Source organism: Rossellomorea aquimaris (genome assembly GCF_001877785.1).
Taxonomy (GTDB): domain Bacteria; phylum Bacillota; class Bacilli; order Bacillales; family Bacillaceae_B; genus Rossellomorea; species Rossellomorea aquimaris_A.
Window position 1 is genome coordinate 57,672 of the sequence record NZ_MINN01000096.1, and the last position, 230,686, is coordinate 288,357.

224 protein-coding genes, 2 tRNA genes, 1 other RNA gene, 3 pseudogenes, 1 riboswitch and 4 other annotated features (2 of these 235 only partly in view) are annotated in these 230,686 nt (G+C 45.4%); of the genes and pseudogenes, 33 read left to right on the plus strand and 197 right to left on the minus strand.

Going from position 1 to position 230,686, the window contains the following annotated elements; translation table 11 throughout:
- The 4 genes from floA to rpsU form a co-directional block, all read right to left on the minus strand.
- A protein-coding gene (floA, locus tag BHE18_RS12820) for a flotillin-like protein FloA (RefSeq protein WP_232353888.1) crosses the window boundary here: on the minus strand, positions 1 to 662 show its 5' portion. Its footprint begins 346 nt before the window's first position; the window shows 662 of its 1,008 coding nt (coding positions 1-662); it begins with the start codon at positions 660 to 662; its stop codon lies off the left edge, out of view.
- A gap of 108 nt (positions 663 to 770) precedes the next feature.
- Positions 771 to 2,081 (minus strand): NfeD family protein, encoded by a 1,311-nt coding sequence (locus BHE18_RS12825; RefSeq protein WP_071618962.1) that lies wholly within the window; start codon positions 2,079 to 2,081, stop codon positions 771 to 773.
- A gap of 169 nt (positions 2,082 to 2,250) precedes the next feature.
- Complete coding sequence (locus BHE18_RS12830; protein WP_071618963.1) at positions 2,251 to 2,697, minus strand: GatB/YqeY domain-containing protein; 447 nt, start codon at positions 2,695 to 2,697, stop codon at positions 2,251 to 2,253.
- A 14-nt stretch (positions 2,698 to 2,711) separates the two neighbouring features.
- Positions 2,712 to 2,885, minus strand: coding sequence for a 30S ribosomal protein S21 (rpsU, locus tag BHE18_RS12835; protein WP_032087602.1), 174 nt, complete (start codon positions 2,883 to 2,885; stop codon positions 2,712 to 2,714).
- A gap of 329 nt (positions 2,886 to 3,214) precedes the next feature.
- Here rpsU and BHE18_RS12840 point away from each other — a divergent pair, with 329 nt between their 5' ends.
- Positions 3,215 to 4,138, plus strand: coding sequence for a Na/Pi symporter (locus BHE18_RS12840; RefSeq protein ID WP_071618964.1), 924 nt, complete (start codon positions 3,215 to 3,217; stop codon positions 4,136 to 4,138).
- 84 nt (positions 4,139 to 4,222) lie between these two features.
- Here the strand turns inward: BHE18_RS12840 and deoC are convergent, their stop codons facing one another.
- From deoC to gpr, 14 genes are all read right to left on the minus strand, one after another.
- Complete coding sequence (deoC, locus tag BHE18_RS12845; protein WP_071618965.1) at positions 4,223 to 4,894, minus strand: deoxyribose-phosphate aldolase; 672 nt, start codon at positions 4,892 to 4,894, stop codon at positions 4,223 to 4,225.
- 187 nt (positions 4,895 to 5,081) lie between these two features.
- The gene (locus BHE18_RS12850) at positions 5,082 to 6,743 is read right to left on the minus strand and encodes a glycoside hydrolase family 13 protein (RefSeq protein WP_071618966.1); all 1,662 of its coding nucleotides are present in this window, start codon (positions 6,741 to 6,743) and stop codon (positions 5,082 to 5,084) included.
- Between the two features lie 500 nt (positions 6,744 to 7,243).
- Complete coding sequence (mtaB, locus tag BHE18_RS12855) at positions 7,244 to 8,590, minus strand: tRNA (N(6)-L-threonylcarbamoyladenosine(37)-C(2))-methylthiotransferase MtaB (protein WP_071618967.1); 1,347 nt, start codon at positions 8,588 to 8,590, stop codon at positions 7,244 to 7,246.
- A 5-nt stretch (positions 8,591 to 8,595) separates the two neighbouring features.
- Positions 8,596 to 9,348 (minus strand): 16S rRNA (uracil(1498)-N(3))-methyltransferase, encoded by a 753-nt coding sequence (locus BHE18_RS12860; RefSeq protein WP_071618968.1) that lies wholly within the window; start codon positions 9,346 to 9,348, stop codon positions 8,596 to 8,598.
- Between the two features lie 6 nt (positions 9,349 to 9,354).
- Positions 9,355 to 10,302: a 50S ribosomal protein L11 methyltransferase gene (prmA, locus tag BHE18_RS12865; RefSeq protein WP_071618969.1), complete on the minus strand. Its 948-nt coding sequence runs from the start codon at positions 10,300 to 10,302 to the stop codon at positions 9,355 to 9,357.
- A gap of 23 nt (positions 10,303 to 10,325) precedes the next feature.
- The gene (dnaJ, locus tag BHE18_RS12870) at positions 10,326 to 11,453 is read right to left on the minus strand and encodes a molecular chaperone DnaJ (RefSeq protein WP_071618970.1); all 1,128 of its coding nucleotides are present in this window, start codon (positions 11,451 to 11,453) and stop codon (positions 10,326 to 10,328) included.
- A 157-nt stretch (positions 11,454 to 11,610) separates the two neighbouring features.
- Positions 11,611 to 13,440 (minus strand): molecular chaperone DnaK, encoded by a 1,830-nt coding sequence (dnaK, locus tag BHE18_RS12875; protein ID WP_058297819.1) that lies wholly within the window; start codon positions 13,438 to 13,440, stop codon positions 11,611 to 11,613.
- A gap of 36 nt (positions 13,441 to 13,476) precedes the next feature.
- Positions 13,477 to 14,040, minus strand: coding sequence for a nucleotide exchange factor GrpE (grpE, locus tag BHE18_RS12880; protein WP_071618971.1), 564 nt, complete (start codon positions 14,038 to 14,040; stop codon positions 13,477 to 13,479).
- Positions 14,041 to 14,138: 98 nt separating this feature from the next.
- Positions 14,139 to 15,173, minus strand: coding sequence for a heat-inducible transcriptional repressor HrcA (gene hrcA, locus BHE18_RS12885; RefSeq protein WP_071618972.1), 1,035 nt, complete (start codon positions 15,171 to 15,173; stop codon positions 14,139 to 14,141).
- 505 nt (positions 15,174 to 15,678) lie between these two features.
- On the minus strand, positions 15,679 to 16,809 hold the full coding sequence (gene hemW / locus BHE18_RS12890; RefSeq protein WP_071618973.1) for a radical SAM family heme chaperone HemW: 1,131 nt from the start codon (positions 16,807 to 16,809) through the stop codon (positions 15,679 to 15,681).
- Positions 16,810 to 16,900: 91 nt separating this feature from the next.
- Complete coding sequence (lepA, locus tag BHE18_RS12895; protein ID WP_071618974.1) at positions 16,901 to 18,733, minus strand: translation elongation factor 4; 1,833 nt, start codon at positions 18,731 to 18,733, stop codon at positions 16,901 to 16,903.
- Between the two features lie 280 nt (positions 18,734 to 19,013).
- Positions 19,014 to 19,349: a DUF3679 domain-containing protein gene (locus BHE18_RS12900; RefSeq protein WP_071618975.1), complete on the minus strand. Its 336-nt coding sequence runs from the start codon at positions 19,347 to 19,349 to the stop codon at positions 19,014 to 19,016.
- A gap of 18 nt (positions 19,350 to 19,367) precedes the next feature.
- Complete coding sequence (gene spoIIP / locus BHE18_RS12905; protein ID WP_071618976.1) at positions 19,368 to 20,570, minus strand: stage II sporulation protein P; 1,203 nt, start codon at positions 20,568 to 20,570, stop codon at positions 19,368 to 19,370.
- Positions 20,571 to 20,791: 221 nt separating this feature from the next.
- Complete coding sequence (gene gpr, locus BHE18_RS12910) at positions 20,792 to 21,922, minus strand: GPR endopeptidase (protein WP_071619310.1); 1,131 nt, start codon at positions 21,920 to 21,922, stop codon at positions 20,792 to 20,794.
- A gap of 220 nt (positions 21,923 to 22,142) precedes the next feature.
- On the opposite strand from gpr, the gene rpsT reads away from it, so the two are divergent.
- The gene (gene rpsT, locus BHE18_RS12915; protein WP_071618977.1) at positions 22,143 to 22,394 is read left to right on the plus strand and encodes a 30S ribosomal protein S20; all 252 of its coding nucleotides are present in this window, start codon (positions 22,143 to 22,145) and stop codon (positions 22,392 to 22,394) included.
- 389 nt (positions 22,395 to 22,783) lie between these two features.
- Here rpsT and holA read toward each other — a convergent pair whose 3' ends face one another.
- Entirely contained in the window at positions 22,784 to 23,803 is a 1,020-nt protein-coding gene (gene holA, locus BHE18_RS12920) for a DNA polymerase III subunit delta (protein ID WP_071618978.1), read from the minus strand.
- 295 nt (positions 23,804 to 24,098) lie between these two features.
- On the opposite strand from holA, the gene BHE18_RS12925 reads away from it, so the two are divergent.
- Positions 24,099 to 24,233, plus strand: a complete 135-nt coding sequence (locus tag BHE18_RS12925; RefSeq protein WP_071618979.1) for a YqzM family protein — start codon at positions 24,099 to 24,101, stop codon at positions 24,231 to 24,233.
- 159 nt (positions 24,234 to 24,392) lie between these two features.
- On the opposite strand, the gene BHE18_RS12930 is transcribed toward BHE18_RS12925, so the two are convergent.
- The 3 genes from BHE18_RS12930 to BHE18_RS12940 form a co-directional block, all read right to left on the minus strand.
- On the minus strand, positions 24,393 to 26,693 hold the full coding sequence (locus tag BHE18_RS12930) for a DNA internalization-related competence protein ComEC/Rec2 (protein WP_071618980.1): 2,301 nt from the start codon (positions 26,691 to 26,693) through the stop codon (positions 24,393 to 24,395).
- On the minus strand, positions 26,686 to 27,249 hold the full coding sequence (locus BHE18_RS12935) for a ComE operon protein 2 (protein ID WP_071618981.1): 564 nt from the start codon (positions 27,247 to 27,249) through the stop codon (positions 26,686 to 26,688). The genes BHE18_RS12930 and BHE18_RS12935 overlap by 8 nt, the downstream gene beginning before the upstream one ends.
- Before the next feature lie 68 nt (positions 27,250 to 27,317).
- Positions 27,318 to 27,917: a helix-hairpin-helix domain-containing protein gene (locus BHE18_RS12940; RefSeq protein ID WP_171910709.1), complete on the minus strand. Its 600-nt coding sequence runs from the start codon at positions 27,915 to 27,917 to the stop codon at positions 27,318 to 27,320.
- Between the two features lie 173 nt (positions 27,918 to 28,090).
- On the opposite strand from BHE18_RS12940, the gene comER reads away from it, so the two are divergent.
- Positions 28,091 to 28,909, plus strand: coding sequence for a late competence protein ComER (comER, locus tag BHE18_RS12945; RefSeq protein ID WP_071618983.1), 819 nt, complete (start codon positions 28,091 to 28,093; stop codon positions 28,907 to 28,909).
- A 91-nt stretch (positions 28,910 to 29,000) separates the two neighbouring features.
- Here the strand turns inward: comER and BHE18_RS12950 are convergent, their stop codons facing one another.
- Genes BHE18_RS12950 through BHE18_RS12985 form a run of 8 tightly spaced genes read right to left on the minus strand, consistent with a single transcriptional unit; the run spans position 29,001 to position 33,999 of the window.
- Positions 29,001 to 29,747 (minus strand): class I SAM-dependent DNA methyltransferase, encoded by a 747-nt coding sequence (locus BHE18_RS12950; RefSeq protein WP_071618984.1) that lies wholly within the window; start codon positions 29,745 to 29,747, stop codon positions 29,001 to 29,003.
- Positions 29,747 to 30,097, minus strand: coding sequence for a ribosome silencing factor (rsfS, locus tag BHE18_RS12955; protein WP_071618985.1), 351 nt, complete (start codon positions 30,095 to 30,097; stop codon positions 29,747 to 29,749). The genes BHE18_RS12950 and rsfS overlap by 1 nt, the downstream gene beginning before the upstream one ends.
- Before the next feature lies 1 nt (position 30,098).
- Positions 30,099 to 30,665: a bis(5'-nucleosyl)-tetraphosphatase (symmetrical) YqeK gene (yqeK, locus tag BHE18_RS12960; protein ID WP_071618986.1), complete on the minus strand. Its 567-nt coding sequence runs from the start codon at positions 30,663 to 30,665 to the stop codon at positions 30,099 to 30,101.
- The gene (locus tag BHE18_RS12965) at positions 30,658 to 31,227 is read right to left on the minus strand and encodes a nicotinate-nucleotide adenylyltransferase (protein WP_071618987.1); all 570 of its coding nucleotides are present in this window, start codon (positions 31,225 to 31,227) and stop codon (positions 30,658 to 30,660) included. Before BHE18_RS12965 ends, yqeK begins: the two co-directional genes overlap by 8 nt.
- Before the next feature lie 13 nt (positions 31,228 to 31,240).
- Positions 31,241 to 31,534, minus strand: coding sequence for a ribosome assembly RNA-binding protein YhbY (gene yhbY / locus BHE18_RS12970; protein WP_071618988.1), 294 nt, complete (start codon positions 31,532 to 31,534; stop codon positions 31,241 to 31,243).
- The gene (aroE, locus tag BHE18_RS12975) at positions 31,528 to 32,370 is read right to left on the minus strand and encodes a shikimate dehydrogenase (protein WP_071618989.1); all 843 of its coding nucleotides are present in this window, start codon (positions 32,368 to 32,370) and stop codon (positions 31,528 to 31,530) included. Before aroE ends, yhbY begins: the two co-directional genes overlap by 7 nt.
- Before the next feature lie 10 nt (positions 32,371 to 32,380).
- Positions 32,381 to 33,481 (minus strand): ribosome biogenesis GTPase YqeH, encoded by a 1,101-nt coding sequence (gene yqeH, locus BHE18_RS12980; protein WP_071618990.1) that lies wholly within the window; start codon positions 33,479 to 33,481, stop codon positions 32,381 to 32,383.
- Positions 33,478 to 33,999 (minus strand): YqeG family HAD IIIA-type phosphatase, encoded by a 522-nt coding sequence (locus BHE18_RS12985; RefSeq protein WP_071618991.1) that lies wholly within the window; start codon positions 33,997 to 33,999, stop codon positions 33,478 to 33,480. Before BHE18_RS12985 ends, yqeH begins: the two co-directional genes overlap by 4 nt.
- Before the next feature lie 383 nt (positions 34,000 to 34,382).
- On the opposite strand from BHE18_RS12985, the gene BHE18_RS12990 reads away from it, so the two are divergent.
- On the plus strand, positions 34,383 to 34,523 hold the full coding sequence (locus tag BHE18_RS12990; RefSeq protein ID WP_071618992.1) for a sporulation histidine kinase inhibitor Sda: 141 nt from the start codon (positions 34,383 to 34,385) through the stop codon (positions 34,521 to 34,523).
- A 62-nt stretch (positions 34,524 to 34,585) separates the two neighbouring features.
- On the opposite strand, the gene BHE18_RS12995 is transcribed toward BHE18_RS12990, so the two are convergent.
- Entirely contained in the window at positions 34,586 to 35,368 is a 783-nt protein-coding gene (locus BHE18_RS12995) for a phosphatidylserine decarboxylase (RefSeq protein WP_071618993.1), read from the minus strand.
- Positions 35,369 to 35,535: 167 nt separating this feature from the next.
- Between BHE18_RS12995 and pssA the strand changes: the two genes are divergently transcribed.
- A complete protein-coding gene (gene pssA, locus BHE18_RS13000) occupies positions 35,536 to 36,075 on the plus strand; it encodes a CDP-diacylglycerol--serine O-phosphatidyltransferase (protein WP_071618994.1) in 540 nt (179 codons plus the stop codon).
- 290 nt (positions 36,076 to 36,365) lie between these two features.
- Here pssA and BHE18_RS23255 read toward each other — a convergent pair whose 3' ends face one another.
- The gene (locus tag BHE18_RS23255; RefSeq protein ID WP_169792802.1) at positions 36,366 to 36,503 is read right to left on the minus strand and encodes a hypothetical protein; all 138 of its coding nucleotides are present in this window, start codon (positions 36,501 to 36,503) and stop codon (positions 36,366 to 36,368) included.
- Between the two features lie 171 nt (positions 36,504 to 36,674).
- Here BHE18_RS23255 and sigK point away from each other — a divergent pair, with 171 nt between their 5' ends.
- On the plus strand, positions 36,675 to 37,388 hold the full coding sequence (sigK, locus tag BHE18_RS13005; RefSeq protein ID WP_071618995.1) for an RNA polymerase sporulation sigma factor SigK: 714 nt from the start codon (positions 36,675 to 36,677) through the stop codon (positions 37,386 to 37,388).
- Positions 37,389 to 37,497: 109 nt separating this feature from the next.
- Here sigK and BHE18_RS23780 read toward each other — a convergent pair whose 3' ends face one another.
- Positions 37,498 to 37,632, minus strand: a complete 135-nt coding sequence (locus tag BHE18_RS23780) for a hypothetical protein (RefSeq protein WP_268876332.1) — start codon at positions 37,630 to 37,632, stop codon at positions 37,498 to 37,500.
- Positions 37,633 to 37,900: 268 nt separating this feature from the next.
- On the opposite strand from BHE18_RS23780, the gene BHE18_RS13010 reads away from it, so the two are divergent.
- Both BHE18_RS13010 and BHE18_RS13015 read left to right on the plus strand, forming a co-directional pair.
- A complete protein-coding gene (locus BHE18_RS13010) occupies positions 37,901 to 38,224 on the plus strand; it encodes an ArsR/SmtB family transcription factor (RefSeq protein WP_071618996.1) in 324 nt (107 codons plus the stop codon).
- An 80-nt stretch (positions 38,225 to 38,304) separates the two neighbouring features.
- Entirely contained in the window at positions 38,305 to 39,171 is an 867-nt protein-coding gene (locus BHE18_RS13015; RefSeq protein WP_071618997.1) for a permease, read from the plus strand.
- A 47-nt stretch (positions 39,172 to 39,218) separates the two neighbouring features.
- Here the strand turns inward: BHE18_RS13015 and BHE18_RS13020 are convergent, their stop codons facing one another.
- From BHE18_RS13020 to BHE18_RS13050, 7 genes are all read right to left on the minus strand, one after another.
- The gene (locus BHE18_RS13020; protein ID WP_071618998.1) at positions 39,219 to 39,494 is read right to left on the minus strand and encodes an adhesin; all 276 of its coding nucleotides are present in this window, start codon (positions 39,492 to 39,494) and stop codon (positions 39,219 to 39,221) included.
- 16 nt (positions 39,495 to 39,510) lie between these two features.
- The gene (locus tag BHE18_RS13025) at positions 39,511 to 39,936 is read right to left on the minus strand and encodes a protein-tyrosine phosphatase family protein (protein WP_071618999.1); all 426 of its coding nucleotides are present in this window, start codon (positions 39,934 to 39,936) and stop codon (positions 39,511 to 39,513) included.
- Positions 39,937 to 39,949: 13 nt separating this feature from the next.
- On the minus strand, positions 39,950 to 41,725 hold the full coding sequence (arsA, locus tag BHE18_RS13030) for an arsenical pump-driving ATPase (protein ID WP_071619000.1): 1,776 nt from the start codon (positions 41,723 to 41,725) through the stop codon (positions 39,950 to 39,952).
- Between the two features lie 15 nt (positions 41,726 to 41,740).
- On the minus strand, positions 41,741 to 42,106 hold the full coding sequence (gene arsD, locus BHE18_RS13035; RefSeq protein ID WP_071619001.1) for an arsenite efflux transporter metallochaperone ArsD: 366 nt from the start codon (positions 42,104 to 42,106) through the stop codon (positions 41,741 to 41,743).
- An 85-nt stretch (positions 42,107 to 42,191) separates the two neighbouring features.
- Positions 42,192 to 42,611, minus strand: coding sequence for an arsenate reductase (thioredoxin) (gene arsC, locus BHE18_RS13040; protein WP_071619002.1), 420 nt, complete (start codon positions 42,609 to 42,611; stop codon positions 42,192 to 42,194).
- A 32-nt stretch (positions 42,612 to 42,643) separates the two neighbouring features.
- Positions 42,644 to 43,933 carry an arsenic transporter gene (locus tag BHE18_RS13045; protein WP_071619003.1) on the minus strand — a complete coding sequence of 430 codons (1,290 nt, stop codon included), beginning with the start codon at positions 43,931 to 43,933 and terminating at the stop codon, positions 42,644 to 42,646.
- A 19-nt stretch (positions 43,934 to 43,952) separates the two neighbouring features.
- Positions 43,953 to 44,297 (minus strand): ArsR/SmtB family transcription factor, encoded by a 345-nt coding sequence (locus tag BHE18_RS13050; RefSeq protein ID WP_071619004.1) that lies wholly within the window; start codon positions 44,295 to 44,297, stop codon positions 43,953 to 43,955.
- A 155-nt stretch (positions 44,298 to 44,452) separates the two neighbouring features.
- Here BHE18_RS13050 and BHE18_RS13055 point away from each other — a divergent pair, with 155 nt between their 5' ends.
- Positions 44,453 to 44,953, plus strand: coding sequence for a GNAT family N-acetyltransferase (locus tag BHE18_RS13055; RefSeq protein ID WP_071619005.1), 501 nt, complete (start codon positions 44,453 to 44,455; stop codon positions 44,951 to 44,953).
- 531 nt (positions 44,954 to 45,484) lie between these two features.
- Here BHE18_RS13055 and BHE18_RS13060 read toward each other — a convergent pair.
- From BHE18_RS13060 to BHE18_RS13085, 6 genes are all read right to left on the minus strand, one after another.
- Positions 45,485 to 45,625, minus strand: a complete 141-nt coding sequence (locus BHE18_RS13060; RefSeq protein ID WP_081941084.1) for a YrzI family small protein — start codon at positions 45,623 to 45,625, stop codon at positions 45,485 to 45,487.
- A gap of 988 nt (positions 45,626 to 46,613) precedes the next feature.
- Entirely contained in the window at positions 46,614 to 46,856 is a 243-nt protein-coding gene (locus tag BHE18_RS13065; protein ID WP_032087562.1) for a YrhC family protein, read from the minus strand.
- A 103-nt stretch (positions 46,857 to 46,959) separates the two neighbouring features.
- Positions 46,960 to 48,096: a bifunctional cystathionine gamma-lyase/homocysteine desulfhydrase gene (locus BHE18_RS13070; protein WP_071619006.1), complete on the minus strand. Its 1,137-nt coding sequence runs from the start codon at positions 48,094 to 48,096 to the stop codon at positions 46,960 to 46,962.
- A 2-nt stretch (positions 48,097 to 48,098) separates the two neighbouring features.
- A complete protein-coding gene (locus tag BHE18_RS13075; RefSeq protein WP_071619007.1) occupies positions 48,099 to 49,022 on the minus strand; it encodes a PLP-dependent cysteine synthase family protein in 924 nt (307 codons plus the stop codon).
- A 145-nt stretch (positions 49,023 to 49,167) separates the two neighbouring features.
- Positions 49,168 to 49,860, minus strand: coding sequence for a 5'-methylthioadenosine/S-adenosylhomocysteine nucleosidase (gene mtnN / locus BHE18_RS13080; RefSeq protein WP_071619008.1), 693 nt, complete (start codon positions 49,858 to 49,860; stop codon positions 49,168 to 49,170).
- Positions 49,861 to 49,874: 14 nt separating this feature from the next.
- A complete protein-coding gene (locus BHE18_RS13085) occupies positions 49,875 to 50,513 on the minus strand; it encodes a class I SAM-dependent methyltransferase (RefSeq protein ID WP_071619009.1) in 639 nt (212 codons plus the stop codon).
- 188 nt (positions 50,514 to 50,701) lie between these two features.
- Here BHE18_RS13085 and BHE18_RS13090 point away from each other — a divergent pair, with 188 nt between their 5' ends.
- Positions 50,702 to 50,908 carry a DUF2536 family protein gene (locus tag BHE18_RS13090; protein ID WP_032087557.1) on the plus strand — a complete coding sequence of 69 codons (207 nt, stop codon included), beginning with the start codon at positions 50,702 to 50,704 and terminating at the stop codon, positions 50,906 to 50,908.
- Between the two features lie 289 nt (positions 50,909 to 51,197).
- On the opposite strand, the gene BHE18_RS13095 is transcribed toward BHE18_RS13090, so the two are convergent.
- The 22 genes from BHE18_RS13095 to cymR all read right to left on the minus strand — a co-directional run bounded on the left by BHE18_RS13095 (position 51,198) and on the right by cymR (position 74,065).
- Positions 51,198 to 51,902 (minus strand): YrrS family protein, encoded by a 705-nt coding sequence (locus BHE18_RS13095; RefSeq protein ID WP_071619010.1) that lies wholly within the window; start codon positions 51,900 to 51,902, stop codon positions 51,198 to 51,200.
- 130 nt (positions 51,903 to 52,032) lie between these two features.
- Positions 52,033 to 53,775, minus strand: coding sequence for a peptidoglycan D,D-transpeptidase FtsI family protein (locus BHE18_RS13100; RefSeq protein WP_071619011.1), 1,743 nt, complete (start codon positions 53,773 to 53,775; stop codon positions 52,033 to 52,035).
- Positions 53,776 to 54,276: 501 nt separating this feature from the next.
- Positions 54,277 to 54,753 carry a transcription elongation factor GreA gene (gene greA / locus BHE18_RS13105; protein WP_032087554.1) on the minus strand — a complete coding sequence of 159 codons (477 nt, stop codon included), beginning with the start codon at positions 54,751 to 54,753 and terminating at the stop codon, positions 54,277 to 54,279.
- A 173-nt stretch (positions 54,754 to 54,926) separates the two neighbouring features.
- A complete protein-coding gene (gene udk, locus BHE18_RS13110) occupies positions 54,927 to 55,562 on the minus strand; it encodes a uridine kinase (protein ID WP_071619012.1) in 636 nt (211 codons plus the stop codon).
- Positions 55,563 to 55,567: 5 nt separating this feature from the next.
- Positions 55,568 to 56,839: a peptidase U32 family protein gene (locus tag BHE18_RS13115; protein WP_071619013.1), complete on the minus strand. Its 1,272-nt coding sequence runs from the start codon at positions 56,837 to 56,839 to the stop codon at positions 55,568 to 55,570.
- A 45-nt stretch (positions 56,840 to 56,884) separates the two neighbouring features.
- Entirely contained in the window at positions 56,885 to 57,814 is a 930-nt protein-coding gene (locus tag BHE18_RS13120; RefSeq protein ID WP_071619014.1) for a peptidase U32 family protein, read from the minus strand.
- Complete coding sequence (locus BHE18_RS13125; RefSeq protein WP_071619015.1) at positions 57,811 to 58,461, minus strand: O-methyltransferase; 651 nt, start codon at positions 58,459 to 58,461, stop codon at positions 57,811 to 57,813. The genes BHE18_RS13120 and BHE18_RS13125 overlap by 4 nt, the downstream gene beginning before the upstream one ends.
- Positions 58,462 to 58,686: 225 nt before the next feature.
- The gene (mltG, locus tag BHE18_RS13130; RefSeq protein WP_071619016.1) at positions 58,687 to 59,820 is read right to left on the minus strand and encodes an endolytic transglycosylase MltG; all 1,134 of its coding nucleotides are present in this window, start codon (positions 59,818 to 59,820) and stop codon (positions 58,687 to 58,689) included.
- A 171-nt stretch (positions 59,821 to 59,991) separates the two neighbouring features.
- Entirely contained in the window at positions 59,992 to 60,279 is a 288-nt protein-coding gene (locus BHE18_RS13135; protein ID WP_032087548.1) for a DUF1292 domain-containing protein, read from the minus strand.
- A gap of 15 nt (positions 60,280 to 60,294) precedes the next feature.
- Positions 60,295 to 60,711, minus strand: a complete 417-nt coding sequence (gene ruvX / locus BHE18_RS13140) for a Holliday junction resolvase RuvX (RefSeq protein ID WP_071619017.1) — start codon at positions 60,709 to 60,711, stop codon at positions 60,295 to 60,297.
- A gap of 3 nt (positions 60,712 to 60,714) precedes the next feature.
- Positions 60,715 to 60,981, minus strand: coding sequence for an IreB family regulatory phosphoprotein (locus tag BHE18_RS13145; RefSeq protein WP_071619018.1), 267 nt, complete (start codon positions 60,979 to 60,981; stop codon positions 60,715 to 60,717).
- An 83-nt stretch (positions 60,982 to 61,064) separates the two neighbouring features.
- On the minus strand, positions 61,065 to 63,698 hold the full coding sequence (gene alaS / locus BHE18_RS13150; protein ID WP_071619019.1) for an alanine--tRNA ligase: 2,634 nt from the start codon (positions 63,696 to 63,698) through the stop codon (positions 61,065 to 61,067).
- A 351-nt stretch (positions 63,699 to 64,049) separates the two neighbouring features.
- Complete coding sequence (locus BHE18_RS13155) at positions 64,050 to 65,120, minus strand: AI-2E family transporter (RefSeq protein WP_071619020.1); 1,071 nt, start codon at positions 65,118 to 65,120, stop codon at positions 64,050 to 64,052.
- A 114-nt stretch (positions 65,121 to 65,234) separates the two neighbouring features.
- Positions 65,235 to 65,366, minus strand: coding sequence for a YrzQ family protein (locus tag BHE18_RS13160; RefSeq protein WP_071619021.1), 132 nt, complete (start codon positions 65,364 to 65,366; stop codon positions 65,235 to 65,237).
- 15 nt (positions 65,367 to 65,381) lie between these two features.
- Entirely contained in the window at positions 65,382 to 65,567 is a 186-nt protein-coding gene (locus tag BHE18_RS13165; protein ID WP_071619022.1) for a hypothetical protein, read from the minus strand.
- Between the two features lie 725 nt (positions 65,568 to 66,292).
- Positions 66,293 to 67,297 (minus strand): biotin synthase BioB, encoded by a 1,005-nt coding sequence (bioB, locus tag BHE18_RS13175; RefSeq protein WP_071619024.1) that lies wholly within the window; start codon positions 67,295 to 67,297, stop codon positions 66,293 to 66,295.
- Between the two features lie 21 nt (positions 67,298 to 67,318).
- Positions 67,319 to 67,915 (minus strand): biotin transporter BioY, encoded by a 597-nt coding sequence (locus tag BHE18_RS13180; RefSeq protein WP_071619025.1) that lies wholly within the window; start codon positions 67,913 to 67,915, stop codon positions 67,319 to 67,321.
- Positions 67,916 to 68,078: 163 nt separating this feature from the next.
- Positions 68,079 to 70,472, minus strand: coding sequence for an SF1B family DNA helicase RecD2 (recD2, locus tag BHE18_RS13185; RefSeq protein WP_071619026.1), 2,394 nt, complete (start codon positions 70,470 to 70,472; stop codon positions 68,079 to 68,081).
- An 18-nt stretch (positions 70,473 to 70,490) separates the two neighbouring features.
- Positions 70,491 to 71,153, minus strand: a complete 663-nt coding sequence (locus tag BHE18_RS13190) for a tetratricopeptide repeat protein (protein WP_071619027.1) — start codon at positions 71,151 to 71,153, stop codon at positions 70,491 to 70,493.
- A 173-nt stretch (positions 71,154 to 71,326) separates the two neighbouring features.
- On the minus strand, positions 71,327 to 72,442 hold the full coding sequence (mnmA, locus tag BHE18_RS13195; RefSeq protein ID WP_071619028.1) for a tRNA 2-thiouridine(34) synthase MnmA: 1,116 nt from the start codon (positions 72,440 to 72,442) through the stop codon (positions 71,327 to 71,329).
- 47 nt (positions 72,443 to 72,489) lie between these two features.
- On the minus strand, positions 72,490 to 73,632 hold the full coding sequence (locus BHE18_RS13200; RefSeq protein ID WP_071619029.1) for a cysteine desulfurase family protein: 1,143 nt from the start codon (positions 73,630 to 73,632) through the stop codon (positions 72,490 to 72,492).
- Positions 73,633 to 73,645: 13 nt separating this feature from the next.
- Positions 73,646 to 74,065 carry a cysteine metabolism transcriptional regulator CymR gene (gene cymR / locus BHE18_RS13205; RefSeq protein ID WP_071619030.1) on the minus strand — a complete coding sequence of 140 codons (420 nt, stop codon included), beginning with the start codon at positions 74,063 to 74,065 and terminating at the stop codon, positions 73,646 to 73,648.
- Positions 74,066 to 74,897: 832 nt separating this feature from the next.
- Between cymR and BHE18_RS13210 the strand changes: the two genes are divergently transcribed.
- Together BHE18_RS13210 and BHE18_RS13215 are read left to right on the plus strand one after the other, a co-directional pair.
- Positions 74,898 to 76,172: a replication-associated recombination protein A gene (locus BHE18_RS13210; RefSeq protein ID WP_071619031.1), complete on the plus strand. Its 1,275-nt coding sequence runs from the start codon at positions 74,898 to 74,900 to the stop codon at positions 76,170 to 76,172.
- 96 nt (positions 76,173 to 76,268) lie between these two features.
- Entirely contained in the window at positions 76,269 to 76,988 is a 720-nt protein-coding gene (locus BHE18_RS13215; RefSeq protein ID WP_071619032.1) for a hypothetical protein, read from the plus strand.
- Positions 76,989 to 77,074: 86 nt separating this feature from the next.
- On the opposite strand, the gene BHE18_RS13220 is transcribed toward BHE18_RS13215, so the two are convergent.
- Genes BHE18_RS13220 through BHE18_RS13240 form a run of 5 tightly spaced genes read right to left on the minus strand, consistent with a single transcriptional unit; the run spans position 77,075 to position 80,796 of the window.
- The gene (locus tag BHE18_RS13220) at positions 77,075 to 78,022 is read right to left on the minus strand and encodes an ABC transporter permease (RefSeq protein WP_071619033.1); all 948 of its coding nucleotides are present in this window, start codon (positions 78,020 to 78,022) and stop codon (positions 77,075 to 77,077) included.
- Entirely contained in the window at positions 78,015 to 78,941 is a 927-nt protein-coding gene (locus BHE18_RS13225; protein ID WP_071619034.1) for an ABC transporter ATP-binding protein, read from the minus strand. Before BHE18_RS13225 ends, BHE18_RS13220 begins: the two co-directional genes overlap by 8 nt.
- Positions 78,938 to 79,645 (minus strand): ABC transporter ATP-binding protein, encoded by a 708-nt coding sequence (locus BHE18_RS13230; protein ID WP_071619035.1) that lies wholly within the window; start codon positions 79,643 to 79,645, stop codon positions 78,938 to 78,940. Before BHE18_RS13230 ends, BHE18_RS13225 begins: the two co-directional genes overlap by 4 nt.
- A 2-nt stretch (positions 79,646 to 79,647) precedes the next feature.
- Positions 79,648 to 80,013: a GntR family transcriptional regulator gene (locus tag BHE18_RS13235; protein ID WP_071619036.1), complete on the minus strand. Its 366-nt coding sequence runs from the start codon at positions 80,011 to 80,013 to the stop codon at positions 79,648 to 79,650.
- Between the two features lie 3 nt (positions 80,014 to 80,016).
- A complete protein-coding gene (locus BHE18_RS13240) occupies positions 80,017 to 80,796 on the minus strand; it encodes a hypothetical protein (protein ID WP_071619037.1) in 780 nt (259 codons plus the stop codon).
- Positions 80,797 to 80,944: 148 nt separating this feature from the next.
- Between BHE18_RS13240 and BHE18_RS13245 the strand changes: the two genes are divergently transcribed.
- On the plus strand, positions 80,945 to 81,379 hold the full coding sequence (locus BHE18_RS13245; protein WP_071619038.1) for a hypothetical protein: 435 nt from the start codon (positions 80,945 to 80,947) through the stop codon (positions 81,377 to 81,379).
- Positions 81,380 to 81,429: 50 nt separating this feature from the next.
- Here the strand turns inward: BHE18_RS13245 and BHE18_RS13250 are convergent, their stop codons facing one another.
- The 5 genes from BHE18_RS13250 to BHE18_RS13270 form a co-directional block, all read right to left on the minus strand.
- Positions 81,430 to 82,194 carry a tRNA threonylcarbamoyladenosine dehydratase gene (locus tag BHE18_RS13250; protein ID WP_071619039.1) on the minus strand — a complete coding sequence of 255 codons (765 nt, stop codon included), beginning with the start codon at positions 82,192 to 82,194 and terminating at the stop codon, positions 81,430 to 81,432.
- A gap of 527 nt (positions 82,195 to 82,721) precedes the next feature.
- Positions 82,722 to 82,909: non-coding RNA, 6S RNA (ssrS, locus tag BHE18_RS13255), on the minus strand.
- A 62-nt stretch (positions 82,910 to 82,971) separates the two neighbouring features.
- Entirely contained in the window at positions 82,972 to 84,744 is a 1,773-nt protein-coding gene (gene aspS, locus BHE18_RS13260; protein WP_071619311.1) for an aspartate--tRNA ligase, read from the minus strand.
- 34 nt (positions 84,745 to 84,778) lie between these two features.
- The gene (gene hisS, locus BHE18_RS13265; RefSeq protein WP_071619040.1) at positions 84,779 to 86,050 is read right to left on the minus strand and encodes a histidine--tRNA ligase; all 1,272 of its coding nucleotides are present in this window, start codon (positions 86,048 to 86,050) and stop codon (positions 84,779 to 84,781) included.
- Positions 86,051 to 86,119: 69 nt separating this feature from the next.
- Positions 86,120 to 86,349, minus strand: a binding site (T-box leader).
- Positions 86,350 to 86,421: 72 nt separating this feature from the next.
- A complete protein-coding gene (locus BHE18_RS13270) occupies positions 86,422 to 86,598 on the minus strand; it encodes an RNA polymerase subunit sigma-70 (RefSeq protein WP_071619041.1) in 177 nt (58 codons plus the stop codon).
- 183 nt (positions 86,599 to 86,781) lie between these two features.
- On the opposite strand from BHE18_RS13270, the gene BHE18_RS13275 reads away from it, so the two are divergent.
- Positions 86,782 to 88,317, plus strand: coding sequence for an SH3 domain-containing protein (locus BHE18_RS13275; protein WP_083573781.1), 1,536 nt, complete (start codon positions 86,782 to 86,784; stop codon positions 88,315 to 88,317).
- A 53-nt stretch (positions 88,318 to 88,370) separates the two neighbouring features.
- On the opposite strand, the gene dtd is transcribed toward BHE18_RS13275, so the two are convergent.
- The 8 genes from dtd to BHE18_RS13315 all read right to left on the minus strand — a co-directional run bounded on the left by dtd (position 88,371) and on the right by BHE18_RS13315 (position 98,736).
- Positions 88,371 to 88,811, minus strand: coding sequence for a D-aminoacyl-tRNA deacylase (gene dtd / locus BHE18_RS13280; RefSeq protein ID WP_071619042.1), 441 nt, complete (start codon positions 88,809 to 88,811; stop codon positions 88,371 to 88,373).
- A gap of 12 nt (positions 88,812 to 88,823) precedes the next feature.
- On the minus strand, positions 88,824 to 91,013 hold the full coding sequence (locus BHE18_RS13285) for a RelA/SpoT family protein (RefSeq protein ID WP_071619043.1): 2,190 nt from the start codon (positions 91,011 to 91,013) through the stop codon (positions 88,824 to 88,826).
- A gap of 644 nt (positions 91,014 to 91,657) precedes the next feature.
- Entirely contained in the window at positions 91,658 to 92,170 is a 513-nt protein-coding gene (locus tag BHE18_RS13290) for an adenine phosphoribosyltransferase (protein ID WP_071619044.1), read from the minus strand.
- Positions 92,161 to 94,527 (minus strand): single-stranded-DNA-specific exonuclease RecJ, encoded by a 2,367-nt coding sequence (gene recJ, locus BHE18_RS13295; protein ID WP_071619045.1) that lies wholly within the window; start codon positions 94,525 to 94,527, stop codon positions 92,161 to 92,163. Before recJ ends, BHE18_RS13290 begins: the two co-directional genes overlap by 10 nt.
- A gap of 108 nt (positions 94,528 to 94,635) precedes the next feature.
- Positions 94,636 to 94,971 carry a LapA family protein gene (locus BHE18_RS13300; protein WP_071619046.1) on the minus strand — a complete coding sequence of 112 codons (336 nt, stop codon included), beginning with the start codon at positions 94,969 to 94,971 and terminating at the stop codon, positions 94,636 to 94,638.
- A 13-nt stretch (positions 94,972 to 94,984) separates the two neighbouring features.
- On the minus strand, positions 94,985 to 95,911 hold the full coding sequence (locus BHE18_RS13305) for a cation diffusion facilitator family transporter (protein ID WP_071619047.1): 927 nt from the start codon (positions 95,909 to 95,911) through the stop codon (positions 94,985 to 94,987).
- A gap of 126 nt (positions 95,912 to 96,037) precedes the next feature.
- The gene (secDF, locus tag BHE18_RS13310) at positions 96,038 to 98,302 is read right to left on the minus strand and encodes a protein translocase subunit SecDF (protein ID WP_071619048.1); all 2,265 of its coding nucleotides are present in this window, start codon (positions 98,300 to 98,302) and stop codon (positions 96,038 to 96,040) included.
- 116 nt (positions 98,303 to 98,418) lie between these two features.
- Complete coding sequence (locus BHE18_RS13315; protein WP_071619049.1) at positions 98,419 to 98,736, minus strand: post-transcriptional regulator; 318 nt, start codon at positions 98,734 to 98,736, stop codon at positions 98,419 to 98,421.
- 131 nt (positions 98,737 to 98,867) lie between these two features.
- Between BHE18_RS13315 and spoVB the strand changes: the two genes are divergently transcribed.
- On the plus strand, positions 98,868 to 100,415 hold the full coding sequence (gene spoVB / locus BHE18_RS13320) for a stage V sporulation protein B (protein ID WP_071619050.1): 1,548 nt from the start codon (positions 98,868 to 98,870) through the stop codon (positions 100,413 to 100,415).
- 45 nt (positions 100,416 to 100,460) lie between these two features.
- Here the strand turns inward: spoVB and BHE18_RS13325 are convergent, their stop codons facing one another.
- Together BHE18_RS13325 and BHE18_RS13330 are read right to left on the minus strand one after the other, a co-directional pair.
- A complete protein-coding gene (locus BHE18_RS13325) occupies positions 100,461 to 101,105 on the minus strand; it encodes a DUF421 domain-containing protein (protein WP_071619051.1) in 645 nt (214 codons plus the stop codon).
- A gap of 70 nt (positions 101,106 to 101,175) precedes the next feature.
- Entirely contained in the window at positions 101,176 to 102,471 is a 1,296-nt protein-coding gene (locus tag BHE18_RS13330) for an ArsB/NhaD family transporter (RefSeq protein ID WP_071619052.1), read from the minus strand.
- Positions 102,472 to 102,633: 162 nt separating this feature from the next.
- Here BHE18_RS13330 and BHE18_RS13335 point away from each other — a divergent pair, with 162 nt between their 5' ends.
- Positions 102,634 to 103,008, plus strand: a complete 375-nt coding sequence (locus BHE18_RS13335; RefSeq protein WP_083573783.1) for a TIGR04086 family membrane protein — start codon at positions 102,634 to 102,636, stop codon at positions 103,006 to 103,008.
- 62 nt (positions 103,009 to 103,070) lie between these two features.
- Here BHE18_RS13335 and yajC read toward each other — a convergent pair whose 3' ends face one another.
- The 13 genes and pseudogenes from yajC to nadB all read right to left on the minus strand — a co-directional run bounded on the left by yajC (position 103,071) and on the right by nadB (position 116,317).
- Entirely contained in the window at positions 103,071 to 103,331 is a 261-nt protein-coding gene (gene yajC, locus BHE18_RS13340; protein WP_071619054.1) for a preprotein translocase subunit YajC, read from the minus strand.
- 45 nt (positions 103,332 to 103,376) lie between these two features.
- A complete protein-coding gene (gene tgt / locus BHE18_RS13345) occupies positions 103,377 to 104,516 on the minus strand; it encodes a tRNA guanosine(34) transglycosylase Tgt (RefSeq protein WP_071619055.1) in 1,140 nt (379 codons plus the stop codon).
- 38 nt (positions 104,517 to 104,554) lie between these two features.
- A complete protein-coding gene (queA, locus tag BHE18_RS13350) occupies positions 104,555 to 105,580 on the minus strand; it encodes a tRNA preQ1(34) S-adenosylmethionine ribosyltransferase-isomerase QueA (protein ID WP_071619056.1) in 1,026 nt (341 codons plus the stop codon).
- Between the two features lie 37 nt (positions 105,581 to 105,617).
- Positions 105,618 to 105,824 carry a DUF2905 domain-containing protein gene (locus tag BHE18_RS13355; RefSeq protein ID WP_058297873.1) on the minus strand — a complete coding sequence of 69 codons (207 nt, stop codon included), beginning with the start codon at positions 105,822 to 105,824 and terminating at the stop codon, positions 105,618 to 105,620.
- On the minus strand, positions 105,821 to 106,822 hold the full coding sequence (gene ruvB / locus BHE18_RS13360) for a Holliday junction branch migration DNA helicase RuvB (protein ID WP_071619057.1): 1,002 nt from the start codon (positions 106,820 to 106,822) through the stop codon (positions 105,821 to 105,823). Before ruvB ends, BHE18_RS13355 begins: the two co-directional genes overlap by 4 nt.
- A 28-nt stretch (positions 106,823 to 106,850) precedes the next feature.
- The gene (ruvA, locus tag BHE18_RS13365; RefSeq protein WP_071619058.1) at positions 106,851 to 107,465 is read right to left on the minus strand and encodes a Holliday junction branch migration protein RuvA; all 615 of its coding nucleotides are present in this window, start codon (positions 107,463 to 107,465) and stop codon (positions 106,851 to 106,853) included.
- Between the two features lie 632 nt (positions 107,466 to 108,097).
- Positions 108,098 to 108,637, minus strand: coding sequence for an intercompartmental signaling factor BofC (locus tag BHE18_RS13370; protein WP_071619059.1), 540 nt, complete (start codon positions 108,635 to 108,637; stop codon positions 108,098 to 108,100).
- A 153-nt stretch (positions 108,638 to 108,790) separates the two neighbouring features.
- A complete protein-coding gene (locus tag BHE18_RS13375) occupies positions 108,791 to 109,531 on the minus strand; it encodes a YhcN/YlaJ family sporulation lipoprotein (protein ID WP_071619313.1) in 741 nt (246 codons plus the stop codon).
- A 108-nt stretch (positions 109,532 to 109,639) separates the two neighbouring features.
- Positions 109,640 to 110,623, minus strand: a complete 984-nt coding sequence (locus tag BHE18_RS13380) for a phosphotransferase (protein WP_171910710.1) — start codon at positions 110,621 to 110,623, stop codon at positions 109,640 to 109,642.
- A 1,744-nt stretch (positions 110,624 to 112,367) separates the two neighbouring features.
- Positions 112,368 to 112,595, minus strand: a pseudogene (gene safA / locus BHE18_RS23990) (SafA/ExsA family spore coat assembly protein); the annotation flags it as partial.
- A 212-nt stretch (positions 112,596 to 112,807) separates the two neighbouring features.
- Positions 112,808 to 113,914 carry a quinolinate synthase NadA gene (gene nadA, locus BHE18_RS13390; protein WP_071619062.1) on the minus strand — a complete coding sequence of 369 codons (1,107 nt, stop codon included), beginning with the start codon at positions 113,912 to 113,914 and terminating at the stop codon, positions 112,808 to 112,810.
- A complete protein-coding gene (nadC, locus tag BHE18_RS13395; RefSeq protein ID WP_071619063.1) occupies positions 113,914 to 114,762 on the minus strand; it encodes a carboxylating nicotinate-nucleotide diphosphorylase in 849 nt (282 codons plus the stop codon). Before nadC ends, nadA begins: the two co-directional genes overlap by 1 nt.
- Complete coding sequence (nadB, locus tag BHE18_RS13400) at positions 114,731 to 116,317, minus strand: L-aspartate oxidase (protein WP_071619064.1); 1,587 nt, start codon at positions 116,315 to 116,317, stop codon at positions 114,731 to 114,733. The genes nadC and nadB overlap by 32 nt, the downstream gene beginning before the upstream one ends.
- Before the next feature lie 129 nt (positions 116,318 to 116,446).
- Here nadB and BHE18_RS13405 point away from each other — a divergent pair, with 129 nt between their 5' ends.
- Both BHE18_RS13405 and BHE18_RS13410 read left to right on the plus strand, forming a co-directional pair.
- Positions 116,447 to 117,583, plus strand: coding sequence for an IscS subfamily cysteine desulfurase (locus BHE18_RS13405; protein WP_071619065.1), 1,137 nt, complete (start codon positions 116,447 to 116,449; stop codon positions 117,581 to 117,583).
- Positions 117,584 to 117,633: 50 nt separating this feature from the next.
- The gene (locus BHE18_RS13410) at positions 117,634 to 118,176 is read left to right on the plus strand and encodes a transcription repressor NadR (RefSeq protein WP_071619066.1); all 543 of its coding nucleotides are present in this window, start codon (positions 117,634 to 117,636) and stop codon (positions 118,174 to 118,176) included.
- A gap of 316 nt (positions 118,177 to 118,492) precedes the next feature.
- On the opposite strand, the gene pheA is transcribed toward BHE18_RS13410, so the two are convergent.
- The 32 genes and pseudogenes from pheA to BHE18_RS13570 form a co-directional block, all read right to left on the minus strand.
- Positions 118,493 to 119,344 carry a prephenate dehydratase gene (pheA, locus tag BHE18_RS13415; protein WP_071619067.1) on the minus strand — a complete coding sequence of 284 codons (852 nt, stop codon included), beginning with the start codon at positions 119,342 to 119,344 and terminating at the stop codon, positions 118,493 to 118,495.
- 105 nt (positions 119,345 to 119,449) lie between these two features.
- Positions 119,450 to 119,905 carry an ACT domain-containing protein gene (locus BHE18_RS13420; RefSeq protein WP_071619068.1) on the minus strand — a complete coding sequence of 152 codons (456 nt, stop codon included), beginning with the start codon at positions 119,903 to 119,905 and terminating at the stop codon, positions 119,450 to 119,452.
- A 26-nt stretch (positions 119,906 to 119,931) separates the two neighbouring features.
- Positions 119,932 to 121,221, minus strand: coding sequence for a GTPase ObgE (gene obgE, locus BHE18_RS13425; RefSeq protein ID WP_071619069.1), 1,290 nt, complete (start codon positions 121,219 to 121,221; stop codon positions 119,932 to 119,934).
- Between the two features lie 50 nt (positions 121,222 to 121,271).
- On the minus strand, positions 121,272 to 121,805 hold the full coding sequence (locus BHE18_RS13430; protein WP_071619070.1) for a Spo0B C-terminal domain-containing protein: 534 nt from the start codon (positions 121,803 to 121,805) through the stop codon (positions 121,272 to 121,274).
- A 631-nt stretch (positions 121,806 to 122,436) separates the two neighbouring features.
- Positions 122,437 to 122,727, minus strand: coding sequence for a 50S ribosomal protein L27 (gene rpmA, locus BHE18_RS13435; protein WP_032087495.1), 291 nt, complete (start codon positions 122,725 to 122,727; stop codon positions 122,437 to 122,439).
- Positions 122,728 to 122,739: 12 nt separating this feature from the next.
- On the minus strand, positions 122,740 to 123,072 hold the full coding sequence (locus BHE18_RS13440; protein WP_071619071.1) for a ribosomal-processing cysteine protease Prp: 333 nt from the start codon (positions 123,070 to 123,072) through the stop codon (positions 122,740 to 122,742).
- A gap of 11 nt (positions 123,073 to 123,083) precedes the next feature.
- Positions 123,084 to 123,392, minus strand: a complete 309-nt coding sequence (rplU, locus tag BHE18_RS13445) for a 50S ribosomal protein L21 (protein ID WP_032087493.1) — start codon at positions 123,390 to 123,392, stop codon at positions 123,084 to 123,086.
- 13 nt (positions 123,393 to 123,405) lie between these two features.
- Positions 123,406 to 123,484 (minus strand) — a sequence feature (ribosomal protein L21 leader region).
- A gap of 67 nt (positions 123,485 to 123,551) precedes the next feature.
- Positions 123,552 to 124,997, minus strand: coding sequence for an Rne/Rng family ribonuclease (locus BHE18_RS13450; protein WP_071619072.1), 1,446 nt, complete (start codon positions 124,995 to 124,997; stop codon positions 123,552 to 123,554).
- Positions 124,998 to 125,294: 297 nt separating this feature from the next.
- Entirely contained in the window at positions 125,295 to 126,161 is an 867-nt protein-coding gene (locus tag BHE18_RS13455; protein ID WP_235860324.1) for a M50 family metallopeptidase, read from the minus strand.
- Complete coding sequence (locus BHE18_RS13460; protein ID WP_071619073.1) at positions 126,154 to 126,948, minus strand: M23 family metallopeptidase; 795 nt, start codon at positions 126,946 to 126,948, stop codon at positions 126,154 to 126,156. The genes BHE18_RS13455 and BHE18_RS13460 overlap by 8 nt, the downstream gene beginning before the upstream one ends.
- A 383-nt stretch (positions 126,949 to 127,331) precedes the next feature.
- Positions 127,332 to 128,135, minus strand: coding sequence for a septum site-determining protein MinD (gene minD / locus BHE18_RS13465; protein ID WP_071619074.1), 804 nt, complete (start codon positions 128,133 to 128,135; stop codon positions 127,332 to 127,334).
- A gap of 1 nt (position 128,136) precedes the next feature.
- Positions 128,137 to 128,817, minus strand: a complete 681-nt coding sequence (gene minC, locus BHE18_RS13470) for a septum site-determining protein MinC (RefSeq protein WP_071619075.1) — start codon at positions 128,815 to 128,817, stop codon at positions 128,137 to 128,139.
- 115 nt (positions 128,818 to 128,932) lie between these two features.
- Entirely contained in the window at positions 128,933 to 129,454 is a 522-nt protein-coding gene (gene mreD / locus BHE18_RS13475; protein WP_083573789.1) for a rod shape-determining protein MreD, read from the minus strand.
- A complete protein-coding gene (mreC, locus tag BHE18_RS13480; RefSeq protein WP_071619076.1) occupies positions 129,451 to 130,335 on the minus strand; it encodes a rod shape-determining protein MreC in 885 nt (294 codons plus the stop codon). Before mreC ends, mreD begins: the two co-directional genes overlap by 4 nt.
- A pseudogene (locus BHE18_RS23625) lies at positions 130,317 to 130,508 on the minus strand (hypothetical protein). Before BHE18_RS23625 ends, mreC begins: the two are co-directional and overlap by 19 nt.
- A 193-nt stretch (positions 130,509 to 130,701) precedes the next feature.
- Positions 130,702 to 131,709, minus strand: a complete 1,008-nt coding sequence (locus BHE18_RS13490; RefSeq protein WP_071619077.1) for a rod shape-determining protein — start codon at positions 131,707 to 131,709, stop codon at positions 130,702 to 130,704.
- 232 nt (positions 131,710 to 131,941) lie between these two features.
- A complete protein-coding gene (gene radC, locus BHE18_RS13495) occupies positions 131,942 to 132,646 on the minus strand; it encodes a RadC family protein (protein WP_071619078.1) in 705 nt (234 codons plus the stop codon).
- Positions 132,647 to 132,678: 32 nt separating this feature from the next.
- On the minus strand, positions 132,679 to 133,245 hold the full coding sequence (locus tag BHE18_RS13500) for a Maf family protein (RefSeq protein ID WP_071619079.1): 567 nt from the start codon (positions 133,243 to 133,245) through the stop codon (positions 132,679 to 132,681).
- 147 nt (positions 133,246 to 133,392) lie between these two features.
- Positions 133,393 to 134,376 (minus strand): hypothetical protein, encoded by a 984-nt coding sequence (locus tag BHE18_RS13505; RefSeq protein ID WP_071619080.1) that lies wholly within the window; start codon positions 134,374 to 134,376, stop codon positions 133,393 to 133,395.
- Between the two features lie 348 nt (positions 134,377 to 134,724).
- Complete coding sequence (locus BHE18_RS13510; protein ID WP_071619081.1) at positions 134,725 to 135,441, minus strand: hypothetical protein; 717 nt, start codon at positions 135,439 to 135,441, stop codon at positions 134,725 to 134,727.
- Complete coding sequence (locus BHE18_RS13515) at positions 135,438 to 136,031, minus strand: PilN domain-containing protein (RefSeq protein WP_071619082.1); 594 nt, start codon at positions 136,029 to 136,031, stop codon at positions 135,438 to 135,440. The genes BHE18_RS13510 and BHE18_RS13515 overlap by 4 nt, the downstream gene beginning before the upstream one ends.
- Positions 136,018 to 136,989, minus strand: coding sequence for a type IV pilus biogenesis protein PilM (gene pilM / locus BHE18_RS13520; RefSeq protein ID WP_071619083.1), 972 nt, complete (start codon positions 136,987 to 136,989; stop codon positions 136,018 to 136,020). The genes BHE18_RS13515 and pilM overlap by 14 nt, the downstream gene beginning before the upstream one ends.
- A gap of 25 nt (positions 136,990 to 137,014) precedes the next feature.
- On the minus strand, positions 137,015 to 137,767 hold the full coding sequence (locus BHE18_RS13525; protein WP_071619316.1) for a prepilin peptidase: 753 nt from the start codon (positions 137,765 to 137,767) through the stop codon (positions 137,015 to 137,017).
- 11 nt (positions 137,768 to 137,778) lie between these two features.
- A complete protein-coding gene (locus tag BHE18_RS13530; protein WP_071619084.1) occupies positions 137,779 to 138,195 on the minus strand; it encodes a type IV pilin protein in 417 nt (138 codons plus the stop codon).
- Between the two features lie 119 nt (positions 138,196 to 138,314).
- Positions 138,315 to 139,526, minus strand: coding sequence for a type II secretion system F family protein (locus BHE18_RS13535; protein WP_071619085.1), 1,212 nt, complete (start codon positions 139,524 to 139,526; stop codon positions 138,315 to 138,317).
- On the minus strand, positions 139,523 to 140,566 hold the full coding sequence (locus BHE18_RS13540) for a type IV pilus twitching motility protein PilT (protein ID WP_071619086.1): 1,044 nt from the start codon (positions 140,564 to 140,566) through the stop codon (positions 139,523 to 139,525). Before BHE18_RS13540 ends, BHE18_RS13535 begins: the two co-directional genes overlap by 4 nt.
- A 14-nt stretch (positions 140,567 to 140,580) precedes the next feature.
- Entirely contained in the window at positions 140,581 to 142,239 is a 1,659-nt protein-coding gene (locus BHE18_RS13545; RefSeq protein ID WP_071619087.1) for a GspE/PulE family protein, read from the minus strand.
- Positions 142,240 to 142,266: 27 nt separating this feature from the next.
- Complete coding sequence (locus BHE18_RS13550) at positions 142,267 to 143,379, minus strand: VanW family protein (RefSeq protein ID WP_071619088.1); 1,113 nt, start codon at positions 143,377 to 143,379, stop codon at positions 142,267 to 142,269.
- A 19-nt stretch (positions 143,380 to 143,398) separates the two neighbouring features.
- Positions 143,399 to 144,004: a hypothetical protein gene (locus BHE18_RS13555; protein ID WP_071619089.1), complete on the minus strand. Its 606-nt coding sequence runs from the start codon at positions 144,002 to 144,004 to the stop codon at positions 143,399 to 143,401.
- A 174-nt stretch (positions 144,005 to 144,178) separates the two neighbouring features.
- Positions 144,179 to 145,891: a sensor domain-containing diguanylate cyclase gene (locus BHE18_RS13560; RefSeq protein ID WP_083573791.1), complete on the minus strand. Its 1,713-nt coding sequence runs from the start codon at positions 145,889 to 145,891 to the stop codon at positions 144,179 to 144,181.
- A 90-nt stretch (positions 145,892 to 145,981) separates the two neighbouring features.
- The gene (locus tag BHE18_RS13565; RefSeq protein ID WP_071619090.1) at positions 145,982 to 147,298 is read right to left on the minus strand and encodes a bifunctional folylpolyglutamate synthase/dihydrofolate synthase; all 1,317 of its coding nucleotides are present in this window, start codon (positions 147,296 to 147,298) and stop codon (positions 145,982 to 145,984) included.
- A 102-nt stretch (positions 147,299 to 147,400) separates the two neighbouring features.
- The gene (locus BHE18_RS13570; RefSeq protein WP_071619091.1) at positions 147,401 to 150,052 is read right to left on the minus strand and encodes a valine--tRNA ligase; all 2,652 of its coding nucleotides are present in this window, start codon (positions 150,050 to 150,052) and stop codon (positions 147,401 to 147,403) included.
- 71 nt (positions 150,053 to 150,123) lie between these two features.
- Positions 150,124 to 150,351 (minus strand) — a binding site (T-box leader).
- A gap of 162 nt (positions 150,352 to 150,513) precedes the next feature.
- On the opposite strand from BHE18_RS13570, the gene BHE18_RS13575 reads away from it, so the two are divergent.
- The gene (locus BHE18_RS13575) at positions 150,514 to 150,702 is read left to right on the plus strand and encodes a hypothetical protein (protein WP_071619092.1); all 189 of its coding nucleotides are present in this window, start codon (positions 150,514 to 150,516) and stop codon (positions 150,700 to 150,702) included.
- A 35-nt stretch (positions 150,703 to 150,737) separates the two neighbouring features.
- Here BHE18_RS13575 and ysxE read toward each other — a convergent pair whose 3' ends face one another.
- From ysxE to hemA, 8 genes are all read right to left on the minus strand, one after another.
- Positions 150,738 to 151,775, minus strand: a complete 1,038-nt coding sequence (gene ysxE / locus BHE18_RS13580; protein ID WP_071619093.1) for a spore coat protein YsxE — start codon at positions 151,773 to 151,775, stop codon at positions 150,738 to 150,740.
- Positions 151,776 to 151,915: 140 nt separating this feature from the next.
- Entirely contained in the window at positions 151,916 to 153,139 is a 1,224-nt protein-coding gene (spoVID, locus tag BHE18_RS13585) for a stage VI sporulation protein D (RefSeq protein WP_071619094.1), read from the minus strand.
- 421 nt (positions 153,140 to 153,560) lie between these two features.
- Entirely contained in the window at positions 153,561 to 154,853 is a 1,293-nt protein-coding gene (hemL, locus tag BHE18_RS13590) for a glutamate-1-semialdehyde 2,1-aminomutase (protein ID WP_071619095.1), read from the minus strand.
- Positions 154,854 to 154,898: 45 nt separating this feature from the next.
- Positions 154,899 to 155,873, minus strand: coding sequence for a porphobilinogen synthase (gene hemB / locus BHE18_RS13595; RefSeq protein WP_071619096.1), 975 nt, complete (start codon positions 155,871 to 155,873; stop codon positions 154,899 to 154,901).
- Between the two features lie 20 nt (positions 155,874 to 155,893).
- Complete coding sequence (locus BHE18_RS13600) at positions 155,894 to 156,685, minus strand: uroporphyrinogen-III synthase (RefSeq protein WP_071619097.1); 792 nt, start codon at positions 156,683 to 156,685, stop codon at positions 155,894 to 155,896.
- Positions 156,685 to 157,617 carry a hydroxymethylbilane synthase gene (gene hemC / locus BHE18_RS13605; protein WP_071619098.1) on the minus strand — a complete coding sequence of 311 codons (933 nt, stop codon included), beginning with the start codon at positions 157,615 to 157,617 and terminating at the stop codon, positions 156,685 to 156,687. Before hemC ends, BHE18_RS13600 begins: the two co-directional genes overlap by 1 nt.
- A 17-nt stretch (positions 157,618 to 157,634) precedes the next feature.
- Positions 157,635 to 158,468, minus strand: coding sequence for a cytochrome c biogenesis protein CcsA (gene ccsA / locus BHE18_RS13610; RefSeq protein WP_071619099.1), 834 nt, complete (start codon positions 158,466 to 158,468; stop codon positions 157,635 to 157,637).
- Between the two features lie 15 nt (positions 158,469 to 158,483).
- Entirely contained in the window at positions 158,484 to 159,836 is a 1,353-nt protein-coding gene (gene hemA, locus BHE18_RS13615; protein ID WP_071619100.1) for a glutamyl-tRNA reductase, read from the minus strand.
- Between the two features lie 390 nt (positions 159,837 to 160,226).
- Here hemA and BHE18_RS13620 point away from each other — a divergent pair, with 390 nt between their 5' ends.
- Positions 160,227 to 160,712 (plus strand): LiaI-LiaF-like domain-containing protein, encoded by a 486-nt coding sequence (locus BHE18_RS13620; protein WP_071619101.1) that lies wholly within the window; start codon positions 160,227 to 160,229, stop codon positions 160,710 to 160,712.
- A gap of 103 nt (positions 160,713 to 160,815) precedes the next feature.
- Here BHE18_RS13620 and BHE18_RS13625 read toward each other — a convergent pair whose 3' ends face one another.
- The 22 genes from BHE18_RS13625 to BHE18_RS13735 all read right to left on the minus strand — a co-directional run bounded on the left by BHE18_RS13625 (position 160,816) and on the right by BHE18_RS13735 (position 183,292).
- Positions 160,816 to 161,550, minus strand: a complete 735-nt coding sequence (locus BHE18_RS13625; protein WP_071619102.1) for an amino acid ABC transporter ATP-binding protein — start codon at positions 161,548 to 161,550, stop codon at positions 160,816 to 160,818.
- Positions 161,551 to 161,571: 21 nt separating this feature from the next.
- Positions 161,572 to 162,219, minus strand: coding sequence for an amino acid ABC transporter permease (locus tag BHE18_RS13630; RefSeq protein ID WP_071619103.1), 648 nt, complete (start codon positions 162,217 to 162,219; stop codon positions 161,572 to 161,574).
- Between the two features lie 101 nt (positions 162,220 to 162,320).
- Positions 162,321 to 163,097, minus strand: a complete 777-nt coding sequence (locus tag BHE18_RS13635) for a transporter substrate-binding domain-containing protein (RefSeq protein ID WP_071619104.1) — start codon at positions 163,095 to 163,097, stop codon at positions 162,321 to 162,323.
- Between the two features lie 293 nt (positions 163,098 to 163,390).
- Positions 163,391 to 163,975 (minus strand): ribosome biogenesis GTP-binding protein YihA/YsxC, encoded by a 585-nt coding sequence (gene yihA, locus BHE18_RS13640; RefSeq protein ID WP_071619105.1) that lies wholly within the window; start codon positions 163,973 to 163,975, stop codon positions 163,391 to 163,393.
- The gene (lon, locus tag BHE18_RS13645; RefSeq protein WP_071619106.1) at positions 163,972 to 166,296 is read right to left on the minus strand and encodes an endopeptidase La; all 2,325 of its coding nucleotides are present in this window, start codon (positions 166,294 to 166,296) and stop codon (positions 163,972 to 163,974) included. The genes yihA and lon overlap by 4 nt, the downstream gene beginning before the upstream one ends.
- Positions 166,297 to 166,429: 133 nt before the next feature.
- A complete protein-coding gene (lonB, locus tag BHE18_RS13650; RefSeq protein WP_071619107.1) occupies positions 166,430 to 168,094 on the minus strand; it encodes an ATP-dependent protease LonB in 1,665 nt (554 codons plus the stop codon).
- Between the two features lie 502 nt (positions 168,095 to 168,596).
- Positions 168,597 to 169,868: an ATP-dependent protease ATP-binding subunit ClpX gene (clpX, locus tag BHE18_RS13655; RefSeq protein ID WP_071619108.1), complete on the minus strand. Its 1,272-nt coding sequence runs from the start codon at positions 169,866 to 169,868 to the stop codon at positions 168,597 to 168,599.
- A 732-nt stretch (positions 169,869 to 170,600) separates the two neighbouring features.
- Positions 170,601 to 171,884 (minus strand): trigger factor, encoded by a 1,284-nt coding sequence (gene tig, locus BHE18_RS13660; protein WP_071619109.1) that lies wholly within the window; start codon positions 171,882 to 171,884, stop codon positions 170,601 to 170,603.
- A gap of 160 nt (positions 171,885 to 172,044) precedes the next feature.
- On the minus strand, positions 172,045 to 173,055 hold the full coding sequence (locus BHE18_RS13665; protein WP_071619110.1) for a tetratricopeptide repeat protein: 1,011 nt from the start codon (positions 173,053 to 173,055) through the stop codon (positions 172,045 to 172,047).
- A 124-nt stretch (positions 173,056 to 173,179) separates the two neighbouring features.
- Positions 173,180 to 173,256: transfer RNA gene (locus BHE18_RS13670), tRNA-Arg, on the minus strand.
- 143 nt (positions 173,257 to 173,399) lie between these two features.
- Positions 173,400 to 173,476, minus strand: a tRNA-Arg gene (locus BHE18_RS13675).
- A 195-nt stretch (positions 173,477 to 173,671) separates the two neighbouring features.
- Positions 173,672 to 174,175 carry a metallophosphoesterase family protein gene (locus tag BHE18_RS13680; RefSeq protein WP_071619111.1) on the minus strand — a complete coding sequence of 168 codons (504 nt, stop codon included), beginning with the start codon at positions 174,173 to 174,175 and terminating at the stop codon, positions 173,672 to 173,674.
- A 15-nt stretch (positions 174,176 to 174,190) separates the two neighbouring features.
- Positions 174,191 to 174,787, minus strand: a complete 597-nt coding sequence (locus BHE18_RS13685) for an XTP/dITP diphosphatase (protein WP_071619112.1) — start codon at positions 174,785 to 174,787, stop codon at positions 174,191 to 174,193.
- 14 nt (positions 174,788 to 174,801) lie between these two features.
- Positions 174,802 to 175,539 (minus strand): ribonuclease PH, encoded by a 738-nt coding sequence (gene rph, locus BHE18_RS13690; RefSeq protein ID WP_071619113.1) that lies wholly within the window; start codon positions 175,537 to 175,539, stop codon positions 174,802 to 174,804.
- 123 nt (positions 175,540 to 175,662) lie between these two features.
- Positions 175,663 to 176,739 (minus strand): GerMN domain-containing protein, encoded by a 1,077-nt coding sequence (locus BHE18_RS13695; protein WP_071619114.1) that lies wholly within the window; start codon positions 176,737 to 176,739, stop codon positions 175,663 to 175,665.
- Between the two features lie 475 nt (positions 176,740 to 177,214).
- Positions 177,215 to 178,009: a glutamate racemase gene (gene racE, locus BHE18_RS22920; RefSeq protein WP_071619115.1), complete on the minus strand. Its 795-nt coding sequence runs from the start codon at positions 178,007 to 178,009 to the stop codon at positions 177,215 to 177,217.
- Positions 178,010 to 178,018: 9 nt separating this feature from the next.
- Positions 178,019 to 178,477, minus strand: coding sequence for a MarR family winged helix-turn-helix transcriptional regulator (locus BHE18_RS22925; RefSeq protein ID WP_071619116.1), 459 nt, complete (start codon positions 178,475 to 178,477; stop codon positions 178,019 to 178,021).
- A gap of 256 nt (positions 178,478 to 178,733) precedes the next feature.
- Positions 178,734 to 178,958 carry a helix-turn-helix domain-containing protein gene (locus tag BHE18_RS13710; RefSeq protein WP_032087424.1) on the minus strand — a complete coding sequence of 75 codons (225 nt, stop codon included), beginning with the start codon at positions 178,956 to 178,958 and terminating at the stop codon, positions 178,734 to 178,736.
- A 148-nt stretch (positions 178,959 to 179,106) separates the two neighbouring features.
- On the minus strand, positions 179,107 to 179,577 hold the full coding sequence (locus BHE18_RS13715; RefSeq protein WP_071619117.1) for an acyl-CoA thioesterase: 471 nt from the start codon (positions 179,575 to 179,577) through the stop codon (positions 179,107 to 179,109).
- A 508-nt stretch (positions 179,578 to 180,085) separates the two neighbouring features.
- Complete coding sequence (gene sdhB / locus BHE18_RS13725; protein ID WP_071619318.1) at positions 180,086 to 180,853, minus strand: succinate dehydrogenase iron-sulfur subunit; 768 nt, start codon at positions 180,851 to 180,853, stop codon at positions 180,086 to 180,088.
- The gene (gene sdhA, locus BHE18_RS13730) at positions 180,853 to 182,616 is read right to left on the minus strand and encodes a succinate dehydrogenase flavoprotein subunit (protein WP_071619119.1); all 1,764 of its coding nucleotides are present in this window, start codon (positions 182,614 to 182,616) and stop codon (positions 180,853 to 180,855) included. Before sdhA ends, sdhB begins: the two co-directional genes overlap by 1 nt.
- Positions 182,617 to 182,683: 67 nt before the next feature.
- Positions 182,684 to 183,292, minus strand: coding sequence for a succinate dehydrogenase cytochrome b558 subunit (locus tag BHE18_RS13735; RefSeq protein ID WP_071619120.1), 609 nt, complete (start codon positions 183,290 to 183,292; stop codon positions 182,684 to 182,686).
- A gap of 347 nt (positions 183,293 to 183,639) precedes the next feature.
- On the opposite strand from BHE18_RS13735, the gene BHE18_RS13740 reads away from it, so the two are divergent.
- The gene (locus BHE18_RS13740) at positions 183,640 to 184,077 is read left to right on the plus strand and encodes a YslB family protein (RefSeq protein WP_071619121.1); all 438 of its coding nucleotides are present in this window, start codon (positions 183,640 to 183,642) and stop codon (positions 184,075 to 184,077) included.
- Positions 184,078 to 184,250: 173 nt separating this feature from the next.
- Here BHE18_RS13740 and BHE18_RS13745 read toward each other — a convergent pair whose 3' ends face one another.
- The 8 genes from BHE18_RS13745 to BHE18_RS13780 all read right to left on the minus strand — a co-directional run bounded on the left by BHE18_RS13745 (position 184,251) and on the right by BHE18_RS13780 (position 193,721).
- Positions 184,251 to 185,489: an aspartate kinase gene (locus BHE18_RS13745; protein ID WP_071619122.1), complete on the minus strand. Its 1,239-nt coding sequence runs from the start codon at positions 185,487 to 185,489 to the stop codon at positions 184,251 to 184,253.
- 202 nt (positions 185,490 to 185,691) lie between these two features.
- Positions 185,692 to 185,870, minus strand: a riboswitch (Lysine riboswitch).
- Between the two features lie 246 nt (positions 185,871 to 186,116).
- Positions 186,117 to 187,889, minus strand: a complete 1,773-nt coding sequence (gene uvrC / locus BHE18_RS13750) for an excinuclease ABC subunit UvrC (RefSeq protein WP_071619123.1) — start codon at positions 187,887 to 187,889, stop codon at positions 186,117 to 186,119.
- Positions 187,890 to 187,976: 87 nt separating this feature from the next.
- Positions 187,977 to 188,297, minus strand: a complete 321-nt coding sequence (trxA, locus tag BHE18_RS13755; RefSeq protein WP_268876352.1) for a thioredoxin — start codon at positions 188,295 to 188,297, stop codon at positions 187,977 to 187,979.
- 238 nt (positions 188,298 to 188,535) lie between these two features.
- A complete protein-coding gene (locus tag BHE18_RS13760; protein ID WP_071619124.1) occupies positions 188,536 to 189,516 on the minus strand; it encodes an electron transfer flavoprotein subunit alpha/FixB family protein in 981 nt (326 codons plus the stop codon).
- Between the two features lie 67 nt (positions 189,517 to 189,583).
- Positions 189,584 to 190,357 (minus strand): electron transfer flavoprotein subunit beta/FixA family protein, encoded by a 774-nt coding sequence (locus tag BHE18_RS13765; RefSeq protein ID WP_071619125.1) that lies wholly within the window; start codon positions 190,355 to 190,357, stop codon positions 189,584 to 189,586.
- Between the two features lie 143 nt (positions 190,358 to 190,500).
- A complete protein-coding gene (locus tag BHE18_RS13770) occupies positions 190,501 to 191,271 on the minus strand; it encodes an enoyl-CoA hydratase (protein WP_071619126.1) in 771 nt (256 codons plus the stop codon).
- A gap of 20 nt (positions 191,272 to 191,291) precedes the next feature.
- Positions 191,292 to 191,879: a TetR/AcrR family transcriptional regulator gene (locus BHE18_RS13775; protein WP_071619127.1), complete on the minus strand. Its 588-nt coding sequence runs from the start codon at positions 191,877 to 191,879 to the stop codon at positions 191,292 to 191,294.
- A 147-nt stretch (positions 191,880 to 192,026) separates the two neighbouring features.
- Complete coding sequence (locus BHE18_RS13780; RefSeq protein ID WP_071619128.1) at positions 192,027 to 193,721, minus strand: AMP-binding protein; 1,695 nt, start codon at positions 193,719 to 193,721, stop codon at positions 192,027 to 192,029.
- A 353-nt stretch (positions 193,722 to 194,074) separates the two neighbouring features.
- On the opposite strand from BHE18_RS13780, the gene BHE18_RS13785 reads away from it, so the two are divergent.
- Positions 194,075 to 195,424 carry a glucoamylase family protein gene (locus BHE18_RS13785; protein ID WP_071619129.1) on the plus strand — a complete coding sequence of 450 codons (1,350 nt, stop codon included), beginning with the start codon at positions 194,075 to 194,077 and terminating at the stop codon, positions 195,422 to 195,424.
- A 131-nt stretch (positions 195,425 to 195,555) separates the two neighbouring features.
- Positions 195,556 to 195,771: a hypothetical protein gene (locus tag BHE18_RS23630; protein ID WP_071619130.1), complete on the plus strand. Its 216-nt coding sequence runs from the start codon at positions 195,556 to 195,558 to the stop codon at positions 195,769 to 195,771.
- Positions 195,772 to 195,878: 107 nt separating this feature from the next.
- Here the strand turns inward: BHE18_RS23630 and BHE18_RS13795 are convergent, their stop codons facing one another.
- The 5 genes from BHE18_RS13795 to zapA all read right to left on the minus strand — a co-directional run bounded on the left by BHE18_RS13795 (position 195,879) and on the right by zapA (position 201,671).
- Entirely contained in the window at positions 195,879 to 196,286 is a 408-nt protein-coding gene (locus tag BHE18_RS13795) for a DUF350 domain-containing protein (protein WP_071619131.1), read from the minus strand.
- 17 nt (positions 196,287 to 196,303) lie between these two features.
- A complete protein-coding gene (locus tag BHE18_RS13800) occupies positions 196,304 to 198,664 on the minus strand; it encodes an endonuclease MutS2 (protein ID WP_071619132.1) in 2,361 nt (786 codons plus the stop codon).
- Positions 198,665 to 198,799: 135 nt separating this feature from the next.
- Positions 198,800 to 200,512: a DNA polymerase/3'-5' exonuclease PolX gene (polX, locus tag BHE18_RS13805; RefSeq protein ID WP_440480392.1), complete on the minus strand. Its 1,713-nt coding sequence runs from the start codon at positions 200,510 to 200,512 to the stop codon at positions 198,800 to 198,802.
- Between the two features lie 351 nt (positions 200,513 to 200,863).
- A complete protein-coding gene (locus tag BHE18_RS13810; protein WP_071619134.1) occupies positions 200,864 to 201,403 on the minus strand; it encodes a CvpA family protein in 540 nt (179 codons plus the stop codon).
- A 7-nt stretch (positions 201,404 to 201,410) separates the two neighbouring features.
- Positions 201,411 to 201,671: a cell division protein ZapA gene (gene zapA / locus BHE18_RS13815; protein WP_071619135.1), complete on the minus strand. Its 261-nt coding sequence runs from the start codon at positions 201,669 to 201,671 to the stop codon at positions 201,411 to 201,413.
- A gap of 132 nt (positions 201,672 to 201,803) precedes the next feature.
- On the opposite strand from zapA, the gene rnhC reads away from it, so the two are divergent.
- On the plus strand, positions 201,804 to 202,727 hold the full coding sequence (gene rnhC / locus BHE18_RS13820) for a ribonuclease HIII (protein ID WP_071619136.1): 924 nt from the start codon (positions 201,804 to 201,806) through the stop codon (positions 202,725 to 202,727).
- A gap of 405 nt (positions 202,728 to 203,132) precedes the next feature.
- On the opposite strand, the gene pheT is transcribed toward rnhC, so the two are convergent.
- From pheT to BHE18_RS13835, 3 genes are all read right to left on the minus strand, one after another.
- On the minus strand, positions 203,133 to 205,547 hold the full coding sequence (pheT, locus tag BHE18_RS13825) for a phenylalanine--tRNA ligase subunit beta (protein ID WP_071619137.1): 2,415 nt from the start codon (positions 205,545 to 205,547) through the stop codon (positions 203,133 to 203,135).
- Positions 205,548 to 205,578: 31 nt separating this feature from the next.
- On the minus strand, positions 205,579 to 206,616 hold the full coding sequence (pheS, locus tag BHE18_RS13830) for a phenylalanine--tRNA ligase subunit alpha (RefSeq protein WP_071619138.1): 1,038 nt from the start codon (positions 206,614 to 206,616) through the stop codon (positions 205,579 to 205,581).
- A 365-nt stretch (positions 206,617 to 206,981) separates the two neighbouring features.
- Entirely contained in the window at positions 206,982 to 207,740 is a 759-nt protein-coding gene (locus BHE18_RS13835; protein ID WP_071619139.1) for a TrmH family RNA methyltransferase, read from the minus strand.
- Positions 207,741 to 207,864: 124 nt separating this feature from the next.
- Between BHE18_RS13835 and sspI the strand changes: the two genes are divergently transcribed.
- Together sspI and BHE18_RS13845 are read left to right on the plus strand one after the other, a co-directional pair.
- Complete coding sequence (sspI, locus tag BHE18_RS13840) at positions 207,865 to 208,086, plus strand: small acid-soluble spore protein SspI (RefSeq protein ID WP_071619140.1); 222 nt, start codon at positions 207,865 to 207,867, stop codon at positions 208,084 to 208,086.
- A gap of 110 nt (positions 208,087 to 208,196) precedes the next feature.
- The gene (locus BHE18_RS13845; protein WP_071619141.1) at positions 208,197 to 208,736 is read left to right on the plus strand and encodes an isochorismatase family cysteine hydrolase; all 540 of its coding nucleotides are present in this window, start codon (positions 208,197 to 208,199) and stop codon (positions 208,734 to 208,736) included.
- A 37-nt stretch (positions 208,737 to 208,773) separates the two neighbouring features.
- On the opposite strand, the gene BHE18_RS13850 is transcribed toward BHE18_RS13845, so the two are convergent.
- Positions 208,774 to 209,859, minus strand: a complete 1,086-nt coding sequence (locus BHE18_RS13850; protein WP_071619142.1) for a M42 family metallopeptidase — start codon at positions 209,857 to 209,859, stop codon at positions 208,774 to 208,776.
- An 82-nt stretch (positions 209,860 to 209,941) separates the two neighbouring features.
- Positions 209,942 to 210,433 (minus strand): dUTP diphosphatase, encoded by a 492-nt coding sequence (locus BHE18_RS13855; protein ID WP_328585884.1) that lies wholly within the window; start codon positions 210,431 to 210,433, stop codon positions 209,942 to 209,944.
- Between the two features lie 136 nt (positions 210,434 to 210,569).
- On the opposite strand from BHE18_RS13855, the gene BHE18_RS13860 reads away from it, so the two are divergent.
- Positions 210,570 to 210,959, plus strand: a complete 390-nt coding sequence (locus BHE18_RS13860; RefSeq protein WP_071619320.1) for a sigma-w pathway protein ysdB — start codon at positions 210,570 to 210,572, stop codon at positions 210,957 to 210,959.
- 96 nt (positions 210,960 to 211,055) lie between these two features.
- Entirely contained in the window at positions 211,056 to 211,877 is an 822-nt protein-coding gene (locus BHE18_RS13865) for a YheC/YheD family protein (RefSeq protein WP_083573793.1), read from the plus strand.
- A gap of 62 nt (positions 211,878 to 211,939) precedes the next feature.
- On the opposite strand, the gene BHE18_RS13870 is transcribed toward BHE18_RS13865, so the two are convergent.
- From BHE18_RS13870 to BHE18_RS13885, 4 genes are all read right to left on the minus strand, one after another.
- Complete coding sequence (locus tag BHE18_RS13870) at positions 211,940 to 212,290, minus strand: hypothetical protein (protein ID WP_071619143.1); 351 nt, start codon at positions 212,288 to 212,290, stop codon at positions 211,940 to 211,942.
- A 131-nt stretch (positions 212,291 to 212,421) separates the two neighbouring features.
- Complete coding sequence (locus tag BHE18_RS13875) at positions 212,422 to 212,763, minus strand: hypothetical protein (protein WP_071619144.1); 342 nt, start codon at positions 212,761 to 212,763, stop codon at positions 212,422 to 212,424.
- Positions 212,764 to 212,920: 157 nt separating this feature from the next.
- Positions 212,921 to 213,283, minus strand: a complete 363-nt coding sequence (locus BHE18_RS13880; protein ID WP_071619145.1) for a hypothetical protein — start codon at positions 213,281 to 213,283, stop codon at positions 212,921 to 212,923.
- Between the two features lie 98 nt (positions 213,284 to 213,381).
- Positions 213,382 to 214,710 carry a YheC/YheD family endospore coat-associated protein gene (locus BHE18_RS13885; protein WP_071619146.1) on the minus strand — a complete coding sequence of 443 codons (1,329 nt, stop codon included), beginning with the start codon at positions 214,708 to 214,710 and terminating at the stop codon, positions 213,382 to 213,384.
- Positions 214,711 to 214,935: 225 nt separating this feature from the next.
- Between BHE18_RS13885 and BHE18_RS13890 the strand changes: the two genes are divergently transcribed.
- Genes BHE18_RS13890 through BHE18_RS13900 form a run of 3 tightly spaced genes read left to right on the plus strand, consistent with a single transcriptional unit; the run spans position 214,936 to position 218,576 of the window.
- Positions 214,936 to 216,159, plus strand: coding sequence for an ATP-grasp domain-containing protein (locus BHE18_RS13890; protein WP_071619147.1), 1,224 nt, complete (start codon positions 214,936 to 214,938; stop codon positions 216,157 to 216,159).
- 9 nt (positions 216,160 to 216,168) lie between these two features.
- Positions 216,169 to 217,209: a YheC/YheD family endospore coat-associated protein gene (locus BHE18_RS13895; RefSeq protein WP_071619148.1), complete on the plus strand. Its 1,041-nt coding sequence runs from the start codon at positions 216,169 to 216,171 to the stop codon at positions 217,207 to 217,209.
- Positions 217,206 to 218,576, plus strand: a complete 1,371-nt coding sequence (locus BHE18_RS13900; RefSeq protein ID WP_071619149.1) for a Mur ligase family protein — start codon at positions 217,206 to 217,208, stop codon at positions 218,574 to 218,576. Before BHE18_RS13895 ends, BHE18_RS13900 begins: the two co-directional genes overlap by 4 nt.
- Before the next feature lie 56 nt (positions 218,577 to 218,632).
- Here the strand turns inward: BHE18_RS13900 and BHE18_RS13905 are convergent, their stop codons facing one another.
- Positions 218,633 to 219,949, minus strand: coding sequence for a YheC/YheD family endospore coat-associated protein (locus tag BHE18_RS13905; RefSeq protein ID WP_071619150.1), 1,317 nt, complete (start codon positions 219,947 to 219,949; stop codon positions 218,633 to 218,635).
- A 144-nt stretch (positions 219,950 to 220,093) separates the two neighbouring features.
- On the opposite strand from BHE18_RS13905, the gene BHE18_RS13910 reads away from it, so the two are divergent.
- Entirely contained in the window at positions 220,094 to 221,167 is a 1,074-nt protein-coding gene (locus BHE18_RS13910) for a YheC/YheD family protein (RefSeq protein WP_071619151.1), read from the plus strand.
- A gap of 80 nt (positions 221,168 to 221,247) precedes the next feature.
- Here the strand turns inward: BHE18_RS13910 and BHE18_RS13915 are convergent, their stop codons facing one another.
- The 11 genes and pseudogenes from BHE18_RS13915 to nrdR all read right to left on the minus strand — a co-directional run.
- Positions 221,248 to 221,826, minus strand: a complete 579-nt coding sequence (locus tag BHE18_RS13915; RefSeq protein WP_071619152.1) for a TVP38/TMEM64 family protein — start codon at positions 221,824 to 221,826, stop codon at positions 221,248 to 221,250.
- A 117-nt stretch (positions 221,827 to 221,943) separates the two neighbouring features.
- Positions 221,944 to 222,222, minus strand: a complete 279-nt coding sequence (locus BHE18_RS13920) for a DUF1294 domain-containing protein (protein WP_071619153.1) — start codon at positions 222,220 to 222,222, stop codon at positions 221,944 to 221,946.
- Between the two features lie 19 nt (positions 222,223 to 222,241).
- Positions 222,242 to 222,423 (minus strand): annotated as a pseudogene (locus tag BHE18_RS23635) (hypothetical protein).
- Positions 222,424 to 222,712: 289 nt separating this feature from the next.
- Positions 222,713 to 223,072: a 50S ribosomal protein L20 gene (gene rplT / locus BHE18_RS13925; protein WP_032087388.1), complete on the minus strand. Its 360-nt coding sequence runs from the start codon at positions 223,070 to 223,072 to the stop codon at positions 222,713 to 222,715.
- Between the two features lie 30 nt (positions 223,073 to 223,102).
- Positions 223,103 to 223,303 carry a 50S ribosomal protein L35 gene (gene rpmI, locus BHE18_RS13930; RefSeq protein ID WP_032087387.1) on the minus strand — a complete coding sequence of 67 codons (201 nt, stop codon included), beginning with the start codon at positions 223,301 to 223,303 and terminating at the stop codon, positions 223,103 to 223,105.
- 22 nt (positions 223,304 to 223,325) lie between these two features.
- Complete coding sequence (infC, locus tag BHE18_RS13935; RefSeq protein WP_141771888.1) at positions 223,326 to 223,829, minus strand: translation initiation factor IF-3; 504 nt, start codon at positions 223,827 to 223,829, stop codon at positions 223,326 to 223,328.
- An 83-nt stretch (positions 223,830 to 223,912) separates the two neighbouring features.
- Positions 223,913 to 224,054 (minus strand) — a sequence feature (ribosomal protein L20 leader region).
- A 400-nt stretch (positions 224,055 to 224,454) separates the two neighbouring features.
- Positions 224,455 to 226,386 carry a threonine--tRNA ligase gene (gene thrS, locus BHE18_RS13940; RefSeq protein WP_071619154.1) on the minus strand — a complete coding sequence of 644 codons (1,932 nt, stop codon included), beginning with the start codon at positions 226,384 to 226,386 and terminating at the stop codon, positions 224,455 to 224,457.
- 381 nt (positions 226,387 to 226,767) lie between these two features.
- Positions 226,768 to 227,634 carry a putative sporulation protein YtxC gene (locus BHE18_RS13945; protein WP_071619155.1) on the minus strand — a complete coding sequence of 289 codons (867 nt, stop codon included), beginning with the start codon at positions 227,632 to 227,634 and terminating at the stop codon, positions 226,768 to 226,770.
- Between the two features lie 442 nt (positions 227,635 to 228,076).
- Positions 228,077 to 229,009 (minus strand): primosomal protein DnaI, encoded by a 933-nt coding sequence (dnaI, locus tag BHE18_RS13950; RefSeq protein ID WP_071619156.1) that lies wholly within the window; start codon positions 229,007 to 229,009, stop codon positions 228,077 to 228,079.
- A gap of 12 nt (positions 229,010 to 229,021) precedes the next feature.
- Positions 229,022 to 230,416, minus strand: coding sequence for a replication initiation and membrane attachment family protein (locus BHE18_RS13955; protein WP_071619157.1), 1,395 nt, complete (start codon positions 230,414 to 230,416; stop codon positions 229,022 to 229,024).
- Positions 230,417 to 230,528: 112 nt separating this feature from the next.
- On the minus strand, positions 230,529 to 230,686 hold the 3' portion of the coding sequence (gene nrdR, locus BHE18_RS13960; protein WP_071619158.1) for a transcriptional regulator NrdR. The gene runs 298 nt beyond the window's last position; 158 of the gene's 456 nt are visible here — the last part of the coding sequence; its start codon lies off the right edge, out of view; it ends in the stop codon at positions 230,529 to 230,531.

Here is a 230,686-nt window from a genome sequence, read left to right on the forward strand (position 1 = left end):
GAAAGGATTTCAAATGCAGTACCGGCATCAAGACCTTTGGAGAGGACGGTCTGAGAAATCATATCCGGGTTTTCCAGAACCTTTTTATGATTATCGGATGAACCAATCGTAGAAACGATACCTTCACCTACACGGGCAACGATTGTTTCTTCGCCGGCTCCCCCGACAAGACGGTCAATGTTAGCGCGGACAGTGATACGTGCCTTTGCTTTCACTTCAATCCCGTCCATCGCCACACCGGCGATGAATGGTGTTTCGATCACTTTCGGATTAACACTCATTTGAACGGCTTCAAGGACGTCGCGTCCAGCGAGGTCGATCGCTGCACAGCGTTCAAAGGTCAATTCAATATTTGCACGGTGTGCGGCAATCAAAGCATTCACGACGCGATCGACGTTACCACCTGCAAGATAATGACTTTCAAGCTGATTGATGGTGACATTGATCCCGGCTTTGTGAGCTTTGATGAGCGGATTGATGACCCTGCTCGGGATAACCCGGCGGAGCCTCATCCCGATCAAGGTGAAGATGCTGATTCTCACGCCTGCCGCAATAGCTGAAATCCACAGCATGACAGGTACAAATGTAAATAATACAGCCAGTAGAATAAACCCTACTACAATGGCCACAATCAATAAAATGGTACTTGGTCCGATTACCATGTAATCATCCTCCTGAAAAATTATTATGATTTCCTCTTCAGTTCATCGTTATAGAACTAAAGGGTTTAAATCTGGATCCACTTTTTCATGACCTTTGGGCAAAAGCCTTTATGAAATGTCCCTCACCACGATCCGGGAACCTTCGACTTTCACGACTTTCACTTGTTGATTAACGGCGATATAACCGCCCTCGGTAACAGCATCGATTCTTTCATCTTCTATGATGATGGTCCCCGACGGCCGCAGCGGAGTTTTGGTCACGCCCGTCTTTCCGATGAGTTCCAATCTGTTCGTATTCGAGACATAACCGCTTTCGGTATTGGTTGAGTCTTTCAAAATAATCTTATTGAATAGTTTCATCTTCTTACCAAACACCTTTACAAATATAATCATGGCAATCACAGCAATCAATAACGCAATCAGAATGGAAATTCCCATTTGCATGATGTTCCCTCCCGCAAGCATGATACTGCCGATTACCGCAGCGGCCCCGAGGCCTCCCGCTATTCCGCCGGGAAGGAAGAATTCTGCGATGATCAGTATGATCCCGATTACAAAAAGAATGATCGTTTCATAACCGGCAAGACCCGCGACCAGATGGCCGTAGAAGAATAATAGCAGCGATACCAGACCGATGGAGCCGGCCACACCGAAGCCGGGTGAATATAACTCGACCACAAGCCCTAAACTCGCCAATGACAACAGAATGGGCACTACGATTGGATTCGTGATGAAGCGTGCCAGCTTCTCAGCAAACGATTCCTCCACAACCTGGACCGAAGCCTTATCAATCCCAAGCTCCCCATACAGCTCATCAAGGTTTTTGACCGTACCTTCTGAATAGCCGATTTTTTTGGCTTCCTTCGAGCCAAGAGTCAAAAGCTCACCTTTTTTAACTCCAAGTTCAGGGATTTCGACATTTTCGTCTGCCATGGCAAGCGCATAAAGCGGATCTCTGCCACTTGATTCAGCTGCACTCTTCATAGCCGACAGCCAATAGCTTTGGGCTTTTTTATCGGCTGCGTTCCCTGCTTGGTCGATGACTGCCGCGGAACCGATATGTCCATTCGGAACCATATAGATTTTATCCGCGTGCAGAGCGATGAATGCCCCTGCCGATAATGCATTGTTATTGACGAAGGCAACCGTATCGGCTTCCACACCATCTAGCAGCTGACCGATATCCCCGGCCGCATCGACCAGACCTCCAGGTGTATCGATATCAAAAATGATCGTTTCAGCCCCATTTTCCTCAGCATCCTCCAGTGCGCGTTGAAGAAATGCATGAAGGCCTTTTTCGACTTCTTTTTGAATGGGTATCACATAGACACTTTTATCCCCTTCGGCAAAACCGGACAGGGGAAGCAAAAAACTGAACCCAAGGATTATCATATAAAAGATCAGTATACTCCTTCTCACCTTAACCCCCTCGTTTCAATCATATTCCTTGCTAGTTTATGTACGAATGAACCATTTAAAAAGTTTCATTTTTTATAAAATAAAATTTTAAGGGTGAGAATGATGAATGAAAGGTCTTACATGAGAATCAAAAAAAACCGAGAAACGCACGGCTTCTCGGTTTTGGTTGTTATGATAGATGTTGAAGAACAAGTTTGTTGACGAGAGCTCCATCAGCTTTCCCTTTAACTTTAGGCATGATAGCCCCCATCACTTTACCCATGTCAGCCTTTGAAGAAGCACCAACCTCAACCATCGTTTCCTGAACAATGGCTGAAATCTCTTCTTCAGAAAGCTGTTTAGGCATATATATTTCGACGTAAGTCAGTTCTGTTTGAATTTTCTCTGCCAGATCGTCACGACCGGCTTTCGTAAATTCATGGAGGGAGTCTTTCCGTTGCTTGACTTCTCGAGAAAGGACAGTCAACTCTTCGTCTTCAGAGAGCTCCTGTTTTCCAAACTTAATGGCTTCATTTTGAAGTGCAGCCTTAAGCATGCGGATCACGGAAAGTTTCTCTTTTTCTTTATTTTTCATCGCTTGTTTCATATCATCATTTAAACGATTGAGAAGACTCATGGTTACACCCTCTCTTAGAACTTACGCTTTCTTGCAGCTTCTGATTTCTTTTTGCGTTTTACGCTTGGCTTTTCATAAAATTCGCGCTTTCTAAACTCTTGTAAAGTTCCTGTTTTAGAAACTGAGCGTTTGAAGCGACGAAGAGCATCTTCAAGCGATTCGTTTTTACGAACAACTGTTTTTGACATCTCTCTTTCCCTCCCTCCGAACACACTACACTTACATGTTCAAGTCAGAAAATGGATAGCACCATTTTTCCAAGGACAATAATCGTCCTTTTACTTTACCAATAGGTTTGGCTTAGCCCTTGTTTCTTTGTCACAAGGGGACAGAAAGTGTATGTCTTTCTTAGATGAATTTCTTGAAATATAAAGAAATCCATGTACTTTGCCATTATAATATATGTCTGCGTGCAGGTCAACAATTTCTGCGTAATTGCTTGTATTATTAGGCATGTCTCCCACCTTGCTCCCATACATTAGTGGTAAGCATGTACCGGAGTGGAGGGAGCAGTATCATGTTGAACCTTATTTTATTCATCTTGCTTATATTATGTTTCTTGTTGGGTATGCTCTGGCTTCGGTCTGGATTATTTAATATCGCAAGCATGAAAGTGAAGAAATGGCTTCATTTTCTCACTGACAACCCTGTCAAAGGGGCAGCCACCGGCACCGTTGTGACCGCATTCATTCACAGCAGCTCGGCAGTGATGGTCCTCACCGTCGGCCTTGCCTCTTCAGGAATCATTCCATTCAGACAGACTATCGGGATCATGCTCGGTTCAAATATCGGAACGACCTTTACTCTTGAAATGTTCACTTTGAATATGAATTATCTCATCGTACCTTCGATCATTATCGGGTGTATTCTGATCGCATTCAAAAAAGACACTTTAAGGAGTATCGGGTTCATCTTCACGGGTTTCGGTATGATCTTTGCATCCATTCAGGGAATTCAATGGGTTGCAGCACCCCTTACGACCCACCCCCTTCTCCATGCATACATTGAGAAAATGAACGATCATCTGCTGACCGCACTCCTCATAGGGTGCATCCTGACAGCCATCATCCAATCGAGCACCGTTGTCACCGGGGTCACGATGGGATTCCTTGCTGCACAGTCAATCGACCTCCATGCCGGCATCGCCATCATGCTTGGCGCTAATATCGGTACATGCATCACTGCATTCATCGCAAGCATAGGGGGCGGGGTGCAGGCAAGGCTGACGGCTTTTGCCCATATCTGGCTCAATGTAATCGGTGTACTGGTATTCATTCCTCTTATCCCGCTGCTGGGAACCATCGTCCAAGGGCTTGCCAGTTCACCTGACCTTCAGCTTGCACATGCAAGTGTAATTTTCAATCTGATCTGTTCCCTGCTGGTCCTCCCATTCGCCTATAAATTTGCCGGGTTTATTGAGAGAGTGCACCTGCGGAGATAACAGGCATACACTTTCCCCCGATGCCTGCTGATAAATATGAAAAAGCCGGATGATTTGGATTCATCCGGCTTTTACTTTCACTGATTAATAATCAGAATCACTTGTCAATCCTTGTACAATTTTCACACCTGAGCTTGCTCCAAGACGGGTCGCCCCCGCATCGATCATCGCCTGTGCATCTTCGGCAGAACGAACTCCGCCTGAAGCCTTGACGCCGATATCAGGTCCTACTGTCTTTCTCATCAGAGCGATATCTTCAACAGTAGCCCCGCCTGTCGAGAATCCAGTAGAAGTTTTCACATAATCCGCACCTGCTTCAACTGATAATTCACAAGCTTTAACTTTTTCTTCATCAGTCAACAGGCAAGTTTCAATGATGACTTTTGATAATGCTTTTCCTTTTGAAGCTGCAACAACAGCTTCAATGTCACGCTTCACCAGGTCGAAGTCGCCGCTCTTCAAAGCACCGATATTGATGACCATGTCCACTTCAGTTGCACCTTTTTCAATGGCATCCTTTGTTTCAAATGCTTTTGTTTCAGGAGTGGAAGCTCCTAGTGGGAAGCCGATTACAGTGCAGACCTTAACTTCTGTACCTTTTAAAAGTTCGCTTGAATAGTTCACCCAAGTCGGATTCACGCATACAGATGCAAACTTGAATTCTTTCGCTTCCTGGCAAAGAACTTCAACTTGATCTTTCGTTGATTCTGGTTTAAGTAAAGTATGATCGATCATACTTGCAATATTCATAGTCATATCTCTCCTTTAACAGTTGTCCGTACCTCTAATATGATACCAAAACAGACAATAAAAAACGAGTTTTTATTTTAGGATATCCCGTTTTTTTGCTGGGAATGTATCTTTTTTGTAAGTGGTTACATTAAGTGGTATGTTCTTTCAAAAAAAGCTGCCGGTCGTCATCCCCGGCAGCTTCTCTACATTATCATTTTACCCGATAGACTCTCGCTTCGTATGGCTTTAAGTTCAATTCGCTTGCAGAAGTATGTGCTTCGACTGCGTGATTTGCCAGCAGCAGGTTTTCGGATGATACCTTGAAATCAAGTTCACAAACGGCATCTGCAGTTGAAAGGTTTGTCACCACAAGCATTTTGTCCTTTTCACCGGTGCGTGTGTATGCGTAAATCTGTTCGTCTTCAGGGAGAAGCAGGTCATAAATCCCATATGTGAAGACATCTTCTTCTTTCTTGAGTGAAATCATTTTCTTATAGAAAGAAAGGATCGAGTGCTCATCCTTCTCCTGAGCTTTTACATTGATTGTTTTATAATTCGGATTCACCTTCATCCATGGTGTACCGGTTGTAAAACCGCTGTTTTCTTCACCTGACCATTGCATCGGTGTGCGGCTGTTGTCCCTGGATGAAGCCCATATGATTTCCATGATATCCTCATGCTTCACGCCTTCTTCGCGTTTTAACCTGTACAGATTCTTCACGGCAACATCATCGTAGTCTTCGATGGAAGGGAAGTGGACATTGGTCATTCCGATTTCCTGACCCTGATAGATGAACGGGGTCCCCTGCATCAGGAAGTACATCGCTGCCATTGCCGTGGCGCTCTCTTTCCAGTATTCCTGATCGTTCCCCCATGTCGAAACGACACGGGCCTTATCATGATTCTCAATGAAAAGGGCATTCCAGCCATTACCTTCAAGACCCTTTTGCCAGCGGGTCAGGACTTTCTTCAGTTCCACGATATCCAGATCCGGGTTTGTTTCGGCATCCCATAATCCCAAATGCTCAAACTGGAATATCATATCCATTTTCCCGTTTTCTTTTCCGACCCACAGCTCCGCCTCATCAGCCTTTACTCCGTTTGCTTCGCCGACCGTCATGACATCATAGTTCGAATACGTACGGTCTTTGAATTCTTGAAGAAAAGTGTGAATACCTTTTTGATTCATATGCATATCAAATGAAGACACATACTTTTTCTTTTTAGGGTTGGGCATATCAGGGAGACCCGGTCGCTTTTTAATATGGCTGATTGCATCGATGCGGAATCCGTCGATCCCTTTGTCAAGCCACCAGTTTACTGTGTCGTACAAAGCATCGCGGACTTCTTCATTTTCCCAGTTCAGATCAGGCTGTTTGGTTGAAAATACGTGAAGGAAGTACTGATCGGTCTTATCATCATACTTCCAGGCAGAACCTCCGAAAATACTTTCCCAGTTATTCGGTTCCCTGCCTCCTTTGGCGTCCCGCCAAATATACCAGTCGCGCTTCGGATTATCCTTTGAGCTTGCTGATTCAATGAACCATGGATGCTCATCACTAGTATGATTGAGTACAAGATCGATGATCAGTTTCATATCACGGCTGTGTACTTCTTCCAGCAGTTGATCAAAATCTTCCATCGTTCCAAAATCTTCCATTATATCTTGATAATCGGAAATATCATATCCGTTGTCATCATTAGGTGACTTATACATCGGACAGATCCAAATGACATCTATACCCAGGTCTTTAATATAATCAAGCCGCTGAATGACTCCCTGCAGATCTCCAATCCCGTCCCCATTTGAATCCTGAAAACTCCTTGGATAAATCTGATAGCCGACAGCTTCTCTTCGCCATGCCTTTTCCATCGTAACACCTCATCAAATTATTATAAGTACAAACGCTTACATTTTGTTTTTGCCAAATATCTCTTCAGTGGAACTTCTTACTGGTGCACTTGGCTTGCTGCGCCTCAACAGTCGTGGTTACAACAAGCGTAACCAATGCGCAATCGTTTGCACGAAATAGCTAAAAAAAATAAAATACCTCTTTGATATGAACATTACTAGTTTACAACCTAAATCCTTTCTTAGCAATAGATAATTTTTAGAAAGTGGTTGATGGAAGCTGGAAGCAGGGGGATATGGTTTCACTAAATTAGAATTATTATATTAGAGGATATTTTCGTGAATTAGAGCATAAAACTTTGATTTGGAGCATATATTTTCGATTTGGAGCATAAAGCTCCAGATTCAAGCATATATAACCAGCTCCCCTATATGTCCCCGGCAAAATATGCCTGTACCTTAAAAAATACAGAATTCCTTCGAAAGCTCACACTTCCGTAGGAATTCTGCATAAAAATTATTTAAATCGCAGCTTTTTTACTGCTGTTTTCATTATGATCTTCGAGCACCCGCACAAACTGACCTTCATTAAGCGGATAACCTGCTTTGGTGATCTTCACTTTAACAAGCTGACCGATCATTTCTTCCGTGGCAGGGAAGACGACTTTCAGGTAATTGTCTGTATAACCTACATAGCGGCCGTCATCATATACTTCTTCAGGGATGGCTTCAAGCACTTCATCCTCAAAGTTTGACGCATATTCTTTTGCCAGTTGATTCGATAGTTCAATCAGGCGGTGAACGCGCTCATTTTTCACTTCTTCATCAATCTGGTCATCCATACGCGCGGCCGGTGTGCCGGTACGCTTGGAATATGGGAATACATGAAGCTCTGAAAATTTATGTTCTTTAATGAAATTGTAAGTTTCCATGAATTCTTCTTCTGTCTCACCGGGGAATCCGACGATGACATCAGATGTTACAGCCAGACCAGGAAGTGCTTTTTTAAGCTTTTCAAGTCTTTCTGCAAAGAATTCCATTGTGTACTTTCTGCGCATTCTCTTGAGGACCGTATTGGATCCCGATTGAAGGGGAACGTGCAGATGACGGACTACGATATTCGATTGATCGATCACTTCGATGACTTCATCCGTCAGCTGACTGGCTTCAATGGAGGAAATACGGATCCGCTTCAAGCCTTTTACATTTTGCTCAAGATCGCGAAGAAGCATGGCAAGATTATAGTCTTTCATGTCCTCTCCATACCCGCCTGTGTGGATGCCGGTCAATACGATTTCCTTGTAGCCTGCATCGACAAGCTGCTGAGCCTGTTTCACCACTTCTTCAGGGTCACGGGATCTCATCAAACCGCGTGCCCATGGAATGATGCAGAATGTACAGAAGTTATTGCAGCCTTCCTGAATCTTCAGGGAAGCGCGTGTACGGTCCGTGAACGCAGGTACATCAAGTTCTTCATACACACGGTTCTTCATGATATTGGTTACGCCATTGATCGGCTGACGTTCCTGTTTGTATTCATCGATATACTCCAGCATCTTGCGGCGGTCCTGGGTCCCGACGACAACATCTACTCCCGGGATGGCCATGATTTCGCCTGGTGATGTCTGGGCATAGCATCCTGTGACACAGATGACGCCGTCAGGATTCTTTCTGATCGCACGGCGGATGACCTGTCTGCTTTTCTTGTCGCCGGTATTCGTTACAGTACATGTATTAATGACATAAACATCGGCTATTGAATCATAGTCGACACGTTCATATCCTTCTTCTTTGAATAATTGCCAAATGGCTTCCGTCTCATAGTGGTTCACTTTACAGCCTAATGTGTGAAACGCTACTGATGGCATTACAATCACCTCATTAATTCTAATTGATAGCTCATGGCGGAAAGAACATACAAAGGAGCCGTCTCTGTCCGTAAGATCCTCGGACCAAGACCGCATATTAAAAAGCCTTCCTGCCTGCAGCGTCCGACCTCATCTTCAGTCAAACCGCCCTCCGGACCGAACACAACAAGGATGCTCTCTCCTTCATTGACAGTACCCAGGGTCTTAGAAAGATTGCTTTTCTCCCCGGACCGTGCCTCTTCTTCGTAAGCCACAAGTGTATAGTCAAATTGCTTACTCAGAGTCAATAATTCTTTAAATGAAACGGGGGAAGAAACGGAAGGCACGACATTCCTGTGAGACTGCTCTGCCGCTTCCTTCACGATCTTTTCCCAGCGGTCGAGTTTTTTCTTCGCCTTTTTTTCATCCCATTTCACGATGGAGCGATCCGCGGTAAAAGGGATAAATTGATCTGCCCCAAGCTCCGTTCCCTTTTGGAAGATTAGTTCCAATTTATCCCCTTTCGGCAGCCCGCTCGCAATAGCAACCTTGACTGGAAGCTCTTTCGAATCTGTTTCCCATTCTACTACCACGGCTTCCACCGAGTCACTGGAAATCGTTTCAATTCGGGCAACAGCAGAGGATTGATCGGGGAACACCACAAAGATATGGTCATCTTCTTTCATCCGCATGACACGTACAATATGATGATAATCTTCCCCGGTAATGATGACCGGAGAAGATTCACTGTATCGTTTATGAATGAAATATCGCTGCATGCTGCCTCACTCCACCATAGGTTTTTGAGCAATGATGGCTACCCAGTCTTCCATCACCATTACTTCTTCAATCAGGAACCCTGCATGTTCAAGGGCTTCCTTTACCTCTTGTTTCTTGGGCTGGATGATTCCTGATGTGATGAAATATCCGCCCGGCTTCACAAGCTGAAATGCATCTTCTGTAAAGCGCAGGATGATTTCCGCCAAAATATTGGCTACGATGACATCTGCCTCAGCCGCAATACCGTTCAAAAGATTATTTTGATCAACCGTTACCCTGTCCTGTACTTTATTCAGCTTAACATTTAATCGCGCTGATTTCACGGCTACCTCGTCAAGGTCATAGGCTTTCACTTCGGAAGCAGCCAGCATCGCAGCAGCGATGGACAGGACACCTGACCCCGTTCCTACATCAATCACCGAGTCCTGCGGCTTCACGATGCGTTCAAGTGCCTGGATGCACATGACAGTGGTCGGATGTGTACCTGTTCCAAATGCCATCCCCGGATCGAGTTCGATAATCAGTTCATCACTGTGCACCGGTGTATAGTCCTCCCAGGTAGGCACAATCGTGAATTTATCTGAAATTTTCACAGGGTGGTAATATTTCTTCCATGCCGTGGCCCACTCCTCTTCATTCACTTCCGATATCTCGACTTTGTTTTCACCAATGTCGATATCATAAGTCACGAGATTCGTGATTCCCTGCTTGATTTCTTCCACCGTTTCCCCCAGGAAACTATTGACGGGTAAATAGGCCTTTACCAAAACGCCTTCACTTGGATAATCATCAGGATTGAGTTGGTAGATCTCCCCGAACATGTCCTCTCTTTCTTTTATCAAGTCAAACGGGTCTTCGATGACGACTCCGCTTGCCCCTGATTCATGCAGGATATGTGAGACCGGTTCAATTGCTTCGTTTGTTGTAAGGATGCTAATTTCTGACCATTTCATTGATCTACCAACTCCGTTCTGAGTTATTCGCCTTTAAAGGCTTTTTTTACTTTGTCAAAAAAGCTTTCGTGCTGTTCGTCCGGCACCTGGCCGCTGATATCAGCAAATTCTCTTAAAAGCTGTTTTTGTTTTTCAGTCAATTTAGTAGGTGTGACGACCTTCACTTGGACATTCTGATCTCCAGTGCCATAACCACGGACATTAGGAACCCCTTTGCCTTTCAGTCTGAACCTGGTTCCTGTCTGTGTTCCGGCAGGCACCTTCAATTTGACCTTGCCGTGCAATGTAGGGACTTCAATCTCATCCCCCAGCGCCGCTTGTGCGAAAGTGACAGGCATTTCACAGTAGATGTCGTCGCCGTTACGCTCAAAGAAGTCGTGCGAACGCACATGGAAAACGACATAAAGATCTCCAGGAGGACCTCCGTTGACGCCCGGCTCACCTTGCCCGGTAACACGAAGCTGTTGTCCATCGTCGATGCCTGCAGGGATCTTCACATTGATTTTTCGGCGTTTTTGAACTTTTCCTGCTCCGCCGCATGTAGAACATTTTTCTTTGATCTCTTTTCCTGTACCGTTACAGTAATGGCATACACGTCTGTTTACAATGCGTCCGAACGGAGTGTTCTGTTCAACATTCAATTGCCCGGATCCATTACAATGTGAGCATGTATGGACTTTCGTGCCGGGTTTCGCTCCTGTGCCGTGGCATGTATCACATTCTTCTTCTTTTGGTATTTCAATTTCTGTTTCTTTTCCGAACACGGCTTCTTCAAATTTCAGGGACATCGTATATTGGAGATCTGCACCCTGTCTCGGTGCGTTGGGATCTCTCCTGCGTCCTCCGCCCCCGCCGAAGAAGGTATTGAAGATATCTTCAAAGCCGCCGAAACCGCCGCCTCCAAAGTCGGCTCCTCCGCCGAATCCCTGGTTTGGATCAGTGTGGCCGAAACGGTCATATTGAGCACGTTTTTGATCATCGCTCAACACTTCATAGGCTTCTGATATTTCTTTGAACTTTTGGTCTGCATCCGCCTCTTTATTAATATCAGGATGATATTTTTTGGAGAGTTTGCGGTATGCTTTTTTTATTTCATCTTTAGAGGCGCCTTTTCCGACACCCAGAACTTCATAATAGTCCCGTTTACTCATAAAAACACCACTCCCGAATCGTTTGCATAAAGGTTATTTTAACATTGAGCTCCAATGATTATCAATAAAAACAATAGAAACGTTAAGAAATATACATACTCATAGAAAAAGCCAAAGCCAAGAACCGTCCTGACTTTGACTTTTTCATTCATTGCTCTTATTTCTTATCGTCGTTTACTTCTTCATACTCAGCATCTACGACATCATCGTCCTGCTTGGCTTGACCTTCTTCTCCTTGAGCTGCCTGCGCATCCGCCTGGGCTTGCTCATACAGCTTCATAGTCAATGCCTGAACGATTTCCTGTAGTGCATCTTTCTTTTCACGGATAAGATCAAGATCGTCTTTTTCGATCGCTTCTTTCAGTTCAGCTTTCGCATCTTCCGCTTTTTTCACTTCTGCTTCGTCCACTTTGCCTTCAAGATCTTTAAGCGTTTTTTCCGTTTGGAATACTAATTGATCTGCTTCATTGCGAAGTTCAACTTCTTCCTTGCGCTTTTTATCCGCTTCGGCGTTTTCTTCCGCTTCTTTTACCATGCGTTCTACTTCATCTTCAGAAAGACCTGTAGAAGATTTGATCGTGATGTTTTGCTCTTTGCCTGTTCCAAGGTCTTTGGCGCTGACATTCACGATACCGTTTTTATCAATATCGAATTTAACTTCGATTTGCGGTACTCCGCGCGGTGCCGGCGGGATATCAGACAATTGGAAACGGCCAAGCGTTTTGTTGTCTGCTGCCATCGGACGCTCACCTTGAAGTACATGGATATCAACAGCGGTCTGGTTGTCAGCTGCAGTTGAGAATACTTGGGATTTGGAAGTCGGGATCGTCGTATTGCGCTCGATCAGCTTCGTAGATACTCCTCCCATTGTTTCAATACCAAGAGAAAGTGGTGTCACGTCAAGAAGTACTACATCTTTAACGTCTCCTGTAAGGACTCCACCTTGGATCGCTGCACCCATTGCTACTACTTCATCAGGGTTAACACCTTTAGAAGGCTCTTTGCCAGTTTCTTTTCTGATTGCTTCCTGAACTGCAGGGATACGAGTTGAACCACCAACAAGGATGATTTTATCGATTTCGCTTGCAGAAAGACCTGCATCTTTCATCGCCTGGCGAGTTGGTCCCATTGTGCGTTCTACAAGATCAGAAGAAAGTTCTTCGAATTTCGCTCTTGTCAGGTTTACTTCCAAGTGCAGGGGACCTGCTTCACCTGCTGTGATGAAAGGAAGAGAGATTTGTGTTGATGTAACACCTGAAAGGTCTTTCTTCGCTTTCTCGGCTGCATCTTTAAGGCGCTGCAGGGCCATTTTATCTTTAGAAAGATCGATTCCGTTTTCTTTCTTGAATTCTGCTACTAAGTAATCGATGATCACTTGGTCGAAGTCATCTCCGCCTAAACGGTTGTCACCGGCTGTTGAGCGCACTTCGAATACACCGTCGCCAAGTTCAAGGATGGATACGTCGAATGTACCGCCGCCAAGGTCGTATACAAGGATCGTCTGATCTTCGTCCATTTTATCCAAACCGTATGCAAGTGCAGCGGCAGTCGGTTCGTTGATGATACGTTCAACTTCAAGACCTGCGATTTTACCAGCATCTTTTGTTGCCTGGCGTTCCGCGTCATTGAAATAAGCAGGTACTGTAATGACCGCTTTTTCAACTTTTTCACCAAGATAGTCTTCTGCATATGATTTCAAATGCTGAAGGATCATGGCAGATATTTCCTGAGGAGTATATTCTTTGCCTTCCGCCTCTACTTTGTGATCAGTTCCCATATGGCGCTTCACTGATATGATCGTGTTCGGGTTCGTAATTGCTTGACGTTTTGCAACTTCCCCTACTTGTTTTTCACCATTTTTAAATGCAACGACTGAAGGTGTGGTGCGGTTGCCTTCCGCGTTTGCAATTACTTTTGGTTCTCCGCCTTCAAGCACGGATACACAAGAGTTTGTTGTACCTAAGTCAATACCGATAATTTTACTCATCGTCATTTTACCTCCCTGTATGATATGTAATGTCTATTATTGATTTACTTTAACCATTGATGGACGGATTACCCTGTCCTTAAGCTTGTAACCTTTTTGGAACTCTTCTACGACGATATTGCTGCCGTAATTTTCATCTTCTGTCTGCATGACAGCTTGGTGAAGATGAGGATCAAATTCCTGGCCGACCGCCTCGATCGGTTCCACACCTTCCTTCTTCAAGGCTTCAATCAGGCTGCGGTGAACCATTTCCATCCCTTGAAGGAGTGTTTTCGTTTGATCATTATCAACTTCTATATTCAAGGCACGTTCAAAATTATCCAGTGCCGGTAAAAGTTCAGAGATAAGAGATTGAGCACGATATTTTTCCTTCGCTTCATTTTCTGCATTTATGCGGCGGCGGAAATTATCAAAGTCTGCTCTTAATCGAAGATAACGATTTTCAGATTCATCAAGCTTTTCCTGCAGTTGAGAAAGCTCATCTGATTCCTGTTCCCCAGACTCCTGAGGCTCTTCGGCGAATACTTCTTCGACAACCTCTTCGTTGTCAGCCTTCGCTTGATCTTGTTCTTCCTGCTGATTCTTTGTTTCTTCAGACATCACGTTCACCTCCTTACAAAAATGTTCGGCGTTTTCCCGTAATAAAGCCGCGGAATCAAGCGATTCCGGGCATGATAATCCTTTATACAATATGTCCACTAATCCTTGCTTTGATACAGTTTCGTCAAGACCTGCGACATATCGTTCGAAAAGAAATTAAGTAAGCTTACAACCCTCGAATATTCCATTCGTGTCGGTCCGATGATTGCAATGGAACCTAATTGCTCTTTGCCTATTGAATACGTTGCCGTTATAAGACTGCAATTCTCCATGGCAAGATGATCATTCTCTTTCCCGATTTTAATATTCAATCCGGTAGCAGACGGACGGATGAGATTATAGACACTCTCTTCCTGCTCAATCATCTCAAGCAGCATCCGGACTTTCTGTATATCATTGAACTCAGGTTGATTGAGAATGTTTGTCTTGCCCCCAAAGAACAACTTGTCGGTAACCGTAGAGTTAATGGAGTCCGTAATCGAATGCAGGATAAAATCATAGTTCTGGATGTGTTCTTTTAATAGAATCGCCACCTCTTTCAAGATTTTATCGTTCAATTCGTTCAATGGCACCCCTGTCAAACGGTCATTCAGGATATGGACCAATTTTTCAAGCTCCGCTGCATCCATTGCCGGCGGGATATGGAACAATTTATTTTCCACATGTCCGTTATCCGTCACGATGATGGCAATCGCGGTATCCTGGTTGAGCGGAACGAGCTGGATTTTCTTCAACTTGTTTTCCTTTAACTCAGGTCCCAATACGATTGTCGTATAATTCGTCAGCTCGGAAAGGATCTTTGCCGACTTTTGCACGACTTTCTCGAGTTCATATATCCTTTCTGAAAAAATCGAGCGCAGCGCATGTACATCCTGCTTCTGCAGTTTCTGCGGAGCTAGCAGGTGATCCACGTAATAGCGGTATCCTTTTTCAGACGGAACCCTGCCTGAAGAGGTATGGGTCTTTTCAATGAAGCCCAGATCCTCAAGATCAGCCATCTCATTGCGGATGGTGGCAGAGCTGAATGAAATCTCATCCTTTTTGGATAAACTCCGTGAGCCGACCGGCTGGGCCGAAAGGATAAAATCGTCAATGATAACTTGAAGAATTAGAAGTTGTCGATCTGTTAACAACATTCATCACCTCTGTTAGCACTCTGTTGTGATGAGTGCTAAATCTAATTAATAAATTATCAAATCAGATTGTGGATGTCAATATATTAGATTTGGTGTTTTTCTTAAACTTGTCATCCTTCTTTATACCAGTACATCTCTCACTTTTACCGCCACTGAACACCGCTGTTGATTTCCGTGGAAGACTTCGCTTTCCGCTGGCGGTTGGTGAGCCTCCTCGTCGCTTCGCTCCTGCGGGTTAGAAAAGCGGAAGGGCTTTGGTCAGAGGCGGGTGGCATAAGGCGAATCGTCCACGAAGGCGTTCTTTGCCTTCTTGGGCGAGTTGACTTATGACATGTGCCTCTAAGCCCTGGAGCTGGACAAGTCTCACCTAACACGCTTTTCCCGCAGGAGTCTTCGTCTTCCACTCCAATCAACTGCTGTGGCCGGTTAAAAAACGCAAATAGCGTTAACAGGAAGAGTTGTTAAGGCCTTTTACAATCAACTTTTTTTATAGTTGCATCAATTAAATTACGCCAAGAAAAGCTTGAAAGACTTCGTTGCCCAAGAATCGTCCCTGTTTTGTCAAGGCGACATGTTCATCGTCGACCAGCAGGAGTTTGCGGTTCTGCATTTCTTCTAGTGATGATTGGAAAACTGATTCGATTGGGCAGCCGAATTTTTTGGAGAAAACGGATTTGCTTACGCCTTCTGTTTTTCGGAGGCCGAGGAACATTTCCTCTTCCATCATTTCTCCCCTGGTTACGTTGTGTTCCTGAATTGTCGGTACATTCCCGGCTGCTATGGGTTCCATATATTTTTTCAGCGGTCCGAAGTTTGAATATCGTACTCCGTTTATATATCCGTGTGCACCCGCGCCTAAACCATAATATTCATTGTTGTCCCAATAAACCAGATTGTGTTTGCTTTCATAGCCTTCTTTAGCGAAGTTGCTGATTTCATATTGATTGATCCCGTATTTCTCCATCGTTTCAATCAACACTTCATACATAGCCGCTTCCTGTTCCTGTGACGGAAGCGATAATTTGCCCTTGCGCATCAGATTATAAAAGACGGTCTTTGGCTCTACGATCAGCGAGTATGCCGAATAGTGAGGAAGCTCAAGTTCAAGAGCCTTAATAAGTGTGTCCCTGAAATCTTCTTCCGTCTGCTTCGGAAGGCTGTAGATCAAATCAATGCTGATGTTTGTAAAACCGACTTTCTGGGCCGATTCCACTGAGGAATACACGTCCTTACTCTTGTGGCTTCTGCCGATTCCCTTCAGCAGTTCATCATTGAAAGACTGGACGCCGAAGCTTAATCGATTAACGCCATGTTCTTTCAAAACCCTGAGTTTGTCTTCCGTTAGATCTCCCGGGTTCGCCTCAAATGTGAACTCCCCTTTTGAAAACGGCAGATTATTGTTGATTTCCCTGCACAACTTATCCAATTGTTTGGCACTCAGGGCAGTAGGGGTACCGCCGCCAACGAAAATCGTGTCCAATTCATTATTTTTATTTACCCGCTGCCTCATTTCCCGTCCCAGCATTTCAAGATATTCATCCACCGGCTGTCCCTGCATGAATACTTTATTGAAATCACAATAATGGCAAATATGTTCGCAGAACGGTATATGGATGTAAGCTGATTTCGCCAACTTCAATCCCTCCTTTTCCTACACTCATAGAGAAAAGGGGGTAAGCAGAACTTGTGAAACAAGCCTCTTCCCCCCTTTATCCATAAAAAATCTATTTCTTTTCAGAATCGTCCATCTTTAAGACGGCCATGAATGCTTCCTGCGGAACTTCAACGGAACCGACTGATTTCATCCGCTTTTTACCTTCTTTTTGTTTTTCAAGAAGTTTACGTTTTCGTGAAATGTCACCGCCGTAACACTTAGCGAGTACATTTTTACGCATTGCTTTAATTGTAGATCTCGCTACAATCTTTTGGCCTATTGCTGCTTGGATAGGTACCTCAAAGTGTTGTCTCGGAATGAGATCCTTCAGTTTTTCAACTATAAGTTTCCCGCGTTCATAGGCAAAATCCCTGTGTACAATAAAGCTCAACGCATCTACGTTTTCAGAGTTCAGCAATATGTCCATCTTCACAAGTTTCGATTCCTTATAGCCGATCAATTCATAATCAAAAGAGGCGTACCCTTTTGTGCTTGACTTCAGTTGATCGAAGAAATCGTACACGATCTCCGCGAGCGGAAGTTCATACACAATATTGACACGGGTATCATCCATGTATTGCATGTCAATGAAATTGCCCCGCTTGCCCTGGCAAAGCTCCATTACGGCTCCTACATAGTCGTTCGGGACCATCACCGTCGCTTTTACGTAAGGTTCTTCTACAAAATCCACTTTTTGCGGATCAGGCATCATAGATGGATTGTCAACCTTCACTTCTTCCCCGTCTGTAAGCTGAACATGATAGATTACGCTCGGTGCAGTCGTGATCAGATCGATTTTGAATTCCCGTTCAATACGCTCCTGGATGATTTCCATATGAAGAAGCCCCAGGAATCCGCAGCGGAATCCAAACCCAAGTGCCTGGGAAGTTTCCGGCTCATATTGAAGAGCAGAGTCGTTCAATTCAAGTTTTTCCAGTGCTTCTCTAAGATCGTTGTAACGGTTTGAGTCGATTGGATACAGACCGCAATATACCATTGGGTTTAAGCGGCGGTATCCGGGCAGCGCTTCTTGTGCAGGGTTTTTAGCAAGGGTGATAGTATCCCCCACCCGCGTATCGCCGACATTCTTGATTGCTGCAGTCAAGTACCCTACGTCACCGACAGTCAGTTCTTGAAGTCCTGTGGCTTTTGGTGTAAACACACCCACTTCCGTTACTTCAAACTCTTTCCCTGTCGCCATCATACGCACCTTGTCTCCGACTTTGACGCTTCCTTCCATCACACGGATATATGCAACAACCCCTCTATATGCATCATATAGGGAATCAAAGATCAATGCTTTTAACGGGGCATCGGGATCTCCCTGTGGCGCAGGCACCTTTTCAACGATCTGTTCAAGAATTTCTTCGATCCCAATCCCTGCCTTGGCTGAAGCAAGAACTGCTTCAGACGCATCCAGTCCGATTACGTCCTCCACTTCCTGGCGCACCCGCTCAGGGTCTGCTGCAGGAAGGTCGATCTTATTGATGACCGGCAGTATTTCCAGATCATTATCCAGGGCCAGGTATACGTTGGCAAGCGTCTGGGCTTCTATGCCCTGGGCAGCATCCACTACGAGCACCGCACCTTCACAAGCGGCAAGGCTCCGGGATACTTCGTATGTAAAATCGACATGCCCCGGTGTGTCAATCAGATGGAAGATATATTCTTCGCCATCTTTTGCTTGATATTTCAATTGTACGGAATTCAATTTGATGGTGATTCCGCGCTCTCTTTCCAAATCCATTGAATCCAGTAATTGCTCTTTCATCTCACGCGCCGTCAACGCTTTTGTTTTCTCCAAAATACGGTCGGCAAGCGTTGATTTACCATGATCTATATGGGCAATGATAGAGAAGTTTCTAATTCTCGATTGTCTTTTCAGTTTTTCTTCACGGTTCATTATTCGTTCAACTCCTGTAATATCCACACATGTACACTATGTTGAATTATAGCAGTACGGTATATATTATTCAATCTAAACCGGAAGGCCAGGGCTCGTAAATTAAACGATTTTTGACTCATTCGGGTGAAACGTTCGTTTCACCCGCCTTTCAGCTATGCTGAAAGGTCGCCAGTCAGAAAAGAAACCAGGGGAAAATATATTTTCCCCTGGTTTCTTTTCTGACTGGCGGAAATGAGCCAAAAATCAACTATATCTATACATTTTTCAACTCTTCATCTCATATCAAAGAGGCAATGAATTCTACTATTTTTGTGGTTATGCCTTCTATGAATCCGGCGAGGGCTTTTCCTATTGATGAAAAGGCGTTAAAGGCTTTCATTTCTTCCAGCTTCTCTTTTTTCTCGGTCAGGGTCTGGCTTTCGACCTCTTTACCAAGAAACGTCGCTTCTACGTTGCCTTCTTGATCCTGGGTCATCCCTACAGGGGAAGAGAAGGATTCTTTTTCATGGCCCTTCATTTCGATAATCCCTTTGTTGGCATGCTGCATGCCGATCAGTACCCCTACAAACAAACAACATATCAGAACGATGCACTTCATGATAAATTTACTCATTTCAGTTTCACCCTTTATTTACTGCTTTACCGGTTCAGGGGAAAGATGGTGATCCACCTTTTCAGCCTGCCAATAATAGTCAGAGAATATTTCAGCAAATGCTCCGGCTGTCCGCTGCAGCTCTTCGAATGTATTATCGACACCGCCAAATTCGAGGAGCAGTGCATTTCCGGAAAGGTCCTGATTGAATTTCCCGTTCGTACCGCTTCCCTTTTTTGCGATGACTCCCCTTGAAAGACCCTTGAATTTCGAATCAAGGAGTTCGTGCAGCTCCTTTGCCACTTTCAGGTTCTGCTCGTAATTCGGATGCTCTTCACCGACCACAAAAGCTAGTTTTGCGAATTTTTCCCCGTCTATCTCGGCAGTGGTCACTTTTTTTCTTTGAGAATCCCTGTGGATATCAATCAAGTATAATAAATCTTTATTATTCGCCATCGCCGTCTCCACCAACGGCCGCGATTCCTGGTAGGCATTATAGTAGGCAAGGTCTTTGTCATTCAGCTTTTGGATGACATCCGTCTTATCTATACTGGTCCCGATACCCGTTTGTTCAAGCTCCGCCTTCAGCATTTCGCCGACTTTTGTCACATTGATCTTCGAATGCATCGCAGAATCGGGATCCGCTACTCCGTCCAGATATGGCAGGTACGATTCACGTGTATGGGTAAAGTAAAGCAGTACTGTTTTCTTATCCTCTGCAGTCACTGCCGATGTTCCGGAATCCCGGTCGTCTTTTTGGATATCATCGATATTTTTCAGTTCTGCTTCTTTTTCAAGATCAAGTGCATCCTGGGGCGGGACTGATTCAATGGGCATATTCGTAAAATCAGTACCTTCCCCGGCCACCAGAATGTTCCCATCAAAGATTGAAAAGCCCGGAAGTCCCCGTCCCAGCAGACTCCGCGGATCGTTGAAGCGGATATTGGTCGCTGCCTTGAATAGTAGAGATGATAGATTTGGAAGACCTTCTTCCTCTCTGTCCAAAATCGAGTTAAATGACCTGTTCTCCAATGCAAGCAATTTATAGAGTACTTCACCATTCAAAGCGGAAGCAGCTTCACTGATCGAATCTGATGTGATCCTTGCCCCCGGTTTCATTGAAGTCAGAATGCCGGTCAAGGAAAAGATTGAAAGCAGCACGATGAACAGCAGGATCATCCCCTTGAAGATATCCTTCATATTGACAGCTGCTGCAAAAGGAGTGGCTCTGTATGATTTCATAAACTCACCCTTCCTGAAAGAATCTATTCTAGTACAAGCTATGCATTTGATAGATATACTAGAACTGCTTTTACTAGTCATTATGAGGATTTTTCCCGAGGGTTAAACTGCGGATCGGAAAGTTTCCTTTAGATTAAGGACGATTCGATTTCTATTCTATTTACTTCAAGAAAGAAAAAAGCTGCGGAATCCACTTCTCCGCAGCTTTCATAGATACTTCCTTATCTTGTCTTAAACCCGGTATTTTCCTGATCCACTGCATCATGCAATGCTGCATTCAAGCCATTCGCCACTAAATTTGCCATATCTTCAATAAAGACATCCACCTCTTTAGGGGTAACCATGAGATTGTGCCCGATCGGTGCCAGCACCTCGTGTATAAGCTTTCTCTTTTCCTGGTCCTCAAGCGTGCCGACAATCCCCATGAAGGTCTGCCGGTGTTTTTCTCCGGGCATATCCTCCTCGGTGAGCTTCTTCTTCTCTCCGAAAGTCAGGCCGGCAGGGGCAAGCGAGCGTGATGGCCTGCCCCCCTCTTTGATTTCTTTCCCGAAATGCTTCAATAGAAAATCGACAGTATCACTGACGATCGTTACTGCGTCAAGTACAGTAGGCACTCCGATGGCAATGACCGGCACACCAAGTGTCTCCTGGTCGAGTCCTTTCCTCTTGTTCCCGACCCCTGATCCGGGATGAATCCCCGTATCAGATATCTGGATAGTAGAATTGACGCGTTCAATGGAGCGGGAAGCAAGAGCATCGATGGCGATGATGAAATCAGGTTTTGACTTTTCAACCACTCCGAATATGATGTCACTGGTTTCAATGCCGGTCAGCCCCATTACACCAGGTACAAGGGCACTGACCGGACGGTACCCTTCCTCTACCGATTCCGGCTGAAGTTCGAACAGATGCCTTGTCACAAGAACATTTTCACAAACCTGGGGACCAAGTGCATCGGGGGTTACATTCCAGTTTCCAAGACCTACGATTAAACAGCTTGCATTTTTCCCAATCTTGTTGTTCTCAAGGAACTGGCTGAATTCCCGGGCAAACACCGACTCTACCCGCTGTTGCAGTTCAGTATTTTGCTCCCTTATCCCGTGGGCTTCGATCGTCAGATAGTTTCCCGCTTTTTTCCCTATGTTTTCTTCACCCTCAGGAGTAATGGAAACGAGGGAAATCTTCACCCCATCTTCCTCTCTTTCTTTTATTACCACTCCTTTAATTTCAGAAGTAACATCTGTTTTATCAACGGAATCTTTCTGATCTTTTTCAGATATCACCATCTCTCTTGCTTCTACGGCAAGATCTGTACGTACTGAATAAACACTCAAATCTATTTCTTCTTTCACTTTCTTTTTTTCACTCATTTTTCCGTCACCCTCCAAACAAAAGAATCTCTTGATTATTTTTTATGTTTACCTTTTGACCGCGGCTTCATTCACTTGTTTATTTTCACTCCTTAGTATTGCATTCTCGCCATTCGTTTGATAAAATATCATTTGTTCTAATAGATTAGGAATTAAAATCGAGTCACATAGAATCTCGATCCTTTTTTAGGAGGTGACAGGAATGCCAAACATTAAATCTGCTATCAAGCGTGTTAAAACGAACGACCAACGCAACGCTCAAAATGCTACTGTAAAATCTTCTATGCGTACTGCTGTGAAGAAAGCAGAAGCTGCAGCTGCGAACGGTGCTGAAAACGTTAAAGAATTAACAAACGACGCTATTCGTCAATTAGACAAAGCAGCTCAAAAAGGTCTTATCCACAAAAACGTTGCAAGTCGTCAAAAATCACGTCTAATGAAAAAAGCAAACTAATTCGAAAAGCTCAGGGCGCCTTGTTCAGCCCTGAAAAGCGTTGGAGGCCCGACGGGTGAAGTCGCTCTTTGACTTCATTCGTCGGGCTGAAACGTCTCGAGGGGCTAGGCACTGGAGCTAGACAAACAAAAAAAACCACTGGAGTCTAATCCAGTGGTTTTTTTGTTTGTTAGCTTCCCTGAAGAACTTTCGACATCAAGGGTGCAATTATTGTTTTGAAGGGTCCAATTATTCCAAACAAAGGCGCAATTATGTAAATGAAAGGAGGATTTCATTTAACTAAAGGTACAATTCGTTCGAATAAAGGCACAATCCTTATATTCCACTTCTAAATAGGTTCCCGGCTCCTAAAAATGACCCGAAAAAACCACGTTTATCCTGTAAATCCCTTATAAATCATTCAATTTCAATAAGAACATCTCTATCATGAGTTCTTTTTTGATTCTACCGGTTTTGATTTCGTAATCCCCTTCCGAGAGCATTTCAATGATTGCAGCCAATTGACTGTCGTTGAAATGCTTTGCCTGGCCTGCTGCAAGCTTCACCCTGAAAGGATGCACTTTCAGATAAGAAGCAATCTTTTGCTGTCCGTATCCTTTTCTAGATAACTCTTTAGCCCCGTAGATCAGCCTGAATTGTCCGGCCAGTATGGAGAGTATTTTCAACGGCTCCTCATTCTGCTTGAGAAGGTCATAATATATGCGCAGCGCTTCATCGATCCTCCGCTGCACCACTTTATCTACAAGCGCAAAAATATTCTGTTCCAGTGAACGGGCGGTCAATTTTTCCACCGCCGCTGAATCGATGTGATTGGTGTCACCTGCGTAAAGCGCAAGCTTGTCCAGCTCCTGGGTGAGCATCATCAGGTTCGTACCCGCCAATGTCAAAAGCAGCTCGATTGCATCTTCATCGATTTGCACCGCATTGGCAGCTGCCCTTTCCCTAACCCAGACCTTCAACTCTTGTTCGTTGAGTTTCTTTGCCTCGACCACTTCAGCTTCTTTCTTGAGGGCTTTCGTGATTTTTTTCCTTTCATCCAATTTTTCATAGCGCGCCGTCAGTACAAGGATTGTGTAAGGAGCAGGGGATTGTATGTATTGTTCAAGCCTTTTGATATTATGCTCTACCTTCTCCTTGGTCTTCTCGGCCGTCAGAAAAACAGGGTTGTCCAGGATGACGACCCGTCTTTCACCCATGAACGGAAATGTTTCCGCATCCTCTATGGCTACTTCTACAGGCGTCTCTTCCAAATCATATCGTGAAAAATTAAAATCCATTTCTTCTTCCGTCAAAGTAGCAGAAATGATTCGCTGCTTTGTCTCATTGATTAAAAAGGATTCATTTCCATATACTAAATATATCGCAGCAAACTGAGACCTCTCAATTTTCTTCCAAGTATCTATAACCAAGTCAGCACTCTCCAATATCTCTTTTATCTACTCTATGTTAAAAAAGCTTTGGGGATTTGACAAGTGGTAAGGGGACGCCCAGGCTGAGAGGGACACCCCCTATATCTATATTAACGTCATGCATGAAAGACCTAGGACACTCTCATGCCGACGGTATTCCCTTGTATTGATTAGTGTCACCCCGGGTAGGGCAACTTATAGGTGACAACTCTTGTCAGTAAAGGAAAATGTACAGTGAAGTATAGATTTTTTAATATCGATGTTCTATACTAGAATAGAAATAGGAGGGGTAGTTGTGAACCAATTCGAAAAAAATGTTCAATCAAAGAGAAATGATGCTGTAGATTCAGGCGTCGGCTTTATTGTTTCTTTTGGATTCTTTGCAACAATGTTCATTATTGGGACTGTCATTCAGCTGATTGGATCTTAATGAAAAGAAAGAAGATAAGGGGAAGACCCAAAAAGAACCGGTTTCTTCAATTTCCATATATGGTACTGAACATTAGTATCATAAATTGGGTTGAAGGCCCGACACTTTCTGAGGTCTGCCCCTTTTTCTTTAGCGCTTAATGTGTGTTGGTACTACATACTATGGGTGCTGGGCAGAAAATGTTCCTCGTTTTCCCAAAAAACGATAAGTCAATGCCCCATGATCTGCTGTTGTGTGTATCATGATCCCCTTTTCCTTCAGCCGTTTGACCACTTCCGGATGAGGATGGCCGAATCGATTATCCCTGCCTGCAGAAATCACTCCTAAGCTTGGCTTCACCTCTTCTAGAAAGATCCCGCTCGTCGATGTGGCGCTTCCATGATGACCTACTTTCAACACATCTGCCCGGAGCTCGTATGTTGCAGCAAACTCTTTTTCTCCCTCCTCTTCCAAGTCCCCGGTGAACAGCCATTTCATGCCTCCCATTTCAGAATATACAACGAGCGAGTCATTATTCCCCTCATATTCTTTATCAAGCGGCATGAGAATATGGAATATGACATCCTTTACTTTCCAGGCGTACGGAGCGTGGACTTGTTTGACCGAAACTTCCTTTTTTTCTGCAAGGGCGATGATTTCCTTCATCTCTTTTTTGTCACCGCTCCCGGGGGTGATGAAAATCTCCTTTATTTTCATTTTATCCACAAGGCCTGCCGCTCCCCCGACATGATCCAAATCACCATGCGTAAGGAGCAGTTTATCAATCGTTGTGATCCCTTTACTTTTCAGGAACGGAAGGATTACATCTTCATCAATGGAAAATGGTTTTGCTTTTCTTTCCCAGTCTTCCATTGGAAACTCAACCATGCCCCCGGTATCGATTAAATACGTCCCCAGATTATAAGGCAGATCGATCAGAGTCGAATCGCCCTGTCCTACGTCAATGAAAGTCACTTCGCCAAAGGGATTGAATTGAACCCAGACAGCATGCAGCAGAACGAAGGAGCACAAAATAAATGACCGAAGCCTCCATGCTCCCTTTTCCATCCCTTTAAAAACAGCCAGCACCAAAAAAATGTAGCAAATAACAATGGAATAATGAGGTTTCCCAAGAACCAATGTAGTAAGGGGAAATGCTGCGAATAGTGAGGTAAGTGCCTCGATCCCACTGACTATCAGGCTATAGACCCCATTCATCCATTCCATGCCTGCGGGTACAATAAGCTCCTTAAGAAAAGTGATCAATGCCATCGGGAGAACAATCAGAGAAAAAACAGGGACAAATAATAAGTTGGTTAAGAATCCAATGATGGAAAACTCATAAAAGTGTATGATCATGATGGGCAGCGAGGATAATTGTGCCACAGCAGTGACTTTGAATAATTGAGTCAAATAAGAGGAAGCATCTGATAAAATGGCGGAAGAAGACAGTACAAGGCAATAGCTGACAGTGAACGAGAGCTGAAATCCAATATCAAATATTGAATAGGGGTTCCAAAAGAGAAGGCTAATGAAAACGATCGACAGGCTGTCCAATGTACCGATAGTAAAAGGCAATTTCCTGAAGATAATCAGTATGATCAGCATGGCAGATGCCCGCACCACCGGAGGAGCACCGCCTGTAATCACCATATAAAAAATCAAAAACATGATCAATATCCACAAGGATGTTTCCCGCGTGACTCCTGTCCTTAAAAGGATGACGTAAACCATACCGGATATCAGTCCGACGTGCAAACCTGAAATGGCCAATAAATGGACGATGCCCAGAGAACGGTAGGCATTCATCATTTCTTCCGATATCCTGCCCGTCTCCCCAAAAACAAGTGCCTGAGTCATTCCGACGGTCTCAGGAGGAAACTCTGTTTCAATATAGTTTAACCCGGCTGATCTCCAACGAATCAGTGTATATTTCCATTCATCCCTGGATTCCCTGCATCCTTCAAAAGCATCCACCTTTAAGATCCAGTGAATGTCACGCTCATACAAGTATCTTTTGTAATTGAACATATTTGGGTTAGAGTTTCGAAAGGGTTCAGTCAGTTCACCTTTAACACGGCATATATGTCCCGGTATGAGGGCTTTTGCCGGCTCAAGCTCATCCACGGAAGGAATCCGGTACCTGAATACGATCCGCTCACCATCAAGCTTGCCAAAACCGCGCAGGGAGCTGCCATCTATCTCGGGGATGGAGTCGATGGTAAGCATCGGAATGGACTTTTTTGATGATAAAATGGAATGCCGGGTACTTTCATGGAAGTCAGATATCAATAGTGCAGAAAGGAAGACGAAGAAGCTGGCAAGCCAGACATAAAGAGAAGATTTCCGGAGAAAAAGCATGGAAAGAAGGAAGAAGGAAAAGAAGGCACCCCAATAATAAGATTGAAGTGCCAGGAGGGTGCCGGTTAATGTCCCTGCTGCCATAAAAAGCAACAGGTAGGGAGGCAGGGATTTATTCATTAAAAAGCTCTATGTACCGCTTTTCATAATTCGCGATGGCTTCAGGATCTCCGCCCTTATCACGAAGTTCTTCGATAAGCTGCAATACAAAGCCGGACTTTTCTTTATTTTTTGGATCAAGGCTTTTTTCGTGAAAAGGTACTTTTTCCACCCGCACCTCTGCCTGCTGAAATAACTCGGCAGCATATGGATGATTTTTATAATCCTCTGCATAGTAGACTGTTTTGATTCCTGCCTGAACGATAGCTTTACAGCATTGCAGACATGGAAAATGGGTCACATAAATTTCCGATCCGTCTGTCCCTACTCCGAATTTCGCACACTGAAGAAGTGCATTCATTTCCGCGTGGATGGTCCTTACACAATGATTATCAATAACATAGCAGCCTTCATCGATACAGTGATCACCGCCGGCGATCGAACCGTTATATCCGCCGGCAATGATCCGTTTATCACGTACAATGGTCGCCCCGACAGTCAGACGGGTGCAGGTGCTTCTAAGGGCAAGAAGATGGCTTTGCGCCATGAAATATTGATGCCAGGCAATTCTTTTCATTCTCTTTCTCCCTTCTTGAAGTTTGAATCTTTCTACTAGTGTATAGATTGTCTGGATGATTCGTCAATTCATTGTACAAAAATTAATTCTTTTAATTTTTCAAAGGTTTTATCCCCAATCCCCGAAATGTCTTTGATGTCTTCGATTCTGGTGAAAGGTCCATTTTCATCCCGGTACTGTACGAAAGCGGCAGCTTTTGCCGGACCGATTCCCGGCAATGTCTCGAAATCTTCTTGAGAAGCTTCATTCAAATTGATTTTGCCATCTTCCCCTGGTGAAGCCGCATTCTCTTGAATGAACGGAACTTGAGCGGCAGCCTCCCCTTCCCCCGGCACATAGATCAGCATTTCATCCGTGACCTTGATGGCAAGATTGATGAGCTTGCTGTCTGCCTTCGCGGTGAATCCACCGGCCCTGTCGATGACGGATTTCAACCGTTCCCCCTTTTTGACTTCGTACAGCCCGGGTTTTTTCACCTCGCCCTTCACATCAACATATACACTTTCATCTACTGGTTCTGAAGCTTTATCAGAGGGTGCTTCCCCACCCTCAACTTCAAGATCCTTTGCCTCTATAGTCATGGAATTAAGTCCATTTCCTTCGGGCTGGCCGTCAGAAGAATTAAGAAAATAAAACATTACTATCGCCGTACCCAGTGCGGCTATCATTAAAATTCCCTTGTGTTTTTCAATTAGGGGATGCATGGCTCTAAATCACCTCGTTTGGAATATTCGCTTGGGGCAATTCATAAGTTGTAGGAGAACCGAATCCTATATTAGATTGTGTAGGGCTACAGGAAAAAGCATCTGAGAGAAAAAATGCGGAAGAAGGAGGGCTGCACATGAAAGTAGGCATTATCGGAACGGGGAACATGGGGAAAGTGATTATTGAAGCTTTTATCGAGTCGAAGGCAATTTCCCCTTCCAGACTTTACATGACCAACAGGACATTGAAGAAAGCGAAGCTCATTCAAGAAACAACCGGCGGCCATGTTTTGAATTCCAGTGAAGAAGTCATCAAATCTTCTGATATAGTGTTCATTTGTGTTAAACCTCATGATGTTTATCGTGTGATAGAGGAAAATAAAAACTGCTTCACCGAGGATAAATGTGCAGTGTCCATTACCAGTCCCGTCAGTTTAGACCAGCTGCAATCGATCCTCCCCTGTTCCTGCGCACGTTTCATACCGAGTATCACGAACAGGGCGCTCAGCGGGGTTTCCCTGCTGACATTCGGAAGTGATTGTACTGAACATTGGAAGGGGAGACTGACAACACTCGCTGAACATATATCGACTCCGGTATTGATAAGGGAAGAGGTCACAAGGGTTGCGTCGGACATTGTCAGCTGCGGGCCGGCTTTCTTCAGTTATCTGACACAGCGGTTTATCAACGCGGCTGTCGAGGTCACTGAAATCGATCCTGAAACGGCTACGATACTGGCTTCTGAGATGCTTGTCGGCCTGGGGGATCTGTTGAAGAAAGAAATCTACTCATTACCGGCCCTGCAGGAGAAAGTCTGTGTGAAAGGCGGCGTGACAGGCAAGGGCATCGATGTAATGGAAAGAGAACTGGGAGAGGTGTTCGAGAAGTTATTTCAAGCGACTCAGGAGAAATTTGCAGATGATATCACGGAGACACAATCTCAATTCGGAGTCTGAATGGACTCCTTATTTTTATTTCGACGCAAATCGTCGAATTCCTGCTTCAATTTCAAAAAACCGGGGAGCATCCGTTCTGCTCTCCCGGTTTTTATTTTTTCCTGCATGTGAAGAATATCCGCTCGCTGTCGCCCGCAGGCGGCTGTTCCGTGAAGTCCGCAGAGATATCAAGGACCTCAAATCCCTCTTGCACGAGCCATTCCGTAAGCTGCAAAACAGGATATGTCCTTTGTTTGTGAAGTTCCTCCACCCTTTCATACAGCCCGGTCTCTTCGTCGATAACAAAGAAAGTAAGTTCATGTTCCACACTGTTCGGGACTTCTCCCGGGAAACAATCCCATATATAGGATACAGCATCATCTGTATGGGTGAATGTCTGATTCATGAAGATTTGCGACATTTTATAAAGGGAATGGACATCAAACATAAAAAGTCCGTCCTGCTTTAAATGGTTATTAACGCCTCTGAATGTATGGATCACATCTTCCTCTTTTTCAAGGTAGTTGAGTGAATCGCAAAATATCGTAATCAGCCCATACTCCCGCTGCAGTTCCAAATGTGACATATCCTGTTGGAAAAGAGAAAGCATGATATTCCTTTCCTGAGCCTTCCGCTGAGCCATGACCAGCATATCTTCAGACAAGTCGATGCCGGTGACAGAATAACCGTTCCCTGCAAGGCGCAGGGATAATTCCCCCGTGCCGCAGGCAATATCCAAGATGTCTTTCCCTTCTGCAGCATATGTTTCCGACTGCCGGTTTACAAAATCAAGCCATCCGTCATAATCCACATCCTGCATGAGATGATCATAGATATAGGCAAATCGTTCGTAACTCATTAAAGACTTTCGCTGACCTCAACATGCGAGGCATCTCCCCATAGACGTTCCAGGTTGTAATACCCTCTCTCATCTCTATGGAACACATGTGCCACGATATCCCCCAGGTCCACCAGGATCCATCTTGCCTGGTCGAAACCTTCAAGGCGTTTCACGGAATACCCGTTTTCTTCGGCCTTGTCCTTCAATTCACGGGCGATTGCCTGAACCTGCTTATCTGAGTTTCCGTGGCAGATCAGGAAGTAATCCGCAATCATAGAAATGCCTTTCATATCGAGGACGACGATATCCTCTGCACGCTTGTCATCCGCTGCTTTATATGCTAATTCCACTAAAGGTTGTTCCATCATTTCATCTCCTCTGTTCAATTACCAGTTTATTATAAAAACGGAATGTATCGGGATATACCGCCTGGTTTTTCTTCATCAAAAACATGATTGTATTCTGCAAGGCTTTGATCAATGCTTTATCCAGGGATTCCCCGGCCAAATCCCTGACTTCCTCCACTCCTGGGAATTGGCGGCCGGGTTCTATATAGTCCGCTAAATAGATCACTTTATCCAGTGATGACATATGATCACATCCTGAAGTGTGCCAGCGTATCGCATTCAACACTTCTTCATCTGTAATGCCAGCCTCTCTCTTTACGAGTATGGCGCCTGCAGGGGCATGCCAAAGTTCGCTGTTATAATCCAATAGATCGGCAGGCAGCCCTTCCGACTCAATCAGCTGCCTCATTTCCTTTTTATCACGGAATTTTGCATAATCATGAAAGATGGCGGCCGTTTCAGCTTTTTTTACATCAGCCCCGTACTGACGCGCAAGTGTGATCGCCGTTTCCATGACACCGCACGTATGGATAAAGCGGTGGTCTGTCAATTGCCGCTTCACTATATCCAGCCCTTTCTGTCTATCCATACAGGTTCTCCTCCTCTATGATTCGATACACATCATCGGTCACAAGATACCGGATCGATTGTTTTTTTCTTACGGAATCCCGGATGAAGGAAGAAGAAACGGCCATGTCCGGCACTTCCACATATTGCAGTTTATATGATGTATCATGACGATAAGAAGGTCTGTTTACGCCGATGAATTCCACCATCTTAATCAGTTCTTCCACCTTGTGCCACTTAGGGAGATATTCAATCATATCCCCGCCGATGATGAAAGAATAATCGATTTCGGGATCTCTCTCGGTCAGAGCTTTGATTGTATCATATGTGTAGGATGTGCCTTCCCTCTCAAGTTCGATTTGTTCCACCCCGAACTTCGGGTTTCCTTTAATCGCAACCTCGAGCATCCGCAGCCGCTGATCAACCGATACCGTTTCATCCTTCTCTTTATGCGGAGGGACACGGTTTGGCAGGAAACGGATTTCATCCAGCCCGGCTTTTTCAAGGACCTGCTCGGCAATGATAAGATGGCCAATATGGGGAGGATTGAATGTACCTCCCAGGAGTCCTATTTTTTTCTTCATAGTCCTTCCACCTTTATCTTGGAAGAGTGATTTGCTTATTTTCCTTCGATTCTTTGTAAAGAACGATAGTGTTCCCGATGACCTGGACAAGTTCCGCACCTGTGCCTTCGACTAGCGCATCGGCCACTTCAGTTTTATCCCAATCACAGTTTTGGAGAATGCTGATTTTCATCAACTCCCGTTTTTCCAGTGCTTCTTCAATCTGTTTGGTCATATTCTCATTGACGCCGCCTTTTCCCACTTGGAAAATCGGCGATAAATGATGTGCTTCCGAACGTAGATATCTCTTTTGTTTCCCTTTTAACATTGTGTACCTCCCAGTTGTTTTAACACTACTTTTTTCAAAAGTTCCGTATCCGGGGTGACCCCCGTCCATTTATTGAATGCAAGCGCCCCCTGATGGACAAACATATCGATGCCATTTTGTATGATGGCTCCTTTTTCTTCTGCCTGCTTCAAAAAAGTTGTCTTCAGGGGATTATAAATGATATCGCTGAACACCGCTCCGGGCTTGACCCTCTCAATCCTGACGGGTGATTCACCGACTCGGGGATACATCCCGATTGAAGTCGTCTGAATGACGATATCATAGAGATGCAATACCGATCCGGCTTCATCCAGCCTGTGGTAATGTGATTCCACCCCCGCCGGGCAGGTGCCGATCATGGCAGCGGCTTTTTCTTCCGAGCGGTTGGCCAGATCAACCTTCTTTACCCCCAAAGCAGCCAGGGTATGATAGATCGCTTTTGCAGCGCCGCCGGCTCCGATGATCAATACTGACTTATTTGATATACTGCCGCTGATTTCCTTCTTCAGACCTTCCACAAACCCCAAACCATCGGTATTGAAGCCGATCAGCTTCCCTTCACGGTTCACGATTGTATTGACAGCCCCGATGGATTGTGCCAGGGGATCCACCTCATCCAATAATGGTATGACGGCTGTCTTATGGGGAACCGTTACATTGATCCCGCGCAATCCAAGAGCCCGGATTCCATTAATGGCTTGAGGCAATGCATCTGGTGTCACATGAAATTTGCCGTATGAGGCATTTATTACAGCCTTCTTGAACGCTGCATTATGCATGACAGGGGACATGGAGTGGACAATCGGATCTCCAATCACACCGTATAGTTCACACACTTTACCACTCCTAAATCAAAGATTTTCTCAGGAATACACTGACACCCTTGGGTACATGGGCAGCGATCGAGGCTCCCGGCTCATTGACCGTGATCCATCCCAATCCTGAGAAAACGATATCCGTCTTCGCTTCTTTTACTTTGAATTCATGCTTTACGAGCTCAGGGAATGTATCCATGTCATCTTTACGAGGCGGCTGGAGCAGTTCCCCGGCATGATTCTTATACAAATCGTCGGCTTTCTCCAATTTCGTCCGGTGGATCGTCAACTCATTTGAGAAATAAGCAGTGAACGGCTGACGTTCCCCCCTCAAGAAGTCAAACCGGGACAATCCCCCAAAGAATAAGGTCTGCTCAGGGTTCAGCTGGAACGTCCTCGGCTTGATCTCTTTTTTAGGGGTGATGATCTTAAGATCCTGTTTATCCACGTAGTGGGCCATTTGATGGTGATTGATGATCCCCGGTGTGTCGATGAGGGATTCACCTTCATCAAGGGGGATCTGGATCATGTCCAATGTAGTTCCCGGGAAATGGGAAGTGGTGATGACATCCTGTTCACCAGAAACATGCTTGATGATCCGATTGATGAATGTAGACTTCCCTACATTCGTACAGCCTACTACATACACATCTTTCCCGTCCCGGTACTTTTCGATTGACCGGATCGCTTCTTCGACACCGATTCCTTTGGCCGCACTCACCAATTGAACATCGACCGGTTTCAAACCCAGTTGGCTCGCTTCATGCTTCATCCAGTGAATCATCTTGGAAGGCTTCACTGATTTAGGCAGTAAATCTACTTTATTACCAATCAGCAGTATCGGATTTGAGCCTACAAAGCGGTGAAGACCAGGAAGCCAGCTTCCATTAAAGTCGAAAATGTCGACTATTTTAACGATAAGTCCTTCTGAATTGCCAATTTCATTCAGAATCTTTAAGAAGTCGTCATCGGTCAAAGGCACGTCCTGTACTTCATTATAGTGCTTCAACCTGAAACATCTCTGGCAGATGATTTCTTCTTTCTGTAACGCGGAAGGGGGGGCGTACCCGATGCCTTCTTTATCTTCTGTCTGAATCGCCACTCCACAACCTACACAAACTACTTCGCTCACTTCTTTTCCTCCCACTCAAGCAATCCTTTCCGCTTGAAAAACTTCATGATCCTTCTTTCGACTCTTCTGTTGAATTTCGTAAAGAAACCGTCAGACTGTGCCACTGGTACAACAAGAATGGTATGGAATCCGTTCCTGTTCCCGCCAAGCACGTCAGTCAATAGCTGGTCACCGATTACAACCGTTTCTTCCTTTTTTACTCCCATTTCCTTAATGGCACGTCTGAAAGCACGTCCCATCGGTTTTCTTGCCTGGAATATAAAAGGCACCCCAAGGGGGTCTGAAAATGCGCCAACGCGTTTTTCATTATTATTCGAAACGATCGTCACAAGAATTCCATTTTCCTGCATTTCTTTAAACCATTGAATTAACTTTGGCGTTGCATTTGGCCTGTCCCATTCCACAAGGGTATTATCCAAATCCGTAATAATGGCTTTAATACCTTTTTCCTTTAAATAGCCGGGACGTATACTGAATATGTCCTGAACCTGTTCATCAGGTAGAAAATGCTTTAACACCGTCTATACACCTCATATTTCTATATCATTTAGTACGTACTTTATCCTTAATTAAATTAATGATAACCAATTTTACTTGCAGATTCAAAATAAACCATATTATATGGGCTTGGTCAATGAATATTACAACTATTCATAAATATTTTTCGACAAATTTCAAGGCACCTCGATGCTGTGGATAACCTTATTCACATTATTCTTTCAATCCAGGCAGGCGCAGTTTCCAGTTGTATACAGTTTAACCACAACTTATCCACTGAAAACTGTGGATAACGGAACGCTTGTTCTTAAAAAAGTTATTTGGTAAAGTTTAATTACTACTTTAAAACATACAAAAATATGAAACCGATTTAAAATATATGACACTCCCGGAGGTGAAATTAATGAGGAAATTATCGGACGAACTACTGCTGGACTCTTATTACAAAGCACGCCAATTAAAACTGAGCTCTGAATTTATCCGCCTCATCGAAATGGAAATTCACCGTCGATCATTATCACATCGCATAAAAGCAACTTCATAATAAACGGCTTTACTGAGCCGCGACAAGAAAAACGGGACGGATTATCATATCCGTCCTTTTTCTTACTCGTTGAATTTCCCAATCGTTTCCCCCATCTTCACTTCACGCGGGACGGATTTGCCGCTTAAAAATTGAAACTTGTCTTTTTCAAATAATAGAATAACTGTGGATCCGAAGCTGAAATAAGCAACCTCTTCCCCCTGTCTCCACTTGTCACTTTCGTTCACATACTGAATGCTGTTTACAAACATAGCCCCTACCTTGACGACGGCTACTTTGCCCTGCCTGTGCTGCAATTCGGTCACTTCACGGTAATTTTTTGCGAGAACGGCTTTTCCGTATAAAAGTCCCGAATCATTGACCGGGTAGGAATGTCTCCCGAGTGACCATCTATTCAGCACAGTTCCGTCAACCGGACTGTGAATGCGGTGATAATTCGCGGGGCTTAGATAAAAGACGCCGAACCTGCCCCCTATATATGATGAAGCTTTATCGTCCGCACCTAACATCTCAAGAACAGAATAGGGCTTGCCCTTTACCATGATCTCAAGCTTATCAGATATCGGCCCGGTTTCTGCCAAGAGTCCGTCAACCGGGCTTACAGCCTCATCATTTCCATATTGGATGCTCCTTGCATCCCCTTTAAGCTTTCGGATAAAGAAATCATGAAGTGTTGGATACTCCCCGATTTCCCCCTGGAGTTCGTCAACATTGATTTTGTATGTGCTGATGAACCCGGGAATGAAAGGCTTGCTCAGACGGGACTGCACGAACTTTCTCAATATATATGACGACCATTTCTTATTAGTCAATTCAATACATAATCGATAGATTGATTGTTTCACGTTGGCTCCTTTCTGTTCACAAAAAGATACAAACAGCAATTTACTAAGTATATAATAAATCATCATTATATACTATATGGTGAGGGATTTTCTTTAGTGGATATCATTTTCTTGCATGTAGATGCATATGGATTTTTAATAACATAATAAAAAGGGGTGACTGCCTGTTGCTGCTCTCCGAAGTCGTTGACCAGACCGTAAGAAAACTGAAATCCCAAACCGCCAATCTATTAACATTAACCAACCTGTCCCTCGGAGGATTCAGTATCATCGCGACTTTTCACCACCAGCTGAATTTAAGTCTGCTTCTCATTTTCATCGCTGCGTTAACCGACCGTCTTGACGGGATGGCCGCAAGAAGATTGAATATCGAATCCGAGCTTGGGAAGCAGCTTGACTCGATGAGTGATATCATTTCCTTTGGTGTTGCACCTGCATTGCTGATCTATACCGCTGTATTGAATGAGTTTTCGTTTCCAGGCATGTTTTTCACGATTTTCTATATCGGATGCGGCGCTTTCCGGCTTGCCCGTTTCAATATCACTGAAAATACCGGATTTTTCACCGGACTGCCCATCACTGCTGCAGGCTGCCTGTTAACAATCAGTTATTTAGCCATACCAGTAATACCGGATGTATTGGTCTTATTCATAACGGTTATTCTATCTTTGCTGATGATCAGTTCGTTTACGCTTAAAAAAGTTTAAGCTCTTATCACGCTATTGATTTCCGTGCAAGAGCTGGAACATACTTAAACTGAACAACTCGTGTACAAAAATTTATAAAACCCAAACTAATTTGCTTCTTTGAAGGCAAATTAGTTTGGGTTTTACTTAGTTTAGAATGCATTTGTACCAGCCACTTTTCTTGTACGGGGTCCAACTGCGGCGGCTATCCCCTCGAGGTAAATAAGCTAAATGGGCCAAGAAGGCAAAAAGCGCCTTCCCGGCCCATTCAACTTATGCTTGTCGGGCCTGATCAAGCCGCCTCCGCTTTTCTAACATTGTGTGTAGTACCACCAGCCGCCAAAGAGGAAGAGCAGGACGAGCAGGATGACTGCGAGTGCCAGGAAGAACCCTCCACCGCCGTAATACGGAGGGCAATAATAAGGATAACCTGGATAACCATATGGCATGAGATTACCTCCTTACATACTTACTATGATTATTATATGAGTCCCGGATCACTCCGGTATGGGCAAACACCCTCCTTATTTAGCCGACAGCCTGTATACTTTATATGGACGTGCAAGGTGGCGCATTCTGTTTCATATGCTTCTATATAAGTCCTTCATGGAGGTGTAAATATGTCTGGCGTTCTAACAGCACTTGGGTATTTTTTCAAGGAACTGATATTTCTCGTTTCTTATGTAAAAAACAATGCATTTCCTCAGCCCTTATCTTCAGCGGATGAAAAAAAGTATTTGCGCAAGATGGCTGAAGGAGATGACCACGCACGAAATCTGCTGATCGAACATAATTTGCGTCTGGTCGCACATATCGTGAAAAAATTCGAAAATACAGGCGAAGACCCAGAAGATTTAATTTCCATCGGGACCATAGGTTTGATAAAGGCAATCGAGAGTTATTCGGAAGGGAAAGGTACAAAGCTAGCCACTTATGCGGCAAGATGCATCGAAAATGAGATCCTCATGCATCTTCGTGCGCTTAAGAAAACAAAAAAAGACGTTTCCTTGCATGATCCGATCGGGCAGGATAAAGAAGGAAATGAAATCAGCCTGATCGATATTTTGAAATCGGAAACAGATGACGTGATAGATACAATCCAGTTAAGTATGGAACTTGAGAAAGTCCGTAAATATATTTGTGTGCTGGATGAACGGGAAAAGGAAGTCATCGTCGGCCGCTTCGGTTTGGATTTGAAAGAAGAAAAGACCCAAAGGGAGATCGCAAAGGAATTGGGCATTTCAAGGAGCTATGTTTCACGGATTGAAAAGCGTGCATTAATGAAGATGTTTCACGAATTTTACAGGGAAGAGAAAGAAAAAAGGGGAAAATAACCAAAGGTGCACGGGGTTTCGTGCGCTTTTTTCTATTCAGATTTTCCGACTGATCTACTTATGGACCAGACGGAAAATCCATTTAATTTTGTTTATCGCTTAATCTTCACTAGCAGCATGAATTATTTTCTATGTGACAGCAATTTTCTTCTTTTCGGTCAGTTTCCACTTCCTTGATTTCTATGCTGCAGCAGTTCTTTGACTCATTCCCTTTTTGCCCTAAAAAGATTTTCACAAAATTCATTTAAAATCACCCCTATATTCAATTTAAATCAAATATTTTTGATTTATAATTTACATCAAATTTATTTGATTTATATCAATAGTATATTAGCAATTTTTTCTAAATGCAACCATTATATCAAAAAAAATTGTTTTATCACTTTTGTAATCTATCCTGCATACAGTAAAATAAATACATCAAAAAATATTGATTAATTCCTTGACACATGAAAATATTGGATATAAGATGAGGATATCAAGACGAATTGAATAGAAATGAGGTACCAGCAATGAAGAAGGAAATACCATTACAAGACATTTCCAAACAAAAGATGTTTGAAACGTATGAAGCAAAATTTAAAGCAATCGCAGACCAAAAGAGACTTCAGATAATGAATATCTTGACCGAAAAAGGAGAAATGTGTGTTTGTGACCTGGCTCCGCTTATGGAGATGGCCCAGTCGAAACTTTCCTATCATCTAAAAATTCTTCTCGATGCAAATATTATCACCAAAGAAACCAGGGGGACATGGAGTTATTACTCCTTGAACCAAAGCGAGATTAATCATCTTCTATCTGCTGAGCTATGTTGTCTGTTCAGGCCAACATGCTAATTTTTTGGATTTACATCAATTTTTTTTGATTTATATATCAACTTATTTTGATTAATTAATTTAGGAAGGGGATTATGAAGATGTGGGGAGAAACACTAAGAAGCTTTTTTGAGATTGCGCTAGAATTAACTGTTTTGTTTGTGATCATTTCATTTGCCATCAGTGCATTACAAGGATTCATCCCTTATGAAAGAATCGAGAAGCTGATATCGGGCAGGAATAAAGCTTGGGGTGCTGCTGCTGCAATCGTCTTTGCTTTCATTACTCCATTTTGCTCCTGTTCCACCATTCCTGTGGTTGTGAACATGCTGAAAAAGAAAATGCCTTTCGGGATTGTCATGATCTTTTTATTCGCTTCACCCGTTTTGGATCCAACCATCCTCACCATCATGGGAGTGGTTCTCGGCTGGAAAGTGACACTAATTTACACACTGGTCACTACCTTCTTCTCTATCGCTATTGGATTTATTTTAGAAGCATTAGGATTTGAGAAATACGTCAAAAATGTCATGATGTCCGGCTACAGTGAAGAAGAAAAGAAATTTTCCTTGAAGGGAGCAATGAAAGAAACCCTTCAATTAATGAGAAGTGTATTTCCATATCTTATCATCGGGGCAGCAATTGGTGCAGTCATCCATGACCTGGTCCCTACTGAATGGATATCTGGCTTCTTTGGAAGAGATCATTGGTGGTTGATTCCGATTGCAGCCATTATCGGAGTTCCATTGTATATACGGCTATCCAGCATGATTCCCATATCACAGATTTTGATCATGAAAGGAATGGCTCTCGGGCCGGTTATGGCGATGATGATCAGTTCAGCGGGAGCAAGCCTTCCTGAAGTGGTCCTGCTCAAATCCATCTTTAAAAAAGAGCTGGTCTTCATCTTTGTACTATCGGTTATCTCGATGTCTACCGTTTCCGGATTCATCTTTTATTTAGTCTAATGAACAGTAAAGGCAGCTGCGTAAGATGCAGCTGCCTTTTGTTCTATTTAACAACAGTTACCCGCTCCGATGAGGACTAGTCCCTCTCCCTCAGGTGTCTTTTCTAAGTCAATCGTAAGTTGTTGGGTTGCCGTCATGTCTGAATCGATGGCAACTCGTATACCGTTGACGGTTTGGATATTATCGGACGGTTCCGGCTCGTCCATCGACACTGCAATTTGAGGTCCGCAGCACCCTGCAATAGAAGATAAACGGATGCCTTCTGCTCCTTGCTCTTTTAGAATATCCAATAATGTTTGTTTTGCTTGATCAGTAATCTGCATATACAATTCCCTCCTGTTAAGCTTGTGGATAGAGTTTACGTAAAGAGTCCATCATTTCAGGTTTTACATTGATCTTTGGCCGTGATTGTTTAGCCATGGCTACAGCCTCATCCAATGTTTTCGCTTTTCCAAGTTCAAGCAGTGTTCCTACCGCCACTGTACCTGTTCGGTTGCTGCCGCCCTGGCAGTGAAAATATACATTTTTGCCATCGTTGTAGGCAGATACAACCCTGTGGATTGATTCTTTAATGGAATCATCCTGGTCACCCGCATCATCCACGATGGGGCTGTGGATACGAGTATACTCTGCATCACTATTTGGTGACTCAGCACGTAAATCCAAAACAAAATCGATCTGTTCATTCTGCGCTGCTTCTTCTGCGTCGTCCGCCCCGCCGATATAAATACGACCCTTTATTAATTCATGATAGTTATTATTCATGTTGTACCCTCCATTAATACTTCATATAATCCATCAGCTTGTTATAGCCAATCTTTTCTTCTTCCATCCAGGGAATCGCCGCTGTTTTTTCTGCGAACTGTTCCTGCACTCTCAGAATCCACTCTTTTTCAGCGAAGGCTTTTCCCTTTAACACCGGATCACTTGTCTTCGTTTGAAACAGATTTTGATTGATGACCCACCATTCAGGATAAATTGATGCGCGCTTAAGGTCCTCTTGCAGACGGGAAGCTTCCATTACAGGAGTTGCTTCGGCCAGGGTGACAATGACGATGGCTGTTTCTTGTTTGTTTCGTAATTTTGGCAAAAGATCTTTTACATTGGACGGTATATCCCCTGTCGACTTTTCAATTTCCTTACTGAATGACTCAGCTGCATCCAATAGTAAGAGTGTATGACCGGTCGGAGCTGTATCAATGACAACAATTTCATTCTCTGAACGGGAAACCACTTCACTGAATGCACGAAATAAAGCAATCTCTTCTGTGCAGGGAGAGTTTAAATCTTCCTCTAAATAAGCCAGACCATCTTCATCAAGATTATCTTTTGCGTTACTTAAAACCTCATTTTTATATTTTTCAACTTCTATTTTTGGGTTAATGCTGCTGATCGTCAACCGTTCATTCAAATGATCCTGATGAAATTGATAATTGATATGTGCAGCCGGATCGGTCGTTGTTAAATGGACCTTCTCTCCCTTTTCAACCAGCCCTACAGCAATCGCCGACGCAACGGTTGTTTTGCCGACCCCTCCTTTTCCCATGGTGAAGACCAGGGAAGTTTCGTTCCGCATTAAGTCCTCAATAAGATCTTTTAACTTTCCTGTTTCTATTGAAGGATCGACCTCATCTGGAATTTCACTTTCCGGCAATGTGTCCTGTTTGAACATATGGCGCAGATTCCCTACACCTGTCAGTGAATATGAAACAAACGGGAGGGAATAAGTGACCAATCGTTTCAGGTTCTCAGGCATTGCTGACAGAGCTTGTTGCTGCTTATCATAGAAGGCAATTGAAATCGCATCGTCACTTATTCTTTCCTTTAAAAGGCCGTTTACAAGCAGGTTCTGATTAACCAGCCCGATCTCTCTTAATTCTTGGGAGGCTCTATTGGCTTCTGCAAGGGAGGGACCGTCCGCTCTTGTAACAAGCAATAACGTCGTTTGTTTCTTGTCTGATAAGACCTCTACCGTTTTAGCATACAGGGCTTTTTTTTCTGACAGGCCTGCCAGCGGACCCAAACAAGACGCTCCGTGGGTACTTTCTTCAAGAAACCCATTCCATGCTGCAGGAAGCTGCAATAAACGAAGCGTATGTCCAGTGGGAGCTGTATCGAATATGATGTGATCATAATTTTCTATCACCTCTTCATTGGATAGGAGGCCTGAAAACTCATCGAACGCGGCGATCTCCACTGTGCATGCGCCGGATAATTGTTCTTCCATGGTCGCAACCACAGTCTCAGGGAGGACCCCCTTGTATGGACCGACCACTTTTTCCCGATACGCCCTGGCAGATTCTTCAGGGTCGATGTTGCTAATAAAAAGATTGTCCACACCGGGAACGCGTTTGGGCGTGTTCGAACATTCCATTTGGAACACGTCCTGCAGGTTTGACGCAGGGTCGGTACTAATGAGGAGAACCTTCTTCCCGTGATCGGCAAGATCGAGTGCAGTGGCACTTGCCGTCGATGTCTTGCCTACACCTCCTTTACCTGTTATGAAAAGGAATGGAGTCTTAACAGCATGTTGAGGTAAATAAGGTTGAAACATAGTTTCCTTCCTTTCTTACTTCCTTGATTTTATATCCAGGGATAATCGGACTTTAGGTTTCTTAGTTAACTCTTCCGGGGTAAGGTTGAACCATTCTGCCAGTTCCTCATTGGCAGGGTACGTTCCTATATTGACAACTTCACCGTCTTTCAACACTAAAGGCAATGAGTCCGGTCCCTTTTCTTGTAGGATTTTGCTCACGACCGGATTCCCTGCGAATTTTTCAGGTTCATTTGTCAGCTGATAACGTAAGATGTCCAATCCTTTTTGCTCAAGCGAATAAACGGCTGATGCAATCCGGGTAAGCTCGGGGTCGACACTTGGTCCGCATACACCCGTCGAACAACACATGGCCGGATCAAAGATTTCAACTTTTTTCATCGTATCACTCCTCTATTATTTATAAGCAATTACTTATATTTAAGTAATAAAGAAACCAAGAGAAAAATCTCTTGGTTATGTTTTTTTATTCGCCCGTTTCAGCAAAACGGCTGATTCTTTCACCGATTTCGTCGCGTACTCGCTGGAAGAATGCCCATTTCTCTTCTTCGGTTCCTTCTGCTTTTGCAGGGTCATCAAATCCCCAGTGTTCCCTTTTAACATGCGGCGGCGTCATAGGGCATTTGTCAGCTGCATCTCCGCAAAGTGTAACAACTAAGTCTGCATTATTCAAAATTTCAGGGTCGATGATATCGGATGTTTGATCCGTGATATCGATATCCGCCTCTTTCATTGCCTTCACGGCGTTCGGATTCAAGCCGTGCGCCTCGATGCCGGCACTGTATACGTTCCACTCGTCACCTAAGTGCTTTTTTGCCCAGCCTTCAGCCATTTGGCTTCTGCATGAATTGCCTGTGCATAGGAAGTAGATGGTTTTCTTTGACATGTTGAATCTCTCCTTCGATATTTATTAGTTTATTAGATAATTAATAACCATATATAAAGCCCGACCAATGTAATGAACAGAGTTGGGATGGTCAGGATGATACCTGTCTTGAAATATGTCCCCCAGGAGATCTTCACTCCTTTTAACGATAGGACATGGAGCCACAATAGTGTCGCAAGTGACCCGATTGGTGTAATCTTCGGTCCGAGATCAGATCCGATGACATTCGCATAGATGAGAGCTTCGCGGACCACCCCGGTAGTATCAGTATCCGCAATCGCAAGGGCATCAATCATAACGGTCGGCATATTGTTCATAATGGACGAAAGAATCGCCGCGATGAATCCCATTCCGATGGTAGCTGCAAATAAACCTTGGTCAGCAGTCATCTGGATGACATCTGCCAGCACATTGGTAAGCCCTACATTACGAAGACCATACACAACGACGTACATTCCAATCGAGAAAAAAACGATTGCCCACGGAGCGCCTTTGATTACGGTCTTCGTATTGACAGCTGCACTCCTTCTCGCCATAGATAAAAAGAAGATAGCGACAATCCCTGCAATGATGGAAACAGGAAGACCGATGAATTCACTTGCAAAGTAGCCGATCAACAAGATGGAAAGTACCAGCCATGAAAGGCGAAACATTTTCTGGTCTCGGATCGCTTCAACCGGTTTTTTCAGTTGAGAAACATCGTAATTCTTCGGAATGCTTTTACGGAAGAAAAGATACAGAACCAAAATGCTTGCCCCTAATGAGAAGAAATTCGGAACAATCATCCGGGAAGCAAACTCTACAAACCCGATGCCGAAAAAGTCAGCAGACACGATGTTCACGAGGTTACTGACGACTAGCGGAAGGGATGTAGTGTCAGCGATGAAGCCGCTGGCAATGATAAACGGAAATACAAGTTTCTCACTGAAGTTCAAGTTACGTACCATCGCTAACACGATGGGTGTTAAAATCAGCGCTGCTCCATCGTTTGCAAAAAGAGCTGCCACAACCGCTCCCAACAATGAAACGTAGACGAACATCCGCACGCCGTTCCCTTTTGCTGCCTTTGCCATATGTAAGGCAGCCCATTCAAAAAATCCAATTTCATCGAGTATGAGTGAAATGATAATGATGGCAATGAATGCCAGCGTTGCATTCCATACGATGGATGTGACATCCACCACATCATTGAAATCGACGACCCCTGCAATCAGCGCCAATACGGCTCCGCCGCAAGCGGACCAGCCGATGGAAAGCCCTTTTGGCTGCCAGATGACGAGGACGAGGGTGATGACAAAAATCACTGATGCTAAAATGATCATAAATGCTCCTTACCTCCTATTATTCACAAGAAATGCGCAAGCCCTGCTCTTCCAATTCCTTCAATTTGAAGTCCTGATTTGGAAGGTGATCGAGAAGGCTTTGGATCATAGGGGAAAATTCGCTGTCCCGGTTCAGGGAATAGATAATCCACTGACCCCTGCGTTTTTCTTTTACAATCCCCACGTCCTTTAGTTTCCGTACGTGCTGACTGATGGCAGGTTGACTGGCCTTAAATATCTCCACGAATTCACATACGCAGCAGTCATTGGTATCGAGTATCTTCACCATCGTCAAACGGGTTTTATCTCCTAATAATTTTAGTACTCCTGCGGTTTTATCGATTTCAACAGAGGATTCTTTCATCAGCTCACCTCCAGACTTCCTTAAGTATCAGTATATTATTCTATGCTTATATAATATTTCACTTATATATGGATAACAAGTATTTTTTAGTTGAATTTTTATTCTAAATATTAGTAAAATTTATGAATAATTCTAATAGAGAGTGTGGATATCTTATGAAAAGATTATTCATTGAGGAAATGAAAGCTGAAGACTGGGAAGCGGTAAAGGAGATATATTTAGAAGGGATAGCTACCGGGAATGCAACATTTCAAAAAGAAGCCCCCTCCTGGGAACAATGGGACAAGGGGCATGCTAAGGAGGGCAGGATTGTAGCACGTACAGCCGATTGTTTACAGGGATGGGCTGCATTGAGCCCGGTTTCCGGCAGATGTGTTTATGCCGGGGTAGCTGAGGTAAGTGTCTATGTTTCGACTCAATATCAGGGTAAGGGAACGGGCAGCCTCCTACTTGATGCTCTGATAGAAGTCAGTGAATCTCATGGGTATTGGACCCTGCAAGCGGGAATATTCCCTGAAAATGTTTCAAGTATCAGATTGCATGAAAAGCATGGATTCCGCGTTGTGGGACGTCGTGAAAAAATTGGTAAGATGGACGGTATTTGGCGGGATACTCTTTTGTTAGAAAGGAGAAGCAAAGCGGTAGGTGTCAGTTAGCTATGAGTTAAAAAAGCGATCCGTGTAAGGATCGCTTTTTTAACTATCTATTCAATGCTGTCACCTAATCCACGCTTACCTCAGCAGCAATGATCATCCCGATCACAGACGTCAAGACAAGACCCATTATCATGGAAAACATCACAATCACTCCTTTTTTGAGTCAGGAATCAACGTTCCTTCTTACTATTAATGTATCACTTTTAACAGCCGATTCCCCGGTCAAACGTGAACAACTTTTAACTAATGCATGACAGAATTGTGTCCGGCCACAGCCGCTGTGAACGATCGGCGCTGCCATGCAAAAAGGGATGCCCGCTGGCAAGCGGCACCCCTTATGATCATCTGTCGTTTCTTTTCTTTTTCTTATGAAAGACAGCTGTCCAGACTAAAATATTCAGAAACAATTCTTCCACCCTCTTTCGTATATCTAGGCAGAATCCTTCTCTACCCATAACGCATTTCTTTTCTTCTCCTGTATGTTCATCATTGTTTCATTCTCCTCTCCTTATTTGCATTTAATCCCAGACATTAATAGATGTGTGTTGTGAACTGCTGCTTAGTTTTCGTTTGTTCATAATGCTTCATCACATTGCAGTTATGTTCTGCTTCCTCGAACGATTCTTGTTTCTTTTTAAACGTAACCGTCATGAATAAAAGATTCAGTGTCATACTTATCACCCCTTTCAAAGCCTTTTACAGGCAGTAAAAAACCGCACAGAGTTCCCTTCCCCGCACGGCACAAAAAAGCCGCAGGAAAGTACATTCTCCCCGCGGCTTCATTTAAATTATAATCGGAATCAAATGAAATTCATCCCACAAGCGGTCGAATGGTTAAAACGATATTCTGTTGTGTTAGATTTCTTTGCAGCAATGATCATTTTCTTCGACCTCCTTTAGTGTGATTTTTTTCTTACATTGGTTAGTATATCCAATTATCCATGAATTGTAAACATTTTCTTTTCAACAAATTTCGATTTATGCAGCATGCTCTATCATAGTATTCCCTCTCTATGTATGCGAGGCGGCTAATGTTCTGTTTTTGTGAAGAATGGGTTCGTGGGACATGATCACCGCTATTGATTTCCGTGCAAGACTTCGCTTTCCGCGGGCAGCCCGTGAGCCTCAAAAAACAAAACCACCAGTGTGAACCGGGGGTTTGCTCTGCGGCAGGAAGCCTCTCTTGGCGGGCTCAGCCTAAAAGGCCCACTGAATGATTTACTCTAGCAATTTATTCCCTTTGAAAATTTGGAGAGATAAGGGGAGAAATTCCCCTCATTTAAGAAAAAGCACGAAAAACTGCTAAAATAAGCGGAGAAATTTCCCTTATTCTCTTAAAAAAATACGGAAAAGGGTCATTTGCTGTGCTTAAGCAGAAAAATTCCGCTTATTTATCCTAAATCGAATTCTATTCCACAGCTTAACAGGAAAAATTCCGCTTATTTTAGATAGGATTATTCATGTCCTTCACAGGGCATTCCTCATACTGTAATAAAATGAATTGTAAGGGAAACCTGCTTATCCTATCATGAAGGGAGAATTTTTTATACCACGCAAAAGCCCGCTGGTACCCCTGGAAGAGCCGGGGATTATCAAGATCATTAAATAAAAAAACCCGAACTAATTTGCTTCCTTGCATGCAAATTAATTCGGGTTTATATCATTCATCCACAGACTGCAGATCTTTTTTATATTTTATCGCTTTGGCAAAGAAGATGAGTGACAGTCCAAGTAATACGATGGTGCCTGACATCAGGGTCATCGTTTTGATTTCCGTCACGGTTTCTGAGGGAATCACCACACCGAGATACATGAATACACTCAGTGCAAGCAGTGTGAATCCATACCGTTTGAAGTCATTCATTTTATCTTGCAGCTTCTTTTTATTTAGTGTGTGCTTCATTACGCAATCACCTACTTTTGAACTAGTAACCTCTCATTCTATGGTAACATAGGCAGGCAGGCTGACTGCCATGTAATTGATACCAGTTCTTCCAGCAGGGGATCTAGCGTGATAATGCTCTTTCCAGATCTTCAATCAGGTCTTCTGCATCCTCAAGGCCTACCGAGATCCTGACAAGCCCGTCGGTAATCCCCAGCTCGCTGCGGCGCTCCTTCGGGATGGAGGCATGAGTCATCCTGGCGGGAACAGAAATCAGACTTTCCACGGCCCCCAGGCTTTCGGCCAAGGTGAAGTATTTAGTATTGGTCAATAGACGATCTGCATTTTCTTCACTTCCTACATCGAAAGATACCATGCCGCCGAAGCCTGAAGCCTGCTTCTTCGCGATATCATGATGCGGATGGGTTTCCAGACCAGGATAATAGACTTTTGAAACCTTCGCATGACCGGTAAGGTACTCAACAATTTTCTTCGTATTCTCTTCATGTTCCTCCATTCTGAGGCCGAGCGTTTTGATCCCCCTGATCAGGAGCCAGGAGTCCTGCGGCCCCAATACGCCACCTGTGGAGTTCTGGACAAAGAACAGATCTTCTGCGAGTTCTTCAGAATTGACGACTACAAGCCCTGCGACTACATCACTGTGACCCCCGATGTATTTGGTCGCACTGTGGAGTACAATATCAGCACCGAGGCTTAACGGGTTCTGCCAATATGGCGTACTGAACGTATTGTCAACAATCGTCAATAGGTTGTGTTCCTTCGCAAGGTTGGCAGCCGCTTCAATGTCGGTTATTTTCAAAAGAGGGTTCGTCGGCGTTTCAATATAAACCGCCTTTGTATTGTGCTGGATTGCCTTCTCGATATTTTCGAGATCACTTGAATCGACGAATGTTGACTCGATGCCAAGGCGGTTCAGCACTTTCGTCATGACCCTGTAGGTGCCGCCGTACACATCATCTGTCAGTACGACATGGTCTCCGCTGTCAAACATCATCATCACGGCCGTTATGGCTGCCATACCTGAGCCGAAGGCAAATCCTCTTTTCCCGCCTTCGAGATCCTTGATGAGTTCTTCCAGAGCATGCCTTGTCGGGTTGCCGGAACGGGAGTATTCAAAGCCTTTATGTTTACCCACTTCATCCTGTTTGTAGGTGCTTACTTGATAAATCGGTGTGGAAACGGCCCCTGTCTGCGGATCGAGTCCAACTCCTCCATGGATCAGCTGTGTTTTCTTTTTCATGATCAGATTCCTCCTTCATATATTTTCTTGCTTAAGTAACGTTCACTTGAGTCCGGGAAGATGGTTAAGATATTGCTTCCCGGCTTTGCACTTTCTGCTTCAATCAGGGCCGCGTGAAGTGCTGCACCCGATGAACTTCCTGCCAGCAGGCCTTCCCGTTCTGCCAATTCCTTCACCCTTCTGAATGCCTCCTCATCTGTGACGGTATGGATTCCGTCAAAGTATGAAGCATCCATATAAGCCGGAAGGAATTCCATTCCGATTCCTTCGGTTTTATGCGGCCCTGACAGTCCCCCATTCAGAATAGAGCCCTCAGGTTCCACAATAATTGTCCTTATTTCCGGGTTCATTTCTTTCAGGTACCGTGAAGTACCCATGAATGTTCCGCCGGTTCCGGCACCTGCGACAAAATGATCGATCCTGCCGTGCATCTGCTTCCATACTTCCGGGCCTAATGTTTTATAATATGTGGAAGGGTTGGCTTCATTTTCAAATTGACCTGGATAGTAGGAGTTCTCAATTTCTTTCGTGAGTTCCTTCGCTTTATGAATGGCACCTTTCATCCCCAGTTCAGTCGGTGTATGGATGATTTTCGCCCCCAGTGCTTTCATCAGCTCCTGCTTTTCGATACTGAATTTTTCGGGGATGCAAAAAACCACTTTGTATCCGGAATTCACAGCCGCAAGCGCCAGCCCGATTCCAGTATTCCCTGCTGTCGGCTCAATGAAGGTGCCTCCAGGCTTGATTTTCCGGGATTGCTCCGCTTCTCTTAATAATTCAAGCCCCAGCCGGTCCTTGATACTGCCGCCCGGATTGAAGAATTCCAGTTTGGCAAATAGACGGACACCGTCCTTCAAAGAAAAATGTGTAAGCTCCATAATAGGGGTATTCCCTATCAGCTCATGAACACCATTGTACACATCCATTTCCTAACCCCCCTTTATTCGAAATGAAAAAAGCCGACCTGTGCAGCCGCTGCTTCCAATTCTTCCATAAACCACAGCAGAATTTCCACTGCTGTCTGAAGAAGAAAGAGAAAGTGGGTGCCCGGGTCAGCTTTTTTCTCTATGTTTATAAGGATTCCACTATGTTCATTACCATCTTGGCAGAGTGCAGGGCTGCTTTCTCCAGGTATTGCTCGAAGGAGACGTCCGATTCCTTCCCTGCGATGTCGGATAAAGACCTGATGATCACGAACGGGACCTCGAATTGATGGGCTACCTGCGCGATTGCGGCAGCTTCCATTTCAACGGCCTGAAGGCCTGTGAATTTATCACGGATCGCTTCAACGCGTGCAGGATCATTCATGAAGGAGTCACCTGTTGCGATCAAGCCCGATACGACCTGGGCATCACCCAGTTCACGTACACTTTCCACTGCGGCTTTCTTCAGCTTTTCATCAGCAGTGAATGCAGCCGGCAGCTGTGGAACCTGCCCGTATTCGTATCCGAACGCAGTCACATCTACATCGTGATGGCGAACTTCTGTGGAAATGACGACATCACCTACATTCAGTGAAGGATCGAATCCTCCAGCTGACCCGGTATTGATGATGGCGTCCGGTTTAAAGTGCTGCAGCAATACAGCCGTGGACATTGCGGCGTTGACCTTTCCGATTCCGGAACGGAGAAGGATCACTTCTTTCCCTTTCATCGTCCCGCTTGTATATTCACACCCGGCAATCGTATCGGTTTGCGGATTTGTAATGTTTTCTCTAAGTAAAGCTACTTCTTCTTCCATTGCTCCAATGATGGCGATTCTCACATTAAAACCTCTTTCTATTGTTTAGTCGCCTCCATGATCCAGACAAAGTTGTTGATCTGCCGGAAATGAACGGAAAACCCCTCTGAAGTCAATAAACTTTCCAGGACATCGAGTGTTGTATAGTATTCCCGTTGCAAATCTTCTGCAAGATTCAGAAAGCCTTTATCCAAAGCTTGATCTATGGCGGCGTGATAGTGCTGCTTTGTTTCAAACATCGTATCAGCAAATACTATTTTACCACCTTGTGCAAGCAAGTTTCCATAAATGCTAAAGGCTTTTCCTTTTTCTTCGTCGGTCAAATGATGAAAAGCATATGTGCTGACAATCGTGTCAACCTCTTCATCCAGTTTGAATTCCAGGAAATCCCCGTCTAAAAATGTGACTCTCTCCCCGAGCTTCTGCTGCCCGATCAGTCTCATCTCCTGGGAAGGTTCAAACGGAATCACGTTCAAGTCCGCTTCAGCCAGTTTTTCTGTCAAATTTCCTGTACCCGGCCCGAATTCAACTACAGTCCCTTGTGATAGAGATACGACTTCCACGAGGATTTCCTCATATCTTTCAAAGACTGCCTTGTACTCGGCATCTTTCCCTGCGACCGCATCATCGTATGAATCCGCCCAGTCTCCAAACAGATCCAAGAACTCTCTTCCCATCCTAAGCACCCCAGTTTTAAATAAAGTTTATAATTCCTATCAATATACTATGAATTATTTCTAAAACTGTTATTAAATTATCATATACCTATGACAAATTCAACAATTATAAATTGTAAAAATAGCGATTGCACTCTAAAATGGGAGTGGAACAGTTTGAAAATGAGGAATACAGGAGGAATCCCCCCATGAATATTTCATTCGATTTAATTCAAGATAAAGTGGAGTTTTTCGAAGCCGATCGATTACAGATCCTTGAGAAAAAAATAGAGGAACAAATCGAACACAACAAAGCAATCATGCTCGGCGTACATTCCGTGCAGCATCAAGTCGCCATTGATGAAAATGGAAGAAGGTACTACACAGCCGCCGTCCATTTCAAGGTGAATAAATAAGAAAAGCAGAGGCGGCTTGATTAGGAGCGACAAGCATAATATGAACTTACCGGAAAGGCGCACTTTGCCTTTCTGGTAAGTTCATATTATGACCTCGAGCTCCTAGCCGCCGCAGCTGGACAATCGAAAAGCGGAGGCGGCTCGCTCAGAGACGACAAGCATAAGCCAAGACCCCCGGAAAGGCGCCTTTTGCCTTTTCGGGGGTCTTGGCTTATGACCTCGAGTCTCTAGCCGCCGCAGCTGGACAATAAAGAAAGCTCCGGGCATACTCCCCGGAGCTTTCTTCTAGTTAATCTTTATCGTTTTCTTTCAGTTCTTCAACTTTTGTCGGCTGCCATCCTTGTCCGTCTACCCACTGCAGATATACGCGATAAGCCGTTGCACCGCCTTTTTCAGTCACGGTACCGATGGATTTTTGCGGTCCGCCGTTACCTTCGATGAACCATACCGTCATGTTGTCCTGAGGGATGCCGGTTGCATAGGATAGAGCTTTCTCTTTTTCCTGCCAATCGACACTGCCCGTCTCATATGAAGACACATGCTCCCCTGACTGCTCTGTTCCGACAGGCTGCCAATCAGGATGGACAATCGTTTTCTCCACATTTGGTTCGGTGCCTTCTTCTACCTGTGCATCACTGTCGTCAAGCGCAACGGATTTCTTCTCCTCTGGAGTATCTTCTTTCTCTTCTTCTTTATTTTTATCTTTCTCTTTTTCTTTTTTGTCTTCTGATTCGTTAGATTCCTCGTTCATGGAAACTGAGTCATCTTCCTTTTTTTCTTTCGTTTTGCTGTCTTTATCCGCACTGTTTTCAGTGGTGGTTTTGTCACTGTTTTCAACGCTTGTTGATGCCTTATCTTTATCGGAACCGTTTCCGGTCAGAATCGTCGCGCCTACCACGACGATCAAGAGGACAACAACAGCGATCGCTATGTTTAAGACTGTATTTGTTTTATTTTTAGAGCGTCGGTCTAACCGAGAATTATATTTCGCCATAAGATTCCCTCCTATTATCCTAAACATTTTAACATGATAGAGTCAGAATAATAAAGCGAAACATGTACCATTTTAAGTACCATTTTCTAAGTGCCGGCGAGAATGGACTTTCAGGGACGGGAAGTTTTACTCATTCACGGAGTTTATGGACAGCATCCACACTGTCCTTGAAAATCGGGTAGATGCCCCCTTCATCAATGTGGACATCCATATTGACCGCCACCAGCGCATACTTGGGATTTTCAAATGGAAAATAGCCGGCAAACCATTTATTATACAATTCCCTGCCTTCACTTTTTTTCCCCGTCTGGGCCGTTCCCGTCTTACCTGCAATCGGATAAAGGGCGGTGTCCAAATAAGGGGCGGTGCCTTCAGGCGAGTTGACCACTCCGCGCAAATACTGCTGGAGCTTCATGGCAGTGAAAGGAGTTATCTTCTCTCCCCCCATCTTCTTCCGCGGAAAAGAAAACATGCTTGTCCCGTTTTGATAGTCGATGGACGTCGCTGCACTGACCATATATTTTTCGCCCCCCCTTGCAATCGTTGCCATCATATTGGCGAGTCCGAGCGGAGTGACCCTCACTTCCCTCTGCCCGATTCCGGTTTGAGCGATGTAATTGAGGTCTTGACGCTCATCATCGGAGACAAAGACCCTGCCCTTGCTCACTTGCAGCTGCGAAAAGTCCTCATAATGGAACACATCCCCTTTCCATGCAATGTCCCCTAATAAGCCGAGCTTTTCAGCATATTCCTCCAGGGAGTAAGGGTCATTTTCCACCAGCTCTTTGGCAAGGTCGGCGAATGTCCTGTTGCAGCTTACCGCGATGCTCGACTTGATATTGATCTTGCCGTGCGGCTTTTCAGCAGATGCCCCGTAAATATTTTTATCACAGTCGAACATCCGGGATTCATCGACAATCCCTTCATCCATTGCGGCCGCAGCCACGACGGTTTTAAAAACGGAACCCGGCGCCAGTGCTTTGAGCATGTAATTGTCAGCTCCCCCGCTGAACGGGTCACTATTTTTCATTGCCGGACGCGAAACATCCGCAAGTATCTGACTATTCTCTATATCCAGCAGGAGCAGGCCGCCTTTTTCAATTTTGTACTGATCTGCCACCTCTTCCAATGCCTGCTGAATGTCCATGTCGATGGTCGTTTTGACATTGAGGGGATAAAACGGATTGGCTGGAGCGAGATACTTCACATCTGCCCCGAATAAAGGTCCCCCGTTTGCATCAACATGATAAATCAGCTTTGACTGTTCTTCGGAAATCAGCCATTCATCAAAGATCCCCTGCATTCCCGTCACACCTATCTTCTGGTGTATACCCTTCACTTTATCAGGATAGCGTTCATGGAATTCTTCCGTGTTTTCACCCGTTATGCCAATCAGCTGTGATGCCGGGATATGGCCGCTTTTAAATTTCCTGGTAACGGCAAATACACCCTGAATCTTCAGCCCGTTGATTTCATTCATCTGATCTTCAGAAAGCTGAAACGCCTCTTTTCCACCGAATACAATCGGTCCTTTGGCTTGTTCAATCTTGGTTTCAATGATATCTGGAGTCACATGGAGGATACGTGCCACTTCCTCCACCGGCCAATCCATTCTTTTCAGAAAAGGAAATAAGACCAGCACGTTTTTCTCCTGAAACGTAAGCGGCTTCCCATTGCGGTCAAGAAACTGCCCCCTGCCTTCATCAATGACGAGCTGCTGTGTGCGCTGGGCCACACTCTCTTCAATCAGATTGATTTTATGCTTGGAAAACGACTCTGTCTGAAATAACTGGAGCTGCATCAATCTGGCAGACAGCAGTATAATACCCAGAAGCAGCAAGATGCTGAGCCATCTCATCCGTTTTCGTATCATCCGTCTTCACCTCGTCTACATTGTTGACGAGATTTTAAAGTTCTAACCGTTGGGGGTAAGTATGCGGCCTATTAGAATCCGGTAGTCCGATAGGAAGGATCTGGGGTGGTGCGGGGACCTAAATTAGAATCATTATTATAAGATCATAAATCAGGATTTAGGATCGTATTTTCGGATTTAGGATCGTATTTTCGGATTTAGGATTGTATTTTTTGATTCAGGACTGTATTTCGTGAATTAGGATCGTATTCTCCAGATTAGGATCATATTTGCTCTTCCTAACAAATTTATCACCGACGAAACGCTTACAAACCATGAAAATATACACTAACTTGTTTGGTTTCCTTTAATATCGCTTCTCATTTCAGCATTTTTTGAATGATGCAGCTAAATTCATCCAATAAAAGTTTCATTACAACAAACATGAAATAATACTTTCCCGATGTCTCTGCAAAAAAAAGAAAGAAACCCTGTATAGAGTTTCTTCCTCATTAAAATCAATCAGCTTACTTCTACAATCTTGACGCTCATTTCTCCGCCTGGAGTCTGAACGGACACTTTTTCTCCTACTTTGTGACCAAGAAGGCTTTTCGCGATAGGGGAATCATTGGAGATTTTCCCTTCGAATGGATCTGCTTCCGCACTCCCTACGATTGTGTATGTTTCTTCGTCACCGTCAGGCAATTCCACGAACGTGACTTTCTTACCCAACTGGACTGTATCTGAATTCATGTCATCTTCCTGGATGATCTTGGCGTTTCTGATCATGTTTTCGAGCGTGGAGATACGGCCTTCCACGAATGCCTGCTCGTCTTTCGCTGCATCGTACTCTGAGTTTTCGGATAGATCCCCGAAACTTCTGGCAATCTTGATGCGCTCCACTACTTCCTTGCGTTTTACCGTTTTTAAATTTTCTAATTCTTTCTCTAATTTTTCTTTACCCTCTAATGTCATCGGGTATACTTTTTCTGTACTCATGACCCTCTTCACTCCTTAACTGTCTTAAAGCTTCCCAGGCTTTAGTATGTAGTGCTTCATGATGTCTTGAAAATGTAAAGGCAGGGAATGAAGGGACTGGTTCTTCTCCTTCATTCCCCGGCACCTTAACATTTTGGGAATTTAACCTATATATGTTTATCTATGTTATCGTATTACAAAAATGACTTTTGTTCAAGAATTGTTTGAATTTTTGTTACCATTAAATCGATTGCCACGTGATTATGGCCGCCTTCAGGGATGATGACATCTGCATAACGTTTCGTCGGTTCGATGAATTGGTTATGCATAGGGCGCACCACCGTGATGTATTGATCGATCACTGAATCGATGGAACGGCCTCTTTCTTTGATGTCGCGGAGCATTCTTCTGATGATGCGGAGATCGGCATCCGTATCGACATAAAGCTTGATATCCATTAAGTTGCGCAATCTTTCATCTTCTAATACTAAAATCCCCTCTAAAATAATAACATCCTTCGGTTCTACCGAAATAGTATCATCTGAACGCGTATGCATTTTATAATCATAAACAGGCTTCTCCACCTGCTGGTGATTCAAAAGTTCGTTCAAATGCTCTATGAGAAGATCATTATCGAAGGCCAGCGGATGATCATAATTGGTCTTCAGCCGCTCTTCAAAAGGAAGATGAGATTGATCTTTGTAATAATAATCCTGCTGCAGCATTAAAATCGAGTGGCCCTGGAATTGCTCATAAATGGCTTTTGTCACACTAGTCTTTCCAGATCCCGAACCTCCTGCTACACCAATAACAACGGGTTTATGCTTCATAACGTTTACTTGTTCTCCTTTCGCATCATGTTGTCAGGGTAGACTTTCTGATCAACTTTGAACTTTACAATTTGCAGCGGGTGCCGTGCCACGTCCATCTCATTTCCTTTTTCATCCCACATCTGTCCGATCACTTGAGTGAAATTGGAAATTTCAGGTCCGAAGAATTCCACTTCCTGTCCTGTCTTAAAATGATTTCGCTGCTGCAGCGTTACGATCGCTGTATCCTCATCGTAACCAAGCACGAGCCCGACGAATTCAAAATTTGTATTCTTTTTATCATGAACACCGAACATCTGCTCTTTGAACCCCGGGACGCCCTCGAAGAAAGCAGGAGCCGCTTCGCGGTTGGCGCATTTTTCAAGTTCTTGAAGCCATTCTTTCCTGATTTTGAAGTTGTCCGGATCTTTACAGTATTCATCGATGACCTTGCGATAGACGCTCACCACTGTTGCAACATAATGTATCGATTTCATGCGTCCCTCGATTTTAAGACTGTCGATTCCGAGTTCGATCATTCTTGGAATCGATTCAACGAGCTTCAAATCTTTTGGACTCATGGCGAAAGGAGCATCGTTTTCACTGAATAAAGCCTGTTCATCGCTGCCTTCAAGCTGATAGAGGTCATAATCCCACCGGCAGGATTGACAGCATCCACCCCTGTTTGAATCGCGCGCTGTCATATGATTGCTCAGTGTACAGCGGCCTGAATAGGCAATGCACATGGCTCCATGGATGAACGTCTCGATTTCGATATCCACTTTTTCCTTCATCTCACGGATTTCTTCACCACTTGTTTCACGCGCCAATACAACGCGGTCAAGTCCTTCTTCTTTCCAGAACTGCACTGCTTTCCAGTTCGACAAACTTTGCTGGGTACTTAAATGGACTTCCACTTTCGGTGCAACACGCCTGCAGGTCTCGATGATAAGAGGGTCTGCGACGATGATTCCGGCAACTCCGGCTTCCTGCAGGCCCATCAAGTATTCTTCCAGCCCGTCCATATTTTCGTTATGGGCATAGATATTAGTCGTTACATAAATCTTTGCACCATACTTCCGCGCGAACTCCACGCCGTCTTTCATTTCTTCCAATGTGAAATTGCCGGCATTCGAGCGGAGGCCGAATTCCTGTCCGCCGATATAAACTGCATCCGCACCATAATGCACGGCTATTTTTAATTTTTCAAGGTTACCTGCAGGTGCCAATAACTCCGGTTTCTTCACGATAACACGTTTACCGTCAACTACGTTAGAGATTGGTTCTTTTACAACCATGGTCAACGCAACTCCTCCGTTCTTTCCATCTTTCAACTATCTGGTTTAATAGACCGTTTCTTTAAAGAAAAATCCTGTATCCAGAGGGCGGTTTTCAGGCTGAAGCCGTTTTGCTTCTTCTAACAGCCCGTCCTTCTGCTCCTCGTATAGGTCTTCATCCTGCACAAACAGATCAATCGCTTTTCTGTAAAGTTTTGTGATTTCCACAAGATATTGAGAGGATTTCAAAACACCGTCAATCTTGAAAGAATCGACACCTGCTTCAATCATCTCACCTAGTTCGTCTATAATGCACATGTCATTCGGGCTCATGATGTGAGTGCCGTTATCATCTTCGAAAATAGGATATTTATTATGACGCTCCTGGTCATGAAGGAACATATTCTTCTGCTGCCTGCGGTTTTCCACTTCCATCACTTTACCTTGATATTCAAAGTAGTTGCCGAGGAGGGACCGTTTTGACTGGAACATGCAAGTCATGCCATGAACCTGAACCTCGATCTCCACTTCCGCGTTTTCCCTGATTTCCACAATGGAATCCATGCTGAGTTCACGGGCAAGCACCGCACGCGCAGCACCTTTTCTTCCCCAGTAATTGCATGTATACCAATTCGTTGCTGTTGTTTCCGTGTTCCAGTGAAGCTTCATATCGGGTGCCGCAGTTCGTGCTGCCATCAAAACGGCAGGGTCTCCGAAAAGGACTGCATCTGCCCCTGCATCCTTCAAGAATGAAATGTACTCTTCAAGGTCAGCGACCTTATCATTATGGAAAATCGCATTCATCGCGACGTATATCTTTTTGCCCAGGCCGTGGGCAGTATCTATGGCCGCCTTTACTTTTTCTTGTGTAAATTCCCCTGCCAGGCGCAGCCCGTATTTTTGTTCTCCGATGACGAATGCATCAGCCCCTGCATGAGCTAAAGGTTCGATATCTGAAAGGGATGTAGGTGTAACCAACAACTCCGGCTTCTTCACTTTCGTTCACCTCTTTTTTTACTGATGGCAATTCCATCCCCCACCGGCAGGATGGATGTTTCAAACTCGTCGTGACTCATCAGCCATACATTGTATTTCTGAAGTTTCTTCACCATATTCCTGATTCTTTTCTGTTCGACTTCTTCTTCCGCTACAAGTCCCTTAAATAAGACATTATCGGAATAAACGACCCCGTTTTCTGAGAGCATCGCTGCATAAAGGTCGAAGAATTTCTGATACTGGCCTTTTGCCGCATCAATCAAAATGGCGTCAAAAGGACCGTTTTTCTCTACTTCGGCCTGCAGTTCAAGAGCATCGCCCAAAAGGGTGTGAATGCGTCCTTTATGGCCGGAACGTCCCAGGAAGTCCTGCGCAGTATTATACCTTTCTTCGTCCCGTTCAATTGTCGTTATTTCCGTTTCCGGAAGGGCTTCGGCCATCCTTAAAGCCGAGTATCCAATGGCCGTGCCGATTTCCAGGATCCGGGACGGCTGTTGAATAGCCAGTATTCCAAGGAGCGCTTCAATACCAACGAGCTCCATGATGGGTACATGATGTTCTTCAGCATATTGTTCCATCTCCTCCAGGAGGGGAGAACGTTTCGGGGTAATTGATTCTATATAATTAATAACCTTTTCGTCCATCATATGATTTCACGATCCTCGCCTATTAAACTGCTTTATCTCTCCTGCACAACATGAAAAGAAGAAAGCTTCACTAAGCTTTCTACTTCAGTCATTATCCACAGGAGATAACGCATCTTTATGAAAAATAACTTGTACTATTTTAACACAGGAAGAAGAGGAAAGCGAATGTTTCTTTCCTCTTCTCCCTAAGCCGAAATTTATTCACACCATGCATTGCAGGGAGTGTCATTCGGATTTATTAGTGATGTATTTGGCTTTCTTTTCATTGTGTTCTTCAAGTGTTTCTGAATAGTATACAGATCCGTTTGAAGATGCAAGGAAATAATAATAATTGGTATCCTCAGGCTGCAGGGCAGCTTCAATCGATGAAAGACCGGCATTCGCAATCGGCCCCGGCGGAAGTCCTTTCACTTTATAGGTGTTATAAGGAGAATCCACTTTCAAATCCTTATACACTGTCCGGGACTTGTGTTCCCCAAGTGCATAAAGGACGGTTGGATCGGTTTGCAGCGGCATTTCTTCTTCGATTCGGTTATAGAAGACACTTGATATTTTCCCTCTGTCTGCTTTCTCGGTCGCCTCTTCTTCAATCAGGGAGGCCATCGTTAACAGTTGATGTGCTGTATATTCCTTGTCAGTCATTGAATCACGATACTGCGCCAGCACTTCATCCGTTTGATCAAGCATTTCCTTAAGTATGTCTTCCAGAGGAGGCTTCTTTTCATAGAAGGAATACGTAGCAGGATAAAGATATCCTTCGAGCGGCCTCTTGATCTCTTTATTATCTATTTCGTCTGTTATCAAGTTCGGATATTCCTTTTTTAATTGCTCGAGCCATTTCTTATCATTCAATTTCTTCTCGACTTCTTCTTTTTTATACGGAGAATGATCTGCTATGATTTCTGCGATCTGATCCAGTTGAAGTCCCTCAGGTATGGTTATTTTAAATTCAGCTTTCCTCATGACCTTGCCGGTCTTTAAGCTGTTGACGATTTCGTTAAGTGTCATCGAAGGCGTCAAATCATAGGAACCGGCCTGAAAACCCGACTCATTGTTGAATTTCACATAATATTTAAAGACTGTCGAATTCTTAACAATGCCGTTTTCTTCAAGGATCTTTCCTATCGAAGTGACTCCCGATCCAATCGGGATCTCCACTTTCACTGGTTTTGTATCCTCCGGATCAACCGGCTTCAGGGCAGAATTCACGTAAAGGTATCCGCCGACAGCCGTGCCTCCGATTATGATGATCAGCGAAATAAAGATTAGTCCGACGATTTTCCGGATGACTTTAGCCTCTTCCTGTCTTTCCAATAGTTTTTTTGTAAGCGTTTCTTTTATTTTATTTTTATCTTTCATTTTTCCATTCCCCCTTTCGAGCAAAAAAGCGGGATATCCGTCATAGTGATTTCGACATCATCTCCCCTATTATACAATATTTTGCACAAAGTGAAACAGGGACCGGCAAAAAGGATAAAAATTATCCCTTTACCGGTCCCTGTCCTTTATTACCTGTCAACAAAGCAGGGGCTATTCGCCTTCTTCTTCATCCAGGAAGGTATTCAGCATTTCTTCGATCATGTCCCACTCTTCTTCAGTTTCAATCGGCTTCAATTCGCCTTCTTCACCTTCGTCTCCAGGAACGAAAGCTGAAGCGTGGATTTCAATTTCTTCTTCGTCATTCTCGTCTGCTCCAAGCGGGTAATACAGAACATATGACTTGTTGAATTTGTCTGACTCAAATGTGAATAGGACTTCACAAAGCTGTTCGTTCCCTTGTTCGTCCACTACTGTAATTTGTTTTTCTCCGTGTTCCATCGAGCATTCACCTCATTATTTTTGACTGTCAAGATATCCTTGCAGGATCATCACTGCAGCCATTTTATCAATTACTTTTTTGCGCTTCTTCCTGCTGACGTCAGCTTCAAGGAGGACTCTTTCAGCGGCCATCGTACTTAAGCGTTCATCCCAGTATTTAACCGGGATGGAAAGTTCGCTTTGTACAAGTTCACCGTAAGCCTTAGATGCCTCGCCGCGCGGTCCGATCGTATTGTTCATGTTTTTAGGCATGCCGACAATGATCGTATTCACTTCGTACTCTTCGGCTAATTCCTTGATCCGGTCAATCCGAAAGCTGCCTTCTTCTTCGTTGATTTTCACTGTTTCGATTCCCTGCGCAGTCCAGCCGAGGGCGTCGCTGATCGCAACGCCGACAGTTCTCGAACCAACGTCCAGTCCCATTACACGCATGTATTATCCCTCTTTATGCTGTTTCAAATACGATTTGACTAATTCTTCGATGATTTCATCACGCTCCAGGCGGCGGATGATATTTCTGGCGTCTTGATGTCTAGGGATATACGCAGGATCCCCGGATAATAAGTACCCAACAATTTGATTGATCGGGTTATACCCTTTTTCCTGAAGCGCATCATGAACTTGAAGCAGGACTTCCTTGACATCATGTTCAAATGGCTCGTCGGAAAAATCAAATCGCATCGTTTTGTCAAAAGAACTCATTCTTTGCACCTCTCTTCAGGCTTGTCTTTCAAACAAACGAATTGTTCATCGTTACCTTCATTGTACACCACTTTAATGCAGAGTTAAACGGATTTCACCCATTCTTCTGCAAATTGCAGTGCTTCCTCAAGTTTTTCAGGGTTTTTACCGCCGGCCTGTGCCATATCAGGACGGCCGCCTCCGCCGCCTCCGCATCGGGATGCCACTTCTTTGACCAGCTTGCCGGCGTGGTAACCTTTGTCGACGAGATCTTTCGTCACGCCTGCAATGACATTAACTTTTCCATCCCCTGAAGTACCAAGGACAATGACAGCAGATCCAAGCTTCTGCTTGAGATCATCCATCATCGTACGCAATGTATTGCTGTCCGCGGCGCCGACTTTAGCCGAAAGCACGTTGATGCCATCGATTACTTTCACTTTATCAGTTAAACTTCCTGCTTCTATGTTAGACAACTTCGCAGCCAATGATTCATTTTCTCTTTGAAGATCTTTCATTTCAGCCATCATGCTGTCCACTCGGCTCACGATATCTTTAGGGTTCGCCTTCAGTTTATTTGCTGCTTCTTTGAGGAGAGCTACTTGATCGTTCAACAGCCTGTAAGCATTTTCGCCCGTGACGGCTTCAATCCGTCGTGTTCCTGCCCCAATGCCGCTTTCAGACACGATTTTGAACAATCCGATTTCAGATGTGTTAGAAACGTGGCATCCTCCGCATAGTTCAAGGCTGAACTCCCCGATGGATACAACGCGTACAACTTCACCGTATTTTTCACCGAATAAAGCCATCGCACCCATTTCTTTTGCCTTTGCCAGAGATTTAAGATCTGTATTCACGGTCAAGGCTTTCCATACCTGCTCATTCACGATGCTCTCGATTTTTTCCATTTCTTCAACAGTTACTGATCCGAAATGAGAGAAATCAAAGCGAAGGCGGTCAGGTTCCACAAGTGAACCGGCCTGGTTTACGTGCTCACCAAGAACTTCCTTCAATGCCTGGTGCAGAAGATGTGTAGCAGTATGATTCTTCTCCACGTTCTTCCTGGAATTCCGTGAAACTTTTGCTGTTACTTTTTGATCCTTTTTCAAGGTTCCTTCTTCGACGACTGCAGAGTGAAGATTTTGCCCATTTGGTGCTTTCTTAACGTCGGTTACATATACACGCACACCATCGCCTTCAAGATATCCTTTATCCCCGATCTGTCCGCCGCTTTCAGCGTAGAAAGGAGTCTGATCGAGGATGAACTGGAACTCCTGGCCTTTATCGACTTTCGGCTGGCGTTCTTTATCGACCAGTACCTCAAGGACGACAGCAGTTGCTTCCAGGCTGTCATAACCGACAAATTTGCTTTCTGCCGTGATATCACTGAGGATGCCCCCCTGCACCTGCATGCTCCCGACATCCTGGCGAGCTGCCCGCGCTCTTTCACGCTGGCCTTCCATTTCCCGCTCAAAGCCTGCATGATCGACTGAAAGTCCTTCCTCTTCAGCATATTCCTCCGTTAACTCGACAGGGAACCCGTATGTATCATAAAGTCTGAATACATCTTCCCCTGGGATCGTATCGCTTCCAGCTTTCTTCTCTCTTTCCACAATGGAAGAAAGAATCGCAAGACCTTCATTCAATGTTTCGTGGAAGCGTTCTTCCTCGTTTTTCACCACTTTTTGGATGAATTCCGCTTTTTCTTTTACCTCTGGATAGAAATCGACCATGATTTCTGATACGACAGGTACCAATTCATACATGAACGGACGATTGATTTCAATCTGTTTTGCAAAGCGGACGGCACGGCGAAGTAAACGTCTTAACACATAGCCGCGGCCTTCATTTGAAGGAAGAGCCCCGTCACCGATTGCAAACGAAACAGTACGGATATGATCGGCAATCACTTTGAAAGCTATATCGATTTCTTCTTTTCGACCGTAAGTGTTTCCAGAAATTTTTTCGACTGCCCTCATGATCGGCATGAATAAATCTGTATCAAAATTGGTAGGGACTTCCTGGACGACGCAGGCCATTCGTTCAAGCCCCATACCTGTATCGATGTTTTTCTTAGGGAGCGGTGTATATGTTCCGTCAGGATTATGGTTGAACTGGGAGAACACGAGATTCCATACTTCAAGATAACGGTCGTTTTCGCCGCCTGGATATAATTCAGGATCTTTAGGGTCGTCTCCGTATTCCGGGCCTCGGTCGTAGAATATTTCCGTATTTGGTCCACTCGGGCCTTCTCCTATATCCCAATAGTTGCCTTCGATTCGGATGATGCGTTCGGCAGGGACACCGACTTTCTGGTTCCAAATGTCAAATGCTTCTTCATCTTCAGGGTGAATGGTAACCGATAATTTTTCAGGATCGAATCCGATCCATTTTTTATCCGTCAGGAATTCCCATGCCCATTCGATCGATTCCAGTTTGAAATAGTCGCCGATCGAGAAGTTGCCGAGCATTTCAAAGAATGTGTGGTGGCGCGCCGTCTTACCGACATTTTCAATATCATTTGTGCGTATGGACTTTTGTGCATTGACGATTCTTGGATTCTGGGGAATGACACGCCCGTCAAAGTATTTCTTTAATGTAGCTACACCGCTGTTGATCCAAAGAAGTGATGGATCTTCATGCGGGACGAGAGAAGCGCTTGGTTCTACACCATGTCCTTTTTCTTTAAAGAAATCTAAAAACATTTGGCGGATTTGTGCGCCGGTTAACTTGTTCATTTTTCTTCCTCCTTTAGTTAGTATGTAGATAAAAAAGCATACAAAAAAGCCCTCATCCCAAAAACAGGGACGAGAGCTGGCTCGCGGTACCACCCTGGTTGTGAACATGAAAAACCATATTCACCCCTCAAACACCTTAACGCGGTTTAACGGCAGGTTTTTCCTGCACTCCGGATTAGCATTCGGTCATCCTTCATCTGGAACTTCTTTCAGCCGGGGAAGTTCCTCTCTTATATGCCTTGGCATTCAGATGGGCTATGACCTACTGGATCCATCAACATTTTCAGCTTGTAAACTTTATTGTATATGTGGATTATAGAAATATTGAAACCGTTTGTCAATGATATCACGCTAGTTTTTTGCATGAAGGAAGTGTGTCCTTCCATGTATGAAGGCAACCTTGAGAACAGCAAGGACCGGCACGGCCACGATCATTCCCAGTATCCCTCCTACTTCGCCGCCGATGATCAGTGCACCCATGATGAACAGCGGATGCATATGGAGGCTTTTCCCTACAATCAAAGGAGACAGTATATTCCCTTCAAGGAATTGCAGGACGAGTACCAGTATGACTACATAAAGGATCAATTTCAGTGAAATCGTGCTTGCCACAAGTATCGCCGGCACTGCTCCAATGATGGGCCCGAAATAAGGGATGACATTGGTGATCCCCATGATGACTCCCAGTATCAAAGGATATTTCATGCCCAAGAACCAAAGCACCGCCGCTGAAAGGCCTCCGATGACCAGACAGACAAGCAACTGGCCCCGTATATAGCCTCCCAATGACTCATCAACATCCCTTGAAAACCTGAGGGCACTCTCCCTCCACCTGACAGGCGTAAGCTCCCAAAAGAATTTCTTTACTTTTGTTATATCCTTTAAGAGATAAAATGATACAAACGGTACGATCGCTACGATGAGCAGACTGTTCATCAGTTTCAAAAGAATCGCGACCGCAGCGGCTACCAGCCCGGTAAGCCACGCTTCCATACCTTCGATCCTGTCATCGAGTTGAGACTGGATGCCGTCCGGCCATGTCGATGTTTTACTTTGGATATAGTGAAGCCACTTCTGGTATTGGGAGGTAAACATCGGGGCATTATCCGACAGATCCTTTAATTGATGGATGATGACGGGGGTTCCTTTATAAAGGGCGTACCCAAGTCCCCCGAAAAAAAAGATATAAATGAGCATGATGGCAATGCCGCGGTGGATGCCCGCTTCATGCAGCTTTTCCACAAGGGGATGAAGCAGGTAGGCGATGAAGCCTCCGATCGCAAATGGAAGAAGGGATAGGATCACTACTTCGAGGACCGGATGCCACACGGGTTTCAGTAAAAAAAGAATATAAAGGAACACGGCACAGACGAGTGCAATGGACAGTCTGTACAGCCACTTTGCATATGTTCTTGTTTCCACTGCAACCCCTCCTTCTTTCCCTTATTGTTAGAAACACGGGGAGGTTTTTATACAACAAAATAAAAACTGACCCTCCCATGCAGGAGAGTCAGTCAATGAAAACGTGTATTTGGGTCAAAACATTTTCTTCATTTGTTTGCGAAGCCTTTTCACTTGCTTTCTGTTCATCATATTTGATCGCTGGGAATAAATTGATGCAGCGATTCCCGCTCCAAAACCAACAATTGATGCGAATGTACGGTTCAAGAAAGACACCTCTTCCTAGATTAATTGGCGGTCTTCCTCATCGAACAAGTCGTCTAAAGAGCTTAATGATCCATCTTCTTCCACCTGATGAGTATGGATGACTCCTTTTGACAAGGAAAGTTCTATGAAGCATCCCCAACAATAATATTGGTTGATTCCGATCTTTCCTATATCTTTGCTCTGACAGTTTGGACATTTCATCGTAAGGTCACCTCTATTGCACCAGCAAAACTGGAGATTATTCCCTACCATCCTGCCCAATATATGCCAAAGATATACTTGTTCCCGGGAAAACGCGCCCGAACGGCACACTTCTCATACACCGTTCTTATATATTGTGATGCATTTCCGCCAATTCATGAGAACAACCTTTTTCCATTGCAGCCAACTAATTTTCACTCTGATTGTGTGATGATTTGAGTCATGCTCTAAACACCCGCTATTGATTTACGCGGAAGACTTCCGCGGGCAGCCAGTGTGCCTCCTCGTCACTTCGTTCCTGCGGGTAGAAAAGTGGAGGCGGGTCGTCCAGAGACGACAAACATAAGGCGAGCAAGCCTGAAAGGCTCTTTTTGCCTTTTTGGATTGATTGACTCATGACGTCGAGCCTCTAGCCGCAGGAGCTGGACAAGTCTCACCTGTCCAGCTAAGGGCTTAGAGGCACATGTCATAAGCCAAACTGACAAAGAAAGGCAAAGAACGCCTTCGTGGACGATCCGTAATATGCCACCCGCCTCTGACCAAAGGCCTTCCGCTTTTCTAATAAGCTGCTCTTCCCGCATGAGTCTTCGTCTTCCACTCCAATCAACCGCTGGAAAGAGCCAACTTCTAATTGAAACTAAAAACCCGGATTGCCTTTCTAAAGTCAATCCGGGCTTTATTATATGAGTTAGTACTGTTTTGAACCAGGAATTTTCAGATATATGCTAAACAAGTTCTTCTGCGGTGATTTCATTAGTGTAGTCAATTTCGAAGCCGAGGTCTTTCAGCATTTGGTGGTCGGCTGTTTCCTGCTGGCCGGCCGTTGTCAGATAGTCGCCAACGAAGATTGAATTTGCAGCATACAATCCCAGAGGCTGAAGGCTGCGAAGATTCACTTCACGTCCTCCGGAGATCCTGATTTCCTTTGTCGGATTGATGAATCTCATCAGGCATAACACCTTCAAGCAATATCTTGGATCCAATTCATCCGTACCCTCAAGCGGCGTCCCATCGATGGCATGCAGGAAATTGACGGGAATCGAATCCGCATCAAGGACTTTGAGGCTGCGTGCCATATCCACCACATCCTGAAGACTCTCCTTCATGCCGACAATCACTCCTGAGCATGGGGAAATCCCCTGCTTTTTCGCAATTTCCACCGTATTCACACGGTCTTCATATGTATGGGAGGTCGTGATCTGTTCATGATGGTTTTGGGACGTATTGATATTGTGATTATATCGATCCACTCCGGCTTCCTTCAGCCTCTCGGCCTGCTCCTCTTTTAGCAGGCCGAGGCAGGCACATATCTTCATATCATAGTTTTCTTTGATTTCTTTTACTGCCGAAACCACTTTATCTACGTCACGATTGGTCGGGCCTCGTCCGCTTGCCACGATGCAGTAAGTCCCGACGTTTAATTTATGTGCTTTCTCTGCGCCTTTTATGATGGTATCCTTGTCCACCATTGCGTATTTCTCAATCGGTGCCTTTGAAATAATCGATTGAGAACAGTATCCGCAGTTTTCCGGGCAAAGGCCGGACTTAGTGTTGATGATCATATTCAATTTAACTTTATTGCCATAATAATGCTTCCTGATTTGATAAGCACCGTTCAGGAGCTCAAGCAGCTCCCCGTCCGGACATTGTAATATCGACAAAGCTTCTTCGCCGCTGATTTCTTTTCCCTGAAGTACTTCAAGAGCAAGATCCTTCCATGAATGATCCATAACATATCCCCCTAAATGTTATTATGCTGCGCGATTCACGTTTCTGAATGTACTTTTTGACAACACTGTTTTTTCCAGGCGGTGAGCCATGATCCCTGCACAGACAGCCAGAATGATATCCTTTGGAAGCGGGACGAGCATCCAAGACCAAACGAGTCCGTAAGACAAGCCATCTGGAGCTTGCGCCCAAAGCTTGTATGCTGCATACATCCAGTTGGTGCCGGCAACATAGTTAAACACCATTCCTGCCAGTGCTGCGATCACATAGGCCTTGATTCCTTTATGCTTTTGGATGATTTTTCCTGTTATACAGGCCGTTAAGATATAAGACAGGATAAAACCGAATGTCGGGCTGAAAATCGAGGAAAATCCTGCACCAAACCGCGCGAATACCGGTACGCCCACCAAACCGACCAACGCATATACAGTCATGGAAATCGCCCCGATCCGGCTTCCTAATATGGCACCGGCCAAGATGGCAAAGAAGGTCTGTAGCGTGATGGGGACTCCCCCGATGACGAGGAATGGTACGAAGGATGTGATATTGGCACCGACAGCCATAAGCGCCACAAACATACCAGCCAATGTTAAGTCAATGGTTCTAAGTTTTCTGTTCATTTCTCTCTTCCCCCAAATTAAAAGTTAATTACTATTTAAGAATATCGTTCTCCCTGAGTTAATGTCAACCTAAATTAAATTAAGGTTTACTTAAAAACTAAAAAAAGGTTAACAAATAAGGATAGCCGCCATCCTCAATTGTTAACCTTTGTAAAGCCAGTATTTATTCGGCTTCCATGAAATCATAAGGGGTGATCCCTTCCATTCCGACCATCGGATCTTCATTCATTATGATCTGTGCCGCAGACAGACCTTCTTTATCTTCATTAACTTTCCCCTCTCCGTCATTGATGAGGGAAAGTTTTTCAGTCAGTGTCGTCTTACGCATAAAATCGTCTTCTCTCTCCACACCGAGTTTAAAGGCATCGAGTTCACCGCACAGGATCAAAAATTGCTTGCTCCTTGTGATAGCGGTGTATAGAAGGTTTCTGCGAAGCATGCGGAAATAACTTTTTACGACCGGCAAAATGACGATGGGGAACTCGCTTCCCTGTGATTTATGGATCGAACAGCAGTAGGCATGGGTTATCTGGGTCAGATCCTGCCTCGTATATGTGACTTCAGTCCCCTCATAGGAAACGATGATCATGTCCTGTTTTTCGGTGTTTTCTTTTGCATAGAAAATCGAGACGATCTCCCCGATATCCCCGTTGAACACATTGTTCTCAGGCTGATTCACCAGCTGCAGGACTTTATCACCGATCCGGTAGTGTACATCCCCGAAGGTTATTTCCTTCCGGGTCCCATCATTGGGGTTGAAAATTTCCTGAAGCAGTTTGTTCAGGCTGTCAATACCCGCAGATCCCCTGTACATGGGGGCTAGTACCTGGATATCCTTAGGCGTGTATCCCTTTTTCTTGGCATTTTCGACTACCTTCCGGACAACTTCGGGAATCTGATTCGTCCGGCACGGGAAGAAGGACCGGTCCTTCTGCTGTTTTGTCAGATCGGCAGGGACCTGACCTTTTTTCATACTATGGGCAAGTTCAATGATCGATGAACCTTCCTCCTGACGGTAAATATCCGTCAGTCTGACAGTGGGGATCACTCCCGATCCCAGCATATCCTTCAGGACCTGTCCGGGCCCAACAGAAGGGAGCTGATCTTCATCACCGACAAAAATGACCTGTATATCATCGGGAAGTGCTTTCAGCAGCTGGTGGGCAAGCCAGGTGTCCACCATAGACACTTCATCGACAATCAGCAGTTTTCCTTCTATGGCACGTTCCTCATCATTTTGAAAGCCTTCCTGCCCATTCCAGCCGAGCAGTCTGTGGATGGTCATCGCCGGCAGACCGGTCGATTCAGTCATACGCTTGGCCGCCCTCCCGGTAGGAGCCGTCAACAATACAGGAAAAGGCTCATCTTTATAATCCTTTGGATCCAGGGAACATCCGTGAAGATCGGCAAACAGTTCCACGATCCCATTGATGACCGTGGTCTTCCCGGTACCCGGCCCCCCTGTCAAGAGGAGCATCGGGGACATCAATGCCGTTTCAATCGCTTCCCTTTGAGAAGGGGCATACTGGACTCCAAGCCGGTCCTCAAGAGCCCCCAGAGCCAGCAGGAACTCTGATTGCGGGAATTGATCCTCATATTGCTTTTGGGATAAGATTTTCTCGATGCTCGTGACGATCCCTTTCTCGGAGAAGTACAGAGAAGGGACATATACCTTTGAACCTTCACCGGCCACTTTGCTCTCTTCTTCGAGCGATAAGAGTTGAGTGGATATCTCGCTATACTCGATTTTTTCAGGCTGACTCTTCTCAAGCAGCTCCTTTACCGTCACGATAAGTTCTTCCGCTTCAAGGAAAACATGGCCCTGCTTCACACAGACTTGTTCGAGGGTATAAAGGCAGCCGGCCTTTATTCTGTCAGGATGGCTTCCGGTGATCCCGATTTTCGCACCCAGTTCGTCAGCCCTCGTGAAACCGATCCCTTCAATGTCTTCCACCAATTTATATGGATTTTTCTGGATGATTTCCAGTGTCTGTTCTTTGTAAGCCTGATAGATCCTCATGGAAATCTGCGGTCCGAATCCAAGATCATTCAAGGCGATCATCACACGTTCCAATCCCTGATGCTCCGTCAGCGTGTCATAAATGTTTTTCGCTTTATCAGGGGGAAGCTTGGGAACTTCATCGAGAACCCCGGGATTTTCAAGTATTTTTGAAATCGCATTTTCACCGATATGCTCTACAATTTTCTCCGCTGTTTTTTTACCGATGCCTTTAAACAGATCGCTGGATAGATAATGGACGACACCCTGGATTGTCTGGGGGATCTCTTTTTTGAAATGATTCGCATGAAATTGCATACCGAATTTAGGATGCTCCTGGAAGCGTCCGTAAAACACATATGTCTCTTCCTCATGAATGCGCGGGAAGTGGCCTGTGATGACTGCTTCTTTTTCTTCATATGAATGGTTCGTCTCATCCACCCGGATCCTTACAACGGTATACAGATTTTCCTCATTATGAAAAATCGTCACAAGATGCCTGCCCTTGATATACGTTTCTTCATCTCCAAACAGCTTCATTGAATCCTGCTGGCTCAAGGCTTAGAAACCCCCTAACTATTCATTCTTCAATTTCTCGATCATCTTGATGCCGTATCCTGCAAGCATATGATCGGGTTGGATCTCGACCGCCTTATTAAAATACTCCAATGCCTTATCAGCATCATCTTTATAGCCTGCATAGGCGACTCCCAGATTGTAATAAGCATCTGCATGGCCCGGCTCTTTTTCAATGACCTTTGAAAGCTGACCGATTGACTCCTCATACGCTTCTGCCTGCGCAAGGCATAAACCAAGCTGGAAGCGTGCTTCGATGTCCTCTTCATTGAGCTCCACACTTCTTTGCAGATAGGGAATGGCAAACTTAGGCTGCTCCAGATTAACAAGGCTCAGGCCGAGCATAAAGTACACATCCGCATTTTCCATCCCTTTCTGGACCGCTTTCTCGAATTGTCCCTTGGCGGAATCAAAATCCTCTTCATTAAAGTATAGATTTCCAAGTGAATAGTACGCAGCTGCTGCATCTTCGTCGACCGAAACCGCCCTCTCGAAGAAAGACTTTGCCTTTTCGTTGTCACCGACGGACAACAGGACATTTCCGAAGTTGATATATCCGACAGGATCTTTCGGATTTTCATCGATAGCTTCAGTAAAGAGTTTCACCGCTTCCTCGAGTTTCCCTTCTTGCAGTAACTCGACTCCTTTTAAGTTCTTATCCATTTTCAGCACCTCTATCATATCGTTATGTATTTTAACCAGTTGGTTTTCAGGTTCGAATTGCTCTCAGTATACCATATTTCCATAAGTGAAAAGAGCGTAAAGAAAGGACTGGGACGAAGGAATAGTATACTACCTTCTTCACAGTCCTTATCATTCTTACCCTGCCGGCGTCATCAACCGACATAGGTCAGTTGTTTTTCATCTTTATAGATTGTATCAATCGTTCCACCGCCGAGACATTCATCTCCATCGTAGAATACAACTGCCTGCCCCGGTGTGACGGCACGGATCGGTTCATCGAAGATCACTTTAGCCTGTCCATTATCGAGAGGGATCACCGTTACAGAATTGTCAGCCTGACGGTAGCGGAATTTTGCCGTACATTTGAATTCTGACGGTTTTTCTTTGTCAGACGTCCAGTGCACATCCGCTGCAAGGATGGAGTCGGAATACAATGCAGGATGTTCAAATCCCTGTCCTACATACAGTACATTCCGTTCCAGGTCTTTTCCGATGGCAAACCAAGGGTCTCCGGCACCGCCGATCCCAAGACCGTGACGCTGTCCGATCGTATAATACATCAATCCGTCATGTTTGCCCATCACTTTGCCGTCCATCGTTTCCATATTCCCCGGCTGCGCAGGAAGGTAATTGCTCAAGAACTCCTTGAAATTCCTTTCACCGATAAAGCAGATTCCCGTACTGTCTTTTTTGGCAGCGGTGGCAAGACCTGCTTCTTTCGCAATTTCCCGCACCTTTTTCTTATCGATCCCGCCAAGCGGGAACATGACTTTCTCAAGCTGATCCTGCCCAAGTTGATTAAGGAAGTAAGTTTGATCTTTATTGTTATCGACTCCGCGGAGCATCTTATATTCCCCATCGCGGTATTCGACTTGTGCATAGTGCCCGGTTGCAAGATAATCGGCACCTAGTTTCATCGCGTGCTCAAGAAATGCTTTGAATTTGATTTCTTTGTTGCACATCACATCCGGGTTCGGCGTCCTGCCAGCTTTGTATTCATCAAGGAAATAGGTGAATACCTTATCCCAATATTGTTTTTCGAAATTGACAGCGTAGTAAGGGATTCCGATTTGGTTGCATACACGAATGACATCATTATAATCCTCGGTCGCTGTGCATACTCCATTTTCATCCGTGTCATCCCAGTTCTTCATGAAAATCCCGATGACTTCGTATCCTTGCTCTTTTAAAAGCAGAGCAGCAACTGAAGAGTCCACACCGCCGGACATCCCGACGACCACTCTTGTATCCTTAGGGTCCTTGTTCATTTTACGCCACCTCCTTATTTCTTTTGCTTTCTATATCTTCAAGGGGATCAGGACACCAATCGTCCAACCACCTTGGCAACTTCGATTGCAGCCTGCTCGATTTGCGCTTCTGTATTCCCGAGACCAAAACTGAAACGGATTGAATCCCTCGTTCTTCCGGACTCTTTTCCGAACATGGCAACCAATACGTGGGAAGGTTCAATCGACCCTGCCGTACACGCTGAACCGCTCGATACGGCAATGCCGGCCATATCCAGATTCATCAGCATCGATTCAACATCCGTTCCGGGAAAGCTTAAGTTTAGCACATGGGGTAATCCATGCTCAAGAGAACTGTTCTCATCGAATTCAACATTTTTTTCCATCAGTGTCTTTCGGAACAATTCCTTGAATCCTTCATACATAGCACTCTTCTCGTCCAAGCTCTGCTGGGCGAGTTCAACGGCTTTTCCCAGACCGGCAATCGCCGGCACATTTTCCGTACCTGCACGCCTCTTACGTTCCTGCTCGCCCCCGAATGTGCCGGGCTGCAGGTTCACGTTTTGACAGCAGTAAAGGAAACCGACCCCTTTAGGTCCGTTGATCTTGTGCCCTGAAACAGACAGCATATCGACGCCAAGTTCGTTCACATCGATATCCATCAAACCGAATGCCTGCACTGCATCGGTATGGAAGTAGGCATCATGATCCTTCAGGAGCTGTCCGATTTCCCTGATGGGCTGAATGGTCCCAACCTCGTTATTTCCATACATGACCGTCACCAGGATCGTATCCGGCCGGAGGGCATGGTCCAGATCTTCCAATGAAATCCTGCCTGATTCATCAACCGGAAGATACGTAACCTCGAATCCTTGTTCTTCTAAATGCCTGCATGTATGAAGGACCGCATGATGTTCAATTTGGGTGGTGATAATATGCTTCCCTCTGGAGTTGTTGGCATGTACCGTACCTATGATGGCTAAATTATCAGCCTCGGTCCCGCCGCTTGTAAAAATGATTTCATTATAATCCGCCTTCAGGCTCTTGGCGATTTTCGTCCGTGCCTGATCCACAAGATGACGGGCCGAACGGCCAAAAGAATGAATGCTTGAAGGGTTCCCGAACGTCTCTTTCATGACAGAAGTCATTTCCTCTATGACCTCTGCATGCATCGGGGACGTAGCGGCATGATCCATGTATATTATTTCCATCTTCAGGCACCTCCTAAATATAAAACATGTATGCGTCGGATTCGCCGTCATCTGAATGACTTGCTAAATCTTCAATTGTCGTATTATCCAATACGTCTTTCACTGCATCACGGATACGAATCCATAATTCGCGTTTAGCAGGCTCTTCGTCTTCTATTCCTTCAACCGGGCTGATCGGCCCTTCGAGTATACGGATAATATCCCCCGCCGTGATTTCAGATGGGTCATGTCCGAGTACATATCCGCCGTATGCGCCGCGTATGCTTCTCACCAGCCCGCTGTTCCTGAGGGGAGCGACAAGCTGCTCAAGATAATGTTCCGAAAGGTCATGCTGCTGGGCAATTGTTTTCAGGGATGTCGGCCCCTCCCCGTGACGCTTCGCCAACTCAATCATAATCGTCAAGCCATACCGGCCCTTAGTAGATATCTTCATTATTCCTGCACCTCTTAAAAAATCATTTAGTAACTGCAATTGCGTATATAATGTGGACCGTTCCTTTCCGCTGCAGGCACAAGATTCCCCGGGGAGGAAGTCGAGCCTCCTCGGCGTTCCGCCTGTGGGTCAGAAAAGCGGAGGCGGCTTGCTCAGCCCCGACAAGCATAAGATGAATGGGCCGGGAAGGCGTCTTTTTGCCTTCTTGGACCATTTAGCTTATGACCTCGAGGGGCTAGCCGCCGGATCTGGACAAGTCTCGACTTTTCCTCTATATCCCGTCGGAGTCAAGTGCATTCCGCTCCAATCCACTCACTTGGTGTCATTCAGATCACCACTATAACTTTTTATAAGCTATTGATTAAGATTTAATTTTTCTTTCAGCTTTGCACAATATTTTTATTGATTTAAATACTTTCCAGCTGTTGATTGGAGTGGAAGACGCAGACTCCTGCGGGAGAAGTGTCCAATAAGAAAAGCGGAAGGGCTTTGTTTAGAGGCTGTGGCATAAGACGAATCGGCCACGAAGGCGGGCTTTGCCTTCTTGGTCGGTTTGGCTTATGACATGTGCCTCTAAGCCCTGAAGCTAGACAAGTGAGACCCCGCAGGCTTGCCGAGGAGGCTCACGGGCCACCCGCGGAAAGCGAAGTCATCCACGGAAATCAACAGCGGCAATTGAAAGTTTCATCAGTATTAACCCTTGTTATTATAGCATATACATTTATCTGCTGTGAAAAGGTTCAATCATATATGCTTCCGGGCGGTATCATTTCCTAATGGGGTTGTGCTGTGATAAAGTGATGAAAAGAACACTAGTTTGGAGAGATTTGTTATGGCTATTAAACCACTCGCCTTCAGGATGAGGCCGCGGACAATCGAAGAGATCATCGGGCAGCAGCACCTGGTGGGAGAAGGAAAGATCATCGACCGGATGGTAAAAGCAAAGCAGCTTTCCTCCATGATTTTATACGGACCGCCCGGAATCGGAAAGACTTCGATTGCAAGCGCCATTGCCGGAAGCACCAAATATAGATTCAAAACATTGAACGCAGTCACTAACAATAAAAAAGATATACAGATCGTTGCGGAAGAAGCCAAGATGTCGGGGAAAGTCATTTTGCTTCTTGATGAGGTACACCGTCTGGATAAAGGAAAACAGGATTTCCTGCTTCCATACCTGGAAAATGGGATGATTACATTGATCGGGGCCACAACAAGCAATCCATACCACGCGATCAACCCCGCCATCAGAAGCAGATGCCAGATTTTCGAATTGAAGCCGCTCTCGGCAGACGAAATGAAAACAGCCATATACAGGGCGGTTGAGGATAAGGAGCGGGGCCTTGGGGATTACTCCCTGGAAATATCAGATGAAGCCGTCCATCATTTCGCAAGCAGCAGCAACGGAGATGTAAGAAGTTCGCTGAACGCACTGGAACTTTCAGTCTTATCCACTTCTCCCGACACGGACGGTGTGATTCACATCGACGTCGGCATCGCAGAGGAGTGCCTTCAGAAGAAAAGCTTTTCCCATGACAAAGACGGTGATGCGCATTATGATGTATTGAGCGCTTTTCAAAAATCGATAAGGGGAAGCGATGTGAATGCCGCACTCCATTATTTAGGAAGACTCGTTGAAGCCGGCGATCTGCCGAGCATCGCCCGCCGGCTGCTCGTCATTGCCTATGAGGATATCGGTCTTGCCAATCCATCAGCAGGGACCAGGACGCTAGCGGCTGTCGAAACGGCTGAAAAAATCGGGTTTCCAGAAGCACGGATCCCGCTGGCCAATGCCATCATCGAACTCTGCCTGTCGCCGAAATCCAATTCCGCCATTCTTGCAATCGACGGGGCTCTTTCTGATATCCGGAAAGGGAAAAGCGGGGAAGTCCCGGATCATCTGAAGGACGCCCACTATAAAGGGGCAAGTGAACTGGGAAGAGGAATCGAATATAAATATCCGCATGACTACGATTCAGGATGGGTCCCGCAGACCTACCTGCCGGACCGGTTGAAAAATGCACGCTACTACACCCCTAAATCGACCGGGAAATTCGAGCAGGCCATCGCAGGAGTATATGAGAAAATCAATAAGCAGATGAAATAGTGAATGTGAGCCAGACCCTTTTATAGGGTCTGGCTCTTTTGACACCATCGGGCTGCTGTCACATACACTGATAAAAAGTCCGCGGAGGTCATGCCGATGATCATTCTGAAAGACGGCTCTTCCACAACCAATTTAAAAGGGCTGCCTGCTTCAGCACCACTGATTTTGAGTGCCCTAGAAAAAAGCAAAATACGGTATGAATACAATGACCTTAAAGAACTCTCTTTCGAAGTGAAAATGAGGGATCGAATCATTGAAAACAGCAGATGGCTGAACAACAGTGCTGCGACGTTTTCTGCCTTTGCGGCATCATCCTTCAATCCATACTACTGGATCAAAACGATGAACGGGTACCGCCTGCGGCCGGGCAGGCGTCCTTCAGCGGCGATCAAAGATGTATTCGAGAATCCTTATTTGTACAGTTTCGAATGTGTGACAACCGTTGTGCTTCTTTACTATAAATCCATCCTTGATACGATACGGACCGAATATTTCGACCGCCTTTATTCCCCCATGCACATTTGGGGCCATAATTACAATGAGGCCATGCATATGGAAACGTACGAAGGAGTCGACAACATACCCGGAGATGTACATTACTTTTATAATCCAGATTACGGCGATCCGATCTGGATGGGTGAAAACGCCGTTTACCTGGGACCGGATCAATATTTCGGGCACGGAATCGGGATCGTCACACGTGACAAGATGATTGAAGCGCTCAATACTCTGAGAAAGATAAACGCCACGAAATCTGCCTATCTCCTTAACCAGACAACGAGACTGAATTTCTCTGAACTTTATAAGTACTCATAAAAAAAGACGGTCCGCATGTAGACCGTCTTTTTGCTGTAAAATTTTTGAGAAGTCAGCCCGCCAGGCTGACTTCGGAAATTCCTTTACTAGGCTGCCACATCCCGCTTCCTAAAAACAAAGAATGCAAGCAGCTGGAAGATGGCAAAGTATATGATCAGCATGGTGATCGAGAAGCCCATCGTCATCCCCTTTACCATCGGCTGACTGAAACCGGTGTACTGAGTCAGATTCGTGTTGGCGAACAGACTGTATTTAGCCCAGTCAAATTTCATCGCCAATAATTGTGTTGCATTAGCTCCCATGAACAACAGGAATAAGGATAGTCCGATTGCAAGGGAAGAGCTTCTGAATACCGTCGAAATCATGAAAGCCATCGTGGCCATCATCATCACATCTATTGATAATAATAAATAGGTTTTGATCAGGTATGCAACGATATTCTGCTCAACCACTTCACCATCAATATAAGCAAGGTGAACAGATTGACCCGCGCCTCCGAACAGGATTAGTCCCAATAGGGAGGAAACTGCGAAAAGAATCGCAAGCATCGTCACTCCATACAGGATCACAGTGAGATATTTTGAAAGTAATATCTTCGACCTAGAAATCGGACGGATCAACAACAGCTTGATTGTCCCCCATGAAAATTCACTTGCCACGATACCTGCTGCCACGATGATCGCAAACAAGCCGACTAGCGTCACGGCAAAGCCATTCGTCTCTACAAAGGTCCATACCGTTTCTTTCGACTTTGGTGCAATATCGTTTTCAATCCTGTACTCGTTGATGGCTACTCTTTCTTCCATCAATCCTTTATTGTATCTATCTATACCACCTTCAGAAAGTGCTTTTTTCTCACCTTCGACCTGCATGGCGAGTTCCTGCTTCCAATTATCGGTTTCTTTCACTTTTGAGTCTTCATATTTTGTGAATGCACCGACTACCCCTATTATCAAAATTAATATACCGAGCATGACCCAAGTACCTACGCGCCTGAAGATTTTCATCCATTCGTTCTTGATCAGATTAAGCATGCATGACTTCTCCCTTCTCATCCGTGATTTCGAGGAATCTGTCCTCTAATGACTTCGCCACCTGCATGACACTGAATATTTCCACATCGTTCTCCACGAATGCTTTAACCAGCTGAGGAACCTGTTCTTTTGTAATGCCCGTTTGAAGCTTGTTATTCTTCACTTCGAATACAAGGGAAGGATTGAAGATGTTCATCACAGCACGCGCCTTTTCTTCATCATTCACTTCAAATTGATAGACGAGCTCCTTCCCGTCCACAAAATCACGTACAGTCTGAACATCGACAAGCTTCCCTTTTTGAATGATCCCGATGCGGTCACACATCATTTCCATTTCGGAAAGCAGGTGACTCGATACAATGACAGCCATACCTTCTTCTTCTGCCAACTTTCGTATGTAGGCACGAATTTCACGGATACCGGCAGGATCCAATCCATTTGTCGGTTCATCCAATATCAGGATTTTCGGTCTGTGAAGCAGGCACTGCGCGAGGCCGAGCCGCTGTCTCATTCCAAGGGAATATGTCTTGACTTTGTCATGGATCCGATCAGTCAAGCCGACCAATTCGACTACTTCCTTGATTCTTTCATCAGTTATCCCTGTTTGCATCCGGGCGAAATGCTGCAGATTTTTATATCCCGACATGAATTTATAAAGCTCCGGATTTTCGACAATCGCTCCGACAGATGCAATCGCCCCTTCAAAGTCTTTCTTGATGCTTTTACCCGAGATCAGTACATCCCCCTGGGATATGCTCATCAACCCGACAATCATTCTGATCGTCGTCGTTTTCCCTGCTCCATTCGGTCCCAGGAATCCAAATACTTCTCCCTCATACACATCAAAAGAAAGGTCATCTATGATCTTTTTTCCCTTAATGACTTTTGATACGTTTTGTAACTTCACAATCGTATTCATTCTTCTCTACTCCCTCCAGCCGTCTTTTTCTTCAACCATTGAAGCACTGATAATCCTTCTTCTTCCCTCAGCTTCTCCACTTCGCAATGACCTTCGATCCTGCCATTATGGATGATATAGGCTTCATCCAGGATTGCTTCGATTTCATCAATTTCGTGCGTGGCGATGATGACCGTCTGATTGCCAAAGTCAATATATGAAATCAGACTCTTCACAATCGAATCCCTGACCATCGGATCCAGTCCCGAAAACGGTTCATCCAAGAGAAGCACCTCTGTATTACGTGACAGGGTGAGGATAAGTTTCAATCTTCCACGATTTCCCTTTGATAAATGTTTAATTTTTTTATTTTTGTCCAAATCCATGAATTCTGACAGCTCATATGCTTTCTTCCTGTCAAAGTCTTTGAACTGCGAAGCATAGAAGGAAATCATCCCATCAACAGAGAAAGCTTCGTAGAACATATCCAGCTCTGTCAAATAAGCCACTTTATCCGCTATTTTCCTGGTAACTGCCTCTTCGTTCACGGTCACAGTCCCGCTGCTTGGAATAACGAGACCGGCAATCATCTTTAAGGTAGTTGATTTACCGCTGCCGTTAGGACCCAGCAATCCGTAAATTTTCCCTTTCTTAAACTGTAGCGTGGTGTTTTCAAGTGCCGTCCCATGTCCATATTTTTTTGTCACCTCTTGAAACCGGATCACTTCTATTCCCCCTTCCCATACTTTTCAAGGCTTTCGATCATTTGCTGTTTCGACAGGCCGAGTTCTTTCATGTTGCGGATGAATTGCTCCACCACTTCCTTTTGGACTTTCTCATTCAACACTGACAGAATCTCCTTATTTTCAGTCACAAATGTTCCCTGCCCTCTCCTTGTCTCCACAATGTCCATCCTTTCTAATTCACTGTACGTTCTTTGAATGGTATTCGGATTTACTCCCGATTGAATCGCCATCTCCCTGACGGAGGGCAGCTTATCTCCAGGATTTAATTCTTTTCTGACGATCCCCCGGATGATGCGGTCTGCTATTTGCACGTATATCGGCTTTGATGCTGTATATTCTTCTGTCATTCCTTACACCTCGACTTTACGGTCTAATAACCAGCAGGAAATGATGAACAAAGAGATCATGACAAGCCCTTCAAAAGCGAAGGGAAGGATGGGAAACGGGATGATTTCACTGTAAAATCCTGCATCTGCATTTTTCTGGCCAACAGTAAAAGCAAAACCTGCTGGTACGTCGATCGTCCACGCTTCAAAAAGATCCTGCACCCAGCCAAAGCTCATCAACATCGCTGTTATGCTTTGATAGACAATAATAAATCCAAGGATGAACAGCCATCTTATATTTTTGATGGGTGGGAATTTCCCCAGTGCATAGTACAATGTCCAAAAGAAAAAAATCCAGATGGAAAAGTTAAGTGCAGCAGCTGATATTCCTAAATTGAATAGGATCCCTTCCTTAATCGGCCAATAAGAAAAGAAGTTCGCTGAATCCGGCAGGCCTGCGAGGCTGAGGACCCCCAGAATATCAACCAGTAAAAAAGAAGCGGTTGAATAAATGAAAGCAAGGATCAACTTCGGCACGATCAATTTAAAGCCGCTTTGCGGACTGTGAAGCCACAGCTGGGTCTTTCCTTCCACCCTGAGCATGGAGAATAAGATGACCGGCATGACGGCAAGATGAAAGATCCCGAGCATAATGACAAACACAACAACAACAGTCGGTTCGCCTATAACCCTGCCGAGTATCAACCCCAATGCATAAATGAATAAGATAATGGCGATCCAGCCGTAAAACCAAATTTTTGATGTTTTAAAATCCTTCCACAGAAGTCCTTTAAATGGGCTCATATCCGACTCTCCCTAAAGTGTTTTAGTGTTCTAGTTAGATAGTACACTATGACACATTTACAAGTCAATCCTTTTTACATAAAATGGGTTCATTAATTTTATGGGTTGTGTAAAGCTATAAAAAAGAGCATATGCAGGGAGGGATATCATGAATTCTTCAAGGAAAGGCTGGACAGATTCCGAGGAAAAACTGTTAATTGAAACAGTGGATTCTTTTGTAGCAAAAGGATTTACAAAGAAAGCCGCGTTTCAGGAAGCAGCGGAGAAAATGAACCGCACAACGGCGACTTGTTCGCATCATTATTATGCGATCAGGAAAAAGAACGCTATGGCAGCGGACAGTTCTCCCCTTACTCTTCAGGCTTGTATCCATTTCCTGAAAAACATGCAGCAGCCTGATACCCTGCCGGGGGAAAATGAAAGACTGCAGCAAGAAAAAAAGGAGGTCCTTCATGATCAGAAAAAGTTGAAGGGAAGATATGAGAGTCTCCTGAAAAAACAAAAGAAGCTGCAGCATCTGCTCTCGATCCTTAAAGAAGCGGAGCATTACGGTGAGGCTTCATCCAAACCTGTCATCCATTGATGATCCTAAAAAAGAAAGGCCCGTCTGCACGAAGACGGGCCTTTCCTCACTTATTTATCTTTCACTCGTTTGATTTCAATATCTTTCAACAGCTGATTCACTGCATAACTCGCCTGAATCAATCCTGCAACGGATGGAACAAAAGCATTGGAAGACGGCGGCATCTGTGCCTTCCTGATCTTGGCATCATCTTTTCCGACTTCCTTTCGTACATCTTCACGGATGACAATCGGACTTTCATCCGAAAATACGACAGGAACACCTTTTTTGATTCCTTGTTTCTTCAAACGTGTACGGATGACTTTCGCAATCGGATCCGTATGCGTTTTACTGATATCCGCAATCTGGAAGCGGGTCGGATCTGTTTTATTTGCCGCACCCATGCTTGAGATCAAAGGTATTTCCCTTTTCAGGCATTCTTTCATGAGATGGATCTTGTAGGCAATCGTATCGGAAGAGTCAATGACAAAGTCCAAGCCGTGACTGAAGAACTCCTCATATGTTTCTTCTGTATAGAACATCTTCAGGGAGATGACTTCACATTCAGGGTTAATATCTTTGATGCGGTCGCGCATCAGATCGGCTTTGGGCTTTCCAACAGTAGAAAGGAGCGCATGGATCTGGCGGTTTACATTTGTGATATCGACATCGTCTTTATCCACCAGCACGAGGCGGCCGACACCGGAACGAGCCAATGCTTCTGCTGCAAAAGAGCCCACTCCTCCGATTCCGAGAACGGCAACCGTGCTGTTCCTCAGGATATCGAGTCCTTCCTTTCCGATCGCTAGTTCATTTCTGGAAAACTGGTGTAGCATTCGATCAACTCCATTATAAGTATTCGACTAGGTTTATACTGAATTAGAATAAAGGATAGCAGGGGGAAAATCAACTTGAAATCTTTTCTGAGCTTTGTCTTCTATTTCCGCTTTTGATTTCCGTGCAAGACTTCGCTTTCCGCGGGTAGCCCGTGAGCCTCCTCGGTCGTACCTCCCTGCGGGTGGGAAAAGCGGAGGGGCTTTGCTCAGAGGCGGGTGGCATAAGGCGAATCGGCCATGAAGGCGTTTTTTGCCTTCTTGGACGAGTTGACTTATGACATGTGCCTCTAAGCCCCGCAGCTAGACACGTCTCACATTAGCTACTCTTCCCGCAGGAGTCTTCGTCTTGCACTCCAATCAACCGCTGGAGTCAATTTATAATGTTGAATTCATTTCTGTTTATTTTCTTCTATCCTTACTTCGCCGCCGTAAACTCATAATTACCATTCTTTCAATTTTACACACAAAAAACCAGGCATATTTCAGCCTGGTTTTATATCAAATATGATTCATTTCAATTGGAGTAAACGAGTCCCAATTGTGCCGTCGCTGCGATTCCTTCGTTTTGAACCCGCTCTCGGCAGGTGGGTGCTTTGCTCTGTTAGTTGTAAGTCCACTGAAAGAGGCATGAACGCGTAACAGAAACGACAAGCTCCCAAAGTTTTAATTGTTCGGTCAAAACTATCAGGGTTAACGTCGTACACATCAGGACTCGTTTGATTGTTTAAATCATATCATAAGAAGTTTGAATTTTCAATGAATGGCCCTTAGGAACTTTTACTCATTCTTCAAATCAAGTGATAATGATAGTTCCTTCAATTGAGCTTCACTGACTCCGCCCGGCGCTTCCGTCAGCATGCAGCTTGCGCTTGCCGTCTTAGGGAAGGCGATGGTATCGCGCAAGTTGGTGCGTCCTGCAAGTAGCATGACCAGACGATCGAGGCCGAGTGCGATCCCGCCGTGAGGAGGCGTCCCGTATTCAAATGCTTCCAACAAGAATCCGAACTGCTCCTGGGCTTCTTCTTTTGAGAATCCAAGTACTTTGAACATCTTCTCCTGGATGTCGCGTTCGTAGATACGCAGGGATCCTCCCCCGAGTTCATATCCATTCAACACAAGGTCATATGCTTCTGCACGGACATCGGCAGGATTTGAATCGAATTTTTCAAGGTCTTCGCGCACAGGCATCGTAAACGGGTGATGCGCTGCATAGTAACGATTTTCTTCCTCATCGAATTCAAGAAGCGGCCAGTCTGTCACCCAAAGGAAATTGAATTTACTCTCATCAATCAATTCAAGTTCTTTTCCTAATTTCAAGCGAAGGGCTCCCAATGCATCTGCTACAACAGATTTTTTATCTGCCACGAATAGAAGCAGGTCACCCGTTTCAGCCTCCGAAGCAGCAGAGATTTGGGATGCATCTTCTTCTGAAACGAATTTTGAAATTGGCCCTTTCAAACCTTCCTCCTCAACTTTCAGCCAGGCAAGTCCCTTCGCTCCATAACGTGCAACGAATTCAGTCAATCCGTCAATATCTTTACGGGAATACTTTGAAGCAGCCCCTTTGACATTAATCAGTTTCACCTGACCGCCTGAACCGACTGCTCCAGAGAAGACTTTGAATCCTGAATCCTTCACGATTTCAGACACGTCGACAAGCTCCATCGCGAAGCGGGTATCAGGTTTATCCGAACCATAACGATTCATGGCATCATCGTATGTCATGCGCGGGAACGGTGTTTCGACCGTCAAGCCCTTAGCATCATTCATGAGCTTTTTCATCATCTCTTCGACAAGCGCCATGATTTCCTCTTTGTCCATGAAGCTCATTTCCATATCGATCTGGGTGAATTCCGGCTGGCGGTCTGCGCGGAGATCCTCATCACGGAAACAGCGTGCAATCTGATAATAACGGTCAAAGCCTGAAACCATCAGCAGCTGCTTGAAAATCTGAGGGGATTGCGGCAGCGCGTAGAATTCACCGGGATGCACGCGGCTCGGCACCAAATAATCACGTGCCCCTTCTGGAGTGCTCTTTGTCAAGATCGGCGTTTCGACATCCAGGAATCCATTGTCGTTCAAGAATGAGCGGAAAGAAGACGTCACATTGTGTCGCATTTTAAATGTATCAGCCATGACAGAACGGCGAAGGTCGATATAACGGTATTTCAGACGGACATCTTCGGACACTTCCATTTGGTCGTCGATCATGAATGGAGGCGTCTTTGCTTCATTGATGATGTCCACTTTATCAACCTGGATTTCTACTTTTCCAGTCTTTAAATTAGGATTGACCGTTCCTTCAGCTCTTTCAACGACCGTACCGGTAATACTCAGTACGTACTCGTTGCGGATTTTTTCAGCAAGGTTGAGAGCTTCTTCCGAATGATCCGGATTGAATACAGCCTGTACGATTCCTTCCCTGTCCCTGAGGTCGATGAAAATCAATCCGCCGAGGTCTCTTCTCTTCTGGACCCATCCCTTTATTGTCACTTTTTCGCCTATGAATTCTTCTGTTATTTCACCGCAGTATGCTGTTCTTTTTGACATTTTGTTCTCCTCCTTGATGAATTCCTTCATATATTTAGGATAATTTTCCTTTAACCGTTTCAACAAATTGTTCAAGGTCGATTTCTTCCTGGTCCCCGGTTGTCATGTCTTTTAAATTGATTTTATTTTCTTTCAGCTCATCGTCGCCGATCACTGCCACATATTTGGCCTGGCTTCTGTCTGCTGCTTTGAACTGAGCTTTCAGCTTTCGGTCAAGATAATCCTTCTCAGAAGAAATACCTTCTTTTCTTACAGTGTGAAGAAGTTTTACAGCATAATCCTTGGCTTCTTCCCCAAGCGCAACGATGAACAAATCGATTCCCTCATTGATCGGCAGGTCGACTCCTTCAGCCTCCAGTGCAGCAAGCAGCCTTTCAATACTGAATGCAAAACCGATTCCAGGCGTTTCAGGGCCGCCGATTTCTTCGACAAGACCGTTATAGCGTCCGCCTCCGCAAAGCGTCGTGATCGCGCCGAAGCCTTCCGCATTGCTCATGATTTCGAATGCTGTGTGATTATAGTAATCGAGTCCCCTTACGAGCGTTGGATCCACTTCGAATTCTACATCCATATCTTTAAGGTAACGCTGGACTTTTTCAAAGTAGGACTTTGATTCATCATTCAAGTAATCAAGGATGGACGGTGCCGTTGCCATCAATTCATGGTCGCGGTCTTTTTTGCAATCCAGAATCCTCAATGGATTTTTCTCCAGACGGTTTTGACAGTCGCCGCAGAATTCATCTATCCTTGGCTTAAAGTGATTGATGAGGGCTTCCCTGTGTGCATTTCTGCTTCCGGAATCCCCAAGACTGTTGATGACCAGCTTCAACTGTTTCAATCCCAATTCCTTATAGATGCTTATTGCCAGCGAAAGCACTTCCGCATCGATTGCCGGATCTTCACTTCCGAGTGCTTCGACACCGAACTGCACGAACTGGCGGTAGCGGCCTGCCTGCGGACGCTCATACCGGAACATCGGGCCTGAATAGTACAGTTTTACAGGCTGACTCGGATTCCCGTACATCTTATTGCCCACAAACGACCTGACGACTGATGCCGTTCCTTCAGGACGGAGTGCCAGGCTTCTTCCTCCCCTGTCTTCAAACATATACATTTCCTTTTGGACGATGTCCGTTGTATCACCGACACCCCTTGTAAATAATTCGCTTGATTCGAAAATAGGTGTGCGAATTTCTTTATATTGATAGGCATGGCATAATTTTTTTGCCGTTTCCTCTACGTACTGCCACTTTTCCACATCTCCGGGCAGTATATCCTGGGTACCTCTTGGTATTTGAATGGACACGTTGAATTCCTCCTTAAATCAAACTAAATTATGTAAATATAAAAAAGCCCTCGTCCCTTGTCATAAATAACAAGGGACGAGAGCTGTTATCCCGTGGTGCCACCCTAATTGAGGCCTGAATAGACCTCCACTTGAGCCAGTTAACGCCTGGTACGTTCATCTCCTACTAGTATTCGTTCAGAGCGAAACCTTCCCGAGTGTTCATTCACCAAGTCACTTTGCAGAATGCTTTCAGCCGCGGCATTTCCTCTCTTATCCAAGTGTTTCTCTCAGTTACTATTCTCGATCATCGGTTTTATAAAATGTTATTTTATTTCTATAATGATACGTATGGCATAAGTTCATGTCAAGGGAATGACCGAAAATATTTATCAGGACCTTTCCATTTTCTTTTTCAATAACTTGACTTCCCTCAGGGAAAGTCCGAATTCAGATGCAAGTTCAACATTTACAGCATCTTTCTCCCGTTCTACAAAGTGATGAAAATCCAAACCGAATAACTGGTTCTCACCTTTTGAACTCATAAAATTTTTATCACTGGACCTCATTCAGACCATCCTTTCACCTGTTCATATCTACTATCATTTCCAAATACCCAATTTTCTTTCGCATGGAAGGATTTTTAATTTTTTTATCGTATTAAACGGTAATGGGAATTTTTATCTTCATTCAATAAAAGTTCCTTTAAAGACTCCGATAAAAAGTGAGTAAGGAAAAATCAACAGAAGGCGGTGAAGGCAATTAAAAGAATCACAGCAATCATCCTTGTATTATTATTGACCATCCCATTTCTGCCGACGGCGGACGTCCAAGCCGATGAAGGCACGGTGTCGATTGGTACTGCAACGCTCAATGTCCGTACCGGTCCCGGCCTCAGTTATCCTGTCTTGACTCAAGTACATAGAAACCAACAGTTCAGCATTGTCGAGACGAAAGGCGGCTGGTACAAGATCACCACCGGAAGCGGGGATGGATGGGTTGCAGATTGGCTTGTCATCCGTGAAACGGGAGAGTCATTGGATGAATCCGGGCAGCAGGGGACCGTAAATACGGATGGTCTTCGGTTACGGAAGGGTCCGAGCACGTCCGACTCTGTCGTCACAGTCCTGAATAAAGGGGACAAAGTAGCAGTATCCCAGGTAAACGGCAGCTGGATTGCCGTTCAGTCCGGCAACGCAGAGGGGTGGGTCCATGAGGATTTCGTCACCCTTTCAGGGGGTGCTGAAGAATCGGGGGAATCCGTGCCCCAGTCTTCTGAACACTCCTTTGCAACAATCAGTGCAAATTCCCTGAATGTAAGAAGTGAACCTTCCTTGAACGGGGATATCGTCGGTAAGGTAAATGAAGGTGAGCAGTATGCCATCCTGAATGAAAAAAATAATTGGTTCGAGATCAGGCTCTCTGATGACAGCTCAGGCTGGATAGCCAGCTGGTTTGCAGAAACCACCGGGAAAAGTGGGAAAAAGGAATCTGCCTCCCCGGAACAAGGAAACGGTGAAGAAGTGACCATCCTCCATGACGGGACAAATATCAGGAGCAGTGCCGATGTTCAATCCCCGGTAGTAGAACGGGCCGACGGCGGAGAAAGCTTTGCAGTAACAGGCAAGTATGGTGACTGGTATGAAATCCGATTAGAAGACGGCAGTGCCGCTTACGTCGCAGGATGGATTGTTTCATTGAGGACAGGCAGCGGCGGAGAGACCTCTCCTTCGAGAAAGCCAAGCGGAGGGATCAGCGGGAAACTTATCGTCATCGATCCGGGTCACGGCGGCCGTGACAGCGGAACGATCGGTACCAGGGGTACACTTGAGAAACTGATTACGATGAAAACCGGCAAGCTTCTTGCGGACAAGCTGGAACAAGCAGGTGCAGAAGTCGTCATCACAAGAAAAGGCGATGAATATGTTTCCCTTCCATCACGTGTGTCATTGTCCCATTATTATGATGCGGATGCTTTCATCTCCATCCATTTTGACAGCATCAATGACGGCAGCATTGCCGGCCATACGACCTATTATAATAAGGGCTTCCAAGAAGAACTTGCCTATGATGTGCATGAAAGCCTGGCCAGCCGGCTGCCCTCCAGGGACCGCGGCGTCCGAATAGGCGATTACCATGTCATACGCGAAAACAAACAGGCCGCTGTTTTATTGGAGTTAGGGTTCCTAAGCAACCCGGCCGAAGAAGCCAATATGACTTCCGGATCTTTTCAGGACCTGGCTGCGACAGCGATCTACCATGGCTTGAATGACTATTTTTCTGATTGATTATACAGCAAAAAAAGCTGCCTCCCCAATAATGGGAAGCAGCTTTTTTTCGTTTATTTACTTTCCAGGATCAGCGTGACGGGACCGTCGTTCGTCAGCTTTACATCCATCATTTCACCGAACACACCGGTTTCGACCGTAACACCCTTTTCTTTCAGCACTTTGTTGAAATATTCGTAAAGAGGCCGGGCATGAGCGGGTTTTGCCGCTTCCATGAAGTTCGGTCTTCTGCCTTTACGGCAGTCTCCATATAAAGTGAATTGAGAAATGGAAAGGATCTCACCCTTTACATCGAGCAGGGAGTGATTCATCTTTCCGGCTTCATCTTCAAACACCCTCAGATTGACTACTTTATCTGCTACATAGCGGGCGTCTTCTTCTGTATCCCCGTGGGTGATTCCTACCAGCAGGACAAATCCCTTTTCGATCTGCCCGGCCACTTTTCCCCCGACAGTCACTGAGGCTTCTTTGCTTCTCTGCAGGACGACTTTCATGATCGAAACCTCCTAGTTCATGATTCTGCGTACAGCATAAACATCTGAAATTTGTTTGATCCTCTCCACTACCCTGTGAAGATGGGAAATATTCTGTATTGAAATGGACATATTGATGGTTGCCATCTTATTTCTGTCAGACCTGCCGCTGACGGCAGTGATATTCGTCTTTGTTTCATTGACCACTTGAAGTACTTCATTCAGGAGACCCCTTCTGTCATAACCTGAAATCTCGATATCGACATTGTACTCCTTACGGTCCTGGCCGTCGCCTTCCCATGATACCGGAATGAGGCGCTGTTCTACTTCCTCGGTCTGGACATTTGTACAATCTGCCCTGTGTACCGAAACCCCCCGGCCTTTCGTAATGAAGCCGACAATCTCATCGCCCGGTACCGGGCTGCAGCATCTGGATAATCTGATGAGCAGGTTATCGATTCCTTTGACCTGGACCCCTGCATCCTTTTTCTTTTTAGGAGGCTGGGCGCTCAATTCCTTCATCGTTTCTTCAAGCTTATCTTCCTGTTCCCGTTTCCTCCGGTCCCTCTCTGTCAGGCGATTGGCAATCTGGGCGGCAGTGATGCCGTTGTAGCCTACCGCTGCGTACATATCATCTTCATTTGAGAAATTAAACTTCTCGAAAACACGCTTGATATTTTCAGAAGTCAATATTTCTTTTACATCAAAATCCTGATTCTTGATTTCTTTTTCTACAAGGTCCCGGCCTTTTTCAATATTTTCTTCTCTACGCTGCTTCTTGAAGAATTGTTTGATCTTATTCTTGGCCTGGGATGTCTGTGCCAGCTTCAGCCAGTCCTGACTCGGGCCATAGGAATGTTTGGAAGTAAGTATTTCAACGATGTCACCCGTCTTCAGCTTATAGTCGAGTGTCACCATCTTCCCGTTCACCTTGGCACCGATCGTTTTGTTGCCGATTTCCGAATGGATCCGGTAAGAAAAATCGATCGGAACCGATCCAGATGGTAATTCAAGTACGTCTCCTTTTGGGGTGAACACAAATACCATATCAGAAAAAAGGTCGATTTTAAGAGACTCCATGAATTCCTCGGCATTGGCTGATTCATTCTGGAATTCAAGGATTTCCCTGAACCATGAAAGTTTCTTTTCGAAGGAAACTTTATCATCCACATTTTTACCTTCTTTATATGCCCAGTGGGCAGCTACCCCATATTCTGCGATCTGATGCATTTCAAGCGTCCTGATCTGCACTTCAAGCGGGTCGCCCTTTGGACCGATGACCGTCGTATGAAGGGATTGATACATATTCGGCTTCGGCATGGCGATATAATCCTTGAACCTGCCCGGCATCGGTTTCCAGCATGTGTGGATGATCCCGAGGACCGCGTAACAATCCTTGATGCTGTCGACTACGATCCTGACGGCAAGCAGATCATAGATTTCATTGAACTGCTTATTCTGAAGGGCCATCTTCCGGTAAATGCTGTATATATGCTTGGGACGTCCGGAAATTTCCGCTTCGATCTGCACATCCCCCATGCGGTCCTTGACTTCATTAACCACATCATCCAAGTATTCTTCGCGCTCGGCACGCTTTTTCTTCATCAGATTGACGATCCTGTAGTATTGCTGCGGGTTAAGATACCGGAGCGACGTATCCTCGAGCTCCCATTTGATTTTCGAGATCCCAAGCCGGTGGGCAAGGGGTGCGAAAATTTCCAGGGTCTCATTTGCGATCCTTCTCTGCTTTTCCTGAGGCAGATGCTTCAGTGTCCTCATATTATGCAGGCGGTCTGCAAGCTTGATCAGGATGACCCGGATATCCTGGGCCATCGCCACAAACATTTTTCGGTGATTTTCAGCCTGCTGTTCTTCTTTTGACTTGTATTTGATCTTACCCAGCTTGGTAACCCCGTCCACGAGCATGGCGACTTCTCCATTGAATGCTTCTTCGATTTCTTCCAGGGAGATGTCGGTATCTTCCACCACATCATGAAGAAACCCGGCTGCGACAGTCGATGGATCCATCTCAAGGTCTGCAAGGATGCCTGCGACTTGAATGGGATGGATGATATAGGGTTCGCCGGATTTGCGGTATTGTTCCTTATGAGCTTCTTTGGCAAATTCGTATGCTTTCTTTACCATTCGCACGTGCTCATCATTCAGATATTCTTTTGTTCTATCGATAACCTGTTCAGGGGTTAGTACTTGATCTTTGGACATGATCAAAATCACCTTTGTATTTAAAGATTTTCAGTGCTGTTTCAATTTTAATGATTGTTACTATTATCAAAAAAAAACATGGTTCTGTAAAGGGTTTAGGGTTAAATTCTCAGAATTCCTCTAAGTTTGTCGGATTATGTCGAATATTAATTAACAATATATTTGTATAAAGGTCTTCTAATGCCGCTTTTGATTTCCGTGGAAGACTACGCTTTCCGCGGGTGACCCGTGAGCCTCCTCGGCTGCGCCTGCGGGGTCTCACCAGTCTAGCTTCAGGGCTTAGAGGCACATGTCATAAGCCAAACCGACCAAGAAGGCAAAGACCGCCTTCGTGGCCGATTCGTCTTATGCCACAGCCTCTAAACAAAGCCCTTCCGCTTTTCTTATTGGACACTTCTCCCGCAGGAGTCTGCGTCTTCCACTCCAATCAACAGCTGGAATGAATTTATACACAATTTGTTTATTTCAAAGATCCCGCCATAATGGTTGAATCAAGAACTTTGATTTATTTTGAAGTGGAAATAGTACTAACTATCAATTATATTTTCAAACTGACTTTTTTATATAAAAAAGAACTGACATTGTGATGCCAGTTCTTTTCGTTTATGTGTATAGTATTGACGGTGACGGTAGTTTTTAGATGATTAGTATTGCATTAATGTAAGGACTTCGTATCCTTCGAGTTTATCACGGCCGTCCAGGTATGTGAGTTCGATGAGGAATGCACAGCCTGCCACGATGCCGCCCAGTTCTTCCACAAGCTTGATGGTGGCTTCGATTGTGCCGCCCGTTGCAAGCAGGTCATCGGTGATGAGAACGCGCTGACCTGGTTTGATCGCATCTTTATGGATTGTGAGTGCATCTTTTCCGTATTCCAACCCGTACTCTTTTTTAATCGTTTCACGAGGCAGTTTCCCTGGTTTACGCACAGGCGCAAAACCTACGCCGAGTGCGTAAGCTACCGGACAGCCAATGATGAAGCCCCTTGCTTCCGGTCCGACGATCAGGTCGATTTCTTTTTCTTTTGCATATTCTACAATTTGATCTGTAGCATATCTATAAGCATCACCATTGTCCATCAGGGTGGTGATGTCTTTGAATTTGATGCCTTCTTTCGGCCAGTTTTCAACAATCGTAACATATTGTTTTAAGTCCATGCTTCAACTTCCTCCTCAATTGTAACGGACTCTTTCATCCTTTCATTAAACCAAGTCTTCAGCTCACTGTAAGAAGAATATAACAGCTCATTTTCCAGCTCATACTGCTGCTGTTTTTTCTGATAAGCCGGGGACTCTGATAAGTCTTTCTTGGTTTTTACAGGATTAAGAGAAATAAATCCATTGTCTATTGTAACAAACTTCAATTCAAAAAACACCTGCGACATGAAATCTATTGTTTCTTTTGACCATCCTTTGTGTTTCGCAAGATCATCTCCATGTTTTTTCAGATCGAAAGAGCCGCGCTTGGATAGAAATGCATAAAACCATTTGAAGTGATCGCGTGTCGGCATCGTACTGAAGAAATGGTCTTCATCCTGAAAGAAATGGGCATAAATTCGATGAGGCCGGCCTTTACCGACGATTCTCTTCACGAATTCCTGAGATGAAGGCATATCGAGAAACACGATGCTAGCCCCGCTTGTGGAGACATCCTTGAGTGCCTGCTCATCTTCTATCAGAAGGACATCCTCCCGATCTTTCATATTGAGCTTTTCAAGAGTGGAAGAATGGAAACAGAATATTTTTTTATTTTCTTCCGGAACCTGTTTTTCCCATTTCTCAACCTGTCTGATCCCCCGAACATCAAAAAGCTGCCACTCTTCGATTTTTATGTCATGCAGGAAGATTTGCGGTTTTTTCCGGTTATTCCACTCGTTGATGGACAGTTCGCCGACGATGGAGGCTTCAGAAAACGGGGTGATATGATCCGCCAGTTCTCCCAGCCCGAAGCCGACACCATCCAATTTAGCAGAATCATTTCCGAGCAATACTTTTAGATGATTTTGATTTGAGCCGATTTTCTTATAATGTTCAATTGAAACTTTTTCGATGATCCATTTAGGTTTTGGATTCTGCATCCCAAAAGGAGCCAAAAGACCGAGCTTCTCGATCGATTCAATCGAAATTTCATCCATTTTCACAGCAGCATCCATGACAGTGACAGGAATGAAGTCTTCTTCAGTCAGTTCATTTCGGGCAATTTCATTCAGTCTGCTGCGAAGCTCCTTTACATCGACAAGTTTAAGCGTCATACCTGCAGCCATCGGATGTCCGCCGAAATGAGGAAGGATGTCACGGCACTTCGATAAACTGTTAAATAAATCAAATCCGACAATGCTCCGGGCTGATCCCTTTGCCTGTCCTTTCTCTGAATCATAGCTCAATACGATGACAGGGCGATAGAATTTATCCACCAATCTTGACGCCACGATCCCCACTACTCCGGAATTCCATCCTTCCTTACCGATCACAAGTACAGAATTGTCATCGAGAGGAAAATCGTTTTCAACCATTTCGATTGCTTCCTGAGTCATTGTATTGACAATGGATTGTCTTTCCTTGTTCAACGCATCGATCTCTTCCGCCAGTGCTTTCGCTTCTTCCCCATCTTCCGTCAGCATAAGATCCACTGCCGGGTCAGCATCGCCCAGACGGCCGACCGCATTGATCCGGGGAGCGATCGTGAAACCGATCGATTCTTCCGTCATTTCATGCTGATGCACATTCGCGACCTTGCACAAGGCTTTGATCCCTTTACGTTCCGTTATGCGAAGTTTTGAGATCCCCCGCTTTGCAAGGATCCTGTTTTCTCCCCGCAGCGGTACTAAATCAGCGATTGTACCGATCGCTGCAAGGTCCAGCAGATGGTGGGGCAGTTCCCCATAGAGTGCATGAGCCAGTTTAAAGGCAACCCCCACTCCTGCGAGTTCATGAAAAGGATATTCTGTACCTTCAATCTTGGGATGGATGATGGCATATGCATCCGGAAGGACAGGACCTGGTTCATGATGATCGGTGATGATCAGATCAATGCCGATTTCTTTTGCTATTTGCGCTTCGTGGACCGCTGAAATCCCTGTATCGACCGTGATGATCAAAGTAAATCCTTCATCGCCGGCCCAGCGGAAAGCAGCTTCGTTCGGTCCGTATCCTTCGGTGAAGCGGTTCGGGATATAGAATTCCACCTCAGCCCCGATGTCACGAAGGACCGTCATCATGACAGAGGTGCTGCTTACACCATCGGCATCATAATCACCGTATACAAGGATCCTTTCCCCATCTCTTACTGCCTGATGGATCCGGTCGACCGTTTTGTTCATGTCATTAAATAAAAACGGGTCATAGAATGCATCCCCTGATTCAAATAAAAAATCCCGAGCTTCTTCTACTGTCGACAAGTCCCGGTTCAATAATAATTTCGCTACAAGCGATGGTATTTTCAGTTCTCTTTGAAATTCTTCTATTTTCTCCTGGTCCGATTCTGCAATCATCCAGCGTGTTTTAGAATTTAACATACGTTCACTCCTCAGCCTTACTAATTATACAAAAACGAAGGAGTTTGTTCAATCAATCATCCTTTGGAACAGCAAACAAAAGCCAGCGGCGTCAGCCGCTGGCTTTTGTCATTCCCCTGTTTCCCCGATTGAATCGGGAGCCTGCTTCTTCAAAGAAGTTTCTTTCTTCTTTTCCAGATATACATTTTCTTCCTGTTCCTTCAAGAGAAGATTTTCTTTTTCCAGTACTTTGAGCTTGCGCTGAACGACATATAAGCGGAAAAGCCCCACTGAGCCGATGATGATTCCTCCCATCAGCACAGAGCCCAGTATGACCAGAATAAGTGGCCATTCAGCCTGGCCGAATAAATAATTGACCGTCACCGGATCGACATTGATGACTGCAAATACTGCGACGATCAGGGCAAAAATGATTCCCAAAAGCAATGTCCATTGAAACTTCATCCTGATTCCTCCCCTACATTAGATCTACCGAATCCCCAGAGTCCCCTTCTGTAGGATTATATGGATTGATGTGGACAAAAACGTCATTTACATTCGACTCTTCCATCAATTTTTTCTTCACTGCTTTTCCTACACGGTGTCCTTCTTCCACTGTCATAGAAGGTTCCACGCTGATCTTCAGATCGATGATCACATAGTGGCCGTGCTCCCTTGCATGCAGTTCGTTTATTTCCTTCACTTCGGGCACGGTCTCAACAATCTTTCTAAAGGGTACAATATCTTCTTCATGAAGGACATGATCCAGTGTGTTATGTATGGACTCCTTTCCAAGATGCCACGCCATTTTAAGCACAAGGAGTGCGACAAACAGCCCTGCAACCGGATCTGCGTAGACAAGCCATGGAATATCGAATTTACCTCCTAGAATGGAAGCCGCGATCCCTATAAGTGCAGCAATGGATGAGAAAACATCTGAACGGTGTTCATGTGCATTCACGATTAAAGCATCACTCTTTAACCTTTTACCCAATCGATATTTATATTGAAACATTGCTTCTTTCACAATGATGGAAAAGATGACGGCATAAATCGCGATCATTCCTGGAGGTGATAATGGGTGGAAAAAAGATTCAATAGACGACTTTCCGATTTCGATGCCTACCAGAAATAATAAAACCGCGACGATGATGGCTGCGACCGATTCAGCTTTCCCGTGACCATAAGGGTGATCCCGGTCCGGCGGCTGCTTGGCTGCACGCAGACCGATGTAAACAGCCAGCGATCCCGCTACATCAGAGGCAGAATGAACGGCATCCGCAATCAGGGCCCGGCTGTTGCCTGCCACTCCCGCCCACCATTTGATGATAGCAAGAAGTATATTACCCACAATACCGATCATGGCTGCGAATTCGGCCTTTTTAAAACGATCTTCAGGATTCATGAAGTTCCCTCCTCCTTCCTCTTTCGTTTCTATTGTAACCCAACACCAAAGAAAAAACGCGGCAGTTAACCGGAGCCCCCAAAAGAAAAAGATCCGGGGAAACTCCCTGGATCTTTTTCGTCAATATTATACTTGCGGTTCATCCGACCACTTTTTCTTTTCTTTCACCGTTTTGATCGTGCCTTTTTTCTTCAGTTCCTTTTTCTTCAAGACCAGCCACAGCTGAGCGGCGATGAATACAGAAGAATAGGTACCTGCAATTAACCCGACGAGCAGGGCGATCGAGAAGTTCAGAATCGATTCGCTTCCGAAGATCAGCAGGGCGATGACAGCGATGACCACTGTCAGGACGGTGTTCACAGAACGTCCCATCGTTTGGCGGAGACTCTGATTCACAACATCTTCAATGTCCTCGACTGTCTTAAGGCGGCGCTTTTTATGAAGATTTTCCCTTATTCGGTCAAAGGTAACGATTGTATCATTGATGGAATACCCGACAATCGTCAGTACTGCCGCGATGAAGGTGATATCCACTTCAAGCCTTGTCAGACTGAAGAAAGCGATAATAAAGAATGCATCGTGTACCAATGCGAGTACTGATGTCAGCCCCATCCTCCATTCAAAGCGGAATGTGACATAGATGATGATTCCGATTGCCGCTATCGCAACAGCCTTCATTGCATTCTTTGCGAGCTCTTTTCCTACAACCGGTGATACGGTGCTGATACTTGGCTCGGCTCCGTACAGTTTATTGAAATGATCTTTCAACTTGGCAATCTGCTCTTTTTTCAAGTCGTCTGTATACCGGACGACTGCTACATTTTGTTTGTCCCCGGAAATGACGATATTATCTGAAGCGAGATCCACTGCTTCCAGCTCTTTTTTCACTTCTTCTGTTTTCAGGCTTTTATCGGCAAGGATCTGCATCCTCGATCCACTTTCAAAATCGATTCCCAGATTTAAGCGGAAGATAGCCAGGACGATGATGCCGGCTGTTAGTAAAATACCTGATAGAGCAAAGAATTTCTTCCGGTTCTTCGCGAAATCAAACTTATCGAATCTCGTCGGCAGATCAAGCGTATCATAATTTTCGGCAAGATCCTTGATTTCACTTTGCTTGACCCCGAACCAGCCCGGCTTTTTATTGAAAATCCTGCTGTTGACCCAAAGGCTGAGCAGCAGGCGGGAGCCCCATACCGCTGTGATGAAGCTTGTCAGGATACTGACGATCAGCATCGTGGCGAACCCTTTAACGGAGCTTGTACCGTACATGAAGAGGACAGCTGCCGCGAGAATGGTCGTCACATTCGCATCCAGGATCGTCAGGAATGACGATTTGTTACCTGCCTGGAAGGCAGATCGGATCGGTTTCCCGACTCTCATTTCTTCCTTGATCCGTTCGTAGGTGATGATGTTGGCGTCAACCGCCATACCGACCCCCAGGATGATCGCTGCGATTCCCGGAAGCGTCAATACCCCGTTCATTAGATCAAAGATCAACAATACAAGATACAGATAAACGGACAGTGTGATTGTTGCGATCAATCCAGGGAAGCGGTAGTACGCAATCATGAATAAGAAAATGATCGCGATGCCTACGATCCCGGCAAGGACCGTCTTATCAAGGGCCTGCTGTCCGAATTGCGCACCGACGGAAGTTGAATACACTTCATCTAGTTTCACCGGAAGAGCACCTGCGTTTAATAATGATGCCAGGTTCTGGGCTTCTTCCACCGTGAAGCTTCCCTCGATGATGACTTCATCAGAATTGATCGGTTTGCTTACTGCAGGGGCGGAAAGGAATTTGGGATCCTGTTTCCCCGCCTCTTCTTTATATGAATCTTTTCCCTCTTCATAATCCAGCCAGATGACCAGCTGATTTTGAGGGGCCATTGCCAAAATGTCCTTCGTCAATTGATAGAATTTTTCGCGATCTTTCAATTTCAATGAAACGATCGGGTTATTCTGCTCATCGAATGTTTGTTTAGCCGCACCGGATACCAGGTCCGATCCATCCAGACGAAGCTTGTCATTCACGTCCCGGAAAGAAAGGTTAGCCTCAGTCGAAAGGATTTCCCTCGCCTGATTCTGATCCTCAACACCGGCTAATTGAACACGGATCCGGTTTCCGTCCTCAATCTGGATATTCGGTTCACTGACACCAAGGACATTGATACGCTTGTCCAAGGCATCCGCGGTATTGGATACTGTCTCTTTCGTGATTTCCTGTCCATCTTTCAGGGGTTTGACTTCATAAAGTACTTCAAAACCGCCTTGAAGGTCCAACCCTAATTTAATATTGTCCAGGATGTTCTTTGCTGTTCCCCCCATTGTACCTGCAAGTAAAAATACAAGTAAAAAGAAGGCGATTATTCGGCCGCGCTTTACCATTATGTATGAATCCTCCTTGCCGTTTTTCACCCAAAATAATTTCTGCTTAAATACTGAATAAATCCAACCTTATTATCTATTACAATGATTAGAGTGTCAATTAAATTTCAGACAATTTACCTTTTCCTTCCTGGACGGAGCAGTTCATTTAATTCTTCCTCGTTGACCTCCTCGAACCAGTTCGGGGAACGGTATGCCTCCACCGTTTCAAAGCTCATATATTCACCCGGCTTGACGGTCAGGACATCGCTGACCAGTTGGTACGTTTTCACGTTCACTTCAGGTTTCTTCCACTTCTTTTTAGTCAAATAAGCCCAAAGCCTTTCAACATCGGCCCTTCCATATCCCAAAAGTTCAAATTCTTCCACTTTACTTGAAAGTGCTGGTACCAATGAATCATAAAAACGATCGTAAGGATGCTGATTCGCCTTCATTCTTCGTCACCGCCTAGGGCTGAATGTTCACAATCAGCCAGAATTATGTACAACTTGTCATGCTTTGTCCACATGTCTGCATATACATTATTGTATACGATTATACCATTTTTGAGAAGGCAGGGAATATTATGTCAAAGTTTCTTAAAGGCACAATCATCTTGATGGCTGCCGCCTTTATTACAAGGATATTGGGGTTTGTCAATCGGATCGTCGTCGCCAGATTCATTGGCGAAGAAGGCGTGGGGCTGTTCATGATGGCATTTCCTACACTGATCCTTGTCATCACCATGACCCAGATCGGGCTTCCCGTAGCCATTTCGAAAAACGTGGCAGAGGCAGAAGCTAAAGGGGATATCCGTAAGGTCAAAAGAATATTGGTCGTTTCCCTCACCACTACTTTACTCCTATCCGTCATCTTCACCCCTGCCCTTATTTTGCTTGCACCTTATTTAACCGAAACGCTGTTTACGGATGACCGGATTTATTATCCGCTTGTCGCGATTGCGCCAATCATTCCGATCGTTGCCATTTCCTCGGTGATCAGGGGTTATTTCCAGGGAAGGCAGAATATGAAGCCTTCCGCTATTTCACAAGTCATCGAGCAAGTCGTAAGAATCACATTGATTGCCGTATTGACGAAGACATTTCTGCCGTACGGGATAGAATATGCAGCTGCCGCAGCCATGGCAGCCTCGGTACTTGGAGAACTGGCATCGCTTCTTTATTTGTTTGCAAGTTTTAAGATAAGGAAAAAATTTAAAATAAGAAAGAATTTCTTCAAATCCATCAAGGACGGGCGTCAAACTTTCAGCGAATTGATGAGTGTCGCACTGCCTGCTACGGGAAGCCGGATGATCGGATCGATCGCCTGGTTTTTCGAACCGATCGTGGTCGCCCACAGCCTTGCAATAGCAGGGGTTGCCGCATCTGTTGCCACTAAACAGTACGGTTCGCTTACCGGTTACGCCCTGCCGCTCTTGTTTCTTCCGTCGTTCGTTACTTTGTCACTGTCTCAATCACTGGTCCCTGCAATCAGCGAAGCAAATTCAAATAAGAACTTTTCGCTGATCGAACACCGCCTTCAGCAGGCCTTGCGATTTTGTCTCATTACAGGAGGCATCTCAGTCGTCATCCTGTATATTTACGCGAAACCACTTATGCAGATCATGTATGGCAGTGAAAGCGGCGCAGCATTCCTTATGATTATGGCCCCTTTCTTCCTGTTTTATTATTATCAAGGTCCGCTGCAGGCTGTACTGCAGGCTTTGAATCTCGCCCGCGCTGCCATGATCAACAGCCTCGTAGGTGCAGTGGTGAAAACAGCGGTCATTTTCATTCTTGCATCACAGCCGGCCTTCGGCATCCACGGTGCAGCCCTTGGGATCGTGACAGGTTTCATGTTAGTCACCCTGCTTCATTTCATGACGATCCTTAAATATATCCCGATGACGATCTATCTCAGGGACTATGCAAAGATCATCCTGGTGCTGGCAGCTTCAGGACTTTGGGGGCATTATTCATTCATGGCTCTCTTTACGGACGAAGGTCTCATTTGGAGGCTCTTATTCGGGGTCATTTCCACAACGGTCATTTACACCGGATTGTCCATCGCCTTGAAGCTTATAGTGAAGGAAGATTTGGCACGGGTCCCTTTTATCCGCAAATTTATTGTATAACAAACAAATCCCCATTCTGACTCTGATGTTCAGAAAGGGGATTTGTCAGTTATCGATCAAATCGATGTAAAACTGCCCGTTATGGAAGCTGCAGAAGGATATTTTTGTGAGGTCCCTGTATCCTCTTTCGCGGAGCTCCTTCCGCAGCCAGAATGATGTTTTGCCCATCATGTCCAGGTGGCTCGTCTGTACCTGCCCATCGAGGATAAGAGGGAGTGTCAATGATCCTGAGGACTTTTTTTCTTTTTTTAATACAGACAGGCTGCCGGACGGTTCAAGAACCGCAAACTCCACGTCTGCCAGGTTGAATACATCCTTCTCCCGCAATTGGAGCAATAAGTCGTCAAAATTATACCTCTGTTTTTTCATGGCTTTTTCATCTATCTTCCCATTATGGATCAGTACGGTCGGCTTTCCATCGACCATTTCCCTGAATGATTTGGAGCGCAGGGAAAACCATGCAGATATAAATTGGACCAGTACCATCACGCCCATGGGAAGGATGGTATGGATGATTGGATCCGCGGGTTCTTCAATGGCGAGGACAGCCATCTCAGCAATCATGATAAAGACAACGAGGTCAAGGATGCTCAATTCCCCGATTTCCCGTTTCCCCATCATCCGGAAGATGAATGTAATCAATAAATAAAGAAAAAGCGTGCGTATGATGATGACTCCATATTCCTCCACAACTTTTCCCCCTCAAAAAACATTTCACTTACTAGTATGGGCTTATGGGAAAAAATAATAGGAGGAATTTTTATCCTCCCATGAATGGCCGCAAATATTTGAAATAAACGTAAACGGAAGAAACAGCGAGTGATATCAACGTGATGGGCACCCCGATCAAAAGATATTGATAAAATTTGATATGTACACTTTCTTTTGCAGCAAGTCCCGCGATGACCAGGTTTGAAGAAGAGCCAAGCAGCGTTCCGTTCCCGCCCAGACACGCTCCTAACGCAAGTGACCACCAGACCGGATCCATATTCACCATCCCGAATTCACCGAATTCCTGTATGACCGGGATCATGGCTGCGACAAAGGGAATATTATCGACCACTGCAGAAAGGATACCGGTCCCCCACAGGATGGCAAATGAAGTTTTTTGCATGTCCCCGTCAGTCACCCTGATGATCTCCCGTGCAGCCTCATCGATGAAACCGGCTTCTTCGATCCCTCCTACGAGTAAAAATAAGCCAATAAAAAAGAATAACGTCCCCCACTCTACTTCTTTCAGGATACTTTCAGGAGGATAAATCTTTTCAAGCAGCAGCATCAAAAGCACTGCACCTGCAATCGCCACCGTCGTCACATCGAGATGGAACATGGGGTACAGTGAAAAACCGGCAAGGACCATCAGAAGAACGGAAATCGATTGAAACAATCCATGATTCTTCCTTAAGAAATCTTTTGCATGGACCCCTTTCAGGAGAAGCTTTCGATCCTCCTTGACGTGGATGACATCTCGGTAAACCGTACCCATGATCAATAACGTGACGACATAAACAATCGACACCACCGGCAGAAGGTTTTCCAAAAAGGCATTAAACGTAAAATGCTTCACTGCTTGGCCGATCATCATATTCGGAGGATCTCCGATAAGAGTTGCCGTCCCTCCTATGTTGCAGGCGAGGATGGTCATGATCAAGTAGGGGATCGGGGGCAGATCCAGTAATTTGGTCAGTTTGAATAAAATCGGGACAAGCAGCATCGCAATCGTCACGTTTGCCAGAAAGGCAGAACCTGCTGCAGCAAGAAGTGAGAAGAGAACGAGCAGAGCCAGTCCGTTGCCGTTCACAAGCTGTGCCATCCGAATCGCAAGATACTCAAAAAAGCCTGTTTTACTTGTCATCGTAACAATGATCATCATGGCAAACAACAGGGCGATCGTTTTCCAGTCTATATATGTGAAGAGTGCTTTTTCGATAGGGAAAGCACCGATTAAGAGCATCACGGCACCGCCGGACATCGCAGCGAGAACCCGGTTCCATTTTTCGGTTATCAATAAAAAATAGACAAGTATGAAGACGATAAGAACGAGAGTTGGTGACATAATCAAGCTCCTTCTGCCGAAGTGGAAGTTATTCATAAGTCTATGAGGCTTGACCTCAAAAAATTTCTAGTCTTTTTTCATTTTCCTGCGAATATGCTTGTACTAGTAGAAAAATTAAATAAGTGAGGAGAAAGGGGAGGAAAGATCATCGAAGCGAAAAAAATCGGAGGTGCCGTACTTTACGGGACTTTAACCATTTTTCTAATAGCAGTTGTGGCAAGTGTAGTATTTTCGTTGATGCTTCGATTTACCGAGCTTACCGAAGGTTCGATATCGTTATTTGTCACGATCATGTCGTTTTTGGCATTATTCATCGGAGGATTCATGTCCGGGGGCAAAGGAAAGATAAAAGGGTGGATGCTCGGCGGCTCCACCGGGCTGATTTACACGATCATCGTCTTCTTGTTTCAATACCTTGGATACGACAGCCTTTTTTCAATGGAACAGATGGTCTATCATGGCTGCTATATCCTGACAGCGATGATGGGCGGCATCCTCGGGGTCAATCTGAGCGGTGGGCCTTCAAGTAAAACTTAAAATATGGAGAAAAAAAGGCAGGTCCGATGCACACACATTCGGACCTGCCTTTTCATATACCATTATACATTGACCACTTCTCTGATCGCATTGCGATCATATGTAAGTCTGCTGCCGTCGCCGCATAGGATGACAACCTTGCCTTCTTCGATCGCATCGATTGTTCCATGCAAACCTCCGATCGTGACGATTCTGTCACCTTTGGCTAGTTCACTCTGCATTTTCGTCACTGCTTTTTGACGCTTTTGCTGCGGACGAATAAGCAAGAAGTAGAAAAGCACGAACATCAGGATCAACGGTAAAATCGTACCTAAACCTTCCATTCCATTCCCCTCCTTTCAAATATGAGATTGAGAATGCTATATAGCTTAGAAGTTTTTCGCATCCTGGCGGTTAAAGCCATACTGCTCGAAAAACTCTTCTCTGAAGTCCCCCAGTCGATCTTCACGAATCGCTTGTCTGACCTGCTCCATTAAGTTTAACAGAAAATGAAGATTATGATAAGTCGTAAGGCGTATCCCAAAGGTTTCATCGCATTTGATGAGGTGGCGGATATAAGCCCTGCTGTAATTTTTGCATGTATAGCAATCACAGTTTTCATCAATCGGCCTGAAATCCCTTGCGTATTTGGCATTCTTGACGACCAGGCGTCCTTCACTTGTCATTAGTGTTCCGTTGCGGGCGATCCGGGTAGGCAGCACGCAGTCAAACATATCGATCCCCCTGATCGCACCGTCGATCAGCGAATCAGGCGAGCCTACGCCCATTAAGTAACGCGGTTTATCATCCGGCAGGTGAGGAGTCGTGAACTCGAGCACGCGGTTCATGACATCTTTCGGCTCACCGACTGAAAGACCGCCTACAGCGTATCCCGGGAAGTCAAGAGAAACAAGGTCACGGGCACTCTGCTTGCGGAGCTCTTCATACTCCCCGCCCTGAACGATTCCGAACAGTCCCTGGTCCTGAGGTCTTTGATGAGCCTGCAGGCAGCGCTCTGCCCATCTTGAAGTCCTTTCAACCGAACTCTTCATATACTCATATTCTGCCGGATAAGGAGGACATTCATCGAACGCCATCATGATATCGGAACCAAGTGCGTTTTGGATTTCCATCGCTTTTTCTGGACTGAGGAATAGCTTGTCCCCGTTCAAATGATGACGGAAATGGACCCCTTCTTCCTCGATCTTACGGAGCTTGCTCAAACTGAATACCTGGAAGCCCCCTGAGTCGGTAAGGATCGCCCTGTCCCAATTCATGAATTTATGAAGGCCGCCAGCCTCCCTGATAATTTCATGTCCGGGGCGCAGCCATAAATGATACGTGTTGCTGAGTATGATTCCTGCATCCATTGACTTAAGATCTTCCGGAGACATTGTTTTTACTGTGGCAAGCGTTCCGACCGGCATGAAGACTGGTGTTTCAAATGATCCATGCGGGGTATGAACGCGGCCGAGCCTCGCGCCGGTTTGTTTACAGGTTTTGATATGTTCATATTTTATTGCAGTCAAAGTGGTGATTCTCCTTCCAAATTGGGTAAAGCTTGCGATTATTTAATAAACATGGCATCGCCGAAACTAAAGAACCTGTACTTCTCTTTCACCGCTGTTTCATAAGCGTTGAGGACATTTTCCCTGCCGGCTAACGCACTTACAAGCATGATCAGTGTCGATTTAGGAAGATGGAAATTCGTAATAAGTCCGTCAATCCCCTTGAATTCGTAGCCGGGGTAGATGAAGATGTTTGTCCATCCGTTTTCCTCCACGAATCTGCCATGCTTTGAAGCAATGGTTTCAAGCGTCCTTGTCGACGTCGTTCCGACGGTGACGATCCTTCCGCCCCGCTCTTTCACCTCATTCAATAAGCGCGCAGTGCCTTCAGAAACCTGATAAAACTCGGCATGCATGTCATGCTCTTCAATATTCTCGACTGAAACGGGCCTGAATGTCCCAAGTCCGACATGAAGGGTGATGAAGGCAATATGTATCCCTTTTGCTTTCAGTTCCTCCAGGAGTTCTTCTGTAAAATGGAGACCCGCAGTCGGTGCGGCTGCAGATCCCCGTTCCCTGGCAAACACGGTCTGATACCGGTCCTGTTCATCCAGGCGTTCACGGATATAAGGCGGCAGCGGCATTTCCCCGAGCTCATCGAGGACTTCATAGAAAATCCCTTCATAATGGAACTCCAGTATCCTTCCCCCATGGTCCTTCAAACCGACACAAACCGCTTTCAGCTTTCCATCGCCGAACACGATTTCAGTGCCCACCCTTACCCGCTTTGCAGGCTTAACGAGAGTTTCCCATTGATCGCCGTCTTCCTGTTTCAACAGAAGAACTTCGATATTTGCGCCGGTGTCTCCCTTTTGCCCGAAAAGCCGTGCCGGAAGCACTTTTGTATCATTCAGGACCAGGCAGTCCCCTTCTTCAAGGAAATCGACGATATTTTTAAAACGATAATGGTCTATCGATCCATTTTCTTTATCCAAAACCATCAACCTGCTTTCTGAACGATGCTCGAGCGGTGTCTGAGCAATCAATTCCTCAGGCAGATGAAAATCAAAATCTTCTACATTCACTTTATGTCACCCAGCTTTTTAATCTCACATATGAGGTCTATTTGAATCGTCCTATGATATAAAAGACAAGAGAAAGTATAACACTTAACAAAATAGATGTCATAAGTGGAAAATAAAATGTTGTATTTTCTTTTTTGATCACAATGTCACCAGGGAGTTTCCCTATTTTGATAAACTGCATCAGGAAGCCGATGATCAGGATGATCCCGCCTATGATCATCAAAAGCTTCGGAAGACCTGTCACTTGGCCGGCACCTCCAGTTGAAAATGTTCATACACAAGATGTGTTACGATCCTTCCCCTCGGCGTTCTCTGCAGGAAACCGATCTGCAAAAGATAAGGTTCATATACATCCTCGATTGTATGGGATTCTTCCCCTATGCTTGCAGCGATGGTATCAAGTCCGACCGGGCCTCCCCTGAAGCGTTCGATGATGCCGCGGAGAAGCTTATGATCGATATGATCAAGACCCAGTCTGTCGACTTGGAGCAGCTCAAGTGCTTCCCTCGAAAGCTCCGTGGTTATGTCACCGTTTCCTTTGACCTGGGCAAAGTCCCTTACCCGCCGAAGCAGCCTGTTCGCAATCCGCGGGGTCCCCCTTGAGCGTCTTGCCAGTTCTTCAGAGGCTGGCGCTTCGATCTTCGTATTCAGGATCGCCGCCGTTCTCTGGACAATTTCATTTAACTGCTCTTCATTATAGTATTCCAAACGGCATAGAACTCCAAACCTGTCCCTGAGCGGTGCTGAAAGAGCCCCCGCCCTCGTCGTGGCTCCGACAAGCGTGAAAGGCGGAAGATCCAAGCGGACGGACCGGGCACTCGGGCCGCTTCCGATGACGATATCCAGGCAGAAATCTTCCATGGCGGGATATAATACCTCTTCGATTGCCCGGGGAAGCCGGTGGATCTCATCGATGAACAATACATCACCAGGCTCAAGTGCCGTCAGTACTGCAGCCAGGTCACCGGGCCTTTCGATGGCCGGACCCGAAGTAGTACGGAGATTCACGCCCATCTCGTTGGCTATGACGGCAGCGAGGGTCGTTTTCCCGAGTCCGGGCGGCCCATAGAGAAGAACATGATCCAATGTTTCCTGACGCATTTTTGCCGCTTCAATGAACACTTCCAGATTATGTTTCACTTTGTCCTGGCCGATGTATTGTTTAATCGTCTGCGGCCGAAGTGAATATTCATATGAGTCCTCATTCAATTCAGATTCACCTGATACAATTCTCTCTTCCATTGAGTCTTCCTCCTTTCGCGTTTAAAAATTACTTCAGCAGTAACTGCAAGGCTTTCCGGATGATTTCATCGGCTGACAGCCCCTGATCCTTCAACTTAGGCGTCACTTTCTTTATCTCCCTGTCAGAGTAGCCGAGGGCTTTGAGGGCAAGAAGCCCCTCTTCGAAGGCTTCATCTTTCTCTGCTGACGTAGATGCTGCCCCTTTATTATCATTGAATAGATTCGGAAAGTAATCAGGTACGACATCCTGCAGTTTTCCTTTCAGGTCGAGGATCATCTGACGGGCCGTTTTCTTTCCCACCCCCGGGAACTTTGTCAGGAAGCTTTCATTTTCTTCCTCGATCGCAGTGATGACCTGCTGAGGTGCACCCGACGCCAATATGGCCAAAGCACCTTTGGGTCCGATTCCTGAAACATTCAATAATTTCATGAACAGTAATTTTTCTTCCAAGGCGAGAAATCCATAAAGAGCGATGATATCTTCCCGCACATGCTGATATGTAAAAATCTGCAGTTCCTGATTCTGATACTTTGAATAAACGAACGGATTCGCGGTGTACAGCTGATAACCGATCCCGTTATTCTCTACCACTACATACTCGGGACCCACCTGTGCAACAGTCCCCTTAATATATTCATACATTACGTTCTCTCCCTATCTTAAAAGCGGAGGGGCTTTGAAGAGAGGCGTGTGGCATAAGACGAACCGGCCTGGAAGGCGCTCTTTGCCTTAATGGACGGTTTGGCTTATGACATGTGCCTCTAAGCCCCGCAGCTGGATAATTTAAAAGCGGAGGGGCTTTGCCCAGAGGCGACAAGCATAAGATGAATATGCCGGAAAGGCGGTTTTTGCCTTTTTGTCATATTTAGCTTATGACCTCGAGCCTCTAAGCCCCGGAGCTGGATAATTTAAAAGCGGAGGCGGCTCGTTCAGGCCCGACAAGCATAAGATGAATGGGCCATGAAGGCGTTCTTTGCCTTCCTGGTCCATTTAGCTTATGACCTCGAGGGGCTAGCCGCCGGAGCTGGATATATACTTAAATACTCATTGTATCATAACTCCCCTGTAAGGGCGCGTAAAATCCCGCCGCTCAAAGAAACATCTGTTCTTATTTTATCAAAAAATGATGGATTGTGAACGGAAATCGGGGAGATAAGTTTCAATTGGTAAAATGAACAAAGCATGTCCTTTAAAAAGAACTTTAAAAAAATAAAAAGCAGCCAGAATCCCGTACCGTTCTGACTGCTGCATTCATCGTATGAAGTTAATGGGTTTCATTCCGGGACCGAATACTGTTTAAAGCTTTCGAGTACCTCTTCGAATTTCTGTTTGGACTTTACGGGGATCCCTTTTATCAATGTCTCATGACTGTTGCTTTCAAGTTTTTGTACATCGATTTGAAAGAAGGACTGTATGATCTCCGCCTGGCCAGGTTTACCATTAAAGATCGACAGCACACCATTCTCCGAAATTCCGAAGTATCCGTTCGTCTTCAGCAGCGGGGAGATATCGTCCACCTGCTTTTGAAAAATGACTTCCTCATCCGTCATATCGATGAGCTGCCAGTCAGCATATGCAGCCCAGAAATCTTCCATGCTCCAGATGGTCTCCTGAACGATTTCTTCACTGATTTCCCCGTCAAGGTACACTCGTTCAAGCTTCACCGTCACCGTATGAGCCGAAGCCACATCAGCCTGGTCTTCAATGACATCTCCCCGGTCGGCAGCCTGCTTTTCTTCTGTATAAAAGAAAGTAAAATAGAATGCACCCAACATAAGCATTACCATAAACACGATCCGAATCTTCATCGTCATCGTGATCACCTCGTACTCGTTTTATGTCTTTTCTTCAATGATTAGTGTGGCCAAAACCTGTTAAGAATATCCAAACCTCTTATAAATTATTATCAATGCACCCGAACAAAAAAGATCACCAAAAGAGACCTGCTCTTTTAGTGACCTTTATTTTCACTGATTGTTCTTCAGTGACTTTAACATATTGTGGATATCCAGGTTGATGGCTTCGAACGGTCCGCCGTCACGGAGGTCATTATCGATGTTCCTCACGCGGCTGAATGTCCCTTCATCCACTACAACCGATACAGATCTGCCGTTAAGATACGGCTTTACGGCTTCTTTAATATTTGACTTCGTTGCTTCTTCTGCCTTCTTACTGTGATCTTGAAGCTCTACAGCAATCAGCACATCAGAACCGTATGCCACTGCACGCACATCACTTACATTATCAACCTTCCCGGTAACGTCTCCGATTTTTTCGGCAAGGTCGCCTTCATAAGCTGTATAGTACGATCTGTTGGCTTTCCTGGTGTTATCATCCAAATGTCCATGATAATTCGCGTCCCCGTGACTGGCGCGTCCATCCTGTTCAAGGAAGCTCTTATCATAATCAGCCAGTGGTGCGGAAGGATTCCTAGGATTTCCGTTCTCATCCTTGACTTGAAGATATTCTCGTTTCTTCTGGCGAATATCTTTCCCTTCCCTGCCGACTGCGGAATGATCATACATTTCCGTCAAAGGACCATCCCGGTCATCCTTTTCATCCCCGCCATGGCCTTCATTGGAATAGAACCCCAGTGGTTCATAGGAATCCGTATATTTGTTCTGAGCTTCTTCTTCGCCTGTATTACAAGCTGTCAGCCCCAACGTCATTACGGCTGTCAATGGTACCATGAATAATTTTTTATTCAATGGTGCTTCCCCCTTCAACCCGCTGATTGAGCATATTACATGCTCATCTTTAGGTTGTGAAAGAGCGGCATTGTTCATTCCTTCTAACAGTTGGTGAGTTCTCCTACATTATGGGTGCATAAGGCGGTTGATTTCTTGATTCACTTCTTGGGAAAACTGCATCCTTTGTGGAAACTGCCCGATTGTCAGGTGGACGAGATAATCCCAGACCCGCTGTTTATAAGCATAATCTTCCCTGAGGAACCGATTCCACTCCCTGAAGATGTCTGTCGGATATAATAATCCAAGGTAAAAGAGGGGTTGGTCCAGATAAAGATTGTAGGCGCCCATTTGTTTTATTTCATTAAGAGACCAGTCGATATAGGGAAGGATCCGATTGCAAAATTGCAGATCATCCATCAAAGGTGTGGATAGGGCCATCAAATCAAAATCGATCATATAAATCCTTCCGTCTGTTCCCCTTAAAAAATTATGATGTGCCACATCTCCGTGTGTAATGCAAGACGGCTTCTCTTTTATTTGAAGTGCTTCAATATGTGTGATGGCGCGTCTTCCCCAGTCCAGATAAGTATAAAGATAATATGGCTGGATGAAGGTTTGAAGGAAGGGGATATTACGTTCAAATTGATTCAGGCGCTTCTTCCACTTTTGTAACCATTTATACCTCGGGAGGTCTTCCAGCCACTTGCCATGCAAATTCGCAGTGTAAGCGTGAAATTTCTTAAGTACATATAATACGTCCATCCTGTCCCGTGCATTTCCGTAGCTGATCACGTCGCTTGTTTCAAGCCACATTGCCAAACCGATGGGCTCACCTTCGAAAATAAGTATTTCTTTTAGGTGAATGGGGTGAAAAGCCAGTACATGGGGGAAATTCTGATGCGCCAGCCTTCTGACCAGTGTTTCCTGCATGATGAATCTGCTTTGATTCGGGTATTTTTTTACAAACCATTTTCCGCTGGTACCGTGCAGCACCCACTTACCTTCTTTTAATTTTTCCAGGGATGCGGAATTGTCATTTATTTTATATCTTAAAAAAGAAAGGAGACGATAAGTATAATCGTCTCCTCTCGGATGGATATCAGCTGTCAAGATCATCATCTTGGAAGTTTGGCATAGAGAAGGCTCTTGGCCCAAACATCCCTTGACCCATCGGCATACCCTGCCCCGGCATTCCAGGACCATACCCGTACGGGGCCTGCATTCCTTGAGGCTGCATTCCATATCCTTTAGGCCCGCCGCATCCGCAGTCACCTTTATCTGAGGCTCCCATCACGCCGGACGGCTGACCCATCGGCCATTGTGCTCCCATCACGCCGGACGGCGGGCCCATCGGGGATTGCGCTCCCATCACTCCGGATGGCGGGCCCATCGGAGATTGCGCTCCCATTACTCCATATGGCTGACCCATCGGAGATTGCGCTCCCATCACTCCGGATGGCGGGCCCATCGGAGATTGCGCTCCCATTACTCCGGATGGTTGACCCATTGGGGATTGCGCCCCCATGACTCCGGATGGCGGGCCCATCGGAGATTGTGCTCCCATCACTCCGGACGGCTGACCCATCGGGGATTGCGCTCCCATCACACCGGATGGCTGACCCATCGGCCATTGTCCCGAAGAAGGTGACTCCTCCATCGCTCCCTGGACCTGACCCGGCCACATCGGCTGGCCATGCATACCTCCAGGGAAACCTGATCCAGGCATTACAGGAGATACCGGGTAGCAATTGTCGTAAGGCATCCCTTGCCACGGCCCCTGTGAAGGCATTTGAACAGATGGATAGCCATCGCCCTCATCTGAAGCACCCATCACGCCGGATGGCTGACCCATCGGGGATTGTGCTCCCATCACGCCGGACGGCTGACCCATTGGGGATTGTGCTCCCATCACGCCGGACGGCTGACCCATCGGGGATTGTGCTCCCATCACGCCGGACGGCTGACCCATTGGGCATTGTGCTCCCATCACACCGGACGGCTGACCCATTGGGGATTGTGCTCCCATCACACCGTATGGCTGACCCATTGGGGATTGCGCTCCCATCACACCGTATGGCTGACCCATCGGGGATTGCGCTCCCATCACACCGTATGGCTGACCCATCGGGGATTGCGCTCCCATCACTCCCGAAGGCTGACCCATCGGGCTTTGGTGCGGCATGTAAGGCATCATTGAAGATTCATCATCATCGTAGCCCATCCCTTGAACCATTGGCATTTGCTGCATTCCCGGCATCATAGCACCTTGGACCTGACCACCCGGTCCCATCGGCATCCCGTATCCTGGCTGCATTCCGTATCCTGGCTGCATTCCTCCATGAGGACCTCCGAAACCGGATCCAGGCATGACAGGTGAAACTGGTACGCAATTACTCGGGTTGAAATACATAGGCTGATTGTACCCTCCTTGTGGTTGTGCAGATTGTGCCGGTTGAGCCGGCATTTGCAGACTTTCTTCTTCATCATGGATCCCTTTAACCTGATTTTGCTTTGGCATTTCCTTTTTTGGAGATTTTTCATCTTTGACTTGTGGAAGAATATTGGAAGGTTTAGGCGGCATTTTCGGCTGGGCTTTTGGCTGTGGTTTTGGTTTTGCCTGCTGTATCGGCTTCTGCATTGGTTTTTGCATCGGCTTCTGCATAGGCTGCTGAACCTGCATATTCGCCATATTCATCATGTAATAGTTATTGATATCGATTTCCGGGATAACTGGCTTAGGCATTTTCGGCGTAAACGGCTTCTGTGCCTCCTTCGGCTTTTCTTTCTTCGGCTCTTCGGCAGCTGGCTGGGTGATCGGCTTCTGTTCTTTAAAAGGATGCTCGGCTTTAGGCATCTCTTTCATCGGCATTTCCTTCTTTGGCGCTTCCTTGGACCCGAACTTTATCTGCGTTTCTTTTTTCACGGATCCGCCTGACGCCGGAACTTTAATTTTCATGCCCGGCATAATCATATCAGGGTTCGAAAGCTGGGCATTCATCTGCTTTAACTCTTCGAAATTCACACCGTACTTCTTGGCGATTTTCCAAAGAGTGTCCCCTTTTTGTACAATATGGATTTTCACTCTTATTTCCCTCCTCAGGCATAAGTCTATATATCCTATGACAAGATAGGCAAATTGCTAATCATCTACATAAAAACATATGAACTGGCGAAAAAAAATATACCTGCATGCAGCCGTAAACGCTTAAATCAAAAGGAATCCATATAAAAAAGCAGAACAATTTTTTTGCTCTGCTTTTTTACATTAGAAAAAAAGGAGTGTAATGATCCCCTCTACACACGTGCCAGCATTCGATCTAAAGCCAGTATGGCACCGTCTGAGACATCTTTCCCTACCTTGATTATATTTTGAGGTGTTTTCTCCATGACTTTCTCCAATGACCAGAGTAAGTGAGGCAAATCGATTCTGTTCATCGTCAGGCAGGGGCACATATAGGGATTAAGAGAAATGATTTGCTTGTCGGGATGCTGTTTTATCAGCCTCTTAACAAGGTTCATTTCTGTTCCGATTGCCCAGGAAGAGCCCCCCGGTGCATTCTTGATCGTTTCGATGATGAACTTCGTGCTTCCGTTCATATCCGATTTTTCAACTACTTCCCGCCGGCATTCCGGATGAACGATGATTTTCATGTCCGGGTGCGTGTTCCGCACCTGTTCAATGTTTTTTTCGGTGAAATTCTCATGAACGGAGCAGTGACCCTTCCATAGTATCACTTTAATTCCGGCCGTCTCACCTTCATGGATCAGACTGTTTTGTGCCGGATCCCAGATTGCCATTTCACTTTCTTGCACACCGAGATCTGCCGCAGTGTTCCTTCCCAGGTGCTGATCGGGGAGGAACAAGATGCGTTCCTTCTCGCCAAGAGCCCATTTCACCATTTTATGCGCGTTTGATGATGTGACTGTGGCTCCGCCGTTCATTCCGACGAAGCTTTTGATGGCAGCGGTTGAATTGACATAAGTAAGCGGGATGATCGTATCCCCTAATGAATCCCGAAGATTTGCCCAGGCTCTTTCTGTCTGATGGATGTCGGCCATATCCGCCATTGAACAACCTGCCCTCATATCGGGGAGGATGACCTGCTGATAATCCCCCGTCAGAATATCGGCTGTTTCCGCCATGAAATGAACGCCGCAGAATACGATGAATTCCGCTTCCGAGTTCTCTGATGAGATTTGAGCAAGCTGCAGGGAATCCCCCACTGCATCGGCAAATTGAATAACTTCATCCTTCTGATAATGGTGACCGGGTATGAACAGTCGTTTTCCCAGCGTCCTTTTGATCTCACGCACCCTCATTTCCATTTCCTGCTGCGTAAGGGTGGTAATGGATTCAGGAAGTGTACCTGCTTCTGCCGTCAGTTCTTCAAGTAATCTCATCAACACTCAACCTCCTGCCTTAAAACTCTCGCGCTTATATCCAAAGATTTCACTGAATGAGTCAGATATCCGAGGGATATGTATCCGACCCCGGTGGATGCATAATCGCTCAGGTTTTCTTCCGTGATCCCGCCTGAAGCCTCCGTGATCATACCGGCCGGCACGCGCGGCAGCCACTCCCTGATTTGATGCGGGCTGCAGTTATCAAACATGATGATGTCAGCGCCGCTCTCGACAGCCTCGATCAACCCCTCTTCGCTTTCGATCTCCACTTCAATTTTCACTGTATGACCGCAGTGCTGTTTTGCTTTTTCCACTGCGGCAGCGATCGAGCCTGCGAATGAAATGTGGTTATCTTTCAACATGACGGCATCATACAGACCCATCCTGTGATTGAATCCCCCTCCGGCCCGGACGGCATACTTCTCCAGCATCCTGAGTCCCGGTGTCGTTTTCCTTGTATCACAAATCCTGACTCCGCTTCCTTCCACTTTCCGAACCGCTCTTTTCACAGAAGTCGCTATACCGCTCATTCGCTGGATAAGATTCAACACCACCCGCTCTCCCTGCAGAAGCGTCCTCATACTTCCGCTTACCTTGGCGATCAGCTGCCCTTCCTTCACCTCATCGCCATCTTCGACATGAACCTCTGCAGAGGCTGCAGGATTCAATAACCTAAAGACCGTTTCAATCACCGCTCTGCCGCAAAAGACACCGTCTTCTTTGACCAATAAGTAAAAACTGCCCTGATCGCTCTCCGCAAAAACACTCTCGGATGACAGGTCACCGTCACCCAGATCTTCTTTCAAAAATTCTTCAAGCATAGATTTTAATTTGATGTTGTTCATCCTGTACCACCTTCAACTGATGATTTTCATTCTGTAAAAAAAGGGACCGTTTAAACCAGTCTTCATTATTTTCAATGGGATAATCAGAACGGATATGCCCTCCCCTGCTTTCCGTCCTCAACAGGGCGGATTGTGTGATCAGCATGCTGACCACCCACATCAGGTAAAGCTGGATTTCTTCTCTGTACATGTGGTCGAGCTCTTCCTCAAATGTGAAAGCCTGAGCCTTCAGCCATTCTAAATGACTTGAAAGATCCACCCGATTCCTTATGATTCCTGCATCCCTCATCATCCGCTCTTTAAGCTCCTGCCGGGTAAAAGTGATTTCTGGACGATGTTGTCTCTGTTCCGGATTTCTATAGGACGTCGTCCATGAATTTTCGGTTCGTTCCGCAGAGGTCAGATGCCTTGCCAGCCTTTCTCCAAAGACAAGACCTTCAAGCAGGGAATTTGACGCCAGCCGGTTTGCCCCATGCAGGCCGGTGCAGGCAGCTTCTCCGATTGCATAGAGACCTTCTACTGTTGTTTTTCCATCTTCATCCGTCACAATCCCGCCCATTGTAAAATGACATCCAGGGGTGACGGGAATTTTACCTTGTGTCAGGGAGATTCCATGGTGTTTACACATATTCGTAATCGAAGGGAACTTCGATTCGAAATCTTTTACGGGATTGATATCAAGAAACACCTTTCTCCCTTCCAATATTTCTTTGTTCATCCTTTCAGCGACGATATGCCGGGGGGCAAGCTCCATCTGAGGGTGGATACCTTCCATGATCCGATCGCCGGCATCATTGATAAGAATGGCCCCTTCACCCCTCACTGCTTCTGAAATGAGTCCGCCTGTTTTTCCGCCAAGCGAAAGCAGTGTCGGATGAAACTGAATGAATTCCATGTCAGTAAGTTCCGCCCCGGCCAGAAAAGCCAGAGCCATTCCGTCCCCCGTTACCTCAGGTGCATTGCTGCTCACCGAATAAAGTGAGCCAGCTCCGCCGGTGGCCAGTACGACATGATGGGCGGCATAACTTGCTATGGATCCATCCCCTTTCTTTGTTTTCACCCCGCAGCAGCGGCCCCTTTCATTCCTGATCAGTTCGTAAACCATTTCACCCTGTACAAGCCTGACTTTTTCCGTCAGTGAGGCCAAAAAATATTCAATGAGATATTTACCCGTCTGATCGCCGCCGCTGTGAAGGATCCTGGGCTGACTGTGCGCCCCTTCTATTCCGAGAGCAAGATTTCCTTCACTCCTCCTGTCGAACGGTGCGCCCTCATTAATCAAGCATTCTATTATTCTCTTCCCATCGCGAATGACGTTTTCCACTGTCTCCGGAGACTGATGAAAGCAGCCTGCGATTATTGTGTCCTTTACATGAAGATCAACTGTATCCTTTTTCCCCACCGGTGCCGCTATCCCGCCCTGTGCAAGATATGAATTGCTGTCCGTCACGTGATTCTTTGTGATAATCATCACATTCAGCTGGTCCTGAAGCCGGCGGGCAAGCTGAAGCGCCGCAATTCCGCTTCCCGCTATGATTACATCATATTTGAGCATATGAAAATCCTCCTGTTTATTTACAGGTGTCTTGACACATATATTTACACATTATTAAACTATTTACAAGAGTTTTTTTATTCATGATGAAAAGATCGCTGACTTTGGTTCATTAAAGGAGAATGAGAAATGCTATATTTCGATTATGCTTCAACGACTCCGGTCGACCCGGAAAGTTTACAGATATATAGAAAGGTCAGCGAAGACTATTGGGGAAACCCAAGCAGCCTCCATGATGCCGGCGGAAAAGCCCAGCTGCTCCTGGAAAATTGCCGGGAAAGGCTGGGTGACCTTCTCGGTGTCCCGGCGGAAGGAATATCATTCACATCAGGCGGTACAGAGGGAAACCACCTTGCCCTCCTAACACTCGCCTTCAGTTATCAAAAAAAGGGGAAACATATCCTCATCAGCGGGGCCGAACACTCGTCCATCCACAGCGCTGCTTCCTTTTTGGAAAATGAGGGATTCAAGGTGACAAAAATTCCTTTCAACTCTGAGGGACTTATTGACCTCGAGGCTCTGGAGGAAGCAATCACTGATGAAACAACTGTCGTTTCCGTCTGTCATGTCAATGGAGAAATAGGAACCATCCAGCCGCTCCGTGAAATAAGGAAACTGCTGAATGGCAAAGATATCTTATTCCACAGCGATATGGTGCAGTCCTTCGGCAAGCTCGACCTGAAGGAAGCCGCTTCGATCGTGGACAGCTTGACGATATCTTCCCATAAAATCTATGGACCAAAAGGCGCCGGGGCCGTTTATTTCCATCCTGCCTGTGATATCCGCCCCTATATGACGCACCAGACTCAAGAACATGGATTCAGGGGAGGCACTGTCAATCTTCCCGGCATTGCCGGCTTTGTATCGGCCGCAGTAAAGGCCGCTCCCCCAGAAGAGTATCATCGCTATTCAGAGCTGCGGAGTTCTCTTCTTAACAGCCTGGACAGTTCGATGGACGGGGATTACACCATCTACGGCGGGCAGGCCGCCCATCAGCTCCCACATGTAATCGGATTGGGCATAAATGGAGTGGAAGGACAATGGCTCATGCTCGAGTGCAACCGAAAAGGCATCCATATTTCAACGGGAAGCGCCTGTCAGACAGGAAAACAGGGAATTTCCAAGACCCTTGCCGCCATGGGGATCGGGGAAAGAGCAGGGAAAGAGTTTATCCGTATTTCCTTTGGCCGCGCCACTACTCAAGAACATATTGAGGAACTGGCTGCTGTCCTTTCAGAGATTCGGCGTGAAACTTACATTTCATAAAGGAGATATGATATGATTTCCTATATAAAAATAGTACGGAGGAGATAGCAGTGGCAGGTAAAAAGATACTTGGAGATGAGAGACGTCAAGTCATCCTCGACCACCTCATAACTAAACAGGCCCCGATCACTGGAGGTGAACTGGCGAAAACAGCCAATGTAAGCCGGCAGGTAATCGTCAGTGATATCACCCTGCTTAAAGCAAAAGGTGAACCGATCATCGCAACGAGTCAAGGCTATCTCTACATGCCGGGCTCCAGCCGCGATACAATGATCGAGCGGATCGTAGCTTGTCAGCATCCCCCTGAAAGGGCCGAAGAGGAGTTATTCCTGCTCGTCGACCACGGAGTGACAGTGAAGGATGTTAAAATCGAACACGGTGTATACGGTGACCTGACAGCTTCCATCATGGTTTCGAATCGTAAGGAAGTAGAGCAGTTTTTATCGAAAATCCGTGAGACACAAGCCGCATACCTTTCAGAATTGACGGACGGCGTGCACCTGCACACCCTCATGGCACATGACGAAGAAACATTGAAGAAAGCTGAACATGCTCTGGAGGAAGCCGGATTTTTGATGAAATCTTATAGTTGATGTGAGCACCCGGACAAAATTGGCCGGGTGCTTTTTTATAGTTTACCGACTTGTAAACAGGGGGGTGCAGTCACGATGGTCAGGAGTCTGTATTCGAGCATATATTTGGGATTTCGAGCATAACCGGACCGATTTCGAGCATATAATCAAGTTTTCGAGCATAAATACAGGATATCGAATATAAAACTATCCAGCCCACCCTTACTGGTTCAACATACCCGCGTGTACCCCAAGGTAACGATAAGTCCAATTTTTGAATGAATGGCATTTATGAAAAAAGACAGCCTCTTTTTCTAATAAAGGGGCTGTCTTTTCGTTATTCACCCAGCAAATAAGATGAATACGTCCCAATCATCTTGACTTCACATCCAAGGGCCTCCATCTCGCTGATCGCACCTGGAAGGAGTACCTCGTCCATTCCATGAGCTACGTCGATGAGGAAGAAATAATCCCCAAGCCCGGTTTTCAGCGGCCTCGACTCGATCTTGCTCAAATTGAGCTGTCTCCATGCAAAGGTGGATAGGACTTGATGGAGGGCCCCCGACCGGTCTTTCGGAAGGGTCACCATCAGAGTCGTCTTGTCTTCCGATATTTTTTGCTCGATCGAAAGCGGCTGGCTTTTTTTATTCAGCACAATGAAACGGGTGTGGTTATACGCAAAGTCATGGATATTCTCATGGATGATTGAAAGTCCATACTCTTTTGCGGCCAGTTCATTCCCGATGGCCGCAATCTTTTCCCCCGGGTGCTCACTGACATATTTGGCTGCTGCCGCTGTAGAGGTTGTCTGTTCTAGTGGAACTCCCCGGTACTCCTTGTGCAGGAATTTATGGCATTGGGCCAGTGCATGGGAATGGGACATGATCTTGTCTATTCCCGGTTCATTCCCGCTGTTCTCAGGGTGCACCATCAGATGCTGCTGGATCGGTGAAGTCAGCTCGGCGACGATGGATAAATCCGCTTCATGGAATAAATAATCAACCGTAATATGTACAGATCCCTCCAGGGCGTTCTCCAGCGGGACCACCGCATAATCAACTTCATCTTCAATGACTGCCTCGATGCAGTCCGGTATTGTCACACATGGTACTTGATGTTCATCAGGAAATGCCTTCCTCACGGCCAGGTCCGTGAATGAAGCCTGAGGTCCTAGGTAAGCAATTTTCAATGGGTCTCTTCCTCTCGAGAAATTTATTGAACATTCTAACATGCGGAAGATGGTTTTGTATATACATCTTTTTAAAAAGGAAGAGCGCGCGCAAAAAAAGAAGTGTCAGGCCCCTGAGCCCAACACTTCTACTTTTTCGACAAATTCCAGTCGTCTTAACCTTGCCAATAGTTCTTCCAACCCAACGGTAAGATCCGTTACGTTCAGGGATAGCGTCACGTTCGCTCTTCCCTGCAGCGGGATCGTCTGGTGTATGGTCAATATATTGCATCCGTGCTTCGCCGTTTCACTGAGAAGATGCGACAATGTACCGGACCTGTCTTCCAGATGGAAAAAGAGGGTGATGATCCTCTCTTTCACCACCGTATGGAAAGGGAAGACGGTGTCTCGGTATTTATAGAATGCACTCCTGCTCAGGTCGACCCGGTTGACGGCTTCCCATACCGATTCAGCCTTCCCTCGTTCGATCAGTTCTTTGGCATCAAGCGTTTTTTTCATCGCTTCCGGCAGGACATCTTCACGGACCAGATAAAATTTACCGTCCTGAAATTTTTTTCCCAATGATTACTCCCCCAATATGACCAGGCTTAATCAACGAATTCAAATTCATATTTCAATAATCGGATCGTGTCGCCGTTTTCGGCACCGCGTTCACGGAGGGCATCATCCACACCGTAAGAACGGAGCTGTCTTGCGAAACGTCTGACAGAATCCTCGCGGGTGAAGTCCGTCATCTTGAATAGACGTTCGATCTTCGCTCCGCTGACAACAAACGTACCATCAGGATCACGCGTGATCACAAAGTCACGCTGATCTTCTTCGTGTCTGTATACCACACGATGAATACCCGTATCCTCGACTTCTTCTGTAATCGGGAACTCTTCTGTTGTCTCCAATTTATCCGCAACCGCGAACAACAACTCTTTCAAGCCTTGCTGGGTAAATGCGGAAATCGGGAATACCGGATAATCATCCTGGAGTTTTTCCTTGAAGATTTTCAGGTTTTCTTCCGCTTCCGGCATATCCATCTTGTTCGCCACGATGATCTGCGGGCGTTCTGTAAGGCGGAGATTATACTGCTTCAACTCTTCGTTGATCGTCAGATAATCTTCGTAAGGGTCGCGCCCCTCCATTCCGCTCATATCGATCACATGGACGATGACACGGGTCCTTTCGATGTGGCGGAGGAATTGGTGGCCTAGCCCCACTCCTTCATGCGCCCCTTCGATCAGCCCGGGCAGGTCCGCCATGACAAAGCTTCTTCCGTCTGCCGTTTCGACCATTCCGAGGTTCGGGACGATCGTCGTGAAGTGATAGGAAGCAATCTTCGGTTTCGCTGCAGATACCACGGATAACAATGTGGATTTCCCGACACTCGGAAAACCGACAAGACCGACATCGGCAAGCAGTTTCAATTCCATGACGATATAGCGTTCCTGACCTGGTTCACCTTTTTCGGAAAGCTCAGGTGCAGGGTTTGCAGGAGTCGCAAAACGCGAGTTGCCGCGTCCTCCGCGCCCCCCTCTTGTAATGACCGCACGCTGTCCGTGCTGTATTAAGTCAGCAATCGTTTCGCCGGTATCATCGTCTTTTACGACCGTACCCGGCGGCACCTTGACAACCATATCCTCGGCATTTCTTCCATGCTGATTCTTGCTCATGCCGTGTTCCCCGCGCGGCGCCTTGAAATGGCGCTGATAACGGAAATCCATCAGCGTTCTGAGACCTTCGTCCACTTCAAAAACGACATCTGCCCCATGACCGCCGTCCCCGCCTGCAGGACCGCCTTTCGGTACATATTTTTCGCGGCGGAAGGCAACCATTCCGTTACCGCCGTCTCCGCCTTTTGTATAGATCTTGACCTGATCGACAAACATACTTTCACTCCTAACTTATCCATCCTTCAGCTGATATCATGATGAACATGCTATTCAACAGGAAAATGAATCACAAACGCTTCATTTTGAAGCAGTTCTGTTTCTATATTTTTTCCGCTTACCTTGAATTTCTCAATCCATTCTTCCAAAACAACTGTTTCTTCTAGTATACCTGTGAAATCAAATATAAAACGGGGATGTTCCTCAGAAAGATTGATAATCAAAGAAAGCTGGTTTTCAGCACTGGGCTTCACACCGGATTCAAGAAGTTCCATCAATTCTTTGCAAATGAGAACGAGCTTTTGGTCATCCAGCGTGCCGGCATATCCGGCTGTCCCCACTTCGAACTCCAGTTTCACCAGATGTGTGGACCAGTTATATGTTAATATCCATTCTGCCAATAATGGAAGTTTCAGATTCGATAGTTTCGATTCGTTCTGCGCTGTAATCACCATGGTGTCTATGACTTGCTTCGCACGCTCGATCCTGTTCAATTCAAGATTGCCTTTGATCAATTGCAAATCGTTCATCCAATCATGACGAGCATGTCTAAGTGCGTCCAGAATACCCCAATTTTCGCTCATATAATAACTCCTATACTTTAAGTGCTACTAGTTAGTATATCAAACATGAGCCTTGTGCGTATATTGTTTATGAAAAAAGTGTCGAAAGGACGGGCTTATCATGTGGATAGGGTGAATGACAGAATGCGTGATGCGTGGCTGCTGCGATGAAGTGAGCTGGATGGCAGTTGAAAATATGCGGGTTGGAGTTGAACATAAACTCCAGGACTTAAAAACAAATCAATGAAAGTTGAAAATAAATGGTTCGATTTTAGACAAAACCGGTGATAATAGCAGTAAAACTGACAACATCTTAGAAAAAACAGCTCGAACCGCTGTCCATGAACTCCATTTTGCCTGAATCATCAGTGCTGGGACCGACATATTATCAAAAATGGGACATTTATTATCAAAAAAACGATTATATTATCAAAAACCAAGGTTTTATTATCAAAAATTCAATTATATTATCAAATCCGTTTTTCGGCCGCCGGATTCGGTCTGACCGTTTAACCCGGAGGTTGTACCAACTGCCCAACCGTACAGGCCAACCAACCCATCTCGGCTCCCGACCCAACATCATCCCAAATCCCACATCAAAAAATAAAACTCTAACCGAAAGTCGGTTAGAGTTTTCGTTAAAGATATGCGATTAAGCTTCATTCGCAACAGGGTATACGCTCACTTTTTTCTTGTCACGTCCCATGCGTTCGAAACGAACAACACCGTCTGTTTTAGCAAAAAGTGTATCGTCACCACCACGGCCAACGTTCAATCCTGGATAGATCTTTGTACCGCGTTGACGGTAAAGGATAGATCCGCCTGTAACCATTTGACCGTCTGCACGCTTAGCGCCAAGACGCTTAGCAATGGAGTCACGTCCGTTTTTAGTCGAACCTACTCCTTTTTTAGACGCGAAAAACTGAAGGTCTAATCTTAACATCTGTTCCACCTCCTACTTTTTGAAGGTTATTTTAATGAAATCACGATAGTCTCTTTCAATTGTCTGCAGGCTGATCACCATACCATTCAGCAGGAGCTGGACCTTCGTATCCGTTTCTTCAGGCAAGCCGTCTGGAAAGACGCAGCTGAAATATCCCCCATCGGCAGATTGCTCGATTTCGGGTTCTATTCCGGTCAATGACATAATGGCATTGACGCTTCCGAATGAAACAGCAGAGGCACCGGCACATACGATATCCTGCCCATGTTCGGCAAAATCTGCATGACCGTCCATTGAGAAAGAACGAATCCTTCCGCCGGACTTCTCAACGTAAACGTTAATCATTCAATCACGCCTTACGCGTTGATTTCGTCAATTACAACTTTTGTGTAAGGTTGACGGTGACCTTGCTTACGACGGTAGTTCTTCTTAGCTTTGTACTTGAATACTACAAGCTTTTTCGCGCGGCCTTGTTTTTCAACTTTCGCTGTTACAGTAGCACCATCCACTAATGGACTTCCTACTTTCACATCGTCGCCTCCAACGAAAAGAACCTTGTCGAATGTAACCGTATCACCTTCACCTGCGTTTAGCTTTTCGATGTAGATTGCTTGACCAGCTTCTACACGGATTTGCTTACCACCTGTTTCGATAATTGCGTACATAATCGCACCTCCTTAATAAACTCAGACTCGCCAATCACAGGTGTTGGATCACTCCACACTTTAAGACCTGTTCTGAGCGGTTGTAGCACGGGTGCTACAATCAATAACATTAGAATCCTATCACAATTCGGCAGGGGGTGTCAATATAAATCCCGAAATTCATATTATCTTCGCAATATGATAATGCGGATGTGAATGGGTGATCGTGTGAAGATTGAGTTTCAGCTTCAATGTTTTTTCCAGCCTATTCAAATGTCGCTGATCACTTCCGGCAAAAACACTCAGCACATCTTCTGTCCCTTCAACGGAAATTTCCGATGCATCCGTTCCCTGATATTCCCACAGATCCCTCTCGAGCTGAAAGGCTTTGCTTTCGGGACTTATGATCCGGCCGGTCCCGCTGCAGACAGGACATGGAACCGTCAAATAGTCGTTCAGTGACGGACGGGTCCTCTTTCTTGTCAATTCCAGGACGCCGAGTTCGGTGAAGCCCAATACGGTGGTACGCTGAGAATCCCCTTCAAGGGCTTCCTTGAATGAGGATATGACTTCTTCCTGGTGACCCTTCTTTTTCATATCGATGAAATCGATCAGGATGATGCCGCTGATATTGCGTAGGACAAGCTGCTTTGCCATCTCGGCAGCAGCGAGTGTATTTGTTTTCAACACGGTTTGTTCAAGGTCGTCCTTGCCTGTGAATTTACCTGAATTGACATCGACAACGGTTAGAGCATCGGTCGATTCGATCAGCAGGAACGCACCGTTATCCAGCCAGACCACTTTTTTCAGGGCGTTCTTCCAGACGGAGGCTACACCGTAATGCTGGAAGATATTTTCCCTCTGCTGATAGTATCCGACCGACCATTTGCCGTTATAATGCACATCCGTCCAGTTTCTGATCTGTTCAAAGCAGTCAAAATCATCCACATACACGTGCCCGCCTTCCCCTTTATCCAATTGGTTGAAGAGATCCTTATAGAAGGCATCTTCCTTCAAAAGCAGGGAAGGGGCCTTCCCCCTCCGGCTCAACCGCTCAAAAGCGTCGAACTGAAGGCGCAGTGCATCGAGCTCTTCCACCAGCACTTCCCTATCCGTGCCACATGCCTTTGTACGGAATACGACTCCTTCTTTTTCCTTTTTCCACTCGTTTCCGATCCTTTTTAATTCCCGTCTGTCCTTTTCTTCCAACTTTTTTGAAACGGCAATATAATGGCCTTCGGGCATATAGACTAGATGCTCCCCCTTGAGCTCGATGACGGCGGATAGTTTCGGTCCTTTGGTGCCGGCAGCATCCTTCGTTACCTGTACGATGATTTTCTGGCCTTCATGCACACATTTCGAAATCGGTACAGCCGCCGTCCCGCTGTTATATGCCGCAACGTTTTGCGGGAAGTCCTTCTCATGGAGATATCCGTTTTTATTCTGCCCTATATCCACGAATGCAGCACCGAGTCCCTTTTGCACCTTGACGACTTTTCCATAATAGATATTCCCGGCCAGCGTTTCTTCCTGAGGCTGATACGTATACAGTCCGCCGACCTTATGATCTTTACGCAGAACCCAGCGTTTTTCCCTGCCTTTTCCATGCACAATGATTTCTTCCAACTGAGGCTCCCTCTTTTCTATGTAAAACAAGTCATTTTAAAAAGCTCTTTTCGCATATTTTGTTGCTTTACACACAAGAAAATACCGGAACTTGGGTATTTTCTGATGTACTTCTACCTGTGGTTTAAACTTGAATTCGAAAAGAGCACGTCCACTAGAAGCATTCAGGCTACTAGACAATTTACGAAAAGCAACAATCTTTTAGAAAACAGCCTTTTAAAAAAAGAAAAGGATTGACTTGGCGTCAAACCTTTGTGTAGTATCCACTATTCACTTTAAACAGTCTGCGTGCATTCGTCAATAAAGGCAGAGAAGATCCTTCGTTTTGGCATGGGTCATTTTTTCGGCAAAGAATGCATGAAGCAGTTCATATTCATCTAGCTTTCCGACTTCCGTCCCCTTATCCAGAACGACAAGCGGATGCTTCACTCCGCGCTGAAATCGTTCCACTACCGTTAAAAGAGTGTCTTCCCCTTCGATCGGCAGCGGGCGAAGATCAGCAAACTGATGGCTGTTCCCGTAATATCGTTCAAGCAGGAACTTCATGAAGTTATACCTTCTCTGCTTCCAGTCCATCCACAGGGAAAAATACAGGAATGACAGCACGATCCACAGATTCAAATGAAGAGGCGCAATCACCAGGATGGATAAATGAAACAGGATCAGGAGCGAAAAAGAACTGATCAGCGTCATTTCGTATGCCTTCAAGTAATTGAATTTTAGGGAAAGCAATAATGAAATCAGCTTCCCGCCGTCCAGCGGCCAGATGGGGAGCAAATTAAAAAGCAGGACCATGAGATTCAATTGAAGGAACAGCGTGAAAAGGTCCCCGCTGATGAAACTCCCCTTCATCAATAACCACCCTGCCCCCACAAGCCAGACATGCTGAAGCGGACCTGAAGCAATCACCCAGAACTCCTCGCGAAGGGAGCGGTTGCCGTGCTCATCCATCTCAGCCACCCCGCCGAAAGGGAGGAGCGCGATCCGCTTCACCCTCCAGGAATAATAGTGGGCCGTCACCCCATGGCCCAGCTCATGGACGGTGATGATCAAAAGGAGCATGATCAGCTCAAGAAAATGTGCCGTCGCAATGCCGATCGCCATCACAAGCCAGAGCAGCGGATGGATATAGAGTTTTTTTACTGCCGAAGTAAAATTAGTCAAATGATATCACCTGTATCGGGTCGATGAATTCATCACCCATTTTGATGGCAAAATAAAATTCCCCGGAGACATCGCTTTCGCCGCTGGTTGAGACTTCCCCGACTGCCGCGCCTTTATCAACATATTCATATTGATTGACATCGATCGATTCAAGATGGCCGTACCATGATTCGGACTTGTCTTTATGCTGGATGACGACGGTATTGCCAAGCTCATCCTTCTTTCCGGCAAAAATGATCAAGCCCCCCTTCATAGCGGCTACATCCTCTCCAAATTCTGTTTCCAGCATGATCCCCTGGCCGTTACTCTTGAAGTTCTCTACGACTTTCCCTGAAACGGGACGCGCATACTCTTCTGTGCTCACTTCTCCAGAAGACGCGTTCTTATCCTCCGTGCCTCCGGGAAGCAATGCCAGCGGTTTACCGAACTGCTCTTCATACCATGAGGAAATGGCTGCGAACTGGAACTCGGTTTCCAGCGTGCGATTGACCACTGTCTTCGCTTCATCGAAAACTGGCGAAGGGCTCTTGAACATGATCGCCGTGAGCAGAACCATGATGCCTGCGCCGAGGATTTTCATCAAGAATGTCTCTTTTTTGAATAATGGATGAAATCCTTCCGGCGGCGGCCCCCCTTCAAAGCTTGAATACCGTTCTGCCCCGTATCGTTCTTCATCACTCGGCAGAAAATAAGAGCTGTTTGAATACCCGCGCTGAGTCGTTGTTTTATTCGTCGTCCTCTTTCGTTTCGCAATCCGCTTTCTGATTTCATCCGCTCGATTCCCCATGAACACCATTCCTTTTTATAAGGTATTAACCGGCCCCGCGCAAAACGAGCCTGTACTATTCTCATGCTACAATGTATGACTTGTCCGAAGGGAATATTCGTGAAATATTACGTGAGTGATGCGGGTGTGGCATCGGCGGGGTGCCTGGCTCGGATTTGGCGGTTTGAGCCAGGCTCGAAACCAGGGGATTGAGCCTGGCTCAAATCAGGGCGTTTGTGCCTGGCTCAAATCAGGGCGTTTGTGCCTGGCTCAAATCAGGGCGTTTGTGCCTGGCTCAAATCAGTCCATTTGTGCCTGGCACCAAAGCATCCCCGCCGCAGTAAAATAGAAAACCCGGCAATGTCCATTTGAACACTGCCGGGTTTTGAAGTCTATTAATCTATTTAAGCTTTTACACCGAATAGTCTCTTGATTTTAGAGAACATTCCCGGTTTGCTGTCTTCAAGCGATTGAAGAGGGACGGATTCCCCGAGGATGCGTCTTGCGATATTCCGGTAGGCAATCGACGCTTTGCTGGTGGAATCAAGTGCGATCGGTTCACCCTTATTGGATGATTTGATGACATTATCGTCATCCGCTACGATCCCCAGAAGATCGATGGACAGATGAGCGGTGATTTCATCTACGTCGAGCGACTCACCGTTTTTCATCATATGGCTGCGGATCCGGTTGATGATCAATTTGGGAGGTTGAATTTCCTCTTTTTCCAGCAGCCCGATGATCCGGTCGGCATCACGGACAGCCGAAATCTCAGGGGTTGTGACCACGATGGCACGATCTGCGCCCGCCACCGCATTTTTGTAGCCCTGTTCGATCCCTGCCGGGCAGTCGATGATGATATAGTCATAATCCTGTTTCAGATCCGTCACCAGCTTTTTCATCTGATCGGGATTCACCGCCGATTTATCGCTTGTCTGCGCGGCAGGGAGAAGGAATAGTTTATCCTCGAACCGTTTATCCTTCACAAGCGCCTGGTGGATTTTGCAGCGGCCTTCCACTACATCGACCAGATCGTAGATGATCCGGTTTTCAAGTCCCATGACAACATCGAGGTTCCTGAGACCGATATCCGTATCGATCAGGCAGACTTTTTTGCCTTGTAGAGCTAATGCTGTACCAACATTGGCAGAAGTGGTGGTCTTGCCCACTCCACCTTTACCTGAAGTAACAACTATGGCTTCACCCACATTAGCTTCCTCCTTTAAAACTCGTAATATTTGGTCTGAGATGCTTCAGTACCTGCAGGCGGTCGACGATGATCTGACCCTGCTCATCGATATAGGCACATTCCATATCATGCTGTTCTTCGTCAAGCGGCCGGTCAGGCGCGCGATTCAGGCTTTCAGCAATGCGCAGCTGTGAAGGAAGCATTTTCGAAGCGACGATGACCGCTTCCTTATTCCCGTTGCAGCCTGCATGGGCAATGCCTTTCAAAGCACCCAGTATGTAGATATTCCCTCCTGCAAGGATCCTTCCGCCCGGGTTGACATCGCCGACGATCAGCATGTCCCCCGGTGTTTCGATCACCTGCCCGGAGCGGATGACCCCCGTCATGGTTTCTATGTTTCGTTCGTTCATTAATTTTTCTGCTTCATTTTTTGTGACGACATTACTCCATACTTCATTCACTACCAGATTGCGTTTCTGTCTGACGATTTCCTTCAGCTCTTCCACTTGATCTTCTGTCAGATATCGGTTCCCCGTTTGGATATTCACCGTGAGAAGCGGGGTTCCCTCGGTTTCACGATAGTGTGCCGACAGCTTTTCGTCCAACTCTTTCTTCAGTTCATCGAACGAGCATTGATCATTGAGATGAAGGGTCAGACCTTCCTTGGTACCCTTGATCATAACATTTGGTTTCTTTTTCATGGCGCAATTTTTCACCTCAGTCGTCTATGAATTCGACATTAGCTAGTTTATTTCCTTTTTTCATAGGACAATTTTCGCGATTTTCACGCAAAAATTTTACATTGAATTTCCATCATCAATCTTCAAGGAGCTGCTTCTGCTTTCGCTGCATAAACACTTTGAATGGATAGGAAAAGATAATATAAAAGACGGCATTCAGAGCCAATGTAGGCCACAGGCGCAAATCGGCAAACTGAATGAGCGACATATCCGTGTGCTTGATGATGACATTGATCTGATAGACCAGGAATTCAAGGACAGAGAGGTTTACCAGCACAATCACCGCGAATACAAATAGATTATTGTGCAGCACCTTCATCATCGCATGCGTCAGGAAAACGACAAACGGAAAGAACACCAGGTAAATCCCATTGATTTCCGTATAGAAGATATCGAACAGGAACCCAAAGATGAATCCGTATAAGAGGGCCGTTTTATATTGAAAGAAACCGCATATAAAAAGAATAAAGATGATCAGGAAATGAGGGACCAGGATACGCTGATCGAATAATTCCGCACTTGGAAAAAGAAGGACAAACAGACTCTCACTGTAGAAAATCAGCAGGGTCACCAAAGGAAGGATGAGCCGGTTGATCATTGCTCTTCCTCCCCGGTTTCCTCTTCAGCCTGTGAATCAGAAACGCCCTTCATCTCGCGGTCGATCACCATCACATGTTCCAAGTGATAAAAGTCGGCTGCCGGTTTGACATAAGCAGTCTGCGTCAGGCCGTATTGATCCGGCTTGACCTCTTTTACTTCACCTACAACCAGACCCTTTGGAAATACTCCGCCGAGGCCCGAGGTGATGACTTTCGATCCCTTTTCCACTTTCAGGTCGTTCGGGATTCTCTTGACCAATATCTCTTTCTTATCGCTGTCATAGCCTTCAATCCAGCCGTTGATATCCTGTTTACCCTGAATGACGGTCGAAATGCGGTTCTTCGTATTGTTCGTGGAGATAAGCTCCACGGTCGAAGAAAATTCGTTCACGCTTTTGACTTTCCCGATCAAGCCTGCTGAAGAAATGACAGCCATATCGGATTTGATCCCATTGACTTCACCCTTGTCGATCGTAATCAGTTCCTGCCAGTGATCAGGGTTCCTGGCAATGACTGTGGCCTGAATCGTGTCATAACTTCGAAGGTCTTCTTTTTTCTTAAGGACATCTCTCAGTTCTTCATTATCCTGTTTAAGGTCCCTTACCTGTGTTTCTAGCTTTACCAGTTCGTCAAGCCGGGATTTCAGTTTTTCATTTTCCGTGTATGTATTTTGAATATCTTTCACGTTGTCAATGATGTCGCCTGTGAAATTAACAGGCTTTGAAACTATTGATTGTCCGAATCCTACCATATCTTTCACAAACTGCTCCGGCCAGCTGATGCTGTCTCTTTCCCGCAGTGAAAATCCGATCAAGGCTACGAGAACGATAATGCTGACGAGCAGAATGATCAATCGTTTATTCAGGAAGAATTGTGGCATGCTGTACACCTCAACCTTTTATTCATTCTTGGCCTGTTAAAAACCGCTGTTGATTTCCGTGCAATACTCCGCTTTCCGCGGGCGGCCGGTGAGCCTCCTCGTCGCTAAAGCTCCTGCGGGGTCTCACCTGTCTCGCTTTTCCCGCAGGAGTCTGCGTCTTGCACTCCAATCAACAGCTAGATACAGTTAAAAACTGTATGCTTTAACATAGCTAATTCTATTAAATACTATATCAAAATCTTTCCGATATTGATATCATTCCAAATTATTTACTATTTCGACATTCAGGAAGCGAAAAAAGATGGGGACGCCCTAATGTACTAGGTAATGTACTTTAAGGAACAGTCCCCACTTAATTTAAGTTAATTATTTACCGCGGTTTTTGAATAAGTGAATGTGATCGAGTGCTTTTCCGGTGCCGATGGCCACGCAGTCAAGCGGTTCTTCTGCGATAAGGACGGGCATCTTTGTTTCATCACTGATCACCTTGTCCATATTGCGGAGCAGCGCCCCTCCCCCGGTAAGGACGATACCGCGATCCATGATATCGGCAGCCAGTTCAGGAGGTGTCTTCTCCAGGGTGGACTTGACGGCATCGACAATCGCATAAACCGTATCGTGAAGGGCGGAGGCAATTTCAGCAGCAGTCACTTCAATCGTTTTCGGGAGGCCTGTCAAAAGGTCGCGTCCGCGGATTTCCATCGATTCAATGCCCTCGGAATCCCCGGCTGAACCAACTTCCATCTTGATCGTTTCCGCCGTGCGGTCACCGATCATCAAGTTATACGTTTTACGGATATAGTTGATGATGCTGTCATCCATTTCATCACCTGCTACACGGATGGACTGGCTTGTCACAATCCCGCCGAGCGAGATAATCGCCACCTCCGTTGTTCCGCCCCCGATATCGACGACCATGCTCCCGGTCGGTTCCCAGACTGGAAGATTGGCCCCGATGGCAGCAGCAAACGGCTCTTCGATGGTATAGGCATCCCTTGCACCGGCCTGTCTGGTCGCATCCATGACGGCACGCTCTTCCACACTTGTGATTCCTGAAGGAACACATACCATTACATAAGGCTTTCTGGAAAAAGCGCTTTTATTCGCTGTCGCCTGCTTTATGTAATATTTCATCATGGTGGCTGTTGTTTCGTAATCAGCAATGACTCCGTCTTTCATCGGGCGCAGCGCCACAACATTCCCCGGTGTCCTTCCGATCATATTCTTAGCGTCGTTTCCGACCGCGACGATCTGCTTATTATCCGTTTGGAGTGCAACGACGGAAGGCTCGCGTACGACGATTCCTTTTCCTTTTACGTACACTAGAGTATTGGCAGTGCCTAAATCGATTCCTAAATCTTTCGTTCCAAACATTACTGGTATCTCCCTTTCTGATACAAATTGACTGGTCTCTATTTAACTAAGGAGAGTTGTCCAAACTCTTATTCCCCGAATTTTTTTACAATAGTTGATACTTCATGACATAACGAAAAGACTCGTCCTTTTAGGGGACGACTCTTTTTTAATGAGCTACGCTTTGAATCAGCATATTGTCAGTAAAAATCATAAAGATAATTATATCGTAACCATTAAAAAAATCCTAGTGTCATAAATACCCTTTTTCTTTTAAACTGATAAATTTTTTCTCGCCGATGATCAGGTGATCTAGTATATCGATTCCGATGATTCGCCCGCATTCTACTAATCTCTTCGTCACTTCGATATCTTCCCTGCTCGGAGTGGGGTCGCCTGATGGATGATTATGCACACAGATGATCGACGCAGCCGAGCGGCGGAACGCTTCCTTAAACACCTCCCGCGGGTGGACGATCGAAGCATTCAGGCTGCCGATGAATATTGTCTGTTTGTGGAGAACTTGATTTTTAGTGTTAAGGTAAAGGCACACGAAGTGTTCCTGGGCTAAAAAACGCATATCATTCATGACGTAATTGGCTCCATCTTCCGGGGACCGTATGCTGTATCGGTCATCGAAAGCAAGGTTGCCGATCCTTCTGCCGAGCTCGACTGCCGCCATGATCTGAACAGCCTTGGCAAGCCCGATGCCTTTTGTTTTGGTTATTTCTTCAAGGGACGCATCTTTTAAAAGATTCAGACCGTCGAAACTTGTCAGCAGCCTGTTTGAAAGCTGCAGGACGGATTCAGATTTCGTACCCGTACGGAGGAGGATTGCAAGCAATTCCTGATTTGACAGGCTCGCGGCCCCGCTTTGGATAAGGCGCTCTCTCGGTCTTTCATCAAGAGGGAAATCGCGGATCATCAAATTGTTCGGTTTTTCCAATGTTTTTTCCATAGGTCCTCCTTTGCCGGTCAGAGGAGCCTTTCTTATTGAAGATATCCCATTTCGCGGAGAGCCCTGTATACTTTGGAAATCGGCAGGCCTACAACGGCATAATAGTCCCCTTTTATTTCCTTGACGAGCTTTGCCCCAAGACCCTGGATCCCGTAGGCTCCCGCTTTGTCGAATGGTTCTTCCGACGCAATGTATTCGTCGATCTCTGCAGGTGTAAGCTCCCAAAACGCAACATCTGTTTTTTCATAAAATAGAGACTGTTCTTCACCTTTCAAAATCGCTACACCCGTATAGACCGAGTGTGTTTTGCCGGACAGCATGTTAAGCATGCTTCTGGCTTCTTCGTCCGTTTGCGGTTTGCCAAGAATGACGTCATCCAGTGCAACCACAGTGTCCGATCCCAATACATAGGAATCCCTGTGTTTCATTGATATTTCATTTGCCTTTCTGAGTGCGAGTTCCGTGACTACTTCATGGGGTTTCAAATGTGGTTCAACGGTTTCATCAACGTTGCTGCTTATGGTGGTGAAGGAAAGTTGAAGCTGCTGAAGAAGATCTTTTCGGCGGGGAGATTGTGAAGCAAGTATGAGGTTGGACATTTCCTGTCAGTCCTTTCGGCGTATAGAATGGGAGATACAAAATTATAGTACCAAATTCTGCCTCCTTAAACAAGCAGAAGGCGACAAGCAATTGGGATGCTTGTCGCCTCAGTGGCTATTTCCCGGAAAATAGTCGTAAAACAGAGGTTATTGTAAACTACTGTAAGTTTCAAGATAACCCAGCAGGTCTCCCTGGACCTTTTCGGCATCCGCTGAAGACTCAAGTGAGATACTCTGCTTCGCTGCATTCACAATCGACTCTTTCATTTTTACAATCGGCTCCCCCTTCACGTCGATTGCTTCGATTTCTTTCAGCACGGGTTCAATGGAACCTGCCGCCGACTCATTTCCCTTTCCGCTCAGTACACCGTTGCTGCTTTCCTCAGCAAGGATGGCATAAAGGCCGTTCGCTTTCTCCAGAAATGCTTTTTCGTTATTGCTTGCCTTGATTTCCTTTGCACCAAGCTGAAAGTCCTTGGCGTATACGTCTACTCCGTCTCCTTTCATGTCTTCGCCGAGAAGCTTCGCCGTCTCGACATCGGCAGAAACGCCCAGAAGAAGGAACCACTGTCCGTCTTTTTCAACGGACGCACTTGAAATGCCTTTGGATGTCAAGGTGTCCTGCATCGCAGCGAGTGATTCTTTCGTCGAAAAGACCCCTCCCTGCAGGATCGCCGTCGACAGTTCCTTCAGCTTAACGGCACCGGCCGATTCGTTTCCTTCCGTCATGCCTGCTGAGGTTTCGTCCTGCAAAGTGGCAGCGGGAGCCGCTTCCCCGTCAGTATTCGTGATGACCTTCAACGTACCGAATCCCAGTACGGCACCGACAACCACCGCACCGATAATCGACATGATCAGATTGATAGAATCATGGAAAGGATTTTTGAATGATTTCTTATTCTTCTTTTTCTTGCCGCTTACATAATTGATCTTTTTGTATTCCTTTGGCGGCTGAGGAGTTTCATCCGCCAGGTTCCAATCAAAGCCCGTATCCTCGAGTTTTTCTTCGCCTGCCGCCGTTTCGGCTTTGCCGATCTTCCAATCGTGGACGCGGATGTCCTCTTCATACTCCGTTTTTTCGCCATTTATTTTGATGGAGATTTTTTTCTTGCCGTCAGGTTTGTCCACCATCGCCACCCTCCCCTTATCTATTTTTTTCCATGCTATCACATCGCATAAAAAAAAGAACAAGACTTTTGTCGTCTTGCCCTAAGAGGTTTTCGTCAAATTTTTTAATAGATTGGTATTTTCATCGCCGCTTTTGATTTCCGTGGAAGACTCCGCTTTCCGCCGGCGGTTGGTGAGCCTCTTCAGCAAGCCTGCGGGAAGAAAAGCGGAGGGGCTTTGCTCATGCGCCTCTAAGCCCCGTTGCTGGACAAGTCTCACCTAACACGCTCTTCTCGCAGGAGTCTTCGCCTTCCACTCCAATCAAAACCTGGTACGGATTAGAATCTGCAAATAGCTTTACCCGCTAAAAAACTAATCCTCGTCCTCTTCATCAGGGAATTGAGGTAAAGGGTTCTTTTTTAGAGATGGAGGAGGGCTTTGGATTTTCGGGAGCCCTTCTTTCAGGTCTTCTAGTTCCGGGATGTAGAAGGCGGATGCTGTCAGTTCGAAGGTGAGGATGTCTTCGCTGTAGCCTTCCATGTTTTCTTTTAGCTCCTGCGCGCCTGCGAAGTAGAGTCCGTTGATTTCGACGATCCGTTGGAGGTTTTCGATTTCTTCAAGGAATTTTTCCATTTCGAAGTAACCCGGTGATTCTACCGTCATGGTCATTTGCATCCTCTTTAATAGAGAAGGAAGCTGGCTGTCGGCAGCCGGGACAGCGTCCGTATCTTCTCTATCTGTCGGTGCTAAGGCACCATCTGTTTTCTCAAAATTGATGGACTGGATAGCGCTTCCCGAGATCAGCTCTGCTTTTTCCAAATCCAAAATGATACCTTCCGTTAATGGTGCGACTGGGATTTTCTGCTGAAGCGAGGAGGAATCCAGCGTTTCGTTTTTCCCTATACTGTCTACTTTCGCCTCTACCGCTTGCTGCAGTTTCACCTGGATACCGAGTTCTTCTTTTTTGTATTGCAGTCTATTCTCAGCAGGCTGCAGGACAAAGTAGTTCACTCCGGCTAGAAGGAGCACTCCAGTGACTGCCGCACTTATCAAAATCGACCACTGCTTTTTTGTAAGATTCATATTCATTCTTCTTCCTCCCCTCGGGAAAGAAGTGCTTCCATCTTGCCTTGGTCAATATGAATCTCATATGCGGCCAGGTACCTCGGGAGGACCTTTTCGTCTTCGGACTCTCCGGCTTCCACCGTTGTGATTTCGATGATGTCCGCTTCCTCGATCCATTCAACGGTCTTCAGACGGGAAAGATAGAATGCCGCTTCCCTTGAGGAATCAAACTGTACGATTGTGTTGATGACCGTTCTGTCTGCGTACATAAATTCATTGAAAAATCCCCTGTCAGGCAGAAGTGAAATCAGTTCATTCAAAAGCGGTACGGTCTTCACAGGATAGTCGAGCATTTCCTGTACCGCTTTGTTCAGCTGATCGACGCTGCCCGATGATTCCGCGCCGAGGACTTTCGTCTGCTGGACCTCGATGATCTTTTTGGTTGTATCGATCTCAGCTTCCGTCCTTTTCGTTTCAGTGAGTGTACTTTTCCATGTCAGCAGCATAAATAATGCAACGAGCACGACAAGCCCTGCAGTACCCGCGATACTGTATGTAAAAGCTTTCTGTTTCTTTTCCTTTTGAGGCAATAAATTGATATCAATAAGTTTCACTGAGCTGCACCTCTTTTAAAGCAAGACCGAACGCGATGGCATATCCCGCCTGGATCTTTTCATCATTGAATGTCGTGACATTCCTCAGGGAAAGCAATTCGACAGGGATTGAAATCCGGTCCTGCAATTGCTGCCGGAGTTCGAACAAACGGGGATGGTCGCCGCTGACTATCGTTTTACTTACGGATTGTTCGCCTTTATTCAAAGAGTAACGGTAGAAATTCATCACTTTTTCGATTTCATTCAAGGTATCTCCTAACAAGTCGACAGGGTAGGATTCCACCACTTCATCATCTTTCACGGGGCCATCCAATGGGATCGGCCTGGTGAAAATGGGTTCATGTTTATGAAAGATGGAAATCGTCAGCAGCTGTTCATCCATATGAAGCAGCATGGTATGTTCATGCGGCGATGCCTTTTTTTCATGAAGAACGGCACGGTACAAAGCTAGAGGTGCTATATCGGCTGCAACCGGCTTGAGCTTCACTTCCTCAAGCAGACGCTTAAAACCGTCGACGATTTCTTCCTGAGATGCAACGAGCAGAACCTCTTGTTTCTCATGACCTGATGCCAGCAGGGAATAATCAAATACCGGGTCTTCAAACGGAAGATGGATGCTTGACCCTATTTCCAGGAAAAGATACCCTTCCATTTCGTCTTCCCTGATTTCTGCAGGGATCGATACTTTTCTCAGGATGACAAATGGATCAGGCACCACATAACGGACCGGTTTCCGCTTGATTTTCCACTCGTCGATGCATTCTTCCAGAATGAAAAGGAGTGTTTCCTCATCGACGATCCTCCCCCCTTTGATGACTCCATCGGGAAGCCTGCGTTCAGCCATTGAAGACACAAGCAGCGGGGAAGTCTGTTTCAACTCGAGATATCGGATGCAATGGTCGGTGAATACTATATTTGCTGTTTTTTGAGAACTTGAGAGAAACGATAGAAAACCCATGGATGAGATCCTTTCTTTGCACTAGTTAATAGAATAGTGACAGGTAAATAGAGATGATGCCGTCACCATATAAATAAGCCAATATTGTGCCCGCAGCGATGAAGGGGCCGAAAGGGATCGGCTTTCCTTTTTCAATCAGCTTGAATGCCAGGGCCGTGAGTCCGATGACCGCCCCTAGGAATGTGGCTATCATGAACGACAGAATGGTGATCTTCACTCCGACTGCAAGACCGATGACGCCATAGAGCTTGATATCCCCGCCGCCCATTCCGCCCCTGCTGATGATCGCGATCAAGAGAAGCAGTCCGAAACCGAGTGCCCCTCCTGCCAGACTGTCCCACCATGGTGAAAGGGGGATGAAGATCCGTTCGATGATTATTAGAGGAAGGAAAAACAACAGGACTTTGTCCGGGATGACCATGTATTTAAGGTCAGAGACCGTGATGATGATGAGCATGGAGATAAGGGTCCATGCAGCCACTAATTCCAACTGCATGCCGATTTGCAGGTAAGCTAGTACAAAAAGCCCAGCGTTCAAAGCCTCCATAAATGGATATAAAGGAGAAATGCGCCCTTTGCAGCGGCGGCATTTCCCCTTTTGGATGAGATATGAAAAGACTGGTATGAGCTCAACCGCCGTCAATTGGTGGCGGCAGTATGGACAGCTCGACCTTGGTTTTATGATTGATTTCTTAAGCGGCACCCTCAGGCCAACTACGTTGTAGAAGGAGCCTAGGAGGAGTGCGTAGAGGGTGATGATTGTTAAATAAATTAACATTTTATCCATTATTATTTATCTATTGTACCTGATTCACTTTTTGCTGCATTGATCCCTTTTACAGTAGCCTCTTCAAATTCGATTACCACTTTTCCTTTAGAAGCTTTACCACTCAAGTTAAAAGTATTAGCATCAGCCACGGATACTGAATAAGCAGTGTCCCATTTAACCCCACCGTTATCCGATAAATAGTCTTTTAGTTTAGCTGCATTCAAAGGAGCATCAGGAACGCCTTCAGAAGAAACATATAACTTTGCAGCATTGAGAACTTGTGTCCCCTCAGCCTTCACAGCATCAGCCCTTGACTTCTCAATTATATTCCCAATACTCGGCACCGCAATAGCAGCAATAATCCCCAAGATCACAATAACAGCAAGCAGCTCGACAAGGGTGAGACCCTTATCATTTTTCAAGATTTTCTTCAACATCTTTTTTTCCTCCCATTTCGGTTTTTTATGTAGTACTTTAGTACCTTATGAATCTACAATCATTATACAACAGGTTTCGCAAAAAAATAGTAAGAATGTGTAAAATATTATCAAAAATGCTAGAAATTTTGAACATTGTTAAACATTTCAAACATCGGCACCATGATAGCTGTGACAATAGTCCCGACAAGACCCGCGAGGACCACGATCATCAGGGGTTCAATCAGTGATTTCAGCTGGTCTGTGGTGTGCTCGACTTCCTTTTCGTAGAAGTCGGCGACTTTCGAGAGCATAGCGTCCAGGGACCCTGTTTCTTCACCAATTGAAATCATATGTGAAACGAGCGGCGGGATCGCCCAGTGGTCTTTCATCGGTTCGGTAAGCGATCCACCGCTTTCAAGAGAATCCCTTGACTCCTTGATCACCCGTGCTATCACTTCGTTTTCTACGACCCGCTCAAGGATCACCATCGACTGCAAGATGGGCACGGAACTCGAGAACAGGGAACTGAACGTCCTGGTCATCCTTGCAAGCACCGCTTTTTGTATGAGGCTTCCGAAAACCGGGATCCTCAGGATAAAATAATCCAGGTAATACTTCGTCTCCTGTTTACGCCTGATCAGCGTGATGCCGGCAGCTCCAAGGATGACAAGCAATAAAAGGCCATACCAATATTCCTGAACGATTGCACTCGCGCCGAGCACAACCCTCGTGATCAACGGAAGCTCGCTTCCCATATCGGCAAACATATCGACGAAGGTCGGGACGACTGCAAGCAGCAGGAAAATGACAACGCCGATGGCGATGATACCGACAACCGCCGGATAGGAAAGGGCTGCAATGACTTTCTGCCGGGTCGTGTGCTGCTTTTCATAATGATCGCCCAGCCGCTCGAGGGTTTCATCCAGGCTCCCGGTCGCTTCCCCCGCTTTCAGCATATTGATGAAAAGCGACTCGAAGATTTTCCGGTGCTTGGCGAACGCCTCGGAAAGGGGGATCCCTTCTTTCAGTTCTATTTCCACTTCGGATAGTACCTTTGACAATGCCTTGCTGCTCGTTTGGGCAGAGAGGATGCGGGTGGCATCTACGACGGTCACCCCGGCTTTCAACAGTGTGGAAAACTGCCTCAGGAATACGACCATCTGCTGCAGCTTTACAGGGTTCCCGAGGGTGATTTCCTTTGTCAGAAGCGTTTCGGGTATTTCTTCTGCAGAAATGACGCGGATTCCCTGATTCTTCAGCCTCATCATCGCTTCTTTTTTTGAAGGTGCAGAAATCACGCCCCGCTTCCGGCCGCTCCTGTCCCTTCCCTCATACTTGAACCGCGTCATACGGTGACAGGCTCCTGCATATAAGGCTTGGCGGCTTCACGTGATACAAGCCCCGTTTCCACATATCGTTTGACCGAGGAATGAAGGAGTTCCATCCCCATCGCCCTTGAGGTCTGCATGACACTCGGGATCTGGTGGATTTTTTCGGAGCGTATCAGGTTCGCCACCGCCGAATTATTGAGCAGTACTTCTATGGCAGCCACCCTTCCCTGGCGATCCGTCGTCGGCAGGAGGCGCTGGGCGATGATCCCCTGAAGGACCGACGCGAGCTGAACCCTTACCTGAGCCTGCTGAACGGAAGGAAAGACATCGATGATCCGTTCAATGGTCGATACGGCACTGGATGTGTGCAGGGTTCCCAGCACAAGATGTCCGGTCTCGGCCGCCGTGATCGCTGTATGGATCGTCTCGAGATCACGCATCTCACCCACCAGGATGACATCCGGATCCTGCCTCAGTGCGCTGCGAAGTCCGTATGCGAACGTTTTCGTATCGAAGCCGACTTCACGCTGATCGATGATTGACGAACCGTGCTTATGTAAATACTCGATCGGATCTTCGAGCGTGATGATGTGCTTTCTCATCGTTTGATTCATATAGTGGATCATCGAAGCGAGGGTAGTCGATTTCCCGCTTCCCGTCGGTCCGGTCACGAGCACCAGACCCTGGGGTTTTTCAGCGATCCTCTTGAGTACGTCGGGCAGGTTCAATTCATCAAGCGTCGGAATTTTCGTCGGCACAACGCGCAGTGCGATACTGATGCATGAACGCTGGTGATAGGCGTTCACCCTGAATCGCGACACGCCGGGTATGGCATATGAAAAATCAAGCTCACCCTGTTCCTTGAAATCATCCCACAGCTCTTCAGGTATGACGGCTTTCGCCATTTGTTCAGTATCATGAGGCTTCAGGATTTCCTGGCCGTACCTTTTCAAATCACCGTGTATGCGGAACACTGGTGAAGATCCGACCGTGAGATGGATGTCGGAAGCTTTTAATTCGAATGCTGCCCTTAATAATTGATCTATGCGTTCTTTCATAATGACCACCTTCTTTATTCGATTGCAACCCGCAGGATTTCCTCTGTCGTGGTGATCCCCTGCTTCACTTTCAACAAACCATCGTCCAAAAGGAAGATCGTTTTGGACATGTGTGCCGCTTCCCTCAGTGCGGAAAGCGGTTCATTGTTCATAATGATCTTCTTCATTTCCTCATTGATGACAAGAACTTCGTGAATGGCAAGCCTGCCTTTGTATCCGGTCATATTACAGGCTGCGCACCCTTTCCCGCGGTTGATCTTCTCGACAGTGAGACCCCTGCGCTTGAAAATATCGAATTCCCGTCTTGTCGGGGTCTCCTCGACCGCACAGTCGCGGCATACTTTCCGTACAAGGCGCTGGGCCACGATCCCGCTGAGGGACGTTGCGACCAGGAACGGTTCGACGCCCATGTCAATGAGGCGTGTCACCGTTGTCAGCGAGTCATTTGTATGGATCGTGCTTAAAACCAGATGCCCTGTTAGGGATGCACGGATAGCGACTTCCACGGTTTCTTTATCGCGGATTTCACCAACCATGATGATGTTCGGGTCCTGGCGGAGAATCGACCGCAGCCCAGTCGCGAACGTCAATCCTACATTCGAATTCACCTGTATCTGATTGATCCCTTCCAGCTGATACTCGACCGGATCTTCAACCGTGATGATGTTCACTTCTTCACTGTTCAGCTTGTTCAAAGCCGCATACAGTGTGGATGATTTTCCCGACCCCGTCGGTCCGGTGATGAGGACGATGCCCGTCGGCCTTTCAATCAGGGACTGGAACCGTTTCATATTAAGCGAATTGAAGCCGAGCTGCGTCAGGTCATTCAGGGAGGAGCTCAAATCAAGAATCCGGAGCACCATCTTTTCACCGTAAATGGTCGGCAGTGTAGATACACGGAGATCGATCGGTCGGAAATCGATGTTCGTCTTGATGCGTCCATCCTGCGGGACTCTGTGCTCGGTGATATCAAGCTGGGCCATGATCTTGATCCTTGCCGTAAGCATGCTTTGCATATGTTTCGGGATCGCCCGCTCTGTCCGGAGGATGCCGTCGACCCGGTACCGTATCAAAACCCTCGTCTCCTGCGGATCGATATGGATATCGCTCGCTTTTTGAGTCATTGCGTTCGATAGGATCTGATTCACCAGCCTGGCAATCGGGGAATCCTGATCCATGATCGTTTCATCCTGCCCGCCATCGGGTTCATTGCCCAAGCCTTTCAACTCTTCGAAACTTTCATCCATGTCATAAAATTTATTGATCGACCTGAGGATATCATCTTTGGTCGCAATCGCCGTTTCTATGAAGAAACCGGTGGACAGCCGGAGATCTTCGATGACATAAAAATCCATCGGGTCCGCCATCGCGACAAAAAGCTTGTCCCCTTCTTTTTTTAACGGGATGATCAAGTTCCTCTTTGCCGTGTCCTTCGGTATCAAGTGAAAAAGATTTTGATCAAACGGATACCGGAACAAGCTTACGTGAGGGATGCCCAATTGAAATTCAAGCACCTCGATCAGCTGCTGCTCTGTAATATATCCTCTCTGGAGAATGGCATCACCCAGCTTTTGATCTTTGCTTTTTTCTTTCAGGGCCTGCTGAAGCTTATCTTCTGTCAGCAGACCTGCTTCGACTAATAAATCACCTAATCGTTTCCGTTCCTGAGCCATTTTCAACCACCTTCTCTTATACCGCTGTTACTTCATATTGGAATCCGGAATGTCGTCGGTGGAGGAAGATCCGCTTTCGGAACTACCCTGTTCCCCTGAATCCGATAGTTCATCCTGGGAGTCCACGACTTCGTCAGCTTGGGAGCTGTCTTTCTGACCGGCATCAGGAGCTTCAGTTTCAGCATGGTTCTCACGCCTTGAATCCTGAGTTTCTTCCCCATCACTGACATTTGAACTGACTGTAGTGCTTCCCTGAGAGCTGCTTTCCTCCCTGCTGGCCATATACTCTTCGAGGCTGACAAGCTCTTCCCGGTGTACAGGCGGATAGTAATCACTTGAAATCAATTCTTCCTTCAAGACGGCACCCTTTGAATCCAGTGTGGCCTTCCACACATCAACCTTTATTCCTTTTTCACCTTCCACTTTCACTTTGGTCTGTCCCCGCTTCACATAGGGAGTGTATTGCTTGATCACCCGCGGTTCGACCGTTTGTTTGTCCTGCAGGGTGATTTCCACCTCGTTTGGAAACTGCGGCCCTTCTAAAATGACACGGAGCGAATTCTTTTCCATTTTAAAACTGATTATGTATGAAGAGCTGTCAGGATTCGCAAACTTGAAATCCTGGTGAAGTTCTTTGTCCACCCTGGCTTCAAATCCGAGCTCTGCATAGTCAGGAAGTGAACGCCCATAATGGCGCTGAACGATTTCAAGGCCGGAATACAGAAGGACTTCGTATAACCCTGTTGAAATCACACTCATTTCTTCATCCTTCATGCTGTCCAGATGCTCGTCTTCCACAAACTTCAGGAGGGAGAATGATGAGACTGGTTCAATATCAATCTCTGAAAAAGAAGAAAGGAACTCTTCCAGCCCCGGAGTCACTTCAACGTTCTTTACCGCACTTTCGGCAAGGACCACCCTTGGGTATGTTTCTTTACCGGACCTTGCAGCGTCTTCGGAATCAGTGGTACTCCCGCGTTCACCGGAGATGGTCTTACCGGCAATTACTGATGTGCTGGGTGCAACATTTTTAGAATCAGCAACAAGGTCATACAAGAAGGCTCCAAAATGTGCCGCCCCAAAAAGGTAGACTGTGCACAACACTAAAAAAAAGGATGCCGCATACGTTGTTTTTTTCAATGAGGGACCTCCTCCCTGACTATCTGCGTTTTATTCCTGAAAATAACCGATTGTATTCCTCTTCCTCTTCATCCACTTCAAGAGGAGCTTCAACAGCTTCGAGCAATCCGTCAGCGATAAACGGAAGCTCTTCCTCATAAACAGGGGCATCCCCTGCTTCTGGTTCAAAGTGTTTCACTTCCGCCTCATCCCATTCCAGCTCTTTTATGTAGTCCTGGTTATCTTCTTTAATGAAATTTTCAGAAGATCCTTCTAGTAAATTGGATTCTGAAATTGTTTCATTGCGAGATTCATCGGTATCATTGACAGTTTCATTGTTTCTTTCGGGTCCTTGGTGACTGGCGGCGGGGAAGTGGGGCTCCGGGTGAAGTTCATGAAGATGAGCAGTGCTTTCGTTGTGAATCCTTGACTGTGCTATATAGGCTGTTAGGCCCGTAAGTAAAGCTAATATTGCGATCACACTTATAAAAGGCAGAAATTCTTTTCCGATAAGGGCCAGGACGGTTATACAAAAGGAGAGTGATGAAAGAATCACCTTTTGCTTAAGTGTCAGCTTCATAGGAATGAATCTCAGGAAAGGTACCAGCAGGACAAATGCCCCTGCAGCAAATAGCAATGTTTTCATCACAATCCTCCTTTTGTCCTTCGTCGGAATCCTACATTTTTCGACTATTACTATTTTATTACATAATATTTAAAATTGAAACAATTTGATTGCATACAAACAGTTAAAAGTATGCTCCTTTCATTTAAAATACAAAAAATCGTCAAAAAAAACCTCCCAGAAAAGGGAGGTGTCCTACTTCACATATTCCGCCACACGATTCCGCCCCGCCTGCTTCGCCCCGGTATAGAGCGCCCGGTCGGCATGCCGTATCAAGGCCATAGTATCGTCTGCATCCTCTGGGGCTGTAGCCAAACCAATGCTTGCCGTGATTCTGACCATTAATTTTCTATTCGCTGCCTGGAGAGTGTCATGAAGGACGAACGGCCTGTTGGCAATCGCCTTCCTTACGCGTTCAGCAAGCCTGAGTGCCTCTGCCCTTTCAGTATCGGGCAGGAGGATGACAAATTCCTCGCCCCCATATCGAGCCACAGTGCCTTTCTTTCCGATCAGCTTGCATAAGCGGGCAGCAAGTTCGATCAGGATTTCGTTTCCGCTCTGATGACCGTAGTTATCGTTGATGACTTTGAAGTGATCCAAATCGAGCATGATCAGGGATAAGGAAGTCCTGCCGCCTGATTCAAGTTTATTGAACTCGAGTGACAGCATGTCTTCAAAGTACCGGTAATTATAGAGGTTGGTAAGTGCACATCTTTCACTGTTTTGCTTTGTCTGCTCATGATGTCTTGCATTTTCGATTGCGACACCGAAGTAGGAGCAAAGGATTTCGACAATCATCAATTGGAATTTCTCATATGCACGTTTTTTCGAAGACGCCAAGAGGAGGATTCCCTCTACCTTCTGGCTTCTTACAATCGGTACGCACAAGACGCTTTCCACTTCAGAAGGCATATATCCGTCTACCAGACCGTTCCATTCAGACTGGGAATCATAAATAACCGAGCTTCCTGATTCCCAAACCTTACCGCTGATGCCTGTCCCCTTTTTCAGGACCGGGAACCTGTGGATGTGTTTCCCTTTCGTCTCGACCCTTCGCAGAAGGACAAGTTCATCGCCTTTGCAATCCAGTATGTATGCATACTCCACAGGCAGGGTTTCGATGATATTTTTCAGGAAGATATCGAGAACTTCATCCACCTTGAGGCTTTCGGTCAGCTGGTGGCCGATTTCACCGGCCTTCTGCAAGTATTCATTGATTTTTTCAGAAGAATTATACATCTTCAGGATCATTGATAAACTGATGAATGGAATACCGATCAGAAGTGAAGCAAATGGACCGATCTGGAACGTGAGGAAATACAGGGACAGGGACATAGGGAACATGATCATATTCGCTATGAAATCCCATACGAAATCTTTGCTGTAGAATCGGATATCGCTTCCAACAAAATAATGCTGATACGCCAGGAGCACAAACTGGTTGATCATGATGGATCCAATCTGATAGGACAATGCCGCGGGCAATATATCACCGATGTTCCCCGCCCCGACTTCTCCCCCCAGAAGGAAATAAATCATACCGCTCGAAACGGATACGATGAAAAACATCAGGGAATTCAAAGGAATCCTGTGCCAGTCGGTCTTGGACATCCTGATTCGAAGAAGCAAAGGAATGATCGAAAACTGCATCAGGATGATTTCCACGAATAATCCATACTTTAAAAAACCAACGAGAGTGACCCATTGGATGAAGAAGATGGTGGAACCATTGATGACGATCGGCATGAGAGGAATGAATGTAGCAAACAGAACCAGTGTGAAAAGTTCCCATCCGTTCCCATTAACATTTTGGGGAGGGTAGAATTTATATGTATAATACAAACCTGCAGGCACGATTGCCAGCCATGCAAAAAGCAGCACAAGTTTCTTTTTAAGTGACAATTGCATCCCTGACCTCCCCCATCTTCTTGTATATTTTGATTATATAGTCAAATAGTCACAAGTTTAAGAATATTTTATCAGAGTAAAAGAATAAAGTCACTTATTTTTTCTGGAATTTTCTAACTTTTGAATAAGCACCGGTTTTACCTCTGATAGAAAGTAGAGTGAGCCCGTAATGAATAGTACATCCTCTTCACCCATACCGGGCAGTTTTTCATCTAAATACCGCTGCCAGTCCTCTTCTTTCTTCTTTCGCGGATGATCCGATATATCGAATAGCTCAACCGCTCCGGCCACCCGCGGAAACGAAAATGTGGTGAAACATATTTCTGAAGCCGCTTCTTCAAGCAGGCTGATCATATGCTTCAATTCTTTGTCCTTCAGAGCAGAGAAAAGGATCGTCACATTCTTCGAGGGATAACGCTCAGAAATCGTTGCGGCAAGCGCCTTTATTCCTTCAGGATTATGCGCCCCGTCCAGGATCACAGCCGGCGTGTCACTCATGACTTCCATCCTGCCCGGCCAGTATGCTTTCTTCAGCCCATTTCGAAGAGCGGCATCTGCCACGCTGATTACATCCTGTGACTGCAATATTTCTGCCGTCTTTACAGCGATTGCTGCATTTTGAACCTGATGTGCCCCCATCATCGAAATTTCAAAAGCACTGCTTTTCCCGGATGAAATAAAATGAAATCTTTCTCCCCTGCCTGCAGCAGGGGACCTCTCTGTGTGAAAATCTTCTCCCAATTGATAGATACGGCTCCCTTTTTCATTTGCAGCGTCCGCAATGACCTTTCTTGCCCCGTCCTGCGTGACACCGGAAATGACAGGAACGCCTTCTTTGATGATGCCTGCTTTCTCGGAGGAAATTTCTTCGATCGTATCGCCAAGGAAGTTCATATGATCCATTCCGATACTCGTGATCACTGAAATAAGCGGGGTGATCACGTTCGTTGAATCAAGTCTGCCCCCAAGCCCCACTTCAAATAAAACGACATCGGGTTTGACCGTTTCCGCAAAATAGACCATGCTCATCGCCGTGATGACTTCAAATTCGGACGGTTCACCCCACTCACTGTGTGCCATGCTTTCTGCAATCGGTTTGACGAGGGACACAAGCGTAATGAGATCTTCGTCCGGAATGGGATTCCCGTTTACAGAAATACGCTCATTGAACCGTTCAAAATACGGGGAAGTGAACGTCCCGACTGTACAGCCCGCCTCTTGAAGAATATTTCGAAGATAGGTTACTGTCGACCCCTTCCCGTTCGTCCCGCCGATATGCACGCTCTTAAATTTTTCATGGGGATTCCCGAGTTCTTTTAATAAGTGGTGCATTCTTTGAAGACCGGGCTTTATACCAAGTCTCAATCTTGCATGAATCCACCCGATCGCTTCCTCATATGTAAACATGTATGCTTCACTCCCATCAAAAAAAGGCCGGGGGAAGCCTAGCTGCTTCAGGGGTGCTTCCCTTTACAATTAGACTTCTGCTCCCAAGCCATTTCATAAAAATTAAACGGTTTTCAATTCCTCGATTCTCGCTTTGACTGTTGCCTGCTTTTCAAGGTAATCTTTTTCTTTTGCCTTCTCTTCGTCGACTACTTTTTGAGGGGCTTTGCTTACAAACTTTTCATTATTCAGCTTGCCCTGGACACGTGACACTTCTTTTGTCCATTTCTCAAGTTCTTTTTCAAGGCGGGCAATTTCTTCATCGATATTGATGAGACCTTGTAGCGGAAGAAATAATTCTACTCCTGTAGCAACCGCAGTCATCGCTTTTTCCGGAGGAGTGATATCGGTGCCCATATCCAATTGCTCAGGATTACAGAAACGCTCGATGTATCCTTTGTTCTTATCCAGGATTTTCAGGATTTTCTCATCCTTCGCTTTCAGGATCAGCTTGACCTGCTTGCTCATCGGCGTGTTCACTTCTGCCCGTACATTCCGAACGGCACGGATGATTTCCACAAGGAGCTTCATCTCTTCTGATGCACCGGCATCCGTCAGGTCCTTGTTTACTTCCGGCCAGGCTGCAACTGTGATCGATTCGCCTTTATGCGGCAGGTTCTGCCATATTTCCTCGGTAATAAACGGCATGAACGGATGCAGAAGTCGCATTGTGTTGTCGAGAACGTACGCAAGGATGGAACGAGTTGTTTTCTTGGCCGCTTCGTCTTCCCCGTATAAAGGAAGCTTCGCCATTTCGATATACCAGTCGCAGAAATCATCCCAGATGAAATTATAAAGGATTCTTCCGACTTCGCCGAATTCATATCGGTCGGCAAGGCGGGTCACACTCTCGATCGTTTCGTTCAGGCGTGTAAGGATCCATTTGTCGGCAACGGATTTTTCACCGCTGAGATCGATTTCTTCATAAGTCATGCCATCCATATTCATAAGGGCAAATCGAGATGCATTCCAGATTTTATTGGCAAAGTTCCAAACGGATTCCACTTTCTCGAATGAGAAACGCAGATCCTGACCAGGTGAACTGCCTGTGGACAAGAAGTAACGAAGTGAATCTGCACCATATTTTTCGATGACATCCATCGGATCGACGCCATTGCCGAGCGATTTACTCATCTTGCGTCCGTCTTCTGCACGGACAAGTCCGTGGATCAGGACATCTTTGAATGGACGTTCACCGGTGAACTCAAGTCCCTGGAAAATCATGCGCGATACCCAGAACCCGATGATGTCGTAGCCTGTTACAAGCGTGTTTGTCGGATAGTATCTCTTGAAGTCTTCCGCTTCTGTATCCGGCCAGCCCATTGTTGAGAATGGCCACAGTGCTGAACTGAACCAGGTATCAAGGACGTCTTCTTCCTGCGTCCAGTTTTCACTGTCAGCGGGTGCCTCGTTTCCTACATATACTTCACCGGTTTCCTTGTGATACCATGCCGGGATTCTGTGTCCCCACCATAATTGACGGGAAATACACCAATCGCGGGTATTTTCCATCCAGCGCATATAGGAAGTTTCGAAACGGTCGGGAACAAAATTCACTTTTTCCCCTTCTTTTTCCTGCAGCTTGACTGCTTCCTGTGCGAGCGGATCCATTTTGACGAACCATTGAGTTGATAGATATGGCTCAACTACCGCTCCGCTCCGCTCGGAGTGTCCAACGGAGTGCATATGCTCTTCGATCTTGAACAGTACGCCTGATTCCTGAAGATCTTTGACGATCTGCTTGCGGCAGTCAAAGCGGTCCATGCCATTGTATTTATCTGCCTTTTCATTCATGCTTCCGTCTTCATTCATCACGAGGATACGTTCAAGATTATGGCGGTTTCCGATCTCGAAGTCATTCGGATCGTGAGCAGGCGTGATTTTTACCGCCCCTGAACCGAATTCCATATCCACATAATCGTCCCCGACGATCGGGATTTCACGTCCGACGATTGGAAGGATCACCGTTTTACCGATCAAGTGCTTGTAGCGGTCGTCTTCCGGATGGACGGCTACAGCCGTATCACCGAGCATCGTTTCAGGACGTGTTGTCGCGATTTCAATATGTCCGCTTCCATCCGCTAACGGATACTTCATATGATAGAACGCACCCTGTACATCCTGGTGGATAACCTCGATGTCGGATAAAGCTGTCTTCGTTGCGGGATCCCAGTTGATGATGTATTCACCGCGGTAAATCAAGCCTTTATTATAAAGGTCGATGAATACTTTCTGAACGGCATCCGATAAGCCTTTATCCAGCGTGAAACGTTCGCGGCTGTAGTCAAGCCCCAGGCCGATTTTCGACCATTGCTTCCGGATGTGCTCTGCGTACTCTTCTTTCCAATTCCACGTTTCTTCCACGAACTTCTCACGGCCAAGGTCATGGCGCGAGATACCCTGGCTGCGAAGCTTTTCGTCCACCTTTGCCTGTGTGGCAATCCCTGCGTGGTCCATTCCCGGAAGCCATAGGACATCGTAGCCCTGCATGCGCTTCATTCTTGTCAGGATGTCTTGAAGTGTCGTATCCCATGCGTGGCCGAGATGAAGCTTGCCTGTTACGTTCGGCGGCGGGATGACGATCGAGTACGGTTCCTTTTCCTTCTCACTTTTCGCTTCAAAAAACTTCCCATCCAGCCACCATTTGTATCTTCCCTGCTCAATGGCATTGGGATCATATTTAGTCGGCATCGATAATTGATCTTGAGTCTCCATTGTATATCCTCCTTTAACGTTGTAGGTTCATTTAACAGCATTTTTTGGACACAAAAAAATCCTTCGCCCTGTAAAAGGACGAAGGATTCGTTTCGCGGTACCACCTTTTTTCTCAGAAGTCATTCTGTCTCCTGAACTCTCAATGAACAATAACGGCTTTTAACCGGCTTCCACTACTGTTTTCATGGAAACAGCTCTACAGGCGACCTTCTATCGTCTTCGCTTGGAAAATCTCTCAGCATACGATTTTCCTCTCTGAAAGCGGGGGGCAATGTACTCTTCCTGTTCAACGCTTTTAAAAATATTTATGTAATCATTATAGTATAGGATTCACTGAACTTTCGTCAATCATTATCGCCCATTTTCACAAAAAATATTCTCTTTAACATGCTTCTCGCACCCTTCCGGACAGAAAACATAAGATGAAGTAGTGAATACACCCAGGAAAGTGAGTGACAACCATGAAGAAATTCAATCAATATACACTGCAGAAGTGGATGGGCAACGCACGGCTGATCTGCAAGCAGTTCATCGTCCCTTTTACCATCTTTCAAGCAATCCGGACGATTCTGCTTCCGACTACTTTCGATGTACTTTTATTGACCTTGTTTATCGGGCTCGGCCTTGCCATTTACTATGATTGGATTTAAGGACTGACGAAACATGGCGTTCGCCAGTCCTTTTTTCATGTCTCTGCCTCTGCCGCGGCTTCCGCTTCTTCTTTTTTCTTGCGTTCAATCTCGTCGAGGCGCATGACCACATATTCGGTATTTTTCAAGAGCCAGTAGTGACGCTGCAATTTTCTCACTGCTTTCCGCTCGTTTCTTTTCGCTTTAGGCGTATGAAAATATTTTTCAGCCATCGCAATCAATGAGCTCGGATAAGCCAGATAACACATGAACAGGAGCTTTTCTTCCGCGCGGGCGGTAAAATGCTGAAAGTACGTTTCCAGCCACTCTACACACTCATCAAAATACTTAGGATAGGTTTTCAAGGTCCTTGACAGGAACGGAAGCAAGTCATGAAAAGGAGAAGCCGTCTTTGAACCTTCGAAGTTATTAAAATAACCCATCCCCCTGTCATCATAGAGGAAATGCTCGGTGGAGAGTTTGCCGTGAATGATGACCGTCCTCACCTTTTCAAGGTCTTTTGTGCTTTCATACCATTCGTCGAGTTTATTCCGTGAAAATTTCAAAGCTTGTGATGCATCCTTATAATACATACAAAAATGGTATTGAAACGGCGACATATACGTGGTTTTCTCACATTCTTCCACGTATTCATCGAGGAACTGCTGCTCCTTTTCCCACCTGGAAGTCAGCTGTTCGTAATGGGATTCTCTTTCTTCTTTATTGATTTTGACATCCTGTGAAGAAATTGTATGAAGTCTAGCCAATTCCCGGAACAGCTTTTGATGCCTTTCAAAACGGTCTTCCTTATCCTGGTTGTTGAGCCAGGGCATCACATAGTAAAGTTCACCCTCGTGCCAGACTGCATACCGTCCGTCCATTGTGGGATAAATGGGAACAATCCGGTTATATCCCCGCTGGAACAGAGTCTGGATGTTCCGCACAAAATCCACCCCCGTCTGTGCGGATATATGCTTGACGGCAAGCGTGCCTTTGTTTGAGTACACTTTGCTGACCTTACCGGTATCTTCCACGAAAAAGGGTTCTACCCCGTAAGGCTGAAGAACAGGCTTTAAATGTTCGATCGTCTGCATGATTATTTGCACCTCCTTTTTTACGGACAGCCTCCGATTCCTCCGCTCCCTTGCTTAAAGAAGAAAAAACGGACTGCCCCCAGTATATTGGTGTCAGTCCTGATACAATGCCGTATTTTATCGTTCTGCTCTTTTGTTATTTATGCTTTGAACACCGGTTCTTCATTTGGGATATAAAGAACCTGGCCGCTGTAGACATCCTGGTTGGCCTCCAGATGATTGACCCTCAGCAGCTGGGCGATGGTCAAATCATATTTTTCGGCGATCTGATCGAGGGTTTCCCCCTCCTGAACAATGCAGACTCTAAGCATTGCAGCACGTTCTTCTTCTTTGCGGGCGAAGAAATCAGTCAACGAAATCGATTCATATTTTTTGCCTTTGATTTTTTTCTTCTTTGCAGTCGGTTCTTCTTCCATCGAAGAGGATTCTTCTTCCTCTTCCACTTCTTGAACCGGCTCCTGCTTCTGCATATTCATTTGTTCACTGGCAGGCTGAGGGACTTCCTGCTCCTGTGAGGATTCACTCAATTCATGTTCTGGAAGTTCAAATACATTTTCCTTCCTGAAGTAGCTCTCTTCGTGTGCAGATTGGGAATCATACTGGATATGGACAGGAATCTCGTCTTCTTCCTCGGCTGGAGGTGTCCTCCCTTCGAGTGAAAACGGCTGGTAATCATCATCAGGGGATTCAGGGATGCCATCTGCCGATTCAACCTCTGTTAGGTCGTAATCATGGTTTATATCATCTTCATCCTCATATGAGACATTGACCTCTTCCTGATCATATGATTCATCATCATCACGGTCATAATATCCATGACTTTCAGTTTCCTCTTCTTCTAAAGGAGCATCTGCAAAAGCAGCCGAGCGGTGAAGAGGGGCATAAAGTTCTTCCTCCTTATATTCCACTTCAAGAGGTGTATGGGTCTGCTGCTCCCCGTAAATTCCGGTAATGGTCAAATCGGCATTCAGTTTCAAGCAGGCATTTTCAGGCACAACGTAGTCGAAGGACTCGACGAACACATCAATGTCTCCCAGATTGGCAATTCTGTTTTTAGGGATGGTGACATCTACCGGAAAACGGTGAACAAACTCGTTTTCCCCTTTTTCCCTTTTTTCAACGATTTGAACGAATTTACCGCTAGCTTCAAATTCGTCTACACCTTCTTCATCCCGCGGGGTGGTAGGCAGGTATTCACCTGAAAGATCCAGGGTCCCGCGTATGAGTACATATTGTTCTTGTTCCTGTATCGTTATATGTGGATCTAAGGAGATGGATAGCAGTTCTTCAACTTCCTGTCCTTTTTTGAACCAAATTGATTCTTCCAAAGAAAATCGCAGGCACGATTGTTGATCTTGTGACAAAGAAATTCCTCCTTTCAAGTTCCAAACCTAAGAAATATATGACAATGTCATTATCACTTTATGAAACGCGGAGGGGAAATATGATAGAGATGAGTAAGTTTTAAAAAATTGAGTGTCTTAATTACATTGAGTTTGCTTTGAATGTCGGTATTGATTTCCGTGCATGACTTCGCTTTCCGCGGGTAGCCCGTGAGCCTCCTCGTCACTCCGTTCCTGCGGGGTCTCACATTAGCTACTCTTCCCGCAGGAGTCTTCGTCATGCACTCCAATCAATACCTGGATAGTCCATTTACAAAGCCATTTCATTCATGTTAAAAATTATCCAAATAATATTTTTCGTCGTGGCATACTCCATCTTTTCTGTTCGTTATCTTAAATCAAAAAGCCGACCTTCTTATAAAAGGCCGGCTTTCTCTTTTACTTATTTCTTACTGATCTTCTCAAATGCTTTTTCTGCTGCTTTGATTGTGTTGTTGATATCTTCGTCGCTGTGGGCGGTGGATAGGAATAGTCCTTCGAATTGGGAAGGCGGCAGAAATACTCCTTCGTTTGCCATCTCGCGGTAGTACTCAGCGAACATTTCCAAATCAGAGGATTTTGCCCCTTCGTAATTCTTTACTTCATCATTTGTGAAGAATAAACCGACCATCGAGCCTGCACGGTTAATGGTATGAGGGACGCCGTGTTTTTGTGCGGCTTGCTTCAAACCATCCTCAAGAAGGTCGGCTTTGCGGCCGAATTCTTCATAGCTTTCAGGCGTCAATTGGCTGAGTGTCTCGTAACCGGCAGTCATGGCCAGCGGATTCCCTGACAGGGTTCCAGCTTGGTAGATGGGACCGCTCGGAGCGATCTTTTCCATGATTTCTGCTTTTCCTCCGTACGCTCCAACAGGCAGTCCGCCGCCGATCACTTTCCCGAGGCAGGTAAGGTCAGGTGTCACATTGAAATATCCTTGCGCACAGCCGTAACCAACACGGAATCCTGTCATGACTTCATCGAAAATCAGCAGGGAACCGTTCTGTTCAGTGATTTCACGAAGACCTTCCAGGAATCCCGGCTGAGGAGGGACGACTCCCATATTCCCGGCCACCGGTTCAACGATGACACCGGCAATATCATCACCGAATTGTTCGAATGCATAACGGAAGCTTTCTAGGTCGTTGTATGGAACGGTGATCGTATTTTTGGCGACCCCTTCAGGCACCCCCGGACTGTCAGGAAGGCCAAGTGTCGCAACACCGGATCCTGCTTTGATCAAGAGTGAGTCCCCGTGTCCATGGTAGCAGCCTTCAAATTTGAGGATTTTGTTACGGCCGGTATACCCCCGTGCAAGACGTAGTGCACTCATTGTCGCTTCCGTCCCTGAAGATACCATGCGGACGATTTCAATACTCGGTACACGGTCGATCACCAGTTGAGCAAGTTTATTTTCGATTTCGGTCGGTGCTCCGAAGCTTGTCCCGCTTTCAGCCACCTTCTTGATCGCTTCCACCACTCGGTCATTGCTGTGACCAAGGATAAGCGGCCCCCATGACAGTACATAGTCGATATATTCATTACCATCGATGTCATAGATCTTGGAGCCTTTTCCCCTTTCCATGAAAATGGGATCCATATTGACCGATTTGAATGCGCGGACAGGGCTGTTTACACCGCCAGGCATTAACTTCTTTGCTTCTTTGAACGCTTCTTGTGATTTTTCATATGAACGCAAGACCATTCTCCTCCTTTAAAAAAATGCGGAAATTGAACTCTTTCTTTACGACAGCCAGCCTGCCACGTCTTTTGCAAAATACGTGATGATGAGATCTGCCCCTGCACGCTTCATGCTTGTCAGCTTTTCCATCACGATTTCCTGTTCATTGATCCAGCCGTTTTCTGCTGCGGCTTTGACCATGCTGTATTCTCCACTTACATTATAGGCAACAACCGGTGCGTTGAAACGGTCCTTTACTTCCCTCATGATATCCATGTAGGAGAGAGCCGGTTTGACGATCAGGAAGTCCGCTCCTTCTTCGATATCAGATTTGGCTTCGCGCAATGCTTCCAGACGATTAGCCGGATCCATTTGATATGTCCTTCTGTCCCCGAATTGAGGAGTCGAATGAGCGGCATCACGGAACGGTCCGTAAAAGCTTGAAGAGTACTTCACTGCGTACGACATGATCGGAACATCCGTAAATCCTGCTTCATCCAGCCCGTGGCGGATGGCTGCGACGAATCCGTCCATCATATTGGAAGGTGCGATGATATCCGCTCCAGCTTCCGCCTGGCTTACGGCTGTTTTTGCAAGAAGGTCAAGGGTCGGGTCATTCAGGATTTTTCCGTCTTTCACAATTCCGCAGTGACCGTGGCTTGTGTATTGGCAAAGGCATGTATCCGCTACGACGACCATCTCAGGGTAGAGTTCTTTCACGAAGCGGGTAGCCCTCTGCACGATTCCATGTTCATGATAAGCCTGTTTCCCGAGTTCATCTTTTTCAGCCGGTACTCCGAACAGGATGATTGATTTAATACCGAGTGAAGCAATCTCATCCATTTCTGCCTTCAGGTTGTCCATGGAAATATGGAACACACCGGGCATGGAAGGAACAGCCTTACGGATATTTTCACCTTCAACAACGAATAAAGGATAAATCAAATCTTCTTTTCTAAGATGCGTTTCTCTTACTAACGCACGCATATTTTCTGATTGTCTTAAGCGGCGATGGCGATTGAATGTTAGATCTTTCATTTATAATACCTCCGGTGTAATCATAATTGATCGATGCCAGCAGCATACTGTATCATTTCTGATACCATTTCATCTACAGTATACGTGTTTGGACAGATTTTTACATGTAATCCGTACTTTTCAGCCGTCTTTTTGGTCAGCGGCCCGATACACGCCGCCGGAAGGTTCAGGACCCCGTCCTGAAGTGAATACGTTTCAATTACCTGCATGAAGTGATGGACGGTCGAGGAACTTGTAAAGGTCAGGATGTCAACGCCTTCTCCCTCTATGACTTTTTTTAGCTTTGCGATGCTGTCTTCCGGCAGGAATGTCTTATACACGATCCACTCATCACAGTGAACCCCCGAGCCGTTCAATTCTTTTGCAATGACGTCCCTGGCGAGATTTCCTTTTGGAACAAGCACCTTTCCTCCTGGTTTCTTTTCAGAAAGGAACTGGCGTGCAAAATCATCCCCCGTGAAATCAGCCGGTACAAATGAAACGGTGACGTCCCGTTTTTCGCAGTACTTTTCCGTTTTGGTCCCTACCGCTGCAAACTTGGCTGAAAGCGAGGATAAGGGTATATCGTTCTCCTCAAGCAGATCGATAAAATATGCAGCTCCATTTTTGCTAGTGAAGACGATCCATTCATAATTATGTATTTTAGACAGGTACGAATCCTTCCGCGGATCATCATACAGTTTGAAGTCAAGGAGGGGAATCACTACCGGAATTCCCCCGTATCCTTCAATAAGGGAGCCGAAATCCCCGGCTCCCTCTCTTCCCCTGGTGATGAGCACCTTTATTCCATTTAAAGGCTTTTCACCGTTCATTATTTGTCAAGCTCCTCTTTTACGCTGTCGATCAGTTCTTTGGCACCAAGCTCTGTCAAGCTTTCAGCAACTTTCTCACCGACCGTTTGAGGGTCTGTCCCTGTCATGTATTCTTTATAGATCGTCCCGCCGTCCGGTGATGCCACAAGACCTGTCAGGGCTACTTCACCGCTATCTTTCAGCTCAGCGTACCCGGCAATCGGCACCTGGCATCCGCCTTCCATTTTATGAAGGAACGCTCTTTCTGCAGTCACTGTCTTAGTTGTTTCTTCGTCAGAGAAGCGGTCAAGCAGGTCCATCAGTTCTTTATCATCTTCGCGGCACTCAATCGAAAGTGCCCCCTGGCCTACAGCCGGCAGGCAGAGGTCGGGATCGAGGAATTCGGTTACGACATCGCTGGTCCAGCCCATCCGGGACAGCCCTGCCGCAGCAAGGATGATGGCATCATAGTCTTCGTTCTTCAGCTTGGAAAGGCGCGTATCGATATTACCGCGGATCCATTTGATTTCAAGATCCGGTCGTACTGACAGGATCTGTGCGCCTCTTCGCAGACTGCTCGTCCCGATGACAGCGCCTGAAGGAAGATCCTTCAGTGCCACATGATTTTTACTGATGAACGCATCACGGTGATCCTCACGTTCGGGTATACATCCGATCGTCAGCCCTTCAGGCAGTACAGCGGGCATATCCTTCATGCTGTGTACGGCCATATCGATCTCTTTATCGAGCATGGCCTGTTCGATTTCTTTAACAAAGAGGCCTTTTCCGCCAACTTTAGAGAGGGTGACGTCAAGGATTTGATCGCCTTTTGTCACGATTTCTTTCACCTCAAAATCATAAGAGGGATCGATTGCCTTCAGCTGATCGATCACCCAATTCGTTTGTGTGAGTGCTAATTTACTTCGTCTGGATCCTACAATGATTTTTCTCATGATTACCTCCTGAAAGCTTATGAATACCAGAAATGGAAGGATGAAAGCCGGCTTCCCAAGAAGAAATTGATCAGGATGATCAGGAAAGCAGCGGCATTCAACATCGCCAGTGATTTACCGAATACGTTCTTCTTGATTCTGAGATATAAGTAAATGCTGTATAAAATTAATAGAATGAATGATCCTATAATTTTCGGGTCATACAAAATGAAGTTTGGTAATTTAATAAAGGCCCACTGCAGACCAAGTATCAGACTGAGAAGGAGCATGGCAACGCCGATCGCATTCAAGATATACGACATCTTCTCAAGTTTGGACAAATCGCTGATTCTCCATAATCTCTGCCCCCACTTTTTTTCTTTCAGCAGCTTGAACTGCAGTAAGTAGAGGAGAGAGAACACAAAGGACAGTGAAAACGCCCCATAGGAAAGAATGGCCATCGTAATATGGATCAGAAGCAGTTCAGAAACCAGCTGCTCCGCCATAGCACGCGACTCTACCTGAACGGGTGCGAACGTGTGGATGGCCATGATGATGAATCCCAGTACATTTGTGAAAAACACGGTGAAATCAACCCGGAGCAGCCGGTTGATCACCAGTGACAGTGTAATCAGTACCCAGGCATAAAAATAAAGCCCCTCGAAAATGGTGAGGACGGGAAATCTGCCTGTATCGATCATGTACAGAAATAAAAAAATTGTTTGAAGGACCCAAACAATTGCAAGTAACCAGAAGGCAAAAAGATTTGCCTTCCGGTTTTTGTTTAAGAAATCTATAAAATAAAACAGGATACTAATAGCATACAGAACAATCATCAGTTCGTGCAGCCTAGTCATCGTTTGTTCAAACATAGACAATAACCTCACTTACGCATGAAAAGAAGGTTGTGGAGTGAAGCTCCCTTTGCTGTCACTCTTTTCATTGGCTGCTTTCAGTTGTGTCTGTTCCTGCACTTGTTTCTCGATGTTGAAGATGGAAACGAATAAATCGAGTTTATCTTCGGCATCAGGAAGGGCAGCAAGTTCTTTTGCTTGTGAAATCGGGTCTTTCAGCAATTGGTTGATGATGCTCTTCGTATGTTTGCTGAGGACTTTGCGTTCCCGGTCGGTCAGGTTCGGCATTTTCCGTTCGATGCTTTCCATTGTCTCCGCCTGGATCGCAAGTGCTTTTTGTCTGAGTGCCGAGATGACAGGCACGACTCCGAGCATATTCAGCCAGTCTTTGAACGCGACGATTTCAGCTTCGATCATCAATTCGATCTGCTCAGCAGCTTTTCTGCGCTCAGCCAGATTGGCTTCGACGATCCCTTCAAGATCATCGATGTCATAAAGGAAGACACTTTCCAGTTCACCGATGGAGGGATCCAAGTCACGCGGCACGGCAATATCCACCATGAAGAGCGGACGTCCTTTTCTCATGCGCTCCACGTAAGACATCGTTTCTTTTGAAATGACAAAGTCCTTCGCCCCGGTCGAGCTGATCAGGATATCTGCCTCGATGAGAGCACAGTTAAGTTCCTGAAGCGTTTTTGCTTTTCCTTCGAAACGTCCGGCAAGCGCTTCGGCCTTTTCGAATGTGCGGTTGATGACCGTCACCTTGGTCGCACCGCTGCCATGAAGGTTCTTGATGGCAAGTTCCCCCATCTTACCGGCACCAAGGATGAGGACATGCTTGTTTTCAAGGCTGCCAAATACCTTTTTGGCAAGCTCGACCGCTGCATAGCTGACGGATACTGCATTCGAGCCGATTTCTGTTTCCGAGTGGGCTTTTTTCGCCACTGTCACAGCCTGCTTGAACAAGTGATTGAATACCGTACCGGTTGTCCCCGCCTCCTGTGCTGTCAAGAAGCTTGTGCGGATCTGGCCCAGTATCTGCGTTTCTCCAAGGACCATTGAATTAAGACCGCAGGACACTTTAAAAAGGTGTTCGACCGCTCCTTCCTGCTCATAAATAAACAAGTACGGGGTGAACTCCTCTTTATCAATATCAAACCATTGTGCTAAAAAATCTTTAATATAATAACGACCTGTGTGAAGCTGATCGACTACTGCATATACTTCCGTTCTATTACAAGTGGAAACAATCACATTCTCAAGAATGCTTTTCTTTTCCTTTAATTGCCTCATGGCAAATGGAAGATCAGTTTCATTGAATGATAAACGTTCGCGAATCTCAACAGGGGCCGTTTTATAATTTAAACCAACGACAATTGTATACATGTTATGCCTTACACCCCCAATAAAATCATTACCCTTATTATAACATGTCCCTTAAGTTCCTTTGTCCGTAAATGTGAACAGAAATTGAAACCTGGCTGTGATATGATGTACCATATAAAAATCAACGATAGTGTTGATCAATAAACAGAACATCAATGTAAACCGTTTCATTTCTTTCAATTTTCGACATTTCCTACTAATGTAGGTTATCAAAACATGCTGAAAGAATCAAGTTATGGAAACGTTTCACACCATTACATCGGATTTACATACGCTTTATATCATTTTTCCTAATTCCTGCGAAAATAAACCTATTTACTCACTCTCAAATCGCCGGATTATGATTTACTTACTTCAATGCAATTTACAACTCATTTCTGGAGGTCGGTCATGAAACAGCAACGAATTTTTCCGGGATTCATATTGATTGGTTTTGGTCTTTATTTCTATCTGCAGCAGAAGAACATCATGCTATTCCAGGATTTCTTCACATGGCCCACGCTGTTGGTGATTGTCGGCATCGCCTTTTTGGCCCAGGGATACGGCGCACGCGACTATGAAGCGATCCTGCCGGGCACGATTCTTGTCGGTTTCGGGGTGCATTTTCATGTGGTCAACAAGCTTGAGATCTGGCCGGATCATATGGGGACTTTCATCTTGATCATTTCATTGGGGTTCCTATTGAGGTATCAGAGAACGGGGAATGGACTGTTTCAGGGGATTCTCTTTCTCTCTTTGGCTGTCATTCTATTATTCTCTGATAAAGTGACGGGGTATCTCGGTTTGATCGAAGGAAGGGTCGGGTCTGCATGGGAATTCTGGCCGGTCGTCATCATCCTCATCGGCGCTTATCTTTTGTTTATTAGGAAAAAATAGATTACCCGCTGCAGTTGATTTCCGTGCAGGACTTCGCTTTCCGCGGGTGACCGAATATAAAATGCCCATTCCCCTAGTTTGCGGGGAATGGGCATTTTGTTATCTACAGCACAGAATCCAAGAATTCCTTGGTTCTTTGCTGTTTTGGATTTGTAAACATTTCTTTCGGATATCCTTCTTCCACGATTTTCCCGTCGTGCATGTAGACGACGCGGTCGCCGACTTCACGTGCGAAGCCCATTTCGTGGGTGACCACGACCATCGTCATACCCTCGAGGGCCAGCTCCTTCATGGTGGCAAGCACTTCCCCTACAAGCTCGGGATCGAGCGCGGAGGTAGGTTCGTCAAACAGCATGATATCAGGTTTCATCGCAAGCGCCCTTGCGATGGCGACACGCTGTTTCTGGCCTCCCGACAGCTTTGAAGGATAGACATCCTCCTTTTCGGCAAGTCCTACTTTTTTCAGCAGTTCCTTCGCATTCTTCCTTGCTTCTGCTTTCGGTACCCTTTTTACGTGAACCGGCGCCTCCATCACATTCTCAAGAACGGTCATATGCGGGAACAGATAAAAGTGCTGGAATACCATTCCCACCTTTTGGCGGATTTTATTGAGGTCATGTGTATCCTGATTGACTTCCTCCCCTTCAAAAACCACCTTGCCGTTGTCTTTCAGCTCGAGAAAATTCAGGCAGCGGAGCAATGTGCTTTTCCCTGATCCGCTGGCCCCGATCAAGCAGACCACTTCACTTTCCCTCACACTCATATCGATATCCTTCAGTACATGTAAATCGCCGAAGGATTTATTCAACTTTTCAACCTTGATCATTTCCTGACTCATATTCATCCCTCCAGAATCGATTTAATCACTGACAGACATACGTTTTTCGATGATGTTCACAATTGTTGAGAATACAAGGACAAGCACGAGGTAGTAGACTGCTACGATCAGCAGGTATGTCATGTAATCGAAGTTATTTGAACCCAATGTCGTTGCGACACTAAAGAGTTCAAACATTCCGATGAAGGAAGCAAGAGATGAATCCTTCAGCGCGATGATAAACTGATTCCCGAGTGGCGGGAGTGCCCTTCTGAATGCCTGGGGCAGGATGATCCTTCTCATCGTCAGTCCATTACTCATTCCCAGCGAGCGGCCCGCTTCCATCTGACCGCGGTCGATGGATTGGATGGCCCCCCTGAAAATCTCCGCGATGTAAGCCCCGTTATGAAAGGCGAGACCAAGGACTACGGACCAGAATCCGGAAATATTAAGGGCAGTCAGTCCAAAATAGAAGATAAAGATCTGGACGATCAGCGGCGTACCCCTTACGACAAAGATATATAAATCAGCCAGAAGCTCCAGCGGCTTCACTTTTGATATTTTTAAAAATGCAAAAAATAGTCCGATGACAATCGCGATCAACACGGATACGACCGTCAATTGGAATGTAAGCAGCATCCCTTTTAAAAAGATGTCATATGTATCTGCAAACGTTTCGATAAAATGCATGGATGTTCCTCCATTCAATTATTTGCTGTTGCTGCCCGGATCATTTCGTTAAAAAAAGCGAATGTGCACACGAAGCACATTCGCTTTCCATCATGCTGCGCTTACTCTTCCGGGTCTGTTGTGATGTCTGTATTAAAGTACTTTTCACTGATTTCCTTAAGCGTTCCATCTTCTCTCAGCTTTTCAAGTGCTTTGTTGATGTCTTCAAGCAATGCATCATTATCCTTGCTGACGGCGATCGCCTGTTTGCTGCTCCCGATCAATTCGCGTTCTTCAAGGTTCAATCCTGAAGAAATCGCTTCTTTACCTGTGGCAAAGTCGGTGATGACAGCGTCATGCTTCCCTTTATTCAATGCTTCAAGTGCGACGACATCACTGTCATACTGCTGGATGTTGTCAGTCACTTCCTTCGCAGTGTCTGCATAAGTAGATCCCTTGGAAACCGCGATTTCCTTTCCTTCCAAATCTGAAAGCGTCTGGACGGAACTGTCTGGACGGACAAAGATCTGCGGACCGGAGTAATAGTACGGAGTTGAAAAGTTCACTTCTTTAAGTCTGTCTTCCGTGATCGTATGACTTGCTACCGCAACATCGAAGCGTCCGGATTTGACTCCTTCAACGATACCTGCAAACTTGAACTTCTTTTGTTCGGGCTCAAGTCCCAATTCCTTTGCCACCGCTTCAGCAACGTCGATATCGAATCCTGACATCTTCCCGTCACCCTCGGTAACACTGAACGGTTTGAACTCCCCGGAGGCTGCATAGACCAGCTTCCCTTCCTCTACAAGTTCCGCTCCGCTTTCGGTTGTCGCCTTCCCTCCGCATGCGGAAAGAATAAGTACCAATGCCAATACCAGTAAACCTGTCAATTTCTTCACTCTTCGAAGTCCCCCTTTAGTATGTAATTCTGTATATCTTTCACAATTGTATCAATAAAAGAGAAAATTCTCAAAATTCAAATTTAGTTATAATTATGTAAAATAACGCATAATTAAAGGTGACATGAACTGAGCTCAGATTTAAACAAGTATGCGGCATATCCCTTTCATATACTTGATATTGCTTGCTGCCGTTAGGTATTTACTCCTCCATATGGGAATAAGCATAAAAAAAGAACTGCTTCAATAGTTAGTATTTCACTAACGAAGCAGTTCTTTTTTATCAGTTACGATTATTTGTAAAACGATTTGATGGCATCCCAGGCTTTATCCTTGCCAAGTCCTGTTTCGGAGGAGAACATGATCAGTTCGTCCCCTTCTTCCAGGTTCAGGGATTCCCTGGTGACTTTGAGATGCTTTTGCCATTTGCTTTTCGGTATCTTATCGGCTTTCGTCGCAATGATGATGCAGGGGATGCCGTAATGCTTTAGAAACCCATACATCATCACGTCATCATTTGTCGGAGGATGACGGAGATCGACGATCAGGATGACGGCCCTCAGCTGATCCCTGGAAGTGATATACGTTTCGATCATCTTACCCCATGCTTCACGTTCTTTCTTGGATACTTTCGCATAGCCGTATCCAGGTACATCCACATAATAAAGCGTTTCCTCGATTTTATAAAAGTTAAGCGTCTGGGTCTTACCAGGCTTGGAAGAAATCCTCGCCATGCTGTTGCGGCCGATCATCTTATTGATGAAGGATGATTTTCCCACATTGGACCTTCCGGCCAGTGCAAACTCCGGCAGGTCCCCTTCAGGATATTGTTCTGGCCTGACGGCACTGATTACTAATTCAACTTGATGTACTTTCACTTCTTTTCACCTACTAATGCTTTCTCTAAGACCTCATCAATGTGGGATACAAGAATGAAAGTTAAATCTCCCCTTACACTTTCAGGGATATCCTCGATGTCTTTCTCGTTATCCTTCGGCAGGATGATCGTTTTGATTCCAGCACGATGGGCGCTTAATGATTTTTCTTTCAAACCTCCGATTGGAAGGACCCTTCCGCGGAGAGTGATTTCACCTGTCATCCCCACTTCCCTGTTTACGTATTTACCAGTCAGGGCAGATACAAGGGCAGTGGTGATGGTGATGCCGGCTGAAGGACCGTCTTTCGGTACGGCTCCTTCAGGGACGTGGATGTGAATATCCCATTTCTCATGGAATTCTTCATCGATTCCAAGATCTTTCGCTTTGGAGCGCACATAGCTGAATGCTGTCTGTGCAGATTCTTTCATGACATCCCCAAGCTTACCTGTAAGAACAAGTTTACCTTTACCAGGGGCGAGCGACACTTCAATCTGGAGTGTATCACCGCCGACCGATGTGTAAGCAAGACCGGTCGAAACACCGATTTGGTTTTCAATTTCGGCCTGCCCATACCGGAATTTTCTCTTGCCGAGGAAGTCTTCGATATTCCCGCTCGTGATCACGACACGTTTCTTCTCACCCGAAACGATGATTTTCGCCGTTTTTCTGCAAAGCGAAGCAAGCTGACGCTCAAGGCTCCTGACACCCGCTTCACGTGTATAATAACGGACGATATCCACGATCGCTTCATCCCTTACCTGCAGTTGATTCTTGGTCAATCCGTGTTCCTTGATCTGCTTGGTCAACAGATGATGCTTCGCGATATTCATCTTCTCAAGCTCGGTATAACCTGCAATCGTGATGATTTCCATACGATCCCTGAGCGGCCCCGGAATCGTGGACAGGTCATTTGCCGTCGCTAGGAACATCACCTTGGACAGGTCATAGGTCTCTTCAATATAGTGATCACTGAAGTTGGCGTTCTGTTCCGGATCAAGTACCTCCAGCATCGCAGAAGAGGGGTCTCCCCTGAAGTCACTGGACATCTTATCGATTTCATCAAGAAGGAATACCGGATTGACTGTTCCGGCTTTTTTCATTCCCTGGATGATGCGCCCGGGCATCGCACCTACATAGGTACGGCGGTGACCCCTGATTTCAGACTCATCCCTTACACCTCCGAGTGAGATGCGGACGAAGTTCCGGCCGAGAGATTCAGCGACTGAACGGGCGAGACTGGTTTTCCCCACTCCCGGAGGTCCTGCAAGACAGAGGATCGGACCTTTCAATGATTTCGTCAGCTGCTGCACAGCCAGATATTCCAATACTCTCTCTTTTACTTTTTCAAGACCGTAATGATCGCGGTTCAGAATTGCTTCTGAACGTTTGATGTCGAGCTGGTCTTTGGTTTCCGTGGACCATGGAAGGGAAACGAGCCACTCGATATAGTTCCTGATGACGGAGCTTTCCGCAGAACTTGAAGGGACCTTTTCATAGCGCGCCAGCTCTTTCAACGCGGTCTGCTCGACTTCTTCAGGCATATTGGCCTGTTCGATCTTTGAGGTAAGGTCTTCGATCTCACCAGTCTTTCCTTCTTTATCCCCGAGCTCTTTCTGGATTGCCTTCATCTGCTCGCGGAGATAATACTCTTTCTGCGTACGCTCCATTGAACGCTTAACCCGCTGACCGATCTTTTTCTCCAGGCTGAGGACTTCTTTTTCATTATTAATGGTTTCAATCACCATTTGAAGACGCTTCTTGATATCGAGTATTTCCAGGACTGCCTGCTTTTCCTTCATCTTCAGTGGGAGATGGGAAGCGACGATATCGGCAAGTCTTCCCGGCTCATCAATATCGGAGACGGTTGAATATGTTTCTGCTGATACTTTCTTGGAAAGCTTTATGTATTGCTCAAAATAGTTCAATAATGTTCTCATCAGTGCATCAGTTTCTGATTCCTTTTCGATTGGATCATGGAGTTCTTCCACTTCCACCTCGTAAAAGTCTTCTTCTTTCGTAAAGGCAGTGATCGATGCACGATTCAATCCCTCCACAAGGACGCGGATCGTCCCGTTAGGCAATTTCAGCATCTGCTTTACTTTTGTCAGTGTTCCCATTTCATAAAAATCTTCTTGTTCAGGCTCATCTATATTCATGTCTTTTTGTGTTGTTAAGAAAATTAAATGGTTATCCATCATGGCTTTTTCCAAAGCCTGTACGGAGCGCTCACGGCCTACATCTAAATGCAAGACCATAGTAGGAAATACGAGTAAGCCTCTTAATGGAAGGAGGGGAACCGTTATTTTATTTTGCTTTGCCAAATCTAACACCTCCAAAATTAGGCTCTTAGCCTTTGTACAATTCTAACTTATTTACTAGGTAGTGTCTATTAAATAGATGCTTGGAGCGATACTCAATAACAAACCGATTCGGATGGACCCGAATCGGCCATGTTTAAACGCTTTTTTTATTCGTTTCGTTCAAAATCGCTGTATCGGTTGTGCCCATCTGGTCTTTGATCAATGCCAAATCGAGGACTTCCTTCAGATGTTTGACAGGAATGACTTCAATCCCTTCGATTTCATCTATCATACTTTGCTGATTTTCGTGAGGGATGATGGCCGTTTCGGCACCGGCAAGCTTCGCAGCTTTCACTTTTGGATATACGCCTCCGACAGGTTTCACGAATCCATGGATACTGATTTCCCCGGTTAATGCCAGGTTATGTTTGACCGGGATTCGGTATATGGCAGAGTATATGCCGAGTGCCATTGCAATTCCGGCGGAAGGTCCGTCAACCGGGATCCCGCCCGGGAAGTTGACATGGATATCATATTGATCTGCCGGCACGCCCATTGAGCGAAGGACCGTGATGACATTTTCAATCGATCCCTTAGCCATACTTTTCCTGCGGATCGACTTGCTGCGATCACCGATGCTTTCTTCCTCGACGATGCCCGTTACATTGATAGTGCCTTTATCCTGTGCAGGGATGACGGTTACTTCGATTTCAAGAAGCGATCCCGTATTCGGGCCTGTCACTGCAAGGCCGTTCACAACCCCTATCGTTGCTTCTTCACTGATTTTCTTCTCATAGCGCGGCGTCAGCTGACTTGACTGAATAATCCACTCCAGCTCATGATCAAAAATTTCATTTCTGTTTTCATTGATCGCCACACCAGCAGCGATCTGCACCATGTTCACTGCTTCCCGTCCATTCCGGGAATAAGATGCAAGAGTATCGAGTCCTTTTTCACTGATCTTCATCTTGACTTTATCCACAGCGCGGGCCGCCACCTTTTTCACCTCATCCTGCTCCAGTTCCCTGAAGAATACTTCCATGCAGCGGGAACGGATGGCAGGCGGGATTTCATTTGGGGTCCGTGTGGTGGCTCCAATCAATCGGAAATCCGCCGGAAGGCCGTTTTTGAAAATATCATGTATGTGAGTCGGAATCTGATGATTTTCTTCGTTGTAATAAGCACTTTCAAGGAAAACTTTACGGTCTTCGAGAACTTTTAAAAGTTTATTCATCTGAATCGGGTGTAATTCCCCTATTTCATCAATAAATAATACGCCCCCGTGCGCATTTGTCACGGCACCCTGTTTCGGCTGCGGGATACCTGCCTGCCCCATGGCTCCAGCACCTTGATAGATGGGATCATGGACAGAACCGATTAATGGATCGGCTATCCCTCTTTCATCGAATCGGGCAGTAGTCGCATCCAATTCCACAAAGACAGCGCTTGATTTGAATGGGGACTTGAAGTTCTTTTTGGCTTCTTCCAGTACAAGGCGGGCAGCAGCCGTTTTACCCACTCCGGGAGGCCCATAGATGATTACATGCTGGGGATTCGGACTGCAAATGGCAGCCTTCAATGCTTTGATTCCATCTTCCTGTCCGATGATATCATCGAAGCTCGTCGGCCTTACTTTTTCAGCGAGAGGCTCTGTCAACGAGATGGATCTCATCTTTCGCAGTTCTTCCATTTCTTTTTTTGATTCACGGTCGATGGTCACTTTTTGATTACGTTGATTTTTGAGAAGGTTCCAGAAGTACAATCCAATGATAATTCCGAAGAATAATTGGATAAATAAAGCGATGCTAGTAAAGCTCATTCGTCTCCCTCCAAGTAGATACAAGTTGTTACGGGTTAGTATCTCCTTGAGGTTGTGGGAATAAACAAAAAAATTTATGACTTAAGGCTGGGAAAAATGCATTATAGTATCTACAAAGTCCGTTGATTTCCGCTGCAGGTGCTCGCTTTCCGCGGGGCGGGCGGTGAGCCTCCTCGTCGCTGCGCTCCTGTGGGTTGGAAAAATGGAGGGGCGCAGCGACGAGGAGGGGGGCATAAGGCGAATTGGCCACGAACGCGTTCTTTGCCTTCTTGACCGGTTTGACTTATGACATGTGCCTCTAAGAGCCCCGGAGCTGGACAAGTCTCACCTGTCCCGCACATCCCGCAGGAGTCGAGCACCTTCCGCTCCAATCAACTCCGTACTGCTATTTATACCACTATAACTCACTAATTTTTTGTTATTCCTTATTTATTTAACAGGAAATTATAAATACACAAAACAAAGCCCGGAATGATAAATCATTCCGGGCTTTTAGAAGCTGTTATGCTGATGTTTTTTCTTCGTTTGGATCGATGACTGTGCCGTCTTCGAGAACGAGCTGCGGTGATGCATCTTCGAGAATCGTTTCTTTCGTGATGATACATTTTTTGATATCGTCACGGGAAGGAAGATCGAACATCACATCAAGCATCATGGTCTCGATGATGGAACGAAGTCCGCGGGCACCAGTTTTACGCTCGATTGCTTTTTTCGAAATTTCAAGCAGCGCGTCTTCTGTGAATTCCAATTCTACATCATCAAGTTCAAGCATTTTTTGATATTGTTTCACTAATGCATTTTTAGGTTTTGTCAGAATTTCAACCAATGCTTCTTCATCAAGCGGCTCAAGACTTGAAATCACTGGAAGACGCCCGATGAACTCAGGAATCAGACCGAATTTCAATAAATCTTCAGGTACCACTTTTGAAAGAAGTGACTTATCTTCTTTCACTTCGGCATTTTTAGGATCGGAACCGAAACCGATGACCTTTTGGCCAAGTCGGCGTTTGATGATTTGCTCAATTCCATCGAATGCACCGCCGCAAATGAATAGGACATTGGACGTATCGATTTGAATGAATTCCTGATGAGGATGCTTACGACCGCCTTGTGGAGGCACGCTTGCCACCGTTCCTTCAAGAATTTTCAATAGAGCCTGTTGTACGCCTTCCCCTGAAACATCCCTAGTGATGGAAGGATTCTCTGATTTTCTTGCCACTTTATCGATTTCATCGATATAGATAATGCCTTTTTCGGCTTTCTCCACATCATAATCAGCAGCCTGGATCAGCTTCAACAGAATGTTCTCAACGTCTTCACCTACATATCCTGCTTCTGTTAGAGAAGTCGCATCAGCTATAGCGAATGGAACATTCAGGATGCGGGCAAGTGTCTGCGCAAGCAATGTCTTACCGCTTCCTGTCGGCCCGATCATAGCAATATTACTTTTAGATAGTTCAACATCATCCACTTTGCTGCTGGAATTGATGCGTTTGTAGTGGTTGTAAACGGCAACGGCAAGCGACTTCTTGGCCTGGTCTTGTCCGATGACATATTCGTCGAGGATTTCACGGATTTCCTTCGGTTTAGGAACGTCCTTGAATTCCACTTCTTCTTCTGTGCCAAGCTCTTCTTCTACAATTTCCGTACAAAGCTCGATGCACTCGTCACAGATGTATACACCTGGTCCTGCTACTAATTTACGCACTTGATCCTGCGTTTTTCCGCAAAAAGAACATTTCAGCTGTCCTTTTTCATCGTTAAATTTAAACAATGCCTTTCACCCCTTCATTAATACTTCTTGAATCCATCTTGATAATGGACGACCGAGAACTTGCTATCTTCTCCACTAAGTTATGTATTGCATTTTATCACAGTATATGTTCGTAAAAAAATTATACGATTCTTAAGAATCATCTTATTATGTATCGGACATTTTAGCAAATATTTTACTTAATTGTTTTATGTATCAGATAATGAAAGAAGAGTTGCAAGTAGGTGGTTTTAAATTTGTCCCTGCTATTAAGGTTTATCCATAATTGCAGGTTATTATTCTTTTTCCTCTGTTGAAAATCGTTAAAGGATATTTTGTTCTTATATTGACGCTGTTGATTTCCGTGCAAGACTTCGCTTTCCGCGGGTAGCCCGTGAGCCTCCTCGGAGCTAAAGCTCCTGCGGGGTCTCACCTGTCCAGCTACAGGGCTTAGAGGCACATGTCATAAGTCAAACCGACCAAGAAGGCAAAGAACGCCTTCGTGGCCGATTCGGCTTATGCCACACGCCTCTGAGCAAAGCCCTTCCGCTTTTCTGATAAGCTACTCTTCCCGCAGGAGTCTTCGTCTTGCACTCCAATCAACAGCTGGAAGAGCCAATAACCTATCAAGTTGCTATAAAAATTCACTACGCTTGAAATTCCCATTATTTATAGCATACTTTTTTATATTGACTGACTTCTTTTAATTGTACAAAACAAGGCGCGATTCGCGCCTTGTTTTGTATTTATTATTTATGCTTCTTTGCTGTTATCAACAAGGAATTCGAGTGCTTTGCGTACTTTAAGGTCCGCTTTAAGTGTATCAAGTCCGCCCAGGGCCTGCTTGATGTTGTCAGCTGACATGTTGTATTGCTCAGCCATTTTATTCACTTCTTCTTCCGCTTCTTCATCAGATACTTCAAGATTTTCAGCTGCAGCGATTGCTTCAAGAGTCAAGTTCGTGCGTACACGCTTGCCTGCATCCTCTGTCATTTGAGCGCGAAGATCTTCTTCTGTCTGACCAGAGAATTGGAAGTATAGGTCAAGGTTCATACCTTGCATTTGAAGGCGTTGACCGAACTCTTGCATCATGCGGTCAACTTCACTGTTTACCATTACCTCAGGGATTTCAACTTCAGCATTTTCTGAAGCTTTTTCTACTAGCGCTTCGCGAACTGCTGTTTCAGCTTCGTTCTTCTTGGATTCCTGAAGGCGCTTTTCGATTTTTTCTTTAAGTTCAGCCAATGTTTCAACTTCTTCATCAGCATCTTTAGCGAATTCATCGTCTAAAGCAGGAAGTTCTTTTGTTTTGATTTCGTGAATTTTCACTTTGAATGTTGCAGCTTTTCCTGCAAGCTCAGCAGCATGGTATTCTTCAGGGAATGTAACTTCCACTTCCTTCTCAACACCCGCAGCCGCTCCAATTAATTGCTCTTCGAATCCAGGGATGAATTGTCCAGAACCCAGTTCAAGAGAATAGTTTTCAGCTTGGCCGCCTTCGAATGCTTCACCGTCAACGAATCCTTCGAAATCCATTGTCACTGTGTCGCCTTCTTCAGCTTTTCCCTCTTCTTTCACAACAAGCTCAGCTTGTTTTTCTTGAAGAGAAGTAAGTTCAGCTTCAACGTCTTCAGCTTTTACTTCAGCATCCACTTTTTCTACTTCAAGACCTTTGTAGTCTCCAAGTTTCACTTCAGGCTTCACTTGTACTTTCGCAGTGAAGATCAAGTCTTTGCCTTTTTCCATTTGTTCAACATCGATTTCCGGACGATCGATTGGCTCGATGCCTGTTTCTTCGATGGCACTTGCATAAGCATCAGGTAAGATGAAGTCAAGTGCATCTTGGTAAAGTGCTTCTACACCGAAGCGTTTTTCAAACATACCGCGAGGCATTTTACCTTTACGGAATCCTGGTACATTTACTTGTTTTACAACTTTTTTGAATGCAGCGTCCAAACCTTCGTTCACTTTCGCAGCATCTACTTCAATTGTAAGTACTCCTTGGTTACCTTCTTGCTTTTCCCATTTTGCAGACATACTGTTCCCTCCAACAATCTATATTTGATTCAAATTTTTACGCATAGTAGTAGATAGTCCTTTGTATAAATCTAGCACTATCATCGTAAATATATAAAAATCTATTCTATTGCAACCATTATATTATAACATACAGCTTCATTCTTTCAACAGAGAGCAATTAAATTGTGGGTGAAGAAATTTCCTCTAGGGCGTTCAGCTGTTCCAGAAGGTTCCCGCATTCACCGCAGTGTTCCATTTCCCCGTTCAATTCTTCATGCAGAATCGAATCCGCGAACATTTCCGCTGCAGCACTTGCGTAAACCATGGCAATATTCCCCGGGTCCCCCTGCTTCTCTAGTGGATAAAGCAGAAAACAATGCCTCTTCACCAGTTCCAAAGCATGTTGATATAAAGTTGGATTGCGCTGCGAAAGCAGGTCTTCCAGTTCTTCAGCCACGTTCTTAAACGTTTCTGTCTCAAAAACATCCTGAAGTTCCGAAGGTGTCACTTTCACTTCCGTGTCCAGTTTGATCATTGAAATTTCCTTATCATACCCATGTTCCCTCAATACATTCAGGATCATCGATTGTAAAAAAGGATGAGTGCTCCCTTCCTTTAAGCAGGACAACAGTTCCTGCAGATAGGGACGGATATTTTGATGTACGAGCTGTGCGGCTATCAGCGTCTGTTCCTCAAGGCTTTTATCTTTTAAAATTGAGGTCTCAGGAATCTCGGACTTTTCATCCATCTCCGTGACGGTTTCTTTCCCATCAAGGACTTTCTCGCTGAAGTGCAAAAGCTTCCTGAAATGCTCTTCTTTCTCGAATGGCACTTCTTTTTCATCGAAGAGAGCGTGGATCGTATCGACGACATCTTGATGCTGATGCAGCTGGATGAGAATCATCAAGTACATATCGACCACCTCGAAATATTCCCCGATCCCTTCAAGGAGCATTTCTTTGCAGATCACTTTGGCATCGTCATATTGTTTGTTTTCATAAAGAGCCAATACCAGCGCCGTATTGATATCGGGATTTTTTGGATCCATTTCATACGCCTGGGTCAAAAGGTCGGCTGATTCCTGAATTTCACCGTTCTCGAGAGCTTGTACACCCTTTTCAAGCAGCCTCTCCTTCAATCCGGGAAATTGCAGGACCTTTCCTTTTTCCTCATTGTTTATATTTGTCATAGTTAGTACCCCTATACGTAATCAAGATGGTAATAGTGTAGCATGAGAGATTGGAGAAAACAAAGATAAGCCCAAATAGAAAAAAAGCCTGCCGCACCGGCAGACTTCGTGTATGTAAGATTAGTGGCGTCCCAGAAGAGATTCGAACTCCCGACCTACAGTTTAGGAAACTGTTGCTCTATCCTGCTGAGCTACTGGGACATTATCTATATAACAGGATAACTCAGAGAAGATCAGTTATCAAGCAATATATTCGGATGAAAAAAAGATACCCCACAACCAGGCTGTGTCAGTATCCCTTATTTGTCAAACCCTGTGATGTCAAGGTATGTATGTAATGATAGTGGCGTCCCAGGAGAGATTCGAACTCCCGACCGACGGCTTAGAAGGCCGTTGCTCTATCCTGCTGAGCTACTGGGACAATATGTGTTGTTTTTAAGGACAATATTTATTATATTCACATAGCATATAGAAGTCAATACATTTTCAAAAAAAGTTTATTAACTGTTTTTCGCATCTTCCATCCGCTTCACTTTTTCATTATATCCTTTTCTTTCCTCTAAGAAAAGAAAAAAGAACCTCCTAATGAAAGAAGGCTCCCTCTACATATAAAAATTTATACGCTGAACTCCTGTTCCTCAACCAGTTCATGTTCATGGGTCAAGAATTGCACCTTGATCGAATGATCAGAAGCATCGAGCAAAGCATACGTCCGCTCCTGTCTTCCGCGCGGCAGCAGGATGCTTCCCGGATTCAGGAAGAGGGTTCCGCCCGCAATCTCGGCTCCGAGCGTATGGGAATGCCCGAAGAAGACGAATTTAGCGCCCGATTCCTCCGCTTTATACCGCAGCTTCATTAAGGACATCTTGATTCCATATAAATGTCCGTGAGTAACGAGGATCGTGTCCCCGTCTACTTCTTCGATCAGATCTTCGGGCAGACGGGCATCCATGTCACAATTTCCGCGAACAGCCAGGTAAGGAGTCAGAGCGGCATCATCGGCACTGAGTTCCGAATCGCCGCAGTGAATCATCGCGTTTACTTCACCGTCATATTTCTCAGCCAGCTCTTTAATCTCACTTTTGGAACCATGGCTGTCGCTGACAACTAAAAGCTTCATCTTTGTATCACCCTTTTAAACAAAGTCTTTGATCATTGTCCTCAATTTCTCAAGAGCGTTGCCCCGGTGACTGATTCTGCTTTTCTCTTCCTGTGTGAGTTCAGCCATCGACCTGCCGAGCGAAGGGACGAAAAAGATCGGATCATAGCCGAACCCGTTGCTTCCCCGTCTTTCCTGGAGAATCTGTCCTTCGCAGGTGCCGTTTACTGTGCGTGTTTCCATATGTGGTCCCGCAATCGCAAGCACACAATGGAATCTTGCATTTCTTTCGCCGCCGGGGACATCTTTTAATTCCGCCAGGACCTTGTCCATGTTGGCCTCATCATTTTTTTCTTCACCGGCATATCTGGCCGAGTAAACTCCCGGTCTTCCTTCCAATGCATCGATCGCCAAACCGGAATCATCAGCAATCACCAGTACACCAAGCTCTTTCGCTACTGTTTCTGCTTTCAAAATCGCATTTTCCTCAAAAGTCGTTCCTGTTTCTTCGACATCCTCGATATGGGGCATGTCTAGTAATGTCTGTACCTCATAACCGTGGGGAGCAAACATATTCTGAAATTCCTTTGCTTTCCCTTGATTCCTGGTCGCGATTATTACCTTTTTTGTCATAACTGCCCCCACCTTTATTGAATTCGTTGAGCAATTTCCCCGAGTGCATTTTTTTGCATCTCGAACAATTCCTGTATTCCTTCTTGTCCAAGCTCCAGCATTTCATGGAGCTGATTCATCGTGAACGTAGCTTCTTCACCTGTACCCTGCAGCTCGACGAATTCCCCTTCGCCGGTCATGATGATATTCATGTCCACAAGTGCTTTGCTGTCTTCAATATAATTAAGGTCGAGTACAGAACCATGTTCTTCTATGATTCCTACACTTGTCGCAGCCAAATAGCTTTTCAGCGGGAAGCGGGAGACCTTTTTGCTGTCCTGTAATTTCCCCAGGGCCAAGGCCATTGCAACGAATGCACCTGTAATGGAAGCGGTTCTTGTTCCTCCGTCCGCCTGAATGACATCACAATCAATCCAGATCGTCCGTTCCCCAATCGCGTCCAGGTCCACAACCGCCCTCAAAGCACGGCCGATCAAGCGTTGAATTTCCATCGTCCGACCTGAAATCTTCCCTTTCGAAGATTCACGGATATTTCTCGATTCCGTTGCTCTCGGCAGCATGGAATACTCTGCTGTAATCCAGCCTTTGCCGCTGTTTCTCAAAAAAGGCGGCACCCGGTCTTCGATGCTTGCGTTACAGATCACCTTTGTATTCCCCACCGTGATCAGTACAGACCCTTCCGGATGCATCACATATCCTGTTTCGATCTTCACTTCACGCAATTGATTCTTTTCTCTTCCATCTGCTCTCATATTTATCCTCCTGTATAACTCGTTTTCATTCATATGTATATTATCCTTCTCAAAAGAAGAAGAGGCGGCATCAGCCAACCTCTTTTTTCATCATTCTATAATAGTATATCAAAAAATGATCATTTAAAAACTAATTGTATTCACATTTTCAGGACGGGTGACCGGCTCTGTGACAGGTTCGCCATCTTTGCTTACTGTCGTCGCTTCACCTTCCACCAATACCGATACTCCTTTGATTCCTTTTTGTTCAGTCAATGAAAGGACAAGGGAATTCAGCATATGTTCTGAGACAACCTTTTCTTCCAGGCTTCCGTATACCGCTTCATTGAAATTCAGCGTCACTGTCCCATCCTTCAAGGACGGGTCATCCAGAAGTTCCGCACCGGTGAAATCACTGGCAAGCGATGAACCGTATCCAGGACCTTCGATGAGTTCCTGCACCACGGCTTTCACTTCATCCGATTCATTCGAGCTTACACGTTTGGTCACAGGAACATAGTACGTCCCGGAATCAGTCTGCGATACATAATAAACGGTTACCGGCTTAGTACTCGTAAGATCTGCGACTCCGCTCGCATCTACATTGATCCCCATTTTCCTCGATAATCCCGATTCATCGATTGGCGTTCCGTTTACAGGCATTTCGGTTAATGGATAACCGTTCACACGCAACTCGACTTTTTCAACCGAGTCGAATTGAGTCAGGGTCCATGTGACGGATTGCAGGATCTTTTGTTCATCTTCAGGCTGGTAATTATTGAACTCAGGTGAGAAATCCGCTATCGCCTTGCCGTCTTTGATGTCGACCGTCACCTGGGTATCCGCAGGCAGTACAGCCCGGAATCCATTTGGAAGCACATTCTCTACAGGACCGTTTTTCACCAGATATTCAAGCGCCTGCTTGGCAACACTCTCATTGTTCGGAAGCGGCAGTGACTGTGAAACCACATACCCGTTCTTATCGATGAGATACAGTTCTGTCATGACTGTTTCCTCTGCAGCTTCCTCTTTACTGGCCGTCTCTTTGCCATCCCCCTCTTTCTTAGCGGTATCTACCTTTTCACCTTCTTTTAAGTAGGACACATCCTGCGGCGGATCGATCTTTTCTTTATCCCCGAAACTTAACAGCCCGCACCCTGAAAGATACACAGAAGATGCTAACACCGTTACAGCAATTGAAACTTTCGCTTTTTTTGACATCGTGAAACCTCCTAAAAGACAGTTTGTACTACATATATACGAGCCCCTGTCCTGAAATAGACCGAAACTTTTCAGAAATGAAGACAAACTTTTTCAGGAGATTACAGAAGGGGAAATGACAATTGGGAAATCAGCGGAATAAGCCGGAGACATAGTCACACACATTTTTATTTTTTGAGTTTATCAAATATCTTCCCATTGGACGCAGACTGTTCTTTTATTATGTATAATCGCATCAAAAATTCTGACAGAAATAAGGGGTTATCGAAAACGAAGAATTTAATATCGAAATCTTAAAGTTTATTATCGAAAATCGACTTTTTATTATCGAGAACTTTTTTGAATGCCCCGTTATTTTTAAATATGGCCAGTTAATACTAAAGCGGCATGTCTTATTAACAAACAGCCATGTTTATAATCAATTCGCTGAGGGACATGATTAAAAAATAAAACCATCCAGCCAAGACACTCAGTCTTAAAGCCGGATGGTTTCAGCGCGGATCTCACCTATATTCAGCCAATCAGAGGCGATTTGTGAAAAAAGAAGGGAAGATCCCGTCGTGAAGAATCGGTGTTCGGGCACTTTGATCCCCCTGTATAAGAGGTTGTAGTAGTCCAGGATCGTACTGATTTCCCTGGCCGTCTCGTCACCTGAACTTATGACACTGACCGCATTCCCCATAAACTTCTTAATTTTCGACTGCAGGAGCGGATAGTGCGTGCAGCCCAGGATCAAGGTGTCAATATCCGTATCTTTCATGGAAGACAGCGTCTCTTCCACGATGCGATCGGCAGTGGGGCTGTTATACTCGCCGCTTTCTACTAAAGGGACAAATTTCGGACATGCAAGAGGGCTTACATCCAGGCTTCCGTGCAGCGAGTGAAGTGCTTCTTCGTACGCCCCGCTGTTAATGGTCCCGATGGTTCCGAGTACACCGATTTTTCTATTGTACGTGTGCTTGATTGCAGCTCTCGCACCCGGATGGATGACTCCTATGACTGGGATGTCCAATTGAGTCTGGATTTCATCCAATACGACTGCGGTCGCAGTATTGCAGGCAATGATGAGCATCTTCATATCGTACTGCAGCAGATACTCCGTCATCTGCCAGGTGAATTCCTTCACTTCTTCTGCCGACCGGGGTCCGTATGGACATCTTGCTGTATCACCCAGATAATAGATGGTTTCTTTAGGCAATTGGCGCATGACCTCTTTTGCGACAGTCAGTCCGCCAACACCCGAATCTATGATGCCAATCGGTTGAATCACTTTATTCCCTCACTCTGGTTTCATTTCTTGGTGCAGTTTTGCCAAGTTCCTTTTCAAACCTTCTACTTCTTCCTGAGAAAAATCTTCAAGGACACTTTGTAAATAATTCTGCCTTTTTTCGATGACTTCCTCAATAATTCTTTCGCCCTCTTTTAACATATGAATGCGGACGACCCGCCGGTCATTCTCATCCTTGACTCTTTCGACCAATTCATTCTTTTCCATGCGGTCGACAAGGTCCGTCGTTGTACTGCAGGCAAGATACATCTTATTGGAAAGATCGCCGATTGTCATGTCACCGTATTCAAACAACCATTGAAGCGCTATGAATTGAGGCGGCGTAAGCGTGTACTGACTTAAGATTTCACGCCCCTTTTGCTTAATGATGGAAGATATGTAACGCAAGTCTTTTTCTATATCTGCTACCACCTGTACATCGGCTTTCATCTTGATTTCTTCTTTATTCATGAACGAATTCTCCTTTGACTGACTAGTCCTAATTTAACATGATCACAACTACTTCTAAGGATTCACCATCTCCGCTCGCCGGGAAACAGCTGATTCCGATTAGTCCTATTAGCATTTTCTCTTTTTTTCGGGGAAATTTCAAGAAAAGAGAGGAGGCAGGTTCAGTATACCACTAAACTAAAAGAGACTGACTCTTACTTGGACAATAACGGTTAAAATACCCCGGATTATTGTTCATAAGAATCAGCCCCTTACTTTAAAGCTTGAGTTCCCCCATGCGAAGAAGCTCTACAACTGCCTGTGAGCGCCCCTTCACTCCAAGCTTTTGCATGGCGTTGGAAATATGATTTCGAACTGTTTTCTCGCTGATGAAAAGATCACTAGCAATCTCTTTCGTTGTTTTGTCCTGTACTAACAGCTCGAATACTTCTTTTTCTCTCTTTGTGAGCAACGGTTTGTGTGTAAAATCATTGTCCTTCAATTATGGTAACCCTCCTTGCCTTCGCCAGCTTTAAACCGCGGGGATGGGTATTGTCGGTCGTCAGAATATCATATGTGAAGGTGAGGTTTAGAGTGACATAGAGAAGGAGTAATTTCAAAAATTAGGCAGTGATTCATTCACACAGTATTCAGGATGAGGAGGACATGACTGAAGGACAGTCAAATTTCTTTCTCATCTCTTCCGTCCAAGGGACACCTTTTCCCGTCTTACGTGAAATCTGTACCATCGTTCCTCTGCCAACGAAGCAGACATCTTGCTTTTCATTTACGCCCATATAATGCAGGTCTACTGAAGATTTCCCTACAGTGGCCGCTTTCACATAAACATTCAAGCGTTCCCCAAAGTAGACTTGCTTCAGAAAGTCGCACTGCAGGTCTGCTACGACCGGGATCGTGTCATGATCGGGCTTCACCCAATCCTGCATGAATCCCTGATATTTAAAAAAGTCGGTTCTTGCTTCCTCGAAGTATGTAAATGGAACAGTGTTGTTCAGGTGTCCAAACATATCCGTCTCGGAAAATCGAACCTTGATTTCTATGGAGAAATGAAATTCTTTTTGCCATGTGTCTATGTCTTTAATGTATGTAATATGTTTCAAAATGGCTCCTCCTTTTAGGCATATAATAAATGAATGAATATTCATTCTTTTTTGTTTATTATAATCCTTTTTTCTTCATTTAGGAACCGTTTAGTTTCAAAAACCTGCCAAGAACCACCGGGCAGGCAAAATTTATCGTATGGAGCGGCGGATAAATCCCTTAATTTCCCTAGTGACGGAATTATTCGCAGAATCGAAAGAAAAAAGCGGAAAATTGAAAGATTAATGATTAAATTCGAAAGATTATCATCCCAAATTCGAAGATTACTGACCAAATTCGAAAGATTCCTCATAAACGGCCCTTCAATTCATCAATCCAAACAGCTTAATCCCCTAAAAACTCAGCATCAGGTGGTTCATAATCAACAAAATGGTCATTAAAAAACCCAATTCCCCCCACTACTGTCCTTCCACAACGATTTTCCTCAAAAAGAAACAAACAATGATAGAATTTCCTAATTTCCTGCACCAAAAAAAGCACTTCCCCGAAGGAAAGTGCTTTCGATAATTAATCTACCATATGGTCGCTTCCGAAGAAGTTTTTGAACATTTGGAAGGATGTTTCGCGGTTCAGTGCTGCGATTGATGTTGTCAAAGGGATTCCCTTCGGACAAGATTGCACGCAGTTTTGAGAGTTACCGCAGTTGGCAAGGCCTCCGTCTCCCATGATGGATTCCAGACGTTCATCTTTGTTCATGGCACCTGTTGGATGCGCATTGAAAAGGCGAACCTGTGAGAGCGGTGCAGGACCGATGAAATTGGACTTGCTGTTTACGTTTGGGCACGCTTCCAAGCATACTCCGCATGTCATGCATTTGGATAATTCATAAGCCCATTGACGTTTTTTCTCCGGCATGCGGGGACCAGGTCCAAGATCGTAAGTCCCGTCGATCGGGATCCATGCCTTTACTTTTTTCAGGCTGTCGAACATCCTGCTGCGGTCGACCTGCAGGTCACGCACGACCGGGAATGTTTTCATCGGAGCCAGCTGGATCGGCTGTTCAAGCTGATCGACAAGTGCTGTACATGATTGTCTGGGCTTTCCGTTGATCACCATTGAACAGGCTCCGCAGACTTCCTCGAGACAGTTCATATCCCAGTTGATCGGGGTCGTTTTTTCACCCTTGGCATTGACCGGATTCCGGCGGATTTCCATAAGGGCTGAAATTACGTTCATATTCGGGCGATAAGCCAGTTCAAACTCTTCCTGGTAAGGAGCTGCTTCAGGGCCGTCTTGACGAGTAATGATAAAACGGACAGTCTTGTTTTCACTCATCATTTACTTCCCCCTTTATTCTTAGAATAGTCGCGCTTACGCGGTGCAATCATGCTTGTGTCGACTTCTTCATAATGAAACTCAGGTGAATTCGTTGCTGCATTATATTTTGCCATTGTCGTTTTAAGGAATTCTTCATCATTACGCTCAGGGAAATCAGGCTTATAGTGTGCTCCGCGGCTTTCGTTACGGTTAAGTGCGCCGATCGTGATGACACGTGCAAGCTGAAGCATATTCCACAATTGACGTGTAAACGTGGCACCCTGGTTGCTCCATTTGGCAGTATCGTTGATGTTGATATTCTTATAGCGCTCCATAAGCTCAAGAATCTTGTTGTCTGTTTCTTTCAATTTATCATTGTAACGTACAACCGTTACGTTATCGGTCATCCACTCACCCAGTTCTTTATGGATGACATAAGCGTTTTCGGTTCCATTCATGGACATGATTGTGTTCCACTTTTCCTCTTCCTGCTGCACGTGGCGTTCGAATACGGAAGAAGGAACACTTTCAACGGACTTCTCAAGACCTTGGATATACTTGACAGCATTCGGCCCGGCTACCATACCGCCGTAGATTGCAGAAAGCAGTGAGTTGGCTCCAAGACGATTTGCACCGTGCTGAGAATAATCACATTCCCCTGCAGCGAAAAGACCTGGGATATTTGTCATTTGATCATAATCAACCCAAAGTCCGCCCATTGAATAGTGCACGGCAGGGAATATCTTCATTGGGACTTTGCGCGGATCGTCTCCCATGAACTTCTCATAGATTTCGATGATTCCGCCAAGTTTGATATCAAGTTCCTTGGAATCTTTATGTGAAAGATCAAGGTAAACCATGTTTTCTCCATTAATACCAAGCTTCTGATTCACGCACACATCGAAAATTTCACGTGTCGCAATATCACGCGGTACCAGGTTTCCATAAGCAGGATACTTCTCTTCAAGGAAATACCAAGGCTTACCGTCTTTATACGTCCAAACACGTCCGCCTTCACCACGTGCAGATTCACTCATGAGGCGAAGCTTATCGTCACCAGGGATGGCTGTCGGGTGAATCTGGATGAATTCACCGTTTGCATAATATGCACCCTGCTGGTACACGATTGAAGCTGCAGATCCTGTATTGATGACAGAGTTCGTGGACTTACCGAAGATGATCCCGGGTCCCCCTGTCGCCATGATGACTGCATCTGCCGCAAATGATTTGATTTCCATCGTTTGAAGGTTCTGTGCAACGATCCCTCGGGCAGCGCCATCGTCGTCCACGACCACTCCGAGGAATTCCCAGCCTTCAAATTTATTGACAAGCCCTGCCACTTCATGGCGGCGGACCTGCTCGTCCAATGCATAAAGAAGCTGCTGTCCAGTCGTCGCACCTGCAAATGCAGTACGGTGATGCTGCGTTCCACCAAAGCGTCGGAAATCAAGAAGTCCTTCCGGCGTACGGTTGAACATGACGCCCATGCGGTCAAGCAAGTGGATGATGCCCGGTGCTGCTTCTGCCATTGCTTTTACAGGAGGCTGATTCGCAAGGAAATCCCCTCCATATATTGTATCGTCAAAGTGAACCCAAGGAGAATCGCCTTCCCCTTTTGTGTTTACGGCTCCATTAATTCCACCTTGAGCACAGACAGAGTGAGAACGTTTAACAGGTACAAGTGAAAATAAATCCACTTCCGTTCCTACTTCTGCTGCTTTGATCGTTGCCATTAAGCCGGCTAATCCGCCGCCGACTACAATAATTTTGCCTTTACTCATCGTGACTCACTCCTTTTCCTGCGGAAGTTGCCTGCTGATATCTATCAGACTTCTATAATTGTTTCTCTTACACAAACGCGAAGATTGCGCGCATACCAACTACTGATAACGCTACAAAAATTCCGATCGTTACGTATGTAGCAATTAACTGAGAACGAGGTGAAACCGTGATACCCCAGCTTACACAGAATGACCATAAGCCATTAGCAAAGTGGAAGATCGTGGATAATACACCGATTACATAAAAACCAAGCATTAATGGATTCGATAAAATATTCTCCATCATCTGGAAGTTAACTTCCGCTCCAAAAGCCGCAGCTACTCTGGTTTCCCATACATGCCATGTTACAAAGATAAACGTGATTACCCCTGACACACGCTGCAGAAGGAACATCCAGTTGCGGAAATAACCGTATCTGCTGGCATTATTCTTGGATGTGAACGCAATGTAAATTCCATAGATAGCATGGAAATACAATGGAAGGAAGATGATAAAGATTTCAAGGAAATAACGGAACGGCAGACTTTCCATAAAATGTGCCGCTTGATTGAATGATTCTTCCCCGCCTGTTGCAAAATGGTTCACAACTAAATGTTGAGTTAAAAATAATCCAACTGGAATAACACCTAGTAATGAATGAAGCCTGCGATAATTAAATTCTCGATTTCCAGCCATGATTTACCCCCCTTAATCATAAAATATGAGGCCGTTTTCTAATCAACATCATCATTAGACAACGATACATATTTTATGTTGTAACAATTATGTGACAAGTTTCATTTTACTCCCATAGAGTGTGAGCGTCAAGAAAACGTATACATAAATTCGACAATATCGCTAAAATATTTTTAATTTAGAGACAACGACTAAATACGGTTAAATCCGCCTTTAATAATTAGAATTTTCTAATTATTAATCAATAATATTATACCGCCAAAATATCCCAACTTTCATTTTTCAGGTTTGGGATGATAAATCGACTTTACATGTATATAATAGTTTTATAGAAAGAGGGGATTTACTTGGAACAGAAAAAAGAAGAACTTTATGAACCAACCGTCCCGGTGTTCGGCTATGAACTGATGAGGGATATCCTGCTCCCCGACATTTTGGGGAAGCACACCCCGGAAATCTTATATTGGGGCGGCAAGCAGCTCTCCAGAAAATTCCCCCTGCAGTCAATTGATGAATATTCTTCTTTTTTTGAAGAAGCAGGCTGGGGGACATTGACGGTAGCAGAACAAAAGAAAAATGAAATGACCTTTGAACTGCGCGGTTCATTCGTCGAAAGACGCCTGTCAATAAATTCGGACGTTTCATTCAAATTGGAAGCCGGCTTTCTTGCAGAACAAATCCAGCTCCAAAAAAAATGCACGACTGAAGCAGCTGACGAAATACATAAACGAAATCGGTCCGTGAAAATCATCGCCCGCTGGGATGAAAAAGATAAAGTCGAATAAACAGCCGGCCGCCGTTAATAGATGAATGGAAAAGGGTTGACTCCTGAGGAGTCAACCCTTTTCAAATGGAGCTCCAGCGCCCAGTCCCTCTAAACGTTTCGGTGAAGTCAAAAAACGATTTTACTGGCCGGAGCTCCCACGCTTGTCGGCTGAACAAGGCGCTTCCGCTTTTCTCAGAGAGTCACTTCTTCTACTTTGACAGCATCCAGTTTGAACGCCGTATGTAACACTCCGGCAGCTTTTTGCATATTCACCTGGTCGACAACGGCCGACACCTTAATCTCGGATGTGCTGACCATTTTGACGATGATGTCATTTTGGGCAAGGACTTCAAACATTTCTGCCGCAACACCGGGGTTAGATATCATTCCGGATCCGACGATGGATACCTTGGCAAGATCACGTTCATGTTCTATATGGGTGAATCCGAGTTCCCCCTGATTCTTCTCCAAAACCGCGAGGGCGTCTTCAAGGTCGTGCTCCTTGATTGAAAAAGATAGATTCGTTGTATCCTTGTCTGTCTGGCTTTGAATGATGATATCCACGTTCAGATGATTCCTGGCCAGAGTTGTGAATACGGACGAGAGACCGGTCAATGCATTTCCAAGTCCAAACACCGTCACCCTTACAATTTCATCTTCAAACGCCACTCCTCTTACCACTAAATTCTGTTCCATGCTTGCTTCCTCCTCAATATACGTACCTTCGACTTTTTCAAGGCTTGATCTCACTTCCAGCGGGATTTGATAATTTTTCGCAAACTCGACAGCCCTTGGATGAAGGACCCCCGCACCCAGGTTGGCAAGTTCGAGCATTTCATCATAAGAAATCGATGGCAGCTTCCTTGCTCCCTTTATATAACGGGGATCGGATGAATAGACCCCGTCGACATCTGTATAAATATCACACCGGTCTGCTTTCAGCGCAGCCGCGATCGCCACAGCGGTTGTGTCGGATCCCCCGCGGCCGAGCGTAGTGATTTCACCGGAAGGCGTCATCCCCTGAAAACCTGCTACGATCACGACTTTACCGCTTTCGAGCTGTCCCGTCATTTTTTCTGTATGGATATTGATGATGCGTGCGTTGCTGTGGACAGTTTCTGTCTCGATCCCTGCCTGCCATCCTGTATACGATATGGCCTCCTGACCGGCCTGGATCAGCGCCATTGTCAACAGTGAGATGGTCACCTGTTCCCCGGTCGACAACAGCATATCCATTTCCCTTTTACTTGGGCGGGAAGTGATTTCCCTTGCCATTCCAACTAGAGCATCCGTTGTTTTCCCCATGGCGGATACTACCACGACAACGTCATTTCCCCGATTCTTCTCTTCTAAAATCCTTGACGCAACATTTTGAATTTTTTCGACAGAACCTACAGATGTCCCCCCGAATTTCTGAACGATAATACTCACAGCTTCTCCTTCTTTCTCTTTGAGTGTAGAAATAGAATCTTATTTTCTGAAGAGAATCATCTGACTACTGCTGAGATCCCGCTGCAATGAGGAATGGTCTCTATCCTATTGCAGTCCCATGCCTGATAATAAAAAAAGCAATGAGATGGAGGTCTCATTGCTTATGAACTTAAAGTAAAAAATACTGATCTGTTCATCGGCATTGTGAGATAGCTCTCCAAGATTGATTCATCTTGACAATCCTGCATTTCTTAAACGCAGGACCAGCGGAATTAGTATGAGTCTAATACCACTTCGGCGAATCTCCCCTTCCCAGACATCTCACCGGAGCCCATACTCCTCTTTGCCTGTACTCTTGAAGTTCGCACCTCTATCACCACTATTGAAAGTGATAATGTTTTAAATTATCGATAATTATAGCACACGAAAAAATTGGAAGCAACGAGGTTTTTATAAAATTGCGATAAATTTTTTTGGTCATTCGGGTGAAACATTCGTTTCACCCGCTTTTCAGCGGAGCTGAAAAGTCCCATATCAAATAAGAAAGCCTGGACCAAGCGAGCTTGGTCCAGGCTTTCTTATTTGATATGGGAAATGAACCAAAAAATTAAACGTTGTCCATATACCCTATTCGTTTAGTTTCTCATGCAAAACTTTCGCCACTGTTTCAGGGATGCCGATATCCTGAAGTTCCTCTACGGTTGCTTCTTTCATTTTTTTCATGGAGCCGAAGTGTTTGAGAAGCTGTTTTTTGCGCTTTGGTCCGATTCCATCAATGTCGTCCAGGATGGATTGGAAGACGCTTTTTCCGCGGATCTGGCGGTGGAATGTGATGGCAAAGCGGTGGACTTCGTCCTGGATTCGCTGCAGCAGGTAAAATTCCTGACTGCGTTTTTCCAAAGGTACGATCTGCAAGGGATTTCCGTATAGGAGCTCAGATGTCTGGTGTTTATCGTCCTTGGCAAGACCGCCTAAAGGTATATCAAGTCCCAGCTCATTTTCCAGTACTTCACGAGCCGCTTCAATCTGGCCTTTCCCTCCGTCGATGATGATGAGGTCCGGGAGAGGGAGTCCATCTTTCAACACCCTGGAGTACCGTCTCCTTACCACTTCCCTCATCGATTCATAATCATCGGGTCCTTTGACGGTCTTTATCTTGTATTTCCGGTATTCTTTTTTGGCAGGCTTTCCGTCCACGAATACGATCATCGCTGATACCGGAGCGGAGCCTTGTATATTCGAGTTATCGAATGCTTCGATCCGGAATGGGGTGTAGATCCCCATCTGTTCGCCCAGCCTTTCGATCGCTTTGATCGTTCTCTCTTCATCCCGCTCGATCAGGGCAAACTTCTCATCAAGCGCCTGCTTGGCATTTTTCTCCGCCAGTTTCACCAGCTCTTTTTTCTTGCCCCTTTTCGGCTGTGTGATTTTCACATCAAGGAGTTTCATGGCGAGTTCTTCGTCAATATTCTCAGGCAGAAAGATTTCTCTCGGCTTGAAATGGTTTGCTTTTGAATAAAACTGGCCCAGGAATGTCAGGAATTCATCTTCTGGTTCATTGTAAAGAGGGAATAATGAGACATCGCGTTCAATCAATTTACCCTGCCTCACAAAGAAGACCTGCACACACATCCAGCCTTTATCGACGGCGAAACCAAACACATCACGGTCTGTAAAGTCTGTCATCGTCATCTTCTGCTTTTCCATCGTTGCTACTATATGAAGGATTTGATCCCGGAATTCCTTTGCCCGTTCAAACTCAAGATTTTCAGAAGCTTCCTTCATTTTTTCCGAAAGCTCTTTCTTGATCTCTTTGTATCCTCCGTTCAGGAATCTCGCAATTTCATCCGTCATTTCCCTGTACGTGTCTTTGCTCACTTCTTTTACACAAGGGGCGAGGCATTGTCCCATATGGTAATAAAGGCAGACGCGGTCAGGGAGTGTGGTACATTTTCGCAGCGGGTAAAGACGGTCAAGCAGCTTTTTCGTTTCATTCGCTGCCCCCACATTCGGGTATGGGCCGAAGTACTTTCCTTTACCCCTCTGTACCTTGCGGGTCGTGATCAATCGCGGATGACGCTCATTGGTCAATTTGATGAAAGGATAACTTTTGTCATCCTTCAACATGACGTTATATTTCGGGTCATACTTTTTAATCAGATTCATCTCGAGCACAAGGGCTTCAAGATCTGAAGATGTCATGATATATTCAAAGTCTTCTATTTCCCCGACAAGCCTTTGTGTCTTCGCATCATGGGAGCCCGTAAAGTATGACCGGACCCGGTTCTTCAGTACTTTTGCCTTCCCTACATAAATAATCGTGCCCTGCCTGTCTTTCATCAAATAGCAGCCGGGCTGATCCGGCAGCAGGGCAAGTTTATTGGTAATGACAGAATTCACGTATTTCCCCTCCCTTCTTCTATCATAACCGAAGGAATAAGAAAAGCCGAGGCACCATGCCCCGGCTTTTCAATCAATCACTTCTCATTAAGCATGTTTATTCAATAATTCAGCAAGAGCTTCTTTTGGTTGGAAACCGATTACTTTATCCACTACTTCGCCGTCTTTAAGGACAACAAGTGTAGGGATGCTCATTACGCCGTACTTGCCGGCTGTTTCCTGGTTTTCATCAACGTCAACTTTGACGATTTTCACTTTGTCTCCCATTTCGCTGTCAAGCTCTTCCAATACAGGAGCGATCATTTTACAAGGTCCGCACCAAGGTGCCCAGAAGTCAGCCAGTACAAGTCCAGAGTTTGTTTCGTTTACAAAGTTTTGGTCAGTAGCATTTGTAATTGCCATAAGTATATGCCTCCTAATTTCATGAAATCTAACGTAAGTATATCACCGATAAAAGTGCTGTGCTATAAATCTGCTCGTTGGTAATATACCCTCCCGAAAACGTTCTATGCAATGCTTTAGAAAATACACTTTTAAAAACCTCTGCCGGATGGCAGGGCGAAAAAATAAGGAGTAGCCGTGTGGCTACTGCCTTATTTTCTTATACTATTCATTTACCCGTGGATGTGTTTTTAAAACGTCCGGTTTATGAAGATGAAACTTTAAGTTTCTTGAACTCTTCCGTGAGCATCGGCACGACTTCAAAAAGGTCTCCCACGATTCCGTAGTCTGCCACATTGAAGATGTTCGCTTCAGGATCTTTGTTGATCGCCACAATCACTTTGGAGTTCGACATACCTGCCAAGTGCTGGATGGCCCCAGAGATTCCGCATGCAATATACAGGTCCGGCGTTACAACCTTACCAGTCTGCCCGATTTGGAGTGAGTAATCACAGTAGTCGGCATCACATGCACCGCGTGATGCTCCGACTGCTCCACCGAGTACGTCAGCCAGTTCTTTCAAAGGTTCGAATCCGTCTTCACTCTTCACTCCGCGTCCGCCTGCAATGATGACTTTTGCTTCAGACAGATCGACGCCTTCGCTTGCCTTACGGACAACATCCTTGATGATGGTGCGTAAATCCGTAATATCGACGGATAGGGAAGTTACATCTCCGGAACGTGATTCATCCTTCGCCAATGGTTCGATATTGTTAGGACGGATAGTTGCAAAAATCAACCCGTCAGTGACGATTTTCTTTTCGAACGCTTTCCCTGAGTAAATCGGACGCGTGAACACAAGGTTTCCGCCCGCTTCTTCAAGGTCTGTTGCATCGGAAATCAGTCCTGTGCTGAGCTTGCTCGCAAGTTTTGGTGACAGGTCTTTTCCTAATGCAGTGTGGCCGAAGATGATTCCTTCAGGCTTCTCCTGATCGATCACAGCCATCAGTGCCTGTGAATAACCGTCAGATGTATATTGATCAAGCTTATCATGTTCAACAACAATCACTTTATCTGCACCATACTGGATCATTTCCTGGCCTAAAGCGCTTACTTCTTTGCCGGCTAAAACACCGATGACTTCGCCGCCTTCTGCAACAGTTTTACCTGCTGCAATCGCTTCGAATGAAACGTTACGCAATGATCCGTCCCTGACTTCTCCTAGTACCAATACTTTTCTTGCCATGTTAAATACCCCCTGAGTGTTAGTTGAGTGTGAATAGATAAGTTATTAAACGAGATCTCTTCCGAAATCAGACTACTTTCGCTTCATTGCGTAGAAGCTGAACCAGTTCTGAAACCTGAGCATCCAGCTCACCTTCCAATACTTTACCTGCTTCCTTCTTAGGCGGAAGGTAGATTTCGATTGTCTTTGTCTTCGCTTCCACATCATCTTCATCCAGATCTAAATCATCCAGTTCCAATTCTTCAAGAGGCTTTTTCTTCGCCTTCATGATTCCAGGAAGGGATGGATAACGCGGCTCATTCAATCCCTGCTGCGCAGTGACTAATAAAGGCAGTGAAGTTTCGATCACTTCAGAGTCACCTTCGACATCGCGTGTGACCGTCACTGTTTCCCCGTCGATCTCAAGTTTGGTGATCGTTGTAACGTATGGTATATCCAATTGCTCCGCTACGCGCGGGCCTACCTGGCCGGAACCGCCGTCGATCGCCACATTTCCTGCAAGGATCAGGTCAACATCCTGGTCTTTTAAGTATTGAGACAGAACGGATGCAGTTGTAAATTGATCTCCATAATCAAGATCATCTTCAGTATTTATCAATACAGCTTTATCTGCTCCCATTGCCAAAGCTGTTCTTAATTGCTTTTCACTTTCTTCTCCGCTGACAGTCACCACTGTCACTTCTCCTCCGTGGGCATCGCGGACTTGAATCGCTTCTTCCACTGCATACTCATCGTATGGATTTATAATAAATTCAGCCCCATCTTCTGCGATTTGACCGTTTTGGATCGAAATTTTCTCCTCAGTATCAAACGTTCTTTTCAAAAGTACATAGATGTTCATTCCTAAGTCCCTCCTAATAATTGAAAACATTCTTTCCCTTAAAAAGATTTTGAAAATTTAACCCCTTTGAATGGGCAGTGCGCAAAATGATAACGTTTTCACACTGCCCTTAACATGATTTTACTATATTAATAGAATGTTTACTAGCCTTTAAAATCAGGTTCTCTCTTTTCAATAAATGCCGAAATGCCTTCTTTCGCATCATCAGACACAAAGACATCCCCAAAAAGATCGGATTCCCTCATGACCCCTTCATAGAAACGGTCATCTTTTGTATAACTCAACAGCTCGATTGCGGCTTTCATGGCGCCTGGGCTCTTCTTGGCGATTTTATTCGCCATTTCTTCAGCCTTGGCGAATAGCTCTTCTTCTTTGTATGCCTTATTGGCAAGCCCCCATTGGACTGCTTCCGTACCGCTGATCGGTTCGCTGGTCAATAGCATTTCTGCTGCCTTTGCCCTGCCGACAAGTTTCGGAAGGCGCTGCGATCCCGCAAAACCAGGGACAAGCCCCAATTGAAGTTCTGGCAGGCCAAGCTTGGCATTTTCAGATACAAGCCGGATATGACAGCCCATCGCCAGCTCCAGACCGCCTCCCAAAGCAGCGCCGTGAATGGCTGCGATGATCGGCTTCGAGAAGTTTTCCATCCGCTCGAATACATCCTGTCCCTTTTTGGCAAGCTGAGAAAATTCTTCTCCTGTTTCAATTGTCGTGAACTCTTTGATATCTGCTCCGGCCGAGAAGAATCGGCCTTCACCTTTCAAAAGGATGACCCGGACTTCCGGATTCCCTTCAAGTTCATCAAGGATGGCATCGATCTCCCTTATCAGACCGCTGGCAAGTGCGTTAGCAGGCGGCCGCTGTATGGTGACATGCGCTACCTTTCCTTCTAGTGTCCATGATAAATTTTCCATCTCTCATCCCCCTAAACTGTTTAGTTCCTGCCGCCACATCCATGAAGTAATAGTTTGTGTATAGCAGGGACTTGAGCCACTATATTATATTTTTGATCATTCATTACCCAGGTTGTGACCACTTCATCCAATGTCCCGAAGATCATCTGACGCGCGATCCGCACTTCAAGATCCTCAGGGAGTTCACCGGCCTCGATCCCGCTTATCAGGATTTTATCCACCAATTGTAGATATCCTTTTAACACATCGTTGATCTTGAAACGGATATCTTTATTGGATTGACGGAGCTCGAGCTGTGTGACAATGGCTAAATGATGATCTTCTGATAGAAGCTTGCAGTGATTTTCCACCATCACATATAATTTCTCTGAAACCGTCTGTTTTCCTGCTATCACTTCTTCTGTTTTTTCAATAAAGATGGACATTTTCTCCCTGAATAGTGAAATCAGGATGTCTTCCTTGTTTTTAAAATAAAGATAAATGGTGCCGTCTGCGACGCCTGCCTGCTTGGCGATCTTTGAGACCTGTGCCTGGTGATAGCCGTTTTCAGCGATCACAACGACTGCCGCATCGATGATTTGCTTATATTTGGGTTTATTTCGCTTCATAATTAGTTGACCTGCCTTATCAAAATATGAATGAATGGTCATTCATATTTAAATAATAAAATGTATGTGTCTGAATGTCAAGGAAGATCCTTGTCCCATTCTGCAAAAAAAGAGAGCGAATCCCATGAAAGATTCACAGTTTTGATTTTAGCTTAATTTCTTCTCTTCTTCTACCTTTTTACGTTCTTCGTCCACAAGGGCTCTCCTTAATATCTTTCCTACTGCGGTTTTAGGGAGTTCTTTCCTAAATTCATAAATCTTCGGAACTTTATAGGCAGCGAGATACTTCCGGGCAAATTCGTCCAGTTCTTTCTCTGTAAGGGATTTCCCTTCCTTCAATACAACATATGCTTTGACCGTCTCACCGCGGTACGGATCCGGAACCCCTGCTGCAACCACTTCCTGTATAGCCGGGTGTTCGTAAAGAACTTCTTCTATTTCCCTTGGATAGATATTAAATCCGCCTGCTATGATCATATCTTTTTTCCTGTCGACCACATAGAAGTATCCTCTTTCGTCCATATAACCCAAATCACCGGTCAAAAGCCATCCATCTTTCAATGTCTGTTCCGTTTCTTCAGGTCTGTTCCAATATCCTTTCATCACTTGAGGACCCTTGACTGCGATTTCACCTATTTCCTTCATGGGCAGAGGTTCGCCTGTCTCAAGTGAAAGGACGGCACTGTCTGTACTCGGCCACGGCAACCCGATGCTCCCTTTTATTCTTTCTTTGTCCCAAAGGAAGTTAGCATGGGTGACCGGCGAAGATTCCGTAAGGCCATAACCCTCGACCAGCTTTCCTCCGGTGACTTCCTCGAATTCCTGCTGGACCTCAACAGGGAGCGGCGCACTTCCGCTGAGACATGAATCGATGGATGACAGGTCATATTTCTTCAAGTCGGGGTGATTCAAAATGCCGATATAGATGGTGGGTGCACCCGGAAACAACGTAGGCTTCTGTTTCTGTATCGTTTTCAATGTCGTTTCGACATCAAATTTCGGAAGCAGGATCATTTTGTACCCCTGCATGATGGAGAGGATCATCACTGCCGTCATCCCGTACACGTGGAAGAAGGGGAGAATGCCCAGGATTTTTTCTTCTCCTTTTTTACATTTATACAGCCACGCATCACACATCGAGGCATTCGCCACCAGATTTTTATGCGTCAGCATGACTCCTTTCGGAAATCCGGTTGTCCCCCCTGTATATTGGAGAAGGGCTATGTCATTCTCGAAATCAAATTCGCCCGGTATCGGTTCGGCTGCCGGTGAAGCCATGATATCTTTGAACAGATGATTCTGCTCGGAAGGTTCCACCTTGACGACGATACCGTACTGCTTCTTTTGGATGAAAGGATAAATCATATTCTTTGGAAATGGGAGGTATTCTTTGATAGCGGTTACAATGATGTGCTGCAGATCTGTTGATCCCATGACTTTTGACACCCTCGGGTAAAGAATGTCCAGCGTAAGGATGACCTTTGCCCCCGAGTCTTTCATCTGATATTCAATTTCCCTTTCTGTATATAGCGGATTGGTTTGCACCACCACCCCGCCTGCATAAAGGACACCGTAATAAGCAATGACAGACTGCGGTGTATTTGGAAGCATGATGGCGACACGGTCCCCTCTTTCAATCCCGAGCCCCCTCAAGTAATTGGAAAACTTCAATGCGGAGTCGTACACTTCATGATACGTCAATTCTTTCCCCATAAAATGGATGGCGGATTTGCTGCCATACAGTTCAGCCGCCTCGGTTAAAAAAGAGTGCAAAGGTTTCTCAGGCAGCGTCAATTCACCGGGAATCTCATCCGGATACTCTGCAAGCCAGGGTTTCGTCATTGTAATCCCTCCTTCATAATATTTCGAAAATTTAGTTCTTTTCACTATTATAATATAAGGGGACACCACTTACAATTTGAATTACCATTCATTCGTGACTTAATTCCCACTCTTATTTCAGAAGTATATGAATTGGTTTCATTAATTTGTCTCTTTCTTTAAAGGATATGATGCCATGCTTTTCCCACATGCCGGACACGTTCTCCATTCTGCTTCCCCTGCCGTATTACCCATAAAGTGAAACACCCCTGTACCAAATGACCGAATATTAAGAAATCAGCTTTCTTTATCTAAAAATCATGTTACACTTTTGGTGAAACGTTTCGATAACATGATTGGAAGGGGTATTGCATATGAAAAAGAATATCAGTCTGTTCACGATTTTTAGTCTGATCATCAGTCTCCTGTACATCCCTGCTGCTTCGGCACAGGGAAAAGACGGCAGGGACATCGCTTTCCGCGCAGAATTGAAAGCGATTGCAAAGAAGACGTATACGTATTATGAGGATCATACCGATCCGGCTACCGGCCTTACATTTGATGAAACGCGTTACACCGAGGAAGGGAAGAAAAATGCGGAGCATACTTCCCCTACCAATATCGGGATGTATATGATGAGCACTGTTTCTGCACAGGAGATGGGGTTCATTTCAAAAGAAGAAGCGGTCGACCGTATACAAGTTACCTTGAATACGCTGGAATCGATGAAAAAATGGAACGGGCTGTTTTATAACTGGTACTACACCAAGGACGGTTCCCTGAAAAAAGACTGGGGCCAATTCATCTCCCAGGTGGATAATGGCTGGCTTTCTGCAGGATTGATCGTCGCCGGACAAGCTTATGATGAACTGAACGGCCAGACAAGCAAAATGGTGGCGAACATGGACTATTCCACCCTGTATGACCCTGAAGTCGGTCAATTCCGCGGCGGATACGATGTTGCACAGGAAAAACTGACAGACCATCACTACGGGCTTCTCTATACCGAACCACGGGTTGCGAGTTATATTTCGATCGGGAAGGGAGATGTTCCAAAAGAGCACTGGTGGAAAATGGAGCGTACCATCCCGGCGGAGTGGGATTGGCAGTCTCAAATTCCGGAAGGTGAATATGCTGAATATGACGGTGTGTCCGTCTTTGAAGGCCACTATGAATACAGTGGCGTGAAATTCGTCCCAAGCTGGGGAGGCAGTATGTTCGAAGGCCTGATGCCGGGAATCGTTTTGAAGGAAAAAGAGCTTGGCAAACAGGCACTTGGACTGAATAACCAGCGTCACGTCGAACTGCAAATTCAATATGCCAAGGATAAAGGATACAAAGCATGGGGCTTCTCACCGGCAGCAACCCCTGACGGCTACAGTGAATTTGCCGCTACACCGCTCGGGACATCTGGCTACGCAGACAAATCGACCGTCACCCCTCACGCATCCTTCCTTGCCCTTGATTACGCACCTGATGAAGTGCGTAAAAACATTAAAGTGCTAAAAGGTATGGATATGTACGGAAAGTACGGATTCTATGATTCAGTCAATGTTGAAACAGGTGAAATGGCAAAAGCGTACCTTGCGCTTGATCAGGGAATGATCATGGTTTCGATCGCAAATTACCTTAAAGACGGAGTGATCCGTGATTACTTCCACCAGGACCCGATCGGGAAAAAGCCTGAGGAACTGCTAGAGAAGGAAGTTTTTTCGATTCAATAAATCGTTTAGGTGCTGGAACAAAAGGAGTTTAACCTAAGTATACCCGAACTAATTTGCAGTCAGTATGGCAAATCAGTTCGGGTTTTTATATTTTGTACCTTGGTTCTATTAGTTTTAGATAGTTCCAGCGGTTGATTGGAGTGCATGACGAAGACTCCGGCGGGAAAAGCGAGTTAGGTGAGACCCCACAGGAGCGAATGCGACGAGGAGGCTCACCAACCGCCCGCGGAAAGCGAAGTCTTGCACGGAAATCATTAGCGGTAATAAGAGCATCCATTGAAATGTTTGTCTCTAGGAAGGATCATTTTATTTCTGCCTTTATAAAAATAGGCTGCCTCATTGATTGAGACAGCCTTCCCTTAGGTGAAAAATACCATATAAATAATTCCGACCAGAATAAATCCTGCACATAAAACGAGTAAAACTTTCGCTAATGTTTCCATAGTTCCTCTCCTTACGAAATCCCTGCCCCTATGACATAAGACAAACCGACCGAAATGACAAGTGAAATGAAGCCGACCGCACGATTATCCTTTTCAATTTCTTCATCAATTTTAAACTTCGGCGTTAAAAATTCATAAATGAAATAACCGATCAGCAGGAGGAAAAAACCGAAGAATCCCCACCCGATCGTTGTGAGGACCGAATCGTTCTGCTGAATGGAATACCGGAAAATATTCGCTATCCCCAATATCTTTCCGCCGGTTGCCATGGCAACGGCCAAGTTGCCTTTTTTGATTTCTTCCCAGTTTTTATATTTGGTGACCAGTTCAAATATAGTCAGGAAAAGGATGAGGCATAGTATGACGACACTGTAGTTCCCGGCCGTTTGAATATATTCATTCTCCCAAAAATTCTCCATTGTTCCGCTCCCTATGCTTATTTAAACTTCACGACCGTGACACCCGTTCCGCCTTCACCGGCATCACCGAAGCGAATACTTTTTACAGAACGGTGATTTTTCAGATATTCCTGTACACCCTGTCTCAGGGCCCCGGTGCCTTTCCCATGAATGATGGACACTTGAGGATATCCCGCAAGAAGGGCGTCATCAATATATTTCTCCACCCTGGAGAGGGCGTTATCAAACCGCTCCCCCCTGAGATCCAGCTCTACGCTGACATGAAAATCTTTTCCTTTCACCACGGCAAGAGGTTTGGTTTCAACCTTCTGCTGCGTCTGGATGAATTCGAGGTCCGATTCCTTCACCTTCATCTTCATGATGCCCATTTGTACCTGCCATTCTTTGGCTGACACTCTTTCTACCAGGTGGCCTTTCTGGTCGAAGCTTATCACTTTGACTTCGTCCCCGGGCTGGAAATCACGTTTGGTACTTTGGGTCTTCTTCTTTTGCAGGGAAGACTTCGGAAGCTGAGGTGCTGCTCCTTCAAGCTGCTTCCTTGCTTCGATCAGCTCATGTTCCTTGATCTGAGCCGATTTTTCCTGCTGCATCTTCCGCAGATCCTTGATGACGCGTTCTGCTTCCTCCTTGGCTTTTTCCACCACAGTCTCGGCTTTTTGCTGTGCTTTTTCAAACATTTGGTCTTTCTTTTCGTAATACTCCATCATTTGCTTTTGCATGTCTTTATGCATTTTCTCTGCCTGCTTTAATAATTCATGCGCTTCTTCCAGTTCTTTTTCACCCTGGCGTCTGCTTTCTTCCAATGAGGCGATCATGTTTTCGACTTCTTTACTGTCAGTGCCGATGTGAGACTTCGCACGCTGGATGACAGTTTCAGACAGGCCAAGGCGTTTGGAGATTTCGAATGCGTTACTTCTCCCCGGTACACCTAGCAGCAGCTTATAGGTCGGACTCAGTGTTTCAACGTCAAATTCAACGCTTGCATTGACGACGCCTTCACGGTTATAGCCGTACGCCTTTAATTCAGGATAGTGGGTTGTCGCCACCACCCTTGCGCCTTTGCCGTGTACCTCATCCAGGATGGAAATGGCGAGTGCCGCACCTTCCTGAGGGTCGGTACCTGCCCCGAGTTCATCAAATAGCACAAGGCTTTCGTGATCCACTTTATTTAAGATATCAACGATGTTGACCATATGGGAAGAGAACGTACTCAAACTTTGTTCGATCGACTGCTCGTCCCCGATATCAGCATAAATCGAATGGAAGATCCCTACTTCCGAGCCGTCGAGAGCGGGGATAGGCAGTCCTGCCTGGGCCATGATGTTTGTAAGGCCGAGCGTTTTGAGCGTGACGGTCTTCCCTCCCGTATTAGGACCGGTGATGACAATCGATGAGAAATCAGTGCCCAATTCAATATCATTGGCCACTGCTTCGTCCATCGGGAGCAGCGGGTGACGTGCTTTATTCAGTTTGATGCGCCGTTCATCGTTGATGATCGGTTTGGACCCTTTGATGGAATGGCCGAATTTTGCTTTTGTAAACATGAAATCGATGTCTGATAACACATTTGCGATGATGAGCAATTCTTCTGCGGCTTCCTGTATTCTTCCGGATAGGGCTAGAAGGATCTTTTCAATTTCATTCTGCTCTTTCAAGCGCAATTCGCGAAGCTGGTTATTTAATTGTACGATTGCTTCCGGTTCAATGAACAGGGTCTGCCCGGAAGAGGATTGATCGTGGATGATCCCACCGTAATGTCCTCTATACTCCTGCTTTACAGGGATGACATAGCGGTCATTACGGATGGTGATGATCGCATCGGACAGCATCTTTGATGCATTTGAAGACCGGATCATGCGCTCGAGCTTTTCCCTTATCCGCCCTTCGTTGGCGCGAAGCTGTGTACGGATGGAACGCAGTGTATCGCTCGCGGAATCCAGAATCTCCCCGTTATCATCCACTACATTCCTGATTTCCTGCTCCAGATGCGGGAGCGGTATGATTGAACCCAGTTTTGTCTCAAGGAGGGGGATGGACACTTCATCGTCGACCAATTCATCAACAAATGTCTTCAGCTTCCTGCTTGCACGGATGGTACTCCCGATCTGTACAAGTTCCCCGGGGGACAGCATGCCTCCGATTCCTGCCCGTTTCACGTGGGGACGAATATCAAAGATGCCCCCTAACGGCGCATGTCCCTTCAAACGAAGGATCTTCATCGCTTCATCCGTTTCTTCATGCATGGCGGTAATCTCTTCGAAGTCTGTCGAAGGAGCCAGGGTTGTGACCCTTGCATGCCCGAGTGCCGAAGCGGCAAACCCTTTCAATAATTCCTTTATTTTATCAAATTCCAGTGTTTTCAGTACTTTAGAATTCACAAGTTTCTTCCACCTTTTATAAGAAAAGCGCAAGCGCCCTGTTCAGCACCGACAAGCGGGCGGACCTCAACGTCTCGGGGAGCTGGGCGCTGGAGCTGGCCATTTCTCAAGTTTAAGTTTTTTTCCTTTAAAAAATCAATCATTCCGATTTAAGAAGTCCAATAGGTCTTCTTTGTCCCATGTGTTGATAACGGTGTCTTTCTTGATCCAGCCTTTTCTCGCTGCTGCAACACCGATATTCATGAATTCAAGATGTTCGTGGCTGTGTGCATCGGTATTGATGAAAAGCTTAACCCCGCTTTCCTGGGCTTTCCGGATATTTTCCGCGGAAAGATCCAGCCTGTTGGGATTTGCATTAAGCTCTAGGGCCGTATCCGTCTCTTTGGCAAGCTCTATAAGCAGATCCATGTCCACATCATACCCTTCTCTCCGTCCGATGATTCTGCCTGTCGGATGGGCGATGATATCTACATGTTCACTATCTAGTGCCGTTTTCAGACGTTCCATGATCTTTTCCTGCGGCTGCGAAAAGCTCGAGTGTATGGATGCGATGACGAGATCGACTTTTTCAAGGATGTCATCGCAGTAATCAAGCGATCCGTCCGGCAGGATATCCATTTCAATCCCTGACAGGACTTCTATTTCATCATATTTATTATTGATTTGCTTGATTTCTTCAATTTGTTTCAGCAGGCGTTCATCAGTCAGTCCATTCGCCACACGCAAATATTTCGAATGGTCGGTGATGGCCATGTACTGGTAGCCTTTGTCGATGCATGCTTGTACCATCTCCTCGATGGAATAGGCTCCGTCCGACCAGGTCGTATGCATATGCAGATCGCCTTTGATATGAGAGGAATCAATCAAATCATAGTCCTCTTTATACTCATCCACTTCTTTGCCGTCCTCCCTTAATTCCGGGGGAATGAATGGCAGATTGAAATGGGCATAGAATTCTTCTTCTGTTTCGAATGTTTTGATCTCACCTGTTTCACTGTTTTCAACGCCGTATTCACTAATTTTCTCACCGCGTTCCTTCGCAAGCTGCCTCATCCTGACATTATGATCTTTAGATCCGGTGAAGTGATGAAGTGTCGTAGCGAATTCCTCCGGTTTGACGATCCTGAAATCGATGCTGACATCCCATCTATATTGCAGGGTGAGGGAAACCTTTGTCTCTCCGGCAGCGATGATTTCAGTGATGGCAGGAAGTTTCAATAGCTCTTCTTTTACCTTTTTCGGCTTATCCGTTGAAATGATGAAATCGAGGTCTTTGATCGTTTCCCGCATTCTCCTCAGGCTTCCCGCTCTTAAGAAGGTATTGATTTCCTTGATGTTTGTCAAGGAAGCTTCGATTTCTTCCGCTATTCCTGTCATGAAGGCAATAGGCAGCCGCTCCGGTCGTTTACCTGCCTGGGCGATCGCTGCCAGGATTTTTTCTTCAGTCTTTTTGCCGAACCCCGGCAGCCCCTGTACTTTCTCCGAACGGCAGACTTCCTCCAGGTCTTCAATCCCCTCCACGCCAAGCTCGCTGTACAGCTTGGCAATCTTCTTGCCTCCGAGTCCCGGGAGCTGAAGAAGCGGGACCAATCCCTCCGGCACTTCTGACTTCAGTTCTTCGAGCACCGAAGAAGACCCTTCCTTGATATACTCTTCGATTACACCCGCCGTACCCTTTCCGATTCCGCTCAGTTTGGTGAAGTCACTGATATCACTCAGACTGCGGTCATCGTTCTCGAGCGCAAGCGCCGCTTTCCTGTAAGCCGATATTTTAAAAGAGTTCTCACCCTTAAGTTCCATATAAATCGCAATCGTTTCCAATAATTTGATAATATCCTTTTTATTCATCCCATCCACCTGCATTCCTCTATAAAAATAAACTCATCCGTTATACTTCTCTTCTTATATAGTAGCAAAATAACCGAAAAAAGAAAGCGATGCAATTGGAATCCTGGTGATTTTTGGCTTATCGAGTGAAACGAACGTTTCACTCGCTTTTCAGCTATGCTGAAAAGTCGCCAGTATGGAAATGCCCTGAGGCACAAATGCATTTGTGCCTCAGGGCATTTCCATACTGGCGGAATAAGCCAAAAATCAGGACTCATACAGTGAAAAAAGCTGACTTTTTAAGGAAGGATGATAGGTTAAGGAATATCCTTAACTGCAATCATATTAACCTTTTCAAGTCAGCTTCTTAAATTAAGCTCCGTTTTGAATCCACCAGTCTTTTACCATGTCCGAAAATACAGGAGTATGTTTGACCATCGCCTGTGCAATGAATGAATCGTTTATGAATGACTGGACGGTATCGATCGGCAGCAGGACGGCAATGAATAATAGTATAAAGATGATCAGATACGTTTCGATCAGCCCCAGCAGCCCTCCTCCTAATACATTCAACTGTTTAAGGATAGGAAGATGTGCTACAAAATCGAGCATGGAACCGAAGATATGAACGATGATCTTGACCGCAAAGAAAATCATCGCAAATGCGATAACACGGTAATACGCCTGATCCATGTTGGTCATTTCAAAAAGCATCTGCAGCTTTGATTGTTCATCAAGACTCGGATACGGAATCCAAAGTGTAAGTTTTGGTGCAAGCTGATCATAATATATGTATGCTACAATAAAAGCAATGATAAAACCTGTCATATGGACAGCCTGCAGGATGAAGCCGCGTCTCAGACCGGTCAAAAATCCCACTAACAGGATAATGAATAAAACTAAATCAAGCATGACTTTTTCAACCCTTTAAGCGTTTAATTTCTCTTTCCAGCTCTTCAAACTGTTCTTTCAGTTTGACATAATCATTGACAGCATTGACGGCTGTCAACACTGCGAGCTTGCCAGTATCAAGAGATGGATTCATAGATTTGATTTCTCTCATTTTGTCATCCACTTTCGAACAAACAAATCGAATTTGACTTGTCGACTCAGTACCGACAATAGTATATTGTTGACCATATATGTCTACAGTGGTGCGATTTTTTTGTTCATCAGACAATCCGAGTACCCCCTGTTCATAAGAATCCTAAACACTATCATACCATGAAATCTTTTTATTTTGAAAAAAAATTGTCTATTATCGTCACGTTTTTGGTTATTACATAGAAATTTGTCATAAGGAGAGGTTATTTTGGGAAATACAGTCATACAAGCAAACAGTGCATTAACATCGAAAATGAAAGATTACTATAAGGATACACTTGTCGGCAAGCTGCCCCCGGGTGCGGTATTTTCAGCGAAACCTGCAGGCTGCACAGTGACGGCATATAAATCAGGCAAGGTGCTGTTCCAGGGTGCTAACGGGGAGACGGAAGCAAAAAAATGGGGAACTGCCGAAACACCAAAGGTGAAGACAGCTTCCAAGGGAGCGGCCCTGCTCCCTGAAAATTTTGCAGAGTGGTCGATCATCGGCTCGGATGAAGTGGGGACTGGGGATTTTTTCGGCCCCATCACAGTCGTCAGTGCCTACGTTAAAAAAGAGCAGATCCCGCTTATGAAAGAGCTTGGCGTAAAGGACTCCAAAAACCTGAATGATTCTCAGATCATCTCCATTGCAAAAGACCTGATCAAGACCATTCCATACAGTTTACTGGTGCTTCATAACGACAAGTATAACCAGCTTCAAAGCAGCGGCATGACGCAGGGGAAGATGAAAGCGATCCTTCACAATCAGGCCATCCTTCATTTATTGGATAAAATGGCACCCGAAGAACCAGAAGGCATTCTGATTGACCAATTTGTTGAAAAAAACACGTACTATAAGCATATCAGCGCCCAGAAGAAAATACAGCGTGACCGAGTCTACTTCAGTACAAAAGGGGAAAGCATCCATATTGCGGTCGCTGCCGCGTCCATCATAGCAAGGTATGCTTTCCTGAAGGAAATGGATAAGTTAAGTTCAAGGGCAGGCGTCGAGATTCCCAAAGGGGCAGGCAAGCAGGTGGACGTTGCCGCTGCAAAGATCATCAAGCGAAAAGGTATTGAAGAGTTGAAGGCGATGACGAAGTGGCATTTTGCAAATAGTGAGAAGGCCATTCGGATTGCCCGAAAATAGAAAAGAACCCCCGCCTTTTTTGATCACGGCGGGGGTTTTTGTTTGCGAGTGGTCCAGTTTGAGGACGGGTAGCCGGCCATTTTTAAAGATTTTTCGACAAAATGATTATAAATTTCAAATCGGGATCGTATTTTTGGAATTAGGATCATAAATTCCGGATTAGGATCGTATTTTTGGAATCAGGATCATAAATCTTGGATTAGGAACGTATTTTTAGAATTAGGATTATAAACCGTTAACCTCATCAAAATTTGCCCCTTCCAACCCCCTCACCAAACCGCTATTACCATATAAATCACTTTTCCCCTGCCCACTCAGACAAAAACGTCCAAAAACAGCGGGTTTTTTCTAAAAAACAATAAAAAAGATGCCAGACCATATCCCTGGTCTGACACCCATAAAATATTATCCGCGCAGTTCTGCTCCGGCTTTTTCCTTAACAGCTGCAAGGACGCCGTCATGCACTTTCACGACTTCTTCATCCGTCAATGTCTTGGCAGGATCAAAATACTTAAGTGAGAAGGCAAGTGATTTCTTGCCAGGTTCCATGTGCCCGCCTTCATAAAGGTCGAATACGGCAACCTCCTTAAGAAGCTTGCCGCCTGCTTCTTGAATCACGGACTTCAGATCTCCTGCCTTCACATCCGTATCAACGACAAGGGCGATATCCCTTGTGATGGACGGGTGACGCGGAATCGGCGAGTAGCTCAGTGCAGGTTTTTCGTAGTGGAAGACCGGACCCGCTTTCATCTCGAATACATACGTTTCATTCAGATCAAGTTCCTTTTCCACTTCCGGATGGATTGCGCCGATGATTCCAATGACTTCACCATTCAACAGGATTTCTGCCGTTCTTCCGGGATGAAGGCCATCCATTGCTGTCTGGCGGAAGGATACGGCCTCTGATACACCGAGTTCTTCAAATAATCCTTCAAGTATTCCTTTTGCCACATAGAAATCAACGGCTTTCTTTTCTCCCTGCCATGGATGGCTGTGCCATAACCCTGTCAGCGCACCTGCGATATGCTCTTCTTCTACTGGAAGTTCTTCTCCGGATTCCTGCAAGAACACAGATCCCACTTCATAGAAAGCAAGAGAATCATTTTGGCGGGCCTTATTATAGGAAACCGCCTCCAGAAGCTGAGGGATGATGCTTAAACGCAGATTGCTGCGCTCTTCACTCATCGGCATCAAGAGACGCACCGGCTCTTTCACATCCAGGGCATATTTAGCGGCTTTATCATCATTCGTCAGTGAATAGGTGATTGCCTGCAGCAGGCCTGCTCCTTCCAGGTAACGGCGGACCGTACGGCGTTTTAATTGATGATTATTCAATCCACCCGGTGTGCTTTCACCCTTCGGAAGTGTAAGCGGAAGATTGTCATAGCCGTATAAACGGGCTACTTCCTCAAGCAGATCTTCGGGAATAGTGATGTCTCCCCTTCTTGTCGGTGCCGTGACCGTGAATGACGTTCCATCGACACTTACGTCGAATTGAAGGCGGCGGAAGATATCTTTCACTTCTTCAACCGAAATCGCAGTGCCCAATGAAGCGTTGATCTTCTCAAGAGTGATTTCCACGACTGCAGGCTCGACGTTCAATTCATCGAATAGAACCGTTCCTTCAAGGACTTCCCCGCCTGCGTACTCTGCCATAAGTGCAGCCGCACGCTCGCCTGCTTTCAGCACACGGTCCGGATCTACACCTTTTTCATAACGTGTACTCGCTTCACTTCGCAGGCCGTGATCTTTGGACGCACCCCTCACAATGGCACCTGTGAAATATGCTGCTTCGAGGAGTACAGTCGTTGTATCAGTTTGGACTTCAGAATTGGCTCCGCCCATAACCCCTGCAAGGGCAACCGGCTCTTCTCCGTTCGTGATCACCAGCTGACTTGAAGATAAGGTTCTTTCCGCATCATCAAGCGTGACAAATTTTTCACCATCTTTTGCACGGCGGACAAGGATTTCCTTCGATCCGAGGCGGTCATAATCGAACGCATGCAGCGGCTGGCCGTACTCCAATAGAATATAGTTCGTGATATCGACAACGTTATTGTGAGGACGGATCCCTGCCGCGATCAGTGCGTTCTGCATCCACATCGGTGAAGGACCGACCTTTACATCTTTGATGATCTTCGCACCGTAAAGAGGATTATCGTCCTTCGCTTCCACGCTTACAGTGACGTAGTCGGATGCCTTTTCTTTGCCTGATGACTGACCCGCTTCCGGAAGCTTCACGCCGCGGTCTAAGATGGCAGCCACTTCATAAGCTACGCCGAGCATGCTTAAGCAGTCAGAACGATTTGGTGTCAGACCGAGTTCAAGAATCGCATCATCCAGGTTCAGTAGTTCAACAGCATTGCTGCCGACCTCTGCATCTTGTGGGAAAACATAGATTCCTTCTGCATGCTCTTTTGGTACAAGCTTTCCTTCTACTCCCAGCTCCTGCAGGGAGCAGATCATCCCGTGGGATGCTTCACCACGTAGTTTTGCTTTTTTAATTTTAAAATTGCCGGGAAGAACCGCGCCGACTTTAGCGACAGCCACTTTTTGGCCTTTGGCGACATTCGGGGCGCCGCAGATAATCTGAACCGGCTCTTCTTCGCCGACGTCCACCTGGCATTTATTCAATTTATCTGCATCGGGATGGGGTTCGCACTCAAGGACATGCCCGACAACGACATTCTTGATTTCGGAGCCGATTCTTTCGACGCCTTCAACCTCGATTCCGCTTCTTGTGATTTTTTCTGCCAGCTCTTCAGGGGTCACGCCTGACAGATCTACATAGTTTTCCAGCCATTTATATGAAACAAACATGTTTTTACCTCCGCTCGATAATAGTGTTGCCTTACTCGGTCACTTTGAATTGTGTAACAAAACGGGTATCGTTCGTATAGAAATGACGAATGTCATCGATACCATATTTCAGCATCGCGATACGTTCTGGCCCCATTCCGAATGCAAAGCCTGTGTATTCTTTCGGATCAAAACCTGCCATCTCGAGAACATTCGGATGAACCATCCCCGCTCCAAGAATTTCGATCCAGCCCGTTCCTTTACATACGCGGCAGCCTGCTCCCCCGCAGATCTTGCAGGAAATATCCATCTCGACGGAAGGCTCCGTGAATGGGAAGAAGCTTGGGCGCAGACGGATTTCACGATCTTCGCCGAACATTTTCTTTGCAAACACATTCAGTGTGCCTTTAAGGTCACTCATGCGGATGTCTTTATCCACGACAAGTCCTTCAATCTGCATGAACTGATGTGAATGTGTCGCATCGTCCGTATCGCGGCGGTATACTTTACCGGGACAGATGATTTTAATCGGGCCCTTCCCTTTCGCAAGCTCCATCGTTCTTGCCTGAACAGGAGACGTATGGGTCCTGAGCAATGTTTCTTCTGTGATATAGAAGGAATCCTGCATATCGCGGGCTGGGTGTCCCTTCGGAAGATTCAACGCTTCGAAGTTGTAATAATCCTTTTCGACTTCTGGTCCTTCCGCAACCGTGTAGCCCATCCCGATGAATAAGTCTTCGATTTCTTCGATGATCATCGTGAGCGGATGGTGGTTCCCTTTCCTGACAGGACTGCCGGGCAGTGTCACGTCAATCGTTTCTGATTGAAGCTTCTTTTCCACCGCTTCTTTTTCGAGCTTTTCCTGCTTTGCTTCGATTTTCTCGGTGATGGCGCCGCGCACTTCATTCGCGAGGGCACCCATTTTAGGGCGTTCTTCAGCAGAGAGTTTGCCCATGCCTTTCAGTACTTCGGTTACAGGGCCTTTTTTTCCTAAGTAGGCAACCCGGATGCTGTTCAGTTCTTTCAGATCCTGTGCTTCGTTGATTTTTTCAATTGCTTCGGTTTGAAGGGATCGTAATTTATCCTCCATGTTTCTTCCTCCTTTATGATCGTGAATCAGGCAGTTTTATAAAAACAAAAAAACCCCATCCCTGGAAAGGGACGAGGTTATTGATCGCGGTACCACCCTTATAAGCGTATCAAATAGCGATACACTCACTTGATTCGGATAACGGCTTTGCCGGTGCATCTTTACATTCCTTTATGGAATGGTCCCGATGCCAACTCGAGAGGTGAAATGTTCACGCCATGTTTTTCTTAAGAATGCTTTCAGTCTGACGGCATTCTCTCCCTTAAAGAATCTCATGCGCTACTTGCCTCTGTCTTCGTTTTTAAAAAGTATATGTGCATAATTATAGTGAATTATTCCCGATATTTCAAACCATTTAAGAAAAATTATTGCCCATTTTTAAAATAATATAACAGGATGCCTGCCGCAATCGCGACATTCAGTGACTCGCTTTTCCCGTAGATGGGTATATACAGGTTTAGATCGGTTTGCATAAGGGTTTCCGGATTCATGCCGTTTCCTTCATTTCCTACGATCAGCGCGTAGGATTCCTCTGGTGTGATGGACGTGTACTCTTCCCCATTCTCAAGGGCAGTCCCGTAAACTGGGATCCCTTTTTCTTTCAGGTCACGAATGATGTCAGACAGGTCGCCCTTGATGACCGGCAGGTGAAAATGGCTTCCCTGTGCAGACCTGAGCACCTTCGGATTATAAAGGTCCACCGTCCCTTTTCCGAGGATGACCGCATCGATGCCGGAAGCTTCTGCGGTGCGGATGATCGTTCCTATATTCCCCGGATCTTGAAGTCCGTCCAAGATGAGGAATGTCTTGCTCCCATCAATTGATGCTGTTTCTTTTTGTCTGCAAACAGCAAACACGCCTTGAGTGGTTTCCGTGTCGGCGAGCACTTTTCCTGCTTCTTCGGATACCTGTATCATTTCGATGCCATCGAGATTCCATCTATTCGGGAGCTCGACGCCCTCGATAAAAATCAGCTCGAGAACAGTATCGTGCTGCTTTAAAGCTTCTTCTACAAGATGGAAGCCTTCGATTATATAAGATAGGGTCTGATCTCTTCCCTTTTTGGTCAATAATTTTTTCCACTGTTTCACGACAGGATTCTTAGAGGATTGAATAACCTTCAATCGTACCCGCTCCTTCATTTTACATTTCAAGTTTTCATTATACCCTAATTCAAATACATAATAAATCCGATTTGTGACAAGATAACAATGAATTCCTCATCCTAAACAAAAGGAGTAATGCTTGATGAATCTTAACTTGAGAAAAGCGGTCATACACAATGTTTCAGGAAACAGCCAGGAAGAATTGAAGGATACAATCGTCGATGCCATCCAGGGCGGAGAAGAAAAGACACTTCCAGGTTTGGGCGTCCTGCTTGAAGTGTTCTGGCAAAATGCCGACCCTCAGGAACAGCAGATGCTTCTTGAGACGCTCGAAGAATCATTACAGCAGCAGCCACAGCAATAAGGAAACGGGCAGCCACTCGGGGGCGGCCCGTTTTTCATTCACGGTTTTATCCTCTTCCCTTTAGTGGTATAAGGAAGCATAACCGCTTTTACCGGAAAGGAGAATTTTCAATGAGCAGTAAAAAGGCCTTATTAATCATAGACATGGTCAATACATTCGATTTCGACGGCGGGGAAGAATTATTATCAAACACAAAAAATATCGTCGATCCGGTCAAAGAGTTGAAAAACAAGGCAAAAAAAGCCGATATCCCCGTTATTTATGTTAACGATAATTACGGTTTATGGCAGGATAATATGAACGATATCATCGAGGTTTGCAAAAAGGGGAAAGGCAGGTCCATCATTGAAAAGATTCACCCGGATGAGGATGATTACTTCATCGTGAAACCGAAGCATTCCTGTTTTTTCGGTACACAGTTGGAAATACTCCTCCATCAGCTCGATGTTGACCATCTGATCCTGACCGGGATCGCGGGTGATATTTGTGTCCTTTTCACAGCGAACGATGCCTATATGAGAGAGTACGAATTGAGCATCCCGCTGGACTGCATGGCCTCGGAGACTAAAGAAGACAACGACAGTGCCGTCCATATCATCGAAAAAACGATCGACGCCGACCTGACCCGTTCGAGTGAAATGGAATTTTAAAAAGACCCTGCCCGAAAAGGCAGGGTCTTGCTTATGATCAATCAAACGTAATCTTTGCTACTGTATCTTTGTCTAACTTTTTGATAACTTCTGTAATCAGCTTCACTGCATTTTCATAATCATCTCGATGAAGCATGGCAGCATGTGAATGGATGTAGCGTGTCGCAATCGTGATAGAAAGGGCAGGTACCCCGTTTGCCGTCAAGTGAATCGCACCTGAGTCGGTTCCGCCGCCTGCAATCGCATCGAACTGATAAGGGATATTATGTTCATCCGCAGTCTCCGTCACAAAATCACGAAGCCCTTTATGAGAAACCATGCTGGCATCATAAAGGATGATTTGCGGGCCTTCACCCATTTTGCTTTGCGCTTCTTTTTCCGAGATCCCAGGTGTGTCACCGGCGATGCCGACATCGACACCGAATGCAATATCAGGCTGGATCTTCGCTGCCGAAGTTCTGGCTCCTCGCAGGCCTACCTCTTCCTGAACGGTACCCACGCCATAAACGACGTTTGGATGCTGTTCATTCTTAAGGTTTTTCAGGACGTCGATGGCGATCGCACACCCGATGCGGTTATCCCACGCCTTGGCAAGTAGCATCTTTTCGTTATTCATCACGGTGAATTCGAAGTATGGAACGACCATATCCCCAGGCTTTACGCCCCATTCCTGTGCTTCTTCTTTGCTTGAAGCCCCGATATCGATGAACATATCTTTAATATCAACAGGCTTCTTTCGTGCTTCCGCAGGCAGGATGTGAGGAGGCTTGGAGCCGATGATTCCAGTAACTTCGCCTTTGCTTGTCACAATCGTCACACGCTGGGCCAGCATGACCTGAGACCACCAGCCGCCGACAGTCTGAAAGCGGAGGAATCCTTTATTATCAATTTGTGTGATCATGAAGCCGACTTCGTCAAGGTGGCCTGCCACCATGATCTTGGGACCGTTTTCATCCCCGACTTTTTTCGCGATGAGACTTCCAAGGTTATCGGTCGTGATTTCATCTGCAAATGGCTCTATGTATCGTTTCATTACGTCCCTTGCTTCTTTTTCATTGCCCGGGACCCCTTTAGCATCTGTCAGATCTTTAAGCATGGTTAGTGTTTCGTCTAATTTTGTCATTCTTTCGACCCCCTAAATGTTTAAACTATTCTCATTATACTAAAATCTTCGCCTCACATCAAAAAATGCTTTCAGAATCTTGTTAATATCCTTTTTCCTGGCGTTCGTAATTCACCTTGTTTTTTTCTGCATAAGCGTCAAATACCTCGCTGCTTGAAAAGCCGAGGGTTTCGCCCAGTGTCAGATAGTGATTGAACAGGGAGAAATAATGCGTGACAGAACGTTCTTCCCTGAAATCGGTGACCGCTTTATAAACAAGAAGAAATTGTTCATTGAGCTCCTTTGCATCTGCATGTTTTTCATCCAGTTCAATTTCCTGCAGTCCTATTTCGAGGCCGAGGGACAGGATGAAGTGGATGCCGTCCACATATTCTTCCAAGATGACTTCTTTGGCGGAAGCTCCTTTTTTACTCCAAAACTTGAAACTTCTTGTCTCATTAGCAAGTTCTCCTATTTCAACAAGCAGGGCCAGAATCTTTCTGTCAACTAAATCCTCTTCTCCGAGTCCGTGTTCGCTTTCTATATGCTGATCAAGTTTCAGCTGCATATGCAGCAGTTTTTCAATATTCATCATGATTTTCTCCCCTTTCGAATTCTGCTTTCCCATTTAGTATGACAAACTTTTTCATATTTTTTAAATAAAAATGAAACCTTTTTGGATTAATGCCGTAAATAAAAGGAGAAGATCTATGCCTATGGAGGTAATTTATATGCTGTGGCTCATTCGTTTACTCATTCTTGCTCTTATCATTTACCTTTTTTACCGCAGCCTCAAGTATATCATCGATCCGAAGCGGAAGCTTGAGCTTGCCCAGGAACAGAAACGCTTTTATTTTCTTGATGACCAGGAAAACGTCCGGAAAAACTTTTACGTCACGTATAAAGGGGTCTTGTTTGAAGGCGAAAAATATCTAGGTACAACTGAAGATTCTTTTGAAGTGGTGTCAATCTTCGTGTGGGTCAATAATGTCTCTTCACTGAAGGGGCTGGGCTGTGAGGATTTTCATTATGTCCAGAATGAAATCAAAGAGCGCTATCCGAAGGCGAAGATTGATTGGAAGAGTCCAATCAATGAGCTTATGAGGAAATCGGATATATAAAGACAATAAATGCTTAAGGTGTGGAATATACACTTTGGGCATTTTTTAGGTCATGATGATTAACCTTCCGTCCACTTCAATCATAGGATACAAATAATGGGTTATGCTCCACTTCTGTCAAATCTGCATTACACCCGAGCCGCTTACAGTTTTGCAAAACCTAATCCATATGAAAGAAGTGAAGAAACGATGGGAATATCAACGGGGAAGTGGAAAAAATACCAATTGATGAAAAAGCACGGAGTACTGGCCCGTTACCTGCCAGAGACGTATTTGCTGAATGAAAAAACATTTTGGCACACCATCGGAAAACACGGAGCCGTCATGATAAAGCCTACAAAAGGGTATATGGGAAAAGGAATCGTCCAGGTGAGTTCAAAAGGAAATGATTCATACGAATTTCATGTACTTGAAAAAAAATATACGGTAGAGGGCAGAAAGCAGACGTTTGAACATCTGCTTAAACACTATTGCCTGAAAAAACATTATATCGTCCAGCAGAAGATCCCGCTGGTGACCTTCAAAGACTCCCCTTACGATATCCGCGTGATGGTACAGCGCAGAAGAAAACAGAGCGATTGGACGGTCACAGGGAAACTGGCAAAAGTGGCCGCCAAGGGATTCATCCTTACGAATTATCCTAAATATCTCATCACTGCCGATGATGCCATTGAACATTCCTCCTTCAAAGCTCCAAGCAGCCACCTCCAGGAAGAAATCGACCGCATCAGCGTCCTCACTGCCCAATACTTATCCGGCTATTACACCAATACCCGCACATTCGGTCTCGATATCGGCCTTGATGATCAAGCAAACATCTGGATCATCGAAGCCAACCTGGCACCTAGTGTTTCCATATTCAAAGCGCTCAAAGATGGTGAAGTTTATAAAAGGATCCTGAAATATAGAAGGGGATGAAAATAAGGCCCGTCCCCCGATGTGTTAACATCGGGGGACGGGCCTTCAACCTAAAGATCAATTTACTCAGGCAGCGGACAATACATATTGTTGAATGACTCAAACAGGACCCTTATCTCTTCAAGCCTCACACCACCTTCGTCAAAGGCTTCCCTGAACTTTGCCACCACTTCAGCAAGTGTCAATGGATATTGGACGTCAGGATGTGCTGCGTTCAGAAGTGCGGCTACAGTTTCCCTTGCCAGTGCATCAATACCAAGACCTGTCAGCACGTGCGTCTCACCCAAAGTAAAGTTGGATGAATAAACATTTCTGCCAAAAATAAAGTTAAAGAAGTTATTCGGACAGAATCCAACCCAAACATCGGGGTGATCGGCCCAGTATCGGACACTGCATCCTTGTGCTGCTCCCATTTTATTACCTCCCTTCTATTACGGAATATACTATTATATGAAAATGAATAAAAAAAGAGAGGGCCTGTCCCCAACTCCTTTTAGAACTTCCCTCTCCAGCTTTTTACCGATTCACATTTTACTGAGCCCTTCTATTCCATTGGACAATACATGTTATTATAGGAAGAGAACTCTGCGATTGTTTCTTCATACTCACCGGAATCATAGGCATCCTGAAATTTCTGGATGACTTCCATGGCTGTGAGTGGATAGTTCACCATAGGACTGACTGCATTCAGCAGCGCTGCAGATGCTGTCCTTGCCAGAGCCTCCAACCCGTCTCCTTCCAGTAGCAGCGCTTGAAGAAGGGTGATGTCAGGATTGAATGCCTGCCTCATAAAGATCATGTTGAACATGTTGTTCGGACAATATCCGACCCACTTATCTTGATTTTCTGCCCAGGTTTCTGAATTACATCCTTGGACTACTCCCATTTATATCCCCCCTTTACATATGGAATAGAATAGTATATGTCAATTGTACGGAATGGACAGGGCTGGCCAGATGGTTTGAAAGATATGTACGGGTCTATTACTTATAGGGAGTCTATCAAAAAAACACCCCTTCTCTTAAAAAAAGGGGTGCCTTTCCTTAGATATCTTCACCTAAAGGACAGATAAACTCAGTATTATAAAACTCAAATTGATTCTTCTGCGTCTCAATGGTTGTTGGATCTCCCGAATCAAATGCTGCCTGGAATTTCTCCCGGACCTCATTTACTGAAAACGGATAGTTCACGTTCGGGTTCGATGCATTCAACAATGCCCCTACAGCCTGCCTTGCCAGTGCATTGATTCCACCGCCCATAAGTTGAAGCGCTTCGAGCAACGTGATATCCGGATCGAATACCGCTCTCATAAAGACAACATTGAACAGGTTATCCGGACAGAATCCGACCCAATCCTCAGGGTGATTTTTCCAATATCCATCACTGCATCCTTGTGTTACTCCCATTCTTCCCCCCCCTATCATAGTAAGATACATTAGTATATGTCTTTGTGATTCACCCGACAGGGCTGGCATACCGTCTGAGGATCATGCGGAGTCCGTGATCAGTTTAATTTAGAAAAGCCGGCCAGCGCCTTCGCATATTCCAAGGGAGACCGGAACACGCGGTCCCTCAATTCCAAAGCCTTTATTTTCCCAAAACTTTCATGGCCATAGTTTGAATTGGCTTCCAGGAAATAGATATCTCCTTCCCCGTCAATAATGAAATCGAGTGCAACGTCCCCAAAGTGGCCGATATTCATATCGAGGCTCTCTCCCGCTTTAATGCAGGCATCTTTTATTCGTTCCGCTGCTACAGATGCTTTTGAATCGTCAAATCCATAATATTCTTTCAGTGCCTCTTCTCCTGGCAGAATCTTCTCTGTATATCGCAGATTCGTTATGACGCTTTCCGGTTTTGCAAGCCTCCCGATAAACCCTCTCAGCTTCCATTCCATGCTGCTGTCTTTCTGGATATATCCCCTGAAATCGACCTGTTTCCGATTGGTTTCAAAAGGGACTCCACGCTGTATGATATACCGGTTCTTTTTTACGATGTTTTTCAGGCTGGTAACACACTCTTCTTTTGTATGAAAATATTCCTTCACTTGTTTCCCTTTCACCACCCGGGTGACCCTGATGTGCTTTCTTTCTTTTTTAATCTGGATGATGCCGTACCCCCTTGCCCCGAATCTTTTCTTTAAATAAAGAACAGCATACGTTTCAAGCATTGAAAAAAGCTGTTCGAAGTCAGCAAATTTTTCTGTATAGGGGACGAGATCCCTTGCAGCGGGGTTCTTATACAGCGCCTGGTAAAATTCCCATTTGCCCGTCCCCCGGCTGTTGAAGAAACGTCCCCCTGTGAGGCGGTCAAGGAGGTGATATTTATTCCCTGTTCCTGCGACCGGCCTGTTGAATACCGCATCCGGAAATGGAAAAGTCCCCTCCGTCCATCGGCCATCTTTTCGTGCAGGGTTATAACAGAATCCTTTTACCGTCACAGCCCCTTCTTTCACTTCCGATAAAGGAAAGATGATCACCAGCCCTTTAATCCGCTGGTATGATTTGACCCAGCGTTTCAATATTTTGAGGCTTCTTTTATTGATATTCTTCATTCCGGCACCCCTTACAATACCGAGGATCGGGCCAGCATACAAATTATTTCCTTCAATTCTCCACTCGAATTCAATATCCTCGGGAATGGTGAAATCAAATAAGTCTGCCGGTACGCATATTGAATCTAACTCAGCCTCTCCGTCAAGGGTGACTGTCACTTCCTTTTTCCAAACTCCGATATGCAATACCGCTGCCCCCTCTTTAACATTAAACTTCTTTGCATCAGAGGGGTGCATCACGATGGTTCCACTCAATATGTTTCTTTTTTTTATAAACATTTACACACCTTCTATCTTCTTTCATTCTTCGCTGCAGCGTAAATGAATCTCTGTAGAAAAGGTTTCTACAATCCCTTATATATGTTGACGGTATTTCTGATGTACGTAATCTCCGCTATAGCCAACACTATTTCTTTTGATATGAATAAGATAATGATGCGTATGAAGACCTTTTAGTCAGCAAAAGGTTGAATTTATTCGTTCGTAGGAGATGAATCTTTCACCATGCAGACGATTATTTTTCTCGGCAGCAATAAATCAGGCTCCTCCCGGGATGCCATTAGGGCTGCATCAGAAATGGGCTATTTTACAGTCCTCTTGACCGACAGAAGGAAATGGATGAAACAAAGAGAAGAATTCCCTGATGTTCATCAGCTTGTGGTAATGAACCGGCTGTCGGACAGGGAAGAAATTCACGTGCAGCTTTCTAAAATCAATAATCAGGGGAAACAGGTAAAAGCGTTTGTCAGCTTCATCGATCCGTATGTTAGTCTCGCAGCAGAAATTTCCAGGGAGCTCGGCCTTCAGGAGGTATCCGTTGCAGCATTATTCAACATGGAGGATAAAACAAGATTCAGGGATGTTTTAAAGAATAATCCCGTGACTCCGCACTTCTCCGTCTGCCATTTAAATCAAGATGAAAATGAACTGTTCGATCAGCATATCAAGAAACTTCCGGTCATCGTAAAATCCCCGGTCTCAAACGGCTCGAAAGACGTCATGAGAGTCAACTCAAGGGAAGAATTCTCAATGGCTGCCTGTTATTTCAAAAACCAGCTGGGCCCTTCCCAGCTTTTAATAGAAGAGTTCGTCACAGGCCCCCAGTATTTGATAGAAGTGCTCGTTCACCAGTCCAAGACAACCATCGTGGCCATCATCGAGCAGGAAATATCAAGTATGCACCGATTCATCATCACAGGCTATCACATGCCGGCAGCGCTTAACGAATATGCACGCGGCAGACTGACGGAGTCAATTGAGCAGATCATGGAGGATATAGGATTGACCCACGGCACATGTCATCTTGAGATGAGGTGGACAGAAGGCGAATGGAAGCTGATTGAAATCAATCCTCGTATTTCGGGAAGTGTAATCAACCAGATGATACTTGAATCGACCGGGATCAGTCTGGTAAAGGAAACGTTAAAGCTGTACCTGGGTGAAGAACCTGACCTCACTCCTTTAAAGAATGAATATGTTTCTGCAGAATTCATTACGGTGGAAACACAAGGAAGACTCGTGAAAGTGACTGGTAAAAACAAAGCGAAAAGAATGGATGGCGTGAAGAGAGTGTATGTCAAGCCGCGCAAAGGAAGCGTCCTCAATCCTCCTTTATCGATGGGGGACCGGTATGCCTACGTTCTTGCCAGTTCATCTGACCCCCTGGAAGCAAAGGAAATTGCAAAGAAAGCGGCAGAACAAATTAAGTTCTATATAGAACCATTGTAGGTGATGTTCATGACATTAATCGGCATGCTTCATTACAGGAAGAAACCTCATGGAGTGAAAAAAGCTTTTGCATGTGCCTCCATTGCAAAGATGCACGGTGTGGAATTCGTATATTTCTCCTACCGGGCAGTGGATTTTGCACAAAAAAGAATACATGGCTGGGTTTACATTGAAGGGAGATGGGTGCAGAAGTCCGTGGATTTCCCAGATACCATCATCAATATCAGTGCACCCAAGACAGAGAAGCAGTCCAATATCAGAAAAGCCTTAAAGCGGAATATCCCTTTTATCAGCCATTCAATCGGGAACAAGATGAGCGTCTTCCGGAAAATTGAAGAAGGGCAGCTGTTTTCCCATTTCCTCATTCCCACAATCAACGTCACTGCATTCGATGAAGTACTCCCTTTTTTAAAGAAATTCACACGTCTTGTCATCAAGCCGCATTCAGGAAGTAAAGGACGCTCCATCCATTTCATCACACTCATTGAAGAGGATAAGATCCGTTGTGTTACCGGACTCGATGTGACCATTTATTCAATTGAAGAGTTTAAGTCTTTCATCCAGAAGCTGACGAGTGAGCAGAAATATTTGATGCAGCCATTTATAGAATGCAAGACAAAATCCGGCTTGACCTACGATTTCCGCCTGCACGTGCAAAAAAATGAGACAGGAAAGTGGACGGTCAATTTAATTTATCCACGGGTGAGCGGAAGCGGAAGGTTGACCAGCAATATCAGCAGCGGAGGATATCGTGGTGAATTGATTCCTTTCCTGGTGGAGGAATTCGGGAATGAATATTTTGATATCAAGCAATTATTGGAGTACTTTGCAGTCGCTTTTTCCACCCACTTCGAAAGCCTATTTAAGAATCGTGCATTTGATGAATTAGGGATCGATGTGGCAATCGATCAGAATCACCGCCTATGGATTTATGAGGTCAACTGGCGGCCTGGAAGTAAAAACAGGGAATTTTCAGTGGCAAAGAATCTCATCCCTTATGCACGTTATGTCGCCGAATCCAAGAGGAAGAAAAGAAGGAGAGTACAGTGAAATCATTACATTTACATGAAATTCTCCCTGCTATCAAGGGAGAGATCGTAAAAGAAGGACCACCTGTCACCTTAAAGAAAGTGATCACCCAAAAAAAGAAACTCCGAAATGGTTCGCTGTTTTTTTGTCTGGACCGCAATCTGGGAAAAACGGACTTAAAAAACACCTTACCCCCATGTGTCATAATCACAGACCGCCTTCAAAAACTGAAGGACAGCACAGGAGATGCCACCATTGTAAAGGTAGGTAATATCAAAGAGGCTTATCACCGTTTCCTTTTATTTCATAGAAGATCATTCGATATTCCGATCATTGCCATAACAGGGACTTCAGGAAAGACGACCACAAAGGAAATGCTCCGGCATATCCTTTCAGACGGCCACAATGTAAAAGCCACCCTGGGAAACTATAACCTGTTCCGGTCCAACGCCTCGGTGCTGGCAAACTTCGAAGAAAAGACAGACTTTGGCGTATTCGAGTTCGGCGTGGGTAAAACGGGGAACCTGGACAAATGCAGCAAGTATTTCGGCCCGTATTCAGCGCTTATCACCGGGATAGGTTCGGACCATATTGAAAGATTCGGCTCTCCTGAAAAATACAGGGAGGAAAAACTCAAGATCCTGAATGGCGTCGGGGATGGCCGCCTGATTTTTTTAAATGCGGACTGTCCGAACACGGTTGAGGCCGTGCATAAACTGAACCTCACCCCCATATGGTTCGGGACGGACAGCAAAGCGGATTACAAGGCGGAAGACATACACTTTTCCCGGCATGGGATGGAATTCACATTAACCTATGAAAATAGAGCGTACCCTGTCATCGTACCGGGGCTCGGTGAACACAATGTATATAATGCCCTTGCCGCACTGGCCTCTGCTCATTCTCACGGGATTGACCTTCAGTCAGCAATAAGAAGGCTGAAGTCATTCCGCCCTTTAAAGCGTCATCTGGAAATGAAAAAGGGAATCAAAGGCTCTACTCTGATTGATGATACGTGGAATACAAATTCCAGCTCCGTTCATGCTGCACTTTCAGTTCTAAAGGAAATCTCTAGCAATAAACACTCTATTGCCGTAATTGGAAAAATCAGTGAACTTGGAGCTGAAGAGAAAGCTGAACACAAAAAAATAGCCGGGATGGTCATCGATAACCAGCCTTCCACCCTTATCACAATCGGGAAAACCGCCTCCACCATTGGAAAAGAAGCCTTAAAGCTCGGAATGGATGCAGAAAACATCCATATGTGCGAAAAGCCTGAAGATGCCTTTTCTCTCATTCAAAAGCTGGCGGGGCCTGAAACCATCATCCTTGTAAAAACATCGATGAGAGAATCATTCCGCGGGTTCCTCAAAAAACTAAAAGCATGATAAAACGCCTCTGTTACTCACTTCGTGAATAACAGAGGCGTTTTCAATGAGGCAGCTTAAAATCCTGCCAGTGACTTTGCATAACGCATATTCTCATGCCTTATCTTATTAACAAGTGACTTATCCCCGGCAAAAGTCGCCACATAGTCATTCGGATTGCGGTGATTGATTTCAATAAGCCATATATGGCCATCCCTGTCGATCCCGATATCGATTCCCAGCTTCCCAAAAAGAAAACCGCAATTCTCAATCGTGGCAGCCGCCATTTTAGCAAGATCCTCCATTTCCCTCAGATATTCCATCTTCTTGTCAGGAAACATTTTTTCCAAGGTGTGTGCAGCCTGTTCAACCTTCCCCCCTCTATGACGGTTGCTCACAATATGCCCTTTTACCCCGTTCCTTCCCATGATTCCAAAGTTCTTCCACTCTCCATTCCTGTCCTTGATCATAATCACACGGAAGTCAATGATCGACTCATGAAATTGCAGCTCGAGGGGCTGCTGGAGAATGAATTTTTCTTCCCCAAAAGTATTTTGAAGAAACTCCCCTGCTTCAACGGTATCATGAAAGAAATAGTCGTTTTTACTATCCTCGGCAATGTGCTGTACGAACAATCCATCTTCTTTTTGTTCGATCTTCGCCACGCCTTTGCCCTGCATTCCCTTAATCGGTTTGATATAAGCCGCTTTAAACTTTTCAAGCATGTACTCCACATCGTGAATGTGTTTGAAAATACGGGTGACAGGCAAATAAGCATTCAGTCCAGACGCATGTTTAAACCATGAGTACATCTCCCATTTTGTGAATGTAGAAGAATTGAAAATACGATTCCAGATGATTCTCTCAAACTCCTGATGCAGTTCCTTTTTCAATGAAGCCCTTTTAAAAATCGATGAAGGAAAGGGGTAGATCCCTTTGACCCACTTTTTTTCAATTGGATCATAAAGATAACCAAAAATGAGCTTTTTATCAAAATCGATCCCTTCGTTCGAAAAAGCGATAATGGCACCGTTCACCTTATGATATTTCCTCACATATCTTCCAAGCTTTTGGACCTTTTCGTCCAGCTTCCGGATCGTTTTTGCCGCCACTATGCCGATGAGCGGACCAATTTGGATTTCATCGTCCCGATAAACGATTTCATATGCAGGAAGGAGGGGCAGCATCAGTGAATCGATAACATCGCCAGTCATGATCATTTTTCCTATGTGTATTTTTTTGGAGGGGATGACTTTCACTTCGCATGTCTGAAGCCCGAACCTTACTGTTACCTTCATATTCACAGACAGCTCGCAGTTCTCGATCAAATCCGGATGCATAATGATGCGATATCCTTTTTCTTCCCCTTTTTTCACCCTGAACCATGATTTCATTCTTTCACCCCGATTACTGTTGTCGCTTTTACACCTTACTATACTATGAGTATCTTAAAGTATGTGCCAATTACCAATAACCATTTCCGCTTCATTTAAATATACATAGAAGTGACTGAATAAAAGCAGGAGTTGAAAAGAAAAATGACGCAGAACTATATAGGTGTGATCCTGCCGGATGGTATCTTTGACAGGCTGTCCGCGGGTAAAAGCCAGATAAACGTACGGGCATATCAGGAAGCAGCCGATCACTTCGGCCTTATTCCGGTCTTCATGAAGCTTAAGTGCCTCAAACCAGGAGAGGACAAAGTACAAGGTTTCCTAAAAAAAGGAAAGGGTTATGAACTGGTTACTGTCAGTCTTCCTAAAGTGATCTATACACGCAGCTTTCTTTCAAAAAAGCAGAGTACCTTCCTCGATGAAAAAAACGTTCAATTCTACAATAAAAAAGGCATCAGCCACAATAAATTCAGGATGCATGAAATCATGAGTGAAGATGCCGAAATCGCGGATTCACTTCCTGTAACGGTGAAAGGGACTGAAGATAACCTGAAGATGATGCTGGAAAAGCACCGAAAGCTGATCCTAAAACCAGCAAAAGGAAGCCTTGGCGGCGGCATCATGAAAATAACCAGTGATGATTCAGGGATGTACCATTTGAAGTACCCCCTCGCGAGAAGGAAGTGGGAAGAAATTCAGTTTAAAGAAGAGATTCCTGAGATAATCAGGCAAGCCTTCAAAAAAAAGCTGTATATCATCCAGGAAAACATTGACCTTGCCACTTACAAAAAGCGTCCGTTCGATCTAAGGGTAGTCGTTCAGCGTGATCATACCGGGGAATGGGTGGTCGCCGGGATTCTCTGCAAAGTCTCACCATCTAAGGATCAATTCGTAACAAACATCAGTCAGGGGGGAAGCTCCCTCTCTTTCGATCAAGTCGTAAAAGGCCATTCCTACCTCTCCTACAAGCAGACGTATCAAGCTATTTCTTCGCTTACATTAAAAATGGCAAAGCATCTGGAGCAATACACCGAACATATTGCAGATATCGCTTTTGATATCGCCTTGGATAAAAAAGGGAAACCTTTTTTCATTGAAAGTAATTTCCGTGGAAGGTACGGAAATGTACGCTATAAGGGGAAGCGGTATGAAGAGTGGAAGGCAAAACACTTCAACCCAATCGGTTACGGCAGATATTTATTAGATCGGATGAATTGAACCAGCATAAGAAAAGGGAACCGGTCAGGTTCCCTTTTCTTATGCCGCGATATTAATTGAGGCATATTTACATTTACTGATTACATACGGTTCCTTTCAGGGAAAAATTCATTCCAGCTCATGATCCTCACTTTCTCCCTCAATAAATAAAAGAGAACGCCCAGCGCCATCAGGATCATGACCATAATGGGCGGGGAAAATTGCTTGATATACTGTCCGAAGACGGTGTAGAAAAATGCGAGTGGGATGTTGGATATGATGGCAGCGCGGACAAAAGGCTTGAACTGGGGATTTTTCTGCATCAGACAAAGGTTGAGCAGCTGGTAATGGATAAAGGGGATAAGACGCAATATCGCAATCTGTCCGGTGGTCAAATCAGCGCTTTTGCCGAACCACTTTTCCTTCAGTCTCAACAAACGTTCATAAAAAGACGTAAAGCTTTTGATGGCAAAGTAAAAAATAATGGATAAAAGCGTTAATCCGATCAGCGAGTAAATCGTACCGAGAATACTCCCAAAGAGGATGCCTCCAGCCATACAAACCAGGGCCACGGGGATAAAGAGAAACTGCCTAAGGACATGAAACAATATAAACAGAACAGGAGCGATGTATCCACTAGCTTCCATGATGGCGAATGCTGCTACTAATCGGTCGTCCATAGCTAATGACCTCCTTCTGTTGCTGCCTCTACTCTCTACAGTTTATACATTCTGTCTACACTATATGACAAAAGGAGAAGACTTATAGGCAGAAGGAGCTTGTCCGCTTACTATTCTTCACACCCCTTGATTGATCCAGATGAAGAGGATGCTGTGGACGATGACCAGGAACGGGAATCCCATCGCAAACAGTCTGTGCTTCGTCTTATGCCTGTAGACCTTCATGCCGATATACGAACCGATGCTTCCCCCGATCACTGCCACGGTCCATAGCGTCCGCTCACTGATCCTGTACTCATTCCGCTGCGCCTTCTTCTTATCCCTCCCCATCAGAACGAACCCGATGATATTTATGACGAGGATGTACATGTATAGGAGATTTAGTAAAGATTCCATAATGGTTACCTTCTTTCAATCAAATTATGTTGGTTAACATTCTAACTAAAATAAATATTGAAGTGTTAATTACCGCTATTGATTTCCGTGCAAGACTACGCTTTCCGCGGGTAGCCCGTGAGCCTCCTCGTCACTGCGTTCCTGCGGGGTCTCACATAAGCTACTCTTCCCGCAGGAGTCTTCGTCTTGCACTCCAATCAACCGCTGGTGACATTCCAAACCAAAGAAAAAAGTTTAACTGAGTAATAATAAGCCTCGAACCTTTTATAAAAATTCATTTAAAATACTATATCTCTGTGTGGAAATATCTTGAGATTACTGAGTATATTAGGCGGAAGTCACATGACTCCGACGGGAAATAGAGGAAAGGTCGAGTCTCCGTTAGGAATCTTTTGCTTGCAGCGGAAAGGAACGGGATCATGTTACTTACATTAAGAAAGGACTGACCCATGAGGCCAGTCCTTTGTCTGCTGCACGAGGCAAGCAGATATTATTTGTTAAGTTGAGCTTTAGCAGCTTCTGCTAATTGATTGAATGCTTTTTCGTCAGCAATCGCAAGTTCAGCAAGCATCTTACGGTTAACTTCGATACCAGCAAGCTTCAAACCGTGCATTAAACGGCTGTAAGAAAGACCGTTCATACGAGCAGCCGCATTGATACGTGTGATCCATAATTTACGGAAGTCACGTTTCTTCTGGCGACGGTCACGATAAGCATACATGTATGATTTCATGACTTGTTGATTTGCTACTTTATATAAAGTGTGTTTAGAACCGAAATAACCTTTTGCTAACTTAAGAACTTTTTTACGACGTCTGCGTGTTACTGTTCCGCCTTTTACGCGTGGCATAATAATTCCCTCCTATTTCTTACGTGCTTTTTATTTAAGGTTGTCAAGCATATGACGAATGCGTTTGAAATCTCCTTTAGAGACAACAGCTGCTTTACGAAGTTTACGCTTCGCTTTAGTAGATTTGTTTGCGAATAAGTGGCTTGTGTAAGCGTGAGAACGTTTAAGTTTACCAGAACCTGTTTTCTTGAAACGCTTAGCTGAGCCGCGGTGAGTTTTCATTTTTGGCATGTGCTTTTCCTCCTCGGGTCCTTTATTTTTCGTTAACTGGTGCTAGCACCAAGAACATGCTGCGACCATCCATTTTCGGCTTTGATTCAACAGTTGCAAGATCTTTACACTCTTCAGAGAAGCGATCCAGTACACGTTGACCAATTTCTTTGTGCGTAATCGCACGGCCTTTAAATCGGATTGACGCTTTTACTTTGTCTCCTTTTTCAAGGAACTTGCGTGCGTTGCGAAGCTTTGTATTGAAATCATGCTCATCAATCGTAGGGCTCAAGCGCACCTCTTTAAGGTTGATGATCTTTTGATTTTTACGTGCTTCTTTTTCTTTCTTTTGCTGTTCAAATTTAAACTTTCCGTAGTCCATGATGCGGGCAACGGGTGGTTTGGCATTTGGAGCAACAAGAACAAGATCAAGATTTACACGCTCAGCGATTTCCAGGGCTTCATTCTTGGATTTGATTCCAAGCTGCTCGCCGTTTTGATCGATAAGACGTACTTCACGGGCACGAATGGTTTCGTTTAAGATCATGTCTTTGCTAATAATTAGCCACCTCCAAGGTTTATTAAAAGAATACAACGGCTTTGGTCTCAGGCACCCGCACGTTTTTGTCTGCACAAAAAAAGATGCGGGTGTCGAAACACCCGCATCTGATTATAAAGCATCTATAAAAAGCTTTAATAGTCATTATCATACCTGGCAACTGCTCAAGAGGGCGTCATTCAGGTGAGAAGCGGGTAGCTTCTTCTTGTACCAAACTGTATTCAATTCACCTTAGATACTATATCACATGACATAAGTGATGTCAAACTATCGTTCTGATGTCACAACGTTTCTTATAATAGCAGACATCTTGTTTGAGTGCAATAGTTTTTTTGGAATGTAGTTATGTATCAGGTGATATGAAGCGTAAGATTGTCTTGTTACGGGTTGAAAATTCCATTTTAATGGAAAAACTTTTAATTTTGGCGGGAAATCTTTGAATTTATGAAAGTAATCTTTGAAATCAGGTCATTAATCTTTTAATTTCCCCGAATAATCTTTAAGTTTTTAACAATAATCTTCTATTTCACCAACTTCACCCGAAACAAACCGCTATCGTATGATCGACTAAAAAGAACGGACCTGAAACCAGGTCCGTTCCTCACCTATCTAATTATCGTTTTGCTTCTTTCACAATGTTTTCTGCGAATTGATCCAGTGAAATGGTCTCTGACTTTTGCTCGCCGTATTTACGTACGTTGACGGCGCGGTCTGCAATTTCATTATCACCGAGAACAAGCATGTATGGCACTTTGCTCATCTGTGCTTCACGGATCTTATAACCCATCTTCTCATTGCGGTCATCGATTTCAACGCGAAGGCCTTCTGCCTGCAGCTTCTCTTTTACTTCTTTTGCATAGTCGAAGTGTACATCAGGTGAAACTGGAATCAGCTGAACCTGTACAGGCGCTAACCAAGTCGGGAATGCCCCTTTATATTCTTCGATCAGGAAGGCAACAAAGCGTTCCATTGTCGATACGACGCCGCGGTGGATAACGACCGGACGATGCTGTTTTCCGTCTTCACCGACGTAAGATAAGTCGAAACGTTCCGGGAGAAGGAAGTCAAGCTGTACAGTGGATAATGTCTCTTCTTTACCAAGAGCTGTCTTCACCTGAACATCAAGCTTCGGTCCGTAGAATGCCGCCTCTCCTTCAGCTTCGAAATAATCAAGGTCAAGCTCATCCATCGCTTCCTTGATCATTCCCTGTGCACGGTTCCACATTTCATCGTCATCGAAATACTTTTCAGTATCTTCAGGGTCTCGGTAGGACAACCGGAAGGAATAATCACTGAGATCGAAATCCTTGTATACTTCCTGGACCAGACGGACAACTCGTTTGAATTCTTCCTTGATTTGATCAGGGCGGACGAAGATGTGAGCATCGTTCAGTGTCATCCCGCGGACACGCTGCAGTCCTGAAAGCGCCCCTGACATTTCATAGCGGTGCATCAAACCGAGTTCTGCTATGCGGATCGGAAGTTCACGGTAGCTGTGGATATCATTTTTATAAATCATCATATGGTGCGGGCAGTTCATCGGGCGGAGAACAAGGTCCTCGTTATCCATTTCCATTACCGGGAACATGTTCTCCTGGTAATGATCCCAGTGTCCGCTTGTTTTATAAAGATCGACGCTTCCCATGACAGGAGTATAAACGTGATCATAGCCGAGCCGCTCTTCTTTATCGACAATATATCGTTCGATGATACGGCGGATAGTCGCTCCTTTCGGGAGCCACATTGGAAGGCCCTGACCTACTTTTTGTGAATTCATGAATAGATTCAGTTCTTTACCGATTTTGCGGTGATCCCGCTCTTTCGCTTCTTCAAGGAGACGCAGATGTTCGTCGAGGTCCGCTTTCTTGAAGAACGCAGTACCGTAAATGCGCTGAAGCATCTTATTGTCGCTGTTTCCGCGCCAGTATGCACCTGCAATGCTCAACAGTTTGAATTCTTTGATTTTGTTTGTGGATGGGATATGGACTCCTCGGCAAAGGTCAAAGAATTCACCCTGCTCATAAATCGAAACCTGCTCGCCTTCAGGGATCGCTTCAAGAAGTTCAAGCTTGTATTCGTCACCGACTTCTTCATAAATCTTCTTCGCTTCGTCCCGGCTTACTTCTTTTCTGATGACTTCGAGATTTTCACCTGTGAGCTTCTTCATTTCTTTTTCAATAAGAGGAAGATCTTCAGGAGTGAAAGTATGTTCGGAATCAATATCATAGTAGAAACCGCCCTCGATTACCGGACCAATTCCAAGCTTTGTTTCCGGGTAAAGGCGTTTAATTGCCTGGGCCATCAGGTGAGCCGTACTGTGACGGAGGATTTCCAGCGCTTCTTCGCTGTCCGGCATGATGATTTCAATTTTTCCATCTTCCATGATTCCAGTGCGCAGATCGATCAAATGATCATTTATCCTACCTGCAATCGCTTTTTTCTTCAGCCCCGGGCTGATAGATGCAGCAATGTCCTCAGTGCTTGTTCCTTTTGGAAACTCCTTCACATTTCCGTCCGGGAACGTAATTTTAATCAGTTCAGACATGTGTATTCACTCCTTTAATTTTTTCAGGGTAAAATAAAAAACCCCGCCCCTTCATAATTGAAGGGACGAGGTTTATAGATAAACTCGTGGTTCCACCCAACTTCTCATCCGCTCCCAAAAAGAGTGGATGACTTCATTGAAAACGAATAACGACATTTAGCCGTCAATCCTTAACGGGGCCGGCGGCCATTTCAGGATTGAAGTTCCGAGGCGGTAAATATTACTGTCGAATTAGGAAGCTTGCAGCCGTGGCTCCCCTCTCTGTGAATCGAATAGGAATATTGTTGTCCTCTTCATAACCTTTACCTTATAGACTTATTATGTAGGTATTATAATCGGTTATGCAGCCAAAAGCAAGGGCAAAACGGAAAAATAGGCTTCCTATTCATTTGCAATATCAACGGAACGATAAAGGAGCGTTTCAGGAAAATAATGATGTGGAAGAAGCTCGATCCTCTCTTCAAAGATATTCTGAAGGGTCCTCAGTAAATTATGTTCCCCGTTCCCGTAAACGTATATCTTGTCCGGAGCAATCGATAGCAGAGGTGCAATCGTATACGAATCGACATAAAGGGGATGATTGGACAAAAGCCGCTTGTCTATGAAAGCAGTGAGCTCTTCTCTTAATACTTCCTTCATATTCTCATCGAAAAACCGAAAACCAAAGCCGGTGGAGTAAAGATGGATTGTATCGAGCTTTTTCTCCCTGGAAGCCAAGTATTCCCTCAGCATATGAATGAACATTTGATATTCCTGTTCCATCTTGTATTCATCAATTGCAAGCTCCACCATTTCAGTCATCCGCAGGTGCAGCTTTTTGAGCCGGAACGTACTGAAGGAATCGAATGAGATAGGAGAGTTGCCGTCGAGCAGCAAATCAAGGCTTTTCTTGATAAATGACGACTCATCCAATTTTTCGATAAGCTGGTCCAGCTCGGGACGTTCCCCCATTCTCATGTCTGAAATGATTTCCAGTATCTGCTCAATTTCATGGGCATCTTCGTAATAAAATTGGGTCCTTAGAATGTCTTCCGCCCAGTCGATGCACTTATCGAAAAGGATGTACTCCGTTGTCCCTTTGAGCAGCCGTTCTCCACCGTTATGGGAAGTTGAAACATCTATAGTAAGATTATAATGGGTTTTATGTTGAAAGAGCGTTTCGTGAAACCAAGATTGCAAATCAAATTTGGTCAGGTATCGTTGAAGCTTTAGTGCATCATTTTTCTGTCTGAAAATGAATTCAATCAAACTTGCTCCCCTCCTTAAAGCCGGAATCCCTGCTTTATATATATGGGGGGCTTGTATGAATTAGAAGTTTGATTGTGAAATTAATTGCATAAGTTTTGTTCTTTATCACCGTTGTTGATTTCCGTGCAAGACTTCGCTTTCCGCGGGTGACCCGTGAGCCTCCTCTTAAAAGGAATCAATGTCTGGCTGCATGGCTTAGAGGCACATATCATAAGTCAACTCGGCCAAGAAGGCAAAGAACGCCTTCGTGGCCGATTCACCTTATGCAACACGCCTCTTTTCAAAGCCCTTCCGCTTTTCTGATAGGAGTCTTCGTCTTGCACTCCAATCAACAGCTCGATACGTGTTTTTACAAAAATAATACTTTTACATAGTTATAAAATACCTTTAATGACCTGCAATAAAAAAGAAAAGGATTTTCACCTTTTCTTTTTCATGGATTCTATTCCCTTCTATTCCTGCCATCTATTAACACGGGTTTAGCTAGGTATTTGATTCTTTCCATGATTCTCGCTGCTTTCAGCTTTTCTTCCTCGCCGCGCTGGGTGTAGGTCAGGTGATGCGTAAGTTCTTCAAAGTTGAAATTCGATGTGAAGAAGGTAGGAAGATTCTCAAGCATCCTGTACTGCAGGATCGTCCCGAGGATTTCATCCCTTCCCCAGCTGGACATGGTTTCCGCCCCGATGTCATCCAGCATCAAAACAGGTGCCGATTTTACTGCATCAAGTTTTTCGTTAAGAGAATTATCACCAAGGGATTGCTTGATTTCGCGGAAAAACTCAGGCACGTATACAATCATGGATGCCACTTTATTCTCTGCGAGTTCATTTGCAATCGCACCGAGGATATAGGATTTCCCCACACCGAACTTCCCGTAGAAATAATATCCTTTCATCCGCCCTTCAACTGAATAGGTTTCAACGAAATTTTTTGCGAGACGCACGGCTTCCAAACGGCTCTTCGAATCAAGGTCGAGAGTTGAGAAGGAAGCTTGAAGAATATCTTTCGGTACATATAGACTTTTTATCAGCTTCTGGGAACTTGTGCGTTCATCATGCACTACTTTTCGCGGACATCTGTGGTATTCGATGTCAATCGTATTCCCGCGGATCACCAGGTGGGGGTCGTATCCCTGCATCATGTTTTTGCACTCTTGAAGGGAGGGACATTCGCTGCATTCCTTGCTTTGGGAAATGTATTCATAAAGCTTCATCAGACTTTCATTCACCATCTCGGATGTGACTGTGTCACGATGCCTGCTGATGAAATCCCGAACATCCCGGTTTTCAAGGATTTCTTTTTTCATTTTTTCATAGCGCTCCTGAAAGGAACCCGAGGCCGCCAGCTTCTTGAGCGTATTATTGATTTTTTCCATTTTATCTTTCACCTACTTCCGGAATTTTTTCAATTCTTCTTCCAGCTTTTTCTTTTCAGCTTCAAAGTCATAATCATCGTTATCGGAAGGGGATGGGGTTTCATCCGTATTCGCTCCCTCTTGGAACCAGTCCGGAAGCTTTTCCGTCCGTATCGGTTTCTTTCTTTTGAATTTATTTTCTTTTTTCCCCTGCGCCCACTCAAGGTACTGCTGATGTTCTTTTTTAGCCAGATCCATTGCTTGCGCGGCAGTCGTCACTTTTTTGCGCACCCAGTGCGAAGCTATTTTCTCCATGTATCCTTTCGTAAGCTTCATATCGGTTTTCAACAAGACGTACTGAATGAGCACGTTCATTACCCCGATTGAAAGCTTTTGTGAAAGCATGACTTCTTCAACAGCCTGGAGATCCGACTTTGAAGGAGAACTTCCATTCGAAATATCGGCAAGGACATCTTTTGGTGAGGTCGTTTCCAGATAATCCAGCAGTTCTTCTTCTTTTGTGAGCTGCTTGTCCGTTGTCTTGTTCTCCCTTACTGCTTTTGTCCTTGCAGTCAGTTCCGGCAGGTTGTCACCAGATTGCAGCTGATACCAGTCCCTTGCTGCTTTTCTTAATAATTCAAGGTCAATCTCATCTTCTGAGTCAATCGCGCCAAGCAGCAGGTTTTTCATTTGAATCGGGTCAATCCCATATAAATAACTTAACTTCACAACCGTTTCTTTCACTTTCACGTTGAATGCTTTTCTCGGCACCATTGCTTCTGAAAGGCCTGAAAGAAGTAATTGAAAATCAAAATCCACTTCATCCAGCGGCAGTCCCGACCCGTTGCTATACTGTACGAACTTTCTACCGGTACCTGACTCTGAATCCGCATTCGCATCATGCTGAAGGAAATTAATATTCTGTTCCGAAGTAAATACATCCTGAAATGATCGGGTAGTTTCGCTGTATTGATCCTTCTCTACAGCCTGGTCAGTAAAGAAGTTCTTCAAGCGCATATAGTGGGTCCTGCCAATTTTTTGATAAAGATATACATTCAGCATACCATCATGAAAAAACTCCTGAGGCGAGAGCGGCCTCTGCAACTCATAAACAAATCTGCGCTCCCCGTCGCTTTTCTTCTCATAAACCTTCAATAATCCAATGCCTTCAAGCTTAAGCCGGGCTTCATATACTTCCTGAAGGTTGGCCGAAAGAACGTTCATTAAGTGATAATGGGCTGACTCGAGGGACCAAAGCCGGTTCTCCTCCACTTCTCCCCACAGACTCATGAACAGACTGTAAGGGGCTGAGCCGATTAGAGGCTGATAAAGGAACGTGATGATTTTCCGGTCGTATTCCTGCAGCATTCCATTTGTCGCTACTGTATAGTGATCGATCGGCTGTATTTCATTCCAATGCTTCTTCATCGTTTGATTCTACCTTTCAAGAAAAACTCTGATATATACCGCTGCAAAGTTCTGCAGCCCTAAAAACAATAAAGAGAAAAAGAGCTAAAGAAAGTCTCTTCAGCTCACCATTTCACTCTTTTTTTATTAACTCTTTTAACTCATCAATGAAAACATTGATGTCTTTGAATTGTCGATAAACAGATGCAAAACGCACATATGCTACTTCATCGACTTTTGCAAGTTCATCCATCACCATCTCTCCGATTTTGACAGACTTAACTTCCGACG

Excerpts from the sequence above, each read along its gene's own strand:
- BHE18_RS12830 (WP_071618963.1), bottom strand. The coding sequence starts at position 2,697 with ATGAGTCTTCTCAATCGTTTAAATGATGATATGAAACAAGCGATGAAA.
- rpsU (WP_032087602.1), bottom strand. The coding sequence starts at position 2,885 with ATGTCAAAAACAGTTGTTCGTAAAAACGAATCGCTTGAAGATGCTCTT.
- BHE18_RS12840 (WP_071618964.1), top strand. The coding sequence starts at position 3,215 with ATGTTGAACCTTATTTTATTCATCTTGCTTATATTATGTTTCTTGTTG.
- deoC (WP_071618965.1), bottom strand. The coding sequence starts at position 4,894 with ATGACTATGAATATTGCAAGTATGATCGATCATACTTTACTTAAACCA.
- BHE18_RS12850 (WP_071618966.1), bottom strand. The coding sequence starts at position 6,743 with ATGGAAAAGGCATGGCGAAGAGAAGCTGTCGGCTATCAGATTTATCCA.
- mtaB (WP_071618967.1), bottom strand. The coding sequence starts at position 8,590 with ATGCCATCAGTAGCGTTTCACACATTAGGCTGTAAAGTGAACCACTAT.
- BHE18_RS12860 (WP_071618968.1), bottom strand. The coding sequence starts at position 9,348 with ATGCAGCGATATTTCATTCATAAACGATACAGTGAATCTTCTCCGGTC.
- prmA (WP_071618969.1), bottom strand. The coding sequence starts at position 10,302 with ATGAAATGGTCAGAAATTAGCATCCTTACAACAAACGAAGCAATTGAA.
- dnaJ (WP_071618970.1), bottom strand. The coding sequence starts at position 11,453 with ATGAGTAAACGGGACTATTATGAAGTTCTGGGTGTCGGAAAAGGCGCC.
- dnaK (WP_058297819.1), bottom strand. The coding sequence starts at position 13,440 with ATGAGTAAAATTATCGGTATTGACTTAGGTACAACAAACTCTTGTGTA.
- grpE (WP_071618971.1), bottom strand. The coding sequence starts at position 14,040 with ATGTCTGAAGAAACAAAGAATCAGCAGGAAGAACAAGATCAAGCGAAG.
- lepA (WP_071618974.1), bottom strand. The coding sequence starts at position 18,733 with ATGAACCGTGAAGAAAAACTGAAAAGACAATCGAGAATTAGAAACTTC.
- BHE18_RS12900 (WP_071618975.1), bottom strand. The coding sequence starts at position 19,349 with ATGAGTAAATTTATCATGAAGTGCATCGTTCTGATATGTTGTTTGTTT.
- spoIIP (WP_071618976.1), bottom strand. The coding sequence starts at position 20,570 with ATGAAATCATACAGAGCCACTCCTTTTGCAGCAGCTGTCAATATGAAG.
- rpsT (WP_071618977.1), top strand. The coding sequence starts at position 22,143 with ATGCCAAACATTAAATCTGCTATCAAGCGTGTTAAAACGAACGACCAA.
- BHE18_RS12930 (WP_071618980.1), bottom strand. The coding sequence starts at position 26,693 with ATGAATAAATCCCTGCCTCCCTACCTGTTGCTTTTTATGGCAGCAGGG.
- BHE18_RS12935 (WP_071618981.1), bottom strand. The coding sequence starts at position 27,249 with ATGAAAAGAATTGCCTGGCATCAATATTTCATGGCGCAAAGCCATCTT.
- BHE18_RS12940 (WP_171910709.1), bottom strand. The coding sequence starts at position 27,917 with ATGATAGCCGCACTGGGTACGGCGATAGTAATGTTTTATTTTCTTAAT.
- comER (WP_071618983.1), top strand. The coding sequence starts at position 28,091 with ATGAAAGTAGGCATTATCGGAACGGGGAACATGGGGAAAGTGATTATT.
- BHE18_RS12950 (WP_071618984.1), bottom strand. The coding sequence starts at position 29,747 with ATGAGTTACGAACGATTTGCCTATATCTATGATCATCTCATGCAGGAT.
- rsfS (WP_071618985.1), bottom strand. The coding sequence starts at position 30,097 with ATGATGGAACAACCTTTAGTGGAATTAGCATATAAAGCAGCGGATGAC.
- yqeK (WP_071618986.1), bottom strand. The coding sequence starts at position 30,665 with ATGGATAGACAGAAAGGGCTGGATATAGTGAAGCGGCAATTGACAGAC.
- BHE18_RS12965 (WP_071618987.1), bottom strand. The coding sequence starts at position 31,227 with ATGAAGAAAAAAATAGGACTCCTGGGAGGTACATTCAATCCTCCCCAT.
- yhbY (WP_071618988.1), bottom strand. The coding sequence starts at position 31,534 with ATGTTAAAAGGGAAACAAAAGAGATATCTACGTTCGGAAGCACATCAT.
- BHE18_RS12990 (WP_071618992.1), top strand. The coding sequence starts at position 34,383 with ATGAGGAAATTATCGGACGAACTACTGCTGGACTCTTATTACAAAGCA.
- BHE18_RS23255 (WP_169792802.1), bottom strand. The coding sequence starts at position 36,503 with ATGCCATATGGTTATCCAGGTTATCCTTATTATTGCCCTCCGTATTAC.
- sigK (WP_071618995.1), top strand. The coding sequence starts at position 36,675 with ATGTCTGGCGTTCTAACAGCACTTGGGTATTTTTTCAAGGAACTGATA.
- BHE18_RS23780 (WP_268876332.1), bottom strand. The coding sequence starts at position 37,632 with ATGAATTTTGTGAAAATCTTTTTAGGGCAAAAAGGGAATGAGTCAAAG.
- BHE18_RS13010 (WP_071618996.1), top strand. The coding sequence starts at position 37,901 with ATGAAGAAGGAAATACCATTACAAGACATTTCCAAACAAAAGATGTTT.
- BHE18_RS13015 (WP_071618997.1), top strand. The coding sequence starts at position 38,305 with ATGTGGGGAGAAACACTAAGAAGCTTTTTTGAGATTGCGCTAGAATTA.
- BHE18_RS13020 (WP_071618998.1), bottom strand. The coding sequence starts at position 39,494 with ATGCAGATTACTGATCAAGCAAAACAAACATTATTGGATATTCTAAAA.
- BHE18_RS13025 (WP_071618999.1), bottom strand. The coding sequence starts at position 39,936 with ATGAATAATAACTATCATGAATTAATAAAGGGTCGTATTTATATCGGC.
- arsA (WP_071619000.1), bottom strand. The coding sequence starts at position 41,725 with ATGTTTCAACCTTATTTACCTCAACATGCTGTTAAGACTCCATTCCTT.
- arsD (WP_071619001.1), bottom strand. The coding sequence starts at position 42,106 with ATGAAAAAAGTTGAAATCTTTGATCCGGCCATGTGTTGTTCGACGGGT.
- arsC (WP_071619002.1), bottom strand. The coding sequence starts at position 42,611 with ATGTCAAAGAAAACCATCTACTTCCTATGCACAGGCAATTCATGCAGA.
- BHE18_RS13045 (WP_071619003.1), bottom strand. The coding sequence starts at position 43,933 with ATGATCATTTTAGCATCAGTGATTTTTGTCATCACCCTCGTCCTCGTC.
- BHE18_RS13050 (WP_071619004.1), bottom strand. The coding sequence starts at position 44,297 with ATGAAAGAATCCTCTGTTGAAATCGATAAAACCGCAGGAGTACTAAAA.
- BHE18_RS13055 (WP_071619005.1), top strand. The coding sequence starts at position 44,453 with ATGAAAAGATTATTCATTGAGGAAATGAAAGCTGAAGACTGGGAAGCG.
- BHE18_RS13060 (WP_081941084.1), bottom strand. The coding sequence starts at position 45,625 with ATGACACTGAATCTTTTATTCATGACGGTTACGTTTAAAAAGAAACAA.
- BHE18_RS13065 (WP_032087562.1), bottom strand. The coding sequence starts at position 46,856 with ATGAAGCACACACTAAATAAAAAGAAGCTGCAAGATAAAATGAATGAC.
- BHE18_RS13070 (WP_071619006.1), bottom strand. The coding sequence starts at position 48,096 with ATGAAAAAGAAAACACAGCTGATCCATGGAGGAGTTGGACTCGATCCG.
- BHE18_RS13075 (WP_071619007.1), bottom strand. The coding sequence starts at position 49,022 with ATGGATGTGTACAATGGTGTTCATGAGCTGATAGGGAATACCCCTATT.
- BHE18_RS13085 (WP_071619009.1), bottom strand. The coding sequence starts at position 50,513 with ATGGGAAGAGAGTTCTTGGATCTGTTTGGAGACTGGGCGGATTCATAC.
- BHE18_RS13090 (WP_032087557.1), top strand. The coding sequence starts at position 50,702 with ATGAATATTTCATTCGATTTAATTCAAGATAAAGTGGAGTTTTTCGAA.
- BHE18_RS13095 (WP_071619010.1), bottom strand. The coding sequence starts at position 51,902 with ATGGCGAAATATAATTCTCGGTTAGACCGACGCTCTAAAAATAAAACA.
- BHE18_RS13100 (WP_071619011.1), bottom strand. The coding sequence starts at position 53,775 with ATGATACGAAAACGGATGAGATGGCTCAGCATCTTGCTGCTTCTGGGT.
- greA (WP_032087554.1), bottom strand. The coding sequence starts at position 54,753 with ATGAGTACAGAAAAAGTATACCCGATGACATTAGAGGGTAAAGAAAAA.
- udk (WP_071619012.1), bottom strand. The coding sequence starts at position 55,562 with ATGAAGCATAAACCCGTTGTTATTGGTGTAGCAGGAGGTTCGGGATCT.
- BHE18_RS13115 (WP_071619013.1), bottom strand. The coding sequence starts at position 56,839 with ATGGTTGTAAAAGAACCAATCTCTAACGTAGTTGACGGTAAACGTGTT.
- BHE18_RS13125 (WP_071619015.1), bottom strand. The coding sequence starts at position 58,461 with ATGATGGACGAAAAGGTTATTAATTATATAGAATCAATTACCCCGAAA.
- mltG (WP_071619016.1), bottom strand. The coding sequence starts at position 59,820 with ATGAAAGATAAAAATAAAATAAAAGAAACGCTTACAAAAAAACTATTG.
- BHE18_RS13135 (WP_032087548.1), bottom strand. The coding sequence starts at position 60,279 with ATGGAACACGGAGAAAAACAAATTACAGTAGTGGACGAACAAGGGAAC.
- ruvX (WP_071619017.1), bottom strand. The coding sequence starts at position 60,711 with ATGCGTGTAATGGGACTGGACGTTGGTTCGAGAACTGTCGGCGTTGCG.
- BHE18_RS13145 (WP_071619018.1), bottom strand. The coding sequence starts at position 60,981 with ATGAGTTCTTTTGACAAAACGATGCGATTTGATTTTTCCGACGAGCCA.
- alaS (WP_071619019.1), bottom strand. The coding sequence starts at position 63,698 with ATGAACAAGTTAACCGGCGCACAAATCCGCCAAATGTTTTTAGATTTC.
- BHE18_RS13165 (WP_071619022.1), bottom strand. The coding sequence starts at position 65,567 with ATGAAATGTCCAAACTGTCAGAGCAAAGATATAGGAAAGATCGGAATC.
- bioB (WP_071619024.1), bottom strand. The coding sequence starts at position 67,297 with ATGGATCATTCATGGAAGGATCTTGCTCTTGAAGTACTTCAGGGAAAA.
- BHE18_RS13180 (WP_071619025.1), bottom strand. The coding sequence starts at position 67,915 with ATGAACAGAAAACTTAGAACCATTGACTTAACATTGGCTGGTATGTTT.
- BHE18_RS13190 (WP_071619027.1), bottom strand. The coding sequence starts at position 71,153 with ATGGATAAGAACTTAAAAGGAGTCGAGTTACTGCAAGAAGGGAAACTC.
- mnmA (WP_071619028.1), bottom strand. The coding sequence starts at position 72,442 with ATGAACAAGGACCCTAAGGATACAAGAGTGGTCGTCGGGATGTCCGGC.
- BHE18_RS13200 (WP_071619029.1), bottom strand. The coding sequence starts at position 73,632 with ATGGAAATAATATACATGGATCATGCCGCTACGTCCCCGATGCATGCA.
- cymR (WP_071619030.1), bottom strand. The coding sequence starts at position 74,065 with ATGAAGATATCTACTAAGGGCCGGTATGGCTTGACGATTATGATTGAG.
- BHE18_RS13210 (WP_071619031.1), top strand. The coding sequence starts at position 74,898 with ATGGCTATTAAACCACTCGCCTTCAGGATGAGGCCGCGGACAATCGAA.
- BHE18_RS13215 (WP_071619032.1), top strand. The coding sequence starts at position 76,269 with ATGATCATTCTGAAAGACGGCTCTTCCACAACCAATTTAAAAGGGCTG.
- BHE18_RS13220 (WP_071619033.1), bottom strand. The coding sequence starts at position 78,022 with ATGCTTAATCTGATCAAGAACGAATGGATGAAAATCTTCAGGCGCGTA.
- BHE18_RS13225 (WP_071619034.1), bottom strand. The coding sequence starts at position 78,941 with ATGAATACGATTGTGAAGTTACAAAACGTATCAAAAGTCATTAAGGGA.
- BHE18_RS13235 (WP_071619036.1), bottom strand. The coding sequence starts at position 80,013 with ATGACAGAAGAATATACAGCATCAAAGCCGATATACGTGCAAATAGCA.
- BHE18_RS13240 (WP_071619037.1), bottom strand. The coding sequence starts at position 80,796 with ATGAGCCCATTTAAAGGACTTCTGTGGAAGGATTTTAAAACATCAAAA.
- BHE18_RS13245 (WP_071619038.1), top strand. The coding sequence starts at position 80,945 with ATGAATTCTTCAAGGAAAGGCTGGACAGATTCCGAGGAAAAACTGTTA.
- BHE18_RS13250 (WP_071619039.1), bottom strand. The coding sequence starts at position 82,194 with ATGCTACACCAGTTTTCCAGAAATGAACTAGCGATCGGAAAGGAAGGA.
- aspS (WP_071619311.1), bottom strand. The coding sequence starts at position 84,744 with ATGTCAAAAAGAACAGCATACTGCGGTGAAATAACAGAAGAATTCATA.
- BHE18_RS13270 (WP_071619041.1), bottom strand. The coding sequence starts at position 86,598 with ATGAGGTCCAGTGATAAAAATTTTATGAGTTCAAAAGGTGAGAACCAG.
- dtd (WP_071619042.1), bottom strand. The coding sequence starts at position 88,811 with ATGAAAGTCGTCCTGCAGAGAAGCAAAGAAGCCTCAGTGACTGTCGGG.
- BHE18_RS13285 (WP_071619043.1), bottom strand. The coding sequence starts at position 91,013 with ATGTCCAAAGATCAAGTACTAACCCCTGAACAGGTTATCGATAGAACA.
- BHE18_RS13290 (WP_071619044.1), bottom strand. The coding sequence starts at position 92,170 with ATGGACTTAAAACAATATGTTACGATTGTTGAAAACTGGCCGAAAGAA.
- recJ (WP_071619045.1), bottom strand. The coding sequence starts at position 94,527 with ATGTTAAATTCTAAAACACGCTGGATGATTGCAGAATCGGACCAGGAG.
- BHE18_RS13300 (WP_071619046.1), bottom strand. The coding sequence starts at position 94,971 with ATGAAGTTTCAATGGACATTGCTTTTGGGAATCATTTTTGCCCTGATC.
- BHE18_RS13305 (WP_071619047.1), bottom strand. The coding sequence starts at position 95,911 with ATGAATCCTGAAGATCGTTTTAAAAAGGCCGAATTCGCAGCCATGATC.
- secDF (WP_071619048.1), bottom strand. The coding sequence starts at position 98,302 with ATGGTAAAGCGCGGCCGAATAATCGCCTTCTTTTTACTTGTATTTTTA.
- BHE18_RS13315 (WP_071619049.1), bottom strand. The coding sequence starts at position 98,736 with ATGAAGGCGAATCAGCATCCTTACGATCGTTTTTATGATTCATTGGTA.
- spoVB (WP_071619050.1), top strand. The coding sequence starts at position 98,868 with ATGTCAAAGTTTCTTAAAGGCACAATCATCTTGATGGCTGCCGCCTTT.
- BHE18_RS13330 (WP_071619052.1), bottom strand. The coding sequence starts at position 102,471 with ATGTCACCAACTCTCGTTCTTATCGTCTTCATACTTGTCTATTTTTTA.
- yajC (WP_071619054.1), bottom strand. The coding sequence starts at position 103,331 with ATGGAAGGTTTAGGTACGATTTTACCGTTGATCCTGATGTTCGTGCTT.
- ruvB (WP_071619057.1), bottom strand. The coding sequence starts at position 106,822 with ATGGAAGAGAGAATTGTATCAGGTGAATCTGAATTGAATGAGGACTCA.
- ruvA (WP_071619058.1), bottom strand. The coding sequence starts at position 107,465 with ATGTATGAATATATTAAGGGGACTGTTGCACAGGTGGGTCCCGAGTAT.
- BHE18_RS13370 (WP_071619059.1), bottom strand. The coding sequence starts at position 108,637 with ATGACGATGAAGATTCGGATCGTGTTTATGGTAATGCTTATGTTGGGT.
- nadA (WP_071619062.1), bottom strand. The coding sequence starts at position 113,914 with ATGAGATTACTTGAAGAACTGACGGCAGAAGCAGGTACACTTCCTGAA.
- nadC (WP_071619063.1), bottom strand. The coding sequence starts at position 114,762 with ATGAACAACATCAAATTAAAATCTATGCTTGAAGAATTTTTGAAAGAA.
- nadB (WP_071619064.1), bottom strand. The coding sequence starts at position 116,317 with ATGCTCAAATATGATGTAATCATAGCGGGAAGCGGAATTGCGGCGCTT.
- BHE18_RS13405 (WP_071619065.1), top strand. The coding sequence starts at position 116,447 with ATGCTATATTTCGATTATGCTTCAACGACTCCGGTCGACCCGGAAAGT.
- obgE (WP_071619069.1), bottom strand. The coding sequence starts at position 121,221 with ATGTTTGTCGATCAGGTCAAGATCTATACAAAAGGCGGAGACGGCGGT.
- BHE18_RS13430 (WP_071619070.1), bottom strand. The coding sequence starts at position 121,805 with ATGAGCGAAAATTGGGGTATTCTGGACGCACTTAGACATGCTCGTCAT.
- rpmA (WP_032087495.1), bottom strand. The coding sequence starts at position 122,727 with ATGTTAAGATTAGACCTTCAGTTTTTCGCGTCTAAAAAAGGAGTAGGT.
- BHE18_RS13440 (WP_071619071.1), bottom strand. The coding sequence starts at position 123,072 with ATGATTAACGTTTACGTTGAGAAGTCCGGCGGAAGGATTCGTTCTTTC.
- rplU (WP_032087493.1), bottom strand. The coding sequence starts at position 123,392 with ATGTACGCAATTATCGAAACAGGTGGTAAGCAAATCCGTGTAGAAGCT.
- BHE18_RS13460 (WP_071619073.1), bottom strand. The coding sequence starts at position 126,948 with ATGGGGAATCGAGCGGATGAAATCAGAAAGCGGATTGCGAAACGAAAG.
- minC (WP_071619075.1), bottom strand. The coding sequence starts at position 128,817 with ATGAAAAAGAAACCAAATGTTATGATCAAGGGTACCAAGGAAGGTCTG.
- mreD (WP_083573789.1), bottom strand. The coding sequence starts at position 129,454 with ATGATCAACCGGCTCATCCTTCCTTTGGTGACCCTGCTGATTTTCTAC.
- mreC (WP_071619076.1), bottom strand. The coding sequence starts at position 130,335 with ATGCCACAATTCTTCCTGAATAAACGATTGATCATTCTGCTCGTCAGC.
- BHE18_RS13490 (WP_071619077.1), bottom strand. The coding sequence starts at position 131,709 with ATGTTTGGAACGAAAGATTTAGGAATCGATTTAGGCACTGCCAATACT.
- radC (WP_071619078.1), bottom strand. The coding sequence starts at position 132,646 with ATGGAAAAAACATTGGAAAAACCGAACAATTTGATGATCCGCGATTTC.
- BHE18_RS13500 (WP_071619079.1), bottom strand. The coding sequence starts at position 133,245 with ATGTCCAACCTCATACTTGCTTCACAATCTCCCCGCCGAAAAGATCTT.
- BHE18_RS13505 (WP_071619080.1), bottom strand. The coding sequence starts at position 134,376 with ATGGTGGACAAACCTGACGGCAAGAAAAAAATCTCCATCAAAATAAAT.
- BHE18_RS13510 (WP_071619081.1), bottom strand. The coding sequence starts at position 135,441 with ATGAATATGAATCTTACAAAAAAGCAGTGGTCGATTTTGATAAGTGCG.
- pilM (WP_071619083.1), bottom strand. The coding sequence starts at position 136,989 with ATGGGTTTTCTATCGTTTCTCTCAAGTTCTCAAAAAACAGCAAATATA.
- BHE18_RS13525 (WP_071619316.1), bottom strand. The coding sequence starts at position 137,767 with ATGTTAATTTATTTAACAATCATCACCCTCTACGCACTCCTCCTAGGC.
- BHE18_RS13530 (WP_071619084.1), bottom strand. The coding sequence starts at position 138,195 with ATGTTGAAGAAAATCTTGAAAAATGATAAGGGTCTCACCCTTGTCGAG.
- BHE18_RS13535 (WP_071619085.1), bottom strand. The coding sequence starts at position 139,526 with ATGACGCGGTTCAAGTATGAGGGAAGGGACAGGAGCGGCCGGAAGCGG.
- BHE18_RS13540 (WP_071619086.1), bottom strand. The coding sequence starts at position 140,566 with ATGAAAGAACGCATAGATCAATTATTAAGGGCAGCATTCGAATTAAAA.
- BHE18_RS13545 (WP_071619087.1), bottom strand. The coding sequence starts at position 142,239 with ATGGCTCAGGAACGGAAACGATTAGGTGATTTATTAGTCGAAGCAGGT.
- BHE18_RS13555 (WP_071619089.1), bottom strand. The coding sequence starts at position 144,004 with ATGAAAACATTGCTATTTGCTGCAGGGGCATTTGTCCTGCTGGTACCT.
- BHE18_RS13560 (WP_083573791.1), bottom strand. The coding sequence starts at position 145,891 with ATGCAATTGTCACTTAAAAAGAAACTTGTGCTGCTTTTTGCATGGCTG.
- BHE18_RS13565 (WP_071619090.1), bottom strand. The coding sequence starts at position 147,298 with ATGTTTACATATGAGGAAGCGATCGGGTGGATTCATGCAAGATTGAGA.
- BHE18_RS13570 (WP_071619091.1), bottom strand. The coding sequence starts at position 150,052 with ATGGAGACTCAAGATCAATTATCGATGCCGACTAAATATGATCCCAAT.
- BHE18_RS13575 (WP_071619092.1), top strand. The coding sequence starts at position 150,514 with ATGAAGAAATTCAATCAATATACACTGCAGAAGTGGATGGGCAACGCA.
- ysxE (WP_071619093.1), bottom strand. The coding sequence starts at position 151,775 with ATGCAGACGATCGAACATTTAAAGCCTGTTCTTCAGCCTTACGGGGTA.
- hemB (WP_071619096.1), bottom strand. The coding sequence starts at position 155,873 with ATGAAAGATCTAACATTCAATCGCCATCGCCGCTTAAGACAATCAGAA.
- BHE18_RS13600 (WP_071619097.1), bottom strand. The coding sequence starts at position 156,685 with ATGAACGGTGAAAAGCCTTTAAATGGAATAAAGGTGCTCATCACCAGG.
- hemC (WP_071619098.1), bottom strand. The coding sequence starts at position 157,617 with ATGAGAAAAATCATTGTAGGATCCAGACGAAGTAAATTAGCACTCACA.
- ccsA (WP_071619099.1), bottom strand. The coding sequence starts at position 158,468 with ATGTTTGAACAAACGATGACTAGGCTGCACGAACTGATGATTGTTCTG.
- hemA (WP_071619100.1), bottom strand. The coding sequence starts at position 159,836 with ATGTATACAATTGTCGTTGGTTTAAATTATAAAACGGCCCCTGTTGAG.
- BHE18_RS13620 (WP_071619101.1), top strand. The coding sequence starts at position 160,227 with ATGAAACAGCAACGAATTTTTCCGGGATTCATATTGATTGGTTTTGGT.
- BHE18_RS13625 (WP_071619102.1), bottom strand. The coding sequence starts at position 161,550 with ATGAGTCAGGAAATGATCAAGGTTGAAAAGTTGAATAAATCCTTCGGC.
- BHE18_RS13630 (WP_071619103.1), bottom strand. The coding sequence starts at position 162,219 with ATGCATTTTATCGAAACGTTTGCAGATACATATGACATCTTTTTAAAA.
- lonB (WP_071619107.1), bottom strand. The coding sequence starts at position 168,094 with ATGAGCTTTACTAGCATCGCTTTATTTATCCAATTATTCTTCGGAATT.
- tig (WP_071619109.1), bottom strand. The coding sequence starts at position 171,884 with ATGTCTGCAAAATGGGAAAAGCAAGAAGGTAACCAAGGAGTACTTACA.
- BHE18_RS13665 (WP_071619110.1), bottom strand. The coding sequence starts at position 173,055 with ATGACAAATATAAACAATGAGGAAAAAGGAAAGGTCCTGCAATTTCCC.
- BHE18_RS13680 (WP_071619111.1), bottom strand. The coding sequence starts at position 174,175 with ATGAAGCTTTTAGTTGTCAGCGACAGCCATGGTTCCAAAAGTGAGATT.
- BHE18_RS13685 (WP_071619112.1), bottom strand. The coding sequence starts at position 174,787 with ATGACAAAAAAGGTAATAATCGCGACCAGGAATCAAGGGAAAGCAAAG.
- rph (WP_071619113.1), bottom strand. The coding sequence starts at position 175,539 with ATGAGAGCAGATGGAAGAGAAAAGAATCAATTGCGTGAAGTGAAGATC.
- BHE18_RS13695 (WP_071619114.1), bottom strand. The coding sequence starts at position 176,739 with ATGTCAAAAAAAGCGAAAGTTTCAATTGCTGTAACGGTGTTAGCATCT.
- BHE18_RS22925 (WP_071619116.1), bottom strand. The coding sequence starts at position 178,477 with ATGAATAAAGAAGAAATCAAGATGAAAGCCGATGTACAGGTGGTAGCA.
- sdhB (WP_071619318.1), bottom strand. The coding sequence starts at position 180,853 with ATGAGTGAAAACAAGACTGTCCGTTTTATCATTACTCGTCAAGACGGC.
- sdhA (WP_071619119.1), bottom strand. The coding sequence starts at position 182,616 with ATGAGTAAAGGCAAAATTATTGTAGTCGGCGGCGGATTAGCCGGCTTA.
- BHE18_RS13735 (WP_071619120.1), bottom strand. The coding sequence starts at position 183,292 with ATGGCTGGAAATCGAGAATTTAATTATCGCAGGCTTCATTCATTACTA.
- BHE18_RS13760 (WP_071619124.1), bottom strand. The coding sequence starts at position 189,516 with ATGGCAAGAAAAGTATTGGTACTAGGAGAAGTCAGGGACGGATCATTG.
- BHE18_RS13765 (WP_071619125.1), bottom strand. The coding sequence starts at position 190,357 with ATGAACATCTATGTACTTTTGAAAAGAACGTTTGATACTGAGGAGAAA.
- BHE18_RS13770 (WP_071619126.1), bottom strand. The coding sequence starts at position 191,271 with ATGGAAAATTTATCATGGACACTAGAAGGAAAGGTAGCGCATGTCACC.
- BHE18_RS13775 (WP_071619127.1), bottom strand. The coding sequence starts at position 191,879 with ATGAAGCGAAATAAACCCAAATATAAGCAAATCATCGATGCGGCAGTC.
- BHE18_RS13780 (WP_071619128.1), bottom strand. The coding sequence starts at position 193,721 with ATGACGAAACCCTGGCTTGCAGAGTATCCGGATGAGATTCCCGGTGAA.
- BHE18_RS13785 (WP_071619129.1), top strand. The coding sequence starts at position 194,075 with ATGAAAAAGAATATCAGTCTGTTCACGATTTTTAGTCTGATCATCAGT.
- BHE18_RS13795 (WP_071619131.1), bottom strand. The coding sequence starts at position 196,286 with ATGGAGAATTTTTGGGAGAATGAATATATTCAAACGGCCGGGAACTAC.
- polX (WP_440480392.1), bottom strand. The coding sequence starts at position 200,512 with ATGAATAAAAAGGATATTATCAAATTATTGGAAACGATTGCGATTTAT.
- BHE18_RS13810 (WP_071619134.1), bottom strand. The coding sequence starts at position 201,403 with ATGCTTGATTTAGTTTTATTCATTATCCTGTTAGTGGGATTTTTGACC.
- pheT (WP_071619137.1), bottom strand. The coding sequence starts at position 205,547 with ATGTTTGTTTCATATAAATGGCTGGAAAACTATGTAGATCTGTCAGGC.
- pheS (WP_071619138.1), bottom strand. The coding sequence starts at position 206,616 with ATGGAGGATAAATTACGATCCCTTCAAACCGAAGCAATTGAAAAAATC.
- sspI (WP_071619140.1), top strand. The coding sequence starts at position 207,865 with ATGAATCTTAACTTGAGAAAAGCGGTCATACACAATGTTTCAGGAAAC.
- BHE18_RS13845 (WP_071619141.1), top strand. The coding sequence starts at position 208,197 with ATGAGCAGTAAAAAGGCCTTATTAATCATAGACATGGTCAATACATTC.
- BHE18_RS13850 (WP_071619142.1), bottom strand. The coding sequence starts at position 209,859 with ATGACAAAATTAGACGAAACACTAACCATGCTTAAAGATCTGACAGAT.
- BHE18_RS13855 (WP_328585884.1), bottom strand. The coding sequence starts at position 210,433 with ATGATGAATATTGAAAAACTGCTGCATATGCAGCTGAAACTTGATCAG.
- BHE18_RS13860 (WP_071619320.1), top strand. The coding sequence starts at position 210,570 with ATGCTGTGGCTCATTCGTTTACTCATTCTTGCTCTTATCATTTACCTT.
- BHE18_RS13865 (WP_083573793.1), top strand. The coding sequence starts at position 211,056 with ATGGGTTATGCTCCACTTCTGTCAAATCTGCATTACACCCGAGCCGCT.
- BHE18_RS13870 (WP_071619143.1), bottom strand. The coding sequence starts at position 212,290 with ATGGGAGCAGCACAAGGATGCAGTGTCCGATACTGGGCCGATCACCCC.
- BHE18_RS13875 (WP_071619144.1), bottom strand. The coding sequence starts at position 212,763 with ATGGGAGTAGTCCAAGGATGTAATTCAGAAACCTGGGCAGAAAATCAA.
- BHE18_RS13880 (WP_071619145.1), bottom strand. The coding sequence starts at position 213,283 with ATGGGAGTAACACAAGGATGCAGTGATGGATATTGGAAAAATCACCCT.
- BHE18_RS13885 (WP_071619146.1), bottom strand. The coding sequence starts at position 214,710 with ATGTTTATAAAAAAAAGAAACATATTGAGTGGAACCATCGTGATGCAC.
- BHE18_RS13890 (WP_071619147.1), top strand. The coding sequence starts at position 214,936 with ATGCAGACGATTATTTTTCTCGGCAGCAATAAATCAGGCTCCTCCCGG.
- BHE18_RS13895 (WP_071619148.1), top strand. The coding sequence starts at position 216,169 with ATGACATTAATCGGCATGCTTCATTACAGGAAGAAACCTCATGGAGTG.
- BHE18_RS13905 (WP_071619150.1), bottom strand. The coding sequence starts at position 219,949 with ATGAAATCATGGTTCAGGGTGAAAAAAGGGGAAGAAAAAGGATATCGC.
- BHE18_RS13910 (WP_071619151.1), top strand. The coding sequence starts at position 220,094 with ATGACGCAGAACTATATAGGTGTGATCCTGCCGGATGGTATCTTTGAC.
- BHE18_RS13915 (WP_071619152.1), bottom strand. The coding sequence starts at position 221,826 with ATGGACGACCGATTAGTAGCAGCATTCGCCATCATGGAAGCTAGTGGA.
- BHE18_RS13920 (WP_071619153.1), bottom strand. The coding sequence starts at position 222,222 with ATGGAATCTTTACTAAATCTCCTATACATGTACATCCTCGTCATAAAT.
- rplT (WP_032087388.1), bottom strand. The coding sequence starts at position 223,072 with ATGCCACGCGTAAAAGGCGGAACAGTAACACGCAGACGTCGTAAAAAA.
- rpmI (WP_032087387.1), bottom strand. The coding sequence starts at position 223,303 with ATGCCAAAAATGAAAACTCACCGCGGCTCAGCTAAGCGTTTCAAGAAA.
- infC (WP_141771888.1), bottom strand. The coding sequence starts at position 223,829 with ATGATCTTAAACGAAACCATTCGTGCCCGTGAAGTACGTCTTATCGAT.
- thrS (WP_071619154.1), bottom strand. The coding sequence starts at position 226,386 with ATGTCTGAACTGATTAAAATTACGTTCCCGGACGGAAATGTGAAGGAG.
- dnaI (WP_071619156.1), bottom strand. The coding sequence starts at position 229,009 with ATGGAAAAAATCAATAATACGCTCAAGAAGCTGGCGGCCTCGGGTTCC.
- BHE18_RS13955 (WP_071619157.1), bottom strand. The coding sequence starts at position 230,416 with ATGAAGAAGCATTGGAATGAAATACAGCCGATCGATCACTATACAGTA.